Annotated in this window: 172 protein-coding genes, 1 other RNA gene and 1 pseudogene (1 of these 174 running past the window's edge); 82 read left to right on the top strand and 92 right to left on the bottom strand. The window is 29.4% G+C overall.

Features of this window, described 5'->3' with window-relative positions; all coding sequences use genetic code 11:
* The first annotated feature begins 172 nt into the window (after positions 1-172).
* Entirely contained in the window at positions 173-571 is a 399-nt protein-coding gene (locus tag LPB03_RS16460; protein WP_065320721.1) for an acyl-CoA thioesterase, read from the top strand.
* Positions 572-744: 173 nt separating this feature from the next.
* Here the strand turns inward: LPB03_RS16460 and prmC are convergent, their stop codons facing one another.
* The 4 genes from prmC to LPB03_RS16440 are packed head-to-tail and all read right to left on the bottom strand — an operon-like array spanning position 745 to position 4,063.
* The gene (prmC, locus tag LPB03_RS16455) at positions 745-1,632 is read right to left on the bottom strand and encodes a peptide chain release factor N(5)-glutamine methyltransferase (protein ID WP_065320720.1); all 888 of its coding nucleotides are present in this window, start codon (positions 1,630-1,632) and stop codon (positions 745-747) included.
* Positions 1,626-2,135: a hypothetical protein gene (locus LPB03_RS16450; protein ID WP_065320719.1), complete on the bottom strand. Its 510-nt coding sequence runs from the start codon at positions 2,133-2,135 to the stop codon at positions 1,626-1,628. Before LPB03_RS16450 ends, prmC begins: the two co-directional genes overlap by 7 nt.
* 6 nt (positions 2,136-2,141) lie before the next feature.
* Positions 2,142-3,566 carry a cardiolipin synthase gene (gene cls, locus LPB03_RS16445; protein ID WP_065320718.1) on the bottom strand — a complete coding sequence of 475 codons (1,425 nt, stop codon included), beginning with the start codon at positions 3,564-3,566 and terminating at the stop codon, positions 2,142-2,144.
* On the bottom strand, positions 3,566-4,063 hold the full coding sequence (locus tag LPB03_RS16440; RefSeq protein WP_065320717.1) for a GNAT family N-acetyltransferase: 498 nt from the start codon (positions 4,061-4,063) through the stop codon (positions 3,566-3,568). Before LPB03_RS16440 ends, cls begins: the two co-directional genes overlap by 1 nt.
* 52 nt (positions 4,064-4,115) lie before the next feature.
* Here LPB03_RS16440 and LPB03_RS16435 point away from each other — a divergent pair, with 52 nt between their 5' ends.
* The 7 genes from LPB03_RS16435 (at position 4,116) to LPB03_RS16405 (ending at position 9,329) form a co-directional block, all read left to right on the top strand.
* Positions 4,116-4,580, top strand: a complete 465-nt coding sequence (locus LPB03_RS16435; RefSeq protein WP_065320716.1) for a hypothetical protein — start codon at positions 4,116-4,118, stop codon at positions 4,578-4,580.
* Positions 4,581-4,583: 3 nt separating this feature from the next.
* A complete protein-coding gene (ribD, locus tag LPB03_RS16430) occupies positions 4,584-5,633 on the top strand; it encodes a bifunctional diaminohydroxyphosphoribosylaminopyrimidine deaminase/5-amino-6-(5-phosphoribosylamino)uracil reductase RibD (RefSeq protein WP_065320715.1) in 1,050 nt (349 codons plus the stop codon).
* Complete coding sequence (locus LPB03_RS16425; protein WP_065320714.1) at positions 5,626-6,234, top strand: HAD-IA family hydrolase; 609 nt, start codon at positions 5,626-5,628, stop codon at positions 6,232-6,234. The genes ribD and LPB03_RS16425 overlap by 8 nt, the downstream gene beginning before the upstream one ends.
* Positions 6,231-7,094 (top strand): EamA family transporter, encoded by an 864-nt coding sequence (locus tag LPB03_RS16420; RefSeq protein WP_065320713.1) that lies wholly within the window; start codon positions 6,231-6,233, stop codon positions 7,092-7,094. Before LPB03_RS16425 ends, LPB03_RS16420 begins: the two co-directional genes overlap by 4 nt.
* Positions 7,094-7,708, top strand: coding sequence for an IMPACT family protein (locus LPB03_RS16415; RefSeq protein ID WP_065320712.1), 615 nt, complete (start codon positions 7,094-7,096; stop codon positions 7,706-7,708). The genes LPB03_RS16420 and LPB03_RS16415 overlap by 1 nt, the downstream gene beginning before the upstream one ends.
* Before the next feature lie 113 nt (positions 7,709-7,821).
* Positions 7,822-8,493, top strand: coding sequence for a DUF6794 domain-containing protein (locus LPB03_RS16410; protein WP_139059012.1), 672 nt, complete (start codon positions 7,822-7,824; stop codon positions 8,491-8,493).
* Positions 8,494-8,666: 173 nt separating this feature from the next.
* Positions 8,667-9,329, top strand: a complete 663-nt coding sequence (locus LPB03_RS16405; RefSeq protein WP_065320710.1) for a suppressor of fused domain protein — start codon at positions 8,667-8,669, stop codon at positions 9,327-9,329.
* A 222-nt stretch (positions 9,330-9,551) separates the two neighbouring features.
* On the opposite strand, the gene LPB03_RS16400 is transcribed toward LPB03_RS16405, so the two are convergent.
* Entirely contained in the window at positions 9,552-10,148 is a 597-nt protein-coding gene (locus LPB03_RS16400; RefSeq protein ID WP_065320709.1) for an NAD(P)H-dependent oxidoreductase, read from the bottom strand.
* A gap of 93 nt (positions 10,149-10,241) precedes the next feature.
* Between LPB03_RS16400 and LPB03_RS16395 the strand changes: the two genes are divergently transcribed.
* The 3 genes from LPB03_RS16395 (at position 10,242) to LPB03_RS16385 (ending at position 12,293) form a co-directional block, all read left to right on the top strand.
* A complete protein-coding gene (locus LPB03_RS16395) occupies positions 10,242-11,144 on the top strand; it encodes a LysR family transcriptional regulator (RefSeq protein ID WP_065320708.1) in 903 nt (300 codons plus the stop codon).
* A gap of 171 nt (positions 11,145-11,315) precedes the next feature.
* Positions 11,316-12,062, top strand: coding sequence for a YoaK family protein (locus LPB03_RS16390; RefSeq protein ID WP_065320707.1), 747 nt, complete (start codon positions 11,316-11,318; stop codon positions 12,060-12,062).
* 39 nt (positions 12,063-12,101) lie between these two features.
* The gene (locus tag LPB03_RS16385; RefSeq protein WP_065320706.1) at positions 12,102-12,293 is read left to right on the top strand and encodes a hypothetical protein; all 192 of its coding nucleotides are present in this window, start codon (positions 12,102-12,104) and stop codon (positions 12,291-12,293) included.
* Positions 12,294-12,525: 232 nt separating this feature from the next.
* Here LPB03_RS16385 and LPB03_RS16380 read toward each other — a convergent pair whose 3' ends face one another.
* From LPB03_RS16380 to rpmH, 3 genes are all read right to left on the bottom strand, one after another.
* A complete protein-coding gene (locus LPB03_RS16380) occupies positions 12,526-13,647 on the bottom strand; it encodes a M23 family metallopeptidase (RefSeq protein WP_065320705.1) in 1,122 nt (373 codons plus the stop codon).
* Positions 13,648-13,952: 305 nt separating this feature from the next.
* Positions 13,953-16,808 carry a carbamoyl-phosphate synthase large subunit gene (carB, locus tag LPB03_RS16375; protein WP_065320704.1) on the bottom strand — a complete coding sequence of 952 codons (2,856 nt, stop codon included), beginning with the start codon at positions 16,806-16,808 and terminating at the stop codon, positions 13,953-13,955.
* 109 nt (positions 16,809-16,917) lie between these two features.
* A complete protein-coding gene (gene rpmH, locus LPB03_RS16370) occupies positions 16,918-17,079 on the bottom strand; it encodes a 50S ribosomal protein L34 (protein ID WP_026775082.1) in 162 nt (53 codons plus the stop codon).
* A gap of 489 nt (positions 17,080-17,568) precedes the next feature.
* On the opposite strand from rpmH, the gene pyrG reads away from it, so the two are divergent.
* From pyrG to LPB03_RS16350, 4 genes are all read left to right on the top strand, one after another.
* Positions 17,569-19,182 carry a CTP synthase gene (gene pyrG / locus LPB03_RS16365; RefSeq protein WP_065320743.1) on the top strand — a complete coding sequence of 538 codons (1,614 nt, stop codon included), beginning with the start codon at positions 17,569-17,571 and terminating at the stop codon, positions 19,180-19,182.
* Positions 19,183-19,443: 261 nt separating this feature from the next.
* A complete protein-coding gene (gene yidC / locus LPB03_RS16360; protein WP_065320703.1) occupies positions 19,444-21,321 on the top strand; it encodes a membrane protein insertase YidC in 1,878 nt (625 codons plus the stop codon).
* Between the two features lie 284 nt (positions 21,322-21,605).
* Positions 21,606-22,298, top strand: coding sequence for a hypothetical protein (locus tag LPB03_RS16355; protein ID WP_065320702.1), 693 nt, complete (start codon positions 21,606-21,608; stop codon positions 22,296-22,298).
* 154 nt (positions 22,299-22,452) lie between these two features.
* Complete coding sequence (locus LPB03_RS16350) at positions 22,453-22,887, top strand: PH domain-containing protein (RefSeq protein WP_065320701.1); 435 nt, start codon at positions 22,453-22,455, stop codon at positions 22,885-22,887.
* A gap of 151 nt (positions 22,888-23,038) precedes the next feature.
* Here the strand turns inward: LPB03_RS16350 and LPB03_RS16345 are convergent, their stop codons facing one another.
* From LPB03_RS16345 to LPB03_RS16320, 6 genes are all read right to left on the bottom strand, one after another.
* Positions 23,039-23,527 carry a hypothetical protein gene (locus LPB03_RS16345; RefSeq protein ID WP_065320700.1) on the bottom strand — a complete coding sequence of 163 codons (489 nt, stop codon included), beginning with the start codon at positions 23,525-23,527 and terminating at the stop codon, positions 23,039-23,041.
* 119 nt (positions 23,528-23,646) lie between these two features.
* Positions 23,647-24,123 (bottom strand): Hsp20/alpha crystallin family protein, encoded by a 477-nt coding sequence (locus LPB03_RS16340; protein WP_083187384.1) that lies wholly within the window; start codon positions 24,121-24,123, stop codon positions 23,647-23,649.
* A gap of 542 nt (positions 24,124-24,665) precedes the next feature.
* Positions 24,666-25,991 (bottom strand): sugar MFS transporter, encoded by a 1,326-nt coding sequence (locus tag LPB03_RS16335; RefSeq protein WP_065320699.1) that lies wholly within the window; start codon positions 25,989-25,991, stop codon positions 24,666-24,668.
* 201 nt (positions 25,992-26,192) lie between these two features.
* Complete coding sequence (locus LPB03_RS16330) at positions 26,193-27,197, bottom strand: isoaspartyl peptidase/L-asparaginase family protein (protein ID WP_065320698.1); 1,005 nt, start codon at positions 27,195-27,197, stop codon at positions 26,193-26,195.
* A gap of 24 nt (positions 27,198-27,221) precedes the next feature.
* Complete coding sequence (locus tag LPB03_RS16325) at positions 27,222-29,537, bottom strand: GH92 family glycosyl hydrolase (RefSeq protein WP_065320697.1); 2,316 nt, start codon at positions 29,535-29,537, stop codon at positions 27,222-27,224.
* An 11-nt stretch (positions 29,538-29,548) separates the two neighbouring features.
* On the bottom strand, positions 29,549-32,482 hold the full coding sequence (locus LPB03_RS16320) for a GH92 family glycosyl hydrolase (protein WP_065320696.1): 2,934 nt from the start codon (positions 32,480-32,482) through the stop codon (positions 29,549-29,551).
* A gap of 155 nt (positions 32,483-32,637) precedes the next feature.
* Between LPB03_RS16320 and LPB03_RS16315 the strand changes: the two genes are divergently transcribed.
* Positions 32,638-35,475 (top strand): M16 family metallopeptidase, encoded by a 2,838-nt coding sequence (locus LPB03_RS16315; RefSeq protein WP_083187381.1) that lies wholly within the window; start codon positions 32,638-32,640, stop codon positions 35,473-35,475.
* 139 nt (positions 35,476-35,614) lie between these two features.
* Here LPB03_RS16315 and LPB03_RS16310 read toward each other — a convergent pair whose 3' ends face one another.
* From LPB03_RS16310 to LPB03_RS16285, 6 genes are all read right to left on the bottom strand, one after another.
* Positions 35,615-36,571 carry a glycosyltransferase family 2 protein gene (locus LPB03_RS16310; protein ID WP_065320694.1) on the bottom strand — a complete coding sequence of 319 codons (957 nt, stop codon included), beginning with the start codon at positions 36,569-36,571 and terminating at the stop codon, positions 35,615-35,617.
* A gap of 3 nt (positions 36,572-36,574) precedes the next feature.
* Positions 36,575-37,024: a hypothetical protein gene (locus LPB03_RS16305; RefSeq protein ID WP_065320693.1), complete on the bottom strand. Its 450-nt coding sequence runs from the start codon at positions 37,022-37,024 to the stop codon at positions 36,575-36,577.
* 120 nt (positions 37,025-37,144) lie between these two features.
* Entirely contained in the window at positions 37,145-37,597 is a 453-nt protein-coding gene (locus LPB03_RS16300; protein ID WP_065320692.1) for a hypothetical protein, read from the bottom strand.
* A 189-nt stretch (positions 37,598-37,786) separates the two neighbouring features.
* Positions 37,787-38,593: an enoyl-ACP reductase FabI gene (locus LPB03_RS16295; protein ID WP_065320691.1), complete on the bottom strand. Its 807-nt coding sequence runs from the start codon at positions 38,591-38,593 to the stop codon at positions 37,787-37,789.
* A 63-nt stretch (positions 38,594-38,656) separates the two neighbouring features.
* Positions 38,657-40,309 (bottom strand): DNA repair protein RecN, encoded by a 1,653-nt coding sequence (gene recN / locus LPB03_RS16290; RefSeq protein ID WP_065320690.1) that lies wholly within the window; start codon positions 40,307-40,309, stop codon positions 38,657-38,659.
* A gap of 87 nt (positions 40,310-40,396) precedes the next feature.
* Entirely contained in the window at positions 40,397-40,921 is a 525-nt protein-coding gene (locus LPB03_RS16285; RefSeq protein WP_065320689.1) for a YkgJ family cysteine cluster protein, read from the bottom strand.
* Positions 40,922-41,314: 393 nt separating this feature from the next.
* Here LPB03_RS16285 and argS point away from each other — a divergent pair, with 393 nt between their 5' ends.
* From argS to LPB03_RS16245, 8 genes are all read left to right on the top strand, one after another.
* A complete protein-coding gene (gene argS, locus LPB03_RS16280; protein ID WP_065320688.1) occupies positions 41,315-43,090 on the top strand; it encodes an arginine--tRNA ligase in 1,776 nt (591 codons plus the stop codon).
* A 174-nt stretch (positions 43,091-43,264) separates the two neighbouring features.
* Positions 43,265-44,653, top strand: a complete 1,389-nt coding sequence (gene lpdA, locus LPB03_RS16275; RefSeq protein WP_065320687.1) for a dihydrolipoyl dehydrogenase — start codon at positions 43,265-43,267, stop codon at positions 44,651-44,653.
* Between the two features lie 113 nt (positions 44,654-44,766).
* Positions 44,767-45,894, top strand: coding sequence for a HEAT repeat domain-containing protein (locus tag LPB03_RS16270; protein ID WP_139059011.1), 1,128 nt, complete (start codon positions 44,767-44,769; stop codon positions 45,892-45,894).
* Complete coding sequence (locus LPB03_RS16265; RefSeq protein ID WP_231953116.1) at positions 45,895-47,460, top strand: glycosyltransferase family 2 protein; 1,566 nt, start codon at positions 45,895-45,897, stop codon at positions 47,458-47,460.
* Between the two features lie 50 nt (positions 47,461-47,510).
* Positions 47,511-50,363, top strand: a complete 2,853-nt coding sequence (locus LPB03_RS16260; protein ID WP_170324244.1) for a tetratricopeptide repeat protein — start codon at positions 47,511-47,513, stop codon at positions 50,361-50,363.
* A 93-nt stretch (positions 50,364-50,456) separates the two neighbouring features.
* Positions 50,457-52,562, top strand: a complete 2,106-nt coding sequence (locus LPB03_RS16255; RefSeq protein WP_170324243.1) for a glycoside hydrolase family 20 protein — start codon at positions 50,457-50,459, stop codon at positions 52,560-52,562.
* A 21-nt stretch (positions 52,563-52,583) separates the two neighbouring features.
* Positions 52,584-53,105 (top strand): DUF1573 domain-containing protein, encoded by a 522-nt coding sequence (locus tag LPB03_RS16250; protein WP_083187378.1) that lies wholly within the window; start codon positions 52,584-52,586, stop codon positions 53,103-53,105.
* A gap of 23 nt (positions 53,106-53,128) precedes the next feature.
* Complete coding sequence (locus LPB03_RS16245) at positions 53,129-53,503, top strand: LysM peptidoglycan-binding domain-containing protein (RefSeq protein WP_065320683.1); 375 nt, start codon at positions 53,129-53,131, stop codon at positions 53,501-53,503.
* Positions 53,504-53,570: 67 nt separating this feature from the next.
* Here the strand turns inward: LPB03_RS16245 and LPB03_RS16240 are convergent, their stop codons facing one another.
* On the bottom strand, positions 53,571-55,073 hold the full coding sequence (locus LPB03_RS16240; RefSeq protein WP_065320682.1) for a hypothetical protein: 1,503 nt from the start codon (positions 55,071-55,073) through the stop codon (positions 53,571-53,573).
* A 148-nt stretch (positions 55,074-55,221) separates the two neighbouring features.
* On the opposite strand from LPB03_RS16240, the gene LPB03_RS16235 reads away from it, so the two are divergent.
* Positions 55,222-55,824 (top strand): hypothetical protein, encoded by a 603-nt coding sequence (locus LPB03_RS16235; protein WP_065320681.1) that lies wholly within the window; start codon positions 55,222-55,224, stop codon positions 55,822-55,824.
* An 81-nt stretch (positions 55,825-55,905) separates the two neighbouring features.
* On the opposite strand, the gene rlmF is transcribed toward LPB03_RS16235, so the two are convergent.
* Entirely contained in the window at positions 55,906-56,760 is an 855-nt protein-coding gene (rlmF, locus tag LPB03_RS16230; RefSeq protein ID WP_065320680.1) for a 23S rRNA (adenine(1618)-N(6))-methyltransferase RlmF, read from the bottom strand.
* Positions 56,761-56,847: 87 nt separating this feature from the next.
* The gene (bshC, locus tag LPB03_RS16225; protein ID WP_065320679.1) at positions 56,848-58,440 is read right to left on the bottom strand and encodes a bacillithiol biosynthesis cysteine-adding enzyme BshC; all 1,593 of its coding nucleotides are present in this window, start codon (positions 58,438-58,440) and stop codon (positions 56,848-56,850) included.
* Between the two features lie 203 nt (positions 58,441-58,643).
* Here bshC and LPB03_RS16220 point away from each other — a divergent pair, with 203 nt between their 5' ends.
* Positions 58,644-61,121: a M14 family metallopeptidase gene (locus LPB03_RS16220; RefSeq protein ID WP_065320678.1), complete on the top strand. Its 2,478-nt coding sequence runs from the start codon at positions 58,644-58,646 to the stop codon at positions 61,119-61,121.
* Between the two features lie 100 nt (positions 61,122-61,221).
* On the opposite strand, the gene rimO is transcribed toward LPB03_RS16220, so the two are convergent.
* The 11 genes from rimO to LPB03_RS16160 form a co-directional block, all read right to left on the bottom strand.
* Positions 61,222-62,577, bottom strand: coding sequence for a 30S ribosomal protein S12 methylthiotransferase RimO (rimO, locus tag LPB03_RS16215; RefSeq protein ID WP_065320677.1), 1,356 nt, complete (start codon positions 62,575-62,577; stop codon positions 61,222-61,224).
* A 112-nt stretch (positions 62,578-62,689) separates the two neighbouring features.
* Positions 62,690-64,336, bottom strand: a complete 1,647-nt coding sequence (locus tag LPB03_RS16210; RefSeq protein WP_065320676.1) for an amidase family protein — start codon at positions 64,334-64,336, stop codon at positions 62,690-62,692.
* Between the two features lie 237 nt (positions 64,337-64,573).
* Positions 64,574-65,548, bottom strand: coding sequence for a signal recognition particle-docking protein FtsY (gene ftsY, locus LPB03_RS16205; protein ID WP_065320675.1), 975 nt, complete (start codon positions 65,546-65,548; stop codon positions 64,574-64,576).
* Positions 65,549-65,799: 251 nt separating this feature from the next.
* On the bottom strand, positions 65,800-65,952 hold the full coding sequence (locus LPB03_RS16200; protein ID WP_065320674.1) for a DUF4295 domain-containing protein: 153 nt from the start codon (positions 65,950-65,952) through the stop codon (positions 65,800-65,802).
* Positions 65,953-66,006: 54 nt separating this feature from the next.
* Complete coding sequence (gene rpmG / locus LPB03_RS16195) at positions 66,007-66,189, bottom strand: 50S ribosomal protein L33 (RefSeq protein WP_026775116.1); 183 nt, start codon at positions 66,187-66,189, stop codon at positions 66,007-66,009.
* A 26-nt stretch (positions 66,190-66,215) separates the two neighbouring features.
* Positions 66,216-66,455 (bottom strand): 50S ribosomal protein L28, encoded by a 240-nt coding sequence (gene rpmB, locus LPB03_RS16190; protein WP_026775117.1) that lies wholly within the window; start codon positions 66,453-66,455, stop codon positions 66,216-66,218.
* Positions 66,456-66,535: 80 nt separating this feature from the next.
* A complete protein-coding gene (locus LPB03_RS16185) occupies positions 66,536-67,780 on the bottom strand; it encodes a competence/damage-inducible protein A (RefSeq protein WP_065320673.1) in 1,245 nt (414 codons plus the stop codon).
* Positions 67,781-68,143: 363 nt separating this feature from the next.
* Entirely contained in the window at positions 68,144-68,485 is a 342-nt protein-coding gene (locus LPB03_RS16175; protein WP_065320671.1) for a hypothetical protein, read from the bottom strand.
* A gap of 64 nt (positions 68,486-68,549) precedes the next feature.
* Positions 68,550-69,158, bottom strand: coding sequence for a fumarylacetoacetate hydrolase family protein (locus LPB03_RS16170; RefSeq protein WP_065320670.1), 609 nt, complete (start codon positions 69,156-69,158; stop codon positions 68,550-68,552).
* Positions 69,159-69,319: 161 nt separating this feature from the next.
* A complete protein-coding gene (gene purU / locus LPB03_RS16165) occupies positions 69,320-70,189 on the bottom strand; it encodes a formyltetrahydrofolate deformylase (RefSeq protein WP_065320669.1) in 870 nt (289 codons plus the stop codon).
* 190 nt (positions 70,190-70,379) lie between these two features.
* On the bottom strand, positions 70,380-71,219 hold the full coding sequence (locus LPB03_RS16160) for a 1,4-dihydroxy-2-naphthoyl-CoA synthase (protein ID WP_065320668.1): 840 nt from the start codon (positions 71,217-71,219) through the stop codon (positions 70,380-70,382).
* Positions 71,220-71,290: 71 nt separating this feature from the next.
* Here LPB03_RS16160 and LPB03_RS16155 point away from each other — a divergent pair, with 71 nt between their 5' ends.
* On the top strand, positions 71,291-72,448 hold the full coding sequence (locus LPB03_RS16155) for an alpha/beta hydrolase (protein ID WP_065320667.1): 1,158 nt from the start codon (positions 71,291-71,293) through the stop codon (positions 72,446-72,448).
* Positions 72,449-72,543: 95 nt separating this feature from the next.
* On the opposite strand, the gene LPB03_RS16150 is transcribed toward LPB03_RS16155, so the two are convergent.
* From LPB03_RS16150 to fsa, 3 genes are all read right to left on the bottom strand, one after another.
* Entirely contained in the window at positions 72,544-73,047 is a 504-nt protein-coding gene (locus LPB03_RS16150; protein WP_065320666.1) for a S1 RNA-binding domain-containing protein, read from the bottom strand.
* Positions 73,047-74,729, bottom strand: coding sequence for a 2-succinyl-5-enolpyruvyl-6-hydroxy-3-cyclohexene-1-carboxylic-acid synthase (gene menD, locus LPB03_RS16145; protein WP_065320665.1), 1,683 nt, complete (start codon positions 74,727-74,729; stop codon positions 73,047-73,049). Before menD ends, LPB03_RS16150 begins: the two co-directional genes overlap by 1 nt.
* A gap of 257 nt (positions 74,730-74,986) precedes the next feature.
* On the bottom strand, positions 74,987-75,640 hold the full coding sequence (fsa, locus tag LPB03_RS16140; protein ID WP_065320664.1) for a fructose-6-phosphate aldolase: 654 nt from the start codon (positions 75,638-75,640) through the stop codon (positions 74,987-74,989).
* A gap of 201 nt (positions 75,641-75,841) precedes the next feature.
* Here fsa and LPB03_RS16135 point away from each other — a divergent pair, with 201 nt between their 5' ends.
* A complete protein-coding gene (locus tag LPB03_RS16135; RefSeq protein WP_065320663.1) occupies positions 75,842-76,882 on the top strand; it encodes a hypothetical protein in 1,041 nt (346 codons plus the stop codon).
* Here the strand turns inward: LPB03_RS16135 and LPB03_RS16130 are convergent.
* From LPB03_RS16130 to ruvX, 6 genes are all read right to left on the bottom strand, one after another.
* Positions 76,879-77,682, bottom strand: coding sequence for an SDR family oxidoreductase (locus LPB03_RS16130; RefSeq protein WP_065320662.1), 804 nt, complete (start codon positions 77,680-77,682; stop codon positions 76,879-76,881). The two genes, LPB03_RS16135 and LPB03_RS16130, sit on opposite strands and share 4 nt — an antisense overlap.
* A gap of 230 nt (positions 77,683-77,912) precedes the next feature.
* Positions 77,913-78,011: signal recognition particle sRNA small type (gene ffs, locus LPB03_RS16125), an RNA gene on the bottom strand.
* A 197-nt stretch (positions 78,012-78,208) separates the two neighbouring features.
* Positions 78,209-78,988, bottom strand: a complete 780-nt coding sequence (gene mazG, locus LPB03_RS16120; RefSeq protein WP_065320661.1) for a nucleoside triphosphate pyrophosphohydrolase — start codon at positions 78,986-78,988, stop codon at positions 78,209-78,211.
* 94 nt (positions 78,989-79,082) lie between these two features.
* Positions 79,083-79,511, bottom strand: coding sequence for a DUF5606 family protein (locus LPB03_RS16115; RefSeq protein ID WP_065320660.1), 429 nt, complete (start codon positions 79,509-79,511; stop codon positions 79,083-79,085).
* Between the two features lie 107 nt (positions 79,512-79,618).
* Positions 79,619-80,209 carry a peptide deformylase gene (def, locus tag LPB03_RS16110; protein WP_065320659.1) on the bottom strand — a complete coding sequence of 197 codons (591 nt, stop codon included), beginning with the start codon at positions 80,207-80,209 and terminating at the stop codon, positions 79,619-79,621.
* 105 nt (positions 80,210-80,314) lie between these two features.
* Positions 80,315-80,728: a Holliday junction resolvase RuvX gene (gene ruvX, locus LPB03_RS16105; protein WP_065320658.1), complete on the bottom strand. Its 414-nt coding sequence runs from the start codon at positions 80,726-80,728 to the stop codon at positions 80,315-80,317.
* A gap of 187 nt (positions 80,729-80,915) precedes the next feature.
* On the opposite strand from ruvX, the gene LPB03_RS16100 reads away from it, so the two are divergent.
* Both LPB03_RS16100 and LPB03_RS16095 read left to right on the top strand, forming a co-directional pair.
* The gene (locus LPB03_RS16100) at positions 80,916-81,731 is read left to right on the top strand and encodes a 2,3,4,5-tetrahydropyridine-2,6-dicarboxylate N-succinyltransferase (RefSeq protein WP_065320657.1); all 816 of its coding nucleotides are present in this window, start codon (positions 80,916-80,918) and stop codon (positions 81,729-81,731) included.
* Between the two features lie 13 nt (positions 81,732-81,744).
* Positions 81,745-82,494: a glycosyltransferase family 2 protein gene (locus LPB03_RS16095; RefSeq protein WP_065320656.1), complete on the top strand. Its 750-nt coding sequence runs from the start codon at positions 81,745-81,747 to the stop codon at positions 82,492-82,494.
* A gap of 4 nt (positions 82,495-82,498) precedes the next feature.
* On the opposite strand, the gene LPB03_RS16090 is transcribed toward LPB03_RS16095, so the two are convergent.
* On the bottom strand, positions 82,499-83,260 hold the full coding sequence (locus tag LPB03_RS16090; RefSeq protein WP_065320655.1) for a glycosyltransferase family 25 protein: 762 nt from the start codon (positions 83,258-83,260) through the stop codon (positions 82,499-82,501).
* The gene (locus LPB03_RS16085; protein ID WP_065320654.1) at positions 83,245-84,048 is read right to left on the bottom strand and encodes an alpha-1,2-fucosyltransferase; all 804 of its coding nucleotides are present in this window, start codon (positions 84,046-84,048) and stop codon (positions 83,245-83,247) included. Before LPB03_RS16085 ends, LPB03_RS16090 begins: the two co-directional genes overlap by 16 nt.
* 112 nt (positions 84,049-84,160) lie before the next feature.
* Here LPB03_RS16085 and LPB03_RS16080 point away from each other — a divergent pair, with 112 nt between their 5' ends.
* A complete protein-coding gene (locus LPB03_RS16080) occupies positions 84,161-85,576 on the top strand; it encodes a CCA tRNA nucleotidyltransferase (RefSeq protein WP_065320653.1) in 1,416 nt (471 codons plus the stop codon).
* A 69-nt stretch (positions 85,577-85,645) separates the two neighbouring features.
* Here LPB03_RS16080 and LPB03_RS16075 read toward each other — a convergent pair whose 3' ends face one another.
* The 8 genes from LPB03_RS16075 to dnaN form a co-directional block, all read right to left on the bottom strand.
* Positions 85,646-86,380: a glycosyltransferase gene (locus tag LPB03_RS16075; RefSeq protein ID WP_065320652.1), complete on the bottom strand. Its 735-nt coding sequence runs from the start codon at positions 86,378-86,380 to the stop codon at positions 85,646-85,648.
* A gap of 36 nt (positions 86,381-86,416) precedes the next feature.
* On the bottom strand, positions 86,417-87,622 hold the full coding sequence (locus LPB03_RS16070) for a glycosyltransferase family 87 protein (protein WP_065320651.1): 1,206 nt from the start codon (positions 87,620-87,622) through the stop codon (positions 86,417-86,419).
* A gap of 2 nt (positions 87,623-87,624) precedes the next feature.
* A complete protein-coding gene (locus LPB03_RS16065) occupies positions 87,625-89,454 on the bottom strand; it encodes an ABC transporter ATP-binding protein (protein ID WP_065320650.1) in 1,830 nt (609 codons plus the stop codon).
* Positions 89,454-91,169 (bottom strand): phospho-sugar mutase, encoded by a 1,716-nt coding sequence (locus tag LPB03_RS16060; protein WP_065320649.1) that lies wholly within the window; start codon positions 91,167-91,169, stop codon positions 89,454-89,456. Before LPB03_RS16060 ends, LPB03_RS16065 begins: the two co-directional genes overlap by 1 nt.
* 39 nt (positions 91,170-91,208) lie before the next feature.
* Positions 91,209-92,165, bottom strand: coding sequence for a glycosyltransferase family 2 protein (locus LPB03_RS16055; protein WP_065320648.1), 957 nt, complete (start codon positions 92,163-92,165; stop codon positions 91,209-91,211).
* A gap of 75 nt (positions 92,166-92,240) precedes the next feature.
* The gene (locus LPB03_RS16050; protein ID WP_065320647.1) at positions 92,241-92,768 is read right to left on the bottom strand and encodes a DUF4199 domain-containing protein; all 528 of its coding nucleotides are present in this window, start codon (positions 92,766-92,768) and stop codon (positions 92,241-92,243) included.
* Between the two features lie 182 nt (positions 92,769-92,950).
* Positions 92,951-94,060 carry a lycopene cyclase family protein gene (locus tag LPB03_RS16045; RefSeq protein ID WP_065320646.1) on the bottom strand — a complete coding sequence of 370 codons (1,110 nt, stop codon included), beginning with the start codon at positions 94,058-94,060 and terminating at the stop codon, positions 92,951-92,953.
* A 204-nt stretch (positions 94,061-94,264) separates the two neighbouring features.
* The gene (gene dnaN, locus LPB03_RS16040) at positions 94,265-95,383 is read right to left on the bottom strand and encodes a DNA polymerase III subunit beta (RefSeq protein ID WP_026775146.1); all 1,119 of its coding nucleotides are present in this window, start codon (positions 95,381-95,383) and stop codon (positions 94,265-94,267) included.
* Positions 95,384-95,558: 175 nt separating this feature from the next.
* Here dnaN and LPB03_RS16035 point away from each other — a divergent pair, with 175 nt between their 5' ends.
* From LPB03_RS16035 to LPB03_RS16025, 3 genes are all read left to right on the top strand, one after another.
* On the top strand, positions 95,559-98,045 hold the full coding sequence (locus LPB03_RS16035) for a PIG-L family deacetylase (protein ID WP_065320645.1): 2,487 nt from the start codon (positions 95,559-95,561) through the stop codon (positions 98,043-98,045).
* A gap of 430 nt (positions 98,046-98,475) precedes the next feature.
* The gene (locus tag LPB03_RS16030; RefSeq protein ID WP_065320644.1) at positions 98,476-100,200 is read left to right on the top strand and encodes a sodium:solute symporter family protein; all 1,725 of its coding nucleotides are present in this window, start codon (positions 98,476-98,478) and stop codon (positions 100,198-100,200) included.
* Between the two features lie 77 nt (positions 100,201-100,277).
* Positions 100,278-101,249: a Gfo/Idh/MocA family protein gene (locus LPB03_RS16025; protein ID WP_065320643.1), complete on the top strand. Its 972-nt coding sequence runs from the start codon at positions 100,278-100,280 to the stop codon at positions 101,247-101,249.
* On the opposite strand, the gene LPB03_RS16020 is transcribed toward LPB03_RS16025, so the two are convergent.
* On the bottom strand, positions 101,246-102,235 hold the full coding sequence (locus LPB03_RS16020) for a 2-hydroxyacid dehydrogenase (RefSeq protein ID WP_065320740.1): 990 nt from the start codon (positions 102,233-102,235) through the stop codon (positions 101,246-101,248). The genes LPB03_RS16025 and LPB03_RS16020 overlap by 4 nt on opposite strands.
* Positions 102,236-102,333: 98 nt before the next feature.
* Entirely contained in the window at positions 102,334-103,182 is an 849-nt protein-coding gene (locus tag LPB03_RS16015; RefSeq protein WP_065320642.1) for a DUF2911 domain-containing protein, read from the bottom strand.
* A gap of 128 nt (positions 103,183-103,310) precedes the next feature.
* Between LPB03_RS16015 and LPB03_RS16010 the strand changes: the two genes are divergently transcribed.
* From LPB03_RS16010 to LPB03_RS15955, 12 genes are all read left to right on the top strand, one after another.
* Positions 103,311-104,072, top strand: a complete 762-nt coding sequence (locus LPB03_RS16010) for an NAD(P)-binding domain-containing protein (RefSeq protein WP_065320641.1) — start codon at positions 103,311-103,313, stop codon at positions 104,070-104,072.
* Between the two features lie 62 nt (positions 104,073-104,134).
* A complete protein-coding gene (locus LPB03_RS16005) occupies positions 104,135-104,551 on the top strand; it encodes a VOC family protein (protein WP_065320640.1) in 417 nt (138 codons plus the stop codon).
* 77 nt (positions 104,552-104,628) lie between these two features.
* Positions 104,629-107,895, top strand: coding sequence for a S41 family peptidase (locus tag LPB03_RS16000; RefSeq protein WP_170324242.1), 3,267 nt, complete (start codon positions 104,629-104,631; stop codon positions 107,893-107,895).
* A 53-nt stretch (positions 107,896-107,948) separates the two neighbouring features.
* A complete protein-coding gene (locus tag LPB03_RS15995) occupies positions 107,949-108,836 on the top strand; it encodes an RluA family pseudouridine synthase (RefSeq protein WP_065320639.1) in 888 nt (295 codons plus the stop codon).
* 130 nt (positions 108,837-108,966) lie between these two features.
* Positions 108,967-110,244: a hypothetical protein gene (locus tag LPB03_RS15990; RefSeq protein ID WP_065320638.1), complete on the top strand. Its 1,278-nt coding sequence runs from the start codon at positions 108,967-108,969 to the stop codon at positions 110,242-110,244.
* On the top strand, positions 110,244-111,326 hold the full coding sequence (locus tag LPB03_RS15985) for an AI-2E family transporter (protein WP_065320637.1): 1,083 nt from the start codon (positions 110,244-110,246) through the stop codon (positions 111,324-111,326). Before LPB03_RS15990 ends, LPB03_RS15985 begins: the two co-directional genes overlap by 1 nt.
* Before the next feature lie 6 nt (positions 111,327-111,332).
* Entirely contained in the window at positions 111,333-112,526 is a 1,194-nt protein-coding gene (locus LPB03_RS15980; protein ID WP_065320636.1) for a class I SAM-dependent methyltransferase, read from the top strand.
* Between the two features lie 185 nt (positions 112,527-112,711).
* Complete coding sequence (gene fdhD / locus LPB03_RS15975) at positions 112,712-113,509, top strand: formate dehydrogenase accessory sulfurtransferase FdhD (protein WP_065320635.1); 798 nt, start codon at positions 112,712-112,714, stop codon at positions 113,507-113,509.
* A gap of 2 nt (positions 113,510-113,511) precedes the next feature.
* Entirely contained in the window at positions 113,512-115,803 is a 2,292-nt protein-coding gene (locus LPB03_RS15970) for an FdhF/YdeP family oxidoreductase (protein ID WP_065320634.1), read from the top strand.
* A 9-nt stretch (positions 115,804-115,812) separates the two neighbouring features.
* Complete coding sequence (locus tag LPB03_RS15965) at positions 115,813-117,351, top strand: hypothetical protein (RefSeq protein WP_065320633.1); 1,539 nt, start codon at positions 115,813-115,815, stop codon at positions 117,349-117,351.
* Between the two features lie 43 nt (positions 117,352-117,394).
* Positions 117,395-119,026, top strand: a complete 1,632-nt coding sequence (locus LPB03_RS15960; protein ID WP_065320632.1) for a beta-N-acetylhexosaminidase — start codon at positions 117,395-117,397, stop codon at positions 119,024-119,026.
* Between the two features lie 119 nt (positions 119,027-119,145).
* Positions 119,146-119,370: a hypothetical protein gene (locus LPB03_RS15955; protein WP_065320631.1), complete on the top strand. Its 225-nt coding sequence runs from the start codon at positions 119,146-119,148 to the stop codon at positions 119,368-119,370.
* A 146-nt stretch (positions 119,371-119,516) separates the two neighbouring features.
* Here the strand turns inward: LPB03_RS15955 and ettA are convergent, their stop codons facing one another.
* Together ettA and LPB03_RS15945 are read right to left on the bottom strand one after the other, a co-directional pair.
* Positions 119,517-121,208 (bottom strand): energy-dependent translational throttle protein EttA, encoded by a 1,692-nt coding sequence (gene ettA, locus LPB03_RS15950; RefSeq protein ID WP_065320630.1) that lies wholly within the window; start codon positions 121,206-121,208, stop codon positions 119,517-119,519.
* A gap of 102 nt (positions 121,209-121,310) precedes the next feature.
* Positions 121,311-121,493: a CAL67264 family membrane protein gene (locus LPB03_RS15945; RefSeq protein ID WP_065320629.1), complete on the bottom strand. Its 183-nt coding sequence runs from the start codon at positions 121,491-121,493 to the stop codon at positions 121,311-121,313.
* A gap of 132 nt (positions 121,494-121,625) precedes the next feature.
* Between LPB03_RS15945 and LPB03_RS15940 the strand changes: the two genes are divergently transcribed.
* Together LPB03_RS15940 and LPB03_RS15935 are read left to right on the top strand one after the other, a co-directional pair.
* Positions 121,626-122,600, top strand: a complete 975-nt coding sequence (locus LPB03_RS15940) for an aspartyl protease family protein (RefSeq protein ID WP_065320628.1) — start codon at positions 121,626-121,628, stop codon at positions 122,598-122,600.
* A 35-nt stretch (positions 122,601-122,635) separates the two neighbouring features.
* Entirely contained in the window at positions 122,636-123,565 is a 930-nt protein-coding gene (locus LPB03_RS15935; protein WP_065320627.1) for an early set domain-containing protein, read from the top strand.
* Here LPB03_RS15935 and LPB03_RS15930 read toward each other — a convergent pair whose 3' ends face one another.
* On the bottom strand, positions 123,566-125,590 hold the full coding sequence (locus tag LPB03_RS15930) for an NADPH-dependent 2,4-dienoyl-CoA reductase (RefSeq protein WP_065320626.1): 2,025 nt from the start codon (positions 125,588-125,590) through the stop codon (positions 123,566-123,568).
* A gap of 208 nt (positions 125,591-125,798) precedes the next feature.
* Here LPB03_RS15930 and LPB03_RS15925 point away from each other — a divergent pair, with 208 nt between their 5' ends.
* Entirely contained in the window at positions 125,799-126,539 is a 741-nt protein-coding gene (locus LPB03_RS15925; protein ID WP_065320625.1) for an SDR family oxidoreductase, read from the top strand.
* A 10-nt stretch (positions 126,540-126,549) separates the two neighbouring features.
* Positions 126,550-127,938 carry an NAD-dependent succinate-semialdehyde dehydrogenase gene (locus tag LPB03_RS15920; RefSeq protein WP_065320624.1) on the top strand — a complete coding sequence of 463 codons (1,389 nt, stop codon included), beginning with the start codon at positions 126,550-126,552 and terminating at the stop codon, positions 127,936-127,938.
* 86 nt (positions 127,939-128,024) lie between these two features.
* Here LPB03_RS15920 and LPB03_RS15915 read toward each other — a convergent pair whose 3' ends face one another.
* The 6 genes from LPB03_RS15915 to LPB03_RS15885 all read right to left on the bottom strand — a co-directional run bounded on the left by LPB03_RS15915 (position 128,025) and on the right by LPB03_RS15885 (position 132,186).
* A complete protein-coding gene (locus LPB03_RS15915) occupies positions 128,025-128,732 on the bottom strand; it encodes a pirin family protein (protein WP_065320623.1) in 708 nt (235 codons plus the stop codon).
* Positions 128,733-128,860: 128 nt separating this feature from the next.
* Positions 128,861-129,730, bottom strand: coding sequence for a pirin family protein (locus LPB03_RS15910; protein ID WP_065320622.1), 870 nt, complete (start codon positions 129,728-129,730; stop codon positions 128,861-128,863).
* Between the two features lie 122 nt (positions 129,731-129,852).
* Positions 129,853-130,290: a MarR family winged helix-turn-helix transcriptional regulator gene (locus tag LPB03_RS15905; RefSeq protein WP_065320621.1), complete on the bottom strand. Its 438-nt coding sequence runs from the start codon at positions 130,288-130,290 to the stop codon at positions 129,853-129,855.
* Positions 130,291-130,814: 524 nt separating this feature from the next.
* Entirely contained in the window at positions 130,815-131,063 is a 249-nt protein-coding gene (locus tag LPB03_RS15895; RefSeq protein ID WP_065320620.1) for a glutaredoxin family protein, read from the bottom strand.
* Positions 131,064-131,065: 2 nt separating this feature from the next.
* A complete protein-coding gene (locus LPB03_RS15890) occupies positions 131,066-131,599 on the bottom strand; it encodes an NADPH-dependent FMN reductase (RefSeq protein WP_065320619.1) in 534 nt (177 codons plus the stop codon).
* A 185-nt stretch (positions 131,600-131,784) separates the two neighbouring features.
* A complete protein-coding gene (locus LPB03_RS15885) occupies positions 131,785-132,186 on the bottom strand; it encodes an OsmC family protein (protein ID WP_065320738.1) in 402 nt (133 codons plus the stop codon).
* Between the two features lie 322 nt (positions 132,187-132,508).
* Between LPB03_RS15885 and LPB03_RS15880 the strand changes: the two genes are divergently transcribed.
* The gene (locus LPB03_RS15880) at positions 132,509-134,353 is read left to right on the top strand and encodes a hypothetical protein (protein ID WP_065320618.1); all 1,845 of its coding nucleotides are present in this window, start codon (positions 132,509-132,511) and stop codon (positions 134,351-134,353) included.
* Between the two features lie 276 nt (positions 134,354-134,629).
* Here LPB03_RS15880 and LPB03_RS15875 read toward each other — a convergent pair whose 3' ends face one another.
* From LPB03_RS15875 to LPB03_RS15830, 10 genes are all read right to left on the bottom strand, one after another.
* Entirely contained in the window at positions 134,630-136,306 is a 1,677-nt protein-coding gene (locus LPB03_RS15875; protein WP_231953115.1) for a DUF2157 domain-containing protein, read from the bottom strand.
* Between the two features lie 62 nt (positions 136,307-136,368).
* A complete protein-coding gene (locus LPB03_RS15870) occupies positions 136,369-137,046 on the bottom strand; it encodes a hypothetical protein (RefSeq protein WP_065320616.1) in 678 nt (225 codons plus the stop codon).
* An 18-nt stretch (positions 137,047-137,064) separates the two neighbouring features.
* A complete protein-coding gene (locus LPB03_RS15865) occupies positions 137,065-137,586 on the bottom strand; it encodes a hypothetical protein (RefSeq protein ID WP_065320615.1) in 522 nt (173 codons plus the stop codon).
* A gap of 437 nt (positions 137,587-138,023) precedes the next feature.
* Positions 138,024-139,259 carry a DUF6638 family protein gene (locus LPB03_RS15860; RefSeq protein WP_065320614.1) on the bottom strand — a complete coding sequence of 412 codons (1,236 nt, stop codon included), beginning with the start codon at positions 139,257-139,259 and terminating at the stop codon, positions 138,024-138,026.
* A 1-nt stretch (position 139,260) separates the two neighbouring features.
* Positions 139,261-139,839 carry an NUDIX domain-containing protein gene (locus LPB03_RS15855; protein ID WP_065320613.1) on the bottom strand — a complete coding sequence of 193 codons (579 nt, stop codon included), beginning with the start codon at positions 139,837-139,839 and terminating at the stop codon, positions 139,261-139,263.
* Positions 139,832-141,790 carry an AAA family ATPase gene (locus tag LPB03_RS15850; protein WP_065320612.1) on the bottom strand — a complete coding sequence of 653 codons (1,959 nt, stop codon included), beginning with the start codon at positions 141,788-141,790 and terminating at the stop codon, positions 139,832-139,834. Before LPB03_RS15850 ends, LPB03_RS15855 begins: the two co-directional genes overlap by 8 nt.
* Before the next feature lie 156 nt (positions 141,791-141,946).
* Complete coding sequence (locus LPB03_RS15845) at positions 141,947-142,984, bottom strand: hypothetical protein (protein ID WP_065320611.1); 1,038 nt, start codon at positions 142,982-142,984, stop codon at positions 141,947-141,949.
* A 2-nt stretch (positions 142,985-142,986) separates the two neighbouring features.
* A complete protein-coding gene (locus LPB03_RS15840) occupies positions 142,987-143,319 on the bottom strand; it encodes a type II toxin-antitoxin system PemK/MazF family toxin (RefSeq protein WP_065320610.1) in 333 nt (110 codons plus the stop codon).
* On the bottom strand, positions 143,319-143,564 hold the full coding sequence (locus tag LPB03_RS15835; RefSeq protein WP_065320609.1) for a ribbon-helix-helix domain-containing protein: 246 nt from the start codon (positions 143,562-143,564) through the stop codon (positions 143,319-143,321). The genes LPB03_RS15840 and LPB03_RS15835 overlap by 1 nt, the downstream gene beginning before the upstream one ends.
* Before the next feature lie 269 nt (positions 143,565-143,833).
* The gene (locus tag LPB03_RS15830; protein WP_065320608.1) at positions 143,834-145,177 is read right to left on the bottom strand and encodes a coiled-coil domain-containing protein; all 1,344 of its coding nucleotides are present in this window, start codon (positions 145,175-145,177) and stop codon (positions 143,834-143,836) included.
* Between the two features lie 217 nt (positions 145,178-145,394).
* Here LPB03_RS15830 and LPB03_RS15825 point away from each other — a divergent pair, with 217 nt between their 5' ends.
* From LPB03_RS15825 to LPB03_RS15815, 3 genes are all read left to right on the top strand, one after another.
* Complete coding sequence (locus LPB03_RS15825) at positions 145,395-149,834, top strand: T9SS type B sorting domain-containing protein (protein WP_065320607.1); 4,440 nt, start codon at positions 145,395-145,397, stop codon at positions 149,832-149,834.
* Positions 149,835-149,837: 3 nt separating this feature from the next.
* On the top strand, positions 149,838-152,549 hold the full coding sequence (locus tag LPB03_RS15820; protein WP_065320606.1) for a T9SS type B sorting domain-containing protein: 2,712 nt from the start codon (positions 149,838-149,840) through the stop codon (positions 152,547-152,549).
* Between the two features lie 73 nt (positions 152,550-152,622).
* Positions 152,623-155,352: a T9SS type B sorting domain-containing protein gene (locus LPB03_RS15815; protein WP_083187375.1), complete on the top strand. Its 2,730-nt coding sequence runs from the start codon at positions 152,623-152,625 to the stop codon at positions 155,350-155,352.
* A 68-nt stretch (positions 155,353-155,420) separates the two neighbouring features.
* Here LPB03_RS15815 and infB read toward each other — a convergent pair whose 3' ends face one another.
* The 3 genes from infB to rimP all read right to left on the bottom strand — a co-directional run bounded on the left by infB (position 155,421) and on the right by rimP (position 160,104).
* Positions 155,421-158,306 carry a translation initiation factor IF-2 gene (gene infB, locus LPB03_RS15810; RefSeq protein WP_065320604.1) on the bottom strand — a complete coding sequence of 962 codons (2,886 nt, stop codon included), beginning with the start codon at positions 158,304-158,306 and terminating at the stop codon, positions 155,421-155,423.
* A gap of 71 nt (positions 158,307-158,377) precedes the next feature.
* On the bottom strand, positions 158,378-159,631 hold the full coding sequence (gene nusA, locus LPB03_RS15805) for a transcription termination factor NusA (RefSeq protein WP_065320603.1): 1,254 nt from the start codon (positions 159,629-159,631) through the stop codon (positions 158,378-158,380).
* An 11-nt stretch (positions 159,632-159,642) separates the two neighbouring features.
* Positions 159,643-160,104, bottom strand: a complete 462-nt coding sequence (gene rimP / locus LPB03_RS15800) for a ribosome assembly cofactor RimP (RefSeq protein ID WP_065320602.1) — start codon at positions 160,102-160,104, stop codon at positions 159,643-159,645.
* Positions 160,105-160,299: 195 nt separating this feature from the next.
* Here rimP and LPB03_RS15795 point away from each other — a divergent pair, with 195 nt between their 5' ends.
* Together LPB03_RS15795 and LPB03_RS15790 are read left to right on the top strand one after the other, a co-directional pair.
* A complete protein-coding gene (locus tag LPB03_RS15795) occupies positions 160,300-161,130 on the top strand; it encodes a universal stress protein (RefSeq protein ID WP_065320601.1) in 831 nt (276 codons plus the stop codon).
* Positions 161,131-161,355: 225 nt separating this feature from the next.
* Positions 161,356-161,898 (top strand): hypothetical protein, encoded by a 543-nt coding sequence (locus LPB03_RS15790; protein ID WP_065320600.1) that lies wholly within the window; start codon positions 161,356-161,358, stop codon positions 161,896-161,898.
* Positions 161,899-161,978: 80 nt separating this feature from the next.
* Here the strand turns inward: LPB03_RS15790 and recR are convergent, their stop codons facing one another.
* Positions 161,979-162,596 carry a recombination mediator RecR gene (recR, locus tag LPB03_RS15785; protein ID WP_065320599.1) on the bottom strand — a complete coding sequence of 206 codons (618 nt, stop codon included), beginning with the start codon at positions 162,594-162,596 and terminating at the stop codon, positions 161,979-161,981.
* Between the two features lie 184 nt (positions 162,597-162,780).
* On the opposite strand from recR, the gene LPB03_RS15780 reads away from it, so the two are divergent.
* From LPB03_RS15780 to LPB03_RS15750, 7 genes are all read left to right on the top strand, one after another.
* A complete protein-coding gene (locus tag LPB03_RS15780) occupies positions 162,781-164,220 on the top strand; it encodes a sodium:solute symporter (RefSeq protein ID WP_065320737.1) in 1,440 nt (479 codons plus the stop codon).
* Positions 164,221-164,505: 285 nt separating this feature from the next.
* Positions 164,506-164,916 carry a hypothetical protein gene (locus LPB03_RS16690; protein WP_139059010.1) on the top strand — a complete coding sequence of 137 codons (411 nt, stop codon included), beginning with the start codon at positions 164,506-164,508 and terminating at the stop codon, positions 164,914-164,916.
* A 585-nt stretch (positions 164,917-165,501) separates the two neighbouring features.
* Entirely contained in the window at positions 165,502-170,076 is a 4,575-nt protein-coding gene (locus tag LPB03_RS15770) for a collagen-binding domain-containing protein (protein ID WP_070239029.1), read from the top strand.
* 367 nt (positions 170,077-170,443) lie between these two features.
* Positions 170,444-171,091: a pyridoxamine 5'-phosphate oxidase gene (gene pdxH / locus LPB03_RS15765; RefSeq protein WP_065320182.1), complete on the top strand. Its 648-nt coding sequence runs from the start codon at positions 170,444-170,446 to the stop codon at positions 171,089-171,091.
* Between the two features lie 33 nt (positions 171,092-171,124).
* Entirely contained in the window at positions 171,125-171,613 is a 489-nt protein-coding gene (locus tag LPB03_RS15760; RefSeq protein ID WP_065320183.1) for a SixA phosphatase family protein, read from the top strand.
* Between the two features lie 10 nt (positions 171,614-171,623).
* A complete protein-coding gene (locus LPB03_RS15755; RefSeq protein WP_065320184.1) occupies positions 171,624-172,517 on the top strand; it encodes a Ppx/GppA phosphatase family protein in 894 nt (297 codons plus the stop codon).
* 92 nt (positions 172,518-172,609) lie between these two features.
* Positions 172,610-173,710, top strand: coding sequence for an OmpA family protein (locus LPB03_RS15750; protein WP_065320185.1), 1,101 nt, complete (start codon positions 172,610-172,612; stop codon positions 173,708-173,710).
* Between the two features lie 66 nt (positions 173,711-173,776).
* Here LPB03_RS15750 and LPB03_RS15745 read toward each other — a convergent pair whose 3' ends face one another.
* Positions 173,777-174,274 (bottom strand): thioredoxin family protein, encoded by a 498-nt coding sequence (locus LPB03_RS15745; RefSeq protein WP_083187310.1) that lies wholly within the window; start codon positions 174,272-174,274, stop codon positions 173,777-173,779.
* 146 nt (positions 174,275-174,420) lie between these two features.
* Positions 174,421-175,449, bottom strand: a complete 1,029-nt coding sequence (lpxK, locus tag LPB03_RS15740) for a tetraacyldisaccharide 4'-kinase (protein WP_065320186.1) — start codon at positions 175,447-175,449, stop codon at positions 174,421-174,423.
* A gap of 75 nt (positions 175,450-175,524) precedes the next feature.
* Between lpxK and LPB03_RS15735 the strand changes: the two genes are divergently transcribed.
* Positions 175,525-176,619, top strand: a complete 1,095-nt coding sequence (locus LPB03_RS15735) for a Nif3-like dinuclear metal center hexameric protein (RefSeq protein ID WP_065320187.1) — start codon at positions 175,525-175,527, stop codon at positions 176,617-176,619.
* A gap of 2 nt (positions 176,620-176,621) precedes the next feature.
* Positions 176,622-177,395, top strand: a complete 774-nt coding sequence (locus LPB03_RS15730; RefSeq protein WP_065320188.1) for a zinc ribbon domain-containing protein — start codon at positions 176,622-176,624, stop codon at positions 177,393-177,395.
* A gap of 363 nt (positions 177,396-177,758) precedes the next feature.
* Here the strand turns inward: LPB03_RS15730 and LPB03_RS15725 are convergent, their stop codons facing one another.
* From LPB03_RS15725 to LPB03_RS15715, 4 genes and pseudogenes are all read right to left on the bottom strand, one after another.
* Positions 177,759-179,735, bottom strand: a complete 1,977-nt coding sequence (locus tag LPB03_RS15725) for a DUF349 domain-containing protein (protein ID WP_065320189.1) — start codon at positions 179,733-179,735, stop codon at positions 177,759-177,761.
* A gap of 113 nt (positions 179,736-179,848) precedes the next feature.
* Positions 179,849-180,571, bottom strand: coding sequence for a shikimate dehydrogenase family protein (locus tag LPB03_RS16800; protein WP_437438324.1), 723 nt, complete (start codon positions 180,569-180,571; stop codon positions 179,849-179,851).
* A gap of 15 nt (positions 180,572-180,586) precedes the next feature.
* Positions 180,587-181,591: pseudogene (locus LPB03_RS16795) on the bottom strand (DUF368 domain-containing protein); the annotation flags it as partial.
* Positions 181,592-182,515, bottom strand: a complete 924-nt coding sequence (locus LPB03_RS15715; RefSeq protein ID WP_065320191.1) for a polyprenyl-phosphate transporter — start codon at positions 182,513-182,515, stop codon at positions 181,592-181,594. It abuts the pseudogene before it with no gap.
* Between the two features lie 98 nt (positions 182,516-182,613).
* On the opposite strand from LPB03_RS15715, the gene LPB03_RS15710 reads away from it, so the two are divergent.
* From LPB03_RS15710 to LPB03_RS15695, 4 genes are all read left to right on the top strand, one after another.
* Positions 182,614-183,399, top strand: coding sequence for an MBL fold metallo-hydrolase (locus tag LPB03_RS15710; protein WP_065320192.1), 786 nt, complete (start codon positions 182,614-182,616; stop codon positions 183,397-183,399).
* Between the two features lie 26 nt (positions 183,400-183,425).
* Positions 183,426-183,962 carry a superoxide dismutase family protein gene (locus tag LPB03_RS15705; protein ID WP_065320193.1) on the top strand — a complete coding sequence of 179 codons (537 nt, stop codon included), beginning with the start codon at positions 183,426-183,428 and terminating at the stop codon, positions 183,960-183,962.
* Between the two features lie 245 nt (positions 183,963-184,207).
* Complete coding sequence (locus LPB03_RS15700) at positions 184,208-184,936, top strand: uracil-DNA glycosylase family protein (RefSeq protein WP_065320194.1); 729 nt, start codon at positions 184,208-184,210, stop codon at positions 184,934-184,936.
* 149 nt (positions 184,937-185,085) lie between these two features.
* A complete protein-coding gene (locus LPB03_RS15695) occupies positions 185,086-185,706 on the top strand; it encodes a hypothetical protein (protein ID WP_065320195.1) in 621 nt (206 codons plus the stop codon).
* Between the two features lie 219 nt (positions 185,707-185,925).
* On the opposite strand, the gene LPB03_RS15690 is transcribed toward LPB03_RS15695, so the two are convergent.
* Together LPB03_RS15690 and LPB03_RS15685 are read right to left on the bottom strand one after the other, a co-directional pair.
* Complete coding sequence (locus tag LPB03_RS15690) at positions 185,926-187,107, bottom strand: AIR synthase related protein (RefSeq protein WP_065320196.1); 1,182 nt, start codon at positions 187,105-187,107, stop codon at positions 185,926-185,928.
* Positions 187,108-187,564: 457 nt separating this feature from the next.
* A complete protein-coding gene (locus LPB03_RS15685; protein ID WP_065320197.1) occupies positions 187,565-189,748 on the bottom strand; it encodes a glutamine synthetase III family protein in 2,184 nt (727 codons plus the stop codon).
* A 167-nt stretch (positions 189,749-189,915) separates the two neighbouring features.
* Between LPB03_RS15685 and LPB03_RS15680 the strand changes: the two genes are divergently transcribed.
* The 3 genes from LPB03_RS15680 to LPB03_RS15670 all read left to right on the top strand — a co-directional run bounded on the left by LPB03_RS15680 (position 189,916) and on the right by LPB03_RS15670 (position 193,397).
* The gene (locus LPB03_RS15680) at positions 189,916-190,941 is read left to right on the top strand and encodes a glutamine synthetase beta-grasp domain-containing protein (RefSeq protein WP_065320198.1); all 1,026 of its coding nucleotides are present in this window, start codon (positions 189,916-189,918) and stop codon (positions 190,939-190,941) included.
* Between the two features lie 179 nt (positions 190,942-191,120).
* On the top strand, positions 191,121-192,767 hold the full coding sequence (locus tag LPB03_RS15675; protein WP_065320199.1) for a sensor histidine kinase: 1,647 nt from the start codon (positions 191,121-191,123) through the stop codon (positions 192,765-192,767).
* Between the two features lie 3 nt (positions 192,768-192,770).
* Positions 192,771-193,397, top strand: a complete 627-nt coding sequence (locus tag LPB03_RS15670) for a response regulator transcription factor (protein WP_083187354.1) — start codon at positions 192,771-192,773, stop codon at positions 193,395-193,397.
* Positions 193,398-193,886: 489 nt separating this feature from the next.
* Here the strand turns inward: LPB03_RS15670 and LPB03_RS15665 are convergent, their stop codons facing one another.
* Entirely contained in the window at positions 193,887-194,438 is a 552-nt protein-coding gene (locus tag LPB03_RS15665) for a DUF4136 domain-containing protein (protein WP_065320202.1), read from the bottom strand.
* Between the two features lie 221 nt (positions 194,439-194,659).
* On the opposite strand from LPB03_RS15665, the gene LPB03_RS15660 reads away from it, so the two are divergent.
* From LPB03_RS15660 to LPB03_RS15645, 5 genes are all read left to right on the top strand, one after another.
* Positions 194,660-194,983 (top strand): hypothetical protein, encoded by a 324-nt coding sequence (locus LPB03_RS15660; protein ID WP_065320203.1) that lies wholly within the window; start codon positions 194,660-194,662, stop codon positions 194,981-194,983.
* Positions 194,959-195,741 (top strand): M15 family metallopeptidase, encoded by a 783-nt coding sequence (locus tag LPB03_RS15655; protein ID WP_231953114.1) that lies wholly within the window; start codon positions 194,959-194,961, stop codon positions 195,739-195,741. The genes LPB03_RS15660 and LPB03_RS15655 overlap by 25 nt, the downstream gene beginning before the upstream one ends.
* Before the next feature lie 218 nt (positions 195,742-195,959).
* Entirely contained in the window at positions 195,960-198,359 is a 2,400-nt protein-coding gene (locus tag LPB03_RS15650) for a methylmalonyl-CoA mutase family protein (protein ID WP_437438320.1), read from the top strand.
* Positions 198,322-199,458 (top strand): methylmalonyl-CoA mutase family protein, encoded by a 1,137-nt coding sequence (locus LPB03_RS17010; RefSeq protein ID WP_437438319.1) that lies wholly within the window; start codon positions 198,322-198,324, stop codon positions 199,456-199,458. Before LPB03_RS15650 ends, LPB03_RS17010 begins: the two co-directional genes overlap by 38 nt.
* Before the next feature lie 326 nt (positions 199,459-199,784).
* Positions 199,785-201,383, top strand: coding sequence for a carboxypeptidase-like regulatory domain-containing protein (locus LPB03_RS15645; protein WP_065320205.1), 1,599 nt, complete (start codon positions 199,785-199,787; stop codon positions 201,381-201,383).
* A gap of 9 nt (positions 201,384-201,392) precedes the next feature.
* Here the strand turns inward: LPB03_RS15645 and LPB03_RS15640 are convergent, their stop codons facing one another.
* The 5 genes from LPB03_RS15640 to LPB03_RS15615 form a co-directional block, all read right to left on the bottom strand.
* Entirely contained in the window at positions 201,393-201,788 is a 396-nt protein-coding gene (locus tag LPB03_RS15640; protein WP_065320206.1) for a hypothetical protein, read from the bottom strand.
* A 7-nt stretch (positions 201,789-201,795) separates the two neighbouring features.
* Positions 201,796-202,572, bottom strand: coding sequence for a class I SAM-dependent methyltransferase (locus LPB03_RS15635; protein WP_231953113.1), 777 nt, complete (start codon positions 202,570-202,572; stop codon positions 201,796-201,798).
* The gene (locus tag LPB03_RS15630) at positions 202,539-203,276 is read right to left on the bottom strand and encodes a DUF2071 domain-containing protein (protein ID WP_065320207.1); all 738 of its coding nucleotides are present in this window, start codon (positions 203,274-203,276) and stop codon (positions 202,539-202,541) included. Before LPB03_RS15630 ends, LPB03_RS15635 begins: the two co-directional genes overlap by 34 nt.
* On the bottom strand, positions 203,269-203,652 hold the full coding sequence (locus LPB03_RS15625) for a DoxX-like family protein (RefSeq protein ID WP_065320208.1): 384 nt from the start codon (positions 203,650-203,652) through the stop codon (positions 203,269-203,271). The genes LPB03_RS15630 and LPB03_RS15625 overlap by 8 nt, the downstream gene beginning before the upstream one ends.
* A 384-nt stretch (positions 203,653-204,036) precedes the next feature.
* Positions 204,037-204,540, bottom strand: coding sequence for a GbsR/MarR family transcriptional regulator (locus tag LPB03_RS15615; protein ID WP_065320210.1), 504 nt, complete (start codon positions 204,538-204,540; stop codon positions 204,037-204,039).
* Between the two features lie 102 nt (positions 204,541-204,642).
* Here LPB03_RS15615 and LPB03_RS15610 point away from each other — a divergent pair, with 102 nt between their 5' ends.
* From LPB03_RS15610 to LPB03_RS15590, 5 genes are all read left to right on the top strand, one after another.
* Entirely contained in the window at positions 204,643-205,170 is a 528-nt protein-coding gene (locus LPB03_RS15610; protein WP_065320211.1) for a DUF8685 domain-containing protein, read from the top strand.
* Between the two features lie 130 nt (positions 205,171-205,300).
* A complete protein-coding gene (locus LPB03_RS15605; protein WP_065320212.1) occupies positions 205,301-205,636 on the top strand; it encodes a DUF3703 domain-containing protein in 336 nt (111 codons plus the stop codon).
* 238 nt (positions 205,637-205,874) lie between these two features.
* Positions 205,875-206,414 carry a sigma-70 family RNA polymerase sigma factor gene (locus LPB03_RS15600; protein ID WP_065320213.1) on the top strand — a complete coding sequence of 180 codons (540 nt, stop codon included), beginning with the start codon at positions 205,875-205,877 and terminating at the stop codon, positions 206,412-206,414.
* Between the two features lie 63 nt (positions 206,415-206,477).
* Positions 206,478-207,362, top strand: a complete 885-nt coding sequence (locus tag LPB03_RS15595) for a dienelactone hydrolase family protein (protein WP_065320214.1) — start codon at positions 206,478-206,480, stop codon at positions 207,360-207,362.
* A protein-coding gene (locus LPB03_RS15590; RefSeq protein ID WP_065320215.1) for a hypothetical protein crosses the window boundary here: on the top strand, positions 207,363-207,528 show its start. The gene runs 512 nt beyond the window's last position; the window shows 166 of its 678 coding nt (coding positions 1-166); its start codon is at positions 207,363-207,365; its stop codon lies off the right edge, out of view. It abuts the gene before it with no gap.

Below are 207,528 nucleotides of genomic sequence, written 5' to 3'. Positions count from 1 at the left end.
TGAGGTATAAGATAATTTTTTGGTTAAAATAATTGGCTATAGAATAGCCTTTAGTGTTTTTCTTTTAAGCAGTACAAAAATGTGAATAAATTTCAGTATAAAAAAATGAAATTGCTATTGATTATTAACTTTATTTTACGTAACCTACCCTAAATTTTAATGTTTATATAATTTGAAAAAATCATCAACAAAAACTAGAGTCCGTTATTCAGAAACCGATCAAATGGGTGTAGTTTATCATGGAAACTATGCACAGTTTTTTGAACTTGGCAGAACTGAATGGCTAAGAAAATTAGGTGTTACTTACAAAGATATGGAAAATAGTGGAATTATGTTACCAGTAATTTCTTTAAACTGCAAATTTATCAAATCTGCAATTTATGATGATGTTTTAACCATCGAAACTTTTTTAATTAAAAAGCCAATGGTTAAAATTGAGTTCGATTATAAAATTACCAATCAAAATGATGAATTAATTTGTACAGGAAATTCGGTATTAGCATTTATGAACATGGAAACTAAAAAACCAACAAGATGTCCTGATTATTTGTTAAAAAGTTTGGGATTCTAGTTTGATGAAATTATAACGAATAACGAATCTCAGTTCGAGTGCAATTTTCTAAAAAAATTAAAAATATCAGTTCGAGTGATTTCGATTTTTCATAGAAATTGTATCGAGAACTAATTAGAATTCGAAAATTTATTGACGTTCAAACTTGATAATATTTGTAGCAGAAAAAGAAGTTATAAACTAGCTTTTATCATCCTGTCATTTCCAAATAAATCTTTTTTTAAGCTGATGTTTTTAAAGCCTTTATCCTCTAATAAGTCACATGTTTCTTTGCCTAAATATTGGTTGATTTCAAAAAATAACAATCCGTTTTGGGTCAAATTATTTTTTGCTAAATCAGCAATTTTATCATAAAAAATAAGCGGATTTTTATCAGAAACAAACAAAGCTAAATGTGGCTCGTTTTGCAAAACATTATTCTGAATTTCTACCTTTTCTAATTCTCTTACGTAAGGTGGATTTGAAATGATAATATCGAACTTTTGAGGTAGTTTTTCAGTTTGTAAAATATCAACTTGAAGAAAATTAACAGCTACTTTATGAAGTGCTGCATTTTTTTTGGCAATTTTTAAAGCCTCCACAGAAACATCAATTGCAGAAATTTTTACTTCGGATAAATTTTTAGCCAAAGAAATAGGAATACAACCTGAACCTGTACCAATATCTAAAATTGATAAAGATTTGTCATTTCCAACTTCCAACATCTCACTTCCAGCTTCAAACTTCCAACTTCCAACTTCTTCCAAAATCCACTCCACCAATTCTTCAGTTTCTGGTCTTGGAATTAACGTGTTTTCATCAACCAAAAAAGGCAAACCATAAAACTCGGTTTTACCAATTATATATTGAATAGGTTCTTCTTTTTGTAATCTTGCTAACGCATTTTTTAAGATTGATAAATTCTCTTCATCAATCTTAAAATCAGGTTTTAAAACAGTATCAATTCTTTGTAAATCCAAATATTCTTCCATCAACAAAAAGAAAAAAGAATCTATTTCTGTAGTTGGATAAATTTCGGAAAGTGAATTTTTGAAGAAATTTTTAAAATCTTTAATTACCAATCTTTATATTTTTTATTTCTATTTGTAAAATTTATAAATCTGTTAAAATTTATATCATCTATAGTATTCGAATAAATTACTGCTGTATCAATTATATTTTCTTTTTTATTGATTAAAAAAACTTGAACACCTTCTTGCTTATAAAATTCATAATCAAACCTTTTTAATACTTCATTTAACCTTTTGGGGTTAAATGAGAGTTTATTTATGGAATCTCTCATTTCATAAGAATAATTTATAGAAAGTTTAATTGAATCAATTTCTAAGGAAAAACCTTTCCCTAAAAGGGAAGTGTCTAAATATCCATAATGTATTTTAAAATCACCTTCTTTTTTCTCTAAAGTATAATATCCACAAGTATCCCAAATTGTATCTAATTTGTCTGTTATAAAATAAGATTCATCAATATTAAATTGATTATCAAAAGGATTGTATGCTGGTTTTTGCTTACAACTTAATGCTGCTAATAAAAAACAAGAAAATAGTAGATAATTTAACCTCATAGTTATTTACAATAAAGGACTAAAAAAACGCGATAAACGCTCGAAAGTTTTTTGTTTTATAGATCTTTTTCTGAACTCCTTATACTCAATTTTATGTGCTTTGTTTTTACGCTCATCAAATTCTTTTTTTACTTCCTTTGTTATTTTTTCATCATAAAGAATGGCATTCAACTCATAATTATGCTCAAAACTTCTACAATCGAAATTTGTAGAACCTACAGAAATAATTTCATCATCTATAAAAACAACTTTACTGTGCGAAAAATCATCTCTTAAATAAATGTTTACACCCGCTTTTAACAAGTCTTCAAAATAAGAATACATGCTATAATTTGCTACTTTAGAATCGCTCTTTTTTGGCAATAAAAGTGTAACATTTACACCACTCAAAGCTGCTATTTTAAAGGCTTCTAAGATTGAAAATGTAGGAATAAAATAAGGATTTAAAACGCAAATACTTTTTTCGGCTAAATTTATAAAGCTTAAATATTGCTGCATTACCACAGATTGTTCGTAATCTGGCCCACCAGAAACAATTTGAAGTTTTGTTTCGCCTTCAAAATTACAAGGAGTACTATATTTTTTATCTTTTGTTAAATCCTGATTGCTAGCATAATAAAAATCCTTTAAAAAAGATTTGTGAATGCTATTTACTGCACATCCTTTTATTTGCAAATGTGTGTCTTGCCAAATGCCCAAAAACTCATCATCTGTAATATATTCATCAGAAATATTTACACCTCCTGTAAAACCAATTTCGTTATCTATAATGGCAATTTTTCTATGATTTCTAAAATTTAAAGAAAAGATAAAACTCCCATATTTAAAAGGGGTTTCTGGATACAATTCTACACCCATATCTTTTAATTTTCGCTTGGTACTTTTCTTCAATTCAAAACTACCAAGCGTATCATAAATGACTCTAACTTCTACATTTTCCTTTATTTTCTGTTCTAAAATAGCCATAATTTCCGACAGAATTTCTCCATCTTCAATCATATAATATTGTAAATGAATAAAATTTTTGGCGTTTTTTAAGGCTTCATTTAATGCCTTAAAAGTTTCTTTTCCGTTTTTTAAAAGAATAACATCATTTTTATCTTCTACACCAATATGCGTCGTTTCGTAAATTAAAGTAGCAATTTTCTTTTGTTTGATTGTTTCTAATATTTCAACATTAGAGCTGTTTTCAGAACTTAAAGAATCTTTAATAAAATTTTTTCGTTTTTTGGTTTCTTTCAACTCAAAAAACTTAATTTTTCTTCTGTTGATTCCAAATAATATGAATGCAACAACGCCAATAAAAGGGAAGAAAAACGTAATTAAAACCCAACTTAAAGATTTAGATGGTTTTACACCAAAATATAGGATATTATAAAATGCCCAACTAAATAATATAAGGTGTAAAAATCCTAAAATATAGTAAATCATTATTCGTTTATTTCTTTAAGCATCCAAACATCACAATTAAAATGACTCGTGTTTCCCATTGGTTTATCTAAATTCACAAAACCGTTTCTTATATATAATTTTACTGCAGCTTCCATATAAGGTAGCGTTTCTAAATAGCAATTTTCGAAACCAAAATCTTTTGCTTTCTCCAAACATTTTGTAATTAGTTTTGTTCCCAAACCTAGACCTCTAATGGTTGGTAAAAAGTACATTTTTTGCAATTCGCATGTATTTCCATCAAAATTATCCAATTTGGCAATGCCTGCACCACCCACAATTTTATGATGATGTTCCACCACATAATAAATTGCTTTTTCTTTTTGATAAGTTTCAAACATTTTATCGGTTGCTGCATCTGCATAAGCTGTACCAACTTTTGGTGCGCCCATTTCTACAATTACATCTCTAATAACTCTTGCAATTTGTGAATTATCTTCGCTTGTTATTTCTCTAATGATAAAATCTTCACTTGTCATTTAATACTGTATTTTTGCAAGAGCAAGTTACCTAATTTTTTAAAGATTTTTAATGAAAAAAGCATTCTATTTTATAGGTTTATTTTTATTGATATATAGTTGTACTGTTCATAAAGAACCTATTTTTGTTAAAATTGACAACATAGAAGTAATGAGCTATGCAGCAGATACTATAAAACTTAAAGCCATGGCTTTTTTTGAAAATCCAAATGATGTTGGTGGTAATATTTCTACTGATAATCTAAAAATTTTAATCAACGATTCAGAAGTTGCTCAGCTTTTTTCTGATGATTTTAATGTACCAGCAAAAAAAGAATTTTCAATTCCATTATTGGCAAATATACCAACTAAAAACCTTTTAAATTCAGATAAAAACGGACTTTTAGGTGGCTTGATCAATTCGCTTTTAAGTAAAAAAGTAACTGTTAGAATTCAAGGAGATTTGGTGTATTCTTTTCTTGGGTTTCAAAAAGATTTTTTAGTAGATAAAACTCAGGATATAAACATAAAATTTTAACGAATTATCAATCACGAAACATACATAAAACGCTGTTTACAAATTGCCAAAAACGGACTTGGTACAACAAGACCCAACCCAAGTGTTGGTGCTGTAATTGTTGTTGATGATAAAATTATTGGCGAAGGTTTTACCAGTGATTATGGTAAAAACCATGCAGAAGTAAATGCCGTAAATTCGGTTAAAAATAAAGCCATTTTAAAGGAAGCTACAATCTATGTTACTTTAGAGCCTTGCTCACATTTTGGCAAAACTCCACCTTGTGCAGATTTGTTGGTAAAACATCAATTTAAAAATGTAGTTATTGGTACTGTCGATTCAAATAGCTTGGTTGCTGGAAAAGGAATTGAACGTTTACAAAATGCAGGAATTAACGTAATTGTTGGTGTTTTAGAAGATGAATGTAAGAAACACCACAAACGATTTTTTACAGTTCAAGATAAAAAACGACCATTTATTATCTTAAAATGGTCAGCAACTAAAGATGGTTTTGTTGCTCCATTGAGTAAGGATGAAAAAAAGCCAGTTTGGATTTCCAATAATTATTCTCAACAATTAGTACATAAATTAAGAGCGCAAGAACATGCTATTTTAGTAGGCACAAATACTGCAATTGCTGATAATCCTAAATTAAATGTAAGAAGTTGGACAGGAAATAATCCAACAAGAATTGTATTGGATAAAAATTTACGAATTCCTAAAAATGCAAATTTATATGATGAAAGCTTAAAAACCATTTTTATTTGTAACCTTGGAAATCCGAATTTGGAAGTTGGAAGTAAAAACATAATTTTTGAAGAAATTAATTTTGATAAAAAAATCCCTGAACAAATTTGTGCTGTTTTACAAAAACATAGTATTCAATCTGTTATTATTGAAGGTGGCACACAAACTTTACAAACTTTTATTGATGCCAATCTTTGGGATGAAGCTATGGTTTTTACAGGAGATAATTCTTTCGAAAACGGAATTAAAGCACCTGTTTTATCAGCAAAAATTATAGCAACAAAAAATATAAAAAACGATATTTTAAAAATATATACAAATGATTAAAAACATCATCTTCGATTTTGGAGATATATTTATCAACTTAGATAAAGAAGGAACTTACAAAGCCATGGCTGCTTTAGGAGTTTCAAAAATTACAGACGAAATGATACAAGTGTATCAGAATTATGAAAAAGGTTTGATGACTACTGATGCATTTCTCAATTTTTTTCATGAGAAATTTAGAATTCCTAAAGAGAAATTAATTGTTGCCTGGAATGCTGTTTTGTTAGATTTTCCAAGAGAACGTTTAGGCTTTTTAAAAAAATTAGCCGACAGTAAAAAATACCGATTATTTTTATTGAGCAACACAAACGATTTGCACATTAAATGGGTGCAAGATTCTTTGGGTGATGAGTTTTATAATGATTTTAAAAGCTCTTTTGAGCAGTTTTATTTATCGCACGAAATAAATTTCAGAAAACCAGATGCAGAGATTTATAAATTTGTTTTAAATGAAAATAATTTAATTGCAGAAGAGACTTTGTTTGTTGATGATTTAAAAGAAAACACAGATTCAGCAAATACTTTAGGCATTAAAACTTGGAATTTAATGCCAGAAGAAGATGATGTTACTGAATTATTCACTAAAAACGAATTCTTTTGATTTATTTATTTTTTAGCATTTTAATTTCTACAGGTTTATTTGTTATTTTCAAATATTTTGGCATTTATAAAGTAGATATTTTAAAAGCAATTTTCATCAATTATATTGTTGCTTTTTCGTTAGGATTTGCATTTGCAGAAAGAGAATTTTCTTTTGCAGAAATACCAAGTCAACCTTGGTTTTTTGGTGCTGTTTTTTTAGGAGCATTATTTGTGGCTATATTTTTTGTAATGGCAATGACAGCTCAAAGAAATGGAGTTTCTGCAGCTTCTGTTGCAGGAAAAATGTCAGTAGTAATCCCTGTTTTTTTTGGAGTATTTTTATACAATGAATCTGTTACATTTTTAAAAGTTATTGGAATTATCATTGCTCTAATTGCTGTGTATTTAGCTTCTGTAAAAGAAGATAAAATAGCCACCAAAAATGCAGGTTTGCTCTTCCCTATTTTACTTTTTTTAGGTTCAGGAACTATTGATACCACTTTAAAATATATGGAAGTTATGTTTGTGCCAAAAAGTGACGTTTCCATTTTTTCTGGAAGTTTGTTTGGTATTGCAGCCATTTTTTCGCTTTCTATTTTATTAATACAAGCATTCAAAAAAAGAGAGGCTTTTGGTTTTAAAAATGTGATTGCAGGAATTGCATTAGGAATTCCGAATTATTTTTCGATTGTTTTTTTAATAAAAGCTTTGCAAACAGAAGGCTTTGAAAGTTCTACATTATTTACCATAAATAATGTTGGGACTGTAATTCTATCTACTTTGGTGGGGATTCTAATTTTTAAAGAACAATTTAGCATCAAAAATAAAATTGGAGTCACTTTAGCAATTGTAGGAATTGTAATTGTAGCTTTAGCCTAATGGAAAATGATAGTTATAAAACAATTTTAAAACCCTCAGAAGAAACGCTTTTTAAAGATAGAAATAGTAAGTTTTTTGGCTACGCTTTTCCTGTGCTTCATGAAGATGATGTAAAAGATTGTTTAGAGGAATTAAAGAAAAAACATCATACAGCTCGTCATTTTTGTTATGCGTATCAAATTGGTATCGAAGACATAAAATATAGAGCCAATGATGATGGAGAACCCAACAATTCTGCTGGAATGCCTATTTATGGGCAAATTCAATCTTTTGATGTTACCAATATTTTAATTGTTTCTGTACGTTATTTTGGTGGCACAAAATTAGGTGTTGGTGGTTTGATAAACGCCTACAAAACTTCTGCTCAACTTACTTTGGAAACCTCAACCATCGTAGAAAAAACCATTGATATCTTTTTTCAACTCAACTTTGAGTACGATATGATGAATAAAGTAATGCGAATTATCAAAGAGAAAAACATTACACTCGAAAATCAAAAAATGGAATTGGCTTGCGAGTTTATTATTTCTATCAGAAAAAAAGAAGCTGAAAACATTTTTGAAATTTTTGATACTTTGTATAAGGTTGATGTGAAAATTGTAGATCAACTTTAAATACTATAAAATTTAATTATATTTACAGACTAACAGTAACATAAAAATTGCTATATCACGTTAATTTTAAGGGATATGAGTAATAAAAGTTGTTATATAATGAGTTAGGCACAATGCGAGAAAAACTGCTAACAACATTATTTATTGCAATAGCAACTTTAATTAGTTGCAAAAATTCAACACCTTTAAAATCTGAAAAAATACTTAACGAAAGTTATGTTCCAAAAAATTTAGACGAAGCTCTTACTCAAATTGATTTTAATCTATCTGACTCTCTGAAATTAGAAATTAAGAAAAAATCTGAAAACGATTTCACCTCAGAATCTCATTTCGGACTTGGAATCGGAATGCGAAATAATTGGCGACTATGGAAAGGTTCTGATTTATCTAAATATTTTAATAGCATTGGAATTTATCATCCTGATGATATGTCTGGAATTATTTTAACAAGCTATTATCGAAAACTAACTGGACACGAAATAAAATTAGACGAACAAATTGCATATTATAAAGAATATTGGGATGGAGTTGAATTAACTCAATTACCTGAAAAAAAAGAACATCCTGAACCAAATCTAAAATTTAGAGTTTCTATAAACTATGGTAGTTACGCCGAAAATAAAAAATGGGGAACTGTTTATATTCAGACAAATTCTGAAAATGAAAATTTCTGGATTTATGATTACTATTATGGTTGGAAAAAAATAGATTTAGAAACAAAAGAAAAGCTCGAAAATGTGCGAATTCAAGAAACTGAATCTATAATGAATCAAATATTTAGCTAAAAAGTACTGTGCCTAACAATGTGTATAATTCATTGCTAGTTAGAGCCTACTTACGAAAGTACTCGTGGACTTTTTTGGTAGTTAATTATTCACTAAATTAGTTCCTCAAACCACGCAACTTTCCATACACAAGACCGTTGTATGTAACCTAAAAACTGAACTGAAATTAAACTATGGGATTTTTAAAACGTTTATTTGGTAAAAAAGAAAAGTCAATTGAAAAAGAATTTAATGAAGAAGAATATGAAAAAGATTACGAGTTAAAATCTGAAGGACTTAAAAATATTCTTGGAGAAATGCATAATCTTGTTGGACACGCAATTATCCCTTTTGCCATTGGTGGAACAGTCGATATGTATTATTTTCCTAAACACATAAAAGGAACAGGATTTGCAACTATGGAGTTATTAGATCCAGATGGTAATGGACCAAAAGAAAACCGAATTGGAACTTATGAATTAGTTGCTTTTACTAAACACGATTATAATGAAAGTGAAGATAATCAAACACCATTTAATCTCATTGAAAGAAAAGCGTGCGGATTCTTAACATCAATTGGAAATTATTCGTCAATAGCTGTTCTTAACCCAAAAGAAACTATTGAAATACCAAATGGGGAAAATGAACAAAATTCTTGTTTGGTATTTGATTTATATGAGCCAAATGGAAAAAAATTTAAAATAGGTAATCGAGAACATCATTTATTACTTTGTATGCAAATTTTTAGAAGTGAAATGGATTACGCAAGACAACATGGAAGTGATGAATTATTTAATTTATTAAAAGAAAAAGGAATCTATCCTTATAGCGATTTAGATAGAGAACCAGTAATATAAAAGGCTACGCACAACAAAAAATAGAATTTTAAATAATCTCAGTTATTGATCATCAAAATAATATATTATTACAAAGAGTTAAAGTCCATATATAGATAAAGAAAAATCCGATTATTTTTAGATTTTAAAACACAAATTATCGTTTATAAATTAGCAGCTTAATTCAATTTTAACCTGTAGCCATATTTTAGGATTAGCCATTTCCGAAACGAAACCCAATAATTACAAATTAATCATTACATTATTTAAAAAAGTGCTGTAAGTATTTAATTCAAAAGGAACATCTGCATTTTTTTCCATATCGTGAAAATGATGTGTTGCTAATACTTCCATTCCTGTAAAAGCATTCATTCTGTGAAACCCAAACATTGCACCTTCATCTACACTTTTTTGATTAAAAAATTCATTTTCTAAAGTAAATGCAGTTTTAGGAGCATTCCAACTTGTAGTGAGTATATATTTTTTTCCGTGCATTAAACCACCAGTTCCGTAATTGATGTTTGGATTTTTTCGACTTCTTCCATCGCTTGCATAAATTCCATTTTGATGACCTTCCGTAAAAACTTCATCTATATATTTTTTAAATCCAAAAGGTATTTGAAACCACCAAATAGGCGTATGATAAATCACTAAATCTGCCCACTTAAATTTTTCAACTTCTTCTTTTACCTTATAATTTTCACCTACTTGAGTAGACTTCACTTTAAATCCTTCTAAAGATTCAAAATGTGAAATTGTATTGGCGAAAAGTGTTTCGTTAAATCTTCCTCCAGAATGTGCAAATGGATGACCTCCATTAATTATAAATATATTTTTCATTTGTGTCTTCTTTTATTTGAGGCAAAATTAAAGCAATATTTATTATTGTAAAAATAATACAAATCATACCTTTGTATTAATATTTTAATAGTTATGGTAAATTTAGAATGGTACAGAACATTTAAAGAAATATATGAAAACGGAACTTTAACTAAAGCTTCTATTGCTTTATATGCTTCTCAACCTGGAGTTAGTGTACACTTAAATGCTTTAGAAGCTTATGTTGGCAAAAAACTTTTTGAACGTACTTCAAGAAAAATGATTCCTACAGAGGATGGAAAATTTTTATACGAATATATTATTGAATCTTTAAAAAAACTTGAAATAGCAGAACAGCATTTTAAAAAGACAACGCAAGAAAAAAATCCATCTCTAAACATTGGAATGTGTTCAGAAATGTTTCAACTTATTATTGAACCCGAAATTCCAAAACTAGACTTTGACCTAGTAGCTAGATTTGGAGCTCATACAGATTTAATAAAAGACCTAAACAATGGTATTTTAGATTTAGTAATAACACCTAAAAAACAGAATGAAAAAAAATCATTAGTTGAGTATATTCCGTTTTCTAAAGAAAGAATCGTTTTAGTAGCAGGAAATAAAACGAATGTAACTAAAATACAAAAATACCTAAAATCTAACAACTTAAACAAGTTAGAAGACGAACTGCTTCAAAATGTTTGGTATAGTTCATCAAATGAAATGGAACATTTTAGACGTTTTTGGTTTGAGAATTTTAATAAGAAACCTGCTTTTAAACCTAACTATATTTTACCAAATATTACTTCTATTATAAGATGTTTAAACAATGGTAATGGACTTGCTTTAGTTCCAGATTTTTTATGTCGAGAACAAATTATAAGAAACGAAATAAATTTAGTTTGGGAAGGAAACGTAAAAACGGAGAACACCTTATATTTTGCATCAAGAACAGATTTGAAATACAAAAAAGAATTAGATACAATTAAGAGTATATTTACATCAAAAATGTATTAAACGCAGTACAACTCTATATAAAATTTATGGTTAGTTGTAACTCCCTTAGAGAATTTCTTAGGAATTTTGAAGTTTGTGCTTTACTTAATAAATTTATTACTAATACAATATCGTAAAGTTGATACATAAACGTTATGTGCAATTTTAAAAACCAAACTAAATGGAAATAAAATGTTTAGACATCAAGGCAAAAGTAGAACTTTAAAACACAATCTTCGAATTGCTACGATTTTGTCCTTTGTAGCTGGAATGGTTAATATTACAGGTTTTTTGGCTTTTAAACAACTAACAACCAATGTTACAGGTCATTTCGCTCTTTTTATTGGTGATGTTTCAAATTTAAAATTTTGGAAGGGAACAGTTTATTTTCTTTATATTTTTTCCTTTCTCTTTGGTTCTTTTTTATCAAGTTTCTTAATCGAAAAATACAAGGAAAATAAAAAGCTTAATGTTTTTGTTTTACCAACTATTATTGAATGTTTGATATTATTATCTATTTCAATTATAAGTAATATAGGAGAAATAAAATATCCTGATTTAATTGTTTGTTTGCTACTTTTTGCAATGGGACTTCAAAACTCTTTTGTCACAAAAATTTCAAATGCAATCGTAAGAACAACACATCTAACAGGACTGTTTACAGATTTAGGAATTGAACTATCGCAACTTTTCTTTCCTGAATCTCATCCAAATAGAGAAAAAATTAAATCCACAATAAAACTTCGAATCTATATAATTTGTTTCTTCTTTCTTGGAGGAATCGTAAGTGGGTTTCTTTACTCAAGCCTTGACTTAAAATTGAACACTCTTATTTTTGGAGCCGTAATTTTATTAATAAGCCTATTTTATGACGATGTGAGATATAAAGTAATTCGAACAAAGAGAAAATATAAACAAAGAAAAAAACGAAAACATTAAGTTGTACAAAAATTACGCTATTAGAGCATATATATAACCTTGTATGAAAACAATTCTACAGATATGGTTGGGTTTTTGGCTGAATTTGAACTAGCAGGAAATAAAAACACTGAATTGATTGTATTAGGACCTGAAGATAATCCATCATCAAATAAGAGTACCCAAGCAACTTGGGATGCAATACATAAAGATGAACTTATGGATTGGATTATAAAGCAAATGGAAAACTAATTTTACACATCATATGTGTATATCAAATTAAATTTATTCAAGAATTTTTAAAATGAAGAAGTAATTCTTAGTTTTAAAAAAAACTAATAACAAATGGATTTTGAACCAATATCTGTAGGAAATTTTAATAATAGATTAAGCTAGACAGCAGATGAGTTTAAGAAAAGTATCTCTGATTTTGAAGGAAAACATCTTATAGCTGATATTCAAAAACTAAAAAAATAGAATAGCATTATATATTTTCTTCAATTAAACTCTCGTGCATAAATCCTTCAACATGATCTGCATATTGCACATGAAACCAGTTGTCAATTTTTCCTAAAATTGTAATTGGCGTGTTTTCTGTAAACGTTTCTATTTTTTTATACTTGACACCTGAACCAATTCTTAATTCATTTTTAGCCAGTTTAGTTATTCCGTTTTTAAAAACCTTTTCTTCTTTACTATTTGGCAAATCAGATTTTTTTACAAATGCCAACGGATTTATGGCTCCAGAAGAATTATAAATTCCAAAATGTAAATGAGGACTTGCTCCTTTTGCATTTCCTGTATTACCTACAAACCCTAAAGTATCACCAACTTTTACGTATGTACCTGACCTTGTTTTAATACTATCTAAATGCGCATAATACAACGTTTTTCCAAAAACGCCACTTTTTAACCAAATTTGTTTTCCACCCAAACCACTATTTTTAGCAGTTGCAATAAAACCATCTACAGAAGCAATTACTGGTGTTCCTCTTTTAGCAAAAATATCGATGCCTTCATGTTTTCTTTTTCCTCCACTTCTAACTGCTCCCCAATAACTTTGAATATCTTTATTTCCTTTACCAGCAACTGGAAATAAAAAAACAGGTTCTGTGTAAATTCCAATATTAAAATCGACTTTTTTATTAGATTCTGGAAACATCACAATTTTGTAATAACCCGTTTTAAAAACTTCAAAATTAAGATGATTTAAGTTCGCTTCATTAGAAACTATGGGCCTTTTTGAAATTAAAGTATCATTTAAAAAGGAATATACATCTACAGCAAATTGCAACGAATCTGTTTTAATATTTGTTTCAATTTTTAATAGTTCTCCTTTTTCTAAAAATACTTTATACGATAAAATTGACAAATCTAAAGAGTCTGATTTTGTATAAATAACATTTGGCAATGCTAACTCTAAATTATTATTTTTAGCTTGCTCGTAAACAACTTCGTATTTCTCCAAAAAAGCGTCATCATCTTTATAATTTCTTTCTATAACTTGTTTTCCTGAAGGTTTTGTAAATTTATCTGATAAATTTTGAACTTGTTTGCAAGAAGCAAAACATAGTGATACTAAAATAATTTTAAAATTGATTTTCATACATTCTACTTTATAAAACGCTATTAGTAACTTTTCATTTATTTTTTTTCAACAAGAAACTTAACGAAAATCTTGCTAAGTTATTTTAAAAACAAAAATTAGATTTCTTAACTAAAAAAACTTTGTTCAGCATTTTTGAACTTGACAATGTTAGCTTTTTTTTATGGTATGAAAACTTAAAAATTCTATAAAAAAATCATCCATCATAAAATACTTTTTTAATGGAAATTTTACATAAAAAAACATCCATTTGTTGAAATAAATTCAACAAATGGATGTTTAAAAATTGTTTTAAAATAAAGTTTCTATTTATTCAAGTACATTTTACGTCTTGCATATAAGTCGTAAAACTGATCATCTTTTAAACTATCTATAAACAAAATACTTTCTCCAGTCGATTTCATTTCTGGTCCTAGTTTCTTATTTACATTAGGAAACTTGTTAAAAGAGAAAACTGGTTGCTTAATTGCATAGCCTTCTAGTTGCGGATTAAATTTAAAATCAGTTACTTTATTATGACCTAACATTACTTTCGTTGCATAATTTACATAAGGTTCTTTGTAAGCTTTTGCTATAAAAGGCACTGTTCTAGAAGCTCTAGGATTTGCTTCAATGATGTATACAATATCATCTTTTATGGCAAACTGAACATTTATCAAGCCAATTGTTTTTAATTCTCTTGCAATCGTATGTGTATGGTCTTTAATTTGTTGCATCACCAAATCACCTAAATTAAAGGCTGGTAAAGTTGCATTAGAATCTCCTGAATGAATTCCACAAGGCTCTATATGTTCCATAATTCCTATGATGTACACATTTCCATCTGCATCACAAATTGCATCTGCTTCTGCTTCTATAGCACCATCTAAATAATGATCTAGTAATAATTTATTTCCAGGCATTCTACCTAATAAATCTACAACATGCTCTACTAATTCTTCTTTGTTTATGACAATTTTCATTCCTTGACCACCTAAAACATAAGAAGGTCTTACTAAAATTGGGAAATCTAATTCGTCTGCCAATTGTAAAGCTTCATCTGCAGTTTCTGCAATTCCGAATTCTGGATAAGGAATGTTATTTTCTTTTAACATTGATGAAAAACGCCCTCTATCTTCAGCGATATCCAAAGCTTCAAAAGAAGTTCCGATAATTTTAATTCCGTATTTGGTTAACTTTTCTGCTAATTTTAAAGCAGTTTGTCCACCTAATTGTACAATAACACCTTCTGGTTTTTCATGTCTGATGATGTCATAAATATGTTCCCAAAAAACTGGTTCGAAGTATAATTTATCAGCAGTATCAAAATCTGTAGAAACCGTTTCTGGATTACAGTTAATCATAATGGTTTCATAACCACATTCTGCAGCTGCTAAAACTCCATGCACACAACAGTAATCGAACTCAATTCCTTGCCCAATTCTGTTTGGCCCAGAACCTAAAACAATAATTTTCTTTTTATCAGTTACAATACTTTCGTTTGCGATGGTAATTTCTCCATCAGCAGTTTCAATTTCATTTTCAAAAGTTGAATAATAATAAGGAGTTTTTGCTTTGAATTCAGCAGCACAAGTATCAACTAATTTAAAAACACGTTGTACTTTTAACTCTTCTCTTTTATTATAAACTTCGCTTTCCAAACAACCCAACATATGTGCTATTTGTCTATCTCCATAACCTTTTTGCTTTGCCTCTAATAATAAATCTCTTTGAAGCGTATCAATTGTAAATGTGGAAATTTCTTTCTGTAATTGAAACAACTCTTCATATTGCTTTAAGTACCACATATCGATTTTTGTAATCTCATATATTTGACTTAAAGGAATGCCCATTGCAATTGCATCATAAATAGCAAAAACACGATCCCAACTAGCGTTGGTTAATTTTTCTATAATTTGGTTGTAGTTTGTATAGCCTTTTCCATCTGCACCTAAACCATTTCTTTTAATTTCTAAAGATTGTGTTGCTTTGTGCAATGCTTCTTGAAAAGATCTTCCAATTCCCATTACTTCTCCAACAGCCTTCATTTGTAAACCTAAAGTTCTATCTGAACCTTCGAATTTATCAAAATTCCAACGTGGTATTTTTACAATTACATAATCTAAAGTTGGCTCAAATAAAGCGGATGTAGATTTTGTAATTCCGTTTTCTAATTCATCTAATGTATAACCGATTGCTAATTTTGTAGCTACTTTTGCAATAGGATATCCTGTTGCTTTTGAAGCTAAAGCTGATGAACGAGAAACTCTTGGATTAATTTCAATAGCAATTATATCTTCTTTTTCATCTGGTGAAACTGCAAATTGAACATTACAACCACCTTCAAAATCTCCAATAGAACGCATCATGTGAATTGCCATATCTCGCATTTTCTGATAGGTTTTATCAGACAATGTCATTGCTGGAGCAACTGTAATAGAATCTCCTGTATGAATACCCATTGGATCCATATTTTCGATAGAACAAATAATAACAACGTTATCATTTTTATCACGAAGTAATTCTAATTCGTATTCTTTCCAACCCATCATAGCTTTATCAATCATCACCTCATGAATTGGTGATGCTTCTAAACCTCTACTTAACAATTCGTCAAAATCTTCTGGTTTGTAAACGATGGAAGCTCCTGCTCCACCTAACGTATAAGAAGAACGAATTACTAAAGGAAAACCAAATTCTTGTGCAATTTCTTTTCCTTTTAAGAAAGATGTTGCTGTTGCTTGAGGTGCCATTGGCACTCCAATTTTTAGCATTAACTCTCTAAACTGTTCTCTATCTTCAGTAACATTAATGGCATCTATATCTACACCAATTAATTTTACATTAAAATCTTTCCAGATTCCTTTATCATCTGCTTCAATACATAAATTTAAAGCTGTTTGACCACCCATTGTTGGCAAAACTGCATCAATTTGTGGGTGCTCTTTTAGAATTTGAATGATTGATTTAGTCGTTAATGGCAACAAATAAATATGATCAGCCATGGAAGGATCTGTCATAATAGTTGCTGGATTAGAATTGATTAGTATTGTTTCTATTCCATCTTCTCTTAAAGAACGTAAAGATTGCGAACCAGAATAATCAAATTCACAAGCTTGCCCAATAACAATAGGTCCAGATCCGATAATTAAAATTGATTTAAGGTCTTTTCTTTTTGGCATTGTAAGTTGTTGTTTTTATTTATGTTACAAAAATAGTTGATGACTGGGTATAAAAAAAGGTGTTACTTAAAAAAAGTAACACCTAATAAATTAACAATTGTTAATCATTTTATTTTTTATGTCTAGTTTCAGATGAAACAGATATTTTCTTTCTTCCTTTTGCTCTTCTACGAGCTAATACTTTTCTACCATTAGCAGAAGCCATTCTTTCCATGAAACCATGTTTGTTTCTTCTCTTTCTCTTTGATGGTTGGTACGTTCTTTTCGGCATTGTATGTATTTTTAAAAATCTTCTTAATAATTATAGTTTTGCTTTAAAAGAATTACCTCATTAAAAGCGTGTGCAAATATACAACTGTTTTTATTTTTGACAAATAGTATTTTAAAAAAAATTAAAATTTTTTAATCTTCTTAAAAATTGGTTTAAAATACTTTTTTATCAATTGATATCCAAGCCTATACATTATTGTTTCTCCATTATTTAAGAATTGTTTTTTGTCAAAGTTAAAATAAGAAAGATGATAAAACTAACTTTTACAATTTTTCTTTATAGTTATCCTCTTATTTTAAAGTAAACAACAGTATTTGCAAATTGATGATATCTTTATTACAAATGCTTGTTTTATAGAACTTTTAGATTTCTTTTTTAAAAAATCAATTAAAAACACCCCTCTAAACATTAAAAAACTAAAATGTTTTTCCACTTTTTTATTTGTGATGAAAATAAACGTTAGTACTTTTGCCCAAACCTAAAGTAACCATGCACAATACTAAATACGTTTTTGTAACAGGAGGCGTAACTTCATCACTTGGAAAAGGAATTATAGCAGCATCTTTAGCAAAATTATTGCAAGAAAGAGGCTTTTCTGTTACCATTCAAAAATTAGATCCATACATCAATATAGATCCAGGAACACTAAATCCTTACGAACATGGAGAATGTTATGTAACAGATGATGGTGCAGAGACCGATTTAGATTTGGGTCATTATGAGCGTTTTTTAAACATCCCAACTTCTCAAGCTAACAATGTTACCACTGGTAGAATTTATCAATCTGTAATTGATAAAGAGCGAAAAGGAGAATTTTTAGGAAAAACGGTACAGGTAATTCCTCATATTACTGATGAAATAAAACACAGAATTCAAATTTTAGGAGAAACTGGCGATTATGATATTGTAATTACAGAAATTGGTGGAACTGTTGGTGACATCGAATCTTTACCTTATATAGAATCTGTTCGTCAACTTTTATGGGAAAAAGGCGAAGAAAATGCCATTGTTATTCATTTAACATTAGTGCCTTTTTTAGCAGCTGCAGGAGAATTAAAAACAAAACCTACACAACATTCCGTGAAAATGTTGATGCAAAGTGGAGTGAGTCCAGATATTTTAGTGTGTAGAACTGAGCACGAAATTTCTGATGACATCAAAAGAAAACTAGCGTTATTTTGTAATGTGAAGCAAGAAGATGTGATACAATCTATTGACGCTGAAACTATTTATGATGTACCTAACTTAATGTTAGCTCAAAATTTAGATACAGTAGTTTTAAATAAATTGAAACTTTCATCAAAAGGCGAACCTGAATTAAAAGTTTGGAATAATTTTTTAAGGAAACATAAAAATCCAACATCCGAAGTTGAAATTGGCTTGATTGGAAAATATATTGAATTACAAGATTCTTATAAATCAATTACAGAAGCGTTTATTCATGCAGGTTCATCTCATGAAACAAAAGTAAAAGTACGTTGGATACATTCTGAAAGTTTATCACCTAAAACAGTAGAAAAAAAATTAGAAGGTTTAAACGGAATTTTAGTGGCTCCAGGTTTTGGAGATCGTGGAATTGAAGGAAAAATAAAAGCTGTAAAATATGCGCGTGAAAACAATATTCCTTTCTTCGGAATTTGTTTAGGAATGCAAATGGCTGTGATTGAATTTGCAAGAAATGTGTTGAATTTAGAAAACGCAAGTTCTAGCGAAATGAACAAAAGCACCAAACATCCAGTAATCAATTTAATGGAAAGCCAAGAAAATGTAACCAATAAAGGTGGTACAATGCGTTTGGGAGCTTGGGATTGTGAACTTAAAAAAGATTCTAAAGTTTATGAAGCTTACAAATCTGAGTTGATTAGTGAAAGACATAGACACAGATATGAGTTTAACAACGATTATTTGGAGCAGATGGAAGAAGCTGGTTTAAAAGCCACAGGAATTAACCCGAAAACTGGTTTGGTAGAAGTTGTGGAATTGGAGAATCATCCTTGGTTTGTGGGTGTTCAATATCATCCTGAATATAAAAGTACGGTTTTAAAACCTCATCCTTTATTTGTAGATTTTATTAAAGCTGCTTTGAAACAGTCTAAAAAGTAATATTTAGTTGTCTATTCAAGCGCAATCGAGAATCACGTAACCTTTCGACTGCGCTCAAGGAGACAATCGAAACTAAAACATTTATCCTAAATTTAGTTCAGGAAGTTCAGCATAAGAAAAACGGAACACAATTTGAACTATTAAAGATTCAACAATAACCGTAGAAAAATCAACTAAAATATACTAGATTTTGCTACATTTGTCGCTTTTTTAACAAAGGATTTTCTGGCGTTAATGACAAACTGACATTTAATTTTACACATGGAACAAAAAAAATTCGATTATAATTCTTTTATTGGAATGATTCTTCTTGCAGGAATTGCATTATGGTATTTTAACGCAAATCCTCCAAAAGATATTCAGGAGAAAGAATCAATAGAAGTTGTAGAATCTTCAACTGACAATGAAACTAGCACTAAAGATGCAACTCCTTATTTTGAAAACGATTCAATAAAACGAATTGCGCTTCAAAATCAATTAGGTGCTTTTGCACAAAGTGCAATTACTGGTGCTGAAGGAACTTCTGTAATAGAAAACAACTTAGTAAAATTAACTGTTTCTAATAAAGGTGGACAAATTGTAAAGGCGTTAATCAAAAATTACAAAACCTACGATTCGCTTCCTTTATATATGATAAAAGACAACAATGCGTCTTTTAACATCAATTTTGGAACTAGAGACAACCGAATTTTAAATACAAAAGATTTATTCTTTGAACCAAATTTAACTAAAAGTGGAGAAAACACTGTTTTGTCTATGAAGTTGAAGGTTTCTGATTCACAGTTTTTAGAATACAGATATGAAATCAAACCAAAGAAATATTTGGTTGATTTTTCTATTCGTTCACAAGGTTTAAGTAATGTTATCAATTCTTCTAACCCAATTAATTTAGATTGGTCTTTAAGAGGATATAGACATGAAAAAAGCATCAAAACTGAAAATAGTATGTATTCTTACTACTACTATAAAACTGAAGATGATGTAGATTATTTAAACGCTGGAAATACAGAAGTTATAAACGATGTAGATTGGGTTGCTTACAAACAACACTTTTTTACAAGTAATTTATTAACAGATACTCCTTTTGATAATGCAACTATAACCTCTACAGATTTAGTTGAAGACGAGGAAATAGATACTGTTTTTACAAAAAAATACGAACTTAAAACACCTTTAGCATTAACTGCTGGCGAATTAAATTATAACATGAAATGGTTTTATGGCCCAAGTGATTATAATTTATTAAGCAGTGAACAATATGAAGGAACAGATTTAGATGAAATTGCAGATTTAGGTTGGGGAATTTTTGGATTCTTAAACAGAACTATTTTTTATCCTGTATTTAATTTCTTACAAGGCTTTTTAGGCAATTATGGTTTAATCATTATTTTAATGACGATTGTAGTTCGTATTATCATGTCGCCTTTAGTCTATAAATCTTATTTGTCAAGTGCAAAAATGAAGGTAATAAGACCTGAATTAACTGCCTTGAATGAGAAATATCCTGGAAAAGAAAACGCTATGAAACGTCAGCAAGAAACCATGGCCATTCAGCGAAAAGCTGGAGTTAGTATGCTTTCTGGTTGTATACCAGCCTTATTACAAATGCCAGTTTTCTTTGCGCTGTTTAAGTTTTTTCCAACAAATTTAGCCTTAAGACAAGAAAGCTTTTTATGGGCTCCAGATTTATCTTCTTACGATACAATTTTTAAACTGCCATTCACCATTCCTTTCTATGGAGATCACGTAAGTTTATTTCCAATATTGGCTTCTGTAGCGATTTTCTTTTACATGAAAATGAACCAAAGTCAGCAAGCAAATATGCAAGCACCAACGCAAGAAGGGATGCCAGATATGAGTAAAATGATGAAGTATATGATTTACTTCTCTCCTATTATGATGTTGTTTTTCTTTAACAACTACGCAAGTTCTTTAAGTTTGTATTACTTTATCTCTAACTTATTAACGATTACAATTATGTTGGTAATTAAAAACTACGTAATTGATGAAGATAAAATTCACGCGCAAATTGAGGAAAACAAAAAACGTCCTGAAAAAGCGAAGAGTAAATTCCGTCAAAGAATTGATTCTGCAATGAAACAAGCTCAAGAACAACAAGCACAGCAGAAGAAAAAATAGCAAGTAGCACTTGCAGGCAAATAGTAAAACCCAAAACGTAGTTGTTTTGGGTTTTTTATTGTCTAAACAGTTTTGAATTAAAGATATCTAAATTGTTTATAATGTGTTTTCTGATAATGACTAAAAATTATTTTATAAAAATTGTTGTAAATTTATTTTTTAATTTGACAGATTCATAAAAAGGAATCTTTAATTAAAAATTTATATCCTGTTTTATTTACGGGATATGTGTAATAAAAGTTATTATATAACGAGTTAGCTTTAATTTAAGCACCGAACTAAAAATGAAATTTAAAACTGAAAAAATATATGGAGATGTTACACCAAAATCAGTTGAAGAAATATTATTGAATAAATTACCTTCAAATTCCTGGCTAATTGACGAAGAAATTAAATTTGTTAAACAATTAAATGGATACATTTCAATCAATGAGGATTTAGAAAATGTAAAAGAACTTATAGCAGAACTTTCAGAAATTAGAGAAAGAGAAAAGCAAAATAATATAGAAGAACGAAGATTAATAAAAAGAGCTTTATTTACAAATGCAATAGTGACTTACGCTCGATGTTTTAATTTCACGAAAAAAGACGGAAGAAATTCAATTGACATAACACTTATTAAAAAGGATTTCCCAACACAAAAGGAATTTGAAATTAATGATTTAATTAGATTTCATAAATATATTATGGAATATAGAAATACATTTATCTCACACGCAGATAAAAACATTTATGAAACCGACAAAGCTCATATTGAATTTGAATATGATGGACAAACATTGAATTCAATTTTTAGCCACTATTCAATTAAGGTTTTTAGCTTTGACGAAGTACAATTGAAAAACTTCTCTATTTTGACAAATGTGCTTCTCTTAAAAGTTGACCAAAAAAGGAGATTGCTTATAGAAAAAGTAAAAAATGAAATTGGAAACGAAAAGCTTTTAGAAATAGGCTTGGGAATATCGAAAAAAAACTAAAGCTAACACCGTATAAAAATAATTGCTAAATTAGTGCTTAAACAAAGGTCGTTGCAGTTTTGTTACATCTGATTTTCCTGCGGAAAATCCTCGCACACAAAACCACAACTATTCTTATACATAAACGTTAAGCAAGCTAAAATCAGAACTACGAATGAAATTTAGAAGTAGAAAAGACATATTATTTCAATTATTAGGATTTTGCATAATTGGATTTTTTATTGGAATCATTCTATTCAGAATATTATCGATTGGAATTGAAAATTATACTATAACGTGGACTGGCATTTTAATGTTTGCAGTATTTGGATTTTTAATTTGGTTAGGTTTTGGAACGAATTATGAACTGACACAAACTAAATTGAAATATAAAAGTGGTCCAATAAGAGGCAAAATTGAAATTGACAAAATACACGAGATAATTAAGGGAAAAACTCTTTGGTCGGGATTTAAACCTGCAACAGCTCGAAATGGTTTAATCATAAAATATGAAAAATATAATGAGCTTTATATAAGCCAAAAAACGAACGACTCTTTTATAAAAAAAATACTTGAATTAAATAATAAAATAAAAATTACAACCGACTAAAAATAGAACGAAAAAACCCTGCTTACAACACCGTAAAAATTTATTGCTAGTGCAAACCTACTTACAAAAATCCTGCAAAAAACCATACCCTAAACACGTTGGTAATAAAGCAAGAAACATCTAAATTTATAAGAAAAAAGACGAAAACCATTTAGTTTTCGTCTTCTGGTTTACTAAACTCTGATTGATATTTTTCTAAAAATTTCTTTTGTCTAACAATCATTTGTTGCCTTATTTTTTCAATATCCATAAAGTCTAAACCAAAATCACTTCCAAAAAAATCGTCATTAAAGAAATGCTTGCTAAAAAGTGAATCTTTAGAAAAAACATCATCAAAACCTTGGTGTTTAAATCCCGAGAAATTAGTGAAAAATCTTGATTTTAAAGACTGCAACAAACTATCACGCTCTGGCAATGATAAATTGTTGTATTGATCTTTAGAAGACCAAGAGTAAACACTGTCATATCTAATTAAATTTCCTTTTTCATCAAATTCCTTATCAACTTTCCAGTTTCCTTTGGGTTCTTCAACTATATTTTTTTCGCCTTTTTGTGTTGCTGCTTTTTTTGTTTCATTTTTTTGTCCACTACAACTAATGGTCAAAAAAAATGTCATTATTAATAAAATATATTTTTTCATTATTTTAAAAATTTAAAATTTAACAACTCTCAATCTTATAAAACAATTAAAATTTAATGTTAAAATGAGGCTGAAATATCAGCCTCATTTTATACTAGACCATAAAAGTTAGAATACAATTACGAAATACGAATTGTTCGTGCAGGTTTTTGTTTTGCCTCCTCTTTCTTTGGTAAAAGAATACTTAAAATACCATCTTCGTATTTTGCATTAATTTTTTCTTCATCTACACTCTCTGGTAAAGTAAATGTTCTTTTAAAGGAAGCGTAACCAAACTCTCTGCGAGTATAATTCTCTTCTTTATGATCATTTTCTTTCTTTATCTCTGTAGAAATTGATAATATTTGATTATCAAGATCGATCTGGAAATCTGACTTTTTTAAACCAGGAACAGCCATTTCTACAGTAAATACATCTGCAGTTTCTTTGATATTTACCTTAGGTAAAGAAATTCCAGTATTAAAATTTGAAGTAAATACTGATGGTAATTCTCGATTAAAAATGTCATCTAACCAATTAGACAAATTTGGGAAGTTTGCATTTGAATTTGTGTTTGCTAAACTTCCATTTTTAGGAACAGTTACTAAGTTGTTCATAATTACAAAAATTTTAAATTAAACATTATTTCAAATTTGAAATCTAAATTGATTTCGACTTCAATAAAACAAAAAAAATACCAAAGTGGAATAATGAATGTTTTATGCTAAATATTTAAATAAAATTATATATTTCGTTGTCAATTTTTCAGAATGATTGTCATTTTTTCACTTAAATAAATGTCAAATTGACATTTTGAATCTATCAAAAATAGAAAACGAGATACAAAAATCTATGATACAAAGATGTAGTTAAACTCTAAACACAGCATCCATCCATAACAAATAAAATTTGAAGTTTTTACTTGCATCAAAATGAACTTATAGAAGAATCTATGTTAAAGAATCAATAAAAACAGCTTGATTCATCAGACAAAAAAGGCTTGATTCACAAAGACACCATTATAAAGATATAGCCTTTCATCTTCACTTAAGATTAATTTCAAGTTGGAAATAACATCAACTAAAAATTAAAAAAATATATATTTCTTTAAAAATATTTTCTTCCTGAAATTATATTGAGTGAAATAGAAATAGGAAGATTAAGATACGCTTTTCTTACTCTTAAATCTCCCAAAAAACAAAATATAGCCATAACAGATAATTGCTAAAATAAATGCAGTTTTAAATCCAAAACCATCAATTAAACTCCCGAAAATAAAAGGAATTATTGCTCCACCAACAATTGCCATACAAAGTAAACCAGAAGCTTGTGCTTTTAAATCGCCCAAACCTTCTAAACTTAACGTAAAAATGGTTGGAAACATTATAGAGTTAAATAAACCAACTGCCAAGATAGACCACATAGAAAGTAAGCCAACTGTGTTTATTGAAATTAAAATCATTACAATTGCTAAGGTTGCAAAAATTGCCAGTACTTTTCCTGGTGCCATAATTTTAGTTAAGTAAGAACCTATAAATCGACCAATCATGGCTCCTCCCCAATAAAAAATCACAAAAATACCCAACAACGATTTTGGATCGGAATCTGTAAACGTTTTATTAAAAGTGCTTGCAATTGTGTTGGCAATATTCATCATAGTTTCATTTTGAGAAACGACAACGCCTAAATTCATATCAGAAAAATAGTTAACCAAAAAGCTACCAATAGAAACTTCTGCACCCACATAAACGAAAATACCTAAAGCACCCAATAACATGGCTTTGTTCTTTAATAACTTTCCATAGCCACCTTTTGGAACTTTCTCCATAACTATTGGTAGGTTGATAAATGCAAAAATGATTGCTAAAATTGTAATTGAAAAAGCAATCCATAAAAAAGGCGTTTGCACTGTAGCTGCTTCTGCAACATAATAATTTGTTTTATCAAGCACACTTAACAAATTAATTTCTTCGGATGTTTTTACAGAATCGCTTAATAAAAATAATGCCCCAACAACTGGAGCAATTGTGGTTCCTAATGAATTAAATGCTTGCGATAAATTTAAACGACTGCTTGCACCATCTTCAGTTCCTAGCAAAGCTACATAAGGATTGGCAGCTACCTGTAGAATTGTAATTCCACCTGCTAGCGTAAAATAACCAATTAAAAAGACTGAAAACATTCTATATTCTGCTGCTGGATAAAATAGCAAACACCCTAAAGCCATTGTTAACAAACCTAAAACAATCCCTTTTTTGTAGCCAATTTTAGCTAAAATAGCTCCAGCAGGCAAAGAAAACACGAAGAATGCTACAAAAAATGCAAACTGTACTAAAACTGTTTTTGCATAAGACATTTCGAAAACGTCTTTTAATCTTGGTACTAAACTATCAACTAAAACTGTAATAAATCCCCAAAGGAAAAATAATGTTGTTAAAAATATAAAAGCACTTTTGTAGGATTTATTGGTTGTTGTTGATGTCATAAATTACGTTTTTTAAAAAATCTGATGTGATATCTATTTTAAAAATTTATCTCTTTTTAAGAGAAAACAAAAAAATTCTAATTAAGAATAAAATTAGCAAACTAGTTTAGCCCTGATTGAAGCATTTGTTTGAGCTCTTTTTTATTATTTTTCTTAATAAAAAAAGCGAGTGCGTAAAGCAGGAAATAGCTTCAAAAAAAATTATGCTTTATTAAAAAAATCTGATTTTATATTCTTGTTTTCTTTGTTTTTATAAATATTGTAGCTAAACCATTCGTGAATAGAATAGGCTCCTGTTTCTCCTTTTTTATTGACTGCAATATAACCAACTTGAAAGTTTTTAAAATCTTTTCCTGGTTTATTTACAATTCTTCCAATAGCTTCTTCACACGCTTGTTGTGGCGTTTTTCCTTGACGCATTAATTCCACAATTAAAAAGCTGCCAACTGTTTTTAAAACTTCTTCTCCTAAACCTGTTGCAGAAGCACCTCCAATTTCATTGTCTACAAATAAACCTCCACCAATTATTGGCGAATCTCCTACTCTACCAGCCATTTTATACGCCAAACCACTTGTGGTACAAGCACCAGAAATATTACCTGCTTTGTCAATGGCTAACATACCAATAGTATCGTGATTTTCTATGTTGATAATGGGCTTATATTCTGATTTAATTTTCCATTCCTCCCAAGCTTTTTTAGAAGATTCTGTCAATAAATCTTCTCTTTCAAAACCTTTTTCTACTGCAAATTTTTCAGCTCCTTCACCAACTAACATTACATGAGGCGTGTCTTCCATTACTTTTCTAGCGACAGAAATTACGTGTTTTATGTTTTTTACACCTAAAACTGCTCCATAATTTCCTTTTTCGTCCATTATGCAAGCATCCAAAGTTACATTTCCATCTCTATCAGGCAAACCACCTTTTCCTACAGATTGTCCTTTTTCGTTTGCCTCTTCTATTCTACAACCTTGCTCAACAGCATCTAATGCAGTTCCTCCTTTTTCTAAAACTGCTGCTGCAGTTTCTACAGCTAAATCTGTTTTCCAAGTAGCAATTACAAGAGGTTTTATGGTCTCTAAAGTTGATGCAACAATTGCTTTTTTATCTTCTTTAGTTTCATCACAACTAATTAATGTTGATGAAATTGCTACGAATCCTAAACCAGTAGCTGATGCTTTTTTTAAGAAATTTCTTCTTTCCATTTTATGTTGAATTTACTCCAGTATCTATTTATTTGGTTGATTAGACATTGTGAAAACAAATTTGCCTCCATTCATAATTTCATTATGTAAAATATAATTTCTATTAATTATTTTGCCATTTATAGTTAATTTAGAAACATATACATTTTCTTTAGATTGGTTTTCTGTTGAAATTTCCAGAGTATTTCCGTTTTCTAAATTTAAGATAGCATTTTTTATAAGTGGACTTCCTAAAGCATATTGATTAGAACCTGGTGTTACTGGATAAAAACCTAATGAGGAAAAAATATACCAAGCACTCATTTGTCCTGCATCATCATTGCCACACAAACCATCAACACCAGTTCCATACATGGTATCCATAATCATACGAACTCTTGCTTGTGTTTTATATTCATTATCTGTCCAATTGTATAAATACGGAATATGGTGTCCAGGTTCGTTTCCATGAACGTAATTTCCAATAATTCCATCTCTGGTAATATCTTCGTGCTTATCAATAAACTTATCATCTAATTCCATGGTAAATAACGAATCCAAATGTTGAGAAAAATGTTCTTTTCCTCCCATCATTTCTACCATTTTATCTAGTTGATGAGGAACATACAAACCATAATTCCAAGCATTCCCCTCAATAAAACCTTGTCCATGTGTATCTAAAGGATCAAAGTTTTTTCTAAAAGTTCCATCAGCTAATTTTGGGCTCATATAGCCATTTTTAGGATTAAAAACATTGTTGTAATATTCTGAACGTTCTAAAAATGTTTTTTCTGAAGATGAATCTCCAACACTTTTTGCAATTTGAGCAATTGTCCAATCATCATAAGCATATTCTAGAGTTTTAGAAACGGAAGAATGGCTTTTATCATCTGGCACGTATTTGTAATCTAAATAATCTCCTATTCCATCAAAATAACGAACATTTGCAGTTGCTACTGATGCTTTTAAAGCGCGATTCTTATCAAAATCTCCAACATTTTTTACAATGGCATCTGCAATCACTGAAGTTGCATGATACCCAATCATACACCAATTTTCGTTTGCATAATGACTCCAAATTGGCAACATATGATGCACACTTTCTTCTTGATGCGCCAACATAGATTTTATCATGTCGTTATTTCTTTCTTGCTGAATTACATTAAAAAGCGGATGTAAAGCTCTGTATGTATCCCAAAGTGAGAAAATGGTATAATTGGTAAATCCTTCTGACTCATGAATGTTTTGATCTAAACCTCTGTATTTTCCATCTACATCTTCATATAAAATAGGACTTAACATGGTGTGATATAAAGCTGTATAAAAAGTTTCTTTTTGAGATTCCTCAATAGTTTCTACTTCAATTTTTGACAGCTCTTTATTCCATTTCTCTTGAGTTTCTTCTTTAGTTTTGTTGAAGTCCCAATGTGGAATTTCAGCCTCTAAATTCTTCATTGCTCCATCTGCACTTACTGGAGATAAAGCAAATTTCATTTTTATTTTTTCACCTTCATTGGTGTCAAAATTAAAATAAGCACGAATATCTTTCCCTGCCATTTCTGGAAAATTATTACTTTCGTCAAATCGTCCATAAAAACCATTATAAGTTGTTTTATCATATTTTTTATGACCATAACTTTTAAACGGTTTTGAAAATTTAATCGCAAAAAATACTTTTTTAGTTCTTGCCCAACCTTTTGTTTGTCTGTAACCTGTTACAATTGAATCGTTTTCTACTCGTAAAAAAGTCCATACATTTTTATTATCATGATGATATACATTATACACCAAATCTAATAAAATGTGAGATTCTGATGATTTTGGAAATGTATATTGATGAAAACCAACTCTTTCAGAAGTCGTTAATTCTGCTTTAATTTTATAATCTTCTAAATCTACCTTATAATAACCTGCTTTTGCAATTTCATTTTCATGAGAAAATTTTGAATAAAATCCTTTTTCTCCTTTTTCTGTTTTAATAGGATCTAAAACTAAATTTCCAACAGTGGGCATTATTAATAAATCTCCTAAATCTGAATGACCTGTTCCACTAAAATTAGTGTGTGCAAAACCAATTATTGTAGAGTCTTTATATTGATATCCTGCACAATATTCATACGTTTTAGAATTGTATTTACCTTCTTTAAACATTACCTCAAAGTTTGTTTGCGGACTTAATTGAACCATCCCAAAAGGTGCTGTTGCTCCAGGAAAAACGTGTCCCATTTTACTGGTTCCAATCATTGGATTTACATATTTTGTAAAATCTTTTGATGCGCTTAAACTTTCTTTTTTAGATTGATTTGAATCACAACTGACTAAAACAATTGCTAAGAGTGCAAAAACTACTTTTTTTATCATTTTTTAACTATTTATTTAATTTGAATTTCATCTACAAACAACCAACTTCTTCCATCATGTTTATAGCCCAAATGCCATGTTGGAAGTTTGCCTAATTTTTTTGCGATGATATTTATGTATCTAACTTTTGTATTTGGTGGATATTTAAAAATATATTCTTGGATTTTTACATTTTCATTTTCTTTAGTATTATCGACTGAATAATCACCTAAAGATTTATAATTTTTAGCATCCGAAGAAACTAAAATTTCTACTTCAGAAGGTAGAAAAATCCAAGAACGTTGGTCTTCTAAAAAATTAATTTCTAATTCACCTGCTTTATTATCTTCTTTTCCCAAATCAACAATGGCCACTAAATCTGTATTATGATAGCCTTGCCAAGTGCCTGTTCTAAAATCTTCTGTCCCAATAATTCCATCAATCAAAGCATTATTTCCACCAGCATTATACTGATTTGCATACTCACTTTTTAATTCGATTTTAAGATTTGGATCTATTTTGTAGAAATCTGTGATAATTGTTTTACTTTTTACATTTTTTTTTTCTGCATAAACTTTTAACGTTTCCTTTTCAGAAATTGTAAATGGTTTTTTATATTCCTGAAAATCATCCCCTAAAGTATAATAGATTTTAGCTTCTTTATCTACATTCCCTAAACTAACTTCTGTACTTCCTTTAAAAGCAATATCTCCTTTTGCTATAAATGGAGATGCCACAATTACGTGTTCATCTATTTTTGTTGATGGAATAAATTCGTTTTTTGTTCCCCAAGTTGAGGGTTGATTTGTCATTTCAAAAACTAAATTTCCACCATTCATAATCGCTGTATGATTAAGGTAAGAATACTCATAATTATCACCATTTAACTTTACAGATTTAATGTATTTATTTTCTGCAGATTGATTTTTTGCTTCAATTGTAAAAGATTTTCCATTTTCTAAATTGATGCTTGCCTTTTGAAACAAAGGTGAACCAATTATATATTGATTAGATCCTGGAGTTACAGGATAAAAACCTAATGAAGAGAAAATATACCAAGCACTCATTTGTCCACAATCTTCGTTTCCTGAAATTCCATCTGGAGTATTTGTGTACAATTCAGTTAAAATCTGACGAATTTTTTCTTGTGTTTTTGCTGGTTTATTTACAAAATCATACAAATAAGCCATATGATGACTTGGTTCATTACCATGTGCATATTGCCCAATTAAACCAGTAATATCCACTTGATGACTTCCTGATGTTTTATCGTTTGCAGCAAATAATTCATCTAACTGGTTTTCTAATTGTTGTTTTCCTCCTAACAATTTTGTAAAACCAGCAATATCTTGAGGAACATAAAAACTGTATTGCCAAGAATTGGCTTCTGTATAATTAAAATTCACTTCATATGGATCAAAAGGCGCAAACCAAGTATTTCTAAAACGACCTCTCATAAATTGAGATTCTGGATCAAAAATATTCTTATAATATTGTGCTCTTTCAGTATAGTTTGTATAATCTTCTTGCTTGTCTAACTCTTTTGCCATTTGTGCAATTGTCCAATCGTCATAAGCATATTCTAGTGTTTTAGAAACCGATTCAGATTCCTTTTCCACAGGAATAAAACCAAGTTCTTTATAAGAATCTAATCCTAATTTATCTCTTGTTGCAGAATGTTTCATGGCTTCAAAGGCTTTTTCTACATCGTAATTTTGAATGCCCTTTAAATATGCATCAGCAATTACAGGAACTGCATGATATCCAATCATACAACCTGTATAATTCCCTGCTAAATCCCAAATTGGCATAATGCCACCTTCATCATATTTTGCTAAAAAAGTATTGATAAAATCGTTGGTTTTTTCTTGCTCAATTATTGTGTATAATGGATGTGCAGCTCTGTAAGTATCCCAAAGAGAAAAAACTGTATAATAATCGAAATCTTTAGCTTCGTGAACTTCTAAATCCATTCCTCTATACCTTCCATCTACATCTTGATATAAATTTGGAGCAATAGAAACGTGATACATAGAGGAATAAAAATTTACTTTATTGTCTTCATTTGTATCTTCAATTACAATTTTCTCTAATTGTTGTTCCCAAAAATCTTGTGCAGTTTTTTTAACTTGCTCAAAAGTTTGATTTCCAATTTCGCCTTTTAAATTCTTTTTTGCGCCTTCAACATCAACTGCAGAAATTCCTATTTTAATAAAAACGGGGTTGTTATTTGGGTTGATAAACTCAAAACTTTCTTTTTTTGGAGCAACAACATATTTTCTATCAGGGTTTTTAATGGGATGCGAAAATTCTATATAATAAAATAATTTTTGATTTGTTGCCCAGGCTTTAGAATGTCTCCAGCCACTAACTTGTTTTTCATTTAATATGGAAATATGAAAATCGAGTAATTCATCACGATGCTCTAAATCTAAAATTAAGAATTGGTTTTCTGCTGATGGAAAACTGTATTTATGGATTCCACTTCTTTTGGAAACCGTCAATGCTACATCAATATTTGTTTCCTCTAAATGCACTTTATAGAAACCAGGTTCTGCAACTTCTTTCTCGTGAGAAAATTTAGATTTATAGCCTTCTTTACCATCAGCTCCATTATTAAGAATGCTTTTATTAGTTGGCATTAATAAAATATCTCCATAATCGGAAACACCTGTTCCACTTAAATGCGTGTGTGAAAATCCATAGATTTCATCATCAGAATAATGGTAACCAGAACAACCATCCCAACCATCTAATCTTGTGTCTGGAGAGAGTTGCATCATCCCAAAAGGCATTGTTGCTCCTGGATATGTATGTCCATGACCACCAGTTCCAATAAACGGATTTACATAAGAAATAAGATTTTTGTCTTTTTTGGCATTTAAATCTATTTGTTTTTTACAAGCTTGTAAAAGCAAAACAAAAAAGAAGGAATATTTAATAAATCTGTAAGGAAAATAATTCATTCCCAAATATAAAAGAATTTGAAACTTTTTAATCTCATTTTCGTTTTTAATTATAGTTGATGTAATTAACTAACTACAAAACGAACTAAAAGTTTAGTTTAATTAAAATTTAGTAATTATATTAGCAACTAACTTTTAACTAAAAACTGATTACTATGAAAAAAATCGTATTTATTTTATTTTTTGCAATTTTTATTACTGCTTGTGATTCGCAGAAAAAAGTTGTAGAAACCAACTCAACTGTCGAAAAAGCCGTAAATGAAACAAAAGTTTCAGAAAAAATTCCAATTGATAATAAAGTAAAAATTGGAAAACTACCAAATGGTTTAACATATTATATTCAAAATAATGGAAAGCCAGCCAATAAAGTAGAACTTCGTTTAGCAATTAATGCTGGTTCTATTTTAGAAGATGATGACCAGCTAGGTGTTGCCCATTTTATGGAACACATGAATTTTAATGGAACTAAAAATTTTAAAAAGAACGAATTAGTAGATTATTTGCAATCAATTGGAGTGAAATTTGGAGCAGATTTAAATGCATATACTAGTTTTGATCAAACTGTATATATTTTACCAATTCCAAGTGATGATGATGAAAAACTAGAAAAAGGTTTTGATATTTTAGAAGACTGGGCTGGAGGTGCTTTATTAGAGGAAAAAGATATTGATGAAGAAAGAGGCGTAGTTTTAGAAGAATATAGATCTAGACGTGGTGCAGATAGCAGAATGATGGAGCAATATTTACCAAAAATGATGTATGGCTCTAAATACGCAGACAGGTTACCAATAGGAACTGAAGAAAGCATTAGAAACTTTAGCTATGAAAGTATTCGTCGTTTTCAAGAAGATTGGTACAGACCCGATTTAATGGCAGTTATTGCTGTTGGAGATGTAGATGTCGCTAAATTAGAAGCAAAAATTATTGCACATTTTGGTAAAATTCCTGCAAGTGAAAATCCAAGAGAAAGAGAAGTTTTTTCAATGAAGAATCATAAAGAAACTTTTGTTGCAATAGAAGCTGATAAGGAAGCGCCTTTTTCTCAAGTACAGTTAATGTACAAAGATTACACAGATTCTGAACCAACTAAAACTGTTGCAAAATATAGAAAAAACGTAGTAGAATCTTTATTTGCACAGATGCTAAATAATCGTTTAGACGAGTTAAGAAATGCAGAAAACCCGCCTTTTATATATGGTTTCAGCTATCATGGAGGAACGTATGCGAAAAACAGAGATGCTTATCAATCTGTTGCTGGTACAAGTTCAGATGGTCAATTAAAAGCATTAAAAACGTTGTTGGCAGAAAGTGAACGAGTAAAACGTTTCGGCTTTAAAAAAGGAGAATTAGAAAGAGCTAAAAAGAGTGTTTTAGCGCGTGTTGAAAAATCTTTTAAGGATAGTGATAAAAAAGAATCTGGAAGAATTGTTGGTGCTTATATCAATAATTTTTTACAAGAAAGCCCTATTCCTGGAGAAGAATGGACTTTTAATTTCAATAAAGAAATGTTGCCAACCATAACTTTGGATGAAGTAAATATGGTTATTAATGATTTTATTCATGATGATAATCGTGTAGTAATTATTACTGGACCAGAAAAAAATGTTACAGAACAAGAAGTTTTAGATGCTTTAAAAGCTGTAAAAGTAATGGAATTAAAGCCTTATGAAGATACAGAAGTTGCAGCGTCTTTAATGACAAGCGAACCTACAATGGGTAAAATTGTGGCTATGACTGAAAACAAAGAATTAGACACCAAAACGTTCACTTTAAATAATGGAGCAACTGTAACCTATAAGAAAACAGATTTTAAAAATGATGAAATTTTGTTTACAGCCTTTAGTTTTGGAGGTACTTCATTATATTCTGATGAGGAATTAATGGCGACCTCTTTTGCAAATGGAGCTTTAACAGAAGCAGGAATTAATGGGTATTCAATTTCTGATATGACCAAAATGATGTCTGGAAAAATTGCAAGTGCAAGACCTTATATTGGGAGTTTAAGTGAAGGTTTTAATGGATCTGCCTCTCCAAAAGATTTAGAGGAATTATTTCAATTAGTTCATTTATACTTTACATCTTTAAATAAGGATGAAAAAGCATTTAATTCTTCTATTAATAAAGACAAAAGCTTTTTAGGAAATTTATTAGCAAGTCCAAGTTTCTATTTTCAAAAAGAAATATCAGATTTTATGAATGCTGATAACCCAAGATATACAGGTTTTCCATCACCTGAAAAATATGATGCTGCAGATTACGATTTAGCATACAAAAAATATCAAGAGCGTTTTGCAGATGCTGGCGATTTTAAATTTTATTTTGTTGGCAATATTGATGAGCGAAAATTGGCCGAATTTTCCATGAAATATATTGGTAGTTTACCAAGTACAAACTCTAAAGAAATGTATAAAATTGATGATTTTAGACCGATGAAAGGTTCGCATACAAAAATCGTTAAGAAAGGTAAAGATCCTAAAAGTACCGTTAGAATTATGTATCAAGGTGAAGCAGAATATGATAAAGAAGAAGCTTTAGCTTTTGAAAGTTTAGGAGAAATTGTGGGTATAAAACTTACTGAAAAATTACGTGAACAAGAAGGTGGTGTATATTCTTCTAGAACTTCAGGTAGAATTTCTAAAATGCCTTATGGCAGTTATAATTTCTCAATTTCATTTCCTTGTGCACCAGAAAATGTGGACAAACTAAAAGATATTGCTATAGCAGAAGTCGCAGATATGGTTAAAAATGGTCCTTCTGATGAAGATTTAATGAAAACCAAAAAAGCACAAATTTTAGACCATAATGAAAATATTAAGAGAAATCGCTATTGGTTAAATACTATTAAAAATATCGATTACATGAAAGATGATGCTTCTGAAACAGCATCTTTTGAAGAGCGAGTAAATTCACTTACGAAAAAAGATATTCAAATGGTTGCTAAAAAATATTTGACAGATGGTTTTATTTTAGGAATTTTAAATCCTGAAGACTAAATTTTAAAATAAATATATTTTAAAAATATAAGCAAAAAACTCTCAAGAAATTGAGAGTTTTTTTTTGAAACAGATTTTATATATAAAACCAGATGATTTTACTTTTTAGTTTTGTCTATTAGATCTTTTTATCTTATTTTTATTTCTTTAGTTGAAATTGCGATTTTAAAAACCCTAATCCATATCCAAAAAACTGAGTTAAAGTGGTTACAACACTTAAAAAAGCAACTTGTAAGTATTTATTTTGAAATAAAGAATCAATAAAAATTAAAACAAAATAAAATCCATAAAAATATAATAGTTGAGGAAATCCGAAAAGGAAACCTAAAATTGCTAAACCTAAACCAACAATAAACAAGCTCGGAAACCAATAAGTCAATTTTGAAGTTTGTGGATATTTTCGATTTAAAATCGGTCTTGCTGTTCCAAAACCAAAAGTTTGTTTAAAAAATTGTTTGATGGAACTTCTTCTTTTATGATACACAAAAGCATTTTCTATCAATTGGGTTTCGAAACCATTTTCCCAAAGTCTAAAAGTTAAATCGATATCTTCTCCGTTTTTCATTTTTGAAAAACCTTTTGTTTTGTCAAACCCTTTTTTTGACAAACCTAAATTAAAACTTCTAGGTTGAAATTTGCCAACTGCCTGCTTTTTACCACGAATTCCTCCAGTTGTTAAAACGGATGTCATAGAATAATTAATAGCTTTCTGTAAAGCAGTAAAACTTTTATGTGCTGCATCTGGCCCTCCAAAAGCATCTGTAAAATTGTTTTCTAATGCTTTTTTTACTTCAGACAAATATTGTTTAGGCACAATTACATCTGAATCTAAAATGATAAAATAGTTTCCTAATGCTTTTTGCATTCCGAAATTTCTACTGGCTCCTGCTCCACTATTTTCTTTAAAGAAATATTTTAAATTTAGTTGATTGGTATACTTTTCTATAATTGATCCACATTTTTCTGTGGAACCATCTTCAATTATTAAAACCTCAAAATCATCAGAAAAATCTTGTTTGGTAAGACTTTCTAATAACTCATCAATTTCTTTTGGACGGTTATAAACTGGAATTATGATGGAAAAGTTGAGTTTCAATATTTATAAAGTTATTACAGAGAATAAAATTTCATTTCCGTTAATTTTAAAACGAACTTCATTATATGTATGTTCTTTAAAAGACTCAGCTTCTTCTGCAGTAATATTATAATCTATTTTTGTAACGGATTTTTTTACGACATTCGAAAAATCGGATTCAATTTTATTTTCGTCAGATTCTAATTTTAAAATTTCGTTTTCGTTGCTAAAAGTTAGTAAACTTCCTTTTTTGCTTTTCAAATCTGTAGCGCTTACAATAATTGTTTCCAAAATTAAAAAACCACCTAATTCATTTACTCTCAAATATAAATCTCCATATTTAGATGTTGCAAATTTATCAATTCCAACAGTTTTAATATTTTCTTCTATTTGAAGATCTACTTCTGTTCTCTCCATCAAATTAAAACTTTCTGATGATTTGAATACTTTATCAATTTTCTTAAAAAAACCCATATAAATTAATTTACACGAAACTACAAAAACAAGCTTAAACAAAAAATGCAAACCTAAATAGATTTGCATTTTATAATTATATTATTTTAGACCTAATAGGATTAAACATCCTGTCTACTTTTAATTTTTAATATTTACTTGGAAATTTATAGTGTGTTTTTTAACCTTAAATTCCACAGACAAGAAATCTTTATTTTGAACTTTCATCAATTCTTCTTTCAAAACAGGATAACTGATTTTTGTGATATATCTGTTTGATACGTTTGAAAAATCCGATTCAATCATATAATCATCTGAGTTTAAATTTAATTCTGTAGTTTCAGATTTAAAGGTTAAAGTAGCACCTTTATTTGTTTTAAAATCTGTATTGCTCAAAATAGTAGTTTCTAAAAAAAAATATTCTGCTAATTCCTGAAAATCAATATATAAAATTCCATATTCTGAAACACCATATTTCTCACTTTTAATATTACTGATTTTTTCTTCAGTAAAAGTATCAACATGAGTTCTTTTCATTGCTCTTACGTTTCCAAAAGATGCTAAAATTTTATCTACTTTTTTAAATATTTTCATTATTCTTTTTCATCAGACCTGACAGGTTTTAAAAACCTGTCAGGTCTTTTTGTAATTATTTAAATTTAATAAATATCTTGTTTATTACCTAAAAGCCAACAAACAAGTTTAGCCCAGATTGAAACGACATCCTTTTTGCTTTTTCAGCAAAAAGATATAGTGAAAAGCTGGAAATAGCTCCAAAAAATATTACTCAAATTTATCCATTACAGGATCACTAACTCCCATATTTGAAAATCCTCCATCATGAAATAAGTTTTGCAACGTAACTTTTTTGGTTAAATCTGAAAACATAGTTATTGTATAATCTGCACACTCTAAAGCTGTTGCGTTTCCTAAAGGACTCATTTTTTCTGCATACTCTATAAAACCGTCAAAACCTTTTACACCACTTCCTGCTGTTGTTGGTGTTGGCGATTGTGAAATTGTGTTGACACGAACTTTATAATCTCTTCCAAAAAAGTAACCAAAACTACGTGCAATACTTTCTAAATACGCTTTATTATCGGCCATATCATTATAATCTGGAAACACTCTTTGTGCAGCCATATAAGTTAAAGCAACTATAGAACCCCATTCTGACATGGCTTCTTTATTGTATAAAACATTCATAGTTTTATGAAACGAAACTGCAGAAATATCCCAGCCTTTTGTGGTGAAATCGTAATTAGGATCTGTATAATGTTTGCCTTTTCTTACATTTACAGACATACCAATAGAATGCAAAACGAAATCGATTTTACCTCCTAAAATTTCCATAGATTTTTCAACCAAGTTTTCTAAATCTTGAATAGAAGTAGCATCTGCAGCAATAACTTGCGAACCTGTTTTTTGTGCTAATTCGTTTAATTCGCCCATTCTCAAGGCAATTGGTGCATTTGTTAACACAAATTCTGCTCCTTCTTCATGCGCTCTTTCAGCAACTTTCCAAGCAATTGATTGTGAGTTTAATGCTCCAAAAATAATTCCTCTTTTTCCTTTTAGTAAGTTGTACATATTAGTTGTTAGGTGTTGGTTTTTAGTTTTCCTGTTGTGTTTTCACTTTTCTCTTTTCTCTTATTAATTCAAAAGCTCTTTAGCATGTGTTAAAGCAGAATCTGAAATATCTTTACCACTTAACATTTCTGCAATTTCTTTGATTCTTTCTTCAGTAGACAATTGCTTTAAATTGGTTGTAGTAACTCCTTTTATTTCCTCTTTATACACCTTGTAGTGGTTTTTTCCTTTCGATGCTATTTGTGGTAAATGAGTAATGGCAATTACTTGCATATTTTTACTCATTTGTTGCATAATTGCAGCAATTTTATTGGAAACTTCTCCAGAAACTCCAGTATCAATTTCATCGAAAATGATGGTTGGTAATTGTGTATTTGCAGATAAAACCGTTTTTACTGAAAGCATTATTCTAGACAATTCTCCACCAGAAGCTACTTTTTTCAATTCGCCAAAATTACCACCTTTGTTTGCAGAAAATAAAAACTCTAATTCGTCTTTTCCGTTTGCAAAATAGTTTTTAGTTGGTTTTATTTTGATTGAAAAACGAGCATTTTCCATTCCTAAATCTGCCAATAAAAACTCTAATTCTTTTTTAAGACTAGGTATTGCATCAGCTCTACTTTTTGTAATTAACGTTGCAACTTTGTCTAATTTTTCAGCAACATCATCAATCTCTTTTTTCTTATTGTTGATGGTTTCTTCTGCGTTTTCAACCTGACTTACTTTTTCTGATAATTCTTCGAAAACTTTTAGTAAACCTTCATTATTAGAAGCATAATGTTTTTTTTGCAAATTATAAAGCAACTGCAATCTATCATTAATTTCTTCTATTTCATTAGGATTGAATTCCACATTTTCATTCGCGTCTTCTAATTCTGAAACAATGTCATCAACCTCTATTTTAACGGATGTAATTCTTGATGATAATTCTTGATATTCTTTAGAAAAAGAAGCGATTTTAGACAAACGATTTTCTAAAGAATTTAATAAGTTTTGAAGTCCAATTTCATCGTTAGCAGAAATTTCTAACGCTTCAGATAAATTTAATTTTATATCCTCAATATTATTGAGCTTTTCTAATTTGTCTTCTAATTCTTCTTGCTCATCAACTTTAATTTTTGCTTCTTCTAATTCATTAAAAAGATGCAAATTGTAGTCATATTGCTGATTTTCTTCTTTTTGAATCGTCTCTAAACCTTGTAATTCTTTTTTAAGCTGATTCAATTTTACAAATCCTCTTTTATAAGAATCTATTTTATCTTGATTTTTTGCTAAGGCATCTACAATCGAAAATTGAAAACTATTGTCAGACAATTCCATGGTTTGATGCTGAGAATGTACATCAATTAATTTTTCTCTCAATTCATTTAAAACCGATAATTTTACAGGAGTATCGTTTACAAAAGCACGCGATTTTCCAGAGGGTAAAATTTCTCTTCTAATGATTGTTAATTCTTCATAATCTAAATCAACTTCTTCAAAAAAATCTTTTAAATTATAAGTAGCAATTGCCACTTTAGCTTCTACAACACATTTTTTAGAGGTGTCTTTTAAAGAAGATAAATCTGCTCTATTCCCTAAAACCAATCCTAAAGCACCTAATAAAATAGATTTTCCTGCACCAGTTTCACCAGTAATGATGGATAAACCAGAAGAAAAATCAATGGTTAATTGATTGATTAAAGCGTAGTTATTTATGGATAATTGTGTAAGCAAGTTCGCTGTTTTTTAGACCCTAAAATTAATGAAAATTAATGAATTATGATGCAATAAAAACTACAGAAAAAAGGATTCGTTTTACACTTAACTTCTTCTCTTTTTTACTTTAGATACTAAAGGCAATACTTTTTTAAGATTTTCTACAATTCTATGGGTTGCAGGACAAATAAATGTGTTTTCAATTGTTAAATCTGTAATTCCGATAAATTTTCTACGATTTGTATGTGGATATTCTGCACACGCTTTTGGACGAACATCGTAAATAGAACAGGTATTATCAGATTCATCTAAAAAAGAACAAGGAGACGATTTTAAAACCATAAAATTATCTTCATCTCTTTGCAAATAAGTGTTTGTAAAATCGATAACTTTCATTTTAAAATGTTTCGAAATACGCTCAGTATCTTTATCAGTAAAAATTGGGCTTGTAGTTTTACAGCAATTTCCACAGTCTAAACAATCTGTTTTTGCAAATTCAGCATCATGCAACTCTTGCATCACATAATCCAAATTTTTGGGAGTTCTTTTCTTTAAATTAGCAAAATATTTTCTATTTTCTTTCAGGCTTTCTTCTGCTAATTTTGGTAATTGCTCTAAACGTTTTTCCATTGTGCAAAAGTACAATTTAATACTCGGAAACAGTATTTTATCGTTGCTGGTTTATTATCATTAAAACTGATAAAACCATGAAATAGATACAATTTTAAGTAGTAAACGTTATTAAATTTCCAATTTGGAGGTTAAATTTCTTTAATTGAAATAAAACATCAACTGAAAACCATTTATATAAAATTGATAATCATCTTATTTTACAGTATGTAAAACCCATTATCAAATATTTTATTTTCGATTATTATTGATAAAATTAATCCTTATTAAAGCTAGTTTAATTTTACTAATCGAAATGTAAACTAGTTTAAATTCAGTTGTATAATTGACTTCTAAATCATCTTCTAAAACAAATATTTTATGTAAATTCGCATTTCAATTTTTTGCAATCAAATGAACATTCAAAACACTATAGAAACCAAAGTAAAAGAAGGTTTTTTAGCTTTATACAATATAGAAATTCCAGCTGTAGATTTTCAACCAACAAGAAAAGAATTTGAAGGTGATATTACAGTAGTTGTTTTCCCTTTATTACGTTACAAAAAAGGCAATCCTGTTGCTATTGGTGAAGATTTAGGGAAATATTTAGTCGAAAATATTGAGGAAATTACCAGTTACAATGTTGTAAAAGGTTTTTTAAATTTAGTTGTTGATGATGCCTTTTATCTCAACTTTTTTAACTCAATTTACAACGATTCTAGTTTTGGTTTTGTTTCGCCAAAGGCGGATGAAAAAGCAATGATGGTTGAATATTCATCACCAAACACCAATAAACCACTTCATTTAGGACACGTAAGAAATAATCTTTTGGGCTATTCTGTTGCAGAAATTATCAAAGCATCAGGAAAAAAAGTTTATAAAACTCAAATTATAAACGACAGAGGAATTCATATTTGTAAATCGATGTTGGCTTGGCAAAAATTTGGAGAAGGAGAAACTCCAGATTCAACTGGTTTAAAGGGTGATAAATTGGTTGGAAATTATTATGTAAAATTCGACCAAGAATATAAAAAGGAAATTGCGCAATTAATATCCGAAGGAAAAACCGAAGAAGAAGCAAAAAAACAAGCGCCAATAATTTTAGAAGCACAAGAAATGCTTTTAAAATGGGAAGCTGGAGATGAAGCAGTTGTATCTCTTTGGAAAGAAATGAATTCTTGGGTATATGCTGGTTTTGATGTTACTTATAAAAACATGGGTGTTAATTTCGATACTTTATATTTTGAAAGTAACACGTATTTATTAGGAAAAGATGTAGTTGCACAAGGACTAGAAAAAGGTGTTTTTTATAAAAAAGAAGATGGTTCTGTTTGGTGCGATTTAACAGATGATGGTTTAGACGAAAAAATCGTTTTACGTTCAGATGGAACAGCTGTGTACATGACCCAAGATATTGGAACTGCCATTCAGCGTGTAAAAGATTTTCCAGATGTTGGAGGAATGGTTTACACTGTTGGTAATGAGCAAGATTATCATTTTCAAGTCTTATTTTTAATTTTGAAAAAACTAGGTTTTGATTGGGCTAAACAGTTGCATCATTTAAGTTATGGAATGGTAGATTTACCTTCTGGTAAAATGAAATCGAGAGAAGGAACTGTAGTTGACGCTGATGATTTAATGACAGAAATGTCTGACACAGCCAAAGAAATTTCTGAAGAATTAGGCAAATTAGATGGGTATTCTGATGAAGAAAAAGAAGAGCTTTATAAAACTATTGGTTTAGGAGCTTTAAAATATTTTGTATTAAAAGTAGATCCTAAAAAGAGAATTTTGTTCGATCCAAAATCGTCTGTAGATTTTCAAGGAAATACGGGTCCTTTCATGCAGTATACGTATGCTAGAATTCAATCGATCATCAGAAAAGCAGATTTTGAATATTCGAATCCTGTATCTATAGAATTACACGAAAAAGAAAAGGAATTATTAAAGCAATTAGCGTTATTTCCTGAAACTATTCAATTAGCTGCCACAAATTATTCGCCAGCAATTATTGCGAATTACACCTACGATTTGGTGAAAGAATTCAATTCTTTTTATCAAAATGTATCCATTTTAGGAGAAGATAATCAAGATAAAAAAATATTTAGAGTACAGTTGGCACGTAAAGTTGCTGAAACCATAAAATCGGCATTTTCTTTGTTAGGAATTCAAGTTCCTGAAAGAATGTAGAAAAAGCTATCATTAGCAAATTACTTGATATGATTATGATGAAAAAATCCTTGATAGATTATCATATCATTAAATATTAATAAATTTGTAATAAGAACATTAAAAATCAAACAGAAAGTTGAAAAATGTTATTACTTTTAACTTTAATTTCTAAAAATTTCAAATAAAATCAACATGAAATACGACATCATTATTATTGGATCTGGACCTGGAGGATATGTAACTGGAATTAGAGCTTCTCAATTAGGCTTTAAAGTTGCTATTGTAGAAAAAGAATCTTTAGGAGGAATTTGCCTAAACTGGGGTTGTATCCCAACAAAAGCGTTGTTAAAATCTGCTCAAGTTTATGATTATTTAAAACATGTTGATCAATATGGTTTAAAAGCTGAATCTATTGATAAAGATTTTGATGCCGTAATTAAAAGAAGTCGAGGAGTTGCAGATGGAATGAGCAAAGGTGTTGCTTTTTTAATGAAGAAAAATAAAATCGATATTATTAACGGTTTTGGAAAAATAAAAACTGGTAAAAAAGTAGATGTTACTGCTGAAGATGGAACTGTAACTGAATATTCTGCAGACAATATAATTATTGCAACTGGAGCTCGTTCTAGAGAATTACCAAATTTACCACAAGATGGCAAAAAAGTAATTGGTTATAGAAAAGCTATGACTTTGCCTGTGCAACCAAAATCTATGATTGTTGTAGGTTCTGGAGCAATTGGTGTAGAGTTTGCGCATTTTTATAATGCAATGGGTACTGAAGTTACTATTGTAGAATTCATGCCAAATGTAGTACCTGTAGAAGATATTGATATTTCAAAGCAATTTGAACGTTCAATTAAAAAAGCAGGGATTAAAGTAATGACAAGTTCTGAGGTTTTATCTGTAGATACTTCTGGTGAAGGTGTTGTTGCCACAGTAAAAACAAAAAAGGGAGAAGAAACTTTAACTGCTGATATTTTATTATCTGCTGTTGGAATTAAATCGAACATAGAAAACATCGGCTTAGAAGATGTTGGAATTATTGTTGATAGAGATAAAATTTTAGTTGATAAATATTATCAAACAAATATACCTGGTTATTATGCTATTGGAGATGTGGTTCCTGGACAAGCTTTAGCACACGTTGCTTCTGCAGAAGGAATTACTTGTGTAGAGAAATTAGCAGGTTTACATACAGAACCAATCGATTATGGAAACGTTCCTGGTTGTACCTATGCAACTCCAGAAATAGCTTCTGTTGGTTTAACTGAAGCAAAAGCAAAAGAAGCTGGTTACGAATTAAAAGTTGGTAAATTTCCTTTTTCTGCATCTGGTAAAGCCAAAGCAGCAGGAACTCCAGATGGTTTCGTTAAAGTAATTTTTGATGCAAAATATGGTGAGTGGTTAGGATGCCATATGATTGGTGCAGGTGTTACAGATATGATTGCTGAAGCAGTGCTAGGTCGTAAATTAGAAACAACTGGTCATGAAGTATTAAAAACGATACATCCTCACCCTACAATGAGTGAAGCTGTGATGGAAGCTGTTGCTGATGCTTATGATGAAGTGATTCATCTATAAAGAAAGGTAATTGAAAGAATAATGATTTAATTAATTATATATTTGATTACTTTTAAAATCTATAACACATATAATCCCCCACTAAACGATTAAACTAAAACAACATAAAGTAAATGAATTTCGTTGAGTGGTTCCTTTCTTTTATCTATAAGATAAAAACGTTTCCTCTAATTATACAAATTACCATTGTACTAACAATGGTTTTTGTAGTTGCAACGTTAGCTCTTATGATAACGATTTATACAATTAGAAGAAGACATAATAGATTACAGAAAACATTAGAAAATAGTGTGCCTGAAATCGTTAAATTATTTGTAGATATTCTTTTTACTGATAAAAATTATTCTGAACAGGAAATTTTCACAAAATTTGAAGATATTGTAGATGAAGTTAACAGAGAATCTTTAGATATTGCTGTTGGTATTTTAGTCGATTTTAAAAACGAACATAAAGAATCTGAAAAATACCCACTAATTATTAGTGCTTTAGGTATTGTAGAACATTTAGAAAGAAAATTCGATTCACGCTCTAACAGTGAAAAAATTGACGCTTTCCAAGAAGCTTTTGTCTTAGATTTAAATAAATTTGATTCAAAAGTTTTAAGATATGCCTACAGTAAGAATAAAATGATTCGAAGTGAAGCAAGAAATTCTTATCTTGCCTTAAGTACCAATGATCCCTACCGATTTTTCGATGAATTTGATCGAGATTTAAGTAAATGGGATGAAATTGAATTGATGCAGTATTTGGAACTTCAAAAAGAAAGAGGTAATTTAGAAGGGTTAGGAAAATGGATTAACTATTCTAAAAACCAATCTTTAGTAGTTTTTTTGATTAAAATGGTTGGGTTCTTTAAGCAAAGAGGTATTAACGAAATTTTAATTGAAAAATTAGAAGACGATAATGAGTTAGTTAGAGCAGAAGCTATTTTAACATTAGGTGAACTAAATATATCTGAGACAGAACAAGAATTAATTGATAGATATTATACTGAACCTGAAATATGCCAAGTTGCGATTGTAAAAACTATTAGAAAATTTAATTCTGGAAAATCATTAAATTTTTTACAGGAAATTTTTAAAGAAACAAATAATACTGATACCAAAAAAATTATTGCTGAAGCTATCTTAAATTATAGTTACGAAGGAAAAATCGCTTTTCAAAACATGAAAAATTCTTTGAAAGGTTTTGATTTAACCATTTTACAGCATATTGAAACTCCGTTAATTAAATACAAATAGATGTTTGAAATTTTTGTAAAAATTTATGAGTATTTTATATTCTTCTATGCAACTTCTCTAATTTTAAGTTACATAGTTTTAGCTATATTTTCTTTTATAGCAATAAATAGATATAAAAGTTATAATACTGATATTGATGACGAAGAATTATTAGGCTCACCTCTTGCTCCAGGAATTTCTGTAATTGCGCCAGCTTATAATGAAGAAAAAACAATTATTGTAAATGTAAAATCTTTATTAACATTAAACTATCCACTTTTTGAGGTTATTATTGTGAATGATGGTAGTAAAGACAAAACATTAGATTTACTTATAGAAGAATTTGATCTAGTGGAAGCACCTTTCGCTTACGTAGAAAAAATTAAAACAAAACCTTACAAAAGAACATTTAAATCTCAAAATCCTAAATACGAGATTTTAACAATTATCGATAAAGAAAACGGAGGTACAAAAGCAGATGCTTTTAATGCAGGTCTTAATGCATCCGTATTTCCTTATTATTTAAATACAGATGTAGATTGTATTTTAGCAAGGAACACCCTTACTAAAATGATTAAACCAATTTTAAGTTCTAAAGTTACTGTAATTGCAGTGGGTGCCACCTTAAGAATGTCTAATAACTGTGAAATTGAAGAAGGAGTTATTACAAGAGTAAGACCTCCAAAAGCGTTAATTCCTCGTTTTCAAGAATTAGAATATATTAGATCTTATCTTTTAGGAAAAATGGGTTGGGAATTAATAAATTCTGTCCCTAATGTATCTGGAGGTTTAGGTATGTTTGATAAAGATATAGCCATTAAAGCTGGTGGTTATGGAGCAGATTCTCATGCAGAAGATATGGATATGATGACAAGAATGGCGGCTCATATGATGAACAACAGACTTGATTATAAAATAGGATACATTCCTCTTTCTTGTTGTTGGACAGAAGGACCACCAAACATCCAAATTTTAGGAAGACAACGTACAAGATGGGCCAGTGGATTATTTCAAATGTTTAGTGAACATAGAAAAATATTATTTAATCCAAGTTATAAAAGATTGGGGTTAATTACATTTCCATATATTTTTATTTTTGAGTTTTTAGCGCCAATAATTGAAGCTTTTGGTATTCTATTTTCAGTTTTTTTACTTTTCTACGGATATGTAAACTGGAATTTTGCGCCATTAATCCTTTTGTACTCCTATACTTTTGCTATTATGATTTCATCAATTGTAATTATTTGGGATCAAATGACGTTTAAATATTATAATACAACTAAAGAAGTTCTTACGTTATTCTTAACTGCATTTATTGAACCAATTTTATATCACCCTATGATTATGTTCTTCTCTTTAAAAGGATATTTCAGTTACGTTACTTCTCAAGAATTAGCTTGGGGTACTATGACTAGAAAAGGATTTGATAATGAAGATGAAAAGAAGAAAAAATCTGACAGCAACAATGACAGTAATAATAATCAAGACAATAACTCTGGAGGCACTAATGAAAAGAAACCTAGTATTTTTGAAAGATTAAAAAAAGATAAAAGCTCAGATTCAGATTTTGAGCCTATAAAAACATAAATTACCGATTATTAGTTATGAAAATAAATAAATCAATTTTAATTTTTATTGTGATCTTGCTATCACAATTAAATATTTATTCTCAAAAATTTGATTCTTCCGATTTATATTTCGAAGAAGCTAAAAAAGATATTGCAGAACAAAACTTTACGAAAGCCGCAAAAATGAGCTGGAGAGGACTGCAAATATCTAAAAACGACTTAGATTTAAAAGTTCTTTTAGGAAAAGCAAATCTTCAACTTGGTAAATATGATACTGCAAGATATGTATTAAAACAAGTTTACGACAAAAGAAGAAAAGATATTGATGTATTGCAATATTTAGTAACTATAGAGCAAACAACAAAAAGATATTCTGATGCTATTTGTTTTGTAAATGAATTATTAGAAATTACTCCATATAGTAGAGGCTGGCATCTACGTAAAATAGAAATTTACAAAGAAATGGGGAATTTTGAAGAAGCTGAAAGAGCGTTAAAAAGAATCTACCAAATTTATCCTAATGATACTGAAATAGAAAGTAGGTATAATTACATTATGATTGGTGATGGAAATGATGCTTTAAAAAATAAAAATTACGACGATGCTAACGTAATTTATAAAACGATTATCGATAACAACCCATCCAACAAAGATGCTTATTTAGGACTTATTCGAAATGAAATTTTAAAAGGAAATCCAGAAGTTGCTCTACAATATACAAATAGATCTCTTATCGAATTACCTTCTGACAGACAATTAATTGAAAAGAAAGTTGGTTTATTAGAGCAATTAGGTAGACATGAAGAAGCTATTGTATTTATACAAACAGATCCTAATGTTAGTAAGGATAAGTTTCCTGAGCTTCACTCTAAAACATTACCTTACTTAATGCAACAATCTGCAAGTTTCAATGAGTATAATGATACGTATGAGATCAATAAGAAATTGGCAGAAATGAATGGAAATTCAGAATCTACAGCCTATGTTATTAAAAACGCATTAGGAAAAGGTTATGATGTTGATGCTGAGTATTTCTTGAAGAAAAACATTAAAAGAAGTCCAAATAATAAAAAACTTTTAGTTCAATTAAAAGAACTTTACAGACCTATAAAAGATAAAGAGCGTTTTGAAAAAGAAGTAATTGAACTTCATGAAAAATTCCCTAACGATACTGATATTACATCAGACTATAATTTGGTAATTTACAATAGAGCAAAAGATTTAGTAATCAACAAACAATATGGAGAAGCTTTAGAGATTTTTAACGAATTAGTAAACTTCCCAGATTTTACAGAAGAATCTGAAAGTCAAATTTTCGGTATTTATCTTTTACAAGAAAGATATGATGAAGCTACAGATCAAATCGACAAATTAATAGGCTTAGATCCAGATAATCCAGATTATTTAGAAAAAAAATCTACCCTTTATCAACAAATGGAATTATTTGATGATGCTTTAGAAATAACTAGATCATTAGAACAAAATTATCCATTAAGCCAAAGATACCCAACTTTATATGTAAGTCAAATAGAAGCGTATGCTACCTATTTAATGAGAGAACAAAGATATAGAGCTGTATTACCACTTGTAGAGGATGGTTTAACAAGAGAAAATAATAACAAAAGATTATTAGATATTGCCATAAACGCATCATCTGCAATTCCAGATTATCAAAAAGGAATCAATTATGGAAAAAGTGCTTTAACTTTTTATCCAAATAATAAAAACTTTAAATTAAAATTAGCAAATCTATATTCTCAAAATAAACAATATGATGAAGCTAAAGGTGTTTTAGATTCTCTAAGAACAGTATATGTTTATGATAGAAATGTTAAAAATGCACTTGCTGAAGTTTTATTCTACAGAGCAAGAAACCAAGAGGAAGAAGGTTTAGTTGAAGAAGCATTGGTAAACTATGATTCTGCTGTTGCCTTAAATCCAGCTGATAGAGGATCATTAATGAGAATGGTAAATTTACATATTATTCAAAAACCAAATGATGAATCTTTAGAGTTTATAAATAATAAATTAGAAAAAACACCTGAAGATAATTTTTTATTATACAAAAAAGGGGTCGTTTTCGAATTATTACAACAATATGATTCTGCTTATTATTATCAAAAATTTAGAGAAATTGATAATCCTTACGAAAAACAACAATGGGGTTTAACTTTAGAGGTTTTAAGAGCAGCACAACTTAAAAACCAACTAGCAGCAACTTATTTGCAAGCAAGTTCAGATTCTGTTGCATTTAGTACATCTATTGCAAGTTTAGGCTATAGCCATAAATACGATGAGAAAAACACGTTTGGTGCAAATGTAAATTATGCAGCAAGAAGATCTGGAGTTGGTGTTCAAGGAGGTGTTAACTATTCAAGAATATTCTCTCCTACTTTATATGCAAATGCTGGTGTTTTATTTGGAAATATATTTTTCCCTAAATTCATTTTATATGGAGATGCTTATAAAGGGATAGGTAATGGCTATGAAGTTCAAGCAGGAATTCGTTTTTCTAGATTGCAAAATGATATCAACTTTATTACTCTAAATGTTGGAGGAACAAAAACCTGGGAAGATATTTTATTAACCTCCAAATTGTCTGTATTAAGAGATGACCAGTTTACCTATTTTAATTTAATGGCGCAAACCAAAATAAATGTAAACGCCAGGAAAGACTATGTTACTCTTATAGTTTCTGGAGGTAGTGCACCTTTTGATACGCAATTACCTGAAGGAGAAACAGCGCTCTTAGATTTTTCAAATATATTAATTGGTGCAGGTTATGGTTATAATATATCTCCAAAAACAGCAATAATTGTAAATGGAACTTGGATTAATTTTAAAAGTCCAGTAACAGATAGTACTTCATTGTTTTATCTAAACCAATACAACTTATCTGTAACTATTGTAACAAAATTCTAAACATATAATTCCCTTATCATTATGTTTAAAAAAAACATTTATCTAATTATATTTTTTTTCAGCCTAACTTCTTGTGCTCAAAATAAAGTGACTTTGTTCTCAAAAAAAAATAAAATAGCTCCAAAAATAAGTATTCCATTAAGTGCGGATATTTTAGTAACGAATGCTGCCAATAAATTTAATAGTAATTTTAAAATTGTTACAGGAGAAACTTTACATATTGAAAGAAGCAATAGTTTAAATAAAAACTATAATTACATTCTTTTACGAGTTAACCCAACTCAAAAAGAAGATTTTTGTATCTATAAAAAAGATCAAAATATAACAATTCAAGGAACTACCTCTCAAAATTTAGAGTACGCTATCGAAGATTTTTTTAAACGTTACACAAATCTTAATTTCGAAGCTATAAAAGGAAATATTGAAGAATATTCAATTGCAGATACTATAGAAATTCCTGAACAATTTAGTGAGTGCTCATCTCCTATTTTTGAATATAGAGAACCATATTATTCATCTAACTTTGATTCAAATTTTAGAGCTTGGAATAAGACCAATTTTTTAGAATTAGAATGGGGTATTTGGGGACATAACTTAAATAAAGTTGTTAAAGATATTGATGTTCCAGAATCTATTTATGCCAAAGTTGGTAACAAAAGAGTTAAAGACCAATATTGTTTTACAAGTGATAGTTTATTTAAACATGTAAATGAAAAAGTAAAACTTACATATAACAGTGATCATGCTCTTAACAAGTACATGATTTTACCAAATGATAATGATATTGTTTGTACTTGTGGCACCTGTAAAGCTGCAGGAAACACCAATACAGATGCAGCACCAGCTGTTTTTACGTTTCTAAATAAGCTTGCTAAAGACAATAGAAATTTATCTTTTTTTACAGCAGCTTATATCACCGTTAAAAATATTCCAAGATTTAAAGCAGAAAGTAATACTGGTATTTTTTATAGCACTATTGATATTCAAAAAGGAATTGCCATCGAAAATTCTAAATATTTTAAAGAGTTTCAAGAAGATATTGTAAAATGGCGCAAATATGTAAACAACGTTTATATTTGGGATTATACTGTGAATTTTGATAACTATTTTGATATTTATCCAATTATTAAAGTTACGCAACAAAACTTAAAACTTTACAATAAATTAGGTGTAAATGGCGTTTTTTTACATGGAAGTGAATATGATTATAGCACTTTTCAAGAGTTAAAAGCAACGTTATTTGCAAAACTTTTATGGAACCCTAACATCAATGTAGATCAAGAAATAAATGACTATTTCCATACACGATTTTCAACAAAACTAGCAGATGTATTAACTAATTATTACACATTTATAGAAAATTCATTTTATACCAATAAAAAAGAATTAAGCATTTATAGTGGCATCAATAAAACAGTAAAAAAATATTTAGATCCAAAAGTATTTTTTGAATTTTATAATGAATTTGATACACATACGCAACAAAATAAATTTGACAAAGATTATTTAAAAATAGCTACAGGTCTTACATTTCTAAAATTAGAAATTATGCGAGATTATGGTTTTGGTTCTTATGGTTTTGGAACCTTAAATGAGGATAACGAAATTATCGTAAAAAATGAAGCTGCTGTGTTATTAGATCATCTATCTGCTTACAGCAAAGCTGCTACTCTTAAAACCTACAATGAAAGAAACTATAAAATTGATGACTATATCAATAGCTGGCGAAAAACTATTTTTAAATATCACAAAAGAAAACATTATTTTTACAAAAAGGATTTTGAGGTAATCTCTAAATTAGATGAAGATTACCAAAATACCAAAATTTTAAATGATGGTGCTTTTGGCCTTAAAGATTACAACACAAACTGGCATATTAGTTCTATTGATAATTTAGTTTTAAAAATTAAAAAAGAAGATATTTCTAAATCTAAAAAAATTACGTTTTCCTTTTTACAAGATATTAAACACAAAATTTATTATCCAAGTTCTATAGAAATATTGGATGCAGATTTTAAAATAATTAAGAGAATAAAACTAAAAACAGATACAACAATATTAGATACTAAAGAAGTTTCTATAGATTTACCCTCGGAATTCGATAATAAACAACTTTCTGATTCATTTATAATTAAAGTTATAAAACCTATAATTGCTGGTAAAAACGCTTTAGCTTGTGATGAAATTATATTTAATTAATAAAAAATTAAATTTACAAAAATGAAAAAAATTTTAATATTATTCTCCTTGGTTTTGATCACAACTTCTTGCTTTAGAAAGCCAGATTTAGAAAGTGCAAGAAAAACAAAAATGGAGATTATTGATCCTGAAAGACACTATTATCCTATTTTACGTGGCTCAGAACTAACAGCCGAATTTAAAATATATAACAGAGGTAATGAGCCTTTAATTATTTACGATGTACAAGCTTCTTGTGGTTGTATAGAGTTAGATTTTCCAACTGGTTCTATTGGTAAAGACGATTTTGGCTTTATAGTTTTAGATTATGATAGTGCAAAAAATATTGGTTATGTAGAGTTTTTTGTAACCATTCTTGCTAACACAGAAAAAGACGTATTTACCACTGTTAAATTCGATTTAAACGTAGTTACATCACCTCATTACACGCAAGATTATGAGGAAATTTATTTAGAAAGAAGAAAAGCTAAATTAGCTGGAGCAGTTGATGGAGATTTAACAAAACAGGGGTATTATATTGACGAAGAAAGAACAGTAAGATAACAAATAGTAAAATCAAAATAAATATGAAAGCAAAATATCAAAGTGTATTAGATTTAGGAGAAAAGTTAAACATCCAAAATGGTGATGTAAAAGAAGAAGGTGGTAAATTAAAAATTAATGGAACTGCCAAAACTCAATATGAAAAAAACCTTCTTTGGGATGAAATAAAAAGAGTTGGTGGTGAAAACCCAACTGATTTAGTTGCAGACATTAAAGTAGAAGATACTTCAGTTTTTGCATATCATACAGTAGAAAAAGGAGAAACTTTAGGAAAAATAGCAAAACAATATTATGGAAATCCTTCAAAATATACCGCTATTTTTAAAGCAAATGGAAATATTTTAAAAAATCCAGATGTAATTCATCCAGGTCAAGAATTAGTGATTCCTAATTTATAAGAATCAATAATTCATAAAAAAAGAAAGCCGAAGTTTAAAACTTCGGCTTTCTTTTTTTCTTTAAAAACTATAAAAGCGATTTTTGCAAACCTTTTTCAATACTTATCCATAAATAATTCCAAAAAGATTTTGCTTTGTTTCTCTCTATTTCTTTAACATCTACTTTTACCATTCCATTTTTTGAAGAATCTTTAACAAATAGATTAACCACCCAACTTATAATTGTTTTCTTCTTTTTTTCATCATCTAAAACTTGAATATCAAAATTTTTGAAATCCATTTCCATTTTTCCATTAGAAACATTATTATTTCCTTCAAAATCAAAATACATTTTATGAATTTGCCCTTCAATTTTTACATTTGTAGTAGGTTTAATAAACGCACTCATATTTTTAGAACTCACATTCATTAAACTTCCAAATATTCTAAAATCATCGTTTTTATTATTGATATCAAACGTCCAAGTAATATCTAAAGGAGACGTTTCCATAAATTTAGATTGAATATTAACCGTTGTTAATTTTTCTACTTTACTTTCGTTATTATTAATATTTTGAATTTGGGCTTTCAAATCATCAAATACCAAAATACCAGCATCATTACCTTTTTTAGTATATTCTTCATAAACAATCTCTGAGTTTATAATATCAATTTTTTTTACATCAATATTAAAAGGTAACTCCCTTAAACTTTTACTGTATAAACTTTTAATTCTGGTTCTTTCCTGTAAATGAGTAGCATCCAAATATAAATTAAAGAAAACATCATCAAATAAAATGTTATCTATAGAAAAACTCATGCTGTCTTTTTGAGTAAGTTGAATGTTATCAACCTTAATTTCTTTAGCAACTAATGTTAATAATTCTTCTTCTGTTTTTTGTTTAAGATGATAAATATATTCATCTTTTGATTTTAGAGGAACAATTTCTAAACTATCTACCATTATTTGATCAGTTTCAAAATTTAGTTTTTTAAACTTTACTTTCTGAACTTCAGAAAATTGAGATTCAAAACCAACTATAGAAGTTTTAATATCTGAGTATTTAAAAGGAATTGAATTCTTTAAAATAGTATCTAACTCAAAATCATCAATTTCAATAGCGATATTTTTTACAGTTAAAGGAAATTTATCACTTTTTAAAACATCAATTTCGATATCATTTAAATCGATTTCCTGTATTTTAATTTTTGGTAATTTTTTAGCCTTCGTATTTTCTTCATTTTTAATTGTATCTATTTTTTTAGATTGATGTAAAAAATTTCCAGATATTTTTAAATCATCAGTTTCTAAATCAGAAAATATAAATTCCTCATTTTGGAGATAATTAATGTATGAAAATCCATCTAAAGCAATTTTATCTGCTTTAAAATGCAAACTATCTTTTTGATATTTTACATCTTTTAAAGATAAATTACCTAAAAGAAAATTTACGGAAACATCTTTGTAAGCAATGTCTTTAGATTTTAAAAATGCGTCAATTTTACGTGTTCCGTAAATATCTGCAACTTTGTAAAGAATTATAATTGTTAATAGTATAAGTGCAATTTTAATGTATAGTTTCTTATTCATAGCTTTAAATCTTCTAAACAAATTTAAGTTTCAAAAATGATTTTGATGAAACCATATAAAATAATCTTTAACTGATTTAGTTTTTTTAAAAAATAAAATGGATAACAAATTTCAGAGTCTTATTTTTGCCAAAAAGAAACCATAAAAATTGATTCTCAACAAGAAAAAATTCTTTACAGAAATTACAAAAGCAGTTATAAAATTGATTATTGCTGGAGTTTTAATAGGCGTTTTAAAAAAATATGATGCTATAATTGCAGGAATTTTAATCCTAAAAATAATTCATAATATTTATAAAGACATTCTAAAACCTAAAACTAATAAAAATTATCTTCTGATAGTGGGTATGCTTTTAACTGGTTTTGGTGGCATTGTTGGTGAAACTTGGGGAGTTGCAAACGGTTATTGGGAATATCATCAAGTAAACAGAGCTATTCCTTTCTGGGTTCCTTTTGCTTGGATGCTGGCTTTCCATTATTTGTATAAATTAGAAGGAAAATTGATTCCTCTTTTACAACATCAATCACAAAAAAATAAAATTATTTTAGCCATTATTTTAGCACTTATTCTACCAGCTTTTGGTGAAATAGTTACTATTTATTTAGGCGTTTGGACTTATTATTGGCCTTATCAAATTTTTGGTGTTCCTTTATATGCTTTTATTTGCTTGGTTTTTGTGCACATGTTGGTTTATACTATCTTGCATTTTATCTGCAAAAAGTATAAAATAAACGATGTTGTTTTTAATTAAGAAAAAAACACAAATTCTACAGTTTTTAAGCTCATAATTCAGTCAAATGAAAGCTAATATCTGAACACATAAAACTGCTAACTAAAATCTCCAACAAACAATTCTAGTAACTTTGTTTCCTTGACTCATTGGAATAACTTTAAACTCCTTTACACCTAATTTTTTAGACGATTTCTCTAAACTTTCTACGTTTTCCTTTTTAGAAACTAAGCTTGTAAACCAGTTACTTTTTTCTTTAAATAAAGAACTTTCGTACAAATAATTGTGTAAAAAAGCCTTCTCTCCTCCAACATACCAAAGTTCGTTGTTGTTTCCAGAGAAATTTCTCACAGCATTATTTCCTAAATTTCTGTTTTTACGTTTGTTTGCTCCTTGCGCTTCTTCAGCAGATTTGTAAAAAGGCGGATTGCAAATAGTCGCCGAAAATGAATCTTCATCCTTTAAAATTCCTTTTAAAATTTGTTGTTCATCTAATTGTTGTCGTAATTCTATTTTAGACTCCAGTTTATTATCGTAAATTATATCTTGAGCAGTATCTAAAGAATCTAAATCGATGTCTGTTGCCACAAAATCCCAATGGTATTCTGCAACTCCTAAAAGTGGATAAATACACGTTGCTCCTGTACCAATATCCAAAATTTTTATATTTTCTTCGGATGAAATTAAATCATTTAAATGATGAATATAATCTAACCTTCCAGGAATTGGAGGACATAAATTAGCGTCAGGAAAATCCCAAACCGAAATTGCATCATAAGTAAACAACAATGCTTTATTGAGTTCTTTTACGGCTTCAGGATTCGAAAAGTCAATTGTAACTGAATCGTATTTATTCGTTGCAACAAATGGCTTTAACTTCGGATTTACTTTAATTAATTCATCAAAATTGTATCCTTTATCAAACTTATTTTTTGGGTGAAGTCCTTTTTCTTTCATTATAAGTTGTGTGAGTTTAAGCGCAGTCGAAAATTATAAAATGAGCTCTCGACTGTGCTTGAGGAGACATTTCTAAAAATTTAAAATCTACAATTCCAAAATAGTAAATTCCAACTCCAATGGTTTTAAAGCTTCTTTTAAATTGATGATAAAACTATTTCCATATGCTAAATAAAACTCAGAGAAATTTCGTTGACGCTCTTCTAGAGATTCATTTGGCAACAGTTCATTTTGAATGATTGTAATTCTATCTACTAAATCTTTTTGCCTTTTCTTTTCAGCTTTTAACAAACGTTTTTCAAGATTCTCTAAACCTTTTATTTGTTTTCTTTCTTGTGCGTTTACAGCATTGATGAAAGTAACATCTGTTTTTTTAGCAACTTCTTTTAACTCCGCAAATTGTTGTTGTAAAAATTGCTTTTTATCTTTAAAACTAATTTCCAAATCAGAATTTGCAATTACTTTTTGTGATAATAATTCAAACTGATTTAAGAAAATTTCTTCATTAGAAATAGTTAGTTTTTCTAATTTCCCAGCTTGTTTTTCTGAAATTATTTGCACAGAATTTCTTAATAATAAAATAGGAAAAGGAACTTTTACATGTTCAAAATAATCTTTTAACTCCAACCAATAAGCCATTTCTCCTCCTCCTCCAATATAACAAAGGTTTGGTAAAATAACTTCTTGAAACAAAGGTCTCATAATAACGTTTGGAGAAAAAGCTAGCGGATTTTTATCTACTTCTTTTAAAATTTTCGCTTTTGTAAACGTAATTGCTGTATTGTTTACTTTATATAAATTATCTTCAAAAACAATGCGTTCTCTAAAGTCATCACCCAAATAAAACAAATTAATTTCTCTTGGATTTACTTGAATTGGATAGTTTTTTTCAAGTTCTGCAATTGTTTTTGATACTACTGCAAAAGAAGTTTCGTTTTCTAATTCGTCTTTTACAAAAGGGGTAAATAATTGTTTTAAATTTTTATCATCACCATCAACAATTACCAAACCATATTCTTTAAACAATTCGTTGGCAATAAAACGTGTGGCATCTGCTAAATTATTGTGTTTTAAATATCCTTGAGAAAAAAGATTTTTTAAATAATCTGCATTTTTAGAATTCCCTAAATGATCCGAAAAAACCTCAAAAACATCGTCCAAACCTTCTGTTGAAAATCTACCAACTGCTCCACCATCTTTTCTGTTCCAACTTACTTTTTTGCCATCAAAATTAAAATAATTAATCTCATCAAAATCATGATCTTCAGTTGCCATCCAATAAATTGGCACAAAATTTTCTTCTGGAAATTTTTCCGATAATTCTTCAGCTAAATTAATCGTAGAAATAATTTTATACAAAAAATATAAAGGGCCAGTAAATAAATTTAGTTGATGACCAGTGGTAACAGTAAATGTATTTTGTTGTTTTAAAAGGTCTATATTTTGGTCCGTTTTTGTTGATGTATCAAAACTTTTATATTGATTTTTTAATGCATCAACCAAAACAAGTCTCGATTGTAAACGAAAAGAGTTTTTCTTTTCTTCAATCTGATTATGAAAACCATTAATGTCCGGAAAATTGTGATAAAATGAAGTTATATGTTCATTTTTCTCTAAATAATCTATCATTGTTTTAGAGAAAAATCCTGTTTTTTTGAATGTTATTTGTGTTATTTTCATAAATTAATAACACTTTTTTTACAACAATCTGAATCTGAATTAGCGTTCATGTAGTTTGTTTAATTTTCGATAAAAATACAACTATTTTATGCGAACTTAAAAAATGTAAATCAATCTAACATATTTTTAACTTGTTACTTTAATTCTCTTCCCAAAGAATAAAATTTATTGCTTATTTTTGATGATTATCAAACAACTTTTTTATGAAATTTAAAGCTATTTTACTTCTTTCTTATTTAACAATCGGATCTGTTTTTTCGCAAACAATTCAATCTCCATCAGAGTTTTTGGGTTACGAAATTGGTTCTCGATTTACAAGACATCATAAAGTTGTCGATTATTTTAAATACGTTAGCAATACTTTATCAAACGTACAACTAGAAAAATATGGCGAAACTAATGAAAACAGACCTTTATATGTTTCCTATATTTCATCACAAGAAAACATCAATAATTTAGAAGATATTAGAAAGGGAAATCTTTCTCAAACAGGAACTGAAACTGGTAATCCAGGAAAAAAAGCGATTGTTTGGTTGAGTTATAATGTGCATGGAAATGAAGCCTCTAGCACAGAAGCATCCATGTTAACACTTTACGATTTAGTAACCACCAAAAAAGCGTGGTTAGAAAACACCCTTGTAATTATAGATCCTTGTATAAATCCTGATGGGAGAGACAGATATGTAAATTGGTACAATCAAGTAAAAAGTACACCTTTTGATGTTACTCAAGACGCAAAAGAGCACAATGAACCTTGGCCTGGAGGAAGACCAAACCATTATTTATTCGATTTGAATAGAGATTGGGCTTGGGCAACTCAATTAGAAAGCCAACAAAGAATTAAAATTTACAATAAATGGATGCCACATATTCATGTAGATTTCCATGAACAGTATATTAATAATCCTTATTATTTTGCGCCAGCTGCAGAACCTTTTCATGAAATTATTACCACTTGGCAACGTGATTTTCAGACTGAAATTGGTAAAAATCACGCAAAATATTTCGATAAAGAAGGTTGGTTATATTTTACAAAAGAAAGTTTCGATTTGTTATACCCAAGTTATGGAGACACCTACCCAACTTTTATGGGCGCCATTGGAATGACGTACGAACAAGCAGGTCATGGAATGGCTGGTTTAGGTATAAACACCAATGAAGGTGAAATTTTAACATTAAAAGACAGAGCAATTCATCATAAAACTACAGGATTGTCTACTGTAGAAATTGCTTCTCAAAATGCTGAGAAATTAAATACTGAATTCAAAAAATTCTTTAATAATGACAATGTAGCTTATAAAAGTTTTGTGCTAAAAAATGAAAATCAAGACAAAACCAATCGTCTTAAAAAATTATTAGACACACACGAAATCAACTATGAATATGCTACAAATGGATCTGTAAAAGGCTACAACTTTAACAACCAAAATGATGAAAAATTCATAACATCTCAAGGTGATTTGGTGATTCATACCAAGCAACCAAAAGGAAAAATGGTGAATGTTTTATTTGAGCCTTCTGCAAAATTAGCAGACTCTTTAACCTATGACATTACTGCTTGGTCTTTGCCATATGCTCATGGTTTTAAAGCTGTTGCAAGTAAAAGTATAGTAAGTTCTTCAACAAAATCATCAACAAAAAATGCTATAAATTCTGTTGATAAAAATGCGTATGCGTACATTGCTAAATGGAATAGTTTAGAAGACGCTACTTTTTTAGGCGATTTATTAAAAAATAATATTGTCCCTCGTTTTTCTGAAAAACCTTTTTCTACAAACGGAAAATCTTTTGACAGAGGAACTTTAATCATTTTAAGAAATGATAACAGAAATAAAGATTTTGATGAAAATTTGATCAAAATTGCTGACAAAAATAAGCGTCAATTAACAACAACTTCAACTGGTTTTTCTGATACTGGTGTAGATTTTGGTTCGTATGCTGTAAAACCAATCAACAAACAAAAAGTAGCTTTGCTTTCTGGTAAAGGAACTTCTTCGTTAAGTTTTGGGGAAATCTGGCACTTTTTTGAAACTGAACTACAGTATCCTTTAACCATTTTAGATTCAGATTATTTTAGCAATGTAAATTTCTCTAAATATGATGTAATCATCTTACCTAATGGATATTACAGTCGTATTTTAAACAAAAGCACGTTAGATAAATTATCGACTTTTGTAAGTTCTGGAGGTACTTTAATTGCCATTGGAAGCGCTTTAAATAGTTTTGCTGATAAAAAAGGTTTTGCTCTAACAAAGAAAAAAACAGCTGAAGAAGAGGAAAAATCTCCAAACTTAACTCCTTATGCAGAACAGGAAAGAGAAAGTGTAAAAAACTTAATTACAGGTGCAATTTTTAAAAGTAAAGTAGACAATACACATCCTTTAGGGTTTGGTTATACAGATGAATATTTCTCTTTAAAACTAGGTGGTACTTCTTATAATTATTTAAATGATGGCATAAATGTTGCTTATTTTGATAAAAATTCTAAGAATATTTCTGGTTATGCAGGAAGCGAAGCTATAAAAAACATCCCAGATTCTTTACTATTTGGCGAAGAACAAAAAGGAAGAGGAAGCATAATTTATATGGTAGATAATCCGTTATTCAGATCTTTTTGGGAAAATGGAAAGTTATTTTTAGCCAATGCCGTTTTTCTTTTGAATTCTGATCAATTGAAATAATTTTTTAGACCTGACAGGTTTTTAAAACCTGTCAGGTCTTTTCTTAAACAACAAATCCTCTTCAATTGAAGAGGATTTGTTGTTTATAGCTTTTTTAAAATTATTTGCTTTTTTTCTGATGCAAAGGAACTGGCTTTTCTTGTTTTTTAACAGGAGTTCCATATAAATCATAATCTCCAGCTTCGTGAATTTTTACATCTATAAATTCACCGATTTTAATATAATGCTCTTTAGCATCTACCAAAACATCGTTATCAACATCTGGTGAATCAGATTCTGTACGTCCATAAAAATATTCGCCATCTTTTCTATCAAATAAACATTTAAAAGTTTTTCCTATTTTTTGTTGATTCAATTCCCAAGAAATTTGAGACTGAACTTCCATAATTTCATTAACTCTTTTAAACTTTACTTCTGCAGGCACATCATCTTCTAAAACATAGGCACCTGTATTTTCTTCATGAGAATATTCAAAAGCACCCAATCTTTCAAAACGCATTTCCTCTACCCAATCTTTTAATTCTTGAAACATTTCTTCTGTTTCTCCTGGATAACCAACAATTAACGTGGTTCTAATTGCCATTTCTGGCACAGCTTCTCTAAATTTATGAATTAAAGCCGTTGTTTTTTCGTGTGTTGTTCCTCTTTTCATCGACTTTAGCAACTCAGTATTGATATGTTGTAAAGGAATATCTAAGTAATTACACACTTTTGGCTCACGTTTCATGACATCTAAAACATCCATTGGGAAACCAGTTGGAAACGCATAATGCATTCTAATCCATTCAATTCCCTCTACTTTTGCCAACGCTTCTAATAATTGTGCTAAAGCTCTTTTTTTGTAGATATCTAAACCATAATACGTTAAATCTTGCGCAATTAGCATAATTTCTTTAATACCTTTTTCTGCTAATTTTGTTGCTTCTATAACAATATCTTCAATGGGTGTAGATCTATGTTTTCCACGCATTAAAGGAATTGCGCAAAAAGAACAAGGTCTATCACAACCTTCTGCAATTTTTAAGTATGCATAATGTTTTGGAGTGGTTGTTAAACGTTCTCCAATTAATTCGTGTTTATAATCTGCTTCTAAAACTTTTAATAAATTTGGTAAATCGTGTGTCCCAAAATATTGATCTACATTTGGAATTTCTCTTTCTAAATCTGGTTTATAACGTTCACTTAAACAACCAGAAACAAAAACTTTATCAATTTCACCAGCTTCTTTTCTTTGTGCATAATGCAAAATAGTATCAATAGATTCCTCTTTTGCTTTACCTATAAAGCCACAAGTATTAATCACGACAATATTTCCATCATCATTTTCATCTTCGTGCACCACATTTTTTCCATTGGCTTTTAATTGCCCCATTAAAACCTCACTATCGTAAATGTTTTTTGAGCACCCTAAAGTTACAACGTTAATCTTATTTTGTTTGATGGTTTTTGTACGCATATTTTCAACTTTATGCTTTAAGCCATAAGCTTTTAGCAGTAAATATTTTTAAACTTTCTTCAATTTTAAAACGAGTGCAAAAATAGGCATTTTCTAAGGATTGTTACCATTTCTATTGATAGTTTTTAGGCATCTTTCTAACTCTGGTTAATTGTTCAAAAACATAACCAATTTCCAATAATTTCCTTTCAGAAAAAGGAACTCCAATAAAAGTTAAACTTACAGGCTCTCCAGATTTCTTATAACCCATAGGCACTGTTAATGTTGGATGAAATGAAACTGCTGCAATTCCTGAATGATAGTTATTTATCGATAAAATTGCATCTAAACTTTCATCTTTTAAGGCTTGTAGATATTTTTCAGCTTCAGCTTTTAAATTCTTTTTAATTTCCTTTAATTCTGTTAATGTTGTTTTATCGTTTACAATTCCATCAAATAATTGCTGTCCATAAGGTGCTCTTATTAAAGAATCTTTATTATTAAATTCAACAACATCATTCACGTTTTTTATAGAGATTGATTTCTCTGCATTATTTTTTAAATAACTTGGCAAATCGTGCTTCATATCTATATTTAACAACGTTACAAAACCATCAAAAGAAATTTCTGGAGGCGTAATTTCAATAATTTCTGCACCCACTTTTCTTAATTTATCAACAGTTAAAGCATAAATAGAATCTGTTAATAAAGAACTTAAGACACCTAATTTTATGCCATCTAACTCTGTTGGAAATCCATTTTGAAAATAATCTTCATCTATCTTTTTTGATGCTTTATCTGCTTTGTCAAAACCTAACATTGCATTCATAAAAATAGCATTGTCTGTTACATTTTTTGTCATAGGTCCAGGAGTATCTAAAGTGCTAGAAATTGGCACAATACCACTTCTACTCAACACACCAATTGTTGGTTTTAAACCTACCACAGAATTTTGACTTGAAGGTGAAGTTATAGATCCAGAAGTTTCTGTACCTACTGCAACTACTGCAAAATTGGCAGCCACTGCTACTCCACTTCCTGCTGAACTTCCTCCTGTTTCAAATTCGGCTCTTCCATATGGATTTAAAGTTTGTCCACCAATTGCAGAATAACCTAAAGGACAACCAGAACAGAAGAAATAAGCCCACTCACTTAAGTTTACTTTTCCTAAAATTAAAGCACCATTTTCCCTTAATTTTTCTACAATAAAGGCATCACTTTCAGTCTCATTTTTTTGCAAAGCAACAGCTCCTGCTGTTGTTGCCATTTCTTTAGTATTAATATTATCTTTTAACAGAACTGGCATTCCATACATAGAAAATTCAGAAATGTTTTCTTTCTTTTTATCTTTTTCTCTTGCTTCTTTTAAAACATTTGGATTTAAAGCGATGATACTATTTAAAGATAAAGTGGAATCGCTTTCAAATTTTCTGATTCTATATAAATAAAATAGCGTTAATTTTTCATAACTTAACTTCCCTTCTTGAACACTTTTTTGAATTGTTGGAATATCTTGCTCTAGAATTAAAGGTTTTAAATCTTCATAATTATCTTCAGTAAACTGAGTCAATTCTTTATAAAATGGTTTAAAAACTTCATTCATATCTAAGATTTTAGATTGAAAAAGCTTGAATTGCATTCTCTTTTTTTCGTGTTTCTGCTGATTTTCTATTTGCTCAGTTTCATCATAATTATTAAAATAAACGATTTCTTTTTCTTCTTTCTTTTGACAAGAAGAAATTAAAAATATTGAAAAGAGAATAAATAATATTTGTTTCATGATTCTAAGTTTGATATCCAAAGATAACACTTTAAACCATTATTTATGTATGCTATTTCTGATACAAATGTTCCTTATTTATTTAAAAGAAGTTAAAATTAAAACGATGCTATTCTAAAAGTAAATTTTTTATAAAAAAAAACTTCAACTAATTCTCATAGTTGAAGCTTCAATTTTTTGTTTTTTTTATCTTAGTATTTGAGTGTGTTTTTTAAAAATATAATAATCGATAGTATTCTATTTAAAAAAAGAATCTACAAACTCCACTTTATTAAAGACTTGTAAATCGTCAATACCTTCTCCTACTCCAATATATTTTACTGGAATCTTAAATTGATCTGAAATACCAATAACAACACCACCTTTTGCAGTTCCATCTAATTTTGTAACTGCCAAAGAAGTAACTTCTGTTGCTAACGTAAATTGTTTTGCTTGTTCAAAAGCATTTTGTCCTGTAGAACCATCTAAAACTAATAAAACATCATGAGGTGAATTATCGACCACTTTTTGCATTACGCGTTTTATTTTTGTCAACTCGTTCATTAAGTTTACTTTGTTATGTAAACGACCAGCTGTATCTATAATTACAACGTCTGCATCTTGTTTTACTGCTGATGTTAACGTGTCAAAAGCTACAGAAGCTGGATCAGAACCCATTTCTTGACGAATAATTGGTACACCTGTTCTGTCTGCCCAAACTTGTAATTGATCTATTGCTGCAGCTCTAAAAGTATCTGCTGCTCCTAAAACTACTTTTAATCCTTGTTTTTTAAACTGACTAGCTAACTTACCAATAGTTGTTGTTTTACCAACACCATTTACACCAACAACCATTAAAACATAAGGTGTTTTTTTACCTTCGCTTGTTTTTGGTAAAGTCGGAATTGTAAATTCAGTTTCATTCCCTTTATTAGTTTCAGATAAAAGTCCTGCTATTTCTTCACGAAGAATTGTGTTTAATTCGTCTGTACCCACATATTTATCTTGGGCAACTCGTTCTTCGATTCTTGTTATAATTTTTAAGGTTGTGTTTACACCAACATCAGAAGCTACTAAAACCTCTTCTAAATTATCTAAAACATCATCATCTACTTTAGATTTTCCTGCAACTGCTTTTGATAATTTACCGAAAAAACTTTCTTTAGATTTCTCTAAACCTTTATCTAATGTTTCCTTTTTTTCTTTCGAAAATATATTTTTGAAAAAACTCATTTTTTATTTTTTATACTATTTATCAATACGTTAAAAAACGTGCCAATAGTTTTGTTTGGTCAAATTGTCATTAAAGTTGCCTGCGTTAGGGATTGTAGCATTTGTTTGAGCTCTTTTTTCTTTTTCAGAAAAAAAGCGAGTGCGAAAAGCCCGACCTTTAGGGAACGCCCAAAAATACGCAATTATAAGGCACAAAAAAAACTACTTCCTAAATTTAGAAAGTAGTTTTGTATATTTTGTAAGATTTTATCTTATTTGTCTGCTAAAAATGCATCTACGTTTGCAGGATCCATAATAGATTCTACGAATGTATAAGCTCCTGATTTTGGAGATTTTACCATTTTTATTGCTTTACTTAATCTTTTTGAAGATGTTTGTAACGATGCTACTGTCTTTTTTGCCATTGTATAAATGTTTTAAATCTATGTGCTCAAATAATTGAGTTCTAGAAAATATAATTATTTAATTTCTTTGTGAACAGTCATTTTCTTTAAGATAGGATTGAATTTTTTAATTTCCATTCTATCTGGAGTGTTCTTTTTGTTCTTTGTAGTAATATATCTAGAAGTACCTCTTTCTCCAGAAGCTTTATGCTCTGTACATTCTAAGATTACCTGAACTCTGTTTCCTTTTTTTGCCATCTCTATATGATTTTATGAGCTTTAACTTATTTTGTTAAAAATCCGTTTGCTCTAGCTTCTTTAATTACTGCAGAAACTCCTAATTTATTAATGTTTTTTAAAGCAGATGCAGATACTTTTAAAGTAATCCATTTATCTTCTTCTGGAATATAAAAACGCTTGGTCATTAAATTAGCGTCAAATGTTCTTTTTGTTCTATTTAATGCTTTAGAAACATTGTTTCCAACCATTGCTTTTTTCCCTGTTAATTCACAAACTCTAGACATCTTCTTACAGTTATTTTAGTGTTATCTCTAAACGAGGTGCAAATCTACAAATAAATCTAATTCTGAACAAAACAAATTTATTAATTTTTTAATATTTCTTTCAATAATAACTGTAAAGATTTATTTACGGTTTTATCGATGACTCTTCCTCGAGGTTTTCCGAAGTTAAATTCTTCTACAAAAACAGCTGAATCTGTTGCTATTGCTATAAACACAACTCCAACACTTTTATCTGTATTGTCTGTTGATGGCCCAGCATTTCCTGTAACTGCAATTGCATAGTTTGTTTTTAATTTTTCTTTGGCTCCTTTTGCCATTTCTACAGCTACTTCTTTACTAACAACTGAGTGTTTTTTGATGGTTTTTGATGAAACTCCCAACAAATTAATTTTTGTTTCTGCAGCATATGAAATAATACTTCCTTTATAATAGGTTGATGAACCTGCCACAGAAACTAAAGTCGCCGCAATTTTTCCTCCAGTTAAACTTTCTGCTGTGGACACTGTTTTTCCATTTTCTTTTAATAGGATGCCAATTCTGTCTTCGATTTTTCCTCCATCATCAAAACCAGAAATTATATCTGGAATTAGTTGATATAGTTCGTCAATTTTTTCTTGAAGTGTATCTTCTAATATTTTTTTATGATTGCCTTTGGCTGATAAACGTAAACGAACACTACCAAAATCTGGTAAATAAGCTAATTTTATAAAATTTGGTAAATTATTTTCAAAGTCTTCAATTCTTTCTGCAACTACACTTTCTCCTTGTCCATAAGTGATTAACGTTTTATGGATAATAAAAGGCAATTGAAACTCTTTTCTTATTTTGGGTAACACTTCATTTTCCATCAAACCTTTCATTTCTGAAGGAACTCCAGGTAAAGAAACAAAAACAGTATTATTTTCGAAAAACCACATACCTGGGGCTGTACCATATTCGTTTTTTAAATACGTAGCTTTTGTAGGCACCATTCCTTGCAATCTATTTGATTCACTAAAAGGAATATTGTATTTTGCAAATAAGTCTTTAATATGATGCACAACTTCTTCATTTAGAGCTAAGGTGTCATTAAAGTATTCTGCAATTGTGTGTTTTGTAATATCGTCTTTTGTAGGTCCTAAACCTCCTGTAATAATAACAATATCTACTCTTTCTTGTGCTTCCTTTAGTGCATTTAAAATATGTTGCTTATCATCTTGAATAGAAGAAATCTGATACACAGAAACTCCAATTTTATTTAATTCAGTTCCTATCCATTGTGAGTTTGTGTCTACAATTTGTCCGATTAAAATTTCGTCTCCAATAGTTATAATTTCTGCTTTCATTCTTTACCTATATCATTTATATTTTGATACTCTGAATTTCTATTTTTTAATCTTTTTCGCAAAAAAACGAAAAGTACATAAGGGATTATGATACTTAATAAAATTGATAAATTTCTATTGTATTGAAAATCTTGTTGAATCTCAAAATCTGTAATAAAGCCATAAATGAGTAGATACATAAATCGGATAGCAAGAGAAGTAAAGAAACCCACACAAAAATAAAAGATTTTATTTTTGTTAAATCTTTTTGCTAAGTATATAAAACAACCACCAATAAATATAGATGCTATTATTTGTATTATAAAATTTATCAAATCTATTTATTATTATACTAGATTACTCAATATAGCTTAATAATTACATTTAAGAAATTATTTGGTCCGAAGGTTTTCCAATTTCATCAATTAACTTATCAGGGTTTGGTTTATTCTTTTCCCAAGTTTTTTTTAAGTAACTGTACAATAAGTAACATGATAAAAGACCAAAAGGTAAACATATTAAGTCTATTAATTTTTCATTTACATCATCAAAATACCCAGGTGAAAAAATTTCTGCACCAAAAATTAAAATAATTGCAAAAAGAAAAGTACCTACATAATAAACTACAATTCCCAAAATTGTAAAGCCCCATTTGCTTTTATCATATTCTTCTGCTAATTTGTAGAAATATTTTCCAATCCAATAAAGTAATACTAATCCTAACATCTTTTTTTGTTTTATTTTGTTAGACCTCACAGTTTTTTTTTAAAACCTGTGAGGTCTTTGCACCTTACTTTACTCTAATATTAAAAGCTTCTTTACCTTCAATCATTCCCTTTAAAGTATCGTTTTCTGCAACTTTACCAACACCTGCTGGAGTTCCTGTAAAAATGATATCGCCTTTTTTTAAGGTGAAATATTGAGAAACATAAGCAATTAATTCATCTGTTTTCCACAACATTGCATTCGTGTTTCCATCCTGAACTAATTCATCATTCTTAAACAACTGAAACTTTAAAGTATCTAAATCAAAGTTTTCCTTCGGATAAAACTCACCAACAACTGCACTACCATCAAAAGCTTTTGCTTTTTCCCAAGGCAATCCTTTTTCTTTGCATTGTTGCTGTACATCTCTTGCAGTAAAATCGATTCCTAAACCAATTTCATCATAATATTTATGCGCAAACTTGGCATCAATATGTTTACCAACTTTATTTATTTTTATTAAAACCTCTACTTCATAATGAACATCATCAGAAAAAGGCGGAATAAAAAATGGATTTTTTCTCGGTAAAATTGCAGAATCTGGTTTTAAAAAAACAACAGGATTTTCTGGTTTTTCATTTGCCAATTCCTCAATATGTTTTGCGTAATTGCGCCCAATACAAATTATTTTCATAAAACAAAGCCCATCCTAGCCTTCCCAAAGGGAAGGAACTCCAATCTGGGTAATTTGAAGTTCTCGAAATTATTTTAATTTATTTTTTCCTTTTTTAAAATTTTCACCATTCTAATGATAACCCAGCAGTTTCTTCCCTTTGGGAAGATGAAGATGGGCTTCTATTCTCCAGTTTCTGGAAATACAATTGCTCTGTTTCCAGAAACAATAATTTGATTATTTAAATGATATTTAACAGCTCTTGCCAAAACCAATTTTTCTGTATCTGCACCAATTCTTTTTAAAGTTTTGGTAGTACTTTCGTGATTTACATGCTTTACATCCTGATCTATAATTGGTCCTTTATCTAAATCTTCTGTTGCATAATGTGCTGTAGCTCCAATTAACTTTACACCTCTTTGATACGCTCTTTCATAAGGATTTGCACCTTGAAAAGCTGGCAAAGAAGAATGATGAATATTGATAATTCTTTCTTTATAATCATTGATAAAACCAGATGACAAAACTTGCATATATCTAGCCATAATAATTAAATCAATCTGATTGGCCTCTAAAAGTTCTCTAATTTGTGCTTCTTGCTGTAATTTTGTTTCTTTAGATATTGGCAAATGATAAAAAGGTATTCCAAACATTTCTGCAACATACCTCAATTTATCGTGATTGCTGATAACCATTTTTACGCAACAGTTTAAACCACCTTCTCTAGAGCGTTCTAACAAATCATATAAATTATGACTTGTATGTGAAACCATAATAGCTACATTTTGTGTTTCATTTCCATAATTTACAGACCACGTAAACTCTAATGGATTTGCTAAGGATAAGAAATCCTTTTCTAAGGCTGATTTAGAAATTTCGGTTCCATCAGCATTTAAACGAATTCGCATAAAATAAGTATTCTCTAAAGCATTTACATATTGCTGACAACTTAAAATATTAAATCCTTTATCGTAGAAAAAACTGGTAATTTTTGCCACCAATCCTTTTTGATCTGGACATTTTATTAAAAAAGTTACTATTTGTGATTTCATAAAATTAGCCCATCTTAATCTTCCCAAAGGGAAGAAACACTCTTGTGTTAGTTATATTTTCTTTAAAAATTAATAAATAAAAACTTTCATTTACTAACTACTATTATTTTCTACTGAATTAAAAAAGCAAACAATTTTGTTTTACTGCCAACTGTGACTGCCAACTGAATACTGATTTACTGCCAACCGCCTATGGTATCCACTTTTTAGGAAAGTTTGGTTTTCTTTTTTCAAGAAAAGCATCTCTTCCTTCTTTTGCTTCATCTGTCATATAAGCCAAACGTGTTGCTTCACCAGCAAAAACTTGTTGTCCAACCATGCCATCATCTGTTAAATTCATGGCGAATTTTAGCATTTTTATAGATGTTGGACTTTTCTCTAAAATTTCCTGTGCCCATTCATAAGCTGTGCTTTCTAATTCCTCATGAGGAATTACAGCATTTACCATTCCCATTTCATAAGCCTCTTGTGCAGAATAATTTCTTCCTAAAAAGAAAATTTCTCTAGCTCTTTTTTGCCCAACCATTTTTGCTAAATAAGCTGATCCATAACCACCATCAAAAGAAGTTACATCTGCATCTGTTTGTTTAAAAATTGCATTTTCTTTACTCGCTAATGTTAAATCGCAAACAACATGCAAAGAATGTCCTCCACCAACTGCCCAACCAGGAACCACAGCAATTACTGCTTTTGGCATAAATCTGATTAACCTTTGAACCTCTAAAATATTTAATCTGTGATACCCATCATCACCAACATAACCTTGATGTCCTCTTGCTTTTTGATCTCCTCCAGAGCAAAAAGAGTAAATGCCATCTTTTGTACTTGGTCCTTCTGCAGATAATAAAACCACACCAATATTTACATCTTCTCCTGCATCATAAAAAGCATCATACAATTCTTTGGTTGTTTTTGGTCTAAAAGCATTTCTAACATTAGGTCTGTTAAACGCTATTCTTGCAACTCCATTACATTTTTTATAGGTAATGTCTTCGTATTCTTTAGCGGTTTTCCATTCGGGTTGTATCATATTTTTGTATTTTAGTCGTTCTTATTCAAGGAACAAAAAATCATTATCAGCAAAAATAAACAATCTAACCTATGATTCAGAAAACACTTTCATTATTATTTGTACTTTTTTCTTTGCTGGGATTTTCTCAAAAGACAATTCAGCACTCTTTAGAATCTGATATTTTAAATACGACAAGGAATATTAAAATTTACATTCCTGAAGGATATGAAATGGACAGTATTAAAAATTATCCTTTGGCAATTGTTTTAGAAGAGGAATTGTTGTTTGATATTTATGTAGGAAATTCAGTTTTATTTGCAAAAAAAGACAAAGCTCCCAAACAGATTGTAGTGGGTATTTCTATGGAAGAAACGAAAGGACAAGATATTTCTTTTAACAGAAACACAGGACAATTAACATCAACAGCCAATAATTTTTACGCTTTTTTAAGAGACGAAGTAATTTTTTATATGGAAAGTAATTATAGAACATCGCCTTTTATTTCTTTATTTGGCGAAGGTTACTCAGCAAATTTAATTTCTCATTTTCTGAAAGAAGATACTGCATTTATCAATTCTTTTATTTGTATAAATCCTAGTTTTTCTGATTTTATTGGTGGTGAATTACAATCTTATAATTTAGATAAATTTAGCAGAAAAGACAATACTTTTTATTTTTACACTAATAATTCTACTTCTTTTTCAACTGATAAACAGAACAAAATTGATCAAATTCAAACAGCTTTAAGTGGTGTAGAAATTAAAAATTTTAATATTATAAATGATGTAATTACAACCTCTAGTTCAATTTCTGCTACCAGTGAAGCAATTCCAAGAGCAATGACCAAAATTTTTGAAATTTATTCAGCAATTTCTGATGAAGAATTTAATGAAAAAGTAAAAGATTTAGCACCAAGTGATGCTATTTATTATTTAGAAAATAAATATTTAGAAATAGATTTTTTGTTTGGCGCAAATTTAGGAATTAGAGAAAGAGATATTTTTGCGATTGAAAAAATTATTATCGAAAAAGAAAATGGCGATAAATTAAGAGATTTTGGTAAAATGATTTTAAAATTATACCCAACATCTCACTTAGGAGATTATTATATTGGTAGATATTATGAATCTGGAAAAATGTTTAAAAAAGCATTAAAACAATATAAAATCGGTTATGGAAAAATGGATCCTGCAGACCCAAATTCGGATGCTTTTTATGAGAATATTCTAAGATTAGGAGGACAATAGTTTAAGTTAGCTGTATTTTAGTATGCAGTTGGCAGTCTCAAATTGATGACTGCAAACTGTCAACTGTCTACTGATTACTGATTACTGATCACTGCCTACTGTTGATTACTAACTAATTCTATCCTGTCTTCTTTAATTACAATTAGCTTTTGTTTGTACAAATTACCAACTGCTTTTTTAAAAGCTTTTTTACTCATTTTCATATGAAAACGAATAGAATCTGGTGAACTTTTATCCGTTAACAATAAAAAACCTTCTTTGCTATTTTTTAGCTTGTTTAAAACCTTATCAACATCAGAATCAATCACATTTCTAAAACCTTGTGGACGTAAAGAAACATCAACCTTACCATCTTCTCTGATGTTTTTGATATACCCCACAACTTCCATATTTTCTTCTAATTCTTGAAAAACTTCACTTCTAAAAAGCAAACCATCAAATTCTTCATTAATGCAAACTGTGTATCCTAAAGCTGTTTCGTTTTCGATAACTAAACTTACTTTATCACCTTCCTTAAAATCGTATTCAATTTGTTGAAAATCTTCTTGTGCAGTGTTCTCTAAATCTTGATTCTCTTTTTCTTCTTCGTGTAAATCCATTATTTTATATATTTAAAATAGTCTTTTAAAACTGTGTCATTTTCTAAACTCGGTGTAAATATCTCTAAAATTTTTGGTTTTTCTGATGTTTCAAAAAATCCTTTTAATTCTTTTTCAACGGTTATTGTCGAAGATGCCTGTTGATACTCGAATTCGTGCATTTTACACAAATGTTCTGCTGTTAAACAATGTGGCGTTTCAAAATAATTGGCAGCATTTGTGGTTCCTGGTCCTGGAATAATTTTAAAAATTCCTCCACCAGAATTATTCACTAAAATAATTCTAAAATTAGCAGGAATATTTTTATTCCAAAGTGCATTAGAATCATAGAAAAAACTTAAATCTCCAGTAATAAAAACGGTTTGTTTTTTTGATGCAAAAGCTGCTCCAATTGCTGTACTTGTGCTTCCATCAATACCACTTGTACCTCTGTTGCAAAAAATACTAATGCTATCTTTTACACTAAACATTTGTACATACCTAATAACAGCACTGTTGCTTGATTGCAATTGGCAATTTTCTGGTATGCTTTCTATAATTTGCTCATAAACTTTTAAATCTGAATGTTTTATTTGTGATAAATATTCAGCATGTTTTACTCTTCTTCGATTTCTTATGGCTAACCATTTTGGTTGATAATCACTTTCTTTTTTAGAAATGATATTATTAAAATTCGAGAAAAAATCTACAGGTTTTGTTTGAATAAACTCTGTTAAACAGAAAAAAGTATTCATTGCTTTTTTCTCATCGATATTCCAATGATGTTTTGGTTGATAGGTTCTTAAAAATTTTTTAATTCTTTTAGAAACAATTAAACCTCCAAAAGTGATAAGAATATCTGGTTGCAGTTCCTTAAACTCATCATCATCTAAAGAAAAAATTAATTGATCTATAGCATTAATGGCTTTTTCATGATGCAAATTTGAGGTTGTTTCCGTTAATAAAATAACAGATTTATCTTCTGAATATAAGTCCATTAATTTATGGAGTTCAGCATCTGGATAATTTACGCCAATAAGTAACATTTTTTTATTGGCTTTGTTCCAAATTTCTGCTAAACTTTTATAGTTGATATGAGAATTATCTAAAGAACTCAAAGAAATATGTGGAAAATTAAAATGTGCTAATTCTCCAACAGTTTCGTACAGAGGTTCGTCAAAAGGCACATTTATATGCACTGGACCTTGTTGAGAAACCGATATTTGCAAAGCCTCTCCTATTAATTGCGCATTTCTGGTTTTAAACTTTTCGTTTTCAATTAAGTTTGCCGAAAATAAAATATGATTTTCAAAAACATTTTCTTGTCTGATGGTTTGTCCATCTCCAATATCAATTAAATATTTTGGTCTGTCTGCAGAAATTATAACTAAAGGAATATTGCTATAAAAAGCTTCTGCAATTGCAGGATAGTAATTTAGCAAAGCTGATCCAGAAGTACATAAAACTGCTACTGGTTTTTGCGTTTGTTGTGCAATTCCTAAAGCAAAAAAAGCGGCACATCTTTCGTCTACAATACTTAAAGTTTCTATTTCTGGATGATTAGAAAACCCAATTGTAAGTGGCGCATTTCTTGACCCAGGAGAAATTACAACTGTACCAATATTAAATTGATGACAGGCTGAAATTACTTGTTGAGCAAGTTCCTTTTTTGGAAAAAAGGAAGCCTCTTTTAATTTCCCCAAAGGGGAAAAAATCTTTGTGTTATCATTTTTACGCAAAAACTTTTCTTTTAGGAAAAAACACTAAAATCAATAAGTTTTTAGTGTTTTTGTTAATTTTAATATTTGCTGGCAAACAAGTCTAGCCCTGATTGAGCGATCTGTTTGAGCTCTTTTTTGCTTTTTCTGCAAAAAAAGCGAGTAGCGAAAGCAGGAAATAGCTTCAAATTACTTTTATACGTTTTGATTAAAAATTCATAACCAAAAAGTAAATTCTATTTCTAATTCCCTTTTTGATAATCTGCTAAAAATTTAGCCAAACCAATATCTGTTAAAGGGTGTTTTAACAAACCTTCAATAGCACTTAAAGGCCCAGTCATAACATCAGATCCTAATTTTGCGCAATCGATAATGTGCATTGTATGACGAACTGAAGCTGCTAAAATTTGCGTTTCAAATCCGTAATTATCGTAAATTAAACGAATTTCTGAAATTAGGTTCAAACCATCTGTAGAAATATCATCTAACCTACCAATAAATGGCGAAACATACGTTGCTCCTGCTTTTGCAGCCAATAATGCTTGCCCAGCAGAAAATACTAAAGTTACGTTGGTTTTAATTCCTTTTGATGAAAAATATTTACAGGCTTTAATTCCGTCTTTTATCATTGGTAGTTTTACAACGATTTGCGGATTTAAAGCAGCCAAAGCTTCACCTTCTTTAACCATACCATCAAAATCTGTAGCAATAACTTCTGCAGAAACATCTCCTTCTACCAACTCACAAATTGCTTTATAATGGTTAATAATATTGGTTTGCCCAGTAATACCTTCTTTTGCCATTAAAGATGGATTTGTGGTTACACCATCTAAAATTCCTAAAGCTTGTGCTTCTTTTATTTGCTCTAAATTTGCTGTGTCAATAAAAAATTTCATGTTTTTTAAAATATATGATTAATTTGTAGCAAAGATAGTTACAATCCTCTTTTAAAGAGAAAAAATAATTATAAGTTTTACCCTAAATTCTTTAAAAATAGCCTAAATATGTACTTTTTTTTGTTTTATATTAAACTATCTTAGTTTTAAAGAGTCGAACAATTATAAAAATAATTTTAAATTTTAGAAAATAAGCCATCAATGAAGATATATAAATATATAACATTTCTTGTATTTTTTATAATCCTAATTTCTTGTGAAACAAAAAATACAGAAGAAGGCATTGAAGGTACTATTTTTTGCAATTTATATGATTTAGGTTTGTCAGATTCTGATAATATTATTACATCAAGTGATTCAAATCCTGTTGTTTGGAAAGGTAATTATTCTGATAATACAGTTAAAATTACCTATACTAAAGATATAAATAAGTTTGGTGTTTCTGAATCGCTTAATTTTGTTTTTAATAAAATAGATAATTGTTTACAAATAGATCGTGGATATGAATTTTATAATGGTGGTTCTGGTGATGTTAGTGCTATAACCCAAGTATATGTTCTAAAAGTAACGATACAAGACTGGGAGCTTAACGAAAAACTTTCTGGCCAAATTATTTATAGAGACCACCATGATAAATTAGTGAAGACCATTAATTTTTGGGTAGAATTTGCCGCTGATGATTATTTTATTGAAGATACAAATTATACGTATTTTTCTGATTGTTTTGGAGACAAACTACCAATAGATATTGATTTAGATGAGGATGGAACAATTGATTATACGATTCTTGCTGAAGAAGAAGTTGATTTTGCTAATAACCCAAATTTTGTAGCTTATAACATTAAATTAGTTTCTACAGACGAAAGTATAAATGAAATTTTATCGCCTAAAGATGTTAGTGCCCCTTTTCCTGTAATTTTTGAAGTACCATTTTCTACAGAAAACACGAGAAGTTACGCAGCAAATAAATTTAATTCGGCTGAAGTTAGAAATTCATTAGATGTTTTTTATGAATTTGAAGCTCCTTATGAAAACTACAACTTTTTTTTACAAAATAATTTAACGTATTTAAAAGAATTTAGAAATACTATTCCAGATTATTATGCAGTAAAATTGATTAGAAATAATCAGAAATTTTATGGTTGGATTAAAATGAATTTTAATGCCTTGAACTGTGAAATTGAAATTCTTGACATGTATTTGAATCCAAATGCAAACCAACATATAAACGTAGAAGACTAAAGTTTATAATGATTCATTAGTAATTTTTGATACAGTTTATCAGGTAAAGCTCGTTTTAAAACAATTGAAAATTTCTCCATAAAACCACCAACTTTATAATGTATTTTAGGGTTTTTAGTATTTATGATTCTATAAATAGTTTTTGCCATTTCTATAGGATTCATCCCTTCACTAACATGAGAATTCATTAAATCTAAATTTGTTTTATAATTCTCTTTGTATGCCGAATTTTCAAAAACTGGAGTATGATATCTGCCTTCAGCAATATTGGTTGCAAAATCTCCTGGAGCAACATTTACAATGTTAATTCCAAAACCTTTCACTTCCATATTTGTAGCTTCTGTAACAATTTCAAGAGCTCCTTTAGAAGCTGAATATAGTCCTCTAAAAGGTAATCCCATATATCCTGCAATAGAGGTAACATTAATAATTGTTCCTGATTTCTGCAAACGCATTTGTGGTAAAACAGCTTTTAAAACATCGATAGCACCAAAAAAGTTTGTATTAAAAACGGCTCTCATTTCATCTGTTGGAGTATCTTCAATGGGTCCAGTAATTCCCATTCCTGCATTGTTTACCAAAACATCTAACCTTCCTTCTTTGTTGATAATAAAATTTACTGCATTTTTAATAGTTTCAACTTTTAAAACATCTAAAGCAATTAAGTTAAAAGCAAAATTTTCTTTGTTTTTAGGATTTCTGCTTGTACCATAAACTTGGTATCCTTTTTCGTGTAAAAAAGTAGCGATTGCTTTTCCTATTCCAGAGGAAGCTCCTGTAACTAAAACAACTTTACTCATATATTAAAGGTTATTGGGTTTTAAAATTGATTTATTATTGATGTACAAATATGGTAAAACAAAAATAAGAAATATAACAATGTTGTATAAACTTACCTTTATCTTACACTTATAAAAATAATTAAAGTGATTTTTATTAGATAATTTCAAGAAACTCAAAAGAGATATCAAAAAGCTGAGTAGAATATTAAATTTTTTGGAGAGGTTCTGAAATAAGTTCAGAACAAAAAAAATGGCAAGCTACCTACATCACACTGCTACAACCTAATACCTTTGCTGTGTTCCCACCCTGGAGGATTCAAAGGGAGCTAGTTGTGTAGGACTTGCCACTGCAAATTTACAACAGATTTTTATTTTATCAATAAAAAATAGGATAATTTTTGTAAGTATTTTAATGGATTGATACTGAAATAGATGTTGCTTTTATATAGAGTAAAACGATTGATTTTACTGCTAAATATATAATTTGAAGAGAAAACCATTTCTAAAAAATGATTTAAAAATGAAGCATGATTTGTACAGAAAATTAAGAAAAGTACTTTTTACTTTCATTCCAATACACATCCATTTCTGTTAAAGACATATCAGAAAGTTCTTTCCCTTCTTTTTTGGCTGCTTTTTCTAAATACTGGAATCTATTAATAAATTTTTTGTTCGTTTTTTCTAAAGCATTTTCAGGATTTACGCCAATAAAACGTGCGTAATTTATCATCGAAAATAAAACATCTCCAAATTCTTTTTCGATGTTTTCTTTATTTCCAGCTTTAATTTCTTCGTTTAATTCTGTAAGTTCTTCTTGTACTTTTTCCCAAACTTGTTCTGGTTTTTCCCAATCGAAACCAACTCCAGCAACTTTTTCTTGAATTCTGCTTGCTTTTACAACTGCTGGTAAACTTTTTGGAACACCTTCTAATACAGAAGTTTTACCTTCTTTTAGTTTTAATTGCTCCCAGTTTCGTTTAACTTCTGCTTCATCTTTAACCTTAACATCCCCATAAATATGAGGATGTCTGTTAATTAATTTATCAGAAATACTATTGGCAATATCTGCAATATCAAAAGCTTTTTTTTCGCTTCCTATTTTTGCATAAAAAACAATGTGTAACAAAACATCTCCTAATTCCTTTTTAATTTCTGTCAAGTCATTATCAAGAATTGCGTCTGCCAACTCATAAGTCTCCTCAATTGTTAAATGACGTAAACTTTCTAATGTTTGTTTTTTATCCCAAGGACACTTCTCACGAAGATCGTCCATAATATCTAACAAACGATTAAATGCGGAAAGTTGTTCTTTTCTTGAGTTCATTGTTTTTTGATTGCAACATATTAAAAGTTCGCTATTTTAAGCCCAATTGATGAACTAAAAATAGTAAAACTGCTTGTTGAAAGCTGAAGATTTTTTAAGACTCTTTTTCAGTATTTTCTTCTGCAGCAACTTCATCAGTTTGTGTAAAATCGAAACCTGCTTCAATCAACAAATTAAACCACTGAATTACTTTTTTAATGTTAGAAGAATACACTCTTTCAGCATCGTAATTTGGTAAAACTTCTTCGAAAAAAGAGGCTAATTTTTTCCCACTTTCTTTGTGTGAAATTGCTTCTTTCCCTTCTGTTTTTGCAGCCATTGCTTTAAAAACCTCTAACAAAGGCATATCTTCTTCATAGGTGTAAATTGCAATATTCTCTAACATGCTCACATTTTGTGTAGCATTAATTGCCAATCTTTTTTTATCTGTTAAAGATTCTACAATAATTGCATTTTTTGATTGTGATACTACTTGAAACAAACCAGGTTTACCAGTTACTGAAATAATTTTACTAAATTCCATTTATATATATTTTTTTATAAAGTGTCTTATTTTGATTGTAATCGAGAAGGCTTTTAATTTTATGTTTAGTTGATGTTTTTTTTAATAAAACATCAATAAATATAATATTATCTACCTTTTTTTAAGTTTGGGAAACGCATTCTATAATCAGCATTTATTTTCCCTTTAGAAATGTTTTCCAATTTCTTTTTAATCAATCTTTTTTTAAGTGATGATATTTTGTCTGTAAACAAAACACCTTCAATATGATCATATTCGTGTTGAAAAACTCTTGCAGCTAAACCTTCTAAAACCTCTGTATGAGTTTTAAAATCTTCATCTTGATATTCAATAGTTACTTTTGGTTGACGTAAAACGTCTTGACGAACATCTGGAATACTTAAACAGCCTTCGTTAAAAGACCATTCTTCTCCTTCTTCTTCTAAAATTTGTGCGTTTATAAAAACTTTATTAAAAGATTTTAGAGTTTCTCTATCAGCTTCATCTAAATCTTCATCTTCTGCAAAAGGAGAGGCATCAATTATAAACAAACGAATTGCTTTGCCTATTTGAGGAGCAGCTAAACCAACACCAGAAGCATTGTACATGGTTTCTTTCATGTTTACAATTAATTCTTTTAGGTTCGGATAATCTGCATCAATATCCATACATTCTTTTCTTAGAACAGGATCTCCATAAGCTACAATTGGTAAAATCATATTTTCTTTTTTGTTGGGTGCAAAAGTACAATTTACAATTACGAATTACGAATTTTTAAAATAGGTTTTTTTGAACAATTTATTTTTTAACGGCTAATTTTACAATTAACCATTGTTGTATAAATAAGATTGTAGAATAATTGTGGCACTAATTTCATCTACCAAAGCTTTATTTTTTCGTTGATTTTTTTTCAAACCACCATCAATCATTGTTTGAAAAGCCATTTTAGAGGTAAAACGTTCATCGATTCTTTTTACAGGAATTTGAGGAATTTCCTTCGCTAATTTTGTTAGAAAAGGAAGTATGAGAGCTTCGCTTTCACTATCAGTATTATTCATTTGTTTTGGCTTCCCCACTAAAAAAAGTTCTACTTTTTCTTTAACTATGTAGTCTTTCAAAAATTTGATTAATTCATCAGTTTTTACAGTGGTTAAACCAGAAGCAATTATTTTTAATTGATCTGTAACTGCAATTCCTGTTCTTACTTTACCAAAATCGATGGCTAAAATTCTTCCCAAAACTTATACTTTTTTTGCAAAAATAAAGTTTAAACTTCTAATAGAATACATTAAATAGAATAAAATCAATATGTTAAAAGAATCTAGGCTTAGTATTTTAAACAAACAAGCCATATCTGTTTAAAAAACGTATATTCGCCTTGGTTTTTGGCAATCAATTTATATTTGCAAAAATGAAATTATTAGAATGGAAGATATTAGAAAAATTATAGAATCGGCTTGGGAAAATCGTGACTTATTAAAAGAAGAAAACACGATAAACACAATTAGAAAAGTTGTAGATTTATTAGACAAAGGAGAATTAAGAGTTGCAGAACCAACAGCTGATGGTTGGCAAGTAAATGAATGGGTAAAAAAAGCAGTAGTGTTGTATTTCCCAATTCAAAAAATGGAAACTTTAGAAGCTGGTATTTTTGAATATCATGATAAAATTCCATTAAAAAGAAACTTTGCAGAAAGAGGTATAAGAGTAGTACCAAATGCTGTTGCAAGACATGGAGCTTACATTTCTGCTGGCACAATCTTAATGCCAAGTTATGTAAATATTGGTGCGTATGTAGATGAAGGAACCATGGTTGATACTTGGGCTACAGTTGGTTCTTGTGCGCAAATTGGTAAAAATGTACATTTATCTGGTGGTGTTGGAATTGGTGGAGTTTTAGAACCTTTACAAGCAGCTCCTGTAATTATAGAAGATGGTGCTTTTATTGGCTCTAGATGTATAGTTGTAGAAGGTGTAAGAGTAGAAAAAGAAGCAGTTTTAGGTGCTAATGTTGTCTTAACAATGAGTACTAAAATTATAGATGTTACTGGAGATGAACCAGTTGAAATGAAAGGAATTGTACCTGCAAGATCTGTAGTAATTCCTGGAAGTTATACCAAGAAATTTGCTGCAGGAGAATATAATGTACCTTGTGCATTAATTATCGGAAAAAGAAAAGAAAGCACCAATAAAAAAACATCTTTAAACGATGCTTTACGTGAGTATGATGTTGCTGTTTAAAGAGTAAAATGCTATGACAAAAATTACTGCAATAATTCCTACTTTAAATGAAGAAATTCATATAGAAGAAGCCATACAATCTGTTGGTTTTGCTGATGAAATTATTGTAATTGACTCTTATAGTACAGATAATACAGTTGCATTAGCAGAAAAACACAATGTAAAAATCATCAAACGAAAGTTTGATGATTTTTCTTCTCAAAAAAACTTTGCTATTGACCAAGCAAAACATCCTTGGATTTATATTTTAGATGCTGATGAAAGAGTTACTCCAGAAGTTGAAAAAGAAATTTTAGAAGCTGTAAAAAATCCAAAAAATAAAGTTGGTTTTTATGTGCGTAGAAGTTTTTATTTTGCTGATAAAAAAATAAACTATTCTGGTTGGCAAAGAGATAAAGTTGTTCGTTTGTTTTTAAAAGAACATTGTAAATACCAAGGTATTGTACATGAAACGATAAAAACAAATGGCGAACTTGGTTTTTTCAAACATAAAATTGATCATTTTGGGTATAAAAACTACAATCATTTTATTTCTAAAATTCATCAATATGGAGAATTAAAAGCACAAGAATTGCATGCAAAAGGCAAAACTGTAAATGCTTACCATATTTTAATAAAACCTCCTTTTAGGATTTTTTCTCATTTTATATTGAAAAAAGGTTTTCTAGATGGTTATGCTGGTTTAATTTTAGCAACAACACAAGCGTATGCTGTACTAACAAGATATATAAAACTTTGGTTATTAAACAGAAACGTAAAATAAATCCTTATTTTAAAGATTGATAAAAGAAATAATTTCTAATACATCTTTGTAATTTATAGGTACATAAAGTAAAAACCTGCCAAAAAGGTCTAATAATTTCTCTGATTGTTTTTTTCCAAACAATCATATTATTTTGCTGAATAGTGCTCCCTCCCATTTTCTTATCAACACTTACAACATATTGCTTATTTGTAGAATATAAAGGCACTTTATGTTTGTAAACATCTTGTTTCATCACATCAATTGGAGCGTAATAATCACTTAAATTATCAACTAATTTTTGAGCGGCATTTTTACCAATAATTTGTCCAATCATTAAAACTGGTGGCATTAAGAATTTGTTTAGTAATTCCGTTTTTTGAAGCGAATAAAAGCCTTTTTTACCTGAAATATCTAAAAAATCATTCATGGTTATTTGTGATAAAAGCTGCTCTAAATCTTTAAAAAAATCTTCATGAACCAAAGCATCATCTTCTAAAACAATCGAAAAATCTTCTGGTTGTTTTGATAAAAATTTCCACAATTTAAAATGCGTTAAACAAATACCTATTTCACCATCATTTGGAAAAGGAAAATGTGCTAAAATGTTATGTTTCGCTTTTTCTTTTTTTAAAACTTCTTTATCTAAATCTTTGCCATAAGTTGCAGTAATTCTGGTAATTGGAATGTTCAATTTTTTAAATTGATTTTCCATAAAATCACGTCTCTTTACACTTTTATCTAAATTGATGTAATAAACTTTGTAAGACATCATAATTGTATCCAATTTTTAGAAGCGACCTCATTTTCTTGGCTTACAAACCACTTTTTAGGAGCAATAACTGTTTTGTTTTTATGCTGATTCAACCAAGCTCCCCACCAAGAAAAACTACTATTTGCTGTTATATTATGTTTGCACAAACTCATTAAAAACATATCTTCATGAGGAATTGTTTTATGGTCTATATATGTCGCATTTTCTAATTGTAAGTTTTCTTTTGTCCAAATTATATCATCAGAAAAAACAAAAAAGTGAGTGTTTTCAAACTTTTCATTGATCAATTTAATAGCTGAAGCATAATAGTTTAAATCACAAGTTCCATGAACACTATTTGCTTTTTTATCAGTAATATAATCTCCTCTTCTAATATGTAAAGAACAAGAATTTTTATGTTGATGAATTGCTTTTGAGTATTTCTTTGTTGAATCAGAAAGCTCAGTTTTAATTGTAAATTGCTGTAACAGGATTCCTCTAATAGTTGAAAAATATTTTTCTGTTTGAAAATATCCTTTCACAAATTCGTTGCCAGATAATTTTAACATGTTTTCATCAAACAGTAAACTTTTTTCTTTTACATTTTTTTTTAATTTTATTAAGGCTAAAAAAGTATCGAAACTATTAGCAGTTTCTAAATCTATATTATAAGTATCTAAATGATAACCACCATGTAATTTGTAAGTTTTGAATTTTGAAATATCAATCTGGACTTCAAAACCTTTTTGTTGCAAAGATTTTGCGAATGCATATTGAAACATTTGGTTTCCAAGACCACCAAGAATTCTTACAATAATCATTTAAATTTTAGTTTGATAAAAGAGGTTAACACAAAAATACAAATGTTCTTACTATTTTTCTTCTTTTAAACTATGTAAAACAATAAATTTGCCAATTGACTGCAAAAAATATATGAAGTACACAGAAGCAATTCAATCAGAAATATTTACATTAATTTCTCAGGCATCCAAAGAACTAAATATCGATTCTTATGTAATTGGTGGTTTTGTACGTGATTTTTTCCTAAAAAGAGGCACTGCAAAAGATATAGATGTTGTTGCTGTTGGCAGTGGCATTGAGCTCGCAAAAAAAGTAGCACAACTAATTCCAAATAAACCAAAAGTACAAGTTTTTAAAACCTATGGTACAGCCATGTTGCGTTTTAAAGACGTAGAAATTGAGTTTGTTGGCGCAAGAAAAGAATCGTATTCTGAAGAAAGTAGAAATCCTGAAGTTACTGAAGGGACTTTAAAAGACGATCAAAATAGACGCGATTTTACCATAAATGCACTTGCTTTAAGTTTAAACGAAGAAAATTTCGGAGAACTCTTAGATCCTTTTAATGGTATTGAAGATTTAGAAAATAAAATTATTAAAACGCCTTTAAACCCAGATATTACCTATTCTGATGATCCTTTAAGGATGATGAGAGCCATTCGTTTTGCAACACAGTTAAATTTTGAAATTGAAGAAAATTCGCTTGCTGCAATTTCTAAAAATTCAAATCGATTACAAATAATTACCAAAGAGAGAATTGTAGTTGAATTGAATAAAATAATGTCATCTGCAAAACCATCTGTAGGTTTTTTACTATTAGAAAAAACAAATTTATTACCTCAAATTCTACCTGAATTAATCGCACTAAAAGGCGTTGAAGAAGTTGAAGGTCAGAAACATAAAGATAATTTTTATCACACTTTAGAAGTTGTAGATAATATTGCTGTACATACAGATGATGTTTGGTTACGATGGGCTGCTCTTTTACATGATGTTGGAAAAGCACCTACAAAAAGATTCAGTAAAAAAGTGGGTTGGACGTTTCATGGACATGAATTTGTAGGCTCAAAAATGGTGTATAAAATCTTTAAAAAATTAAAAATGCCACTGAACAACAAAATGAAATTTGTTCAGAAAATGGTCTTGTTAAGTTCAAGACCAATTGTATTGGCAAGTGATGTTACAGATTCTGCTGTAAGGCGTTTGGTTTTTGATGCAGGTGATGACATCAACTCTTTAATGACGTTGTGTGAAGCAGATATTACTACAAAAAACCCAAGAAAATTTAAACTTTATCATAAAAATTTTGATATTGTTCGCTCTAAAATTAAAGAAGTTGAAGAAAGAGACAAAGTACGTAATTTTCAACCTCCAATAACTGGCGAAGAAATTATGGAAGCTTTCAACTTAAAACCTTGCAGAGAAATTGGGCAAATAAAAGAAGCGATTAAAAATGCTATTTTAGATGGTGAAATTCCTAATGAACACAAAGCTAGTTATGATTTTATGATTGAAAAAGGAATAAGTTTGGGGTTAAAGTTAATTGATTAGTTTTATTTGCAAAAAAGCAAAAAAATGAATATATAATATTAATAAAGTATAAAGACTAGCTTAAAACAGCTAGTCTTTATACCTTATTTTTAAATTAATAATATCTTTTGGAACATTAAAAAAATCTAAAAACTTGATTTTTGAACCCCCTTTTTCTTCCCAAATATTTAAAGGAAATTCGTAGATACTATTTTGCATAAATTCTAATCCGAATTTTTGGTTTAACCTTAATAGCATTTCTACATCAAAAATCCATTTGGTTATAAATTGGTCTTTGAACATTATTAAAGCTATATTTTTTTTAAAAATTTTAGCCCCACATTGCGTATCATAAATTGGTAATTTCAAAAGGAATTCACTTACAATTGTTGCAAAAATTCGACCAAATAAAAACCTTGAATATTTTCTATTAATAACGCTACCAAGTCTCTTAATTCTGCTTCCCATTATTAATCTAATTTCTGAGTTCGCTTTTAATGTTTGTAATAAGGCCTGTATTTCAGTTAATGGAGTTGCCAAATCTGCGTCAAAAAAACCAATATATGAGAAGGTAGTTTTTTTTGCAACAATTAAAACAGCTTTTCTTATAGCTTCTGCTTTACCAACGTTTTGTTCACAGTTAACAATTGTAACTTTATTAGGAAACCTTAATTGTAGGGAATTCAATACACTTAAAGTATTGTCTGTACTACCATCATTTACAAAACAAAAATGTATCTTATTTTCTTTTATATAATTTGTAAAATCTAAAATTGGTAATCTATCAAACTCATTATAACAGGGAATTATGATACAGGTATCCATTAAAATTCATTTTTAAAAATTAAAGTAATAGCTACATTATAAATCATCTGATTTTTTTTCAATAGCTTTAGTTTTTGATAAATAGAACGATTTGTAAACCATAACACACCAAGTGATAAAAAACATAATAACGCCCAAATGTAATTTTCCTAATACAAATTTTGAAATAAAAACAGGACATAAAATATCAATAGGAAAGATTACCAAAAGAAAAAAATTAATCCAAAGTAATACTTTATCTAATGATGTTTTATCAATAAAAATATACCAAATTGCATACCCTACCATAGCAATTACATACGTGTGTAGTTCTGAACCTAAACCAAAAAGAATTGTATAGCTCATTAAAATTCCTAAAAATTGAGCTCTTAAAACAAAAGAGTGTCTTATTCTTTTTTGTTGATAAAGACCAATAGCAAAAATTAAAAATAATATAACAATAGAAACTTTAGAGGCAAAATTATTTATTGCTGGCGTAATTGAATATACAGCTCTATAAATACTGTAATAAATTTGCATTTTTGAATGATCTGAAATGGAAACGATCCAAGATTGATAATAATCAATCATTTCAGTAAAATTAAAACGTACTAAAGGTGCAAAAAACAAGACAATACTTACTCCAATTGTGTACAAAACATTTTTCCAAAACTTCGGATAAAAAATAAGCATTGATAATTGAAAAATTCCATACACTTTAGTAAAGCCTGAAATACAAATTAAAAGGATTGCCCAAAAACTGTGTTTTTTTTCTAACAATGTATAAGAAAGTAAGAAAATTGCAGCAACCACAGGATTAAATTGCATTGATAATATCGTTGCAAAAAGGAGCAAGCAAGAAATAAAAAAGATAAATTTTTTATTTTTAAAATCGTATTTATCTGGTAAATTAAAAATAGAAAAGTAGAATAAAGAATACGTAAAAAAATTCCAGCAAAAAGCGCCTAACCAACTTGGCAATAATGCAAAAGGAGTAAATAAAATTGAAAATAATGGCAGATAAATAAATACATCTAAAGGTATTCCCCTTTTATTTAAATGAGACCAGTCTGAATAAGGATTTACATCATTCCAGAAATCAAGAGAGCCAAAAGAAAAGATTTGAAAATTATTATCAGAAATATTTAGAACCTCTTTTAAAGTAATTACTAAAGCAAAAAATAATCCAAAGAGATAGATACTTTTTGGTGTTTGAAAAGAGTTTTTTCTAAATTTTTGGACTCTTTTAGAGAAACTATTCATTTTTAACTCAAACTTTGCATCGTTACTAACTTAAAATACTCGCCTTTTTTAGCTAATAATTCTTCATGTTTTCCTTGTTCTACAATTTTTCCTTTTTTCATCACCACAATTTTATTTGCTTTTTGAATGGTAGAAAGTCTGTGAGCAATTACTAAAGAAGTCCTGTTTTGCATCATTTTTTCTAAAGCAAGCTGCACTAATTGTTCAGATTCTGTATCTAAAGCAGAAGTTGCTTCATCTAAAACCATAATTGGCGGATTCTTTAAAACTGCTCTTGCGATTGATAATCGTTGTTTTTGTCCACCAGAAAGTGTTCCTCCACTATCACCAATATTAGTCTCGAATTTTTCTGGTAAATTCTGAATAAATTCGTTTGCATTTGCAATTTCTGAAGCCTCTAAAACAGCTTCTTTTGTTGCATGTTCTGTGCCTAATTTAATATTGTTTTCTACAGTATCATTAAATAAAATAGATTCTTGTGTAACAATACCCATTAAATCTCGTAAAGATTTTTTTGTAATATCTTTTATACTAACATTATCAATTAAAATATCACCCTGATTAACATCGTAAAAACGTGTAATTAAATTCGCTAATGTAGATTTTCCACTTCCAGATTGCCCAACCAAAGCAACAGTTTCTCCTTTTTTTATTGTTAAAGAAAAATCTTTTAAAACATAATCGTTTTTATACTTAAAGGAGATATTTCTGAACTCAATTTCATTATCAAAACTTTCTTTTACAAGTGCATTTGGTTTGTCTTTTATACTATTTTCAGTATTTAAAATCTGCATAATTCTTTCTGCAGAAGCTTCACCTTTTTGAATATTGTAATAGGAAGTTGTAATTAATTTAATTGGGTTTAAAACTGTGTAAAAAAGCACAATGTATCCCATAAATTCATCTGGTTGTAAAGAACTTGTGTTCGATAAAACCTCAGTTCCTCCATACCAAAGTATCGCAATAATTGTTGCAGAGCCCAAAAACTCACTCATTGGAGATGCTAATGTTTGCCTGTGAAAAACACTCGTCATTAAATCTCTAAAAGTTTTGGTAGATTTATTGAATTTACGCTCAATAATTTTTTCTGAATTAAAACCTTTGATCACTCGTAAACCTGTTAAAGTTTCTTCAATAAATGATAAAAAAGTACCTGTTTCTTTCTGCGCTTTTACAGAATTCGATTTTAATTTTTTACTTATTGATGAAATAATAAAACCAGAAACTGGCAATAAAATAAACACGAAAAGCGTTAATTTCATACTCATAAAAAGCATGATAGAAATTGCAATGACAACTGTAAGAGGTTCTCTAACAATAGTTTCTATAGATGTTAAAATAGAAACCTCCACCTCTTGCACATCAGCAGTCATTCTTGCAATAATATCTCCTTTTCGCTTTTCTGTAAAGTAAGCAATTGGTAATTCTACAATTTTATTGTACAATTTATCTCGTAAATCTTTTACAATTCCTGTTCTTAAAAAAGTAATTACGTAAGATGCTAAATATCTAAAAAGATTTTTTAGAAAAAATAATGATAAGGCTAATAGACAGATAAAAAACAAGGTTTTAATTTGCCCTTCATTTTCAATTTTTTCTGATATAAAATAATAAAAACTTTCTTTTAAATAAGTGCCTATATTGGTAATGCCTTCATAAGCTGGTTTCGCAACTACTTCTTTATCTGTTTCAAAAAGAATCCCTAAAACAGGTATAAAAGCTAAAACTGATAAAACATTAAAAAGAGCATAGAAAATATTAAATACGATGTTTAATACTGTAAATTTTCTATACTTCTTTTCGTACTTTAAAATATCTTTAAAATAACTCATTAATTCAACTTCATCTCTTTAATAATTCGTTGAATTTTAGCATCCAATTTAGCTTCTACTTGCGTAGCTTTTTTTGTATTATCTAAAGGAGCATTTACGCTAAAATAAAATTTTATTTTTGGTTCTGTTCCACTTGGTCTTGCAGCGATTCTTGTACCAGATTCAGTTTGATAAATCAACACATTTGATTTTGGTAAATCGATTTTAGAAACCTCGCCAGTAATTAAATCCTTTTTTGTTGATGCATCATAATCACAAAGTGATTCTACTTTTTCACCATCAATTTCTGTGAGTGGATTATTACGCATATCACTTAACATTTGCTGAATTTCTGCAGCACCATCCATTCCTTTTTTGGTAATTGAAATTAAGTGTTCTTTATAAAAACTATTATCAATATAAATATTTAGCAATTCTTGGTAAAAAGAACTGCCATTTTGTTTTGCTAAAGCAGCAACTTCACAAGCTAAAAGAGTTGCAGTAACTGCATCTTTATCTCTTACAAAATCGCCAACCATATAACCGAAACTTTCTTCACCTCCACCAATAAAATCGAGTTCAGGAAAATCTCTAACCATTTTTGCAATCCATTTAAAACCTGTTAAACCAACCTTTGTTTCAACGTTATAACTTGTTGCAACATCGTTTACTAATTCAGTTGATACAATTGTAGAACCCACAAATTGTTTCCCATTCAATTTCCCTTCATCTTTCCACTTTTTTAGTAGAAATTTCGTCATTACAACCATGGTTTGGTTCCCATTCATCAACTTCATGTTGCCATCTAAATCTCTTACAGCAACTCCTAATCTATCACAATCTGGATCTGTTCCAATTACAATATCTGCATCAATTTTATTTGCTAAATCTGTAGCCATTTTTAAAGCTTCTGGCTCTTCAGGATTTGGCGATTTTACTGTTGGGAAATCTCCATTTGGTTCTCTTTGCTCTTCAACAATATGAACATCTGTATAACCCGCTTTTTTTAATGCATCTGGCACAGAAACAATAGAAGTTCCATGCAAGGATGTAAAAACTATTTTTAAATTTTTACGATCAATTTTATCATACAATGAACCATTTTTTACAGAATCTTCTATAAAAACAGCATCCACTTCTTTTCCAATCGTTTCAATTAGGTCTTCATTTGCATCAAACTTAATTTCAGAAAAATCTAACGCATTTACGTTTCCAATAATTCCACTATCATGAGGTGGAACAATTTGTCCTCCATCTGCCCAATACACCTTGTAACCATTATATTCTGGTGGATTATGAGAAGCTGTTAAAACAATTCCTGCATCACAATTTAAATGACGAACTGCAAATGATAATTCTGGAGTTGCTCGTAAATCTTCAAACAAGAAAACTTTTATATTATTTGCTGATAAAACATCTGCCACAACTTTGGCAAACTTTTTACTATTATGCCTACAATCGAAAGCAATTACAACACTTAATTGTTCTTTTTTTACGTTATCAATTAAATAATTAGACAAACCTTGCGTTGCTCTTCCTAATGTATATTTATTAATTCTATTAGTTCCTGCACCCATAATTCCACGCATTCCACCAGTTCCAAATTCCATATTTTTATAGAATCTGTCTGCTAAATCGTTTGGATTATTGTTGATTAAATTTTGGATTTCTGTCTGCGTTTCAGCATCGAAAGTAGCAGTTAACCATTGTTTTGCTTTGTCTAAAATATCTTTCATAGGTAATAAAAAAAGTTAATTGAAATACAAATATACAGATTAGAAATTGAGTTTTTCCTTTATTGTATAGTGTTTTTCGTCTGGTTTCATTTTTATAATTAATTCGCCTAAAAATCCTGCTAAAAAAAGTAATGTTCCTAAAATCATGGAAGTTAGTGCAATATAAAACCAAGGATTATTGGTTACTAAAATCGTTTTAACTCCGTTAAAAAGTTTGTAAAGTTTAACTGCACCAATATAAAATGCTAACGTAGTTCCGAATAAAAACATTAATGTGCCCCAAAGTCCAAAAATGTGCATAGGTCTTCTCCCAAATTTTGATAAAAAAGAAATGGTTATCAAATCTAAAAAACCGTTTATAAAACGATCGATTCCAAACTTAGTTTCACCATATTTTCTTGCTTGATGTTGCACAACCTTCTCTCCTATTTTATTAAAACCTTCGTTTTTGGCTAAAACAGGAATATATCTGTGCATTTCTCCACTTACTTTTACTGCTTTTACAACTTCTTTTTTATAAGCTTTTAAGCCACAATTAAAATCGTGCAATTTTAAACCAGATGTTTTTCTTGCAGCTGCATTAAATAATTTTGAAGGAATATTTTTAGTAACAACATTATCATATCGTTTCTTTTTCCAACCAGAAATAAGGTCGAAATCTTCTTTGATAATTAAATTGTATAGTTCAGGAATTTCTTCTGGATTGTCTTGCAAATCTGCATCCATAGTAATAACAACCTTGCCTTTTGCTAGTTCAAAACCAGCATCTAAAGCTTGACTTTTTCCGTAATTTCTTTGAAAACGAATTCCTTTTACAGCAGTATATTTGGCTGATAATTGTTCGATAACTTGCCAGGAAGTGTCTGTGCTGCCATCATCAATAAAAATAATTTCATATAAATAACGATTGGATTGCATAACTTTTGCAATCCAATCGTGTAATTCTTGTAAAGATTCTTCTTCGTTAAGAAGTGGTATAACTACCGAAATTTCCATAGTATTCATTCAATATTATAAAACCAAAGTTCAAAGTTACGATTTTATGAATTATTGAACGTTGAAGTTTGAAATTTAGTAAGTTTCTTCTTCAGATTTTTTCATTACTGCTGCTGCAATCGCAGAAACAACAAATCCTATAAAAGCCATGAAAAGCAATCCTAAAGCATTCCCTATTAGTGTTCCTTGAAATTTAGATTGCATTTCAATTTGAGCATCTATTTGCTCTTCTGTAAGTCCAGCATCTACTAATCCGTTCCTAGTTACCTCTTCTACTTGCATATAAAAGTCTGGCTCAATAAAAGTTGAAAATACATATTGATAAATAATACTAATTAGTGAACCAAGTATTATAATACCAATTCCAATTTTTAAGCCTTGACCCCAGCTCATAAATCCTCCATTATTTTTCTTAAAAGTTGACATTCCAAAGACTGAAAACCCAATAAGACCAATTGCAGTTACTCCTAAAGTAATAAACCCAGCAGTTGTATCTAAATGTTTCCCTAAAGCATAAATTATAAGACTTGTTAGAACTAAGAGAAGCCCATAATAAAGGCCGCTATTTAAAATAATACTTTTACTGTTTGCTTGATTTTCCATTGTTTTTTAAAGTTTAGTTGATTTACAAATATAAAAATTTCGTTTTAAAGGTTTTTTAGGTAATTTCTAAAATACTATTAAAATATCTTATTAGTGTTCATTATGTTAAAATTGTTACAAAAAAATATTCTTTTTTAAAATTGATGTATCAATTTTGCGTGTTTTATTCTCTTATAACTACCTTAACTATTTTCTAAACCATATTCTCCTGAGAGTGATATTATAGCTCTTTTATCAGTAACAAATTTTGAAAGAAGCAAAGCATAATCCATCAAAATATTATTTTGAGAATATTTAAAGAAACGTTCTTGCGTTTTTTTAGATCTATTATAGTTTGCAGAAAATCTGTTTTTCCAATCCAATTCATACTCATTTAAATAGCTTACATCATCTTTTTCTAAAGATTTCTCTATAGCCTTATTTGCCATTAAAGCCGCTTCAAAAATAAATTTATAACCTTCGCCAACAATTGGGTTTACTTGAGAAACACTATCTCCAACACACACTAAATTATTTAAAACAAATTTTTCTAAAACAGGTGTTATAGGAATACTTGCTCCTTCTACCTTATCATTATCTTTAATAACTAGTTTTTTAATTTTAGGGATTTCTAAAATTTTATGCAAACGATTTTTTAAATCTTTAACAACTTCATCATCAAAAGTACCAAAACCAATAATGGCTCTTTCATCCTTTAAAGGAAAAATCCAACCATAACCTCCTTGATACACTTTACCCATTAAAAGGTGTATCTCGTTTGGTTTTCCAATATACTTTACATTATATTCTACACCTGTTGCTAACTTTACTTTTTTGGCGCGCAAACCTACTTCTTTACTAATAACTGCATTGGTGCCTGAAGCATCCACAAATATTTTACCTGTGTATTTTTCTTTATGTTGATCAGTTACTGATGTGTAATTGTTATGTTCATCAGTTTCTATCGTCTTTACGTTTACGCCAGTTTTAATCGTTACAAAATTGGTATTTATAGCATTCAATAATTCTATATGCACTTGTTTTTTATCTAACACATATAAATTAGATTTTATATTTCTTCTCATTCTTTTAGAATGGAAAGCAATAGTATCAATATCTTGTGCTACAACATTATGTGTTAAACCAAATTTATCTAAATCAATAAAGCTAGCTAGGGTATTAAAAGAAAATTCTAATAAATCTTTTTTTCTATCTAAAAGCAATACTTTTCTTTTGCTTTTACCTAATTCTCTTGCTAAAATTAGGCCAGCTGTACCTCCACCAACAATAACAACATCAAAATTATGATTCATAAAAAACACTTATTTTAATCAATTAAACTATTTACAAGAAACAATAATTTGTTTTATTTATCAAAAGAAAAAAGTTTTTAATTTAGATATTTCACTCGTAATTTAAATTTAAAGTTTTCGTTTTGTATTAACTCTTTAAGAAACAAAAAGCCACAATTTTTAAATTGTGGCTTTTTATATTTTGATTCAAAAACTTGAATCTAATTAGTTATTCAACATTACTGGCATTACCAACATTGTAACTTGTTCACCTTCATCTGTTCCATCAATAGGTGTTAAAATTCCTGCTCTGTTTGGTAAAGACATTTCAATTAAAACTTCGTTTGAGCTTAAATTGTTTAACATTTCACTTAAAAAACGAGAGTTAAAGCCAATTTGCATATCATCTCCTTGATAATCGCAACTTAAACGTTCGTCTGCTTTGTTAGCAAAATCTAAATCTTCAGCAGAAATATTTAATTCTGTTCCTGCCATTTTTAATCTTATTTGATGCGTAGTTTTGCTAGAGAAAATAGAAACACGTCTCACAGAGTTTAAGAAAGAAGCTCTATCAACCGTTAATTTATTTGGATTCTCTTTTGGAATTACAGCTTCGTAATTTGGATATTTACCATCAATTAATCTACACACTAAAACTACATTATCGAATGTAAATTTTGCATTTGCATCATTATATTCAATAGTAACTTCGCTTTCAGAACCTCCTAAAATTCCTTTTAATAAGTTTAAAGGTTTCTTTGGCATTATAAATTCTGCAGTTTGATCTGCAGTAACATCTGTTCTAGAATATTTTACCAATTTATGAGCATCAGTAGCTACAAAAGTTAAGCTTTGTGAACTAAACTGAAAAAACACTCCACTCATTACTGGGCGCAAATCGTCATTTCCTGCAGCAAAAATAGTTTTAGAAATCGCAGTTCCTAAAATATGTGCAGGCACAATTGTTTTACTTGGACTTGGTAAAGAAACCGCTTTTGGGAATTCATCACCTCCAAAATAAGCCATGTCATATTTTCCTTGATCAGAACTTATTTCAATAGTATTATCACCTTCTGTTTTAAACGTTAAAGGTTGGTTTGGAAACGTCTTTAAAGTATCTAACAACAAACGTGCAGAAACAGCTATAGAACCAGTACTATCACTTTCTACATCTACTACAGAACTCATTGTGGTTTCTAAATCTGATGCTGAAACTTTTAATTGATTTTCTGATAATTCAAACAAAAAATTGTCTAAAATTGGTAAGGTATTGTTGCTATTTATTACGCCACCTAAAACCTGTAATTGTTTTAACAGTTGCGAACTCGATACAATAAATTTCATTTAGTTTTTTTCTTAATTAGTATTACAAATATAATGTTAATATGTGATTCTGAAAATTAATTTATTAACAGGTTATCAGCATTTTGTTGATGAACTCTAAAACGTTATAAAAATGTTAAGACCTTCCTTTTTACTGATAAAATAAAGTACATTTGTTCGTTATCAAACAATAAAAATGAAAAAAAGTTTACTTACAATTTCAGCTTTTTTGCTGATTTCCATATCAAATTTTGCACAAAAACCTCAAAAATTAACCTCAAACGAGATTTACGAAAAAATTCAGAAGCTTAATTTTTTAGGAACTGCATTGTATATTGCTGCGCATCCAGATGATGAAAATACGCGATTAATTGCTTATTTAGCAAATACTATAAAAGCAAGAACAGGTTATTTATCGTTAACAAGAGGAGATGGAGGACAAAATTTAATTGGGTCTGAAATTAGAGAATTATTAGGTGTTATAAGAACTCAAGAATTATTAGCTGCTAGAAATGTTGATGGTGGAGAACAATTTTTTACCAGAGCAAACGACTTTGGCTATTCAAAACACCCAGATGAAACTTTAGAAATTTGGAACAAAGAAAAGGTTTTGAGTGATGTTGTTTGGGCAATTAGAACCTTTAAACCAGATGTGATTATCAATAGATTTAATCATGAAACTCCAGGAACTACACATGGGCATCATACAAGTTCTGCTATGTTGAGTGTGGAAGCTTTTGAATTGGCAAATGATAGCACACAATTTACTCCTCAATTAAAAAACACCAGTATTTGGCAACCAAAACGTTTATTCTACAATACATCTTCTTGGTTTTATAAAGACAATGCTGCTTTTGAAGCAGCTTCAAAAGATTTGATAAAATTTGATATTGGCGAATATTACCCACAAAAAGGGCTTTCAAATAACGAATTAGCTTCTATTGCAAGTAGCCAACATTTGTCTCAAGGTTTTGGACGTGAATCCACAAGAGGATCGCAAAACGAATATTTAAAATTTTTAAAAGGCGATTCTTTACAAGACAAAAAAGATATTTTTTCAGGAATCAATACTACTTGGAATCGTATCAATGGTGGTGGAAAAATTGGCGATATTTTATATGATATTGAAGAGAATTTCGATTTTAGAAATCCGTCTAAACACATTGCTAAATTAGTAGAAGCGTATCAAAAAATTGAATTATTAGAGGATGAACATTGGAAAAATTTAAAGAAAAAACAAATTTTAGAAATTATTGAAGCGTGTGCTGGTTTATATTTAGAAGCTTCTGCAGAAAGCAATAAAGGAACTCCAAATTCTAACATAAAAGTTGATTTTGAAGTTTTAAACAGAAGTAATGTTTCTATGACTTTGGCTTCCATAACTTCTACAATTAATGGTGAAACCTTTGTTAAACAACAAACTATTACAAACAACCAAGAAATTAATTTTACACAAAATATCAAACTTTCTGTTGATGAATATTCTGATCCTTATTGGTTAAGAAAACCTGCTAAATTAGGCATGTATACTGTTGATGATCCTTTGTTGATAGGAAAACCAGAAACGCCAAGTCCAGCAAAAATAGATTTTAATTTAGTGATTGGAAATATCCCAATTACTTTCACTAAAAATATAGTGAGAAAATATGCTGAAAGCGATAAAGGTGAAATTTACGAACCTTTTGAAATTCTACCTTTAATTACCACAAAACTAGAAGATAAGGTTTTTATTTTTTCAAATGAAAAAGAGAAAAAAGTTAGTGTTACTGTAAAAGCTGGCGCAAATTTCATCTCTGGTAAAGTAACTTTAAAACTTCCCGAAAATTGGCAAGTTTCACCAAATGAAATTGCTTTTAATATCGAACAAAAAAACGACGAAGAAACTGTTGAGTTTATGGTGTCTCCTCCAAGAGAAGCTTCTGTTGGAAAAATGGAAGTGATTGCTTCTTATAATGGAAAAGAATACACGAAAGAATTGTTTGAAATAAATTACAGCCACATTCCTAAACAACGTATTTTATTAAATTCTGAAGCAAAAGTTGTTCGTTTAAACATTAAAAAAACGGGTGATAAAATTGGCTATATAAAAGGTGCTGGAGATGCTGTTCCTGAAAGTTTACGTCAAATTGGGTATACTGTAGATGAAATAAACCCTGCTGATATTAATGAAGACAATTTAAAAAGTTATGATGCCATTGTTTTAGGAATTAGAGCGTATAATGTGGTTAAAGAGCTAAAATTTAAACAAAAATATTTGTTAGAGTATGTTGAAAAAGGTGGTAATATGATTGTTCAATACAACACAAACAGAGGTGTTGATGTTGGATCACCATATAAATTAAGCCTTTCTAGAGATCGAGTTACAGACGAATTTGCAGACGTAACTATTTTAGATAGCAATCACCAATTATTAAATTATCCGAATAAAATTACTGATGAAGATTTTAAAGATTGGGTACAAGAAAGAGGTTTGTATTTTCCAAATGCTTGGGATCCAAATTTTACACCTTTACTTTCTATGTATGATAAAGGAGAATTGCCAAAAAATGGAAGTTTACTAATTGCAAAATATGGCAAAGGAAATTACATCTACACAGGTTTAAGTTTCTTTAGAGAATTACCTGCAGGTGTTTCTGGCGCTTATAAATTGTTTGCGAATATGTTGTCTGTTAAGAGTAGGTAGTTTGTGGTTGGAAGTTTGAAGTTTGAAGTTTGAAGTTTGAAGTTTGAAGTTTGAAGTTTGAAGTTTGAAGTTTGAAGTTTGTAATAAAATGTTTTTTCTGATTATAAATAAAAAAATAATTTGCTCTTAAAAAGTACTGTTTAAAATAAATAAGTTTAGCCCTGATTGAAACGACATCCTTTTTAATTGCTTTTTAAAAAGCACTTTTTTTTTTTGACAAACAGATTGCTTCATCAAGCAAAAAGCTTGATTCGCAATGACGAAATTAAAAAGATATAGTGGAAAGCAGGAAATAGCTTCAAAATAAAAATAATATAAAATGAAACAAGAAAAATATACTTGGAAAAAGGAATACACATTGGTTTTAGTCGCCAATGTTATTTACATCATCGCATTTTATTTTATCACCACTTATTTTACAGTTTAAAGGATGGAAATAGAGAGCAAATTGCATCTTGTAGATTGGATAATTTTATCTGTTACTTTAATCTTTATAGTTGCTTATGGAACCTATGTTACTCGTAAAAACAGCAATGTAACTGACTATATTAAAGGTGGAAGTGATTCAAAATGGTGGACAATTGGTTTATCTGTAATGGCTACTCAAGCTAGTGCAATTACGTTTTTATCTACTCCAGGACAAGCGTTTCATAGTGGAATGGGGTTTGTGCAATTCTATTTTGGTTTGCCAATTGCCATGGTTATTATTTGTGTAGTTTTTATACCTATTTATCATAAATTAAAAGTCTACACAGCTTATGAGTTTTTGGAAGGTAGATTCGATTTAAAAACCAGGAGTTTAGCTGCTATTTTATTCTTAATTCAACGTGGTTTGGCTGCTGGAATTACCATTTTTGCGCCTGCAATTATTTTAAGTGCAGTGTTAGGTTGGGATTTAATGACGCTGAATATTATCATCGGTTTTTTGGTAATTATCTACACAGTTTCTGGAGGAACAAAAGCCGTAAATGTTACTCAAAAACAACAAATGATTATCATTTTTATTGGAATGCTCATTGCATTTTTTATGATTATGAGTCAGCTTCCTGAAAATATTACGTTTACAAATGCGCTTGAAATTGCTGGAGCCAGTAATAAAATGGAAGTGTTGGATTTTTCTTTCGATTTGAGTAATAGATACACAGTTTGGACAGGTATTTTAGGTGGAACATTTTTAATGTTGTCTTATTTTGGGACAGATCAAAGTCAAGTGCAACGTTATTTATCTGGAAAATCTGTAAGAGAAAGTCAGTTAGGTTTAATTTTTAACGGACTTTTAAAAGTACCAATGCAGTTTTTTATTCTTTTGATTGGTGTGATGGTTTTTGTGTTTTATCAATTTAATCCATCTCCATTAAATTTTAATCCTGGTGCAAATCTTGAGGTTCAAAAATCTAAATATGTTGATGAATATAAAGCTTTGGAGCAAGAACACATCAACATAGAAAACAGTAAAAAAGCACTTTTTTTAGATGGATTTCAAGTTGATGAAAAACAACAAATTCAGGAGTTAAATGAAAGAGATTTGGCTATTAAAGCAAAATCGAAAGTAATTATTGACAAACTTGATGAAGAAAATTTGTTAGAGAAAATAGAATCGAATGATAAAGATTATGTGTTTATTCATTTTATTTTAAATAATCTTCCAAGAGGATTAATTGGTTTGTTATTAGCTGTTATTTTATCTGCAGCAATGTCATCTACAGCATCTGAATTAAATGCATTAGCAAGCACAACTGCTATAGATTTGTACAAACGAAATGTAAAAGAAGAAAAAAGCGAGGAACATTTTGTAAAAGCTTCTAAATGGTTCACGTTAGCTTGGGGAATTATTGCTATTTCTGTGGCTTGTGTCGCTAATTTAGTTGACAATTTAATTCAATTAGTAAATATAATTGGCTCTATATTTTATGGTAATGTTTTAGGAATTTTCTTATTGGCATTTTTTGTAAAATATGTAAGAGGAAATGCCGTTTTTATTGCTGCATTAATTACTCAAGTTATCATTATTGCTGTTTACTTTTTAGATTGGTTGCCTTATTTATGGCTCAATTTACTAGGCTGTGCTTTGGTGATGGGAATTGCAATTATTTTACAAACTTTTATCCCTACAAAAGATAAATTTGAGGATTTAGATACAATTGAAACTAATTAACCTAATTATTAAACTTGATAACGTTTTGTAAACACTGAGCAATTATTAAATTAAAAAATGATTTAAAAAAAAATATTATGGAAAATAAAACAATTAAATGGGGAATTATTGGACTTGGAAAAATAGCTAATAAATTTGCAACAGATTTAGCAACTATAGAAGATGCAGAATTAGTTGCAGTTGCATCTAGGAGTCAAGAAAATGCCAATGATTTTGCTAAAAAATACAATGCAAAAAAAGCCTATAATTCTTATGAAGCATTGGCAAAAGATCCTGATATTGATGCTGTTTATATTGCAACTCCACATAGTTTTCATAAAGAACATTCTATTTTATGTTTACAAAATAAAAAGGCAGTTTTATGCGAAAAACCTTTTGCTATGAATTTGCAAGATGTTTCAGAAATGATTGCTGTTGCCAAAGAAAATAACACCTTATTAATGGAAGCTTTATGGACGTATTTTCTACCTCATTATGATTTTGTTTTAGAAATAATACAACAAGAAAAATTCGGAAAACTACAAGAACTAAAAGCCGATTTTGGTTTTTATACACCTTATAATACAGATAGCAGAGTTTTTAAAAAAGAAGTTGGTGGAGGAAGTTTGTTAGACATTGGTATTTATCCAATTTTTGCTGCATTATCAACTTTAGGAAAACCAAAAAACATCAAAGCAGAAGCTACGTTTTTTGAAAACGGTGCAGATTCTAGTTGCTCAATTATTTTTGAGTATGAAAACGCAAAAGCACATTTAAAGAGCACTTTATTAGAAAACACACCTACAGAAGCGATTTTTACTTTTGAAAAGGCTATCGTAAAAATAAATACGAAATTTCACGAACCTTCAACTGTTACTATCATAAAAAATAACAAGGAAGAAACTATCGATTTTGGCTACGAAACCATTGGTTATAGTTACGAAACTGAACATTTTAATCACTTAATTAGAAAGAACAAAAAAGAAAGTAATATTATGACTTTTGAATTCTCTAAAGATTTAATGCAAACTTTAGATGATGTTCGAAAAGTTATTGGTTTGGAGTATTAACTCACTTCATTCGTCAATTTCTCATCATTCATAAACTCTTGAATATTGTTTAAAGTTGTGGTGGTTATTTCTGTCATAGCTTCTTTGGTAAAAAAAGCTTGATGAGAAGTAATCAACACGTTTGGAAAACTGTTTAACCTTAGTAGCAAATCGTCTTTAATAATACTTTCTGACAAATCTTTAAAAAACAAATTTTCTTCTTGCTCATACACATCAATTCCTAAAAAGGCAATTTTTTTTGATTTTAAACCTGTAATTACATCTTTGGTATTTACTAATGCACCTCTACTTGTGTTTACTAACAAAACACCTTTTTTCATTTTTTCGATGGAACTTTTATCAATAATATGTTTTGTCTTTTCGTTTAAAGGACAATGAAGCGAAATAACATCACTTTTATTAAAAAGTTCCTCCAAAGAAACATATTTCACTCCATTTTTTTCCAGTTCTTCATTTTTATTAATGTCATAAGCCAAAACCTCACAACCAAAACCCTTGGCTATTCTACAAAATGCAGCTCCTATTTTCCCTGTTCCAACAACACCAACAACTTTTTTATATAAATTAAAACCGATTAAATTCGTTAGCGAGAAATTACCTTCTCTAACTCTGTTATAGGCTTTATGCGTTTTCCTGTTTAATGTTAAAATAAGTGCCATTGCATGTTCTGCAACAGCTTCTGGGCTATAAGCTGGCACTCTCACAACTTTTATATTATTTTCTTTACATGCATTTAAATCTACATTATTAAAACCAGCACATCTCAAAGCAATTAATCTCACGCCTTTTTTAGCAATAGTTTCAACAGTTTTTTTGTTGAGTACATCATTTACAAATACACAAACTGCATCAAAATCTTTGGTTAATTTTGCTGTATTTGGTTTTAAATTTGCTTCATAATAAGAGATTTTTATATCATATTCATTTTTGAATTTTTCAAAATATTCTTTATCATAAGGTTTGGTACTAAAAACGGCTAGATTCATTCTGTATTTTTCACCTAATTTAATCAATATAAAGTTAGCACAAAAAAAAAACTCAAGCTTAAACTTGAGATTTTTAATTTTTTAAAGAAAGTTACAATTTACATTGCTCCCCATTCTTTTAAAGATTCTTTGTTCATTTTTATATAACCATCATTTTTAGCTATTTCTGCATGTTTTAAAGATTCTTTTGCAGCAGCAATTGCACCTTTTTTATTTCCTGCTTTTGCATGGATTAAAGATTGCTGACGTAAATACCAAAATTTTGGAGCATCAGCAGTCATTGCAACAGCTTTGTCAATCCAAGTTTGTGCTTGTTTAATATCTTTACCAGCTTCTAAATAATATACAGCAGATGCATACATATCTTGTGCAGAAGGCCCAGCCATTAAAGCCGTAATTTGCTTAGAAACCATTTCTTCTGTTGGAGTTTTAAACTCAAAAGGCACATAAACATTTTCCCACATAATTCCTAAAACAGCAGAATTATTTGTTAAATCGTCAAAAGAAATTGTAAACGTTTCAATATTCATAGGAATTTCTATGGCATCTACAGTAACTTTTGCTGCAACTTTAGCTTCATCCCATTTTGCTGGAGCTCCCCAATTTGTTGCGTCTGTATATAACATTACATCCCAAGTTTTTTCTCCAGGAATTGTATATAATGCATACGTTCCTGCTTTTAAAGTGTTACCATCTACCATAAAATCTGTAGAAAAAGTAAGTGTTGTGTTTGCATTTGCACCTGTTCTCCAAACTTTTCCATAATCTTCTAAACCTCCAAAGATTTTTCTTCCTTTCATGCTAGGTCTAGAATACTCTACAGTTACATCTGTTAAACCAACAGTTTGTACAATTTTTTGAGCAGGACTTGGTGCTGGTGTTTTAATTTGTGCATTTGTAGAAAAAGCAAAAGCCGCTACAAATAGTGATAGTATTATTTTTTTCATAATTACTGAATTATTTAATTTATAATTATCTCAAATTTACGATTTACAAAAAGTACAAACGTTAACAAAATCTTAAATTAAGGCATTGTATCTTTGCTATAATTCCATAAAATTAACATCAATTATATATGAATACAATAAGCATTTTAGGCTGTGGTTGGCTAGGAAAAACCCTTGCAATTTCTTTTATAAATGAAGGGTATACTGTAAAAGGTTCTACAACATCCGAAGAAAAATTAGAGCTTTTAGAAATGAATGGTATTGAACCTTATATAGTTGATATTAGCGATTTCGAAGAATATGATAGTTTCTTAAATTCTGATATTTTAATTATAGCCATTACCTCTAAAGATGTAGATGGTTTTGAAAATTTGATTGCTCAAATACAAGAATCGTCAATCCAAAAAGTAATTTTTATAAGCTCTACTTCTGTGTATGGAAAATTAAATAAAGTAATGACAGAGGAAGATGCCGTTTTAAAATTACCTCTTACAGAAATTGAAAACTTGTTTAGAGAAAACACTTTTTTTGAGACTACAATTATTCGTTTTGCGGGTTTATTTGGTGATGAAAGACAACCTGCAAATTGGTTTAAAAATGGAAAGAAAATTCCACAGCCAAAAGGCTTTGTAAATATGATTCATAAAGAAGATTGTATTGAAATTATTCAAGAAATTATTGCTCAGAATTGCTGGAATGAAACTTTTAACGCCTGTTCAAATCATCACCCAACAAGAAGAGAATTTTATACACTGGCAAAATTAAATAATGATTTTGAAGTACCAAAATTTGAAGAAAATGAAGTGTATGAATGGAAAATTATCAGCTCTAAAAAAATACAAGAGGTTTTAGACTATACTTTTATTCATGATGATTTGTTACGTATATAATTTTTTGTATTTTTATTTTGATAAACAACCATCAAAAAAACGACTCTTAAAATCTACTTTAAATGATACAACCTTTTCACATTGCAATTCCTGTTCAGAATTTAGAACCTTGCAGAACATTTTACAGAGATATTTTAAACTGTTCTGAAGGTAGATCTACAGAAAGTTGGGTAGATTTTAATTTCTTTGGACATCAATTGGTACTTCATCAAAAAGAAGATTTTAAACCACAAAGAATCTCAAATCCTGTGGATGGTTTTGATGTTCCTGTACCTCATTTTGGTGTTGTTTTAACTTGGGAAGATTGGCATTCTTTAGCTGATAGATTAAAAGCAGCCAACACAAAATTTGAAATTGAACCTTGTATCCGTTTTAAAGGAAAAGTGGGTGAACAAGCAACGATGTTTTTTAAAGATCCAGAAAATAATGCTTTAGAATTTAAAGCTTTTCAAGATATTGGGCAGTTATTTGCTAAATAGATTTTCTTTACTTTTTTTCATGCTTATTTTTAATTTGATTTTTTTATCTTTAAAAAATGAATCAAAATGCATTTATTATGAAAAAAATTATCCTTCTTTTTACTTTAATCTTTAGTTATTCTATTTTTTCACAAGGCACAAGATTGTTAAGACAACCAACCTTATCAAATACTGATGTTGTTTTTGTTTATGGAGCAGATTTATGGAAAGTTCCTATAAATGGTGGCAATGCTGTTCGTTTAACAAGTGATGAAGGTGAAGAATCTAATCCACAATTTTCTAAAGATGGAAAATGGATTGCTTTTACAGCAGAATATGATGGAAATACAGATATTTATATAGTTGCTGCAACTGGTGGAGAACCAAAAAGATTAACCTATCATTCTGCAGCAGATATTGTACAAGGTTGGACTCCAGATGGAACAATATTATTCAGATCTAACAGAGAATCTAAACCTACACAAACCAATAAATTTTATACGATTTCTACTGAAGGTGGCATGCCAGAACCTTTTGAAATTCCAAGAGCTGCTTATGGAGAAATTTCTGAAGACAATAAATATATTGCCTATACACCAATTACAAGTTGGGATGCTGAATGGAGAAATTATAGAGGTGGCCAAGCAATGCCTATTTGGATTGTAGATTTAAAAACAAAAGAATTGATAAAAACTCCACAAAAAGATGGAGAAAGACATGTAAACCCTGTTTGGTTTAATGGAGATGTATATTATATTTCAGAAAGAGATTACACAGCAAATATTTGGTCTTATAACATCAACACAAAAACAGAAACACAAATTACATTTCACAAGAAATTTGATGTTAAAAATATTGATGCCAATAAAAACGGAATTGTTTACGAACAAGGAAGTTATTTGCATTTTTTAAATCCAGAAACCAAAGAAACAAATCAAATTGTAATTACTGTTAAAGGGGATTTAAATTACTCTAGAACAAGATGGATGAATGTTACTGGAAGAAACTTAACAAATCCAAATGTTTCCCCAAATGGAAAAAGAGCAATCTTTGAACATCGAGGAGAAATTTTTACAATTCCTAAAGAAAATGGAACGTGGAGAAACTTAACAAATTCTTCTGGAGTAGCAGATCGTTCACCAATTTGGTCTCCAAAAGGCGATAAAGTTGCTTGGTTTTCTGATAAAAATGGAGAATATGAATTAGTATTGGCAGATCAAAATGGCGATAATCAAGAATTTATAAAACTACCAAATCCTACTTTTTACTTTCAGCCAGATTGGTCTTCAGATGGAAAACATATTGCCTATACAGATACTAATTTTGTAATTTGGATTATCAATATAGAAAATAAAAAAATCACTAAAGTTGATGCAGATGGTTTTGCACATCCAAACAGAACGATGAATCCAAAATTTTCTCCAGATAGCGATTGGATAGCCTATGCAAAACAAAATAATAATAATTTTAAATCTATTTATGCATACCAAATTAGTACACAGAAAATTGTTCAAATTACAGATCCAATTGCAGATGCAATTTCACCTGTTTGGGATGCATCAGGAAAGTATATTTATACATTAGCAAGTACAGATTATGGTTTGCAAACTGGTTGGTTAGACATGAGTTCTTACGATCCAAGTGTTACAAGAGCCTTATATACAGTTGTTTTAAATTCTACAGATAAAGCACCAACTTTACCAAAAACAGATGAAGAATCTTTAGAAAAAGAGAAAACAGATGATGATAAAAAAGACAAGAAAGAAGATAAAAAGTCTGACAAAAAATCATCCGAAGAAAATAAAACAATTATAGATGAAAAAGGATTATTTGACAGAGCTGTTGTTTTAGATTTACCTGCAAGAAATTATACTGGATTATTAAAAGGCCCAAAAAATAAAGTTTTTATTGCTGAATCTATTCCTAATGCTAGTGGATTAACATTACATTCTTATGATGTTTCTAAAGAAAAAGCTACCATTTTTGCTACAGAAGTTTCTTCAATGAATGCTTCAAATGATAGAGAATCAATATTACTTTCTAAAAACGGGAATTGGAGTTTAGAAAGCACTAAAGCTGATAAACTTGGTAAAGAAACCTTAAATACGAATCTTAAAATTAAAGTTGACCCAAAAGCGGAAGCACATCAAATTTTTAAAGAAGGCTGGAGATATATGCGTGATTTTTTATACGTAGATAATGTGCATGGTGCCCCTTGGAATGACATTTACGAATGGTATTCTCCTTGGATAAATGATGTAAAACATAGAAGCGATTTGAATTATGTAGTTGATATTATGAGTGGTGAAGTTGCTATTGGGCATTCGTATGTTTCTGGTGGAGATTTACCAAATATTGATAGAGTTCCTGTGGGTTTATTAGGAGCAGATTTCGAAAAGAAAGACGGATTTTATCGTTTTGCTAAAATTTATAAAGGCGAACGTTGGAATCCTACTATCAAAGCGCCTTTAGGAATTCCTGGAATTAATGTAAATGAAGGCGATTATTTAATTGAAATTAATGGAGTTGCCCTAACATCAGCAATGAATCCATATAAATTATTAGAGCAAACTGCTGGAAGAGAGATTTATATAAAAGTAAATGATAAACCATCCACAAAAGATGCAAGAACAGTTTTAATAACACCTACTTATAGCGAAAGAAGTTTGCGTTCTATAGATTGGGTAGAAAGTAATAGAAGAAAAGTTGATGAACTTTCTAAAGGAAAATTAGCTTATGTGTATGTTCCAAATACTAGCAATCCTGGTTTTACATCTTTCAATAGATATTATTTTTCTCAACAAGATAAAAAAGGAGTTATTATTGATGAAAGAAATAATGGAGGTGGTTCTGCTGCAGATTATATGATTGATATCATGTCTAGAGAAGTGGTTGGGTATTTTAATAGTAAAACCGAAAGCAGAAAACCTTGGACAACACCAATGGCTGGAATTTGGGGACCAAAAGTGATGATTATAAATGAAAGAGCTGGTTCAGGTGGAGATTTACTTCCATACATGTTTAAAGAGAAAAATTTGGGTCCTTTAGTGGGCACTAAAACTTGGGGAGGCTTAGTTGGAACTTGGGATACTCCTCCTTTTATTGATGGAGGAAGAATGGTTGCTCCAAGAGGTGGCTTTTTTGATGTTGATGGAAATTGGGCTGTAGAAGGTGAAGGAGTTGCACCAGATATTGAAGTGCACCAAACACCAAAAGAAGTGTTGGCAGGTCAAGATCCTCAATTAGAAAAAGCTGTTGAAGAAGCTCTTCGATTATTGAATTTGAATGAATTTAAAATGAAATCAGAGCCAAAAGCACCAATTCGTTCTAAAAGACCAAAAGGCTATAAAACTTCTAATAATTAGAATATTTGAACGGATTATTTTTAAAAATAATCCGTTTTTAATTTATTATATTTTTGAATACTATAGAAACTCACATTGCCAAAAAATTAGAAACACCAATTCGTTTTCAAAAATACGGAGTTGGCATCTTTAAAACGATTCCAACAAAATCTGGTATTAAAAAAGCCATCAAAAAAGAGTTGATTTTTATTGATGGAATTTTAGCAACCACCTCAAAATATATTTCTGGAGGAGAAAGAATCGAGTTGTTTGAATCCGAAAAATCCTCAACTTTTGAAAGGTTAAAATTAGATTTACAAGTTTTATTTGAAGATGATTATTTAGCTATTATTTATAAACCAGCTGGCATTTTAGTCAGTGGCAATAAATTTGTAACTATTGCAAATGGTTTAACACAAAACTTAAAAAAAAGTAATCAAATAGATGCTGTAAAACCACAACCAATTCACAGATTAGATTACCCAACAAGTGGACTTCTATTAATTGGAAAAACAAGTTCATCAATTCTGCAATTAGGAGATTTATTTAAAAACAAAGAGATCCAAAAAACATATTTTGCAACTGCGATTGGCAAAATACAAACCCAAGGAGAAATCATTTTTTCTGTTGATGAAAAAGAAGCATTTACAAAATTTGAAGTTTTACAAACTGAAAAATCTGAACGCTTTGAATTTTTAAATTTGGTAAAATTATCACCTAAAACAGGCAGAAAACATCAATTAAGAAAACATTTATTAGCAATTGGAAATCCAATTTTGGGTGATAAAATGTATTTTTTAGAAGATAAAATTTTAAACGGAAAAGGTCTGTATTTGCATGCAGGTTCTTTAGAATTTTCACATCCGTTTACGAAAGAAAAAATAAAGGTTTCTAAAGAGTTGCCTAAAAAGTTTACAAAGATCTTTAATGATTTTAAATTGATAAATATTACTCATGGATAAACCTAGAGTAAAATTGTCATCTATTTTAAAAAAAACTTTAACACCAAAACACATATTAGATTATTACCTTCAAAATAAATAAGTTCCTTTAAAAAGTAATAAATTTGTGTTTTAAAATTGAAAGCGTAAAATGAAGAAATTTTTTAAGTTTTTAGGAATTCTCCTAGTAGTACTTATTGTTGCAGGAATTATTTTTTATTTCGTTAAAAACGAAAAATTACCTCAAGGAAAACAAGGTGTAGAAGCAGAAGCTTTGGCAACTAAAATGTTTAACGCCATAAATCACAAAGCTTTTGAAACTACAGAGATTATTGAGTGGGATTTTAGAAATGCTCATTTTTATAAATGGTACAAACAAAAAAATATTGTAGAAGTTTCTTGGGATGAAAACAAGGTGATTTTAAACACAAAAGAACCAAAGAAATCCGAAGTTTTTGTTGACAATACAAAAGTTAACAATCAAGAACTTGTAAAAACAGCAGAAAATTACTTTAACAACGATTCTTTCTGGCTAATTGCACCTTATAAAATATTTGATGCTGGCACAAAGAGAAGTATTGTAAATTACGAAAACAAACAAGCACTAATGATTACCTATACTTCTGGTGGCTCAACTCCTGGAGATTCTTATTTGTGGTTTTTAGATGATAATTACATGCCAACATCGTTCAAAATGTGGACGAACGTTATTCCAATTGGTGGAGTTTCTGCAACTTGGACCAATTTTAAAAACACAAAATCTGGCATAAAACTACCAACAAATCACACCCTTTCTTTATTTGGATTAGAAATACCAATTAACAATGTAAAAACCTACAATGAAAATGCAGATGCTTTAGCAAACAAAATATTAAAAGCCATTAAACACGAAAATTATAAAAATACTAAATTTTTAGAATGGAGTTTTGGTGGAAAAAGAGCTTTTAAATGGGATAAAGAAAACCATATTGTAGATGTTTCTTGGGATAATTTTCGAGTACATTTATATCCACAAGATATTGATAAAAGTACCGTTTTTTTTGAAGGTGTAAAACAAGAAGATACAGATGAAAAAATTGTAAAAAGAGCTTGGGATATCTTTAATAACGATTCTTTTTGGTTGGTTGCACCTCATAAATTATTTGATAATGGAACTATCAGAACCATAGAAAATTTTGATAACCAAGAGGTTTTAAGAGTTACCTACACATCTGGAGGTACAACTCCTGGAGATTCTTACGTATGGATTTTAGATGATAATTTTGTACCAAATAGCTATAAAATGTATTTAAAAAATGGTAGAATGAATGGAACTTCTGCAACTTGGGAAAATTGGATTACTACAGAAAGTGGAACATTATTACCAACAAATCACACTTTTGAAAGTGGCAGTGAATTAAGTATGGGCCAAGTTAAAGGATATAATTAATGACATCAAGAACAATTTCGAAGGGAATTTTAAGAGCAATGGCTATTATTTTAGGCATTGTTTTACTTTTGTTTTTTTTATATAAAATTCAATCTGTAATTGTTTACATCGTAATTGCTAGTATTGTTTCTTTAATTGCAAGACCATTTATTAAGTTTTTAAGAATACGATTAAAATTCCCAAATACCATTGCTGTTGTAACCACAATGATTTTAATGTTAGGGGTTTTAGCAGGTATATTTGTACTTTTTATTCCGTTGATAATCGAACAAGGTAGAAATTTATCTCTCTTACAAATCGATCAATTAGAAACCGATATTCAAAATCTTTTTAGTCAAATTACAAACTACTTTTCATCAAAAGGAATTGATGTTTTAGGCGAACTAAAAAACATCGATTTAACATCTCAATTTAAAGCAATTCCTAATTTATTAAACTATCTTTTAGAAACACTTGGTTCTTTAAGTATTGGATTGTTTTCGGTATTATTTATTACGTTTTTCTTTATGAAAGACAATCGATTATTAAAAAATGGAATTATGACGTTAATTCCAGATAAAACAGAAAGTAGATTTTCTAAATCTCTAGAAACTATTAATGATTTACTATCAAGATATTTTATTGGGCTTATTTTTCAGATTATAATTTTATTTGTTTTATACACAATTATCTTGTTAACATTTGGCATTACAAACGCTGTTGTGATTGCATTTTTGTGTGCTTTGCTAAACTTAATACCTTATATAGGACCTGTTATTGGATTTGTAATTATGTTAATTTTATCGATGACAAGTAATCTTCAACAAGATTTTCAAACGGAAATATTACCAACAACTATTTATGTAATGATTGGGTATTTTATTGCTCAAATTATCGATAATTTTGCAAGTCAGCCAATAATTTTCTCAAAAACAACAAAATCGCATCCGTTAGAAATTTTCTTAATTATTATTATTGGAGGTTTGCTATTTGGTATTTTAGGAATGATAACTGCTGTACCAACTTATACAGCTTTAAAAGTTATTTTAAAAGAGTTTTTAGCCGACAATAAGATTGTAAAATCATTAACCAAAAACCTATAATTTCTTTTGAATTTTGATATTTTAAATGAGGATGTTCAGCAATTTATTACTGATAATTTACAATCAGAAATCACAAAACTGATTTTAAAAGGAAGTCCTTTTGCTACTATTTCCATTCAAGAATTAGCCAATCAAATACTTGCAAAACAAAAATCAACAAAAAAACTACCAACTTGGTTTTCTTCTGATACCATTTATTATCCTGCAAAAATTAGTATTGAGCAAACCTCATCAGAAACAACAGCAAACTATAAATCAAAAATTATTGCTGGTGATTCAATTATTGATATTACAGGAGGATTTGGCGTAGACTGTTATTATTTTTCAAAGCAATTCAAAAAAGTAATTCATTGTGAAATTAACGAAGAATTATCAACCATTGTGAAACACAATTACAAACAATTACATATCAAAAATATTGATACTTTTTGTGGTAATGGTTTGGATTACTTAAAAGAAAATAACACAACTTTCGATTGCATTTACATAGATCCTTCCAGAAGAGATGATGTAAAAGGAAAAGTTTTTATGTTGAAAGATTGTCAGCCATATATTCCACCTAAAATTGATTTTTTATTTACAAAAGCCCATCAAATTTTAATAAAAGTTTCGCCTATTTTAGATCTCAAAAACACCATTAGAGAGTTACAAAATGTAAAAGAAATTCATATTGTTGCACTTCATAACGAAGTTAAGGAAGTCCTTTTTTTACTAGAAAAAAATTACACAAATACAATACAGATTAAAACAATTAATATTCTAAAAACTAAAAACCAGTGTTTTGAATTTGATTTTAATGAAGAAGTAAACTCCACATATTCAGAACCTCTCTCCTATTTATATGAACCCAATGTTGCTATTTTAAAGTCTGGTGGTTTTCATCAAATATCAGAAAAATTAAATATTTACAAATTACAGCAACACTCACACTTATACACATCAAAAACGCTCATTAATTTTCCAGGAAGAGTTTTTAAAATTGAACACGTAATTTCTTATGATAAGAAAAAACTAAAAAAACTGTTACCTGATCATAAAGCAAATATTACTACCCGAAATTTTCCCAAAACTGTGGCACAAATCAGAAAAGAAACCAAAATAAAAGATGGTGGAAATACGTATATTTTCTTTACAACCGATGTAAACAATATATCTAAATTGGTTATCTGTAAGAAAGTAGCCAAAAATGTATCAAATTAATAAATAATTTATAAATTTTATCTTTTCTAATTAAAATAAAAGATTATATTTGTAACTACTTTATGTGTTTTATTTTTAGGGGTATAAGACACTAAAGCCCAAGTCTCGATTTTAAAGATCGAGACTTTTTTTTTACACTATTAATTTTTCATTAAATTTGTTTGGTAAAATAACTTTAAAATAAAATGCAAGCAGCTAATTATCAAAGTTTAAAAATATCACCAAATAGCGCTGTAAAAATTGATGATTTTTTAGTTGTAGAAGCGCCACTTCAAATAAATATTAACAACGAACCTTACACTGTTGTTATGAGAACTCCAAACAACGATTTTGAGCTAATAACAGGTTTACTTTTTGCTGAAGATATTTATAAAAAAGACGCTCCATTAGTATTCCAAATTATAAAAGAAATTTCAAAAATACCAGCTATCATAAATGTTGATATTCAAAATGATGCATTAGGAAAAGGCTATTTAAATAAACGAACTTTACTCTCTGTTTCCTCTTGTGGCATTTGTGGCAAAAGAGAATTAGGAGACTTAAATGTAGTTGGAAAAAGTTTAGAGAAAAAGATTCAAATTTCTGCGGATAGTTTGCATAAAATGCATCTTGTTATGAAAAATTTTCAAGAAACTTTCAAAAAAACAGGAGGCAGTCATGCAGCTGCTATTTTTAATAAAGATCAAGAGTTATTAACAATAAAAGAAGATTTAGGAAGACACAATGCTGTTGATAAATCAGTTGGAGATTTGTTGATTACTCAAAATTTAAAAAACGCACATTTTTTATTGGTAAGTGGTAGGGTTTCTTACGAAATTGTAACCAAATCTTTTATTGCTAAAATTCCTGTAATTGTTGCTATTTCAGCATGCTCCTCTTTGGCTGTTGATTTTGCAAAAGAGTTCGGAATTTGCTTAATTGGTTTTACAAGAAATAATAAAATGACGGTTTACGCCAACCCTAACAGTATAAATAATTTTTAAGAATGATTAAAAAAACAGATGCACAACCACCAGAAAAATTTACAGGAATAGAACTTACAGATATTCCAAAATCGGCAGTTGGTGTAAAAGCAATTAAATCTTCTTTAAATCATGTTGTTGGTGAGGTTGGGTTGGTAAAAGGAATTAAATTACTTAAAAACTTAAACCAAAAATATGGTTTTGATTGCCCAGGTTGTGCTTGGCCAGATCCAGATGAAAAGCGTGCTTTTTTAGCAGAATATTGTGAAAATGGCGCAAAAGCTGTAGCTGAAGAAGCAACTAAAAATCGTGTTTCACCAATGTTTTTTTCTACGTATTCTGTTCCTAATTTAGCAAAATTATCTGATTACGAAATCGGAAAAAAAGGAAGAATTACACAACCCGTTTATTTACCTGAAGGCGCAAACCATTATAAAGAAATTTCTTGGAAAGATGCTTTTTCTTTAATTGCTGATGAATTAAATGGATTAGATTCTCCTGATGAAGCTATTTTTTACACCTCTGGAAGAACAAGTAATGAGGCTGCTTTTTTATATCAACTTTTTGTTCGTCAATTTGGTACTAATAATTTACCTGATTGCTCTAATATGTGTCACGAATCTAGTGGTGCTGCACTTTCTGAAACGCTAGGAATTGGAAAAGGATCTATAACTTTAGATGATTTTAATCACACAGATTTAATTATTGTAATGGGTCAAAACCCAGGCACAAACCACCCAAGAATGTTAACAGCTTTGGGTGAAGCTAAAAAAAACGGGAGTAAAATAATCACTATAAACCCTTTGCCAGAAGTTGGTTTAATGAATTATAAAGATCCACAAAACCCTTTAAAATGGGTTGGTTCTGGTCAAGATTTAACCGATTTATTTCTGCAAGTTAAAATTAATGGAGATGTTGCTTTGCTAAAAATCATCTTAAAATTGATGCTTAAAAAAGAGGAAGATACTCCTTATTCTGTTTTTGATTATGATTTTATTAAAAATAAAACACATGGAATTGAAGACTTATTAGATGATTTAGAAACGTATTCTATTGATTATTTAGTACCTCAAACAGGTTTATCACTTGAAAAAATAAAAGAAGCTGCAGATTTAATTATCAATAAAAAAAAGGTAATTATTTGTTGGGCAATGGGACTTACGCAACACAAAAATTCTGTAGATACTATTAGAGAAATTGTAAATATTTTATTGTTAAAAGGAAGTATTGGCAAACAAGGTGCAGGAACATGCCCAGTTCGTGGTCATTCTAATGTTCAAGGAGATAGAACTATGGGCATTTGGGAAAAAATGTCGGATGATTTTTTAGATAAATTAGATGCAAATTTCAATTTTAAATCACCAAGAAAACATGGTTTTGATGTGGTAAATTCTATTGAAGCCATGCACAAAAACAAAGCAAAAGTATTTTTTGGAATGGGTGGTAATTTTGTTTCTGCAACTCCAGATACAGAATTTACTGCAGAAGCTTTAAGAAAGTGTAATTTAACAGTGCATGTTTCTACAAAACTAAATAGAAGTCATTTAATTCACGGAAAAAAAGCATTAATTTTACCTTGTTTAGGTAGATCTGAAAAAGATATACAAAGTACTGGAGAACAATTTATATCCGTAGAAAACTCTATGGGCGTTATTCATAATTCTCAAGGACATTTGAACCCTGCTTCTGAACATCTTTTAAGTGAACCTGCCATTGTTGCTGGGTTGGCAAATGCAACATTAAAAAAGTCTTCTGTAAATTGGACAAAATTAGTATCAAACTACGATTTTATCAGAAATGAAATTGAAGCAGTAATTCCAGGTTTTGAAAATTATAATGAACGTGTAAGAGTTGGTAAAGGTTTTTATTTACCAAACAACGCAAGAGAAAACGATTTTAAACCAACGAATACAGGTAAAGCAAATTTTAGTATCAATTCACCCTCAGAAATTAAGTTAGAAGAAAATCAATTTATTTTAATGACAATTAGAACTCACGATCAATTCAACACCACAATTTATGGTTTAAATGATCGATATCGAGGTGTTTTAAACGAACGTAGAGTAATTTTCATGAATCCAAAAGACATGCAAAAACTTCATTTAGAAAAACTTGATTTAGTAGATTTAACGAGTCATTTTAATGGAGAAGTAAGAGAAGCTAAAGGTTTTTTAGCAATTCCATATAGCATTCCAGAACAATGTACTGCAACGTATTTTCCTGAGGCAAATGTTTTAGTACCTATAAAAAGTACTGCTGATATTAGCAATACACCCAACTCTAAATCAACAATAATTACCATTAAAAAAAGATAATTTTATCCGATGAAAAAATATTTATTTTTATTCGCAATTGCATTTTTAAGTCAACAATTAGTAGCTCAAAATGACATAGTTCCTGAAAAGAAAACGCAAAAAGCGTTCGGAAAAATCGATTTTCTATCTATTAAAATGCCAGAAACCAGCATTGTAAATGAAGCAAATATGGGTTTTACTGGTATTCATTATAATTTAATGATTAACGATTGGTCTTATGCTGGTCTTGGACTTTATGGAGCTGTAACTGGTATAAGAGGTGGTTTTTTTACTTTAGGTGTTAATGCAGGAATTAAAAAATATTTAGGTGAAGATTTTTATATTGATACTGGTTTTCATTTTGGTGCTGGAGGTGGTGCTGGAGCTCCAGATGGTGGAGGCGCATTTATTTTACCTCACTTTAATTTAGGATACGATTTTAAAAACTTCTCCATAAATTCTGGTTGGAGTTATGTCGATTTTTTTGATGGTGGAGAAATTAAAGGACATCAATTTAATGTTAGTTTAGAAATTCCTTTAGGATATAATTATACCAATTATAAGAAATCTGAAAATGAATACAGTTTTGCTGATTTAGAAAATTCTGATTGGAACATCAACTCAAAGAAAACTTCTTTACTATTTCATTTGAATAATTTAATGATAAAAGGTGATGCCACTAATGTGAATGTGCAAAAATTTAATGATGCAACTATTAGACTTGCTGGTTTTGAATTTGCGAATTATTTTTCTGATAATTGGTTTGCTTTCTTAAAAGTAGACGGAGCATACTCAGGTATAAAAGCTGGTTATATGGATGTTTTTTTAGGTGGTGGTTATCACTATTCATTCAACAAAAATCGTACAAATATTCTGGCTAAATTCGGTTTAGGTGCAGGAGGTGGAGGTGGTGTAGACACTAAAGGTGGTTTTTTATTATATCCAGATATTTCTATCGAACAAAAAATATTTAAAGATATTTATGTTGCCATCAACAAAGGATATGTTTTATCTCCAGACGCACATTTTTATACATCATCTTATGGAATTGGTTTAAAATATTATGTAGAAAGAAATGGTATAAAATCAAATGAAAAAACGTTTGAATCAGGAATCTTTAAAGGTTTGGAAGTAATTACAAAGCATGATATGTATTTTGATGCAAAAAGAGATACAAACCTTACAGAAGATATGCATCAAATTTCGGTTCAAATTAATTTAGATTTAAATAAAAACATCTTTATTGCTGGGCAAACCTCATTTGCTAGTTTTGGTGATGCTGGTGCTTATGCAGAAGGCCTTGTTGGTTTAGGTGCTAGAACAAATCCTTTTTTAAGTGATAAAATCACATTTTTTGTACAAGGTTTGGCTGGTGCAGCAGGTGGAGGAGGTATTAGTACTGGTGAAGGTTTTATTGTAAAACCGAGTGCTGGTTTAAATTATAAAGTATCCGATAATTTAAGTTTTAGAACTGCTGCTGGATATGTTAAAGCAAAAGGTGGTGGCTTAAGCAACACATTTGTAAATTTTGGAATAAAATATCATTTATCTTTTTTAAAGATGAATTAATATAAAAAAGCCTATTTTTAAACTCATTAATTATATAAAAGAAATGAAAATCAATTCCCTACTACTTTTTAGTTTATGTATTGTTTTAAATTCACAAACTGTATTATCTCAAGAAATACAAATTATACCTCGTCCTTTAGAAGTAATTTCTGGAAGTAAAACATTTAAAATTGATAAAGAAACTCAACTTGTTTTTGACAATGACACTAAAAATATTGTAACTAGTTTACAAAATTATTTTAAAAATGATTTTAGTTTCGATTTAAAAACCACCAATTATCAAAGTTTAAAAAAGAATTTTATTGTTTTTAAAGTTGATGAAAATTTAGCTGATGAAGGTTATGAGCTAACAATAACTGAAGATAAAATACTTATTTGTGCAAAAAACACAACTGGTTGGTTTTATGGAACACAAACCTTAATGCAGCTTTGTTCTTATAATGCTGATTTTTCCAAATACGAAAAACAACTAACACTTAAAGAAGTTACAATTAAAGATGCTCCTAATTTTAAATGGAGAGCTTTTATGTTGGATGAAGCTAGGTATTTTAAAGGAATGGAACAAGTAAAACTGCTATTAGATGAAATGGCTTTTTTAAAAATGAACGTTTTTCATTGGCATTTGGTAGATGATCAAGGTTGGCGAATTGAAATAAAGAAATATCCAAAATTAACCGAAATTGGCTCGAAAAGAAAAAGTACTCAAATTGGTCCTTTGCAATGGGAAAGTCCTATTCAATCTGCAGAACCTCATGAAGGTTTTTATACTCAAGAAGAAATTAAGGAAATTATTAAGTATGCAAAAGACAGGCACATTACCATTGTTCCTGAAATAGAAATGCCTGGGCATTCTACTGCTGCAATTGCTTCTTATCCTTGGTTAGGAACTTCAAAAAAAGAAACTGAAGTTCCTATAAAATTTGGAGTTGGTAAAGATGTTTTTGATGTTACAAACGAAAGAACAAATCAGTTTTTAAAAGATGTTTTAGAGGAAGTTATGGCTCTTTTCCCATCTGAAGTAATTCATATTGGTGGAGATGAAGTAAAATATAACCACTGGAAATCTTCTGAATCTGTTCAGAAATATATGAAAGAAAAGAATTTAGCAACTCCTGCAGATTTACAGGTTTACTTTACAAATAATATTTCTAAATACTTAGAAAGTAAAGGAAGAAGAATGATGGGTTGGAATGAAATTATGGGACATAATTTGCATGAGTATCAAGATAAAAACGATACTAAAACTTCACAAAAATTAGCAGAAAAAAGTATCGTTCATTTTTGGAAAGGTGATGTGAAATTAGCAGAAACAGCTGCTAGAAATGGCTATGAAATTGTTAATTCTCTTCATACTTATACCTATTTAGATTATGAATATAAAAATTTACCTTTATCTAAAGCCTACTCTTTTGATCCTATTCCAGATAAATTAGATGAAAAATATCATGATAAAATAATAGGCCTAGGTTGCCAAATGTGGGGAGAATGGATACCAACTAATGGTGACATGCATTACAGAGTTTTCCCTAGAATTGCTGCGTATGCAGAAATTGGTTGGACAGCAAAAAAACGTAAAGATTTTACATTCTTTAAAACAGCTTTAAAAAATTTACAAAAAAGGTGGACTGCAAAAGAAATCTACTTTGCACCTAATGAATTTGTAGAAAAACATTAATCAATTTATAATTGCCTTAGCTCATTAAAAAAATGTTAGATATTATAAAAACAATATTTTTTTTAAACTAAATATTATTTTTATATTGCATGCCTTAAACCCCATACATCCCCAAAATCATGCATAAAGCTACAATTAAACAAGTTGTATTGCTTCTTTTTACATCAATCGTTTTATATTATTCTGGTCTTTATTTGATGGCCATTGGTAACATTAAAAATATTAGTGATGGATTAATTGTAATGACTTTCTTTTTTGCTGTTTTTCCTTTTTTAAGTTCTTCAGCAATGTTAACAATTAAATTTTTTAAATTTTTCTTGAATCTTAAAAAATCTGAATCTTAAATTAAATCACTTATTAAAATATATTATCAACTTTTTTTTTAAAGTTCACACTACAAAGTTGATTTCAAAAAAGAACCCTCACTTTAAAAGTGAGGGTTCTTTTTTGAAAATGATTATTTATAATCATCTTTATTTAAAACAAAAAATTAACGAATTAATTTTTTGTACTTCAAACGTTTTGGCATTAAATCTCCACCTAAACGTTTCTTTTTATTTTCTTCATAATCAGAAAAAGAACCCTCAAAAAAGTAAACTTCACTATTTCCTTCAAAAGCCAAAATGTGTGTACAAACTCTATCTAAAAACCATCTATCGTGACTAATAACAACTGCACAACCTGCAAAGTTTTCTAAACCTTCTTCTAAAGCTCTTAAAGTATTTACATCTAAATCGTTGGTTGGCTCATCTAACAGTAAAACGTTTCCTTCTTCTTTTAAAGTCATTGCTAAATGCAAGCGATTACGTTCTCCTCCAGAAAGTGTTTCCACTTTTTTATTTTGCTCACTTCCAGAAAAATTAAATCTACTTAAATACGCTCTAGAGTTTACTTGCTTGCCTCCCATCATTACTAAATCTTGCCCTTCAGAAAAGTTTTCCCAAATAGATTTGTCAGGATTAATGTTTGAATGTGCTTGATCTACATAGGCAATTTTAGCAGTTTCACCAACATTAAAACTTCCAGCATCAGGCTTTTCTTCGCCCATTATCATTTTAAAAATTGTTGTTTTACCAGCACCATTTGGTCCAATAATTCCAACAATTCCTGCTTGTGGTAAATTAAACTCTAAGTTTTCATATAATAATTTATCTCCAAAAGCTTTAGAAACTCCAGTTGCTTCAATAACGTTTGTTCCTAACCTTGGTCCATTAGGAATATAAATTTCTAGCTTTTCGTCAACTTGTTTTTGATCTTGACTCATTAATTTGTCATAGTTCTTTAAACGTGCTTTTTGTTTTGTTTGACGACCTTTTGCTCCTTGACGAACCCAATCTAATTCACGTTCCAAAGTTTTTTGACGTTTAGAAGCTGTTTTGCTTTCTTGTGCCATTCTTTGTGATTTTTGATCTAACCAAGAAGAGTAGTTTCCTTTCCAAGGAATTCCTTCACCTCTATCTAATTCTAAAATCCAACCAGCAACATTATCTAAGAAATATCTATCGTGCGTTACTGCAATTACAGTTCCTTTATATTGTGCTAAATGATGCTCTAACCAATGCACAGATTCTGCATCTAAATGGTTTGTTGGCTCATCTAATAATAAAATTTCTGGTTCTTGTAATAATAATCTACATAAAGCAACACGTCTTTTTTCACCTCCAGAAAGTACGCCAATTTTTTTATCAGAATCTGGCGTTCTTAAAGCATCCATGGCAATTTCTAATTTGGTATCTAATTCCCACGCATTTGCAGCATCAATTTTATCTTGAAGTTCTGCTTGTTGGTTCATTAGTTTTTCCATCTTATCTGCATCAGAATATACTTCTTCCAAACCAAACATATCGTTTATTTTGTTGTATTCATCTAAGATTGCTACAGTTTCTGCAACTCCTTCTTTTACAACTTCTAAAACCGTTTTTTCAGGATCTAATTGTGGTTCTTGTTCTAAATAACCAACTTTGTAACCTGGTACAAAAGTTACATCTCCTTGATAATTCTTTTCTACGCCAGCAATAATTTTTAATAAGGTTGATTTTCCTGATCCATTTAAACCAAGAATTCCAATTTTTGCTCCGTAAAAAAAACTTAAATAAATATCCTTTAAAACTTGTTTTCCTGTTGATTGGTAAGTTTTAGACAACTTATTCATCGAAAAGATTACTTTCTTATCATCACTCATAATTCATTATTTATTTAAAAATTAAAAGATTAAACCAACTTGTTTTAATCTAAATACTATTTTATGACTTTCTATTTTTAAAATAGAAACCTATAATCAAACCTATACTCTACCTTTTAAAGCATTAAAAACCCAAGCAATACAGAAAAAACCAATACCAACTGTAGCAAAACCCCAACCAGCTACATCATTGTATTTGTATGCACCTAATAAGATTAGTGCAACCCCCATTCCTATCATTAAAAAAGTTGCCCAACCTAGAACAGTATTTTTATTCATTCCCATATTTTTATTGTGTTTTGTAGTGTTTTAATTAATTAACAAATATCGATAAATTATTTGAATATTTATAAACCTAAACTCTAAGAAAATTCTATCTTTATGTAACATAAGATTGTTTTTAAGCGTCTTTATAGTATGAAGAATTATCTCATCCTTTTAATTATACTTTATAGTCAAATTTCTGTAGCAAATTCAGATGATGACAGACTTTTCCCTGAAATTCCTTTGTATTTTTCTAAAGCAGAAAAAATTAATGAATTTACAACAAGAATTCCTTTTAAATTAGTAGACAGATTAATGGTTATAGAAGGAGTTCTAAATGATAAAAAAGGAAATTTTATAATTGATACTGGTTCTGAAGCACTCATTTTAAATAAAGTTCATTTTAAAACGTATCGATTTAACTATGAAAAAAAAGGCGAAACTTCTGGTATTTTAAGTACTGTTGATAATCCTATAGAAAAAACGATTAAAAATATTTCTTTTGACAACCTAACTTTAAAAAATAAAAATTCTGATGTGGTTGATTTATCTCATATCGAAAAAAGCAAAAAAATTAAATTACTGGGCATTATTGGCTATGCTATTTTAAAAGATTACGAAGTTTTTGTGGATTTATATTTGAATCAGATTACGTTATCTAAAGTAGATAAATCTGGTTTAAAATTAAGTAAGGAAGGTTATTTAGAGACGATAGTTGATAGCATAAATTTCACTTTAAAAAAACACACAATTGTTCTTAAAGCCAGTATTAATAAACAAAAAGTCACTTTTGGATTAGATACTGGTGCAGAGTTCAATCAAATAAATTCTAGAATTAACAAAAAAGTTTTGAAGCATTTTTATCCTAAGAAAAGAATACAATTAACTGGAGCAAGCTCTAAAAAAATTGAAGTTTTATATGGAGATTTACACAGAGTAAAATTGACTGACAAGATTTATTTTGGACCTATGAAAACGATTATTACCAACTTAAATAATATGAACAAAGCCTTTGGCACAAATTTAGATGGTATTTTAGGACACGACTTTTTTGCACAAAAAAGAGTTATTATCAACTATCAAAAAGAAAAATTATATTTTATAAAATACCCTTTTATTAAAGAGTGAGAAACAAATTTACACATATAATCCTTTTATTATTTTTGAGTTTTTCCTTTGCAGGATTTTCTCAAAATACAGCTATTCAAGGCTATAAAATTGATGGAGATTTTATTGTATTTACTTTTGATAAAAGAGAATATGAAAGAGGTACACATCATAAAACACAAGAAAAGTTAGACTTTGATGATTTTAACATCGAAAAAGTAGTTGTTGCTGGTAACTTTAATAATTGGTCTCGCAAAAAATGGAAAATGGTAAAAATTGATGCGAACATTTATCAACTAAAAAAGAAAATTACCGATTTTGATGAAGATTTTAATTGGGAATTTAAATTTGTTGTAAATAATGATTTCTGGGCAGAACCTTCAGAAAACACTGTAAACATTTCTCCTTCTCAAACTTGGTTTGGAGCAAAATTAGATACCTATAATTTACGGATTCTACCTGTACAAATTTCAGAAAAGGGAAATGCAAAATTCTTTTTAGATGGATATAAAAATGCAAAAGAAGTAATTTTAAGTGGTTCATTTAATAGATGGGATGAGCAACTTTATAAAATGAAAAAAACTGCAAATGGTTGGAGTTTAAATTTAAATTTAAAACCAAATTATTACGAATATAAATTTATTGTTGATGGTAAATGGATTGAAGACCCCATAAATCCAAATAAAGCAATCAATGAATTTGGTGAATATAACTCTGTATTCTCCATAAAAAAAGAGGTGACTTTTTTACTAGAAAATTTTAAAGATGCAAAAGAAATAATTTTAGCTGGTTCTTTTAATAACTGGTCAGAAACTGACTATAAAATGACTAAAACAGCAAACGGTTGGATATTTACCACCCAACTTTCTGGTGGTAAACATCACTATAAATTTATTGTTGATGGCAATTGGTATTTAGATCCAAGCAACTCTATAAAAGAATATGATGGAAGTGGAAATATCAATTCTGTAAAAATGGTTAAATAATTACAATGCTGCTGCCAATCTTGCACCTTGGTTAATGGCTCTTTTTGCATCTAATTCGGTTGCAAAATCTGCACCACCAATAACATGAACCTTTTTTCCTAAATCTATTAAAGGTTGATATAATTCTTTAAACGGTGTTTGTCCAGCACAAATAACTACATTGTCTACATCTAAAATAATTTCTTTTTCATTTTGAATATAATGCAATCCTTGATCATCGATTTTAGTATAAGAAACTTCGCCAATAAATTGTACTTTTTTCTTTTTTAAGGTTGATCTATGAATCCAACCAGTAGTTTTCCCTAAATTGCCTCCAAACTTTCCTTTACTTCTTTTAAACATAAAAATTTCTCTTGGAGAAGGGTGAAAATCTGGTTTTACACCTTCAATTCCACTTCTAGCTTCTATAGATTTATCAATGCCCCATTCTTTTAACCAAGCATCGATATTTAATGCTGTTGATTCGCCTTCATGAGATAAATATTCTGAAACATCAAAACCAATTCCTCCTGCTCCAATTACTGCAACACGTTTTCCGACTGGTTTTTTCTCTTTTAAAACTTCTATGTAACTTAAAACTTTTGGATGATCAAATCCTTCAATTTTTAATTCTCTTGGTTTTATCCCTGTTGCTAAAACAATTTCATCAAAGTCTGATTTTTCTAAATCTTCTACAGAAACTTTGGTGTTTAATTTTACCTCAACTTTATGTAACTCAAGTTGTTTTTGAAAATATCTGATGGTTTCATAAAACTCTTCTTTTCCTGGAATTTGTTTTGCCATATTAAATTGCCCACCAATTTCAGAAGCTGCATCAAACAACGTAACAAAATGTCCCCTTTCTGCAGAAATTGTAGCTGTAGCCAAACCTGCTGGTCCAGAACCAATCACTGCAATTTTCTTTTTATTTTGAGTTGGGTTATAGTTCAATTCTGTTTCATGACAAGCTCTTGGATTCACCAAACAACTCGCAACTTTTTTCTGAAAAGCGTGATCTAAACATGCTTGATTACAAGCAATACAGGTATTTATTTCATCACTTTTTTCTGCTTTTGCTTTGTTAACCCATTCTGGATCTGCCAAAAATGGACGAGCCATAGAAATCATATCTGCATCACCTTCTGCCAATACTTTTTCAGCAGTTTCTGGCATATTTATTCTGTTTGAAGTTATCAACGGAATTGATAATTCTTCTTTCATCTTTTTGGTAACCCAAGTAAATGCAGCTCTTGGAACTGAAGTTGCAATTGTTGGAATTCTAGATTCATGCCAACCAATTCCTGTATTTATAATAGTGGCTCCTGCTTTTTCGATTTCTTTTCCAAGTTGCACAACCTCTTCCCAAGAAGAACCTTTTTCAACCAAATCTAACATCGATAATCTATAAATGATGATAAAATCTTTACCAACAGCTGCTCTCGTTTGTTTTACCAATTCAATTGGCAAACGCATTCTGTTTTCATAAGATCCACCATAAGTATCGGTTCTATTGTTGGTTCTTTTAACAATAAATTGGTTGATTAAATATCCTTCAGAACCCATGATTTCAACACCATCGTAATTAGAGTCTTTGGCTAATTTTGCACAGTTTACAAAATCTCTAATCGTTCTTTTTATTCCAGAAGATTTTAATTTAAAAGGCGTAAAAGGTGTTATTGGCGATTTTATAGTAGATGCTCCAACATTAAAAGGATGATATCCATAACGTCCTGAATGTAGAATTTGCATACAAATCTTTCCACCTGCTTCATGAACAGCTTTTGTTACTTTTTGATGATTTCTTATCTGCTTTTTAGAACTCAGTCTAGCAGAAAAAGGAGCTGTCCAACCTTGTATATTTGGCGCAATTCCTCCAGTAACAATCAACCCTACTCCTCCTTTTGCACGTTCAGCAAAATAAACAGCCATTTTTTCGTAACCGTTTTTTTCTTCTTCTAAACCTGTATGCATAGAACCCATTAAAATTCTATTTTTTAAAGTAGTAAATCCTAAATCTAATGGCTCAAAAATGTGCTTGTATTTCATCAATCTTAATTTTAAATTTATTATGCACGCATAACAACTGCAAGATATGTTTATTTTTTGAAAATCATTGAAATTGGAAAAACATAATCGTCAAATATTTAGAAATCATTAACAATTGGGTTTTCATTCAAGTCAAAATCCCAATCGATTGCAATCATTAAAACCCTTTAAAATAAGGAAATTTGTATGAATTTAAAATATACAAACTATGAATATTAAAGATAAAGTAGTAATTATTACAGGAGCATCAAGTGGAATTGGAGAAGCAACCGCTTTAAAAATGGCGAAAGAAGGTGCTAAAGTTATATTGACTGCAAGAAGTAAAACCAAATTAAAAGAATTAGCCAAAAAAATTAAAGCTGAAAAAGGAACTGCTTTGGTGGTTACTGCTGATGTAACTAAAAGTAAAGATTTTAAAAAAGTAGTTGAAAAAGCAAAGAAAGAATTTGGCTCTGTACATATTTTAGTAAATAATGCTGGTTTAATGCCATTATCATATATAGAAAAATTAAAAACTGATGAGTGGAACACCATGGTTGATGTAAATATTAAAGGTGTTTTAAATGGTGTAGAAGCTGTTTTACCAACTTTAATCGAAAATAAAGGTGGGCATATTATTAACATTTCATCAACAGCGGCTTATAATTATTTTCCTGGAGGTGCAGTTTATTGCGCAACAAAAGCTGCAGTGCAAATGTTTTCTGAAGGTTTGCGAAAAGAGATTTCAAAAAAGTATGGAATTAATGTAACCTCAATAGAACCAGGTGCTGTAGATACTTCTTTATTAGAAACAATTACAGATGAGGATATCAAAAAAGAATTAAAAGGGATGATGAAAATGACAACCTTACAGGCAGAAGATATTGCAAACGCAATTTTTTATGCAGTAAATCAGCCAGCGAGAGCCAATATTAATAATATTCACATTTTACCAAGTGAACAACAATAAAATTAAAAAGATGAGTAAAGACAAAACAATAAAAACGATAAATCCTGCCACAGGAAAAACTTTAGAAACGTATAATCATATTTCTGATGCTGAGCTGAATTCAGCGATTGAAAAAACTCAAAAAGCATTTATAGATTGGAGACATCAATCTTTAGAAAAACGTGCGACTGTAATCGAAGCAATTGGAGAAAAATTGGTTGAATATAAAGACGAACTTTCTAAATTGATGACAAATGAAATGGGAAAAATACTTCCTCAAAGTAATCAAGAAGTCGATTTATGTGCAGGCATTTGTAAATATACAGCCAAAAAAGGTGTAGAAGAATTAAAAGACGAGCATCGTGAATTATTTAGTGGTGGAAAAGGAATTGTAAGTTATTCACCAATTGGAATTATTTATGGAATTCAACCTTGGAATTATCCATCTTATCAAGTAATTAGATATGCAATTGTAAATTTAATGGCTGGTAATGCAGTTTTATTAAAGCACGCATCGAATGTAACTGGAACAGGTTTACTATTAGAAAAAATATTCACGGAAGCTGGTTTGCCAGAAAATTTATTTAAAACATTATTAATTTCTCACGACCAATCTGATACTGTCATAAAACATAAAAATGTTAGAGGAGTTACTTTAACTGGTAGTTCTGGAGCTGGAAAAAAAGTAGGGCAAAAAGCAACTGCCGAACTTAAAAAAGTAGTTTTAGAGTTAGGAAGTAATGATGCTTACATTGTTTTAGAAGATGCTGATCTTGAATTGGCTGTAGAAAAATGTGTACAAGGTAGAATTTATAACAATGGTGAAACTTGTATTGCTGCAAAACGTTTTGTGGTTGTAGATGCAGTTTACGATCAGTTTAAAGATGCTTTTGTAAAAGCAATGAAAGATATTAAAGTTGGAAACCCAATGGATGAAAGTTCTGATATGGGACCTATGGCTAGAGAAGATTTACGTGAAACTTTACATGAACAAGTTGAAGAAAGTGTACAAAAAGGTGCCGAAATTTTATGTGGTGGAAAAATGACAGAAGGTGATGGTTTTTACTATCCTGTTACAGTTTTAGGAAATGTAAAACCTGGACAACCTGCTTATGATGATGAACTTTTTGGACCTGTAGCTTCTTTAATTAAAGCAAAAGATGAAAAAGATGCCATGCGAATTGCAAACGACAGTAGATTTGGTTTAGGTGGAGGAATTTTCTCTAAAGATGAAGAAAAAGCTACAAAATTAGCACAAGATTATTTTGATACTGGTATGGTTTTTATCAATTCTTTTGGAATTGCAGATCCTGCAATGCCTTTTGGAGGTGTAAAAGATTCTGGTTTTGGAAGGGAACATGGAGGTTTTGGAATGAAAGAATTTGTAAATGTGAAAGCTGTATTGTTTAGTGAATCTTAAAATTAAGATTATAAAAACTAAAAAAACCTGTTTAGCAAATTTGTTAAACAGGTTTTTTTTTACATTATAATAAAATTCTTGTTTTACTAATTCATTGGTACATCAATTACCAATAATTTACTTTCCTTATGTGCTTTAATTGAAACCTTATCTGTATCTGTTATTCCAACAGCGTCTCTTTTTTCTAAAGTTACATCAGCAATTTCAACTTCACCATCAATTAAGAAAAAATAAGCACCATTATTTAAAGTGTATTCTGTCTCAAAATCTTTATCTAAATCAATCATCAAAATATAACCTTGCTGATTTATTGGTAAAGAGCCTTCTACTTGCTTATCTCTTGGAGAAACTAAGGTTAAAAATTTATTTTTTCTTTTACTAGCATCAAATTTTTTCTGATCGTAAAAAGGTGTTACTTCTTCTTTTTCTGGAATAATCCATAATTGCAAAGTATTTGCTGCTTCTGTTTTACTATCGTTAAACTCGGAATGTGTTACTCCAGTTCCAGCACTCATTACCTGAATTTCATCAACTTCTATAGAACGTTGATTGTTCATATTATCTTTATGAGATAATGCTCCAGAAATAGGGATCGTTATAATTTCCATATTTCTATGAGGATGTGTACCAAAACCCATCTTTGGCTGAATTACATCATCATTAAATACTCTTAACATACCAAAATTCATTCTTTCTGGATTTTGATAATTACCAAAACTAAAAGTATGGTTGGCTACTAACCATCCATGGTTTGCAAATCCTCTTGTGTTTGCTTTGTGAATTGTTTTTTTCATAATAAAATTGTTTATCACCCTAAACTTGTTTCAGAGTTTTTATTAAAAATTGTTTTCTTTTAAATTCCTGTTTTTACAGGAATGATATGTTAATGTTTTTCTAAAACTTCATTTTAGAAAGCGCTTTTTTAATACAAATACCCCATTTTTCCTGCTTGATAATCACGCATTGCTTCTAAAATTTCAGTTTGCGTATTCATTACATAAGGCCCATATTGGGTTATTTTTTCGTTGATAGGTTCTCCAGACAAAATCAATAATGTGCTTGCCGTTTTTGCTTCAAATTGAATGATATTTCCATCTTGATTGAAAACAATCATTTGATTTTCTCCCTTTTTCAGACGATCTGATTCATTTACCAAAACTTCTCCCTCCAATAAATAAATTAAAGATTGATGCGTTGCTGGAATTTCAATTTCCATTTTTCCTCCTTCATCAGCATTTGCTGTAAACACATTTACTGCTGTCTGTGTTTTTATCAATCCTTTTTCTTTATGTTGATTTCCTGCAATAATGTTTAATTGCACTTTTTTATCATCAGAAAATAGTTTTGGAATTTGTTCGTCTTCTAAATGTTGATAATTTGGTGTACTCATTTTATCTTTTGCAGGAAGATTTAGCCACAACTGAATTCCCTCTAAATCTCCACCTTTTTTCACAAACTCTTTGGTGGGTGCTTCTGCATGAATAATTCCACGTCCAGCAGTTGTCCATTGAACACCACCCGCTTTTACAACCATTTCATTTCCTAAAGAATCTCTGTGAAATTGTTCGCCTTTAAATAACAAAGTAATTGGCTCAAAACCTCTATGAGGATGAGGACCTAAATCGAAAGGATTGTTAAATTCTGAAATTGCATAAGGGCCATAATGATGTAATAGCAAAAATGGATCTACATTTTCTATGCCTTGAATTGGCAAAGGTTGACGTAATTTTATAGGTCCCATATTTACAAAAGGACTTGCTGTTTTATGCTGTATTGATTTTAGTTTTTTCATGATTTGTAGATTTTGAATAGTTCTCGATACAATTTTGATGGAAAATCAAAATCACTCGAACTGACATTTCGTTATTTTCAAACAATACTATTCCCCAAGGAAAATATTTGATTAAATTTTTTCTATCTAATTTTATCTAAAAGATCGCTTAAAACTGCAGCTTCCTCTTCTGTTAAGTTTTCTAAAAAAGAAATGTTTTTATTTTCATCAATAGTCTTTAACAGCTCTAAACCTTGGTTTGTTATTTTTACAAAAACCACTCTTCTATCATCCTCACAACGTTCTCTTTCTATTAAGTTTTTGTCACATAACTTATCCATTAAACGAGTTGCATTTGGTGCTCTTTCAATCATTCTTTCTTTTACAATTTGCACCTTCATTTTTGTTTTTGCTCCTCTTAAAATCCTTAAAATATTATATTGTTGAGGCGAAATTGCATAAGGTTTAAAAAACTCATTTTCTTTACTACTCAACCAATTTGAGGTATATTTTAAATTGATTAATGCTTTCACTTTGTTATTTGTGAATTTAGATTTTATGTCTTTTGAAATATCTCCCATTTTTCAGTGCTTTGTGGTTCGTGGTTCGTGGTTCGTGGTTCGTGGTTCGTGGTTCGTGGTTCGTGGTTCGTGGTTCGTGGTTCGTGGTTCGTGGTTCGTGGTTCGTGGTTCGTGGTTCGTGGTTCGTGGTTCGTGGTTCGTGGTTAAAACTAAAAAAACTTCGACAAGATCAATCTGACATTTGATGAAACTTTTTAACAATTTCAACTTCATTCTTCCAATCTTTGTCTTCTTTCTTGTTTCAAAATATGAACACATAGGAACATAGAAAACATAGGTTGTACGTTAAATCTTCTCTATTTTCTTGTTTCCTTTTTCTCTTTTCTCTTTTCTCTATTTTCTTTTCTCTCTTCTCTATCCTCTATTTTCTTGACTCTTGCTTCTCTTCTCTTGTTTATAAAAAACGAACACATAGGAACATAGAAAACATAGCTGTTGTGGGGTTCTCTCTTTACTCTTCAAGCTTCACTCTTCAATCTCCCAACTTCAAGCTTCTAACTCCCAACTTCACTCTTCAAACTTTTTTACGCTCTTAATTTTAAATCTTGCATTATTTTGTTAAACTCTTCAGTTGTTGGTGTTAAAAAAACTTTATCATCAACAAATAATGTTGGAAATTTTGCAACTCCATCATATAACTCTTTACTGTGCTCTCTTGCTTCTACATCTTTAGAAATATCTTTGTAGACATAAGGAATATCTGTTGAATTTAAGAAATTTTTAAAGGCAACTGTATATGCGTGTCCTTGTTTTCCGTATAAAACTATTTTCATAATTATTCTTTTAGTGTACTTTCAAACTGCTTAACTTTTTCTTTTAATTGAGATAATAATTCATCATTTACAATTTTGTTTTCTTTAAAATTATCGTAAAAAGATGGTAAAGTGTAAGAAATAATTTCTTTTGCTCCCATAAAAGGGAATTTAGCAACTCCATCACTCAATACAGATTGTCCTCCTCTTGCACCAGGAGAAGTAGCCATTAATAATAATGATTTGTTTCTAAAAACTTTGTTTTCAAGTCTAGAGCACCAGTCAAAAATATTTTTAAATGCTGCTGCATAAGACCCATTATGTTCTGCAAGAGACAGTATAAAACCATCATAATTATCTAATAATGAACTTAATTTCTTAGCGTCCTCTGGAAAACCGTTTTTTTCTTCGTCTTCACTATAAATTGGCATTGTAAAATCTCTTAAATCGATGACATCAAAAGAAGTATTTACTAAATTTTCTGCTGCAAACGTTGCTAATTTTTTATTGATAGATGTTGAGCTTGTGCTTCCTGCAAAGGCTAATATTTTCTTCATTTTAATATATTTTTTTATTTTTAACCTGTTCTCGATACAATTTTTCGAAAAATAAAAATCACTCGAACTGACATTTTCTGAACTTTCACTAATTTTATACAGTCAATCTCCAACAGTGATCAACTGAAAACTGAGACTGCCAACTGATTTACTGCCAACTGAAGACTGAACCACTGCCAACTGATTTACACAATACTCGTTGCAATTTCGGTTTCTCCTTTTACCATTTTTGCTACAGGACATTTTCCTGCAATTTCCAGTAATTTTATTCTTTGTTCGGCTGTAATTTTGTTTTCAAAAGAGATTTCTTCTATTAACGATTTTTTAATTCCTGAAGAAGTTAGCGCTTCTTTTTGTGAAACAATTACTTTTATTTCGCCAAGATTCCAATCTTTTCTTTCTGCATACATTCTTAAAGTCATGGCTACACAACCTCCAATTGCTGTTAACAAATATTCAACAGGAGTTGGACCTGTATCTCCTCCACCAGCTTTTATAGGTTCATCTAAAACCGTAAAATGATTTCTCATTTTTGCTTCTCCTTGGTATTTTTTTTCTGATAAAAGGACTTCAGATTGTTGTTTCATTATGCTTTTATTTTTTTCCAAGTAAAATAATTACTTTAAAAATCTTGCTTACAATTCTAGTACAAAGTTACAAAACATTTTTTTATTTACCAAGGAAAATATATCCAAGGAAATATTTTAGATGAAATTATTTTTTTTATATTTAGAGAAAAATTGTATTGCTTATTTATTATCTTCAGTTCTCTTTTATAGTTAAAGGGGTTTTTCCTGTTGATATTTTAGAGTAAAACCAATAAATTAGCTAACTTTGGATGTAATGAATTAGAAATATCCGAATAGAGTTAGCCACAAGCTAAAAAATATTGCTAAAAAAAGAAAAAATATGAAATTAGAAAAAATTTTAGATAAACTTGGTTCAATTGAAAAGAACTCATTTATTAAAATAATAGATAATATTATCACGAAAAACCCAAAAAACGGAAAAGAAATTGATAAAATTTTAAGTTCGTCTGATAAAGGTTTAAAATCAGTTGATAATCAAAATATATCTAATGTATTTGCCTTAACTTCAAATGAATTTCAAGAACATATCAAATGTGAATTTCAAGAAATTACATCACAATTAGATATTTTAATTGATATAATTATACGTGATGGAAATTGCATAATGAAACAAGATTGGTTTTCAAGATTATATGAAACAGAAATTAAAAATCTGAAAGCAAAAATTAAAGGTTTAAACTCTGACTTTGATAATGATAAATCTGAATTAAGTGCTATCAGAAAACGAGATTATAGAATTTATAAATCTTGTTTACAAACTGCTTATCAAAATGATATAGCAAATAATAGAGACGCTAAAATAACTTCAGATGAATTATCAATAATTATAACTTTATCAAAAGAATTAGGATTATCACAAGAAGAAGTTAAGTTAATAAACTACTCAATTTTACCAATAAAAAAAATTGATATTCAAGAAGTCATAAAAGGTTTAAAAAATATTGGAGTTATCTTTTTTTCAAATAAAGAAAATACAATCTATGTTGCAGACGAAATGGTAAGATTGTTACGTAAAGTCAGAAAAAAAGAAATCGCTACTAAATTTTATAGAAGAACTCTGAAATTATTGAGAGAACCAATTATAAACCAAATTGGTAGAGAGCATAATATCGATAGAAAATTATCTTACGCTCAAAAAATTGAGGAAATAATTAAAGAAGGAGTATCTTTTAATAATTTACTTCTAGAAGATATTTATAAACCAGGAAGCACTTTAACTGAAAAGAAAAAGACTTTAAATGAACTTTGTGAAAAGGGTTTAAATATTTCAAATTTAAAAGGAAGTACTTTAGGCGATAAAATAAATAGTCTTGTTGAACACTTTGAAAATGTTGAGCGTGATGAAAAAGTGGGTATTTCTTTAGATGGTTTTGATAAATTATTATCTGAACTTAATCAATCTCTTCCAAAACTAAATAAACAGATAAAAGATCAATTTGAATTACAGGATGAATTTGTTTTAAAAGCAGATTTTTTACTTGATTACAATATAAAGCCGAGAGATATTTTAGACTTAATTCTTAAAGAAGATTTAACCAGTTTCATTAAAGATAATGGAGTAAAACAACGTGGTGACGATATTTTAAATATACTAGAACATTATAAAGATGTTGAGAATTTATATTTAGAAAATTATGAAAACGTTGCTTACAGAAATCTCAATTTATTAAAAGAAAACGGAATTACAGTCAAGGAAAGTGAACTCGGAATTAAATTCGAGGATTTAACAAAAATAATATTTCAAGGTTTAGGGTTTAATGTAGATGACACTTTTAAAAATAATCTGAATACAAAAAAGGATATGATTGATATTCTTTTAAACTTGGAAAACAACGAAATTATAATTGTAGAATGTAAAACAAGCAAGGAAAAAGGTTATAATAAGTTTAGTTCTGTTTCAAGGCAATTAAAATCTTATCAAAATTTAGCTCTGAAAAATAATTTCAGAATTGTTAAAATTTTACTTGTTGCTCCAGAATTTAGTGATGATTTTGTCACAGACTGTGAAATGGATACAGAAATGAATTTATCTCTAATTACAGCTTCTACTCTATCTAATATTTTAGAGGCATTTAAAACATCAAAATATAATGAATTTCCACACGTTTTGTTTCGAGATATAGTAATAAACGAGGAAAGAATATTAAAAGCATTAAGTAAATAATTAGGAAAAAGCCAGTGGCTAAAACTTAATTGCTGACTTTTTACTTACTTTCTACTCACGACTTAAAAGCTTAAAATCAGAAATAAGCTTGCACAAACACGTTATCGAAACACAAAAAATCATCCAAACCCTAAAAATCAGCAAACAAGTCTAGCCCAGATTGAAACGACATCCTTTTTGCTTTTCGCAAAAAGATATAGTGGAAAGCTGGAAATAGCTCCTAAAAAAATAAAACAAAATACTGAAACAAGTTTTGCATACCCTAGTTGTTCATTTTTATAGAATCGATTTGTTTTTGCAAACGTTGTATATCTTCCATCTTTTTTGTTGGTTAGATAATAACTGAATGGAATCTAAAATTTGACGGTTTTGCTCTAAAACAGTTTTCTCTTTTTCGAAATATATGTTGGTGTTTTCGCTGGTTCTCCAAGCTTCATTTAATTGCATGTACAATTCCTGATTCCAAGTACTTGGTTTTTTAGCATTTATCCAAACAACATCTCTGTATTCGCTATCTACCAAAGCCAAATCTGGAGTTGCAGAACCATCAAATTGCTGAGGATTGTCTTTGCTAATCGTGGAAACTGTGCCTAGAAAAAACATCCTTTTTTTACCTGCAATATTCTTTATATAAGGCCTAAATTCTACTGGCGCATTTGAGCTCCAATCGTACTCTTTTTTAGATTCTTTTACTTTTAAGGGCATTGCAGAAACGCCTGCATAACCTTCTTTTTTGGAAGCATGATCGTAAAAATAAAAGTTATTTGAACCATCTGCAGGAATAAAAACGCTGTAACTTAAACTGGTTCTTTCATTACCAATTGGTTCTAAACCAAACCAATGATACAAGCCTGAAAAGGCACCAACTTTGGTGTCAGAAAAATCGAAATCGGTTACATAAGGTTGCTGATTTTGGTCTTTTGGTGCTAATGGAATTTTTACGGCACTTTTCATATTCCAAGGTAAAGGATCTGAAAAACCTGCCAAAAACTTTAAACTTTCTGCTTGCAAACGCGATACTTTTTCTGACAAGGTATTTTGCTTGGTTAAATAGTTGTAGTTTTTCATTTCTTGTGGAGAAATGTACGTTCCTTTTCCGATGGTAATTCGCTCTAAATAATCGCTAAAATTATGCTCGCCATTTTCTACAACCATGACTCCACCAAAACTTGGATAAGGAAAAAAGAAACCTTTCCACTTTATGAGACTTACGACTTGCACCCAAGCACCTTTGTCGTTTTTCATATAATAAGTGTCACTTGGTTCGTAATTAAACAGCATCCAAGGGTTTAAACGTTGCACAACTGCATTGTAGGTATTTCTACTAAATCGTAAAGATTCGCCAATTGAAAAGGTTACAGGAATTCTGTTTTCGCTCGAAAAACGTGGAAAAGGTGTGGTACTTGATACCGAAAAAATCTCTTCTGTATTGTCTTTAATTCCTTGCCAATAATACTTTTCAGTTGGCTGAATAGCCATTGTCCATTGATTGGAATCGTCTACTCTTACCAAATGTGGCAAAGAAACGTCTTTGGTTTCGCCTACAGATTCGTTCGCCATCGAAAAAATGTTTCTTAAAGGCTGAATTCTTTCGTTTTGCGTTAGTGGCAATTCTACAATTTCGATTCTATTTAAATCGTTAAATACATTATAGGTTTGCATATAAACGTACATTTTTGAATAAAAACCTACGTAATAAATTGCGCCGAAAAAGATTGCTAATAGTGCTAAAATTCCGATTCTACTGCCTGTTTTTGCTGATTTCCTGAATTTTCTTAATCCAAAAAACAGTACAGTTAAACACAGTAAAATGATGAAAATAAACTTTCTAAAAAACAATAATGCTGGTTGATAATCGTCTCTTAGAAAGAAAATTAGTGCAAGAAAAATGATGCCTAGAATTATTAGGTTTCTTTTTTGTTTTGTTCCTTTATGCCAATATGTTTTGATCATATTTATATGTTTGAAGTTGGGAGTATGAAGTTTGAAGTTTCTTACTCGTACTTAATATTTGTTTAATGTATTTCTTCTTTATTTTTTAATTCAAATAATTCTAAAGCGAATTTATTTATTATCTCATTTTCAATTTCTTTTTTACATCCAAATAATATTGGGACTTCTTCAGTAGTTATTAAACACCAATCTCGGTTATCTGGAAACAGACAAGTATCTAATTGAAAGCTAAATATATCTTGGATTTCAAAATATTTTTCTAAATCAATATTTATATATTTTTCTTTGAAATCAAAATGGTGTTTATGATAACCTGCATCAAAAATTAATAAGTTTAACTTATCTTTTTTTGAAAGTAATTTTAATGATTTTTTGAGTTTAGCTATGCTTAAATTATCTAAAACTGAAACTCCTGGTGTTTCAGGAATTAAATCAATTGTTTTATGTGAAAATGTAACATTAAATCTTTTTGCTAATTCTAAGATCGAAATTTGTTTATAAAATTTTTCCTCTTTTAAAAGAACATTAAATTCTTGTTCAATTCTAACTCTCTTATTCATTTCTTCAAATGTCCCATTTTCCAATGGATATTTGTCAAACGGAAAATTATCTATAATTCCATAATCCCAATGAATTAGATATTTTAGTTCGAAAAAATCAGGAATATAATTTTCTGCAAAATTCCAATTATCAGAATTCCGATTATTATAAAATTTAATAAAATCTTCAAATATATTCATCAAAATAACTAAATACGACTATAACAAACCTTTATCCTTCAATCGTTCTCTTGCGCTTTTCGCCTCTACTTTTGGCTTCTCTATTTCTTCTTGTGCTTTTTCTATAGCTACTGGTTCTTTGGCTTTTAAATCGTTGATAAACCCTTTTCCACTTTCTACAACATCTTGAAATTTATCTTCTAAAGATTCTGATTGTTCGTCTATAATTGCTGATGATTTAAAAATAAATCCTGCCAAATATGTGCCTATTAAAGTCCCAAAAATCATGGAAGCAAAAAGCGAAATTGTTGCTAAATCTATTGGAATTAAAAAACGCGTGATTACAATTCCGATTAAAAATAAGGCTGTAATAAATACCAATCTTAATAAAAATGATTGCTGATACACAAAGCCTTTTTTATTGGTTGCTTGCATTTGTAATTCTTTGGAATTCATCATTTTGTTAAAAAAACGATACACACCATTTCCTTGAGACTCTCTCCAGAAAATAACGGCTCCAAATAAAATTGAGGCGATGAAAATTATTAGTTCTAGTGTCATAGTTGAGTTTGAAGTTTAGTTTTTGGTTTTTCCTGCAAGGTTTTCAAAACCTTGTAGGTATTATTTCTATTTAATTTTTATCCTACTATACCTACAAGGTTCAAAAAAAACCTTGCAGGATTTCAAATTCAATATTTTATGATTATAAATTATTGTTGTCCGATTAAAAACTTTATAAACTTCCAAAACTCATACTAAATAACCAAATATTTAATATATCGCCCTTCTAGGGCTTAACAAAATTTTGAAATAATTTTCTATTAATATTTCATCCCTCTGGGATTTTTAGCTCTGTAAGAGCGAAATATTAATAAAAAAAACACAATAATGTTATAAAGCACCATAGAAGCAAAATTTAATCGAACAATAGTAATTATAAATATACAATTTTAAACTTTTCTATTTTGGTTTATGATTTCAATTTTCTTACAATAGACCTAAAACCCATTCTTGATCGTTTCCACTACCCAATCTTGCTTTGTTTCCTGCCACGATTTAAAGTTTTTGTAAAAATCTTCTTTGTCATACCAATACCAAAATAACACATCTTTTGGTGCAATGTTTATCAGTAATTTCCAAATTAAATCTTGATGATTTGCTCTTAATGACGAATGTGGTTTGTGTAACGCAAAATAAAATTCTTGATCTACAATATCATTAATTTTAGTGTCTTTGTTTGTTTGTTTTTTATCCAAATAACGCTCTACACTCATTACTTTTTTACGTGTTTCTAAATCAATTTTATTCAAATAACTTTTGAATAACATTTTGTCTATTAAGATATCATTTACAGGGTGTTGGGTATCTTTTAAAGCTTCTCCAAAAATAAAACTTTTAATGCGTTCGTATCTTTTTGTGGGTACTTCTTGTGCCAAATTACATTCAATAATTAAATGATCTCTTAATTGTGTAACCAGTTCAGGTTGCGAAATATGAAACATTAAAACATCATAAGTGGTATCATTAATCGCTTCTTTATAGGCTTCTTTTTTCTCGAAAATTAAGATAGGTGTAATAAAGTTTCTTAATAAATAAACTCCTCCAAAAGCTTCTGTAAAAAACGAATCTGTTGTAAAAACAATCGGCTCTAAACTTAAATCTCTTTCTCTTAAATCGCCATATTTTTTTGCTGATGATAACAACTGTTGATGCAAATTTTCATCAATAAAATTGTTGTCTTTATGGAACTTTTCTATGAGTTGTAATTGTGCTTCTTTTGCTCTATCTAAATCGTCTATCAACCGAAAACTGATCTTTACATCTTGGTATTTTAAAACATCTAAAGGTTCGTAAAAAGCATCTATATTTTGATCAAAATCTACACAAATAGCTGAATCTCTTGTAATATTATTGATTTTCTCATTGTGTGTTTTAAACACCAATTTCATTAATTCTCTATCAAAAGAATGAAATGGATTGTAAATTGGCAGTCCTTTTTGCAAGGGTGTAATTATAATTGCATGCGGATTTGCTTCGCCATTATTTAAGTAAAAAACCTCATTTTTTTCTTCAGCAATTTCTGGACTCCAACCAATTCCATCTATAAAAAATGACGTTAATTTGGTTGGTGTAAAACCTAATTTTACCAAACATTTATTGTAACGTTCTACTAATTTTCCACTAATGGGAATTAGTTCGTTTCTGTATAGATTTGCTTGTTTTAGTTTTTGCATTTTAATCTAACAATTTATGAATTTGTGCATATTGTAATAACACAATGGTTCTTGTGTCTACAATTTCTCCTTCATTTAACATTCTTACAGCTTCTGTAAATGGAAGTTCTAGCACTTCAATATCTTCATTTTCACTTGCCAAACCTCCACCTTTACTCACTTTCATATCCTCTGTATATTCACCCACAAAAAAATGCATTTTTTCAGTTAAAACGCCTGGAGAAGAATATCCTTCATACACTTTCTTTACAGATTTTATTCGAATACCAACTTCTTCTTCAGTTTCTCTAATAATACATTGTTCAGGATTATCTTCATCTAACAAGCCTGCAGGAATTTCAATTAAAAATCCGTCTTTATGATCGTGTAAATACGTTGGCAACCTAAATTGCTTGATGAGAATTACTGTCTTTTTTGTGGTGTTATATAACAGAATTCCTGCTCCATGACCACGTTCATACACTTCACGCATTGGATTTACCCAACTTCCATCAGATTTTTGATAATCGAAATTAAACTTAGAAAGTGTATAATAATTATCAGATAATAATGTCTTTTTAAGGTTTTTTATTCTACTCATTTTCAAAATTTCTTCTTGCTTCTAAATCGATGTTTAATTGATTTACTCTTGCATCTACTTTACGCTTAAAATCTGTATCTGCAATTGTGGCAACATTGTCTAAATAACGTACCACTTCTTGTCTTCTAATTTCAGAAAAATCTAAACCTTTCATGTTGCTTTTCATTAATTCTTGCAACATATTAAATTTTGTTTGATAGTCTTTTTTGAAATAAATTTCAGGATTCTCAAACCAATCTTGCTCCAAATCAAAATCTGTTAAACGTAATGAAATGGCAGATTGAATATTTCTTACATCTCTTGATGAAAAGAATGGAAATATTTTCTGAATTTCTTTATACAACGTTGCAAAAAAATGATGTTCGTTTGTTGTATGTTTTTGAACAGCTTTTTCATAGGCTTCTAAAACTCTTTCTTCACTTGGCTTTTCAACTGAATTTAGAATTTCTCCCATGCTTTTTGTAACACCTTGGTCTTTTAGAAAATCGTAATTCCTAGGGTTTTGCATGTTTACAAAATCTGGAATTGTTTTTTCAAATTTTTTCCACCAAATATAATCTTGATCTAAAAAATCGTGTTCAGTTCTTGCTCCATCAATTTTAAAACGTCCTTGAATTCTAGAAAGCACAGCTTTGTCTAACATTTCTGGTAAGTTTGTAAATAAACCCACAGAAGAATTTCCATAATTTACTGCATAAGCACCTTCTGTATATCGCAAGAAAACTCCAATAACTTCTTTAACTCCTGCAGAAACTCCTTGTGCAGTTCTTTCTTGCAAATTATTTTCTGCATCATCAATAGGTGCAAAAATAATTTTTGTTGGATCTTGCATTGGCTTCATCCATTCCACCATTTTTTCTGCAGAGCCTCCTTGAAAAGTAGAAATCAATGTATCTGGCATTGGATGAAATAAAAACGGAATATCTAAATGATCACAATGTTCCTTTAAGCGAGTTGCAATGGCTGCAATTAACATACTTTTTCCTGTACCTGGAATTCCATACCCCATAAAAACAGGCATAAAACCTCCTAATTCTTGAAACGGATTTTTTTGCGCCTCAAAATCATAACTCAACATTCTTTCTGTTAATCTGCGTGCAAAATGTTTGGCATCTTTGTTCCCAACAATTTGCTCAAACTGAATTTTATTAAATTCAACACTTTTGGCAGTTCCTTGAAAAACATTTTCCCAACCAGCAACTGCAAAATCTGAATTTTCTAATTTATACGTTCTATCAACAATCGTTTCTGTATATTCTAAATTGCTTTTTCGCAACTGAATTTCATCAATGAAAGCTTCAAAATAAACAACTGTAAAATCGACAACATCTTTGTCGGTTTTTATAATTTCTGGATGTCCTAAATATTTATCAAAATAAAACAAAGCACACGCAATTCCTTTTAAAGGTGATAAAAATGATACTTCTGGAATTCCTGCAAACTTCTGCTTCATCACAGATAAATCGTCACTTGCAAAAGATTTTAAATCGTGTAAAATTTTATAAGCAGTTGCAAATAATTGAAAAGCTGTTGCTGTTTGTAATTTACTTTCAAATTCTCTTTTTCCTGATGAGTTTAATGCTGATTTACGTTCGTTTAAAGAAGATAAACCTGATGCATCATAGTAGGAATCTTTAATCCAAATTCCTAAAGTAAGGCCTTCTTGAACCGCAAACAACGTCTGATTTAAATGTACAGGAATTGCAATTGAATCTGGTAATAACCGTTTTTTTAACCCTAAAATAGTTTTAGAAATTGATGTAATTTCTAAATTGCTCCCATTATTTGCTCTTGATAAATACAGCAAGATAGAATCATCTTTAGCGTCTTTATCTCTACTTTTTGCTTTATTACTTTGCTCCCATTGAACAGATTTTAAATACCCAGTTGCTTCATCTCGAAGCATATCAAGTTCATTTTGTTTTATTGGAAATGTGGAATTGTGGTTCATTTTTTTGTTTCAAGGTTTAATGTTCAAGTTCAAAATTCAGCTCGTCAATCTATCCTTTTTTATCTTTTAAATCATTTTGTATTTCAGACCTCACAGGTTTTAAAAACCTGTGAGGTCTTTATTCGTTTCAATTGTTTATCTCTAATTGAAAACTATCTACTTAATTTCACTCATCAAAATAGGTTCTTTTGCTAATGTATCTAAAGTTCTAGGAACTTGATTATGCAAAAGTTGAATGATTCTATGTGGAGCAAAAAGATATTTCTGCTTTAAAACATCACTCCATTTTTGCATAGTTTGCTTGTTAAAAAAGCTACCTTCTGTGAATGTTTCTCCAGCAAATACTTCATCAATATTCATGGAAACTGCATACGATTCTAATGGAATTGTTTTACAAGCAATTCCGCTTAAAATGGCATGTGTAATTTCGTTTTCATCTTTTGCAAATACATTATGAAAAGGTCCTAAATCGATTCTTTTAAAATGCTTTGGAATTAAATTTGGTAATTTTCTATCAATATTATACGCCATAGTATCTAAAGCCATTTCCCTATCTGCACTTTCTTTTAACGTTTGATAAATTTTCTCCTTATCATTGATGGCATTTTTTCCATCATAATCAAAATACATAAAGCAAATAAAAGGCCTGTTATGACTTACATCATAAAAACTCCAGCTTGTAACATAATCGTAATTTGTATCTTTTGGCGCTTCTAAAATTTTGCCTTGCACAAATCGATTAAAGATGTATTTTTTATCTACTGTTGTGTAATAAATAATAGACGAAGCTTTGAATAAATCGGATTTTTTAATTGATTCTTTTTTACGTAAAAGTGTATCTAAAAATTGTTCTTTTAAAGCATCTGTATCCACTAATTTGTCTAAATGCTGTTCTCTTAACTCTAAATCATTAAACAGAAATCGAAACTCCAAATAATTAGGAAAACCAGAGTCTGTTAAATCTACTTTCATATTATCTTCTTCATCATACATATATTTAATACGCATTGCCTCAATAGAATACAACAATAAATCTGAATATTGTTTGAAGAAAATTAATTCTTGTTGTGTACACAAATTCTTTTGTTGCATGCTCACAATAATTTCTTTCAGAGCAAAATCGACCATTTTATGGTAAAAAATGTATTGCTCTTTAGAGTTTAAAATAGCAGAATCTAATGGAGTTGTAATCATATTTAATACTTCAAAATATCATTTAAGGTTTTTTTGATAACTTCAATATCTTTTAACGGAATCTCACCAATTTTTTGCTCCAATCTTGTTTTAGAAACCGAACGAACGTGAAAGGTTAAAACTTCAGAAATTTTAGATAAACCATTTTTTGCATTTGGTTTTAAAATTAAATTTCCTTTGTAATTTTTGATGCTCGTTGTTAACGGACAAACAATTACCACTTGTAAATATTTGTTTAACATATCGCCACTAATAATTACAGCAGGTCTTCTTCCATTTTGCTCACTGCCTTTTGTAGGATTTAAATACAATTCCCAAATTTCGCCTTGCTTCATTAGTTAGTTTCTGTATCATTGATAGCAGTAAAGTATTCTTGCACCCCTTCTTCTGCAACTTTTAAAATATCTTCATCTGTAGCAGCTTGTTTATACGATTTTATATAACTCGCTTTTTCTATTTGCTCTAAGTATAACTCTAAAGCATTTTCTATAAGCCTATTTTTAGGAAGTTTTAATTCTTTTGCTAAAACTGATAATTTATCTAATAAACTATCAGGTAACGAAGATGTGAATGTTGCCATTTTAAATTAATTTTATACAAATATAACAAATAATTATATTTTATATTTATATTTTATAAATATAAAAATCAAATAACATCTGTAACTTTAAAAAATAAATACATTTTCAAAAATGCTGTTGCGTTAAGGATTGAAATGACATCCTTTTTTCTTTTCTGAAAAAAGATATAATGGAAAGCCTGACCCTGATTTTTCATCAGGGAAACGCCCTAAAAATTATATAGTTTTAATAAACATATAACTTGAATTATTACATCTTTACAGAAAGATTAGCTTAACATATCGTCATTAGAAATATCTTTCTTTGGAGTTTCTGGAGTTTTATCCACATCTAAATTTGAAGCTTCCTTATCTGCTTTATAATAGTCCTCAAAAATCTCTTTCATATCAATTCCATATCTGTCTGCAAAATTCTTTTGTATGTCAGAATCCTTTTCTCTAATTTCCTGTAAAGCCTCTGCATACGTACTATAAACCCCATTCATAACTTTTTCGTGAACAGGAATATTATCCATCATTTCTTGACGAGCTCTTGCACTTGCAGAGTGCATAGATGCTAAAGTAGCTCCAATATGCTCATCTGTTTTTACTCCTAAATGCTCCAAAATTGCTGCAAATTCTTGATCTGTTCTTGCTTTTAAAGCCACAACATAACCATCATAATATTTTAAACGCTCTTCTGTATCTGACTTTAGTTTTGCTCTATGAGTTTGCAAATTTGAACGTAAAGAAGTTAAAACTTTAATCGTTAAATTGTGTTTATGCACAAAACTATCTTTACTTGCAGCCAACGTTGTGTAAGCATTTTTTAAACCTTCTAATTCCTCAACTTTTTGCTCAATTGTGGTTACTTTTCCAATTGCCTCTGAATATGCTGTGGATTGTTTGTCTGCAATTTCATCTAATTCTTGGCGAGATTGTTTTAACAAAGCATATTGCTCTTCTAATTTATCTTCAGTTTCTTTTTTCTTTTCTAATGCTTTTGTATGATTTTTAGAAGCTTCTACAATTGCCATTTTCAACTTTTCTTCAACTTCTTTAATTTCAACTTCTCTGTTTTTTAATCGATTTACAGCAGCTTGAGATTTAAAAGATAATTCACCTAAAAGTGTTTGTATATCTGCACTTTCTATTCTTTGTTGAAATAATGCTTTTGCTTTATTGTCTGCTCCTGATCGTGTTTTTTCTGCTTCTGCAAATTCCTGCTCTTCTTTTTTGATTTTAGATTTCCTTCCCCACAAATTATTCCACCAAGTGTCTGGTTTGTTTTGAGCGTCTTCTAATTCTATTCTAGCTCTCTCTAATTCTTTCTGAGCATCATCGATTACTTTTTGTTCAGCAGGATTTAATGACGAAAATTTCTCGAACATAATGCCCACTTCATCTTGATAATCTGTTAGATCTTTTATAGCGTCTAAAAGTGTAGTTCTATCTTTTTCGGCCATCTGCACAACATCATCTAATGTAGCATTTAGAATTTTTTGGCGTTTTTCTGGATCTTCCTCTTGTGCCAATTTAGATTTCATGGAATCTACAGCTTTACCCCAGTTTACTTCTACTTTTTCAGTTTTTTGGTTAGAGTTCGTTTCTAACAAATCAAAATCATCAGACATATTTTTAGTTTTTAAGGTTGAACAATTTTTAGACAAGCAATTTCGTTATTTTTTTTTAGGATAAGAAATATAATTTTATATATATGTAGCATAAATTTAGTATTTGTTACAGTCTTTTGAAAAATCTTTAAATTATTGCTTTATTTAAGAATGTTAAAAACCCTAACTTCTTAACCTTTTTAAATATATTTGACATAAATTATTCAAACAATATTAAATGAAGAAATTATTTCTAGTTTTAATCATTTTTTTTACATTAAATATATTTTCTCAAAAAGAAGCTAACTATTGGTTTTTTGGTGAAAATGCTGGTTTAGATTTTACCACAAACCCACCCAATTTTCTAAATGGAGGACTTTCTACTGATGAAGGTTCTGCTTCTATTTCAAATGCAAATGGCGAATTACAATTTTACACAGATGGTTCAATTGTTTATGATAGGAATGATGGAGTTATGATGAGTGGTACTGGATTATTAGGAAACTCTTCAAGTGCACAATCTGCTATAATTGTTCCAAAACCCTTAGACAATAATATTTACTATATTTTTACTGTTGGAAATCAACAAACACTTGATACTGATGGAAATGGAGTTGCTTTTTCCATAGTAGATATGAGACTTAATAATGGTTTAGGAGCAGTTACTACGAAAAACACTCCATTAATTTCGTCTGGTTTATCTAGAGAAAAAATTACGGCTGTTAGAGGTAGTGATTGTAATACATTTTGGGTAATAACTTCTGATAGAAATAATTTTTACGCTTATCTCATTGATAAAAATGGTGTAGTAAACTCTCCTATAACTTCTAATCATAACAATAATTTAGACAATTTAAGAGGTTATTTAAAAATATCTCCTGATGGTAAAACGCTTGTAAATGCAAGTGCCAATTCTGGAACATATATTTTTGATTTTAATGCATTAAATGGAAAAATTACAAATGGTGGCTCTATAAGAAATAACATTGGTAATGGTTATGGTGTCGAATTTTCTAGAGATAGTAAAAAATTATACATTTCAACAGGTGTACATAGTCAATTAGACAATAATGGCAACAGAAACTCTCCTCAATATTCATCTATTTGGCAGTTTAGTTTAGATTCTAGAAATATTTCTGACATAAATGCAAGTGCAAAATTGATTTACGATACAAGTGCTGGTTATAGAGGAGCTCTTCAGTTAGCTGCAAATGGAAAAATTTATTATGCTAGAAGTCGCCAAAATTATTTAGGAGTTATTAATTATCCTGAAAACGATTTTAGTGATAGAACTACTAATGAAATTGGTTTCGAAGAAAATGGTCTTTTTTTAAATACCAGAATCTCTACAGAAGGATTACCTCCTTTTATACAATCTTTCTTTCTTGAGATTGAAATTACAGATGCTGTAACCAATGCTTCTTTAAATAATCAAAATTTAAAATTTTGTGTAGGTGAAGATAAAACTATACTTTCTCAAGAAGTTGAAGGAGTCAATAAAACGTATAGCTGGACTTATAGTGATGGTGTTCGTGCAGAAGAGATTTCTACAGATCCGAATTTAATTTTAACCAATCTACAAAAGGTAGCAAATACAGGAAATTATACATTAAAAATTACTTTAGAAGATAACTGTGGAAATAATATAGAATATAATGGAGCCTTTAACATAGAAGTTTTTGATGCTGCAGTTGCTACACAACCTGCAAATATTGTTTTTTGTGATACTGACAGAGATGGTTTTAACTCTTTTGATTTAGAGACTCTTAAAAACAATGAAATTTTGAATGGTTTAGATCCTGATACTTTTGAAGTACTTTATTTTACTTCTAAAGCAAATGCTTTATCCAATTCAGAGGCTTTACCAAAAGTATATACAAACCCTACAGCTTTTAGTTCTGAGACAATATTTGCTAGAGTGCACAACAAAAAAGCTATCGATGCTTGTTTTGAAATTACAAATTTTACTTTAGCTGTTACAGATTTACCAATTCCTACACAACCAGAACCTTATAGAATTTGTGATGATTTAGAAAGTGGTTCAGATACTGATGGTGTTGTAAATACATTTCTGTTAAACACAAAACATTCTGAAATTTATGGAACTTTAGATCATAATCAATATAATATTACATATCACACAACTAAAATTGGTGCAGATATAAATGATGCTACAACAATTATAGATAAAAATGCGAACTATTCTGTTACGAACTCTCAAACAGTTTATGTAAGAGTAGAAAATAAAGACAATACTGATTGTTATGATGCAGATGCAACTTTAGAACTAGTTGTTGATCCTTTACCAATTGTAACTGCAGAAGTAGATTTATTGCAATGTGATGATGATTTAGACAGAATATCGACTGTAAATCTTACAGAAGCAGAAATTAGTATTTCTACAAATTCTGCCAATGAAACTTTCCAATATTTTGCTACTGAAGCAGATGCAATTGCAGGAACTCCTTTGGTTACAGATGAATTACGTTATCCTGTAAATCAAAATGGAGAAGCTTGGGTAAGAACTATTTCCTCTGAAGATTGTTACCGAATTTCTAAAATAAATTTAGAAGTAGAAGCTGCTGCAGATGTGGCTTACAACAAAGAATTTGATGCTGTTTGTGACGATTTTTTACAAACTGATGGCACAAATGGTCCTGCAAATAATGATACTGATGGAATTACAAACTTCGATTTTAGGGAAGCTAATGCTGAAATTTTAGCATTCTTCCCTCCTCTTTTACAACCAGATTTAGAAATCTCTTATTTTGAAACTAGAGCAGATAGAACTGCTGTTGTAAATGAAATTCCTGACATTGGAAATTACAGAAACATCAATTTTCCTTCAGATGTTACAAGACAAACTATTTATTTTAAAATCACCAATAAAAACAACAATAACTGTTCTGGAACTGGTGAATTATATTTAAAAACAAATACAGTTCCTAAAGCTGAAAATGTTCCAGATTTAGAACTTTGTGATAATGCCATTGATGGTGATGAAACCAATGGAATTGTACAATCTTTTGATTTAGAATCCCAAACTGCTGGTATTTTAAATGGGCAAAACCCTGCTGATTTTACAGTAACCTATCACCTTTCTGCAGCTGATGCCAATACTGGAGATAATGCTCAAACATCACCTTTTGCAAATACAACTCGTGATTCGCAACCAATTTTTGTGAGAGTTATTAATAACGCAACTGCTTGTTTTACAGATCATACTTCGTTTAATGTGGTTGTAAATCCTATTCCAATTGCCAATTTTGTTGATGATTTAGAAATTTGTGATGAAAATTCCGATGGTTCTGCAAGAAATGGTTTTTCACAATCTATTGATTTAAATTCTCAAACTGCTGGTATTTTAGGCACTCAAGACCCAAATACGCATACAGTTACGTATCATAGATCTTTGGCTGAAGCTAGAAATGGAGATAATCCTTTAAGTTCTCCATATTCAAATAGCACTCCAAATAGAGAAACAATTTTTGTGCGTATTTTTAATGATGATACACAATGTGCAAACGGAATTTCTAATTTTGATGTAATTGTAAACCCTGAACCCGTTTTTGAGGTACCAACCAATTTAGCCTATTGTGATAATGCTTTAGATGGTGATGATGCCAATGGAATTATTCAAAATATCGATTTAGATAGTAAAATAACTGAAATTTTAGGAGCAACTCAAAGTCCAAACGATTTTAATGTTACTTTCCATAACTCGCAAGCAGATGCAAGTGCTGGAACTGATGCCATTATTTCTCCTTATCAAAATACAAATACTACAGAAACTATTTTTGTTCGTATTGAAAATAAAAATACGCTTTGTGTTAATGATGATGCCACTTTTGATGTTATCATCAACACATTACCCGATTTTACAGTGACAACACCTCAAATTTTATGTTTAAATGATTTGCCTTTAAACATTGCTGCAGAAAATGCAAGAGATGTCTACACTTACATTTGGCAAGATGAAAATGGAACTGTTCTAAACACAGTTTCTAGAGATAATATAAACATTACAAGTGGTGGAACCTATACAGTTACTGCAACTACTACTGATGGTACTTTGTGTGAAAGAACAGAAAATATTGTTGTTAACGAATCCAATCCAGCTATTTTAGAGCGCAGTTTTATTACAATTATAGATGAAGGCAATAACATTGGTAGTGAAGATAATTTATCGATTTCAATAGATACAATTACAAACAATTTAGGTCCTGGAGACTATCAGTTTGCAGTTATTAATACAGATGATAATTCAAGAATTCCAATCATCGGTTTTCAAGATGAACCGCTTTTTGAAAACTTAGAAGGTGGTGTGTATCAAATAATTGTAAACGATAAAAATGGTTGTGCACCAGATGAAATGTTGTTAGTTTCTGTAATTCAGTTTCCTAAATTCTTTACACCAAATGGTGATGGAAAAAACGACACTTGGATTGTAAAAGGCGCTAACAAAGATTTTTATCCAAATGTGAGCATCAATATTTTTAACAGATATGGAAAATTAGTAGCACAAGAACCAATAGATAGCCAAGGTTGGAATGGAATGTATCAAGGTAAATTATTACCATCTGATGATTATTGGTTCAATATTACATTAATTCCTGCTGATACCACAAAACCAACCATCAATAAAAAAGGAAACTTTTCACTTTTGAGGAAACAATAAATTATGAAAACTTTTGTCGTCTTCTTTTTTATACTGATATCTCTAAGTATTAATGCTCAAAGAGAAGCTGATAATTGGTATTTTGGAAATAGAGCTGGCATCAACTTTAAAAATCCAAGAACTAATATTCTAACTGATGGAGAAATGAATACTCCTGCAGGTTGCTCTTCAATTTCTGATAGAGAAGGAAATTTACTTTTTTACACAAATGGAAAAACAGTTTTTAATAAAAACCACGAAATAATGGAAAATGGTGATGGTTTAGCAACAACTATCGAAAACACCCAAACTTCTATTATTATTCCCAAACCTGGTTCAGATGAACGTTTTTATATTTTTACAACCAAAACAACATCTTCTACAAATCCTATTGTATCTGAAGGAATTTTCTTATCTGAAGTTGAAATTACAAGCCAATATCCTTTAGGTAGAGTTTTATATAAATTTCAGGCTATTAGAGATTCTGCATCAGAGAAAATAACAGCAGTTCATCATGCAGATGGAAAATCTATTTGGCTTATTGTTTTTGGACCAATTGCAAGAATTGAAGGCACACCTATAAATACTTTTACACTATATAAAATTGATGAAACAGGATTAAATGCACCCATAGTTACAGCTCAAGAAGAAACAACATCTAAAATTGGTGCTATGAAAGTTTCTCCTGATGGAAAACACGTAGCTGTTGCAGATTATGGAAACACAAATATTGATTTGTACTATTTTAATAATGAAACAGGAGAAATTATTTTAAGAGAAAAAATATTTACAACCACTGCTCTTTTTAATCCTAAATCTGCTTATGGATTAGAGTTTTCTCAAGATTCTAAAATACTATACTACACTGCAGATGTTATTCCTCTTAGTTATAGCAGTATTAATCAATTTTTATTAGAAAACCCTTTTCCAACTGACCCTCTTTTTAATCCAAAAAAACAATTATTTAGATCTTCAGAAGTTTATTTTGGTAGTTTACAATTAGGTAGCAATGGAAAGATTTATGTATCTACTTATGTTCAAAATGAAAACTCTATTTCTTCCTCAACACAAATTACAATTATTGAAAATCCTGAAGACTTAAACCCAACAATTAATCATTTATCCGAAGATTTACAAACTGGAGCATCTTTTAAAGGATTACCAAATTTTATTCAATCGTATTTAAGAAATAGAATTATTACTGAAAACAAATGTGTTTTCGATACTTTTAATTTCGAAATTGATGCTTATGCACCTGTAACAAATATTTTGTGGGATTTTGGTGATGGTAATACTTCTAATCAAATGAAACCTAGTCATCAATATTTAACAGCTGGAAGTTATTTAGTAAAAGCAGATATTACTATAAATAATACAGTAAATTCTGTTTATAAAAATATAATAGTTTTTCCTCTTCCTGAGTTAAAACCAAATCAAACGCTTGAGCAATGTGACATTAGCAATGATGGAGTTGATATTTTTGATTTGTTTGATATTGAAGAAAAAATAACAAATCCAAGTCTCGAACACGAACTATATTTTTATAAATCGTTAGCAAATGCTCAAAATGATATTGATAGAATTCCAAATCCTGAGAATTTTGAAAACGAAAGCAATCCTCAAGAACTCTTTATAAGAGCTATAAGTGAAAATGGTTGTGTAAATGTTAGTAATTTTTTTATTAGAACCACTTATGTAGATCTAGGAAACATTCCTCCAATGTTTGTTTGTGAAAATTCTGATGATATTCTGAATAATTCAGAAGGTTTGTTCGATTTAAAGATAAAAGAATTAGAAATAAGATCTATGTTTAATGTTACTCGAGCATCGAAGTTGAGATTTTATAAAAATCTGACAGATGCTTTAACAACAAAAAATGAATTACCATTAAACTTTACATCTACAACAACAATAATATATTTAAGAATTGATAATAATTCAGGTTGTGGAGGTATAGAACCCATAAATTTAACTGTAAACACTAGCCTTAACATAAATTTACAAGACTCTTATACAATTTGTTACAATCCAAGTTTAAAACCACCCGTTATTATTAGTGCAGATGCTGCTAACAATCGTTTTGAATGGAGAGATAGTAGTGAAACTATTGTAAGTATAAATAAAGATTTTATTTTAAGTTCCATTGGAGAATACTCGTTAACAGTATATAAATCTGAAAATGGTTTAATGTGTTCTGTTAGAAATGATTTTGCTGTTGTAAATCCTGATATTGCAACTTTCTCTCAAATAGATGTAAACACAGAAGATGAAAGAAACAACACAATTACATTAAATGTTAATGGTAACAGCAATTATGAATTTTCTTTAGACAATACAAGCTTTTTTGGAAATGGAACATCATTTACATTTACAAATGTTGAAGCTGGTTTAAGAACAGTTTATGTAAAAGATCTTAATGATTGTGAAGAACCAATACAAACAAACGTTTCTGTAATTGGTTTTAAAAAATTCTTTACACCAAATGGAGATGGAAACAATGATTTTTGGAATATTAAAGGTTTAACAGCTACAAGTTTTAAATCTGTAAATGTTTATATTTTTGATAGATATGGAAAAATTATAGGATCTATAACAGATTTTAATTCTCTAGGATGGGATGGAACCTATAATGGAAAATTATTAATGACCAACAATTATTGGTTTAAAGCAGAAATTATTGATATAGATGATAACGTTATTAAACAATCTGGAAATTTTAGTTTAATTAGAAATTGATAGTATTATAAAAACAAATTTCATAGAGTTCTTTAAAAAAAAATTAGAAATAGTATTCTAAAGAAACAAAAAAATGAAAAATTATGTTTCCATTTTAGTCCTTTTATTTTCATTGGGGCTTTTCGCTCAAAATGAGACTTTAAATTGGTATTTTGGTAACAATGCTGCTTTTAATTTTAAAGATGGTAAAATTAAAGTTTTAGAAAACAGTGCAATGAATACTCCACAAGGATCTGCATCAATTTCTGATACTAATGGTAATTTACTTTTTTACACAAATGGTGAGACAGTTTGGAACAAAAATCATCAAATTATGGAAAATGGTGATAATTTGTTTGGTGATAAAAATAATACACAGTCTACTATTATTATTCCAAAACCAAATAGTGATTTAATTTATTACGTTTTTTCAACAAAAAATCAAAGCACAAATTCTGATGGTGTACAAGACCCACAAGCTGGACTTCATTATTCTGAAATTGAAATTTCAAACACATACCCTTTAGGAAAAATAATCAATAAAAATATTAATTTAAGAAGATTTACATCAGAAAGACTAACAGCTGTACATCATAAAGACGGAAAATCTATTTGGCTAATTTCAGTTGGTAAAATAGATGCAGATGCTACTGTAGATACTTTTTTGAATTTTAAAATTGATGAAACAGGAGTTTCTAATGCTCCTATAAGCAGCACAGTTGAGGATTTTAGATCAAATAAAGGGCAAATGAAAGTTAGTCCAGATTCAAAAAAAATTGTGGTAATTAGTTTTGCTTTTACAGTATATGTTTTCGATTTTGATTCAGAAACAGGAATTGTAAAAAGTAATAATATTATTGGACTAAAGATTGATTTTGGTTCTGGTTTTGGAGCTTTTGGGGTAGAATTTTCTCAGAGTTCTGAACTGCTATATATTTCTACTGCTTTTTTTGGAGGATCATTTTCTTATGCCATATTACAGCATAAAATGTCTGAACCTCTTACTGGATTTGATTATCCACCAATTGGTAAAATTATTTTCCAATCTTCAAAATACGCTCCAGGTTCTTTGCAATTGGCTCCAAATGGAAAAATATATGCTGCACTTTCCGAAAACGATAGTGATGGTAATTTAATTCCATCTTCTAAAATTGGTGTTATTAATAATCCTGAAATTGTAGGAGAAGGTGCTAATTATGCGCATGATTCTCAAAGCGTAAGTCCTGGTTTTAGCTCCAAAGGTCTGCCTAATTTTATTCAGTCTTATTTTGCTTCAAGAATTATAACTGAAAACAAATGTTTAGTTGATGAGTTTTCTTTTTCTGCGGATTCTTATTCAAACATTACAAATATCGATTGGGATTTTGGAGATGGAACCTTTGCAAATGGCATAAATGTTAAACATATATATTCAGCACCAGGAAACTATAATGTGAAAGCTATTTTAACTGTTAATAATTCAAAAATATCAATTTACAAAACAGTAGAGGTTTATTCTTTGCCAAGTTTAAAATCTAATCAAGAAATTGTAGAATGTGATGATAACATGGATGGCTTATCAACTTTTAATTTATATACTATAAAACAAAAAATCACAAATCCCAGTTTAGATGAAACATTGTATTTCTATGAAAACCAGACAGATCTAAATAACGATAATAATCGAATTTTAAATCCAGAAAACTTTAATAATTCAATTCCGAATCAAGGAATTTTTGTAAAAGTTATAAATCAAAATGGATGTTTTGAAACCACTTCTTTTACTGTTACAGCTCGTTTCGTTTCTTTAGGCACTATAAGCGATTTTTATACTTGTGAAAATTCTGATGGAATTTCTGGAAATCAAATTGGTAATTTTAATGGAAGAGCAATTGCTACTTCAATTAAAAACCAATTAGGAATTTCTGATAGAACAAGTTTGAAATTTTATCCTAGTTACATAGAAGCCCAAACAAATACAAACGAATTAATAGGTGCCTTTTCATCAAAAACTGCCACTATTTTTGTAAAAGCTCAAGAAGCTGATTTTTCTTGTGGAGGAATACAATCTTTTAATGTTATTGTAAACCCTGATCCAATTATAAATCTTCAGGATACTTATAGTATTTGTTTTAATCCAAGTTTAAAACCTCCTGTAATTATTAGTGCTGATGCTTCTAACGATCGTTATGAATGGAGAAATAGCCAAGGAAGCATTATAAGTGTTTCTAAAGATTTTATTTTAGATACAGTTGGAGAATTTTCACTAACCGCTTATAAAGCTGAAAATGGCTTGCTTTGTTCTAATTCAAAAACTTTCGTTGTAGAAAACCCTGAAAAAGCTATTTTCACGAATATTGAGGTAAATACAGAGGATGAAACAAATAACATTGTTACTGTATCAATAGAAGGAAATAGTACTTATGAGTTTTCATTAGATAATGTAAACTTTTCTGGAAATTCTACAATGTTTACTTTTAACAATGTTGAAGCAGGCTTGAGAACAATTTATGTTAGAGATATTAACAATTGTGAAGAACTTATTTTTACAGAAGTTGCTGTAATTGGGTTTAAAGAATACTTTACTCCAAATGATGATGGAAAAAATGATTATTGGAATATCTGTGGTTTAAACGAAACTTCTTTTAGATCCATTAATGTGAGAATTTTTGATAGATATGGGAAACTAATACATCAAATTACTAACTTCACGTCATTAGGTTGGGATGGAACTTATAATAGTGAAAAATTAATTGCTAATAATTATTGGTTTAAAGCTGACATTATTGATAAAGACAATAATTTAATCAGTAAAACTGGGTACTTTAGTTTAATACGAAATTAAATATTCATCCAAAAAAAACACCAAAACTAAATTAGCTTTGGTGTTTTTTATATAAATTTAAAAAGAATTTATTTCAACTTCTTTTTAACTGCTACTTCTTTGTAAGCTTCAATAACATCACCTTCTTCAATATCATTATAGTTCTTTAATTGAAGTCCACAATCATAACCTTTTGCAACTTCCTTCACATCGTCTTTAAAACGTTTTAAAGATGATAGAACTCCATCATGAACAACAATACCATCTCTAATAATTCTAACTTTAGAATCTCTATAGATTTTACCAGACATTACCATACAACCTGCAATATTTCCTACTTTAGAAATTTTATAAACTTCTCTAATTTCAACATTACCAGTAACTTCTTCTTTCATTTCAGGAGATAACATTCCTTCCATGGCATCTTTTAAGTCATTAATTGCATCGTAAATAATAGAATAGGTTCTAATATCAACTTCTTCTTTATCTGCTATAACTCTTGCATTTCCTTGCGGTCTTACGTTAAATCCAACAATAATTGCATCTGATGCTGTTGCTAATAATACATCACTTTCTGTAATAGCTCCAACTCCTTTATGTAAAATATTTACTTGAATTTCTTCCGTAGATAATTTTTGGAAAGAATCTGTTAATGCTTCTACAGAACCATCTACATCTCCTTTTAAAATTATATTTAACTCTTTGAAATCTCCAAGTGCAATTCGTCTTCCAATTTCTGCAAGTGTTAAAGTTTTCTGTGTTCTTACAGATTGCTCTCTTTGTAGTTGAGAACGTTTAGAAGCAATTTGTTTTGCTTCTCTTTCATCATCAAAAACATTAAATTTATCACCAGCTTGTGGAGCACCATCTAAACCTAAAATAGATACTGGAGTTGATGGACCTGCTGTCTGTAAATTATTTCCTTTATCATCGAACATAGCTTTTACTTTACCACTATGTTTACCTGCTAATAAATAATCTCCAATTTTTAAAGTACCTGCTTGTACTAAAATAGTGGTTAAATAACCTCTACCTTTATCTAATTGTGCTTCTACAACTGCACCAACAGCATTTTTATTAGGATTTGCCTTTAATTCTAAAATTTCAGCTTCTAATAAAACTTTCTCTAATAATTCTGGAATACCTGTTCCAACTTTTGCTGATATATCTTGAGATTGGATATTTCCTCCCCATTCTTCTATCAACAAATTCATTTGAGATAATTGCGTCTTCACATTATCTGGATTCGCATTTGGCTTATCAATCTTGTTTATTGCAAAAATGATAGGAACTCCTGCTGCTTGCGCATGAGAAATTGCTTCCTTTGTTTGTGGCATTACATCATCATCTGCTGCAGCTACAATAATTACTAAATCCGTTACTTGAGCACCTCTAGCACGCATTGCTGTAAAGGCTTCGTGACCAGGTGTATCTAAAAATGCAATTTTTTGATCACCAACATTTACAGAATACGCTCCAATATGTTGCGTAATTCCACCACTTTCGCCTTCAATTACATTTGCTTTTCTAATATAATCTAGTAAAGAAGTTTTACCATGATCTACATGCCCCATTACTGTAATAATTGGTGCACGTGTTATTAAATCTTCTGGTTTGTCTATTACTTCTTCAATTGATTCTTCTACTTCTGCTCCAACAAATTCTACTTTGTGGTTAAATTCCTCAGCAACAATTACTAATGTTTCTGCATCTAAACGTTGATTCATTGTAACCATCATTCCTAAAGACATACATGCAGAAATAATATTTGTTACAGGAACATCCATCATTGTAGCAACTTCACTTACAGTAACAAATTCTGTTACTTTTAAGATTTTGTTGTCTAATGCTTGTGCTTCTTGTTCTGCATCTGACTGCTCTCTTCGAGCATCTCTTTTATTTCTACGATATTTTGCACCTTTTCCTCTAGAAGATTTTCCTTGAAGTTTTTCAAGAGTTTCTCTTACTTGTTTTTGGATATCTGCTTCTGTAGGTTCCTCCTTTTTAATTGGAGTTCTACTGTTTGCTCTTCCTCTTGGTCCTGTTCCTCTTGGTCTAGCAGCGCTATTTCCTGAAGGTCTATTTGCAGTTGGTCTTCCAACACCACCTCCACCAGGTTTGCTAATACGTTTACGTTTCTTTTTAGGATCTGTAGTTGCTGCTTTTTTAACATCAGGCTTTTTCTTCTTAGGTCTTTCAAATTGCTTTAAGTCAATTTTCTTACCTGTAAAGTTAGGTCCGTCTAATTTTTTATACTGAGTTTTAATAGCTTCTGCATTTTCTGCAGTTACTTCTTCAGCTTTTGTTTCTTCTTTCTTAGAATCCTTTTTAGGTTCTGGTTTAGTACCCACTTTAGAAACTATCTTTTCGATTTCTGAAACTGATTTTTTAGCTTTAGGAGCTTCAACAGCAGGTTTTTCTAAAACTGGTTTTTCAACAACAGGTGCTTCTTCTTTAGTTTCAGCAACTTTAGGTTCTGCTACTTTTGGAGTTTCTGCTTTAGTTTCTTCAACTTTAGCTTCAGTAACAGCAACTTCTTTTGGAGTTTCTTTTACTTCTTCCTTCTTAGGTTCTTCTTTCTTTGGCTCTTCTTTAATTTCAACAGGTTTTTTACCAACCTTATCAATATCAATTTTACCAACAGTTTTAAACTCTAATTTATCTGCTTTGGCTTTAAGAACTTCTTCTTTTTTAGCTTCTTCCGTTCTTTTCTTTTCTAATTTAGCTTCTATTTCTAAACGAATTGCCTCTTTCTCTTTACGTTTTTCCTCGCCAACTTCTTTAGATGCAGCTTTTTTATTTGCATCTGTTTCAAAGCCATCTTGTAAAACTTGATAGATATCACCAGAAATTTTAGTAGTTGGTCTTGCTTCTATTTCATGACCATTCTTTGCTAAATATTCTACTGCTCTATCAAGAGAAATGTTTAACTCTCTTAAAACCTTATTAAGCCTCATTGTTTTGCCTACAGACATATATTCTTTTTAACTTTATAATTGTAAAAATATAAATTTTTACGTTACTTCTTTAATACTATCCATAATAATTATTCAAATTCTTCTTTAAGAATTCTTTGAACATCCATGATAGTTTCTTCTTCTAAATCAGTTCTTTTCACTAATTCTGCAACACTAGTTTCTAATACACTTCTTGCAGTATCTAATCCTATTTTCTTGAATTCTGTAATTACCCAGTCTTCAATTTCATCGGTAAATTCTGTTAATTCTACATCTTCTTCTTCTAAGCCTTCTCTCTTAACATCTATTTCGTAACCAGTTAACTCACTTGCTAAACGTATGTTAACTCCACCTCTACCAATTGCTTTTGATACTTCTTCTGGTCTTAACAAAACACTAACTCGTCCTTTTTTACCATTTCTTTCTTCCTCATACATTTCAATTTCCATTGAGGTAACCTTTGCAGGGCTCAAAGCTCTTGAAATGAATAATTGTTCGTTTTTGGTATAGTTGATAACATCAATATTTTCGTTACCTAATTCACGTACAATTCCGTGAATTCTTGAACCTTTAACACCAACACAAGCTCCAACAGGATCTATTCTATCATCATAAGAATCTACAGCTACTTTTGCTTTTTCACCAGGAATTCTTGCAACACCTTCTACAGTAATTAAACCGTCGAAAACTTCAGGAATTTCTTGCTCAAATAATTTATTTAAAAATGCTGGTGCAGTTCTAGATAAAATTATTGCTGGCTTATTTCCTCTTAATTCAACTGTTTTTATAACACCTCTTACAGAATCTCCTTTTCTAAAGAAATCTGAACGAATTTGTTCACTTTTTGGCAATACAATTTCGTTTCCATCATCATCTAACAAAATAATTGCATTGTGACGAATGTGATGTACTTCTGCTGTATATAATTCACCTTCTAAATCTTTAAAATGTTTAAAGATATTTGTACTATCGTGTTCGTATATTTTTGATATTAAGTTTTGACGTAATGCTAAAATTGCTCTTCTACCTAAATCTATTAACTTAACTTCTTCAGAAACATCTTCACCAATTTCAAAATCGGGTTCAATTTTTCTTGCTTCTGTTAATTCAATTTCTTCATTATCATCTTCAGAAAAACCATCTGCAACAACAACTCTATTTCTCCAAATTTCTAAATCTCCTTTATCTGGGTTTATAATGATATCAAAATTATCATCTGAACCAAACTTACGTTTTAAGGCAGCTCTAAATACTTCTTCTAAAATAGACATTAATGTTACTCTGTCTATACTTTTATTATCTTTAAATTCTGAAAACGAATCAATTAATGCTATATTTTCCATTACATCTTTACTTAAAATACAATCTTCACTTTTGCCTCTTTAATATCTTTATAGTCTATAGTTGCTGTTTTTAATACAGTAACTTTACCTTTACCTATTGGTTTTGGCTCTCTAACTTTCCAAGTTAGTACAATTTTATTAGTATCTGCTTCTGTTAAAGTACCTTCAAACTCTTCTTCAGCAGTTTTTACTGTTAATATTCTGTTGATATTTTTAACATACTGCCTCTTATCTTTTAACGGATGAGAAATATCTGGAGTGGTAACTTCTAAAGAAAAGTCTTCTTCTTCTCTATCTAAACTATTTTCAACATTTCTGCTGATTCTAATACACTCACTTAATGGAACTCCATTATCTCCATCTACAGTGATTTGAATTTTATTATTAACAGAGATTGACAAATCTATTAAAAATAACGTTTCATTCAGCGCTAAAGCCTCGTCTACTAAATCCTTTACCTTGGTTTGATTCATGCTAAAATCTTATAATTTCCTCAAAAAACATTGCTTCTGAGTATAAAAAGAGGGGACTTTAAGTCCCCTCATTTATCAAATTACTGCTAAATTCGGTGCAAATATACGAATACTTTGCTATTTATCAAACGTAATTATATTCATTTTTTTTTGTAACTTTAAATACATCAATTTTAACCTAAAAATTCTACCACCATGAAAAACATTTTAGTTCCTATAGATTTTTCAAAAAAATCTGAATTTGCCTCTAAAATGGCAGCAAGAATTGCTAAGAAATCTAATAGTGTTGTTTACCTTTTACACATTATAGAACTACCAACAGGTGTTGTAGATATGGGGCCTGCAAGCAGTTTTAGCATTCCTGAAAGCATGTTGTATTTAAGAAAGATAAGAGAACGTATTTTAGAATTTAAAAATAGTTTTTTTAGCAAAAGTACTCAAGTGCATTATGCGATAAAACTACAAACTCCCTATGAAGGTATTTTAAAATATGCTGATAAAATTAATGCGGATTTAATTGTAATGGGTTATAAAGGGCAATCTGAGTTTGAAGAAATTATTATTGGCTCTAACACAGAAAAAGTAGTAAGAACAGCCAAAATGCCAGTAATTGTCGTAAAAAAAGACAATGAAAAATTTAGAATGAAAAATTTAATATTTGCCTCTAGCTTTAAAAATGAAGATAAAAAAGAAGTTTTTAGGAAATTTTTAGAGTTTGCAAATCATTTTGATAGTAAAATACATTTACTAAAAATAAATACACCCTCAAAATTTGAAAGTACGCAAGAAGCCACTGAAAAAATCGAAAATTTTATTGAAGGATTTGATTTACCCAAATATTCCATCAATATATATAATGACGCTTTAATTGAAAAAGGGATTTTAAACTTTGCCAATAATATTAATGCAGATTTAATTGCCTTAAGCACAAGTGGTAGAACTGGTTTATCGCATTTATTTTCTGCAAGTGTCACCAAATCTTTATCAAAAAAAGCATCAAAACCTATTTTAACGATTAGAGTTTAGTTTAAAAAAACTAATATTTACAGACATGTTAAATTGATTATTAAAACAGATTAATACGTTGAACACAGCTACTATAAAATTTACATTTTAGTTAAAACTATTTTTCAAATAAATTATATTTACAGGAGAATAGTAATTTAAAAATTACGATATCTAGTTTAAATTTACGGAACATATGTAATAAAAGTACTATATAATGAGCTGTAAGCAACCAAAAAAAACAAAATGCAAAAAAGTGAAAAAGGAACTGAAAATTCGTTGAATAAGATTAGTGAACTAGATTCTATTTTAAATAATCTTTCAGAATATTATTCGAAATTAAAAAATGAAGAAATTTCACGTGAAGAAATATTTGATTCTTTATATCTTGTTTTAAAAGAAGAAAAAAATTGGGAACACCCCTTAGATTTTTGGAGTTTAACAATTGAATATAAAAAAGCTCTAAAATTATTATCAGATTTCGATTTTAAAATACTAAAGAATACAGTTGAAACTTCAGGTGAAATAATACCAAAAGATTTATTAATGAACTATAAAGTTCGAATTAAATCTAAAGGACTAATTTGGATAATTCACAAATATGATGTAGACCCATTTCCTTCTAATCCTCACGCACATTTAATTGAAAGTGGAATAAAATTAGATTTATCAAATGGTAAATGTTTTAATAAAAAGGAATTAGTATACACTTTAAAGGAAAGGGATTTACTTTTTATAAGACAAAAAGCGGAAGAAAAAAAATTTGTATTACCTGAAATAGAAAGATAAAAAGGCAGCTTATAAAATCCATATATAAGTAATAAAATTCCAAAAATTTAAATCATCAATATATTAATTACTATCAAAATTTAACCTCTTATACTCTGCTCAAAAGGAATTCTATTTACAATACTTCTTCCTAAAGTAACTTCATCTGCATATTCAAGTTCATCACCAACTGCAATTCCTCTTGCAATTGTAGACGTTGTAATATCGAACTTTTCTATTTGTTTGTAAATGTAGAAATTTGTGGTATCACCTTCCATTGTTGAACTTAACGCAAAAATAAGTTCTTTAATTTCTCCGTTTTTTACTTTGGTAATTAAGGAATCTATCTTTAAGTTTTGTGGTCCAATTCCTTCAATTGGCGATATTTTTCCACCTAAAACATGATACAATCCTTGAAATTGAGACGTGCTTTCAATAGCCATTACATCTCTAATATCCTCTACTACACAAACAATTTCTGGGTTTCTTTTTGGATTCTGACAAATATTACATAAAAGTGTATCAGAAATATTATGACATTTTTCGCAGTTTTTTACATCATTTCTTAAATGCAACAAGGCTTCAGACAAAAATTTTGTATTTTCTGAAGGTTGTTTTAATAAATGTAAAACCAAACGCAAAGCTGTTCTTTTGCCAATTCCTGGCAAACGTGAAACTTCATTTACAGCGTTTTCTAATATTTTTGATGAAAAATCCATAGTTGGCGAAATTAATACTTTTCATCAGAAAAAAGAAGATAGAAAACAGAGAAAAATCACTCTAAATTTCTAGGGTTAATTTTCTATTTCCATCTTGTTTTTTGTTTCGATTTAAATCTTGTTGCTATTATATTTTCTAAACGACAAAAAACCTATATTCGTAGCTTTAAAAAGTAAATTAAAAATGCAACCAATTCATATTATCTTATTAATTGTAGGTTATTTTTCTGTCTTGATTTTTATTTCTTACATCACAGGAAAATCTGCAAACAACAAAACTTTTTTTAAGGCAGACAACTCTTCTCCTTGGTATTTAGTGGCTTTTGGTATGATTGGCGCTTCACTTTCTGGTGTAACTTTTATTTCTGTTCCTGGTTGGGTAGAAGCGCAAAGTATGAGCTATATGCAAATGGTTTTGGGCTATATTGTTGGGTATGCAGTAATTGGCTTGGTGTTACTTCCTCTTTATTATCGATTGAATTTAACATCAATTTACACCTATTTACAAGATAGGTTTGGTAATTATTCTTACAAAACTGGTGCTAGTTTCTTTTTATTATCAAGAACAATTGGAGCCGCATTTCGACTTTTCTTAGTGGCAAATGTGTTGCAATTATTACTGTTTGATGAATATGGAATTCCTTTTTGGGTAACTGTAACCATTACAATTCTACTAATTTGGTTGTACACTTTTAAAGGCGGAATTAAAACTATTGTTTGGACAGACACTTTACAGACATTATTTATGCTAATTGCTGTTGGTGTTTGTATTTATACGATTTCTGACGAATTACAAATTAGCAATATTTTTAGCTATGTTGCAGAGAGCGATCTTTCTAAAACCTTCTTTTTTGAAGATGTAAAAACTGGCGATTATTTTTGGAAACGCTTTTTAGCAGGCGCTTTTGTTGCTATTGTTATGACAGGTTTAGACCAAGATATGATGCAGAAAAACTTAACCTGCAGAAACTTGAAAGACGCTCAAAAAAACATGTTTTGGTTTACAATAGTTTTAGTAATCGTAAACTTTTTCTTTTTAGCTTTAGGTGTTTTGTTAACAGATTATGCTCAAAAAAATGGAATTGACGCTCACAAAGACGAGCTTTTTCCGATAATAGCTACAAAAGGCACATTAGGCTTGGCAACTGCCATTTTCTTTTTATTAGGTTTAATTGCAGCTGCATATTCTAGCGCAGATTCTGCTTTAACTTCTTTAACAACTTCATTTAGCATCGATATTTTAGAGATTGATAAAAAACAATCTGAAGAAAATCAAGAGAAGACAAGAAAGAGAATTCATATTATTTTCTCTTTTATATTAATTGGTACCATTTTAATCTTCAAATATTTTATTGCTGATGAAAGTGTAATTGCTAAAATATTTACGTTTGCAAATTATACGTATGGTCCACTTTTAGGCTTATACGCTTTTGGCTTGTTCACGAAAATAAAGGTAAAAGATACTGCAGTTCCTTTTATTTGTATTGCATCTCCTTTTATAACTTTTTTTATAAATTACGTATGTTTAAATGCATTCAATTTCGATTTTGGTTTTGCGCTTTTAATTTTAAATGGACTCGTTACTTTTATCGGTTTATACCTTTTTAGAAAAACAACTATTTAAATTTTTAGTATTTTTTTAACTATTTGTTTTTTTATATAAAAAAAAACAATATATTTATCATACAATAAAATCCCCAAGTATGAACACCTCTATAAAAAATTGTCACACAGGCAAGGCTAAAACTGCTACCACAAAATTCTGTTACGCTAATCTATTTAGCGATATTAAAACAGGATATTCCATATTACATTCAGAAAAAGAAAAGCACTTTTTTCGAGATTAGTCTTTATATATACTAAATCTCAGCTAAAAGCTATTTAAAAGAATTCATTCTAACCCCAAGTTATGAAATCAAATAAAGAAGTGTTTTTATTAAAATGCAGTACTTTATCATCTAAAATTTTTACATTTTCTTTAAATTTTAGTAGTGATACTACAGTTGCATGCACAAAAAACAACGATTCTTTCTGGATATTAAAAAATAAAAAACATACAAATACAGTATCAACACCATTAAATTTAAAGAATCTTACGCATTTTGAAACATCGAAAAAAAGCACAAAATCTATCGATATTTTAAAGTTGAAATTGATCATTAAGAAAAGAGATACCTCATCCATAGAAATAACAAAAAATGTAAATTATTTTAACTACATCCCTAATGTTCTTAAAAAAAATGCATCTATGGGTGTGGACATCTCTATTAACTTTAACTATATATCATACAAAAAAGAGATACTTCATCTGCAGAAATAAAAAAGAAATCTGCAAACTACATCCCTAATGCTGTTAAAGACCTTACAACTGCGGATGAAGACAACTCTACAAAAGCATACTAAATATAATTGTAGTTTTAAATTTTAGAATATAAATATTAATTAAATTTCATTACTTTTGTAAATTATTCAAGTTCAATAAACTAAGGAAATTTAAAATTTAATATTTTTTTTTAATGTTATACTTTTCAATAAACTAAGGCAAACTGTTTTTCATCGAAAATAAAGCCTGTTTTAAAGAAAAATTAACCCCTAAGAAAAAAAGATAATTAATTTTGTTCTTGAATTTTAAAGTAGTAAACCCTAATTAAAAACTTTTTCAATTATGAGAAACCCTAATCTGCAAAATTTGCTGAATGTTCAGCGAAAAAATATCGAAAATATTTATTTATATCTATAAGCTAAACTTTTAAAAAAAAGTATTTAAAAAACCTATTTGTAGAATTTATTTTATAGTAAAATAATTTGCAGATAAAAATTTAAATTCTTTCCTAAGTCCAAAACCTCTAAGTTTTGTTCGTAAGATAATAAAAGTTGTAACCCTAATTATAACCTTTTTCACACCATGAAAAAAATTACAGTAAGTATTATACTAGCACTTTTAGGTGTAGTTAATTTCACAAATGCCCAAAGCCCTACAGATCCTGCTCAAGGCTTTAATGTCTTTATTGAAAACGATGTAACTCTACAACAAAACGAAACTGATGGAGGTATTGCTTTAGGTGGAGATTTAACAATTAAAGGTACTTATGTCATAGCTGGTCATGATGTAAATCAATTTAAAGTTAATGGTGTAAAAGTTGGTTTGGTAGTTGGTGGGAAAGTAGACTTTAATGCTAGTACTAATGGTGATATTAAAATCAATTCAAGCAACTATGTGAAAATTGGGAATGGAACTGGTAGTATGGTTTGGTATAAAGACAATAATAACGCTAATGGAAATATAGTTATTAATAAAAGTGGAAGCCAATATTGGTCTAATCCAAAAATATCTATACAAACAAATGCGCCTGCTTTAGGGGTAAGCGCTACAAATAACCCTGTTATAGAAGGTAATATTATTGATTTTAATGCAGCTTTTCAAACCATGAGAGCTTCATCTACAAATATTTCTCAAAATGCAAATAACGCTCAATTAACAAATCCTAATGGAGATCCGATTTCAAATACTAATTTACCTAATCAATTAAAAATAAATTTACAAAACGGTATTAATTATTTAAATGTTACTGGGACAGATTTAAATCAGGTTACAAATGGTATTACATTTAATAACAAACCAAATTCTTCTAGAATCTTAGTAGTTAATGTAGATGCACAAGGAGCTTTCAATTGGAATGTTTGGAACCAAGCTGGTATTGGTGATCAAGAAGGCTCTTATATATTTTATAATTTCTACAACACAACAAATCTTACTATTGCTGGTAATAATACTATAAAAGGTACAATATTCGCTCCATTTGCTGATATAAGTAAAACTAATAACTGGGGAAACATTGATGGGCAAGTAATTGGAAAATCTTTAGTTCATGCAGCAGGTGAAATGCACTATGAGCGTTTTGAACAGGCAATTGAGCCATCTTGCACTATAGCAAACAATACAACATCAATAGCAGATATTACAGAAGGACAAACAAAAACATTAACAGGTGCTCCAACAGGAGGAACTTGGTCAATCGTTTCTGGAGGAGGAACTATCAATGGAACAACCTATACACCAGCAGATATCAATACTGATACTACTGTTGTAATTCGTTATACAATTGCTGCAGATGGTAGTTGTGCTGCAACTTCTGATGATGTAACTTTTACAGTAACACCAGTTTGTGATGTAGTTGCTGACAATACAACATCAACAGCAGATATTACAGAAGGAGAGACAAAAACATTAACAGGTGCTCCAACTGGAGGAACTTGGTCAATCGTTTCTGGAGGAGGAACTATCTCAGGAACAACATACACTCCAGCTGATATCAACACTGATACTACTGTTGTAATTCGTTATACGATTGCTGCAGATGGAGATTGTGCTGCAACTTTTGATGATGTAACTTTTACAGTAACACCAGTTTGTAATGTAGTTGCTGATAACACAACATCAACAGCAGATATTACAGAAGGACAAACAAAATCATTAACAGGTGCTCCAACTGGAGGAACTTGGTCAATCGTTTCTGGTGGTGGAAACATCAATGGAACAACGTACACTCCAGCAGATATCAATACAGATACTACTGTTGTGATTCGTTATTCAATTGCTGCAGATGGAGATTGTGCTGCAACTTCTGATGATGTTACTTTTACAGTAACACCAGTATGTAATGTAGTTGCTGACAATACAACATCAACAGCAGATATTACAGAAGGAGAGACAAAAACATTAACAGGAACTCCAACTGGAGGAACTTGGTCAATCGTTTCTGGAGGAGGAAACATTTCTGGAACAACATACACTCCAGCTGATATCAATACTGATACAACTGTTGTAATTCGTTATACAATTGCTGCAGATGGAGATTGTGCTGCAACTTCTGATGATGTTACTTTTACAGTAACACCAGTATGTGATGTAGTTGCTGATAATACAACATCAACAGCAGATATTACTGAAGGAGAGACAAAAACATTAACAGGTGCTCCAACTGGAGGAACTTGGTCAATCGTTTCTGGAGGAGGAAACATTTCAGGAACAACCTATACACCAGCTGATATCAACACTGATACAGATGTCACAATTCGTTATACAATTGCTGCAGATGGAGATTGTGCTGCAACTTCTGATGATGTAACTTTTACAGTAACCCCAGTTTGTGATGTAGTTGCTGATAACACAACATCAACAGCAGATATTACAGAAGGAGAAACCAAAACATTAACAGGCACTCCAACTGGAGGAACTTGGTCAATCGTTTCTGGTGGTGGAAATATCAATGGAACAACCTACACTCCAGACAATATCAATACTGATACTACTGTTGTAATTCGTTATACAATTGCTGCAGATGGAGATTGTGCTGCAACTTCTGATGATGTAACTTTTACAGTAACTAGTTCTGGTTTAGGATCAATTGGAGATACAGTTTGGTTTGATACAGATGGAGATGGACTTAAAGATGCAGGAGAAAACGGATTAGGAGGAGCAACTGTAACTTTAGATCCAGGAACACCAAGTAATTCAGCAGATGATGTAACAACGACAACAGATGCAAATGGAAACTACTTATTTGATAATTTACCAGCAGGTGTTTATACAGTTACTGTAGATTTAAGTACTGTAACTTCAGGGATTCCATCAGGTAAAACAATTGCGGATTTAATTCCGACATTTGATGCAGATGGAGTAGGAACTGCAAATACAAGTACTGTTTCTTTATCATTAGAAGAAACTAATTTAGATCAAGACTTTGGGTATAGCGTTTCTTCAGGAGGTGTAAATACAGGAAATGATGGAGGAATTGAATCAGAATCTTTAGGAGATGCCTTGACTAAATTGTATGTAGGAAGAAAGAAAAATTCTGTACCAACAGAATTTGTAAAGTCAGAAGCAAACTTGTATAATAAATCTAAAATGAAGTCTGTTCAGCCTTATCAAGGAAAAGGACAAACGATGTTAGATATGTTTCCAACTGAATTAGTAGCAGGAAATGTAGCGAATATAACATCGCCAACAGATATTTTAGATATCACAACAGCAGATGAAGTATTAGCTGTAGATTTCTCTTTAGATGGCGAAACAAAAGGTGTTGTATTAGGAATTAAAACCACTGATAAGGTTTACAATCATACAAAAGCATCTTGTGATCGTTTAAGAGGAGCAGAAATTTTAAATATTCAGACTGTACAAGTAAAAGGGTATAATTTCTTAATGCAAGGAATTAAACAAAGAAATGGTGTTGTAGAATATGCAATTTCTTTTGCAACAGCAAAGAACAATAACGATACCAATTATACAATTCAAACAAACTGGTATGTAAATAATTACACCAAGTTTAATGATGTATATAACTTTCAAGTATGGTCTACAAAGCCAGCAGATACTCAAAAGTTAGTTGCTGATGTTTTAAATAACTTACAATCTTTTATTCCTGTAAAACAAACAGAAATTCAGAAAGTTCCAGAAACATATGCATCTAAAATTTATAGAGATAAAGCTGAATTAGTTGTGATGTTAAGAAGTACAGAAGAAGGAAATACTGCAGAAGTATCTATGGTAGAATTGTATTCTGAAACTGCCAATAACATTAAGCACAGAACTAATTCTTTAAGCACAGAGATTCAACAAAGTTTACGATTAGACATCGCAGATGGATATGAATATGATGGATTGGTAAAAGTAGATAACGAAGTAGAGGATGCATTTTATCATGCAGATGGAAACTGGGGATTAGACTTTGACAAGCGTTATACAGAAATCAAAAACTACTTTGTATGGAATAATTTCGACAGAGAGTATAAAGATGATGAGTATGCTATCAACAGAGATGTTGAAGTGAAAGCAACTAGTGATTATGATTACCTAACAGTATATAAATCATTATTACCTGGAACTATCTCAGCAGATTACTCTGAGTATAACTATGTAGCTTTTACAGCAAAAGGATCAGGTTTAATGGAATTAGGTTTAATAAAATCTTCAATACAAGACTGGAAAGCACAGTATAGAGTAATGGTTGATTTCTCTGAGGAAGAGCAAACATATTATGTTCCTTTTGAAATATTCACCTCAAGTGCGAGTCAAAATAAAATGACAGCAGAAGATTTAACAACGTTAACATTTACCTTTTTACCAGTAGAAGCACAAACAAATGAGTTAGATTTAAAAATCTCTGACGTTCGTTTTGCAAAAACAGCAGTAGAAGGACAAATCGTAAATAAGATAGATAAGTTTGAGAATGAATTTATGGCGTATCCAAACCCATCTCAAGGAAATGTAAACTTGTTATTATTCAGTGAAACAGATACAGAAGCAACTGTAACTTTATCAGATATTACTGGTAAAATTATTTACAGTCAAAAAGCTACGTTAAATGCAGGTAAAAACGAGTTAGATTTTAACTTTAAAGTAAAAACTGGAGTAATGCTTTTACAAGTAACTAGTAATGCAACTAATTACGGAACATCTAAAATTATTTTTAGATAAAAAATAAGTTAGTAGTTTCGAAAATTTTTAGGGGTATCAATTTCAAACTATTAATTTCAAAAGAGCTGATGCAAATCAGCTCTTTTTTTTATTTCATAGAATATCCATATTTCAAATTAAAGTGAATCTCTGTTAAAGTATTATCATATATGAGCTGCACTAAGAAATTAAAGTTTTTAGACTTCAAGATATTCCTAAATACCTTAGCTTTAAGGTATAATTTTTCAAACTAAATATTTATACCTTGTAATTCATTGTAAAATAAAAATGTTAACCTCACTATCGTTTCTTAACAACTTAAGTAATCAAAATTTTCTTATTAAAAATCTTTAAAAAATTAATATTTTTACAACGTTAAATTATAAAAATGGCAAAAGACCTAAGTAATTATAGAAAATCTTACGAAAAAGAAGAACTTTTAGAAAGTAACTGTCCAGAAAACCCAATGGAATTGTTCCAAAAATGGTTTATAAATGCAGATAATTCTGAAGTTGTTGAAGAAACAAATGCCATGACAGTTGCTACAATAGGTAAAGATGGTTTTCCTAAAAGTAGAGTTGTTTTACTAAAAAAATATACTTGGGAAGGTTTCATTTTTTATACAAACTATAACTCAGAAAAAGGAAAGGCAATTGAAGATAATAATCATATTTGTATTTCATTTTTTTGGCCAGCTTTAGAACAACAAATCATTATAAAAGGAGTTGCAGAAAAACTAGCCGAAAATTTATCTGATGGTTATTTTGAATCAAGACCAGATGGAAGTAAACTAGGTGCTTGGGCTTCTGAACAAAGTAAAGTAGTTTCATCTCGTGAAGAGTTAGATGAAAATTTAAAAACTTTTGAGCAAAAATTTGATGGCAAAGAAATACCTAGACCCAAACATTGGGGTGGTTTTTTAGTAAAACCCGTTTCTTTAGAGTTTTGGCAAGGAAGACCAAACAGAATGCATGACAGAATAAAATATTCGCTACAAGAAGATTTTTCTTGGAAATTAGAAAGATTAGCACCTTAAATTTTTATATTTACAATTCATTAATCAAATTAAATGAAAACACTTTACATAGTTCGTCATGCAAAATCTTCTTGGAAATATTCTGGGATTGAGGATATTGACAGACCTTTAAAAAAACGTGGTATTAAAGACGCACATTTAATGTCTAAATTTTTATCGAAGGAAATAGCAAGGCCTGACGTTTTTATTTCTAGTAGTGCAAATAGAGCTTTGCATACAGGAATTATTTTCTGCGAAAACTTAGAATACCCTCTAGCTAATCTTCAAATTAACAGACAATTGTATAGTTTTAGCGATGGTTATTTAGTAAAAACTGTGTATGCTTTAGATGATGCTTTTAACTCTGCCATTATTTTTAGTCACGATCATGGTATTAATACCTTTGTAAATAAGTTTGGAAACACTCCAATTGCGCATGTTTCTACTTGCGGAATTATTGGTATTAAATTTCAAGAAAAACACTGGAAAAATATAAAAAAGGGAAAAACTTTTATGGTAGAATTTCCTAAAAATCATAAATAATTGTAGCTTTTTGGAAATAAAAAAATACGGTGCAATCGATATAGGTTCAAACGCAATTAGATTATTAATCGCTAACGTAATTGTTAAGGAAGGAAGAGAACCGCAATTTAAAAAATCTTCTTTAGTACGTGTGCCAATTCGTTTGGGAGCAGATTCTTTTGTAAAAGGGATTATTACTGAAGAAAATATTAAAAGAATGTTAGATGCTATGGAAGCTTTTAAACTTTTAATGAGAGTGCATAATGTAGAACGTTACAAAGCCTGTGCAACTTCTGCAATGAGAGAAGCTAAAAATGGCGTTGAAGTTGTTGATAAAATTTTTGAGGAGACTGGTGTAAAAATTGATATTATTGGTGGCAAAGAAGAAGCTGCCATAATTTCTTCGACAGATTTAAGTGAACTTATAAGTGGAGATAATTCTTACTTATATGTTGATGTTGGTGGAGGAAGTACTGAATTTACAATATTTTCTGGTGGAAAAATTACCATTTCAAAATCTTTTAAAATGGGAACTGTTCGTTTGTTAAACAACAAAAAAGCTGTAAACAAAGAAATTTTTGCCAATGTTGAAAAGTGGATAAAGAAAAACACAAAAGACTTAAAAAACTTATCTTTAATTGGTTCTGGAGGTAACATTAATAAACTCTTTAAAATGTCTGGTAGAACAGAAGGAAAACCAATTTCTTACATTTATTTAAATGCTCAGTATTTATTTTTAAAACAAATGAGCTATCAAGAAAGAATCTCTGAATTAAGCTTAAACCCTGATAGAGCAGATGTTATTATACCTGCTGCAAAAATTTACTTATCTGCCATGAAATGGAGTGGAGCAAGAAAAATATATGTTCCTAAAATTGGTCTTTCAGACGGAATTATAAAAAGTTTATTTTACAACAAGTTATAATTTTAAAATTTTGCTATCAACTTATAAATGTTTTTAGTACTTTTGGCACAATCGTTATTTACCAAACTAAAGTATTGTTAATGTTAAAGAGTATGAAAAAATTTCTATTAAGTATAGCTATTTTAATGATGGCTACTATTACTTTTGGTCAAGATTTACCAGAAAATCCAGAGCCAGGAAAATGTTATGTTCGTTGTAAAACTCCAGATATATATAAAAATGAAACTATAAATGTTGCTGTTTCTCCAGAATACAGAAAAATTGTTACGTTTCCTGCTGAATATAGAACCATTCAAGAAAAAGTTTTAATTAAAGAAAGTGGTCAAGAAGTAAAAATTGTTCCTGCTGTTTGGGGTACTCAAGAAGTTACTTATTTTGAAAAAGAAGATGGTACACGATTAGAATCTCAAAAAGCTGTTTTTATTCAAGGTTTTGAAACTGTTGAAACAAAAGCTGCTTCTGCAAGTTGGGAAATGAGTGAGAAAATGCCAAATTGTGATTCTGATGATCCAGATGATTGTAGATATTGGTGTTACAAGCCATTACCTGCTGAATTTAAAACAATGCCAGTAGAAAAATTACAAAGTGATGCATCTGTGGTAAAAATTCCTATTCCTGGTGTTAGAAAAACGTACCAAAGAAAAGTAATGGTAAAACCACCCAGTACAACTTTGGTAAAAACTGAAGCAGAATACCAAACAATAGAGAAAACTGTTTTAGTAAGAGATGCAAGAACTGAAGAGGTTGTGATACCTGCTGTTTTTAGATCTGTTACCAAAGAAATTTTAGTACAAAAAGGAGGGTTAACTTCTTGGAAAGCTGTAGACTGTCAATTAATTGACAATACACCTTTACCAATTAATTGGGATTTTTCTAGTGCTACTTTAAATGAAGGTGCAAAACAAATTATTGATGCTCGTTTATTACCAATTTTAAATGATGGTGTTGCTGTTTTTATTGAATCTCACACAGATATGAGAGGAACAAAAAAAGACAACCAAGAATTGTCTGACAGAAGAGCAAAAGCTGTTACAGATTACTTAATATCTAAAGGAATTAACTTAAGCCAATTATATGCAAAAGGTTTTGGAGAGTCTAGATTATTAAATAAATGTTCAGATGATGTTGTTTGTTCTGAAGCTGAACATGCTATAAACAGAAGAACTACTTTTAGAGTTGTAAATCAAAAATAACAAATAGCTTAAAATCTATTTAACATATATAAAAAAACGAAGCAAATTTGCTTCGTTTTTTTTTGTTTAATATTTTAAGATAACTGATTGGAAAAAAGGATAATAATATTCCGTCATTACATAGCCTTTTTTTTCTGCTATTTTTTTTCCTCTATGATTTACCATCATTAAAGTAGGGAACGCTCTTACTTTGTATTTGCTTTGCAAATATAAATTTTCATTCATTTTATCCGCAGAAATTATATCTGTTCTTCTAGGAATATCTACTTCTAATAACACCAAATCTTTATCTGCTAATGCTTTAAATTTTTCGGTATGAAATAAATCTTTGTCTAAAATTTTACATGGACCACACCAATCTGAACCTGTAAAATACATTAAAACAGGTTTATTTTCTTTTTTTGATTTTTTTAAAGCTTCTTTATAAGTAGCAACCCAATCCAATTCGATTTTGTTAACAACTTCAATTTCAGCTACCTCAACTTCAGTTGAATCTATCTGTTGAGAAAATGAGGTTTGATAAGCTAAAAGGCTAACCATAAAAAACCCAAATAATTTATTCATAATCTTTTAATTTCTTCAAAAGTATCAAAAATAATACCATAATAAAATATAAACTGTGACTTGTTAAACTTTATTGTGTCCTAAATATGTTAGTAATCACATTTTAAATGTTTCTAGCAAAAATTCAAAAAGAGAAACCGATGTTTTTAACATCGGTTTTGTTGTATATGATTCATAATTAATTTATCAAAACCATCTTGTTGATTGTCTAAAAAACTGGTTTCTATAGGAATATAAAAAAGGTTTTCAATACTTTTTTCTAAGCGAACAAAATCTTTTTCTGTGGTTAAAATTATTTTTTTTGTTGATGTAAGAGCATCAAACTCTAGTTGTATGTTTTCTATTTCTGTTGATGAAAAATTATGATGATCTGCAAACTTTAAATGTTTAAAATCTATTTTTTTATTATTTAAAAAACCTAAAAGAGGATTTGGATTTGCGATTCCTGTAACTAATAAAATTTTATAATCTTTTAACTCATCAATAGAAATAATATTTTTTGATGATAAAATTGCTCCATAAGAAATTGTCGTAAAAAATACTTCTTTTTGATATTTCTCTAATTTCCTTTTAATCGTTTCTTGTTGTTGCTGATTTAAATCTGCAGGACATTTTGTTACTACAATTACATTTGCTCTTTTTGCTCCACTTCTACTCTCTCTTAAATTTCCTGTTGGCAACAAAAAATCATCTGTAAATAAATCATCGAATTTGGTGAGTAAAATGTAAAAACTGCCTTTTACTTTTCTATGTTGATAGGCATCATCTAACAAAATAAGTTCTGGCGACTTACTTTTTATCAATTGTTGAATGCCTTCTACCCTATTTGCATCAACTGCAACATCTATATTTTTAAATTTTTTGAAGTATTGCAAAGGTTCATCACCAACATCTAAAGCAATATGAGCATCATTTAACAGCACAAAACCAGTTGTTTTACGTTTGTAACCTCTGCTTAAAACTGCCACTTTAAATTGCTTATTGAGCAATCTTATCAAATATTCGATTTGAGGCGTTTTTCCAGTTCCTCCAACACTTAAATTACCAACCACAAGTACTGGAATTTTAAAAGAGGTTTGCTTAAAAATGCCAACATCAAAAAATAAATTTCTGGTTGTTGTTACAACATCATAAATAATTGCAAACGGAAATAATAAGAATCGTAAAAATTTCATCAACTCAAAAATAAGGCATTTTTATGGATTGATGAATGGAAAATGTTAACTTTGAGTTTTATATAATTTCATTTTATGATCATTCAAAACATTACAAATTACATTGAGGAATTAGCGCCTTTACACTATGCTGAAGATTTTGACAATGTTGGCTTGTTAATTGGCAATTATCAAACAGAAGTTACTGGGGTTTTAGTAACTTTAGATACTTTAGAGGAAACTGTAGATGAAGCTATTGCTAAAAATTGCAACTTAATTGTAAGTTTTCATCCTATTATTTTTGGTGGATTAAAAAAAATCAACGGAAATAATTATGTAGAGAGAGTGGTTTTAAAAGCGATACAAAATAACATTGCTATTTATGCAACACACACTGCTTTAGATAATTCTAAAAACGGAGTTTCTGCAAAAATGTGTGAAGTTTTAGGGTTGATGAACACTAAAATATTAATCCCTAAAAAAGGAATTATAAAAAAACTTACAACCTATGTTCCTATTGATAAAGCTTCAACATTAAAAGAAAAGTTATTTGAAGCTGGAGCAGGAAGTCTAGGAAATTACGATTTGTGTTCTTTTGATGTTCATGGTACTTCTTCTTTTCGAGGAAATGAAGATTCAAATCCTACTTTTGGCAAGAAAGGCGAACTTACAAAAAGAGAAGAAACCAAAATTTCTGTAGTTTTTGAGAGCAAAAATGAAAGTGCCATTTTAAAAGCTTTAAAAGGAAATCACGCATATGAAGAAGTTGCCTACGAAATTGTAACTACAGAAAATGTATATCAAAATATTGGTATGGGAATGATTGGTGAGTTTAAAACTGAAATGGACGAAAAAGATTTTTTAGCATATCTCAAAAAAACAATGAAAACCGATTGTGTTCGACATTCTGCACTCATCAATAAAAAGATAAAAAAAGTGGCAGTTTTGGGTGGATCTGGAAGTTTTGCCATTTCTAACGCAAAAAAAGCTGGTGCAGATGCGTATATTTCTGCAGATTTTAAATATCATGAGTTTTTTAAAGCCGAAAACAGTATACTTTTGGCAGATATTGGACATTATGAGAGCGAACAGTTTACAAAAAACCTTTTGGTTGATTATCTTACAAAAAAATTTAGTAATTTTGCAGTCATTTTATCAGAAAAAAGTACAAATCCTATATATTACATATAAACATGGCAAAGAAGAAAGAAATTTCGGTTGAAGCAAAATTAAGAGCATTGTATGATTTACAATTAATAGACTCTAGAATTGACGAAATTAGAAACGTTAGAGGTGAACTACCTTTAGAAGTGGAAGATTTAGAGGATGAAGTTGCTGGATTAAATACAAGAGTTGCAAACTTAAATAAAGATGTTACTAGTTTAGAAACAGATATTAATAACAAAAAGTTAGCAATAGATGAATCTAATTCGTTAATGAAAAAATACGATGAGCAACAACAAAAGGTTAGAAATAACAGAGAGTTTGATTCTTTATCGAAAGAAATTGAATACCAAGATTTGGAAATTCAATTAGCTGAAAAAAGAATTAACGAGTATAAAGCTAAAATTGCTCAAAAGAATGAAGTAATTGATGCTACTAAAGAAAAATTAGCAAAACAAGAAGCTCATTTAGGTCATAAAAAAGCTGAATTAGATGCTATTTTAAAAGAAACTGAAAAAGAGGAAGCACTTTTGATAAAAAAATCGAAAGAATTTGGTGAATCTTTAGATGAGCATTTATATACTGCTTATAATAGAATTAGAACCAAAGTTAAAAACGGTTTAGCAGTTGTTGCCATAGAACGTGGAGCTTCTGGAGGTTCTTATTTTACAATTCCACCACAAGTACAGTTAGAAATAGCGAACAGAAAGAAAATTACTATAGACGAACATAGTGGACGTATTTTAGTAGATGCTGCTTTAGCTGAAGAAGAAAAAGAAAAAATGGATAAGATGTTTTCTTAATCTAAAAGAAATAAAATAGTAAAAAACTCGAAGTGAAAGCTTCGAGTTTTTTTGTGGTGTTTATTTTGGGTTGATTACTAAGTTTGATGTGATACTTTTCTGATTTGTATAGTTATTATTAAACTTATTATCTTACACAGTTTTATTACAAATAGTCTTAGAACACCCAGTTTGTCTTGCCGAAAGCATCTCAAACAAAATGGTTTTTCTTGGGTTTGATCTCTCAAAGTTTATAAGCTTTGTGCGAGATTTCTACAAAATAACAAACTGTGTGAGGTCTGTTTTATTTCCTAACTGACATTTTTAACCCAAAAAAAAACTCAAAACATAGTTTTGAGTTTTCTTAAATTTTAAATATTGTAATTAATTATCTAAATTTTTAAGATAATTTAATTTTTGCTCCCAGATTAAAACATCTTCTTTAAATTTAGCTACTTGATTTTTTACATTCATCACTAAAGGATTGTTTGGTTTTGCATTGGAAAAGAAACCTAAATTATTTTCTAATTGTTGAATTTCTTTAGTCGCTTCATCTATCTTTTTTCTAATAAAAAATTGCTCTGACTCTAATTTTCTCTGATCATTATCAGCTACATAACCATCTACAACTGTTGTAAACTTTAACATAGAAATCTCAGCTTTATCTAAAGACAAAGTTTCAAACATTTTATCTATTTGCTTGTTAAACTTCCCTTCTAAATGTCGCATGTTTCTTGGCAAAGTACCTAATGCTCTCCAATCTTTTATAGCACTTAAAATTGCTTCTTTAGTAGCTAGTTTCGTTTCCTTTAAGTTTTCTAAAAACTCTTTTTTAACAGTAACGTTTGCTTGTTCTTCTTTACTTACGTTATTTTTCTGTTGATGTAATCTATCAAAATAATGATTACAAGCTGCTTTAAAACGTTTCCAAATATCATCAGAAAATTTACGAGGTACATGCCCAATATCTTTCCAATCTGCTTGTACTTTCTTTAATGTATTTGTCGCATTTTCCCAGTCTTCACTTTCTTTTAAAGACTCAGCTATTTCAATTAATGCAATTTTCTTTTTTAAATTTTCTTGTTGCCAATTCTTTTCCTCTTTGTAAAAAACATTTTTGGCACTGTTAAATTTCTTTGTCGCTTTTTTAAATTTTTGCCAAACTTCTTCACTTTTAGTATAAGGCAATTTACCTGCATTAAAATATTGTTTTCTTAACGCTTCAATATCGTTTATACTTTTTTGCCAATCACTATGATTTTTATTATTAGAAGTATCATACGCATTAATAGCTTCAATAACTTCTAATTTCTTCTCAGTAATTTGCTGATATTTAGAACGCATTTCTTTAAAATAATCATGTCTTTTATCATGAATTATTTTAGTTGCTTCACTAAATTTATGCCAAATTTCTTCACGCATTTCACTGGCAACTGGTCCAATATCTTCTTTCCAAATTTTGTGCAGATCTTGCAGTTCTTTCGATGCAAAATTTACATCAGCTTCATTAGCTAAAGACTTCGCTTTTTCTATAATCTGTAATTTTTGCTCTAAATTATTTTTAAACTCTAAATCTCTAAAATCGTTACTTAAGTTTAATAAGTCGTAAAAACGCTCTACATGATGATGATAAATTTTCCAAGTATCATTATAATACGTTTTTGGTACAGGACCAATGGATCTCCAAGAATCTTGAATATCCTTGAATTTTTTATACATAGTTGTGGCATCTGCCTCATCTATTAGCTCCTTTAAATCTTCGATAACCTTTACTCTTTTCTCTAAGTTAGAGTTTAATTGTTTGTCAATTTCGATGTAATAAGCGTCTCTTTTCTTTTTATATTCAGATAATAAAGAATTGTATTCTTCTTTAACTGGTAACGAAAACTGAAAATCGATACTGTTTCCACCTTCAGCCAAAAAAGCTTTTTTCTTTTCTGCAACAAAAGCTCCAAACTTTTTATTAAAAGCGCTTTTAACCTCTTCTACTTGCACTTTTATTTTCTGAACAGGATTGTCGCTTATAATCTTTTTAAGACTTGCTACTAATTCCTCAAGACTAAATTTGGAATAATTTACAGCTTCAACTTCTTCCTGAGCATTTTCTTTAGTGTCATTATTCTCTGAATTTTCTGCTACAGATTTTTCAATTTCATCTACAGCCTCTTTATTTTCATCAATAATTTCAGCTTTTTTTTCTTCTTTTAATTCAGTAGCTTCTTGAACAACTTCAACATCTTTTGAGGTTTCTTCTTCTGTAGTTTGTGCAACAGTTTCTTGTTTACTACTTTCTACGTTATTTTCTGTTTCTCCAGATGTTAACTCGTTTTTGTCTAAATTTTGATTGGCATTATCTAACATATATACAATGTTTAAAGGTCTTAATATAATACTATAATTATATTGTTTGTAAAAATACAGACAACTTATGGCAATCACAAGTTATCATTATAAGTAAAATTTATTATTTATGATTATTGATTCCAAATTCTCCACGATTCTTCTGCTTGTAACTCTAACATTTGCAAACCATTTTTAGTAATTGCTTCTTTTTCTTTTCCTTTTGATAAAAAAGTAGAAATTGCTGGATTGTAGATTAAATCGTATAAAATATGGTTTTTTGTGATAAACTGATAAGGAATATTCGGACATTTATCAATATCTGGAAAGGTTCCTAAAGGTGTAGAATTAATAATAATTGTATGTTTCTCCATAACTTCTTTCGTTAAACTGTTGTACGAAATTTCTTTTTTTCCTTCAGGATTTCTAGAAACAAATTTGTATTTAATATCATTTCTTTTTAAAGCGTATGCAATTGCTTTGGATGCGCCTCCAGTTCCTAAAATTAAAGCTCTTTTATGATGTTTTTTTAACAACGGAATTAAAGAATTTTCAAATCCAACCACATCTGAATTATAGCCTTTTAAATTACCTCTTTTTGTAAACTTGATTGTGTTTACAGCACCAATTTTTTTAGCAGTTTTATCAATCTTACTCAAAAAAGGAATAATTTCTTCTTTGTAAGGAATGGTTACATTAATGCCTTTTAAGTGCTCATTTTCATCTATAATTGTTGGAAAGTCTTCTATATTTTGCAAATCGAAATTTACATATTTACTTTTTTTAAGTTTTAATTTTTCAAACTTATCCGTAAAATATCCTCTTGAAAATGAATAGGAAATATTTTTTCCTAACAAACCATATAATTTATTTTTTCTTCTCCTATCATAATAATCGATTGCTAATATTAATCCGATTCCCAAAAATATAAAGAATAGCGCTAACACTGTTTCTAAATTTAAAATTTCTGGTATAAAACGTTCGTAATTTTCTACTATTTTATTTCCTTTTGAATCTAAAGAAATTACACCATTATCAGTTACATATATTGTTTTTTTCCAAGGCCAAACAATGCCTAAAGAACCTGTTATAAAACCAATAATAACAGCATTTACAATTTTATGATAATGTTTTAAAACATAGCCTAAAAGATGAGAAATAGTCACTAAACCAAATGCAGAACCACTTGTAAATACAGCGATTATTTTTAAATATCTCACTTTTATAGGATCTGATAAAACATCAAAATTACCAGTAAGTAGATTGGTCATTACATTTAACAAAACATTTACAGAATCTACCAACAGCAACACATAATTGCCCAATAATATTAAAATAAAAGAACCAGAAAGTCCAGGCAATGTCATTCCTGTAACACCAATAATTCCACAAATAAACACAAACCAAAGATTATCGTTTTCAATTGCTGGTGTTAAAAAACTAATTCCTAAACCAATACTTGCTCCAACAACTAACGAAATAAAATTCCTTTTTGTCCAACCTCCAAAATCTTTCCCTATATAATAAATCGAGCCAATGATCATTCCAAAAAACCAGCTCCAAACATAGAGTTCGTAATTTTTCAAAAAATAATCTAATAGTAAAGAAACGCTAAAATAACTGAAGATACTTCCACCCATTACAAGGAAAATAAATTGCGCATTTGTGTAGTGATAAAATTTCTTGAACTCTCCTGCCAATAATAATTTTAAGGCTTTAAGATTCACTTTTTGAAAAGAGTAAATCAGCTCCTCATAAAAACCTAAAACAAAAGAAACGGTTCCTCCAGAAACGCCAGGAACTTTATTAGCAGCACCCATTGCTAGCCCTTTAAAGAACAACATTACTTTTTGCGGAAAAGTTCTTTCTTGTAGCATTTACTGTTTTTTAACAGCTAATTTTTCCATCAATAAAATAAGCGCAAAACCAACAATTGCCAAAATAATGGCTGGCATTAATTGAGAATCGCCCTCAAAAGATAAAGGAGAAACGCTTTGTTGATTAAAAGGTACTTTGAGTCCATGAGAATTTGTTCGCCAAGTTAAGGTTTCTTTCCAAGGCCAAATTTTGTTTAAAGAACCGATTATAAAACCAGTTAAAACTGCTAATGTGTAGTTTTTATAATTGACAAACAACCATTTTAAAACTTTAGAAAATGCTAATAAACCAACAACTGCACCTGTCATAAAAATGATAATCGTTTTAAAATCTCTATTGGTAACAGCATCTAAAATTGGTTTGTAAGCACCTAATAAAACCAAAATAAAAGAACCTGAAATTCCTGGTAAAATCATTGCACAAATTGCAATAGCACCTGCAAATAAAATATATAAGGAAGATGAACTTTCAGAAACTAACGGATTTAAAGTAGTAATATAATACGCTAAAAATGCACCTAAAACCAAGATGATTATGGATATAAAATTCCATTTTGTAATTTGCTTTGCGATATAAATAATACTCGCCAATACCAAACCAAAAAAGAAAGACCATAATAAAATAGGCTCATTTTCTAATAGATATTTAATGGCTTTTGCTAAAGAAACAATACTAATAAAAATACCGATAAATAAGGCTAATAGAAAATTACCATTTAATTGTTTCCAAGCCGCTTTAAATCCATCTTTTTTCAACGTTTTAAACAACCCTAGATTTACGTTGCTAATAGAACCTAATAATTCTTCGTAAATACCAGATATAAAAGCAATGGTACCTCCAGAAACTCCTGGAACTACATCTGCAGCACCCATTGCCATTCCTTTCAAACCAATTACCAGATAATCTTTAATTTTTCTACTCATTATCAATTTTTTAAAAAACGAAGATAAAAGAATTTAAAGAAATGATACCAAGATTTTTTTTCATTATTCTTATCTTTGAGTTAAACAAAATTCTAAAAATGAAAAAACAACTTATCTTAGGAACTCTTTTTGCAACTATTTTTTTTGCTTGTAAAAATGATGTAAAAAAAACTGCTGATAAAGAAACGACTCCTATTGAAGAGTCAATAGCAATTTCTAGCACTAAAATAACACCAATAAGTCATGCAACTGCAGTGATTGAGTTCGATGATACTATGATGTATTTAGATCCAACTGGTGGTTCAGAGGCTTTTAATGATTTTGAAAATGCCCATTATGTTTTAATTACAGACATTCATGGAGATCATATGGACAAAGAAACTCTAGCAGGGTTAGATCTAGAAAACACTACTATTATTGCTCCAGAAGCTGTTGCAAAACAACTAAGTGATTTAAAAGTAAAAGAAATAATTGTCATCAATAATAATGAAGAAAAAAGTTTCGACAATTTTAAAGTTGAAGCAATACCCATGTATAATTTAAGAGAAGAAGCTTTAAAGTTTCATCCTAAAGGAAGAGGAAATGGTTATGTTTTAACGATTGATAATGAACGAATTTACTTTTCTGGAGATACAGAAGACATTCCTGAAATGCGCAATTTAAAAAATATCGACAAAGCTTTTGTGTGTATGAACTTACCTTATACAATGACTGTAGAAAGTGCTGCTGATGGTGTTTTAGCTTTTAAACCAACAAAAGTATATCCTTATCATTACAGAGGAACTGAAGGTTTAAGTGATGTTGAAAAGTTTAAAACAATTGTAAACGAAAAAAATACGGATATTGAAGTAGTTCAATGGAACTGGTATCCAAACAGAAAATAATTATTAACTAAAATTAGAGATTACATATGAAAAATTTAAAACTGAATACTTTAAAAACAGGAATCTTAGTTTGCTGTTTAGCATTATTCTCTTGTACAGAAAATGCAGACAAAACAGCAGTCGCTAATTTATCTCCAAAAAGCGGAAGTAATGTTACTGGAACCTTAACTTTTACAGAAAGTAATGGAAAAGTAATGTTGAAAGCAACCATTAAAGGTTTAACACCTGGAGGAACGCAAGCCATTCATATTCACGAAAATGGAGATTGCTCTTCTGATGATGGAACCTCTGCTGGAGGACACTGGAATCCATCAGGACATGATCATGGAAAATGGAAAGAAGGAGATTTCCATAGTGGAGATATTGGAAACTTAGAAGCAGATGAAAATGGTGTTGCAACCATAGAAAAAGAAAGCGATTTCTGGGCTATAAATGGCGATGATGAAACTAAAAACATTGTTGGCAAAGGAATTATTGTACATGCAGGAGTAGATGATTTTAAATCTCAACCTTCTGGAGCAGCTGGAGCAAGAGTTGCTTGTGGAGTTATTGAAGTACAGTAATTTTACAAAATATTTTAACTATAGAAAGCCACTAATTTTTTAGTGGCTTTTTTTTGTTTGGTTTTTAAGTTATTTGAAATACAATAAGTTAGATTGTTGAGATTTAAATTATTGAATTAAATAAATTATATTTACGGAACAACAGTAATATAAAAATTATCATATCACGTTTGTTTTATGGGATATGTTTGATAAAAGTTGTTATATGACGAATTGTGCAACATTAAAAAAAATTACACTGAAAAATGAACATCCAAAAAACGAATCTAAGTTTGCTTGAATTATATAAAAATAAATATTCTAAACTTGCAGATTTACTTACTGAAAAAAATAAATCTTTAGAACATTCAGATAAAGCTACGAATCCATTATTACTAAAAATCGATGAAAAATATGCAAATGCAGATTTCAAAATTATGATTTTCGGACAAGAAACAAATTATTGGTATTCTGAAGAAAATAAAGGTGAATTTCACGGAAAAGTAGAACCGATATTTAATCTCTATGAAGATTTTTTTTTAAGTAATGACTGTTATTCTTATGGTGGACAATTTTGGAATGGAATAAGCAGATTCGTTGAATTGGCTGAACAAGAAATAGATGGAAAAGTGGGTTTAGTTTGGAATAATGTTATAAAAGTTGGTAAATGTGGAAAAGGTGCACCATTTGCAAGTATTCAAGAAATACAATTTGAACACTTCAATGTAATTCAGAAAGAAATTGAAATACTTAAACCTGATTTATTAGTGTTTTTTTCTGGACCAAATTATGATGGGCATATTAAAAAATCATTTAAAAAATTAGGAAGAAAATCGATAAATGGTTTTTCGGAAAGACAACTTTGCGAAATGGAACTTTCAAATTTAGCACCAGCATTTAGAACATATCATCCAAATTATTTATGGAGAAATGATATTAATAAATTCCTTGAACCAATAATTGAAAAAATAAAAACGTTGCACAACAACGTGTAATAAAAATTGCTTATTTTTAGCTTAATCAAAGTTAGTTGCATTTCTGTAAACTTCAATTTTCCTTCGGAAAATTGAAGTTCACTTTAAACGCAACTTTCAGTACACAAACACGTTGGCAGTAATTAAAATGAGAAATAAAATCAAAGAATTTGGAAAAAATTATTAGCTATGCATTTATAGGAACAGTTTCTGTCCTTATATGGAATATCAGTTCATATTTTATAAAAAGAATACACTCAAAAAAAGATAAAAAAAAGGAGGAATTAAGTATTGCATTAAATAATGTGTTAGATAAAACAATAGACATAAGAACAGAAATAATAATTCATAATCACAAATACCTGAAAGACTTAATCATTTTTCAAAAAGAAATATCATTAAATATTGAGAATGAATCTGATTTAAAAACGAGTCATATCAAATTTATTGAAAAGTTTGAACTATTACAAAGTGAAAATTCTCAAATCGAAATTGATAAGTTTATAGAAAGTAAAATCAATTTCCAAAAATTATCATTAATTAGAATAGATGAAATATCTAAAAGTCTTGAATTAAAAGCTAACGATTTAATTCGTATAACCCTTAATTCCTTGAATATAAGTTTAAATATTCGGAATGAACTTGATAAATTACCTTACTTAATCCAAAAACACATAATAAATAGACAGTTAAATGATGATTTGAATTTAAACATTGAGAATATTGATAAGATTTTACAGTGTGCTTACGAACTTGAAGATTTAGTAAATGGAGAAATAAAAAAACTGTAGCCAACATCCGAATATAACAAATAGAAATTAAGAATTTTTCATAATTATAATTCAAACTTTTTCAATAGTGATGAAATTGAAAAACTGAATCCAATTTTCGAAATACAATATTGAACTTCATTTCAAAAAATTAATGACACTTTACTCCAAGTTGATTTATAAAATAAAATCTTTTCTTAAAATAAATTATAACTAAATTTTTTATTCATAAACAGCAATCTACGAATACTCAAAGGTTCCAAATTCACTTTTAATCGTTAATTTTTTAGTTTCTGAAGTTTCTACTCTACCCACAATTTTAGCATCCACCTTAAAAGATTTAGAGATTGCAATAATGTCTGCTGCAATTTCTTGAGAAACGTAGAGTTCCATTCTGTGTCCACAATTAAAAACTTGATACATTTCTTTCCAATCTGTTTTTGATTGTTCTTGAATCAATTTAAATAATGGTGGAATTGGAAACATATTGTCTTTTACAATATGCAAATTGTCTACAAAGTGTAAAATTTTAGTTTGTGCACCTCCAGAACAATGAATCATTCCATGCACATTCTCTGCATTGAATTTCGATAAAATTTCTTTGATAATTGGTGCATAGGTTCTTGTTGGCGATAAAACCAATTTACCAGCATCAATAGGCGAATTTGCTACCTCATCTGTTAATTTTGTATTTCCTGAATACACTAATTCTTCTGGAACAGCAGCATCAAAACTTTCTGGATATTTTTCGGCTAAATACTTATGAAAAACATCGTGTCTTGCAGACGTTAATCCATTAGAACCCATACCTCCATTATATTCAGTTTCATAACTTGCTTGTCCAAAAGATTCTAAACCAACAATTACATCTCCAGCTTTTATATTTGCGTTATCAATAACTTCAGAACGTTTCATTCTTGCAGTTACTGTAGAGTCTACAATAATGGTTCTTACCAAATCTCCAACATCTGCAGTTTCTCCTCCTGTTGAATGAATAGTAACTCCAAAACCTTTTAAGTCTTCAATCAGTTCTTCTGTTCCGTTGATAATTGCTGATAAAACTTCACCAGGAATTTTACTTTTATTTCTTCCAATTGTAGAGGACAACATAATATTATTGGTGGCACCAACACACAATAAATCGTCGATATTCATAATTAAAGCATCTTGAGCAATGCCTTTCCATACAGAAATATCGCCAGTTTCTTTCCAATACATATAAGCCAAAGAAGATTTTGTTCCTGCTCCATCTGCGTGCATTATTAAACAATAATCTTCATCATTTGTTAAATAATCTGGTACAATTTTACAGAATGCTTTAGGGAATAATCCTTTATCGATATTCTTAATTGCATTGTGTACATCTTCTTTAGATGCTGATACTCCTCTTTGTGCGTAACGTTTTGAAACTTCTTGACTCATGTTGTTGTGTTGTTTGGCAAATTTAGGCTTTTGATTAAAAAAACAGTAGAAAATAAAGTGAAAATATTTTTAAGAAAGGGAACAACTAAAAACGTACCTTAAATTATCGTAAAAATTAGTGGTTTTTTTTTAGTATTGACCATATAGGGACATAGATAACATAGCCTAAATTTTGGTAAAAAAGGGTGATTTTTTTTTAATTAAGTTTGATGAAATAAAAACCTCACGGGTTTTGAAAACCTTTGAGGTTTAGTAATATCTATTCGCTTATTTTTACAACTTTCCTTTTGAATTTGCGATATGCGTTAAGGATTGAAACGACATCCTTTTTATGCTGAACTAGATTCAGTATCTGTTAAAATTAATAAAATTAGTGCTTAAAATAGACAGATGCTGAAATAAATTCAGCATAAAAAGATATAGTGGAAAGCCTGTTAAAACGCCCAAATAAAAAATATTATCTTGTAAATAACAGTTCTCTATATTTTGTTAATGGCCATAAATTATCATCGACCATGGTTTCTAATTTATCACAGTGATAACGGATTTCTTCAAAGAATGGTTTTACCTTTTTATTGTAAGCTTCTGCAGATTTTAAACCTTCTAATTTGTTTGCTTTTCTGCGCTCGTCAATCATTTTTAAGGTTAGTGAATTAATTTCTGTGATGTGGTTAGAAATAATCATAATTAACTCGATTTGCTCTTTTGCAATGTTCTTAAAATCGTCTCCAAACACCTCTTTTAAATTCTTGGTATTTTCTAATAACGTGTTTTGATAATTGATAGCTGTTGGCACAATATGATTTCTTGCAATATCACCTAAAACCCTACTTTCAATTTGCAAACGCTTTGTATATTCCTCTAAATCAATTTCATAACGCGCCTCTAACTCTACTCTATTCATCACTTCCATTTCTTCGAAAAGATGAATTGTTTTTTTAGCAACTTTAACTTGTAAAGCTTCTGGTGTGGTTTTGTTATTGCTTAAACCTCTTTTTTTAGCTTCTTTTTCCCAAGCTTCTCCATAACCATCGCCTTCAAAACGAATTTTTTTAGAAGCCTTAATATATTCTCTTAAAATATTAAAAATAGCTTCGTCTTTTTTAAGATTTTTAGTATCGACTAGCGTATCTACCTCAACTTTAAATTCCTTTAATTGTTTGGCAACAATGGTGTTTAAAACCGTCATTGGAATTGCACAATTTGCTTTAGAACCTACAGCTCTAAATTCGAACTTATTCCCAGTAAAAGCAAAGGCAGACGTTCTATTTCTATCTGTATTATCTAATAAAATTTCTGGAATTTTACCTATAATATTCAGTTTTAAATCGGTTTTTTCTTCTGGTGATAATTTCCCTTTAGTTACGTTTTCTAATTCATCTAAAACTGCTGATAATTGTGTGCCTATAAATACAGAAATAATAGCTGGTGGTGCTTCATTTGCGCCCAATCTATAATCGTTACTAGCAGATGCAATGGAAGCTCTTAACAATTCTTCATTTTCGTAAACCGCTTTTATCGTGTTTATAAAAAAGGTTAAGAATTGTAAGTTTTTCATAGGTGTTTTCCCTGGACTTAATAAATTAGTACCATCTGCAGTAGATAAAGACCAATTATTATGTTTCCCAGAACCATTAATTTCTGCAAATGGTTTTTCGTGAAAAAGTACTTTAAAATGATGACGAGTAGAAACTTTGTGCATCACATCCATTAACAACGCATTATGATCTACAGCTAAATTTGCTTCTTCAAAAATAGGCGCTAATTCAAATTGATTTGGAGCAACTTCATTATGTCTGGTTTTTACAGGAATCCCTAATAACATGCATTCTTGCTCTAAATCTTGCATAAAACTCATAGCTCTAGCAGGAATACTGCCAAAATAATGATCATCTAATTGTTGCCCTTTTGCAGAAATATGACCTAATAATGTTCTGCCAGTCATTAAAATATCGGGTCTTGACGTTGCCAAAGCATCATCAATTAAAAAATATTCTTGCTCCCAACCTAAAGTTGCGTTTACTTTACTTGCGTTTTTATCAAAATATTTACAAACAGCTGTTGCATGATAATCGATTGCTTGCAAAGCTCTTAATAAAGGTGTTTTATTATCTAAAGCTTCACCTGTATAAGCCACAAAAATTGTTGGAATACACAAAGTTGTTTCATACACAAAAGCTGGTGATGTAGGATCCCAAGCTGTATAACCTCTTGCTTCAAATGTATTTCTAATGCCTCCATTTGGAAAACTAGATGCATCTGGTTCTTGTTGCACTAATTGTTCTCCATCGAATTTTTCCATAGCCAAACTGCCATTTATAGACTCAAAAAAAGCATCGTGTTTTTCTGCTGTTGCTCCTGTAAGTGGCTGAAACCAGTGTGTATAATGAGTAGCTCCTTTAGAAATTGCCCAATCTTTCATGCTTACTGCAACTTGGTCTGCAATTTTACGATCTATTTTAGTTCCTTTATCAATAGCATTCATAACACTTTCGTATGCAGCTCTTGTTAAATATTGTTGCATCGCGTATTTATTAAATACGTTTTGCCCAAACAAAACAGACCTTCTCTCTGTTTCTACAATTTTTACAGGTTTTCTATTTAAAGTTTCTTGTAATGCCGAAAATCTAATTGTTGACATAATATGATTATTAAAGGATAAAATTAAACTTATTGCAAATATACCCCATAAAAATTAGGGATAAAATTATTTTTAATTGATTCTCTAAATTTTACCCCTCTTTTTTTTGATATGTAAGTAAAATATTTCATTTTTGCAGTATTAACATCACATAATTATCAATTACTATGGCAAAAATTAAATTAGAATACATTTGGTTAGATGGATATTTTCCAACTCAAAATATGAGAAGTAAAACCAAAGTTGAAGAGCACAAAAACTTTAAAGGAACTGTTGAAGAATTAGGTTTATGGTCTTTTGACGGATCTTCTACAAAACAAGCTTCTGGAGGTGCTTCTGACTGTTTATTAAAACCAGTTGCAGTATATCCAGATCCTACAAGAATTAATGGCTACTTAGTAATGACAGAAGTTTTAAATGCTGATGGAACTCCACACATTTCTAATGGAAGAGCTACTATCGATGATGATGATAATGAGTTCTGGTTCGGTTTTGAACAAGAATATTTTATTATGGATACAAAAACTCAATTGCCTTTAGGTTTCCCTATTGGTGGTTATCCAGCTCCACAAGGAATGTATTATTGTTCTGTTGGAGGTAAAAATACACATGGTAGACTTTTAGTGGAAAAGCACGCAGATTTATGTATTGATGCTGGTTTAAACTTTGAAGGAATTAATCAAGAAGTTGCTTCTGGACAATGGGAATTCCAATTGTTTGCAAAAGGCGCTAAAAAAGCAGGTGATGAAATTTGGATTGCTCGTTATTTACTAGATAGATTAACAGAACAATATGGTTACTATATAGAATATCACCCAAAACCATTAGGGAAAGATATGGATTGGAATGGTTCTGGTATGCACGCAAACTTCTCTAACGAAATTTTAAGAACTTGTGGAGATAAAGAAGTTTTTGCTAAAATTTGTGAGGCATTTAGACCAGTTGTAAAAGAACATATTGCTGTTTATGGTGAGTTTAATGACCAACGTTTAACAGGAGATCATGAAACTGCATCTATTAACGATTTTTCTTGGGGTGTTTCTGATAGAGGAGCTTCAATTAGAATACCAATTATAGCTGTTGAGAAAGGTTGGAAAGGTTGGTTAGAAGATAGAAGACCAGCTTCAAATGGAGATCCTTACAAGATTGCAGGTAGAATTATAAAAACTGTAAAATCGGCTAACATTAGCTAAACTTTACAAATTATATATACAATTTAAAAACTCCGAAATTTATTTTTCGGAGTTTTTTTTAGTTTTAATAATTAAACAAAAATTAAGATAAAGTTTCTAATTTTTTTTACATCCTAAAAGCATTTATAATAATTATTTATACCTTAACTCCGTAAAGAAAACTTAATATTCTTAATGCCATGAGCGTAAAAAAATTAATTTTATTAATCATTAATAGTTTAGTAATCTTAGTTGTAATTGCGCTTTCTCTCATTTTTTATTTTGAATTTTCAAAGGTTTTAGATGAACGTATTTTGTATCATTTAAACTCTATAAAAACACTTAAAAAAATTCAAATAGAAAACCTTATTCAAAAAGAATGGAAAACGTTTAATGAATCTGAAGATTTTTTTGTTGATAGCAGCAATATTAACTTACCAAATAACAAATATTTAAAGGCAGGTATTTACGACCTAACCCATTTACACCCGACAAAAAAAACATCTATTGGCCTCCATAAAATTAAGGATAACAAAAGAGTATTAAAAGTTATCCCTTATCACAAAATTAAGGAAATCTTATTAGAACGAACAGGAATGGGAGAAAGTGGAGAATCTTATATTGTTGGTCATGATTATAGACTTCGTTCTCAATCTCGATTTTTCCCAGAAAAAGCACCTTATTCAATCGAAGCTAAAACCATAGGTGTTTTAGAGGGTATTACAGATAAGGATGGAGAAGGTATTTTTTCTGATTACAGAAAAATAGATGTTTACAGTGCCTATAGTTCTTTGAAAATAGACCATTTACATTGGGTTTTATTATCAGAAATTGATGTAGATGAAGTTACGATTCCCTTAAAAGAAATGCGTTTAAAACTACTTTTTTTAACACTAATCATCCTAACTTTATCAGTAATTATCTCGCTGTTTTTAACACGAATCATTACAAATCCTATAAAAAAAATACAAAAAAGCCTTCTTGTAATGGCAAAAGGAAATTATAATGAAAAACTGGTTTCAGAGAAAAGTCCAACTGAAATTAAAGCAATGTTTAAAGCATTAGAAAATTTAAGGATTGCCATTGTTGGTGCTGTAGATTTTTCTGTTGATATAGGCAAAATGAACCTTTCATCATCTTACAAACCAAAAAGCAACCATGATTTATTGGGTAGAAGTCTAATAAAAATGCGCGATAAATTAGAGGAATTTAGAGTTACTGAAAACAAGATAAACATTTCAAATAAACGCTTATTAGTAAAACATTTAGAAGACGAAAGAAGAAGATTAGCCAGAGAATTACATGATGGTATTGGCCCTTTATTAACCACCATAAAATTGTACGTTCAAAACCGAGTTGAAGCGAACGAACATAAAGAAAGTTTAAAGGAAATGATTGATACAACCATTAACGAAATTAGGCAAATGACCAACGTTTTAATGCCTACAAGTATCGATAAATTTGGTATTGGTGCAACTTTAATTAATTATGTAGAAAACATTCAAAAATCTTCTGAAGCTTCCATTCGTTTCGAAGATTTAACAAAAAAAGAAAGTTCTTTAATTACCAAAGAACAGGAAATAAATATTTTTAGAATTGTTCAGGAACTCATAAATAATTCCATAAAACATTCAAAAGCGACTAAAATAAGAATTTCATTAACGGAGTTTGATAATGTATTGTCTTTGTATTATTTTGATAATGGCATTGGCTTTAATATTCATGAAGTAACATTAGGTTCTGGAATTAAAAACATTAGAGAACGTGTAGAAATTTTTGATGGCACTTTAGAAATTGAATCTACAGAAACCACAATTTTTGAAATTGAAATGCCCATAAAATTATAAATGATGATTAAAATTGTAATCACTGACGACCATGAACTTTTTAGAGTTGGACTCTCTGAATTGTTAAAAAAGCAAGATGATATTGAGATTGTTGCAGAACTATCTAATGGAAAAGAGTTTTTAGATTTTATTGAAAACAAACCAGCAATAGATATTGTTTTGTTAGATATTACAATGCCATTTGTAGATGGTTTTGAAGTGTTAGATGCATTAACAAAAATTAAAAGTCCCATAAAACCAATCATGGTTTCGATGTTTGATGATGGAAACTATATCGCAAAATGTGCAAAAAATGGAGCATATAGTTATTTATTAAAAAACACAGACGAATTCGAATTATTAAAAGCTATAAGAATTGTAGCGAAAGGAAAAAAATATTTTAATCAAGCTATTTCTGAGAAAATGATCAATTTTATGTCTACTCAGCATACTAGTATTAAAAAACTATCTAATAAAGAATCTGAGATTTTAGTTTTAATTGGCAAAGGACTTACCACAAAAGATATTGCCTCTAAATTATTTATTAGCACAAGAACTGTGGAAACTCACAGAGCAAACATTCTTAAAAAATTAGAGGTTAAAAATACGGCTTCATTGATTAAAAAAGCCACAGAGAATAACCTCCTCTAAACTTATATCCGTATAAATACGGATGCAAAATACCGAATTTCTTATAAGCACAAAAACTTGTTTCAAGTTGTATTTTTGGAGTAGCTAATTAATGATAATCAGCTAAACTTAAAATACATTTATGATGAAAAACATATTATTAGTATTAGGATTTATATTTATAGCTTCCTCTTCATTTGCTCAAAAAAAGGATGATTTAAAAAGTTTTGAATTTAAAAATGCTAAAGTTAGCAAGTATACTTCGCAAAACACTGTTATTACTATAAACAGCACAAAGAGCAACTTAAAAAGCTATCAATTTAAAAACCATAAAATTTGGGAAAAAAAAAAGAAGATTCTAAAATAGTAGCGATTGAACCTTCTAAAAAAGCTAAATTAATGGGACCAAAATACAAGAACTTTAAACATTAAGTAAAGTTTCTTTTAAAACAAAAACTCCGAAATTTACATTTCGGAGTTTTTACTTTTATACTTATATGTAATTATTTATTACTTTCTGGTATTACTTTCTGGAGGGAATCTAGAAATAATTTCTTTTACAAAAAGATTGATTCTTTCTTCTTTCTTTTCTCTATTATCCATTTTCAAAGCACCAGTTCCAACTCCTTGCCAAACTAATTCCTTTTTTTCTTTATCAATAAAATCGATAAATAAAGTACCTTCCGTAAATTGAGAAACGTTTACATTATTATTCATTCCATTCATCATCCAAGGGTTCCAACCAAATCTCCAACCATAACCAGCATTATAATTCTGATTTACATTTACACGTTCTCTAGATTTAGTAAAAAAACTAACCAACATTGCAGGATTTTCAGATTTTGTAAAACCTTGCGCTAAAAGTTCTCTTTCAATGGCTCTTAAAACACGTTTTTTATCTAAATCAGATATATCTGCTTTGTCAATTCCTGGTTTGTAAAATGCAAATGTTTTTAAGTTGCTAAAATCTGCTTGCGTATCGTAATCTGTAGTTACTTTTATAGCATTGCAAGAAGATAACACCAATGCAAAAACTACAATTATTAATTTAGAGTATTTCATAAAGTAAAATTTTAAAAGGTTTTTAAAAAGAATCTGTTTTAATAGAATTTGGTCGATAAATAATTTAAAAAATCATTTATAACATCATAATTTACAACAAAAAACATGCCAAAACACATTAATTTTGTATTGTGTATAAATGATATTTAAAGCACCCGTTTTATTTTGAGAACATTACAAATATATCTATTTTCGATTGATATTTAATTTTTGATCTGTCTATGATTTTTATTTCGAAGTATATCGTTCCAGAAGGTTTTAATGGAATTACGATTTTTCCTTTTATATCTTTGATTGATAAAAATTTAAAACATGATTTAATTTTAATTCATGATGAAAAAATTCACTTACAACAGCAGAAAGAAATGTTTATCATCTTCTTTTATCTTTTTTATGGATTAGAATGGTTCATAAAATTGCTAAAATATAAAACCAAACACAGTGCTTATGTAAACATAAGGTTTGAGCGAGAAACATATCAAAATGAAAATAATATAAACTATTTAAAAACTAGAAAAACTTGGGCATTTTTAAACTATCTATAAAATTTACGTTTCTTCTTTTTTTCTTTGGATGTTTGGCAAACTGTAAAAAACAACAGAAAAATACTGAAATTAAAGAGGCTATTTTAATTCAGAAAAAAGATACAATTCCTAGCTTTCCAAATTACTTGACTAAAGATTATGTTTTAGGAAAATTTGATTATGCTAAAAACGATGATTTTATGTTGGTTCCAGAAGGTTTATCAAACAAAAAAATATATGTTAGAAAAGAAGTTTTAGATGCTTTTCTACAAATGGAAATCGCAGCTAAAAAAGAAAACATCCACTTTACTATTATATCTGGAACCCGTAATTTTGAACATCAAAAGAGAATTTGGAACTACAAATGGAACGAAAAATATAAAAATACTCCAACTGAAAAAAGAGCTTTAAAAATTTTAGAATATAGCTCTATGCCTTCATCTTCTAGACATCATTGGGGAACAGATATCGATTTAAATAATTTAAATAACACTTATTTTTCTTCTGGAAAAGGGTTAAAAGAGTACAATTGGTTGCTTAAAAATGCTTCTAAATTTGGTTTTTATCAACCTTATACATCCAAAGAAAATGGAAGAACTGGTTATCATGAAGAAAAATGGCATTGGTCTTACCTCCCACTTTCTAAAATTTATTTAAACTATTATAACCAGCAAATAACCTATAAAGACATCAACGATTTTGAAGGTGCCGAATTTGCTAAAGAAATTGACATCATCAAAAATTATGTGAATGGTATTAATGTAGAACTGAATAATTAAAGATTTTCCAATAATAATGGTGAAATTATTTTTAAATAGATGAGATGAAAATCTTAATTCTTAGATTCCTGTTTTCACAGGAATGACAACTTCAAAGGAAGCTGATATAAAAATATCAACACTTTTTTTTAAAATAACTATTAAGAATTTGTTAATCATCATTAATAATTTTTAAGATTATCGTAAATTGCAACTCTAAAATATAACATTTATTACGAATGGAACAAAGTGCACCTTATAAACCGAAATATAAAGTAAGAATCGTAACTGCTGCAGCTCTTTTTGATGGGCATGATGCTGCCATAAATATTATGCGTAGAATTATACAATCTACAGGAGTTGAAGTGATTCATTTAGGACATGACAGATCTGTAGAAGAAGTAGTGAATTGTGCCATTCAAGAAGATGTAAATGCCATTGCAATTACTTCTTATCAAGGTGGACACATGGAATATTTCAAATACATGTTCGATTTATTGAAGGAAAGAGGTGCAGGCCACATCAAAATATTTGGTGGTGGTGGAGGTGTAATTCTTCCTGAAGAAATTAAGGAATTAATGGAATATGGAATTACCAGAATTTATGCTCCAGATGATGGAAGAGCGATGGGTTTACAAGGAATGATAAATGATTTGGTACAAACTTCTGAAACAGCCTCCCTTAATCCCTCCAAAGGAGGGAAACACTCAACTGGAATCGTTTGTAATGAGGACGCTTCTTGGTTGTTAGAATTGGGTGATGAAAAGGTTTTACAGAACTTAAAAAATAAAGAAGTTACTACAATTGCTAGATTAATTTCTCTCGCAGAAAATAATCACGAGGCTTTCGCAAAGATTTTTTCCCCTTTGGGGAAATTAAAAGGGGCTTCTTGTCCTGTTTTAGGAATTACTGGAACTGGTGGTTCTGGAAAATCTTCTTTAGTTGATGAATTAGTGAGACGTTTTTTAATTGATTTTCCAGAAAAAACAGTTGGTTTAATTTCTGTTGATCCTTCTAAAAGAAAAACGGGTGGCGCACTTTTAGGCGATAGAATTAGAATGAATGCTATTAATAATGATCGTGTTTATATGCGTTCATTAGCAACTCGTCAATCTAATTTGGCATTATCAAAATATGTAAATGAAGCTGTGCAAGTTTTAAAAGCAGCAGAATTCGATTTAATTATTTTAGAAACTTCTGGAATTGGGCAATCTGATACAGAAATTATAGAACATTCTGATACTTCTTTATATGTAATGACACCAGAATTTGGTGCAGCAACTCAATTGGAAAAAATTGATATGTTGGATTTTGCGGATTTAGTTGCTATTAATAAATTTGATAAAAGAGGTGCTTTAGATGCTGTAAGAGATGTGAAAAAGCAATATATGCGTAACAATAATTTGTGGCATATTCACATGGATGATATGCCTGTTTATGGCACAATTGCTTCTCAATTTAATGATCCAGGAATGAATACTTTGTATAAAAGTATTATGGATAAATTAGTTGAAAAAACGGGTGCAGATTTAAAATCTACGATGGAAATTACCAAAGAAATGTCTGAAAAGATTTTTGTAATTCCACCAGCAAGAGTTCGTTATTTATCTGAAATTGCAGAAAGTAATAGAAGTTATGATGATAAAGTTGATGAACAAGTTTTAGTTGCTCAAAAATTATATGGAATTCATCAAACGATAGAATCGATTATAAATGCTTCTGCAGAAATTATTAAAATTGGTTTAGATGAAGAAGCTATTTTACATCAAACTAAAGATGAAGAAAAGGATTTTGTAAAACTTTTATTGGCGCAATTCGAAAAAGTAAAAATGAACTTTAACCCTTACAATTGGGAAATCATTTTAAACTGGGCAGAAAAAGTTCAGAAATATAAAGATCCAATATACACCTTTAAAGTTCGTGATAAAGAAATTAACATAGAAACACATTCTGAATCTTTATCTCATTCACAAATTCCTAAAATAGCGTTACCAAAATACCAAGCTTGGGGAGATTTATTACGTTGGAACTTGCAAGAAAATGTTCCTGGAGAATTCCCTTTTACAGCAGGTTTGTATCCTTTTAAAAGAACAGGTGAAGACCCAACAAGAATGTTTGCGGGTGAAGGTGGCCCAGAAAGAACCAACAGACGTTTTCATTATGTGAGTTTAGGAATGGACGCAAAACGCCTTTCTACTGCTTTTGATTCGGTTACTTTATATGGAAATGATCCTGGTAAAAGACCCGATATTTATGGTAAAATTGGAAATGCAGGTGTTTCAATTTGTTGTTTAGATGATGCTAAAAAATTATATTCTGGTTTTGATTTAAGTCATCATATGACTTCAGTTTCTATGACAATTAATGGCCCAGCACCCATGTTGTTAGGCTTTTTCATGAATGCAGCTATTGATCAAAATTGTGAAAAATACATCAAAGAAAACAATCTTGAAAAAGATGTTGAAGCTAAATTCAACGAAATTTATGAATCAAAAGGTTTAAACAGACCTGTTTATCAAGGAAAATTACCTGAAGGAAATAATGGTTTAGGCTTAATGCTGTTAGGTTTAACTGGAGATTTGGTTTTACCTGCTGATGTTTATGCAGAAATTAAAAAAAACTACTTTGGCACAAGTTAGAGGAACTGTGCAAGCAGATATTTTAAAGGAAGACCAAGCACAAAATACCTGTATTTTTTCTACAGAATTTGCGTTAAGATTAATGGGAGATGTGCAAGAATATTTCATTGAAAAACAAGTTAGAAACTTTTATTCGGTTTCTATTTCTGGATATCATATTGCAGAAGCTGGTGCCAACCCAATTACACAATTAGCACTTACTTTATCAAACGGATTTACGTATGTTGAGTATTATTTATCAAGAGGAATGGACATCAATAAATTTGGTCCAAACTTATCGTTTTTCTTTTCAAACGGAATTGATCCTGAATATTCTGTAATTGGTAGAGTTGCTCGTAAAATTTGGGCAAAAGCGATGAAAAATAAATACGGAGCCAATTCTAGAGCGCAAATGTTAAAGTATCATATTCAGACTTCTGGACGTTCTTTACATGCGCAAGAAATCGATTTTAATGATATTAGAACTACGTTGCAAGCTTTGTATGCCATTAATGATAATTGTAATTCTTTACACACAAATGCATATGATGAAGCCATAACTACTCCAACAGAAGAATCTGTTAGAAGAGCAATGGCAATTCAGTTGATTATCAACAAAGAATTAGGATTAACTAAAAATGAAAACCCGATTCAAGGTGCATTTATTATTGAAGAATTAACAGATTTAGTAGAAAAAGCTGTTTTAGATGAGTTTGATAGAATTACAGAAAGAGGTGGTGTTTTAGGAGCGATGGAAACTATGTATCAGCGTTCTAAAATTCAGGAAGAAAGCATGTATTATGAAACACTAAAACATAATGGCGAATTCCCAATTATTGGCGTAAATACATTCTTAAGTTCAAAAGGATCACCAACTGTTCAGCCAGCAGAAGTTATTCGTGCATCTGAAGAAGAAAAGCAATTTCAGATTCAGACAAAAGAATTATTGAACAAAGCAAATCCTAATAAAGTTGTGGAGCAAATTGAGATTTTACAGGAAGCTGCTGTTCAAAATGAGAATTTATTTGAAAAATTAATGGAAGCAACCAAAGTTTGTTCTTTAGGGCAAATTACAGAAGCGTTGTTTAAAGTTGGTGGACAGTATAGGAGGAATATGTAAGCAGACTCTTAATTTTGCTTTGCAAAATTTTAGAGGTCGCTTATCCCGCTTTTTTGCGGGATCTTGAAGTTTGCTATAAATTAAATTGCAATTGTTGGCTGTAATTGCTGACCACATAGAAACATAGAGAACATAGCTCTTCTTTGTGAATCACTTATGCAGATTTTTATTGACATCTTAAAGATAAACTTCTAAAAATAAAATAATACGAATGTATTAACTAAGACCTCACAGGTTTCAAGAATCTGTGAGGTCTTTTATTATAAACTCTTTAAAGTATAATTTTCAAAATAATTTCAATATTTTTGAGATAAATTAACGCTTCCTTGAAAAAGACACTTTTATTTATTGTATTCATTTTTGTTAGCATACCAACTTTAACTGCCCAAGAAACAAACTCAAAAGTAAGGTTTCAAGTTGTTGATAAAGTTTCGAAAACACCTGTTGTGTATGCAACTGTAATGCTTAAAAACATCAACAGAGGAACACATGCCGATTTTAATGGCTTTTTTGAAATTCCTACTTCTTATATAGCCAATGGAACTATAAAAATTTCGTCTATTGGTTATCTTACAAAAGAGATAAAATTATCATCCTTACTTAAAAAAAATAGTCCTGTTATATATCTAGAAGTTGCGAATAACGCTTTAGATGAAGTAGTCATTAAAAGTACTAAAAAGAAGAGAAGAGCTTTATATGCAAGAGAAATTATTAGAAATGCCATTGATAATATTCCTAATAATTATCCTAATGAACCACATTCTTACATAGGGTATTATCGAGATTATCAACAACCTGTTGATGATGTGTATCAGAAATTAATAAAATCAGCAAAACCGATTGAATACGTAAATGTGCACGAAGCTATTATAGAATCTTTTGATTCTGGCTTTGATTCTCATAAACTAAAAAGTAAAAAAAATCAATCTTTATTGTATGAATATAGGGTAAATACCAATTTTATTCAAGATTCTACCTTAACAATTCCCTATGACAATAAGAAAAATAAATTTTCCGAAAGCGTTTATATTAGTCCTTTAGGTGGTAATGAGTTAAACATTTTAAACCTTACGAATGCCATCAGAAATTATGATAAAATGTCTTTTTCATTTGTAAATACGCTCAATAAAAATTTCATTGACAATCATTATTTCAGCATTCAGGAAGACGTTTTTTTAGATAGTACAATATTGTATAAAATTTCTTTCACCTCAAAAAAAGAAAGAACTAGTTTCGATTATGCAGCAAAAGGAACTATTTATATTGCCAAAGATAATTTTGCAATTCACAAACTAAATTACAATCTGTATTACATCAAAAATAAAAGTCCTCAATATGCTGTTACTATAGAATATGCTGAAAAGAATGATAAAATGTATTTGAACTACATTACATTTAACAACTTTTTTGAAGCTAAAAATGGTAATTATTTTAAGATTGATAAAGCGTTATACAATTCAAATTCGAACAGCTTTAAAATTTATTTTAATAGAAAGGTTGCTATAAATTCTTTACTTCCAATAAAAAGAAACTTTAAAATTTATTATAAAGGTAAAAAATTACAAGTTTTAACTGCAGAGGCTTTTGACAGTAGTAACAGCATATTTACCATAACTATTGATCAAAAATCAATTGAAAATATAAATTTCGCTGAAGAACGTAAAAACGCTAATTACAGTAATTTCTTTACGTTTGATATTGCTAACATTAAAGATGTAAATGGTTTTGAAATAGATGAAAGGGCAAGCATAAAAATGAACCAATATAGAGAGTTTTTTGTGCAAGAAATATTTGAACATAAACAGATACCTCTTCAAAAAAACTTTATCAATAAAAAAGCACCGTTGTTTAAATCGATCCTTACACCTTTAGAATTGGAGGAAAACTATTGGTTGAATTCGCCATTGAAAAAGGAAAAGGAATAAATACATTTTTCATTTAAAATAAATTATTAGAAATAAACTACTCATATATACCCAGAATAAGGTGAACAGAATGTGCATTGTTGTTTCGAACTTTTTACCTTTCCATAATAAAGAAGAATAAACAAACATCTGAAAAAACAATCTTATCAACCAAAAAATCCCTAAACCTAAAGAAATTTTCTTTCCTAAAGTTGTTTCAATTAATTCTGTAGATGAAGTTACACACAGTAAACCCATTAAAAAAACGGTTAAAGCAATAAAAAAAGTATGTGTCGTCATCATTTGAGAATTGATTAAACTCAATGATTTCAATTCTAACTTCCATTTAAAATATTTTGGAAAACCTATATGAATCAATGCTAGTAACATTAATAAAACTCCTATAATTTGGATTTGTAAAGACATAATTTAATTACTTTTCTATGGTGAAAATTGACATAAAAGGTGTGAATTTTTTCTCTATTACATTTTTAAAAACAGCTTGTTTAAAAACTTTTAACCAAGTTTTTTGGGAGAAAAAATGTGTAAATCCGACAGAAAATGCGAAGAAATTTGCTACATCTCTCAAATGCTCAACAACAATAACTTTCCCATTTTCTTTACAAACTCTTTTACATTCTTTTAAAAACTGAACTTTTTCTTCATCTTTTCTTATTTCGTGAATTGCAGAAAGTAAGAAAAGAACATCTACAGAATTATCATTTAAAGGAATATGTTTAGTGTTTATTTGTATTGTATTTGGGTATTCGTTAGTTACTTTTCGCGCTCTAATAATTGCAGGTTCTGTATGTTTATCAGCATTATAAAAATCAAAAACCTGTAAATTAGAATTTGGAAATTTATCTTTAATTGTAAAACTTGTTTCATCAAAACCAGCATTGATATTTACAATTTGAGTTGCAACTTTCTCATCAATATTTAAATCTTTAAACCATTTAAAATCATAATATCCAGAGAAATCATATACGTAAGCTGAAATTATTAAAGGCATTACTAATCCATATAAAAATGCTCCTGAAATCACCCAAATTAATATTTTTGAGATCTCAAAATAAGCACAAACAATCAGGATTAAACATAAAACAAGCAAACCAATAACATAAAAATGTCTGTTAAAACTTAAAATATTTAAAACTCCTTGAAACTTTTTCCTTTTTACTTCCATACTTCTTTTCTTCCTTTTTCCCATTGATATGGAACATTTTCAATAATAAAAGCGTTTGCTAGAACACAATTCTCTAATTGTAGTTTTTCTAAAAAATCAAAATGATAATTTTCAACTTTTAAAGGTTTTGGTTTCCAATTTTTTCGAACACCTTCAATAATTAAAACCTCTTTTGTTTTATCATTATACGTAAATGTAAATGGTAAAGGTCCTGCAAATTTTCTTGCTTCTTTCCAATTTAAAAATGGCGATTTTGTTGGCAGAGCAACCTTATCATCATTATTAATTACATTAATTTTAAAATTAGATTTGTTAGAATAAATTTCTAATTTTTCATTTTCTTTATTGATGTTTATGTCTGTGGTTGTATAGTTATAATGAGTAAAAATATTCCCTCTAAATGTCATTTTAGGAGAATCAGTTTCAGATTTCAGAATATATAAACCTCTTAATCTTTTTCCTCTTTTATCTATGTATCTCACAAAAACGCGATAGCCGATTAAGAAAAAATCATTTCCTGTAAACTTTGGAAATCCTTTAATTCTCAAATCTTTTGTTTGCACCATCGCAATTGCAATAAAAGCCCATTTATCTTGAAAAGTATCTAATGTTAAACATTCAGGAATTAGGTGTTCTAATTGTTCCTTTGGAACAGCAAACGTAAAAACTGTAGAACTGTCAAAATAAGCTTCCACAGCAAAAGGATGGTTTTTTAGTGATTTAAACATAACGCTTTTGTTTTAAAATGAAATCACTGTAATAAATTACACCACAAAATAAACTGGCAAATACAATATTTAAGTTTCCAAATAGTAGTAGATCTTTTACGAAAATAAGCTCGATTATATTCATTGATACAATTATTGCTATTTGTAAAAGTGCACTTAGTTTTGATTTATAATTACTCAAAATCCAAATAACCATTATAATTTCTAAAACTCCGATTGTAAAAGTGATTTCTCTTGCATATTCTTCATCTAAAATTCTTGCTACAATTTCCTGATGTCTTGGAACTAAGTTTAAAATTTTACAAATAAACCCGTTTACGAACCAAATTAATGAAATGAAAATAACTACTATTTTATATTTATTTTTATCGCTCATTACAGTTTTCTTTATAAATTAAGTAAGTAATTATCATAAAATAAACAGCTATCAAAATCGGCAAAAATGTTATGATATTATATGCAAATTCAAGATTAAAAAATGATGTTAATATCATTAGAGCAACCCAAAAAAATATTGAATAAAAATAAATTGATACTAATTTTTGACTTTTTAAGCTAATCGAATTATCTGTTTTGAGTATTAAAGAGGAAATAACTTGAAGGAAAGCGAAAGGGATTAAGAGTAACACTCCAAAAAAAGGATCAATCATAGAAAGTATTATTAATCCAATAAAACTGATTAAGTTAATATAATATAGAAAAATCATAATTTTAATTTTAGAACTTTCAGAAATTATTGAAAATTTGTATTCAAATTTCTTTACTTTTTTACCATTTTTGTAAAGTTGCTCAATAGCCAATGTTCATCAGCTTTAATAGATTTTTCTAATATATTATTAACAGTTGTAGTTACTTTAGATAAATCAGCTAAAACCTTTTTAAACTCCTTCCCTTCTTCAGAATCGTCTTTTATATCTTGTAACTCGTTTAAGACTTTTATAACAGGTTCAATTTCTCTTTTCTTACGTTCTTTGGCAATTTGTTTAAACAACTCCCAAATATCTTTAATGGCGATAAAAAATTCTTTTCGTTCGCCAACTACGAATTCTTTTTGAACAATTCCCCAATCAATTAAAGCCCTTACATTCATATTTACATTTCCTCTAGAAATCTGCAAAGTTTCCATAATATCTTCTGCAGATAAAGGTTTTGTAGAAACTAATAACAAAGCATGTACTTGAGCCATTGTTTTGTTTACGCCCCAATTTGTAGCTAAACTTCCCCAAGTTTGTATGTACTTTAATTTTGCTTCTTGTAGTTCCATGTAACAAATATACAATATATTTCTAAACTTTCAATAATTATTGAAAATTAAATAATTTATTTTTATTGATAGTATTATTATCTTTCACTAAAAATATAAAACATGAAAATTTTAGGAATTGGCTCAAGAATAAATCATACCGAATTTGGTTTGGGAGTTGTGACCAATGTTACCAGCAAACATTATTGGGTAACTTTTATAAAAGATGGTTTAGAGACTATTGCTATTGATAGCGATTTTGAAATAATAGAAGCTGTGGAAGATGAAGTTGATACCATTAGCTTTCAAGATGTTGAAAAATCTTTAAAGAAGCTTTTGCAAACATGGAGTGATGTTACAGAAATTTCTCCAATTGCAGATAGGTGGAAAAAAGGAACGCTAATTTTAAGACCTGCTGACAGTAATTTAGCTGATAAGGAAATACCTATTGATACATTTTTCCATAAAATTGTGATGGTTAGAGATAAAGTTAGAGTGATGGAACAAAAAATAAATTCCAGCAAAACTTTAGACGATCAAGATAAAGTTGATTTACAACAATACATTACAAGAATTTACGGGAGTTTAACTACTTTTAATGTGTTGTTTAAAGTAAAATCTGATCAATTTACAGGTTCAAAATCTAAATAAGATTCCTGATTTTACCCAATCTAGTTGAGCACAAATACTGAAAAGGCATTTTTTTAAAATTAGAATAACCTCGAAAAAAGTATTTTCATTGCATCTTTTTAGGTTGATTTTGGTCTATTGATAAAACAACATGGCCAATCAACTTTTAAAAACAGGATTTTATTATCAACTGAATCTAGGTAAAAAAGCATTATTAAAAAACGATTTTAAAGCTTCTTTTTATCATTTTGAAAATGCGCATGTTCTTGGTCAAAGACATATTATAAGACATACAATAAGTCATTATTATATGTTGATTTTTGGAATAAAAACAAACAATTTTAAAGAAATTGTTGGTCAAGTTTTACGAATTATTGCTGCTCTCCTATTTACCTTTATTTGGGTTCCTAAAGGAAATACTGGAGGTTCCAACAGTTCACCAATTAAAATAATGCCCATTAGAACAGCATTAAAAAAATATTTTTAAATTTTTGCATCTTTTTAAAGATTTCACTGTCTATTATATGAACATTAAAAACAAATATCATGAAAAATCAAAATAATTGTACTTGTGCACCTTGCATAAACGACGATTGTAAACAATGCACTTGCGAAAACTGTACCTGTACAAATTGTAATTGCTAAATAAATTGTCTCTTTAAGTGCAGTCGAAAGGTTTTTTAATAGCTCTCGACTGCGCTCGAACTGATATTAAATAATTCTCAATGACAACAAAGCAAGTTTGGACTTCCTATTCAGAAGATTTAAAACGATTTATTATCAGCAAAGTAAAAGATGTTACGATTGCAGATGATATTTTGCAGGATACTTTTATTAAAATTCACACAAAACTGCATACTTTAAAAGACGTTACAAAATTAAAATCTTGGTGTTTTACAGTGGCTCGAAATTCTATTTTAGATTATTGGAAAGACACCAATCAAACTTTTGAAATTGCTAATTTTGAAACTGAAACGCTTCCTCTAGAAAATTCTCATACAGAAAAAGATTGCTTAAAAAGTATTTTAAAAAGCTTACCTAAAAAATATAGAACTCCTTTGTTTTTATCTGATATAAAAGGATTGAAACAGCAAGAAGTTGCCCATCAATTGCAACAAAGTTTATCAACTACAAAATCTCAAATTCAACGTGCACGAAAATTAATTGCACAAGATTTTATGGATTGTTGTGGATTTGTTGTTAATGAAAATGGTAATTTGGTTGGCGAAATTCAAGATAAAGAAGATTGCAAAGTTTGTAAATAACTTTTATACCTAAAACTATTTATTATTTTTTCTATCTTAGTTGAAAATCTAAATTTCAACAATATGGAACTCAAAAAAGAAGATATTAGCCAAGAAGTATTTGATTTGTATGATGATTATGCTCATAACAAAATGGATCGAAAAGAGTTTCTACAAAAACTATCTTTGTATGCAGTTGGTGCAATAACTTTACCAGCTTTGTTGAGTTTTATTTCACCCAATTATATCGATTCTATTTTAGTTGATGCCAATGATCCAAGATTAAACTCTGAATTTATTACATACGATTCTCCAAAAGGTGGAGGAGAAATCAAAGCCTTACTTTCCATTCCAAAAGACGCAAAAAAGAAATTGCTAGGTATTATTGTGGTTCATGAAAATCGAGGATTAAATCCTTATATAGAAGACGTTGGCAGAAGAGCAGCTTTAGAAGGTTTTATTACGTTGGCTCCAGATGCATTATCGCCTTTAGGTGGTTATCCAGGAAATGATGATGAAGGAAGGTCGATGCAAAGAAAAAGGAATCAAAAGGAAATGTTAGAAGATTTTATTGCTGCTTACGATTATTTAAAAAATCACAAAGATTGTACTGGTAATGTTGGTGTGGTTGGTTTTTGTTTTGGTGGATGGATATCTAATATGATGGCTGTAAGAATCCCAGAATTAGGAGCTGCAGTTCCTTATTATGGAAGACAACCAGAAAGCGAAGATGCTGCCAAAATAAAAGCGCCATTATTATTACAATATGGTGAGTTAGATAAAAGAGTTAACGAAGGTTGGCCAGATTTTGAAACCGTTTTAAAAGAAAATAATATAGAGTATGCAGCACATTTTTATCCAAATGTAAATCATGGTTTTCATAATAATACAACTCCAAGATTTGATAAAGCAGCAGCAGATTTATCTTGGAAAAGAACCATTGAATTTTTTAATAAACATTTAAGTTAAATGAAAAAAACTATTATTATATTTTTATTATTTGTGTGCTTTAAAATGCATAGTCAGTTTGGCCTAGAGTCATTATTTAAGAGTAATAAATATAAAACAACAATTATCTATAAAAATAATGACACAATTCAAGGATATTCAAAAGACTTTGAAGGGTTTAGATTTT

Origin of the sequence: Polaribacter vadi (assembly GCF_001761365.1) — a bacterium.
In the GTDB taxonomy this organism is placed as follows: domain Bacteria; phylum Bacteroidota; class Bacteroidia; order Flavobacteriales; family Flavobacteriaceae; genus Polaribacter; species Polaribacter vadi.
The sequence above is the reverse complement of the archived record's forward strand: the minus strand, read 5'-3'. Positions and strand labels throughout refer to the sequence as shown.

Coding starts and splice junctions, on each gene's coding strand:
- dnaN (WP_026775146.1), bottom strand. CDS start 95,383: ATGAAATTTATTGTATCGAGTTCGCAACTGTTAAAACAATTACAGGTT.
- LPB03_RS16250 (WP_083187378.1), top strand. CDS start 52,584: ATGAAAAAAATTTTAATATTATTCTCCTTGGTTTTGATCACAACTTCT.
- LPB03_RS15850 (WP_065320612.1), bottom strand. CDS start 141,790: ATGAACCACAATTCCACATTTCCAATAAAACAAAATGAACTTGATATG.
- LPB03_RS15990 (WP_065320638.1), top strand. CDS start 108,967: ATGAAGAAATTTTTTAAGTTTTTAGGAATTCTCCTAGTAGTACTTATT.
- bshC (WP_065320679.1), bottom strand. CDS start 58,440: ATGAAAATAACACAAATAACATTCAAAAAAACAGGATTTTTCTCTAAA.
- LPB03_RS15665 (WP_065320202.1), bottom strand. CDS start 194,438: ATGAAATACTCTAAATTAATAATTGTAGTTTTTGCATTGGTGTTATCT.
- rimO (WP_065320677.1), bottom strand. CDS start 62,577: ATGCGTACAAAAACCATCAAACAAAATAAGATTAACGTTGTAACTTTA.
- LPB03_RS15865 (WP_065320615.1), bottom strand. CDS start 137,586: ATGACACTAGAACTAATAATTTTCATCGCCTCAATTTTATTTGGAGCC.
- LPB03_RS15860 (WP_065320614.1), bottom strand. CDS start 139,259: ATGCAAAAACTAAAACAAGCAAATCTATACAGAAACGAACTAATTCCC.
- LPB03_RS15815 (WP_083187375.1), top strand. CDS start 152,623: ATGAAAAATTATGTTTCCATTTTAGTCCTTTTATTTTCATTGGGGCTT.
- mazG (WP_065320661.1), bottom strand. CDS start 78,988: ATGAACTCAAGAAAAGAACAACTTTCCGCATTTAATCGTTTGTTAGAT.
- lpdA (WP_065320687.1), top strand. CDS start 43,265: ATGAAATACGACATCATTATTATTGGATCTGGACCTGGAGGATATGTA.
- lpxK (WP_065320186.1), bottom strand. CDS start 175,449: ATGAAATTTTTACGATTCTTATTATTTCCGTTTGCAATTATTTATGAT.
- fdhD (WP_065320635.1), top strand. CDS start 112,712: ATGCAAGCAGCTAATTATCAAAGTTTAAAAATATCACCAAATAGCGCT.
- LPB03_RS16320 (WP_065320696.1), bottom strand. CDS start 32,482: ATGAATTATTTTCCTTACAGATTTATTAAATATTCCTTCTTTTTTGTT.
- LPB03_RS16315 (WP_083187381.1), top strand. CDS start 32,638: ATGAAAAAAATCGTATTTATTTTATTTTTTGCAATTTTTATTACTGCT.
- LPB03_RS16035 (WP_065320645.1), top strand. CDS start 95,559: ATGAAAAAAAGTTTACTTACAATTTCAGCTTTTTTGCTGATTTCCATA.
- LPB03_RS15670 (WP_083187354.1), top strand. CDS start 192,771: ATGATTAAAATTGTAATCACTGACGACCATGAACTTTTTAGAGTTGGA.
- LPB03_RS16450 (WP_065320719.1), bottom strand. CDS start 2,135: ATGAGGTTAAATTATCTACTATTTTCTTGTTTTTTATTAGCAGCATTA.
- ettA (WP_065320630.1), bottom strand. CDS start 121,208: ATGAGTGATGATAAGAAAGTAATCTTTTCGATGAATAAGTTGTCTAAA.
- LPB03_RS15920 (WP_065320624.1), top strand. CDS start 126,550: ATGAGTAAAGACAAAACAATAAAAACGATAAATCCTGCCACAGGAAAA.
- LPB03_RS15705 (WP_065320193.1), top strand. CDS start 183,426: ATGAAAAATTTAAAACTGAATACTTTAAAAACAGGAATCTTAGTTTGC.
- LPB03_RS15735 (WP_065320187.1), top strand. CDS start 175,525: ATGATCATTCAAAACATTACAAATTACATTGAGGAATTAGCGCCTTTA.
- LPB03_RS16240 (WP_065320682.1), bottom strand. CDS start 55,073: ATGAATAAGAAACTATACATTAAAATTGCACTTATACTATTAACAATT.
- LPB03_RS16340 (WP_083187384.1), bottom strand. CDS start 24,123: ATGAACAACTTAGTAACTGTTCCTAAAAATGGAAGTTTAGCAAACACA.
- LPB03_RS16270 (WP_139059011.1), top strand. CDS start 44,767: ATGAATTTCGTTGAGTGGTTCCTTTCTTTTATCTATAAGATAAAAACG.
- LPB03_RS16220 (WP_065320678.1), top strand. CDS start 58,644: ATGAAATTTAAAGCTATTTTACTTCTTTCTTATTTAACAATCGGATCT.
- LPB03_RS16330 (WP_065320698.1), bottom strand. CDS start 27,197: ATGGAAAGAAGAAATTTCTTAAAAAAAGCATCAGCTACTGGTTTAGGA.
- LPB03_RS15940 (WP_065320628.1), top strand. CDS start 121,626: ATGAAGAATTATCTCATCCTTTTAATTATACTTTATAGTCAAATTTCT.
- pdxH (WP_065320182.1), top strand. CDS start 170,444: ATGGCAAAAGACCTAAGTAATTATAGAAAATCTTACGAAAAAGAAGAA.
- LPB03_RS16415 (WP_065320712.1), top strand. CDS start 7,094: ATGGAAAATGATAGTTATAAAACAATTTTAAAACCCTCAGAAGAAACG.
- LPB03_RS16150 (WP_065320666.1), bottom strand. CDS start 73,047: ATGGATTTACACGAAGAAGAAAAAGAGAATCAAGATTTAGAGAACACT.
- LPB03_RS16135 (WP_065320663.1), top strand. CDS start 75,842: ATGAAGATATATAAATATATAACATTTCTTGTATTTTTTATAATCCTA.
- LPB03_RS16060 (WP_065320649.1), bottom strand. CDS start 91,169: ATGAAAGATATTTTAGACAAAGCAAAACAATGGTTAACTGCTACTTTC.
- LPB03_RS15945 (WP_065320629.1), bottom strand. CDS start 121,493: ATGGGAATGAATAAAAATACTGTTCTAGGTTGGGCAACTTTTTTAATG.
- recR (WP_065320599.1), bottom strand. CDS start 162,596: ATGGATTTTTCATCAAAAATATTAGAAAACGCTGTAAATGAAGTTTCA.
- LPB03_RS16130 (WP_065320662.1), bottom strand. CDS start 77,682: ATGAGTAAAGTTGTTTTAGTTACAGGAGCTTCCTCTGGAATAGGAAAA.
- LPB03_RS15700 (WP_065320194.1), top strand. CDS start 184,208: ATGAACATCCAAAAAACGAATCTAAGTTTGCTTGAATTATATAAAAAT.
- LPB03_RS15870 (WP_065320616.1), bottom strand. CDS start 137,046: ATGAATATATTTGAAGATTTTATTAAATTTTATAATAATCGGAATTCT.
- LPB03_RS15615 (WP_065320210.1), bottom strand. CDS start 204,540: ATGGAACTACAAGAAGCAAAATTAAAGTACATACAAACTTGGGGAAGT.
- LPB03_RS15925 (WP_065320625.1), top strand. CDS start 125,799: ATGAATATTAAAGATAAAGTAGTAATTATTACAGGAGCATCAAGTGGA.
- LPB03_RS15885 (WP_065320738.1), bottom strand. CDS start 132,186: ATGAAACAACAATCTGAAGTCCTTTTATCAGAAAAAAAATACCAAGGA.
- LPB03_RS16295 (WP_065320691.1), bottom strand. CDS start 38,593: ATGTACAACTTACTAAAAGGAAAAAGAGGAATTATTTTTGGAGCATTA.
- rimP (WP_065320602.1), bottom strand. CDS start 160,104: ATGAATCAAACCAAGGTAAAGGATTTAGTAGACGAGGCTTTAGCGCTG.
- LPB03_RS15880 (WP_065320618.1), top strand. CDS start 132,509: ATGAAATTAGAAAAAATTTTAGATAAACTTGGTTCAATTGAAAAGAAC.
- LPB03_RS16000 (WP_170324242.1), top strand. CDS start 104,629: ATGAAAAAAATTATCCTTCTTTTTACTTTAATCTTTAGTTATTCTATT.
- LPB03_RS15610 (WP_065320211.1), top strand. CDS start 204,643: ATGAAAATTTTAGGAATTGGCTCAAGAATAAATCATACCGAATTTGGT.
- LPB03_RS15625 (WP_065320208.1), bottom strand. CDS start 203,652: ATGAGCGATAAAAATAAATATAAAATAGTAGTTATTTTCATTTCATTA.
- LPB03_RS16100 (WP_065320657.1), top strand. CDS start 80,916: ATGGAAGATATTAGAAAAATTATAGAATCGGCTTGGGAAAATCGTGAC.
- LPB03_RS16095 (WP_065320656.1), top strand. CDS start 81,745: ATGACAAAAATTACTGCAATAATTCCTACTTTAAATGAAGAAATTCAT.
- LPB03_RS15965 (WP_065320633.1), top strand. CDS start 115,813: ATGAAAAAATATTTATTTTTATTCGCAATTGCATTTTTAAGTCAACAA.
- LPB03_RS16435 (WP_065320716.1), top strand. CDS start 4,116: ATGAAAAAAGCATTCTATTTTATAGGTTTATTTTTATTGATATATAGT.
- LPB03_RS16025 (WP_065320643.1), top strand. CDS start 100,278: ATGGAAAATAAAACAATTAAATGGGGAATTATTGGACTTGGAAAAATA.
- LPB03_RS15820 (WP_065320606.1), top strand. CDS start 149,838: ATGAAAACTTTTGTCGTCTTCTTTTTTATACTGATATCTCTAAGTATT.
- LPB03_RS15745 (WP_083187310.1), bottom strand. CDS start 174,274: ATGAATAAATTATTTGGGTTTTTTATGGTTAGCCTTTTAGCTTATCAA.
- rlmF (WP_065320680.1), bottom strand. CDS start 56,760: ATGAAAGAAAAAGGACTTCACCCAAAAAATAAGTTTGATAAAGGATAC.
- LPB03_RS16210 (WP_065320676.1), bottom strand. CDS start 64,336: ATGAAACAAATATTATTTATTCTCTTTTCAATATTTTTAATTTCTTCT.
- LPB03_RS15760 (WP_065320183.1), top strand. CDS start 171,125: ATGAAAACACTTTACATAGTTCGTCATGCAAAATCTTCTTGGAAATAT.
- LPB03_RS15830 (WP_065320608.1), bottom strand. CDS start 145,177: ATGTCTGATGATTTTGATTTGTTAGAAACGAACTCTAACCAAAAAACT.
- LPB03_RS15640 (WP_065320206.1), bottom strand. CDS start 201,788: ATGTCTTTACAAATCCAAATTATAGGAGTTTTATTAATGTTACTAGCA.
- LPB03_RS15905 (WP_065320621.1), bottom strand. CDS start 130,290: ATGGGAGATATTTCAAAAGACATAAAATCTAAATTCACAAATAACAAA.
- LPB03_RS15725 (WP_065320189.1), bottom strand. CDS start 179,735: ATGTTAGATAATGCCAATCAAAATTTAGACAAAAACGAGTTAACATCT.
- LPB03_RS15910 (WP_065320622.1), bottom strand. CDS start 129,730: ATGAAAAAACTAAAATCAATACAGCATAAAACAGCAAGTCCTTTTGTA.
- LPB03_RS15795 (WP_065320601.1), top strand. CDS start 160,300: ATGAAAAACATTTTAGTTCCTATAGATTTTTCAAAAAAATCTGAATTT.
- LPB03_RS16050 (WP_065320647.1), bottom strand. CDS start 92,768: ATGGAAAATCAAGCAAACAGTAAAAGTATTATTTTAAATAGCGGCCTT.
- LPB03_RS16170 (WP_065320670.1), bottom strand. CDS start 69,158: ATGAAAATAATTTGTATTGGGCGCAATTACGCAAAACATATTGAGGAA.
- LPB03_RS16350 (WP_065320701.1), top strand. CDS start 22,453: ATGAAATTTAGAAGTAGAAAAGACATATTATTTCAATTATTAGGATTT.
- LPB03_RS15790 (WP_065320600.1), top strand. CDS start 161,356: ATGCAAAAAAGTGAAAAAGGAACTGAAAATTCGTTGAATAAGATTAGT.
- def (WP_065320659.1), bottom strand. CDS start 80,209: ATGATTTTACCAATTGTAGCTTATGGAGATCCTGTTCTAAGAAAAGAA.
- purU (WP_065320669.1), bottom strand. CDS start 70,189: ATGAAATCACAAATAGTAACTTTTTTAATAAAATGTCCAGATCAAAAA.
- LPB03_RS15690 (WP_065320196.1), bottom strand. CDS start 187,107: ATGAGTCAAGAAGTTTCAAAACGTTACGCACAAAGAGGAGTATCAGCA.
- LPB03_RS16400 (WP_065320709.1), bottom strand. CDS start 10,148: ATGAAAAATATATTTATAATTAATGGAGGTCATCCATTTGCACATTCT.
- cls (WP_065320718.1), bottom strand. CDS start 3,566: ATGATTTACTATATTTTAGGATTTTTACACCTTATATTATTTAGTTGG.
- LPB03_RS15985 (WP_065320637.1), top strand. CDS start 110,244: ATGACATCAAGAACAATTTCGAAGGGAATTTTAAGAGCAATGGCTATT.
- LPB03_RS15715 (WP_065320191.1), bottom strand. CDS start 182,515: ATGAGTAGAAAAATTAAAGATTATCTGGTAATTGGTTTGAAAGGAATG.
- LPB03_RS16045 (WP_065320646.1), bottom strand. CDS start 94,060: ATGAATCATAATTTTGATGTTGTTATTGTTGGTGGAGGTACAGCTGGC.
- LPB03_RS16185 (WP_065320673.1), bottom strand. CDS start 67,780: ATGAAAGCAGAAATTATAACTATTGGAGACGAAATTTTAATCGGACAA.
- LPB03_RS16395 (WP_065320708.1), top strand. CDS start 10,242: ATGGTAAATTTAGAATGGTACAGAACATTTAAAGAAATATATGAAAAC.
- LPB03_RS15915 (WP_065320623.1), bottom strand. CDS start 128,732: ATGAAAAAAACAATTCACAAAGCAAACACAAGAGGATTTGCAAACCAT.
- LPB03_RS16115 (WP_065320660.1), bottom strand. CDS start 79,511: ATGGAATTTAGTAAAATTATTTCAGTAACTGGTAAACCTGGTTTGTTT.
- LPB03_RS15685 (WP_065320197.1), bottom strand. CDS start 189,748: ATGTCAACAATTAGATTTTCGGCATTACAAGAAACTTTAAATAGAAAA.
- LPB03_RS16085 (WP_065320654.1), bottom strand. CDS start 84,048: ATGATTATTGTAAGAATTCTTGGTGGTCTTGGAAACCAAATGTTTCAA.
- LPB03_RS16005 (WP_065320640.1), top strand. CDS start 104,135: ATGATACAACCTTTTCACATTGCAATTCCTGTTCAGAATTTAGAACCT.
- LPB03_RS15770 (WP_070239029.1), top strand. CDS start 165,502: ATGAAAAAAATTACAGTAAGTATTATACTAGCACTTTTAGGTGTAGTT.
- LPB03_RS15675 (WP_065320199.1), top strand. CDS start 191,121: ATGAGCGTAAAAAAATTAATTTTATTAATCATTAATAGTTTAGTAATC.
- LPB03_RS16410 (WP_139059012.1), top strand. CDS start 7,822: ATGCGAGAAAAACTGCTAACAACATTATTTATTGCAATAGCAACTTTA.
- LPB03_RS16030 (WP_065320644.1), top strand. CDS start 98,476: ATGGAAATAGAGAGCAAATTGCATCTTGTAGATTGGATAATTTTATCT.
- LPB03_RS15825 (WP_065320607.1), top strand. CDS start 145,395: ATGAAGAAATTATTTCTAGTTTTAATCATTTTTTTTACATTAAATATA.
- LPB03_RS16325 (WP_065320697.1), bottom strand. CDS start 29,537: ATGATAAAAAAAGTAGTTTTTGCACTCTTAGCAATTGTTTTAGTCAGT.
- argS (WP_065320688.1), top strand. CDS start 41,315: ATGAACATTCAAAACACTATAGAAACCAAAGTAAAAGAAGGTTTTTTA.
- LPB03_RS16390 (WP_065320707.1), top strand. CDS start 11,316: ATGTTTAGACATCAAGGCAAAAGTAGAACTTTAAAACACAATCTTCGA.
- pyrG (WP_065320743.1), top strand. CDS start 17,569: ATGCACAATACTAAATACGTTTTTGTAACAGGAGGCGTAACTTCATCA.
- LPB03_RS16160 (WP_065320668.1), bottom strand. CDS start 71,219: ATGATACAACCCGAATGGAAAACCGCTAAAGAATACGAAGACATTACC.
- nusA (WP_065320603.1), bottom strand. CDS start 159,631: ATGGAAAATATAGCATTAATTGATTCGTTTTCAGAATTTAAAGATAAT.
- LPB03_RS16175 (WP_065320671.1), bottom strand. CDS start 68,485: ATGTTAGGATTAGTATTACTTTATTGGATTGGAAAATATTTCTACAAA.
- infB (WP_065320604.1), bottom strand. CDS start 158,306: ATGTCTGTAGGCAAAACAATGAGGCTTAATAAGGTTTTAAGAGAGTTA.
- LPB03_RS16405 (WP_065320710.1), top strand. CDS start 8,667: ATGGGATTTTTAAAACGTTTATTTGGTAAAAAAGAAAAGTCAATTGAA.
- LPB03_RS15875 (WP_231953115.1), bottom strand. CDS start 136,306: ATGATCAAAACATATTGGCATAAAGGAACAAAACAAAAAAGAAACCTA.
- LPB03_RS15730 (WP_065320188.1), top strand. CDS start 176,622: ATGGCAAAGAAGAAAGAAATTTCGGTTGAAGCAAAATTAAGAGCATTG.
- LPB03_RS15595 (WP_065320214.1), top strand. CDS start 206,478: ATGGAACTCAAAAAAGAAGATATTAGCCAAGAAGTATTTGATTTGTAT.
- LPB03_RS16015 (WP_065320642.1), bottom strand. CDS start 103,182: ATGAAAAAAATAATACTATCACTATTTGTAGCGGCTTTTGCTTTTTCT.
- LPB03_RS15630 (WP_065320207.1), bottom strand. CDS start 203,276: ATGTTTAAATCACTAAAAAACCATCCTTTTGCTGTGGAAGCTTATTTT.
- LPB03_RS16380 (WP_065320705.1), bottom strand. CDS start 13,647: ATGAAAATCAATTTTAAAATTATTTTAGTATCACTATGTTTTGCTTCT.
- LPB03_RS16285 (WP_065320689.1), bottom strand. CDS start 40,921: ATGGAAAAACGTTTAGAGCAATTACCAAAATTAGCAGAAGAAAGCCTG.
- LPB03_RS15710 (WP_065320192.1), top strand. CDS start 182,614: ATGAAAAAACAACTTATCTTAGGAACTCTTTTTGCAACTATTTTTTTT.
- LPB03_RS16065 (WP_065320650.1), bottom strand. CDS start 89,454: ATGAGTTATTTTAAAGATATTTTAAAGTACGAAAAGAAGTATAGAAAA.
- LPB03_RS16055 (WP_065320648.1), bottom strand. CDS start 92,165: ATGGAAATTTCGGTAGTTATACCACTTCTTAACGAAGAAGAATCTTTA.
- LPB03_RS15955 (WP_065320631.1), top strand. CDS start 119,146: ATGCATAAAGCTACAATTAAACAAGTTGTATTGCTTCTTTTTACATCA.
- rpmG (WP_026775116.1), bottom strand. CDS start 66,189: ATGGCAAAAAAAGGAAACAGAGTTCAGGTAATCTTAGAATGTACAGAG.
- LPB03_RS15605 (WP_065320212.1), top strand. CDS start 205,301: ATGGCCAATCAACTTTTAAAAACAGGATTTTATTATCAACTGAATCTA.
- LPB03_RS16020 (WP_065320740.1), bottom strand. CDS start 102,235: ATGAATCTAGCCGTTTTTAGTACCAAACCTTATGATAAAGAATATTTT.
- LPB03_RS15890 (WP_065320619.1), bottom strand. CDS start 131,599: ATGAAGAAAATATTAGCCTTTGCAGGAAGCACAAGCTCAACATCTATC.
- LPB03_RS16155 (WP_065320667.1), top strand. CDS start 71,291: ATGATTCAGAAAACACTTTCATTATTATTTGTACTTTTTTCTTTGCTG.
- LPB03_RS16010 (WP_065320641.1), top strand. CDS start 103,311: ATGAATACAATAAGCATTTTAGGCTGTGGTTGGCTAGGAAAAACCCTT.
- LPB03_RS16300 (WP_065320692.1), bottom strand. CDS start 37,597: ATGAAAATATTTAAAAAAGTAGATAAAATTTTAGCATCTTTTGGAAAC.
- LPB03_RS15635 (WP_231953113.1), bottom strand. CDS start 202,572: ATGGGAAAAAGGAAGAAAAGAAGTATGGAAGTAAAAAGGAAAAAGTTT.
- LPB03_RS15960 (WP_065320632.1), top strand. CDS start 117,395: ATGAAAATCAATTCCCTACTACTTTTTAGTTTATGTATTGTTTTAAAT.
- rpmB (WP_026775117.1), bottom strand. CDS start 66,455: ATGTCTAGAGTTTGTGAATTAACAGGGAAAAAAGCAATGGTTGGAAAC.
- LPB03_RS16690 (WP_139059010.1), top strand. CDS start 164,506: ATGAAATCAAATAAAGAAGTGTTTTTATTAAAATGCAGTACTTTATCA.
- LPB03_RS15680 (WP_065320198.1), top strand. CDS start 189,916: ATGGCAAAAATTAAATTAGAATACATTTGGTTAGATGGATATTTTCCA.
- LPB03_RS15780 (WP_065320737.1), top strand. CDS start 162,781: ATGCAACCAATTCATATTATCTTATTAATTGTAGGTTATTTTTCTGTC.
- rpmH (WP_026775082.1), bottom strand. CDS start 17,079: ATGCCGAAAAGAACGTACCAACCATCAAAGAGAAAGAGAAGAAACAAA.
- LPB03_RS15650 (WP_437438320.1), top strand. CDS start 195,960: ATGGAACAAAGTGCACCTTATAAACCGAAATATAAAGTAAGAATCGTA.
- LPB03_RS16440 (WP_065320717.1), bottom strand. CDS start 4,063: ATGACAAGTGAAGATTTTATCATTAGAGAAATAACAAGCGAAGATAAT.
- LPB03_RS16425 (WP_065320714.1), top strand. CDS start 5,626: ATGATTAAAAACATCATCTTCGATTTTGGAGATATATTTATCAACTTA.
- LPB03_RS16075 (WP_065320652.1), bottom strand. CDS start 86,380: ATGGATACCTGTATCATAATTCCCTGTTATAATGAGTTTGATAGATTA.
- LPB03_RS16345 (WP_065320700.1), bottom strand. CDS start 23,527: ATGAAAAAATATATTTTATTAATAATGACATTTTTTTTGACCATTAGT.
- LPB03_RS16305 (WP_065320693.1), bottom strand. CDS start 37,024: ATGGGTTTTTTTAAGAAAATTGATAAAGTATTCAAATCATCAGAAAGT.
- LPB03_RS16070 (WP_065320651.1), bottom strand. CDS start 87,622: ATGAATAGTTTCTCTAAAAGAGTCCAAAAATTTAGAAAAAACTCTTTT.
- fsa (WP_065320664.1), bottom strand. CDS start 75,640: ATGAAATTTTTTATTGACACAGCAAATTTAGAGCAAATAAAAGAAGCA.
- LPB03_RS15835 (WP_065320609.1), bottom strand. CDS start 143,564: ATGGCAACATTCACATCTTCGTTACCTGATAGTTTATTAGATAAATTA.
- LPB03_RS15660 (WP_065320203.1), top strand. CDS start 194,660: ATGATTTTTATTTCGAAGTATATCGTTCCAGAAGGTTTTAATGGAATT.
- carB (WP_065320704.1), bottom strand. CDS start 16,808: ATGCCAAAAAGAAAAGACCTTAAATCAATTTTAATTATCGGATCTGGA.
- LPB03_RS15750 (WP_065320185.1), top strand. CDS start 172,610: ATGAAAAAATTTCTATTAAGTATAGCTATTTTAATGATGGCTACTATT.
- LPB03_RS15855 (WP_065320613.1), bottom strand. CDS start 139,839: ATGAGTAGAATAAAAAACCTTAAAAAGACATTATTATCTGATAATTAT.
- LPB03_RS15845 (WP_065320611.1), bottom strand. CDS start 142,984: ATGATTACAACTCCATTAGATTCTGCTATTTTAAACTCTAAAGAGCAA.
- LPB03_RS15970 (WP_065320634.1), top strand. CDS start 113,512: ATGATTAAAAAAACAGATGCACAACCACCAGAAAAATTTACAGGAATA.
- LPB03_RS15600 (WP_065320213.1), top strand. CDS start 205,875: ATGACAACAAAGCAAGTTTGGACTTCCTATTCAGAAGATTTAAAACGA.
- LPB03_RS15840 (WP_065320610.1), bottom strand. CDS start 143,319: ATGAAGCAAGGCGAAATTTGGGAATTGTATTTAAATCCTACAAAAGGC.
- LPB03_RS16265 (WP_231953116.1), top strand. CDS start 45,895: ATGTTTGAAATTTTTGTAAAAATTTATGAGTATTTTATATTCTTCTAT.
- yidC (WP_065320703.1), top strand. CDS start 19,444: ATGGAACAAAAAAAATTCGATTATAATTCTTTTATTGGAATGATTCTT.
- LPB03_RS16335 (WP_065320699.1), bottom strand. CDS start 25,991: ATGACATCAACAACAACCAATAAATCCTACAAAAGTGCTTTTATATTT.
- LPB03_RS16355 (WP_065320702.1), top strand. CDS start 21,606: ATGAAATTTAAAACTGAAAAAATATATGGAGATGTTACACCAAAATCA.
- LPB03_RS16245 (WP_065320683.1), top strand. CDS start 53,129: ATGAAAGCAAAATATCAAAGTGTATTAGATTTAGGAGAAAAGTTAAAC.
- LPB03_RS15895 (WP_065320620.1), bottom strand. CDS start 131,063: ATGAAAATAGTTTTATACGGAAAACAAGGACACGCATATACAGTTGCC.
- LPB03_RS15930 (WP_065320626.1), bottom strand. CDS start 125,590: ATGAAATACAAGCACATTTTTGAGCCATTAGATTTAGGATTTACTACT.
- LPB03_RS16080 (WP_065320653.1), top strand. CDS start 84,161: ATGAAGTACACAGAAGCAATTCAATCAGAAATATTTACATTAATTTCT.
- LPB03_RS16200 (WP_065320674.1), bottom strand. CDS start 65,952: ATGGCAAAAAAGACAGTAGCATCGTTACAAACATCTTCAAAAAGATTA.
- LPB03_RS17010 (WP_437438319.1), top strand. CDS start 198,322: ATGCAGAAATTAAAAAAAACTACTTTGGCACAAGTTAGAGGAACTGTG.
- ftsY (WP_065320675.1), bottom strand. CDS start 65,548: ATGAGTTTTTTCAAAAATATATTTTCGAAAGAAAAAAAGGAAACATTA.